Source organism: Limosilactobacillus caccae, from assembly GCF_900156885.1.
Classification (GTDB): domain Bacteria; phylum Bacillota; class Bacilli; order Lactobacillales; family Lactobacillaceae; genus Limosilactobacillus; species Limosilactobacillus caccae.
In genome coordinates, this window is record NZ_FTOY01000010.1 from 458,872 (window position 1) to 629,577 (window position 170,706).

Here is a 170,706-nt window from a genome sequence, read left to right on the forward strand (position 1 = left end):
TATAAAATAAGGAGGATATATTAATGGCATACCAAACGATTAATCCATACACAAATAAAGTCGAAAAGACATTTGAAAATACTAGTGATGAACAATTAGAAAAGACGATCGCCACTGCTCATGAATTATACAAGGACTGGCGCTTTAATGATAAGTTAGAAGAACGGAAGAACGTTATTCTCAACCTCGCGAAGAACTTACGCGAACACAAGACAGAATACGCTGCAATCATGACCAAGGACATGGGGAAGCTGATTGGGGAAGCAGAAGGCGAAGTTGAACTCTGTGCCTCATTTTGTGACTACTATGTTGCCCACGTTGACCAGTTCCTCCAACCGGAAGTAATTGCGACGACTTCTGGACGGGCAAAGGTCTTGAAGCAATCGCTTGGGGTCTTGGTTGCGGTCGAACCATGGAACTTCCCATTCTACCAAATCGCCCGGGTATTCATCCCTAACTTCCTCCTGGGGAACCCAATGATTTTAAAGGATGCTTCTAACTGTCCTGCTTCTGCCCAAGCCTTTGCGGATGCCGTTAAGGAAGCCGGCGCACCTGAAGGCAGTTTAACCAACCTCTTCTTGTCATACGACCAAGTTAACGCCGCAATCGCTGACAAGCGGATTGTCGGTGTCTGCTTGACTGGTTCTGAACGTGGTGGTGCAACGGTTGCTAAGGAAGCTGGCGCAAACCTTAAGAAGAGCACGATGGAACTTGGTGGGAACGATGCCTTCATCATCCTTGACGATGCTGACTGGGACCTCGTTGAAAAGGTTGCTCCCGCTGCCCGGCTATACAATGCTGGTCAAGTCTGCACCTCATCCAAGCGGTTCATCGTATTATCCAAGGATTACGACCGCTTCCTCAAGATTTTGCAGGACGCCTTTTCAAAGGTTAAGATGGGAGACCCACTGGATCGCACAACAACATTAGCACCACTTTCTTCTAAGAAGGCAAAGGAGAAGTTGCAAAGCCAGGTTGACTTGGCAGTTGAAAATGGCGCCAAGGTCTACTATGGTAACCAACCGGTAGACGACCTTGATGGTCAATTCTTCATGCCAACGATCTTGACGGACATTGCGCCGGACAACCCAATCTTTGATACTGAAATGTTTGGTCCAGTTGCATCTGTTTACAAGGTTGACACTGAAGAAGAAGCGATTGCCTTGGCTAACAACTCCAGCTATGGCCTAGGGAACACGATCTTTAGTAGTGACCGTGACCATGCTGAACGGGTCGCTGCGCAGATTGAAACGGGGATGACCTGGATCAACTCTGGTTATGCTTCCCTTCCAGAATTGCCGTTCGGGGGCGTTAAGAACTCCGGTTACGGTCGTGAATTGAGCAGCTACGGGATTGAAGAATTCATGGGCAAGCACTTGATTTACGAAGTACGGCAATAGGAAAATTAGTAACTTTTGAATAGCTAAAAATAAGCACTGATTGGTTAACGACCGACCAGTGCTTATTTTTTCATGCTAGTGATTGGCCGAAATTTGAATCCCGATGATGCTAATAATCAATAAGACCACAAAGAACCAGGTAACACCGGTGATGTGATTATGGAAGAACCAGGCACCGACAAGGACAGATCCGACCGCCCCAATCCCGGTCCAAATGGGATAGGCAATGCCAATCGGCAGGTGTTTAGTAGCAATTACTAACCCACCCATACTGATAATTAACCCGATAACAGTGAGGAGCGCAAAGAACCAGTTAGAAAAGCCGTTGCTTAACTTCATCATTGTTGCCCAGAAAGTTTCCATTAGTCCAGAAAATAATAGTATTAACCATGCCATGATTATTCCTCCTTCAAATAAAAAAGGATGGCTACTACTTTCTTCAAAGACCTAACGAAAGTAGCAGTCATCCTCATCCCCGGTGGGATTAATCTTTAGTTCTAATAAGTGTAACACAAAGTGAACGGGGCGGACAATTTTTCCTGCTTAGGACTTACGCTAAGCTGAACAGGAGGGTGATGTTATTATTACGGTCGTTTACTTAATAACTTTTATTATTTTGCCAAATGAGCGCTACAATAGAAATTGATTAATCAACGAAAGCACAATATGATAAGGAAAAAGGGGTATCCTAATTATTGTTATTAAATGGGGAAGTGCGGATGGAAGAGCAAAAAATTCAAAAAGAAATAAAAGATAAAATTTTTGACGGGGCGCGGTGGGTTTCGCTATGCTGGATATGGATGTTTATGTCATTGATCTTCAGTCCCTTGTTTAGAACGGATGACCACTTAGATGGTAAAAAACTTCCAATTGCGATTTTATACCTATCATTAATTTTTGCCCCACAGCTAGTTAAGCTAATTCCCCGCCTAGTTTTATTATTAGTTCAAGGGGGAATCTTAGTCGGGGTTTCGTTGCTGCTGACATATGGCACTAAGATCGTTTTCTTAATGGCGGGGCTACCAGTGCTATTATTTGAGGAATTAATCTTTATCGCTCCCCCAAAGAAGGTGCCACTAATCTCGCTGCTGTACGGGGCGTTTATCTTAGCTAATGCGAATAACTTAATGAGCTTTATCTTGCAACTTGAAGCATTCGCGATTGTTTTTGTCCTTGTGGTAATCGCATACCGGACGACTTATCGGCAGTTTATGCAGGCAGAAGAACTGCGGGTAGTAAACGAAAAGCTTAACCACGCGAACCAACGGATCGAAAAACTGACGGCGGAACGGGTCCATAAAGAAGTCGCCCGTGATTTACATGATACCTTAACCCAGGACTTTGTTGGGCTTAATATGCGGTTGACCGTTATTAAGCAGCTGGCAGAAAAACAGGAATATGCCAAATTATTGCCAATGGTTACGGAGACGCAGCAAATGGCGACGAATGCGATTGAACAGTCGCGAAGCATGATTAAGCAGTACCGGGACCTTGAATTTCCCCGGGAGAAGCAGTCATTAAAGCAGATGACGTTAGACACGATCGCACTATTGGAAGAGAATTATTCATTGAAGACCAAGTTGACGATCAATCAAGATGTGGCCATTTGGATGGGGGAACTGGTTGACATTGAACGGGTTGTTAGTGAAGCCTTGATGAACGTTGTTAAGCATGGTGAAACCGACCAGGCAGCGGTTAACATGGTCGTGGATGATAACCAGCTGACAATTGAGATCATTAATCACGGTAAAAACTGGCAGCCGACTAACCGGGATAACCACTACGGGATGACGAACATGAAAGAACGCGCTGCAAAGTATAATGGTGAGATTAAGTTTTCATCGCTAGCAAAGGGGTTGAAAGTAACCGCCACATTTGAACTAGGAGAAAATTAACGGGAGCATGGCTGAAGTTATTACGACTTCATGACCATGCTCCCGTTGTTTATCTAGTGAGAAAAACCTTTTTCTGGTTACTTTACGTTGACATACCCGTCTTGAACAAACTTTGTTCCGTAGATCAGGGTGTTTTCAACTGGACACTTTGCGGCAACGTCAGCAAGAAACTTCTTAATATCTTCGTCAGACTCATCGCTGCGTAGGTGTGGTTGGTAGTGGATTTCGGTGTACTTGCGGACGTTTTTGCCATCAGCAACATCTTCGCGGTCAAGCTCCCCTTCAACAGTTACCCAGAAGGCGCGGAGGTCGAAGTTCCGCTTCTTTGCCAGGGCAGTTGCGGTGATTGCTTGGCAGGCACCGAATGAGGTGAGCAGGATCTCAACCGGATTCATCCCGGTATCGGTACTACCCGGTTCATCAAAGGTGATTTCAAACCCGCGGGTTCCTGCTGATACTTGCATTCCAGTCGTTGTCTTTGTGGCGGTTACCTTGTACTTAGTCATTACGATCTCCTCCTAATCCTTACTACCGTTAGTGTAGTTGATTAATTAAGCTGGGGCAACGAAATTACTTCTTTATTATTTAATTTCGTGCGGGGATGACTTACCAGCAAGGATGAGGCGAACGTCATCGAGGGAGAAGTCAACCATGTTTTGCACGGCGCGGTTAGTGAAAAAGGCAATGTGGGGCGTTAAGATAACATTATCCATCTCGTGAAGTTCCTGAACTAACGGGACATCAGCGAGTCCTTTTTTGCGGCGGTCAGTCATGACAACCTGGTTTTCCCCTTCGAAGGTATCGAGGGCAGCGGCGGCAATTTCCTTATTCTTTAGTGCGGTGACTAAGTCGGCGGTAACCACCACCGGTCCCCGACTGGCATTAACTAGTCCCGCAGATGCTTTCATTAATGCAAAGTCATTAGCGGTGATTAGCCCTTCGGAGGTCGGGTTGAGGTCAACGTGGAGGCTAACCACGTCGGCGTGCTTAAGAAGTTCTTCCTTTGAAACAAACTTAACGATTCCATCGAGGTCATCCCGTGGTTTGATGTCATAACCAAGGACAGTTGCACCGAGAGAATGAAGGAGCTTAGCGAGGGTGCCACCAATTCGGCCGACCCCAATGATCCCAATCGTGGCGGTATGGATTTCAATCGCCTGCTCATTGCTAAACCACCGGTAGTCGTTATTAGCAACCTGCTGGTCAAACATGTAGGACTTCCGCAGCAGGCGGAATATCTGCATTAGGGCATGTTCAGCAACACTGCGGGGCGAGTAGGCGGGAACATTGGTGACGGTTAGGCCGTTTTCGTGGGCCTTCCTAATGTCGACCATGTCAAAGCCGGCAGTCCGGGTGGCAATTTGCGTTAATCCATTCGCTTTGAGTTTTGGGTAGATGTCAGCAGGAAGCTTGCTCCGTTGCTGGATGACTAGTCCATCGACGTCAGCAGTCATGTCAACTGCATCATCAATTAGTTTGGGTGTTGTGATGATTTCAACGTTATTTTTTTGCGCGTATTCCTTAATCGCCGCTTGCTCATCGTCGCGAACACTAGTCATTAAAATCTTCATCTAATCTGCCTCCTCCACAAAATTAGCAATTCTATTAACGGCAGTTTTGATATTGTCCATGCTTGTAGCGTAACTGATCCGTAAGTAGCCTTTACCACCAGCACCGAAGAATGAGCCGGGGATTACCGCAACTTGCCCGTTATTGGCAAGGTCAGTTGCAAATTTAACATCATCATCGCCAAACTTGGCCGGTAACTTAGCAAAGACGTAAAAAGCACCGTTCGGGCTGGTAATTTCAAAGCCCATTTTCCGTAAGGCACCAAGCAAGAAGTCACGCCGTTCACGGTAGGCTGCCTTCATTTCAAGGGTGGCTTGGCGGCCATCCTCGGTATTAAAGGCAGCAACCGCGGCGGCCATGGCTGGATCAGAAGCAGCGGTCACCATCATTGCGTGAATGGCGCTGACAGATTTCATCAAGTCAGCGGGACCAGCGATAAAGCCGATCCGGTAGCCGGTCATTGCATGAGACTTCGACGCCCCGTTTAAAATTAAGGTTTGTTCGGGGATAAATTCCGCAATCGATGTGTGCTGACCTTCGTAGACTAGTTCGGAGTAAATCTCGTCAGCGATAACAACCAGGTTTGTGTCCTTGATTGCTGCCGCTAATGCTTGAACTTGGTCGTGGGTGTAAGTTACCCCGGTTGGGTTAGATGGGTAGTTCAGGATGATACCCTTGGCGTTAGGGTGACTGGCAAGCACGGCTTTAAGGGTTTCTGGGGTAAGGATAAAGTCAGTCTTGCTGGTATCAATTTCAACTGGGTTACCGCCCAGGATATTCGTAACGGCCATGTAGAGGGGGAAAGTTGGCGTGGTGATGAGGATTTCGTCGCCGGGGTTAATGATCGCGGAGAGGGAGGCGTAAATCCCTTCCGTTGCGCCGACAGTGACGGCAATTTCGCTGTCAGGGTCATAAGTCAGGCCGTAGCGGTCACTCATGAAATGGGCGATTGCCTTCCGCAAAGCAACCGTCCCGGTTCCTGGAGCATAGTGGGAGTCGTTGGCATTAATGCTATCAATGGCGGCTTGTTTCATTGCGTCAGGGACGTTGAAGTCGGGTTCCCCTAATGTGAGTTTGACGATTCCAGGAATGGCACTGACCTGGTAGTCAAAGGCACGGATTCCGCCGGGGGAGAGACGGGCGAAGTTCTTATTTAAACGGGATAATAATTCTTTCTTTGTTGCTGGCATAATAAATTCCTCCTTATAAAGGTAAGTTTAAACTAAAAGGAGCCCTGAATGCTAACTGATTACATTCAGGGCTCCTTCAATTGGAATGAGTATAAAAGAGGATCCCGAATGTTTGGGTCATCCGGGAACGCCACAATGAAAAACACTGCTGGTTAGCGGACGACTGTGTCGCTAAACCAGAAGGCATACGCTTGGCTTAAATGAAGTAAAGCAGTGTTCATCATTGCATCCTCCTTTGATTAACTGATTGTTAATTATTCTAATCTGTTTTTAATAATTGTCAATACTTTACGCGTAAAAACTTCTGCTTTTGATTGAAAATGTTGATTTAATAGTGCTTTTGCCCGCCAATTTAATGTGGATTCCTTTAATTATTCGCCGGAAAAAAGTTTAAAAATATATCACAAATGTGTTGTATTAGTTCACAGATGTGGTATACTTATAAGTGTAAAGGAAGTGGAAAAGCGATGCGGATCGATATAAAACATTATTTGAAAGTGAATCACCTGACGATTTATCAGGTGTCGAAGCGTTCCGGTTACGGATACACGACTTTACATAAGTCATTTAACAAGCCACAGTCTAGTTCGACGTCCCTCAACTTGCGTGACCTTGATGCCCTTGCACAGGCGCAGGAAAAGACAATGTGGGAAGTGCTAAAGGAGCTAGAAGAGCACTACCTTGAATGAAGAAGCTGGTGGCAAAAGCAGTCACCAATAAGAAGGTCGGCCAGTGGATTGGGATGGCTTTGCGTTAACTTTGATTATTAATATAGAAAACAAAAAATAAGGATATAGGGAGGAATTCATCTATGGCACAAAATCCAATGAACCCATTTGACAACGACATGAACGACATTTTCAACCAATTGATGGGTGGCATGAACGGCTTTAATGCGGATAACCGTCGGTACCTCATCAATGGCCGGGAAGTAACACCAGAAGAATTTGCCCAATACCGCAAGACTGGTCAATTGCCAGGTGGAGCGAACCCGCAACAACCTGGTCGCCAGGCAAACAACGGCAAGAACAGTATCTTGCAAAAGTTGGGCCGCAACTTAACAGAAGAAGCACGGCAACACAAGCTTGACCCGGTCATTGGCCGGAACAAGGAAATTCAAGAAACCGCGGAAATCTTAAGCCGGCGGACGAAGAATAACCCCGTATTAGTCGGTGACGCCGGTGTTGGTAAGACCGCGGTAGTAGAAGGGTTGGCACAAGCAATTGTGTCCGGTGATGTTCCGGCAGCAATCAAGGACAAGGAAATCATTTCAATTGACATTTCCAGCCTTGAAGCGGGGACCCAGTACCGTGGTAGTTTTGAAGAAAACATGCAAAAGCTGATTGACGAGGTCAAGAAGGCGGGCAACATCATCCTCTTCTTCGATGAAATTCACCAAATCATCGGCGCCGGTTCTGCCGGTGACGCTGACGGCTCCAAGGGGATGTCTGACATCATCAAGCCAGCATTATCCCGTGGCGAAATCACGGTAATCGGTGCAACGACCCAGGATGAATACAGGAACACAATCATGAAGGACGCTGCCTTAGCACGGCGGTTTAACCCAGTAACGGTCAACGCGCCAAGCAAGGCTGATACATTAAAGATCCTGGAAGGAATTCGGGACCTTTATGAAAAGCACCACAATGTCCAATTACCAGATGACGTCTTAAAGGCGGCGGTCGACTACTCTGTTCAATACATGCCACAACGGTCATTACCAGACAAGGCGATTGACTTAGTTGACATGACGGCTGCCCACCTGGCTGCTAAGCACCCGGCACGTGATGCAAAGGCAATCGAAAAGGACATTGAAGAAGAAGAAAAGAAGCAAAAGGACGCTGCGAAGAACGAAGATTACAAGGCAGCTCAGGCTTCAAAGGAAAAGATTGCCGACTTGAAGAAGCAATTGAGCGATAACTCTGAGTCTGACAAGGTTACTGCTACTCCGGAAGATGTTGCCAAGGCAGTTGAACAAATGACTGGCATTCCGGTTTCTAAGATCGGGGCAAGTGACGTTGAACGGCTAAAGGACATGGATAAGCGGCTTGAAGGCAAGGTAATTGGTCAAGATGAAGCGGTTGAAGCAGTTGCCCGGGCCATCCGTCGTAACCGGGCTGGCTTTGATGAAGGCGAATCACCAATTGGTAGCTTCCTCTTCGTTGGCCCGACAGGTGTTGGTAAGACCGAATTGGCTAAGCAGTTAGCCTTAGACATGTTTGGCTCTAAGGACGACATCATCCGGTTAGATATGTCTGAATACTCCGACCGGACAGCTGTTTCTAAGATGATCGGGGCCACTGCTGGATACGTTGGTTACGAAGACAACGGGAACACCTTAACTGAAAAGGTTCGTCGTCACCCGTACTCCATCATCTTGCTTGATGAGATTGAGAAGGCTAACCCACAAGTTATCACGCTCTTACTCCAGGTTCTTGATGATGGTCGCTTAACTGACGGTCAGGGGAACACGGTTGACTTCAAGAACACCGTTATTATTGCAACATCAAACGCTGGCTACTCCAATGATGCGCCAGTTAAGGTGGGGGCAAGTGAAGATGAAGAAGACTTAATCAAGAAGTTAACGGCATACTTCCGCCCAGAATTCTTGAACCGGTTCAACGCAATCGTTGAATTCCACAGTTTGACCAAGGACGACCTGAAGAAGATTGTTGACTTGATGTTGGCTGACGTTAACAAGACCCTCGCTAAGAAGGGCATGGACGTTAAGGTTACCGATACTGCTAAGCAATACTTGATTGATCAAGGATACGATGAAGCAATGGGTGCCCGTCCACTCCGGCGGGTTATTGAACGGGAAATCCGTGATAAGGTAACGGATTACTACCTTGACCACCTTGATGTAAAGCACTTAGTTGCGGAGATGAAGGATGGCAAGTTAGTAATTATCGATGCAAAGGATGCTTCTACTGATGATCACAAGGAATACACCCCTGCTGATGACAAAAAGGATGACTCTGCAACAGAGGAACACAATTAATAAGGTAGATTAAGTTAACGGAAGTAGGAAAATGGTCATTAATGACCACGCTCCTGCTTCCGTTTTGTATTTTAAAAAGCTAACTTGCACGCAAATTATGCATAAAATTAGGAGCCATTTTAGTGGAAAAAAAGGGCCAAAAAAGCGCTTTTTTTCGCTTTTTTGGCTCTAAATCAGCCCCTTTTTCGCGGTTAACTTATCGCCTTATTCGATGAGCCGGATAAAAGATCTCACTTATTAAAAAGAAGCGCCTTGAAGCCCGGCATTATGGGAAACTTCGCCCTTACCAAGTGTTAAATAACGAGGTGAATCGGGGCCGTTTTACTGATAAATTAGCTGTTTTTAAGCGCTATATTTGTCGCTTAATAAGACAAATATGACGTTTTGTGAGCATTAACAAGGGGATTTTTGCTGTCATTTGCAAAGGAAAAGGAACTTATTTAGTACCTTATAATTATCGCAGGAACGGTTTTAAATTTTTTTAATTTTTTTCACAACTGTAATCCATGAATCAATAGTGGGAAAGTATAAATTTAAAAACTGTTGTTGACTGATTACATGATTAGCTAATAATCGTTGATATATAAGCATTTATTACACATAATAATTTTTATTCAAGTGATTAATGAACGTGATATTCGCTAATAATCTGCCCAATTTAACAGGTGAATAGCAAAAATAACGAATTGATCGTTTGAAAATTTGGGGCGCTTGTAATCCCCAGAAACCTTGATATCATAAGAATTGTTAAGTCATTAAGCAATAAACCTTGCATGAATAATTTATAATTCTTTTGAATATTTTTCATAAACGGGGGTTTATTAAAATGAGAAATTCGAATACAAATAATTGGCGTTCTACTGCTTTAATTGCGGGGGCAATTTTAACAGCAGGTGTCGTTACCACCACTTCAACGACTAATGCACACGCTGATGATAACCAAACTAATGCACAAGTAAGTACCAACCAAGCTACTTACCAACAAGTACAGGCAACTGCTGATCAGCAACTTGCACAATTGCAATCAGCTAATGATAGTAAAGAAGCTCAACAAGCCACGGCCAACGAGCAATCGAATGCGGCAGATCTTGCACAAACTAATGCCCAAATCGATCAATTAAAAGCTAGTCATGCTGCCTTACTAGATGAACAGGCTGATGCGATTGCACAAGCACAAGCCGCTACTGCTTCTTCTATTGAAGAACAAACTGAAGCTGCACAAGCTGAATACCAACAACAAATTAACGCACAACAACAAAATCAAGCCACTCAACAAGCTGCAAATGACCAAAAGTACGCACAAGCTGTAAGTCAAGCAGCTGAAAACCAATCTGCAGTTGCTAACATCCAAGCACAATACCAAAAGGCTGTTAGTGATGCTGCTGGTAACTTAGCTAGTCAAAACCAAACTGCTACTACTAATTACAATGACGCAGTTGCTAAGGAAAACGCTAAGTATGAAGCAAAAGTTTCTGCACAAAAGACGACTAACGAATCTAATGTTAACAACGCGCAAGTTGCTCTTGATAACGCAACAAAGGATGCACAACAACCAAAGACTGTTAACGTTACAAGTCAAAAGGATGTTTACGGGAAGGTAGCTCAAGGGCAAGCAAACCCTGAGATTTACCAAGTATACCAACAAAAGGGCTTCCCACTAGAAGTAGAAGGATACTGGAACGGTAAAACTTACTTCATCCCAGTGTCTGCCTACACTAACCCAGTTTTTGCTAACACTTACTACGGTGAATACCCAGATGCTGCGGCTATCTCTAGCAAGACAGAAGCTTCAACACCAACGAACATCAATGAAATGCCATTGGACTTCAAGCCAGGTCTCTTGAACTACGATGCTAAGAAGGACAACTCTGAAAAGGTTGCTGCTAGTGGTTTGTCTGCACAACAAATCCAAGTACTTCGGGCATTGGCAACTTCATGGACCAACGGTTTCCGGAACAACGTTTACCAAAACTACCGTGCCTTCTACAACACTGTTAACAGTAAGAACGGCTTTAAGGACGTTGCCCCAATGACAATGATGTCAACAAGCATCTTTGATGATGTTGCTAACCAAGTAGCTGCTAGCCGGGCAAAGCACAACATTGATAACAACACGCACTCTGTAAATGGTAGTGGCCTTCCAGCTGACCAGACTTACAGTGCTTACTTAATCAACAAGCTCAATGGCTTTGAAAAGCAGATTACTAACAATAACAGGGGTACGGAAATTTACTCATTGCGGAACGAAAACTTAACCACAATGCAAGCCGAAAATCCAACCCTCCTTAACTACGCAATTAACCTTTACAACTCAATGCAAGGGATGTACTACGGTGAATTAGTTAACGCTAATGATCCAAAGCAAATCGGTGGTCACGCACGGAACATCTTACGTGGGGACTTACGGGTTAACGGAATTGGTTTCCAAAAGTTAAGTGACGAAATTGCTCGCAAGCCAGGTTCTGGTATCAGTGATTTAACTAACGCTTACGCTGTAACCTTTAACAACGCCGGCTTTAACATTGGACATGATGCTAACCGGACTAAGGCAGTTCAAAATGACGCTGCCTGGGGAACTTCATCAGTTGAAGCACAATTAAACGACATTAAGCACGCACAACACCACAAGGTTGATGTAACGACGCAAAAGCAAGTTCAACCATCTGCTGAAGAAGTTCAACAAGCTACCGCTGGTGCACAACAAAACTTAGCTAATGTTAAGGCTCAAGCACAAAAGGACCTTGATGCATTAGCAAGTGCCCACCAAGCTAACTTAGCACAGCTTCAAAAGCAATACGACGCTACGAAGGGTCAATTAAAGGCTAACTACGACCAAGCAGTTGCCGCTGCTGCAACTGCTCGTGATAACGCCCTTAAGGCAACTGGGACGACTGACCTTGCTGCTTACAAGGCTCAATTAGACGCTGCTTACCAAGACTTAGTTAAGGCTGACCAAGCTGCTGCACAAAAGTTTGCTGCTGACCGCGATGCTAAGATTAACAATATCAAGGCTACTGAAAACGAAAAGCTCGCAGCAAAGATTGCTGAATTGGTACCAAGCGTAGAACCACAAATTCAAGAATTGCAACAAAAGCACCAAGCTGTAATTGCCCACGGTGACGAAGTTCTTGCCGCATTGAAGGCTGAAAACAAGGCTGCTTATGCTAAGCTTGAACAACAATTCAAGACGCAATTAGCACAGATTCAGGAACGTGAAGCTGCTAAGAACCAAAATGAGGTTCAACTTGGCAATGCGACTGTTGTTCTACCAACGACTAACGCTTCTGTTACAAACACAGTTGCAAGTCGTCCACAAGCAGCTGCTAACGTTACTGCTGGCCGGGTACAAACTGTTGCTAACCCAGTAATCGTTCGCCCTGCTACGCAAACAATGCTTGCTGCTGCACCGGTAGTTGCTACTAACCAAGCTGCAACTCCTGCTTCAGCAACCCCAGCACCAGCTGTTACAACAACTTCCGCTGTCGCTGCTACTACTGCTGCTAACACCAACGTAATTGCTACTCCAGCAACACCAACTCCTGCTGTTTCTGCTAATTCTCAAGCCACTAAGGCAGACAACAACAAGAAGTCAGCTCCAGCTAAGAAGACTGACACTACTGTTGCTAAGAAGCAAACAACTAAGAAGGCTTCACAAAAAGTTGACCAGTCTTCAATGTCAATTGTTGCTTTAGCCGCCACTGCATTGCTTGGAGCTGTTGGTATTACTTACAGCACAAAGAAGCACCACAACTAATCCGATCGGGTAAAATATAAGAAAAAAGACTGAGCAAATGCCCAGTCTTTTTTATGTTTAAAGATTATCAATTAAGGATTGCATGAAGTCGTTGTTGACGTGGTGCAGTTGGGGAGTGCTAGCCAGGTTTAGCTCGTAGGCAATTCGGTGGGGATCAAGCCGGTCATCAATGGTAATAATTCCCCGCCGCTGGAAGTTAAAACTTTCCGCAATGTGTTGCACGGCCTTATTTTGGGCGTGGGTATCGAGCCGGAAGTTCTTCATTCCTTGCATTTGGCCAACAGTTAAGAGGTTGGAGAAGAGGAAAGTACTCATGTGCTGGCCCCGGTACTTACTACTAATTGCAACCCGGTGGATTGTCGCATAGGGCTCATTTGGCTGTGCCCAGTGGCCTTGCTCAATGACCCGGTAGGCAGGATCAGGAGTTAGCTGCAAGCTAGCTGTACCGGCAATGTCGTTATCATGAACCAGCACCCAGTTGATTTGGGCCGCAATATCTTTGGCAAACATTTCCTGGTTAGGGTGCCCATCTTGCCACTGGGGACTTCCGCTTTGCTTCATAAATTCTTTGGCGTCATCGATGATTTTCATAATTGCGTCAAGATCTTGCTCTTGTGCGCGGCGTAAAAAGATTTTAGCCATTAAAATTCCTCCAATCTGAGTGAACGATAAGCTTTTAACATTCTTATTGTAGTGTAATCTGTCAATTCTGTCTTGAAAAAATAGCAGATAATGTTTCCCCGCATTATTGATTGAGTTAGAATGGAAATCAATGATATTTTACGGGGAGGATTAGCAATGGAATTAACATGGAAAATTATTTTGTGGACATTGCTAGCGGTAATCCTCATTAATGAAATTGCGGCAATTTTTACTGTCTTTCGGGAAAAACGAGATATTGCGGCAACCTGGGCATGGTTACTAGTCTTGACCCTGATCCCGGGCTTTGGCTTTATCATTTATGCGCTGTTAGGGCGGAAACTGCCCCACAAGCAGTTGGAACGGATTAAGTCACAGACGCAATTAAAGTTGCGCACGGCCCTGGAAGCACAGAAAAAGCAGTTCCTTAATATGCCCAAGCCAAAGGACCAGTCAGTCCAGACATACCGGCAGACAATCATGCTCTTCCAAAGCATTGATGACTCGTTCTTGACCCGGCATAACCACGTTGATGTTTATACTGATGGACAGCAGCTGTTTAAAAAGATGTTTAATGACATTGCGGCGGCTAAGCGGAGCATCCACGTTGAGTTTTATACGATTTATAATGACAAAATCGGTAATCAACTGCGGACGTTGCTTGAGCAAAAAGCAGCAGAAGGCGTTGAAGTCCGGGTCCTTTACGACTCCTGGGGTTCAATGGGGGTTTGGCCAAGCTTTTATGACCACTTGCGCGAAGCCGGTGGCTATGCTGCGCCATTTCTGATGTCCCATAGTAACTTTTTTGATTTCCGGATTAATTACCGTGACCACCGCAAAATTGTGGTAATTGATGGTGAAATTGGCTATATTGGGGGCTTTAATGTTGGGGACCAGTACTTCGGCCGGGTGCCGAAGTTTGGGCCATGGCGTGATACGCACTTACGAATTATCGGTGGGGGCGTGTATGGTTTGCAACGGCGCTTTATTAGCGACTGGAACGCCTCGATGAAGAAGGATAAGTGGCAGATTCGCCATTTCCATCCTTATTTCAAACCAATTAAAGTGATTAAGGGCAACGTTGCCTTACAGATGGTGGCGAGCGGGCCAGAAGCACCGTTAGAAAAGATTAAGATGGGCTACTTGCGGCTAATCAATGCCGCCCAGGACCATATCTGGATTCAAACGCCATACCTGATTCCTGATGATAGTATTTTAGACGCGTTGCGGGTTGCTGCCCGGTCAGGGATTGATGTGCGGATCATGATCCCTTCTAAGCCAGACCATGTCTTTGTTTATCGCGCTACCCAGTACTATGCGCGGGAGCTTGCTAATCAGGGAGTGACGATTTATTACTATCAAAAGGGCTTCCTGCATGCCAAGACAATGATGGTTGATGGACGGATGGCTTCCGTTGGCTCAGCAAACCTTGACTTCCGGAGCTTTAAGCTCAACTTTGAGATTAATGCCTTTATTTATAGCGAGGATACGGTTGACGACCTTGAAAAAATTTATGTTAATGACATTCGTGATTGCCGGGTGATCACGCCAGAAATGTTCGCTAACCAACCGCGGTGGCTTCGTTTCAAGCAGACCTTTTCCCGGCTGCTTTCACCAATTTTATAGGAAAAGGACTGACGATTTGCCAGTCCTTTTTTAGCAGAATATACGTTCGATATATGGTAAAATAAGGGAGCAATTACATGTTAGAAAGGAACGAATAACGTGGGAACACTGGGCTTTGTATTAGGGACCGCCGCGATGGATCACCAACAGGTATTGATTGACCAGCTGGCTGACCAACTTGAACACGCACCGGCGGAGGATAGTTTTTATTATTTAGTGCCAAACCACATTAAGTTTGAAACGGAAATTAACGTTTTGGCGGGTCTCCGGCAACGTCAGGGACATAAGACGACGGACAGGTTTGCTTCAGAACGGGTTCAGGTGCTCTCCTTTAGCCGGTTAGCCTGGTATCTGCTTCGTGACACGCCGGCATTTCAGGCCCCGCGGATTTCTAAGATTGGGATGGCGATGCTTACTTCCCAGGTTGTTCAAGAACAGGCAGCCGATTTGCGATTATACGCTAGTGAGGTAAAGCAGCCAGGTTTTATCCAAAAGATGACCGCCCAGCTGGAAGAGTTGAAGAGTGCCAACATCAGTGCCGACGACCTAAGTGCAATTATTGACCAGGTTAAGGAGGCAGCTGACCCAGGCGTTAGTCAGTCATGGTTGGCAAAGATGCATGATGTTGAGGTCATTTACCATGCCTATGAGCAACGGTTACAGGCACGGTTCTTGGGAAATAGCGAACTATACCAGCAACTCGTGACCTACTTAAACCAGTCACCAGCAACGGCCAAGATGCACTTCTTTATTGACCGCTTTGCGCAGTTTACAGCTAATGAGCAGCAAGTGGTCGACGCCCTAATTACTAACGCGGCATCGACAACCATTTCTTTGACCCTGGACCGGGGTTATCCTGATCAAAACCACCCGGACCCGCGTGAGTTGCCAGCGAAAAATGACCTATTCTATTCGTCAGCGATGCAATTTCACCGTTTGTGGAAGTTTGCCCAGGCCCATCTACAAACGGTCAAGGGATTAAAAAACGTAACGTTTGCGACCACCCCGCGGGTCAGTGAAGACTTGCAGCTAGTTGACGCTTACTTCAAACGGTATGCGAAAGAACCACTGGATCCAGCAGAACACCAGGCATTGCCGCACCCGCGAAATGTTCAGTTTATGCAAACGACGAACCGGCTGACGGAACTAAATAGTGTCGCTACCCAGATCCGCCACCTGGTTGCGAGTGGTAAGTACCGCTACCGGGATTTCTTAATCCTCAGTCGGCACCTTGATGGCTACCAGACGATGATTGAGCCAGTCTTCGCCGCGCATGGGATTCCGGCCTTCAATGACCACGAGCGGCTCATGGATGACCACCCGTTGGTTACCCTTTTATCAACGTTGATCGAATTGCCGCAACGAAACTGGCGGACGGCTGATATTATTCAGCTGCTGAAGACCTGGTTGCTGGTGCCGCGCAGCAGTAGTGGCGACTTGATGAGTGTCAGCGAGTTCCAGCGGGCAGTCTTTACGACGGAAAACTGGTGCTTAAAACAGGCAATTGACGGTAAAAAAGCCTGGACAACAACTGACCATGATGAGCTGGTGCAGTTATGGCAGGCGCCGGGAACTGATGAGAGCGACCCCAAGTACGCCAATTCACGACTAAAGAAGTTAAATGACCGCCTGGCACTAGTCAAAAACTATGTTGCAGGGGAAATCATCCCCTTCCTCGACCGCCTGCGACAAGCGCAGGATGGGCGTGAGCTTGCAACGTTGCTTTACCAGTTTTTGACCAGGATGGGCGTTACCGAACGGCTGTATGCTTGGCAGCAGTACCAGAGCACCCGTGACCTCGACCTGGCCCGGCAACCGCAACAGGTCTGGTCGACTTTCTGTCAAATTTTGCAAGAATATGTTGAGATTCTCGGACAGCAAGCATTTTTAACAACGGGAACGGCAGCCCTAGCAACTTTTAGTGAGCTGCTGCAGAGTGGCTTTGCTGCCGCCCAGTATTCGCAAATTCCAGCAACCCTGGACCAGGTAATGATCTCAGAAACCGGGATTGTCCAGAGTCAAGACCGGAAAGTTGTCTTTATGATTGGCTCCACCGACGATGTGATGCCGGAGATGCAGGAAAATGAAGGCCTGTTGACCGATCAAGATAAGGATATCCTCAGCGAATATTTGGATGCGGACTACCAATACTTGCCGGGCAGTGCGATTGACCAACTGGTTGATGAACCGTTTGTTCACTATACCGGGTTTATGAATGCCAAGGAACGACTTATCTTTACCGCCCCGCGGACAGATAGTGATGATAAAGAACTGGGAATCTCGCCATATATGCGCGATATGGCCGGGTACTTTAACCAACTGTGTCACGATTATCCGCTAGTCACAAGCAAGCAGGGGCAAGAACACGCGCTGGCATTCGTTAGTGCCCCGTTTGCGACAATTAACCGGCTGGTGGAAGTTGGTCGCCAGCGACGCGATGATCAGGGAGTGCCAGCTAACCAGCAACCGGTATTACCAGCTGGCTGGCAGTTTGTTGCTCAAGAGTTAGTCAAGCTTGCTAAGCAGTGGCAAAATAGTCCTGACGCCGAAATGCAACGGCAGGGAGTCGCGCTAGGCCAGCGGTTAGGCTTAGTTGCGGCTGGTTTCCACTACCAAAACAAGGTCGACGCGTTAGGCAATGAGCTAGCCCAGGCCCTTTACCTGCGGACAACACCGGATAAGGATGAGGGCCGGGTCTTGTATGCCTCAATTTCCCAGCTGCAAGACTTCTACATTAACCAGTACGAATACTTCTTGAAGTATGGCCTACGCTTGCAAAAACGCGATGAGCTAACCCTATCGACTGACCGGATTGGGACTTTCTTCCATAAGGCGATGGAGAGTTTTGTCAACGCAGTCCAGCAAAGCGGCACCCCGTTTGCCGACCTTGCTAAAGAAGACCACCAGGGACAACTAAATCAGCTAGTTGACCATGCCCTTGTCACTGCGCAGGAAAATCAACCATCCTTGCTGCGGTTGGTAAGTTCATCTAACCAGGCGCAGTTCCAATACCATCAGTTAACGGCGATTGTTAAGACCATGTTCACCACCCTCTGTCAGCAAGCGCGGTATAGTGGGGCGCAGCCAGTACGGACTGAGGTCCAATTTGGCCGGATCGGCAGTAAGCAAGACGGTGACCTTGGTTCCCTAGAGTACCCACTCAAGGATAACCACCACCTTTACCTGCGGGGGCGGATTGACCGGATTGATAACCTGAAGCAGGGGGACCATGACTTCTTAACGGTTGTTGACTACAAGTCGAGCAACCACCTGTTTGACCTTACGTCAGCGTACTACGGTATCTCATTGCAGCTTTTGACCTACCTAAACAGCCTCCAAGCCAACTTACGGGAACTTGACAGTAATGACCCACAGTTGGCCGGGGCACTCTACCTGCGCTTGAATAATCCAACAATCAAGGCGGCTGACTTACACAAGGGTTCACTCGATGAATTAAAGCTCAAGGAGCACCAGTACAAGGGAATCCTACTAAATGATCCGCAACTGTTGAAGAAGTTAGACAATAGTCTTGACCGCCAGTCGTTCCTCTACCCGCTTAAGGAGTATAAGAACGGCAATATCAAAGCAAACAAGGACGCCCTGCTCGTTACGCCACAGCAGTTAGAATGGCTCCAAGAGATGAACAAGCAGCTCATTATCAATGCCGGTAATCACATTTTGAGCGGGGACCTTAAATTAAACCCATACCGCTTGTTAACCGGGAGTATGCGGCGGACCGGGCTTGATTATAGTGACTACTTGGATGTCTTCCAGTTTGATAATATGCTTGACCAGCAAAATTACCGGGACCTTAATCCCAACCTAGCCCAGGATGCGTTTAACAATGTAGTGACAGATGACCACGAGGAGGATGAAGATAATGGCAACATTTAAGCCTACCCCTGCCCAGCAGCAGGCAATCAGTGACCGTCACCAGAATATTCTAGTCTCGGCTTCTGCTGGTTCGGGGAAGACAGCGGTCCTCGTCAACCGGACAATTGACCTTATCAAGGAAGGGCAAAGCATTGACCGGATGCTGTTAGTAACCTTTACGGATGCGGCCGCCAAAAATATGCGGGATAAGATTCGGGCTGAACTGCAAAAAATCGCCCAAGATTCCAGCAAGCCCAAAGACCTGCGTGACCGGATGAGTAACCAGATCAACTGCTTAGCCGCCGCAGACATTAGTACAATCCATGCCTTCTGTTTAAAACTTATCAAACGTTATTACTACTTAATTGACCTGGATCCGCAGTTTCGCTTGTTGACGGATGAGACCGAACGGTTATTGTTGCAAGAGGATGTTTGGCATGAAGTTAGTGAGCAGCTGTACCAACATGCGGCCGACCAGCAAGCTGGCGTTGCCTCCTTTGCGGACCTGGTAGTGAACTTTTCTAGCGACCGTGATGACCAGGGGCTAGACGACTTGGTTTTACGCCTATACGAAATTGCAAATGCCCAGCCAGCACCGGAAGAGTGGCTAACGCACTTAGCGGATAATTACGCCCTCGGTGATGGTGATCTGTTAGCATCGGATTTTTACCAGCAGCAGTTATTGCCACTAGTAACCGAGAAACTCCAGCAGTTTATCCAGGACTTTCATGAACTGGCGGTGCGGGCAGCAAATAATGGCCTAGATAAGGCCGCTGGGGTGTTGAATGGTGACCAGGAGCTGCTTAAGCAACTTTCGTCAGCACTAACCGGCATTAGCCCGCAAGAAATTGGTGGTGTCATGGCGGAACAAAAATTTGGGAGTTTGCGCGGTCGACCGAAAGCAGACGATGACCGCCTCGATGTCTTTAAGCAGCTACAAAAGCACCGGAACGAACTTAAGAAACAGTGGGAAGTTGTCGTTAAGGACTGCCTGGGAATGACTGCCAAAACAGCGGCCGAGTTTACCCAGGCAGTCGTGGAGAAGGTCACCCCCCTGCGTGATGCCTTGCTTGCGTTAACTGACGAGGCAAAGGCAGCGCAGTTAGACGAGAAGACGGTTGACTCCTTAGGAAAGGATCAGCAGATGGTCCAGGGAGTCTTAGACCTGTTAGCGCCACCGTCATGGGATAGTATTCGCCAGTTCTTTACCAGCGCAAAATTCGCCCGGATGGCGGGAAAACCTAAGGACGACGAGCTAGCAGAAGAGGTCTACCAGGAAGTTACGAGCTCCCGGACGGCGATTAAAAAGCAATATGACCAGCTAGTCAGCCGTTTCTTTGCTTATGATGAAGCGCAGTTTCGGGCAATTTCAGCAAACGCCCAGGCCCTGCTGCGGAAACTGAGTATGGTAACGATTGAATTTCGCCACCACTACCAACAGACGAAGCTGAACCGGCACGTTTTAGAATTTAGTGACCTCGAACACTATGCTTATCAAATTTTAACGCCACCAGCGGATGAGGATGACTGGCAGGACCTGGTTGCGGACCTCCGTAACCATTACCAGGAAATCATGATTGATGAGTACCAGGATACTAACCGCTTACAGGAAAGCATTTTGATGAAGCTGACGTCAGCGGACCGGAAGAACCTTTTTATGGTAGGGGATGTTAAGCAGTCAATCTACCGCTTCCGCCAGGCGGACCCGTCGCTGTTCTTAAATAAGTACCAGGATTATCGCGGTGATGGTAACGGGGAAGCAATTGTCCTCGGCGAAAACTTCCGGTCGATGAACAACGTGACTGGCTTTACCAACCTCTTATTTGAACAGCTGATGGATAAGGAAGTGGGGGAGATCGACTATGATGAAGATGCCCACTTGAAGTATGCCGCCCGCTACTATGAGGAAAACGAACACAATCGCGCCCAGCCAACGGAAATCCTTCTTTACGACGCAAATGCCGACAAGGCGACCGCTGAGGAGGAGACTGTCCACGAAGATGATAAACTTGCTGGGGAGCTCCGGATGGTCGGGATGCGGATTAAGCAAATGGTCGAGGGCCAGGAGCAAATTTACCACGCTGACGATCAGCAGATGCACCCCATCCAGTATGGCGATATTGTGTTGCTTGAACGAACGAAGGCGATTAACAATACTTTGATGGAGGAGTTTAACAAGCTCAATATTCCGTTGACCGTTCATGATGTTGAGAGCTACTTTCAAGCAACCGAAGTGCGGGTAATGATGTCATTGTTAAAACTAATCGATAATCCGCAACAAGACATTCCCCTGGCGGCAGTTTTACGGTCCCCAATCGTGGGGCTGACGAACCAAGAACTGGCCTTTATCCGCCTGCAGAACCGGTCGGCAGACTTCTACACTGCGCTGTTATCATTTGCCGGTAATTACCGGGAGAAGAAGCTGCAACGGGCGTCATTGATTACTGCTGACCAAGCTCGGACACTGTTTGATAAGGTTGATCATTTTCTTGACCAACTGGCCGTTTTTCGGCAGACAGCCCAGCAGCAATCGCTCGTTGACCTGATTTGGCAAATCTATGAAATGACGGGCTACCTCGACTATGTCGGTGCAATGCCGGGCGGTCACCAGCGGCAGGCCAACCTTCACGCCCTCTACCAGCGGGCCAATAGTTATGAGCAGAGTAGCTTCAAGGGCCTTTACCAGTTCATTCGCTTCATTGAAAAAATGCAGGATCATGATAAGGACCTTGGTGTTGCCCCGACCCAGTTAACGGCGAACACGGTTAACGTAATGACAATCCACGGTAGTAAGGGCCTGCAATTCCCGATTGTCTTCTTAATTGATGCTGGCCACGGCTTTAACCAGGGGGCAACCCGGGAGAACGCGGTTGTTGACGCAGTTGCTGGTGTTGGGATTCGTTACATGGATTCACAACGGGTTATTTATGACACCCCCCAGCGGCAGGCAGTGATTAGTGAAGTGCAGCGGGGAGAACGGGCAGAAGACTTGCGGGTCCTCTACGTTGCCTTGACACGGGCCGAACAGCGGTTAATCGTCACGGCGTCCTTTAACGAAGAAATGCGGACACAGAGCCTGCAAGGGTCGTGGCAGCGGTGGCAAAAAGCGTTCCAAAGTGACCAGCTCTTAGTCGGCCCCCAGCCGCGGATTAGTGCTAATTCCTTCATGGACTGGATCGGCCTGGCGCTAGCCCGCTACCCCGAATTTAGTGCCCAGCAACTGAGTGCGGCCGGGGTGACCTTAGAAGAGAGCGTTCTGGATACGGGAAAGAAACTGGCCCAGCTTGTTTCCCAGCCTAATTTCACTGCCCAGACTTACACGCGTAAAAAGGTCGCCGAACAACTGGCAAGCCTTCACCAGGAGGTCGCTGCTGAACAACCCCAAGGGGATCCGCTCGCTGCTCAGGAAAATATTTCCCGGGAAAAGATTGCGGATGTTTTACGTTACCGTTACCCCCATACTGTTGCAACGCAGACGACCGCTTACCAGTCTGTCACTGATGTAAAGCGGGTCTTTGAAGATCCTGATAACCGCAACATGGCCCGGTGGGATTATGAGCACCAGCGGAAGATGAAGACGCAGGGGATGTATTTAAACAATGACTTTGACGTTCCGGCCTTTATCCAGCAAGCTGACCACCAACCAGCGGCAACTGAGATTGGGACCGCGACGCACCTGGTCTTCCAAAAGATCCCCTTATCAGCAAAAATTGATGAAGCAGTCGTTGAAGAAGAGATCAACCGCCTAGTTGCCGACAAACTGATTAACCCTCGCGTGGCCGCAAAGATTAACCGGGCAGGTATTGCGGCCTTTTACCAGACTAGTGTTGGTCAGCAGATCTTAGCACGGCCAGCTGACTATCACCGGGAGGCGCCGTTCTCGATGATCATGAATGGTCATGAGCTGTTCCAGGGAGTTAATGCCAGCGATGACGAGCGAATTTTAATTCACGGAATTATTGATGGTTATCTGCAGACGGACGAGGGAATCATCCTAGTCGACTACAAGACTGACCACCTAGATCCCGACTTTAAGGATTTTGCGATTGCCAGAATTAAGGACCGCTACCGGGGCCAGCTAGCGCTTTACAAGGAAGCCCTTAATATGATGGCAGGGGTTCCGGTTGTTCAAATGGGCCTTTACCTGGTAGAATTGAAACAGTTTATACCATTACAAGGGGAAGGTGATTAGTTGGCAACCATCAAAGATATTGCAGAGCGAGCGGGAGTATCAGTCTCGACAACGTCACGGGCGTTAAATGATAACCCCCGGATTAGTGAAAAAACCCGTAAACGAATTAAGGAGATTGCCCAGGAGCTTGGCTACCAACCAAACTATAATGCCCGTAACTTAACACGGGGTGAATCAAACATGGTCGGGTTAATCTTCCCGGTGACTAGCGATACTGCGCCGGCTAACCCTTTCCATATTGACCTAATGCGGGGGATCAGTATGGCCCTAAAGCCGATTCACTACGAGATGGTAGTGGCAATCTCGCCGACTGCGCCTGATCTATTGGCGAGTGTCAAGTCGATGGTCACCCAGTCGAAGGTGCATAACTTCCTTGTTTTCTACACCCAAAAAGATGACCCGGTGACGGCCTACCTGCGGGAAAATAACCTTAATTTTGTTGTAATTGGGCATCCAACCTGCAACCACCGTGACCGTTATGTTGATAATGACAATGTAGCAGCAGGACGGGAAGCGACCGCTTACCTGATGAAACATCAGCAAGTCCGTCACCCGTTATTTATCCAGTCTGCTAATGACTGGGTATATGAACAAAACCGCTGTCATGGCTACCAGCAATGGATGGAAGAGCAACAGTTACCAGGGCTGGTCTGGCGTTACTCAGATGAAAATGCTTCAGTTGCGGACTTTATCCGCCAGCACCAAGAGATTGACTCAATCGTCTGCGCGGATGACTTAATCCTCGTGCGGTTGATCCGCCAGTTACAGGAATTTGACCTGCCGACTATCTGCTTTAACAATAGCCGGTTGATGGGGATGTTAATCAACCAGGAAGAGAAGGTTGACTTGCAGCCACGGAAATTAGGCCAACAGGCGGTTGAATTACTGTTTGAACCGCAAGAACGATCACGAATCGTTGACTTTAAAATTAATGCTTAAAAAGGGGCCACTAGCTGTTAGCGACAGGCCCCTATTGTTTCTGATGGAGGAATTACTAAATGGAGAAGGTTTATATTGTTGCTGCCCAACGGACGCCAATCGGTAAATTCAACGGTCAGCTAGCTTCAAAATCGGCAGTCGAATTAGGGGCGATTGCGATTAAAGCGGCCGTGGAAAAGGCAAAGTTGAGCGGTGATAAGGTTGACCAGGTATTGATGGGAAACGTTATTCAAGCAGGGACCGGCCAGAATCCAGCGCGCCAGGCGTCGATGAAGGCGGGCCTGGGTGAAGGGGTGCCAGCAATCACGATTAATGATGTCTGTGCTTCAGGCCTTTCTAGCATTAACCTTGCCGCGAGTTTAATCCGGGCTGGTCAGGGCCGGGTAATTGTTGCGGGGGGAATGGAAAGTATGTCCCAGGCCCCATATGTTCTGCCCAAGGCACGGAATGGTTACCGCTTTGGCAACGGCACCTTGCTGGATGCGATGCAAAGTGATGCCTTAAATGATGTATACGGCAACTACCCGATGGGAGTTACGGCGGAAAACATCAATGAGCGATACGACATTACTCGGGAGCAACAAGACCAGTTTGCCCTAACCAGTCACCAGCTGGCTGTTAAGGCCCAGGATGAAGGGCGCTTTACCGATGAGATTGTTCCGGTAACGGTGGCGAAGAAGGGCACAACGGTTATCGTTGACACTGATGAAGCTCCCCGGCGAGAGACCTCGTTAGCGGCATTGGCAAAACTCAAGCCAGTCTTTAAACCGGATGGCAGCGTCACGGCGGGGAATGCTTCCGGGATAAATGATGGCGGTGCGGCAGTTGTTTTAGCGGCCGCCAGCGCGGTTAAAGAATACGGCTTAACCCCGCTAGCAGAATGGCAGGCGTCTTCTGTTGTAGGAATTGACCCGGCAGTGATGGGGTTAGGGCCCTACTATGCGATTAGCAAGTTGGTTAATGAGCACCACATCAGTACAGATGAGATTGATACGTTTGAAATCAACGAGGCATTTGCAAGCCAGGCATTGGCTTGTATCGACTTACTCCACATTGATCCGGCAAAGGTGAACCCGTGGGGCGGGGCACTTGCGTTAGGGCACCCGGTTGGCTGTTCAGGCGCGCGGATTGTTGTCACGATGGTACACGAGATGATCGCTAATAAGCACACTAACGGGGTTGCCTCCCTTTGCGTTGGTGGCGGAATGGGTGAAGCAACATATCTTAAGTTAGTTTAGCCTGATAGTTTAAATAATTAATTTTATAGGGCAGGACCTGCAATAAGGCCTGCCCTGTTACTTTTTAAAATAAAAAATGCGAAACCGATTACAGAAATTTTGCGCAACCGGTTGCACAATCAATTTGAATCTGATATTATAATATTGCAATAAAAATTAAAGCGCTTACAGAAAGATGAGTACTTTTAGGACTTATTTTAGTTAAGGAGTTGTTAGCATGAGTCAAGAAAAGTCCGCTGGTGCTGGATTACCGACGCTCTCAAAGAGCACAATCTGGATGATTAACTTCGGATTCCTCGGTGTTCAGACTGCATTTACTTTACAAAGTTCTCAAATGAGTCGGATTTTCCAAACGATCGGGGCCGACCCTAACAACCTTGGCTGGTTCTTCATCTTACCACCGCTTGCTGGTTTGATTGTTCAACCAATCATTGGTTACTATTCTGATCGTACATGGGCACCAAAGCTTGGTGGCCGGCGTCTCCCTTACCTGTTGTTAGGGATGATCGTTGCGGTTATCGTGATGTTGCTGTTGCCAAACTCTGGTAGTTTTGGCTTTGGGTATGCATCACTTGCCGCCTTGTGGTTCGGGGCAATTACCGTTGCCTTGCTTGACCTTTCATCAAATGTTGCTATGCAGCCATTCAAGATGATGGTCGGTGACATGGTTAATGATGACCAAAAGAGTTACGCTTACGGGATTCAAAGTTTCTTATCAAACACCGGGGCGGTTTTAGCGGCCATCTTCCCATTCCTCTTAACCTGGTTTGGGGTTCGCAACACGGCGGCCAAGGGTGTTGTTCCTGATTCGGTTATCATTTCATTCTACGTTGGGGCAGCATTACTGGTTATCACTAGTCTGTTTACTGTTTTCCGGGTTCACGAATATGACCCCGCAACTTACGCAATGTACCACGGTATTTCTGAAGAAGATAACAAGGAAGGTGGAAACTGGCTTACATTATTGAAGCACGCGCCAAAGGCCTTCTGGACAGTAACCCTTGTCCAATTCTTCTGCTGGTTTGCATTCCAGTACCTCTGGACATACTCTGCAGGGGCAATCGCCAAGAACGTTTGGAACACCACCAACGCGACATCTGCTGGCTACCAGGCTGCTGGTAACTGGTACGGGGTTCTCGCGGCCGTTCAATCAATTGCGGCGGTTATCTGGTCATATGTCTTGGCAAAGGTTCCTAACAAGTACCACAAGTTAGGTTACGGTGGTAGTTTATTCCTCGGTGCCCTTGGTTTTCTCTCCATCTTCTTCATTCACAACCAATGGGCATTGATCGTCTCATACGCCCTTGTTGGGATTGCCTGGGCCGGAATGAACACCTACCCATTGACGATTGTTACAAACGCATTATCCGGTAAGCACATGGGTACTTACCTTGGACTCTTCAACGGGTCAATCTGTTTACCACAGATCGTTGCTTCATTGCTTAGTTTCGCATTATTCCCACTGCTTGGTGGCTCTCAAGTTAACATGTTTATCCTCGCCGGGATTGTAATGGTACTTGGTGCTATCTCAGTTGGAACAATTAAGGAAACATATGTTGAATAATTAGTAAATATTTTATAATGGGGGTAGCTGCAAAAGGTGCCCCTATTTCATGAAAGGATGAAATTCAATGAAACGTACATTTGATATCGCTCCATGGCATGTTGCTACTAAGACATGGGACCCAGCAGACAAGCGGCTCCAAGAGTCAATGACTAGTTTAGCTAACGAAAACCTCGGGATGCGTGGCTTCTTTGAAGAAGGCTACACCGGTGACCACATGCAAGGTGTTTACCTCGGTGGCGTTTGGTTCCCTGACAAGACTCGTGTTGGTTGGTGGAAGAATGGTTATCCAAAGTACTTCGGAAAGATGATCAACGCAGTTAACTTCTTGAAGATGGTTATCAAGGTTAACGGTGAACAACTGGACCTTGCTAAGCAAACACCAAAGGACTTCAAGCTCGACCTTGATATGAAGCGTGGTATCCTTACCCGTGAATTTACGGTTGAAATTGGTGGAACTGAAATGGCCTTCAACTTTGAACGGTTTGTTTCAGCAGTTCAAAAGGAATTAGTTGGTCAACGGCTCCACATCAAGAACAATGGTAACAGTGATGCCAAGGTTGAAATTACCAGCATGATTGATGCCGACGTTTACAACGAAGATGCTAACTACGACGAACAATTCTGGAACGTTTTGAAGAAGAGTGCTAATGGTGAACACGCCGAATTAACCTCCGAAACAAAGGAAAACGACTTTGGCACCCCCCAATTTACTGTTGGTATGCAAACAACAACGAAGACTGACCTTGACCACCAAGGCGACGGGACCGATGAAAAGGATGCTTACAACACCTTTGCCGGAACGGTTGCTGCTGGTAAGGAAATCAACGTTGAAAAGCGGACAGTTGTTGTAACTTCCCGTGACTTTGATTCTGAAGACGCCATTGAAAAGCGCCTTAACGAATTAAGTGACCAGTTTGACAGCCAAAGCTTTGACGACTTGCTTGACCCTCACGTTAAGGAATGGGCAGATCGGTGGACTAAGTCAGATGTTGAAATTGATGGTGACGAAGGGGCTCAACAAGGGATTCGTTTCAACCTCTTCCAACTCTTCTCCACTTACTACGGTGAAGACTACCGGCTCAACATTTCACCAAAGGGCTTCACTGGTGAAAAGTACGGTGGTGCTACTTACTGGGATACTGAAGCTTACTGTATTCCAGTTTACCTGGGGGTTGCCAACCCAGAAATCGCTCGTAACCTCTTAATGTACCGTTACAAGCAATTAGATGGTGCCTTTGTTAACGCTAAGGAACAAGGCCTTGACGGGGCATTATTCCCAATGGTTACCTTCAACGGGATTGAATGTCACAACGAATGGGAAATCACCTTCGAAGAAATTCACCGTAACGGGGACATCGCTTACGCCATCTACCTCTACACGAAGTACACTGGCGACAAGTCATACGTCCTTCACGAAGGGGCAGAAGTCCTTACTGAAATTTCACGCTTCTGGGCAGACCGGGTACACTACTCACAACGTCAAAACAAGTACATGTTACACGGGGTTACCGGTCCTGACGAATACGACAACAACGTTAACAACGACTGGTACACCAACCTCTTATGTAAGTGGACCTTACAATACACCCTTGAAATCCTGGATGAAGTTGATGACGAAGTTGCTAAGAAGCTCAACGTTTCTGAAGATGAAAAGCGTCGCTGGAAGGGAATTGCAGACAACATGTACCTTCCTTACGACAAGCAAAAGGATATCTTCCCAGAAAACGATGGCTTCTTAGACAAGGACCTTACGCCAGTTTCCGAAATTCCATCCGACCAATTACCATTGAACCAAAACTGGTCATGGGATAAGATCTTACGGTCACCATACGTAAAGCAGGGTGACGTTATCCAAGGTCTTTGGGACTTCATCGATGACTTTACCAAGGAAGAAAAGAAGAAGAACTTTGACTTCTACGAGCAATTCACGGTTCACGAATCAAGTCTTTCTGCTTCCGTTTACTCCATCATCGCTGCTGATATTGGCTACGAAGACAAGGCCGTTGAATTGTATGAACGGTCAGCACGGCTTGACCTTGATAACTACAACAACGATACTTCCGACGGTTTGCACATCACTTCGATGACTGGTTCATGGCTTGATATCGTGCAAGGGTTCGCCGGTATGCGGGTTCGTGACAACGAATTACACTACGCCCCATTCCTGCCAAAGAAGTGGAACTCTTACCAATTCCGTCAAATGTTCCGTGGCCGGATCTTGAAGGTTAAGGTTGACAAGAACGGTACTAAGATTGACTTAGTATCTGGTGACCCAATTACCATCGACCTTGACGGTAAGAAGCTTGAATTAAAGTAATTACTGGAGGCATTTGAGATGAAGTTTGCAGATTTGAAAGGTTTTGCTTTTGACCTCGACGGGGTGATCGCCGATACTGCCCGTTTTCACGGCCAAGCATGGCACCAATTAGCGGACAAGGTGGGCACTGAATGGACCCCTGAACTAGCTGACGCCTTAAAGGGGGTCAGCCGGATGGATTCACTCGAACTTATCCTCAAGGCTGGCGGTCACGAAAATGATTACAGCCATGATGAAAAGGTAGCCTTGGCGACCGAGAAGAACGATAACTACATCAAGTTAGTTGAAACCTTGACACCGGCTGATATTTTGCCGGGGATGAAGGACTTCTTGGATGAATTAAAGGCCAACAACTACCACATTGTGTTAGCCTCGGCATCAAAGAATGCGCCAAAGGTCTTGAAGTACTTACAACTTACTGATTACTTCGAAGGGATCGTTGATCCGGCGAAGTTGACCCACGGGAAGCCAGACCCAGAAATTTATAGCGAAGCAGCGAAGTTAATGGACTTGCCTGCTGACCAGGTTGCTGGGTTAGAAGATGCCCAAGCCGGGGTTGAATCAATCAACCGTGCCGGTGAATTATCAATCGGCTTCGGGGCTGACCTGAAGGATGCTGATGTTAAGTTTGCCCACACTGGTGACGTTTCATTAGCCGCCATTAAGGCCCAGATGGAAGATTAACCAAATTAACCTCATACGACAACAATAAAATATGTGAAGCAGCGAACGGAAAAGATGGGTTTCCGGCCGCTGCTTTTTCGTTAAAGAGAGGAATAACGGCTTTTTACGCTTTTGGAAGGCATAATTGTGTTTTTTGTAAGCGCAAACCTTTATAATTAAAGATAAAAGGAGTGGGTAAAAAATGATTGAATTGAATAATATTAACGATAAATTGAATTTAAACAACGGCGTCCAGATTCCATGTGTTGGTTATGGCACCTTCCGGACACCTGCTGATGTTGCCGAGAAGGCCGTCAGCGATGCCATTGCCAATGGTTACCGGCACATCGATACCGCGGCTGTTTATGGCAATGAAGAAGCGGTTGGGAAGGGGATTAAGGACTCTGGGATTGACCGGAAGGACCTCTTTGTTACCAGTAAGCTCTGGAACACGAACCGGGGTTACGATGCGACTAAGAAGGCTTTCCAAGAGACCCTTGATCGCCTGCAGATGGACTACCTTGACCTTTACTTGATCCACTGGCCAGCTAACCAGAAGCAATTCGGTGAAGATGCGGCGAAGATCAACGCCGAAACGTGGCGGGCGATGGAAGACCTGTACCATGACGGCAAGATCCGGGCAATCGGTCTCAGTAACTTCATGCCCCACCACATTGTGGACTTAATGCAGACCGCTAAGGTTGCCCCAGCGGTTGACCAGATCGAGGTTCACCCGGGCTGGCCACACACTGAAGAAGTTAAGTACCTGCAAGCACACAACATCTTAGTTGAAGCCTGGGCACCACTAGGCGGCCAGGGTGCGACGGTAATGACAAACCCAACGATCTTACAGATTGCTGACAAGTACGGCAAGTCCGCCGCCCAGGTTTGCTTGCGCTGGGTTATCCAACAGGGTGTCGTTCCATTGCCAAAGTCAGTTCATGAAGAACGGATGATTCAAAACAAGGACTTCTTTGACTTTGAATTAACTGATGAAGAAATGGAGAAAATCAGCATGTTACCAAACATGGGTGGCCAGTGTGCGGACCCTGATGATGTTGATTTCTAAATAATTAAATATGACCTCACTAACTATCAAGGCTAGTGAGGTCATTTTATATTATAATAGGTTTCAGCTAATTCTTATTTAGGGGCGCGAGTAACGTGAAGTTAATATGGGACGACTTACGGCAGTATTCACGGCAATTTTGGCAGCACTGGCTAGCGCTGATTGCCTTATTTGTTGGCATTGATGTACTTAATCAGTTGGTATTCATTCCACTATTGCGGTGGGGGACGACTTTTATCTTGCAGGCTGGGGGGATCCCATTTGTATCTTATCAAAACCTGCTAATCCTTATTACCCAGCACCAGTTTGTTGTTTTGGCCTTGCTGGGGGAGTTAATCATCTTGCTACTGCTAATTTACTGGCAGTTTGCCCTTTTGCTATCAGGGCTACGGCTAATTCTGCATGACCAGGCGACCTGGCGGTTAATGCTACAACAATCCTGGCAGGCTGTGCGGCAGATCCGGTGGGGGTCATTGCCCTTGATGCTCGGCTATTTCATCCTGGTAATCCCATTCGTTGACTTAGTCTTTCGCACCCCCTTATTATCAAAGGTCCAGATTCCCGAGTTTATCGTCGACTTCATGACCCGCAGCGGGGCACTTTTGACGACATTAATTGTGTTCTACACGATTATCACAGTCCTGGGCGTTCGGTTGATTTTAACCCTGCCGCTGATGATTTACGAGGGGCAACCGACCAAGACCGCTGTTACCAATAGCTGGCGGTTGACCGGGCATTTGCGCTGGTGGAGCTACCTTAAGCGGTTGATTGTCCTTGGCTTATTAGCGACACTTTTTCTGGGGGCCTTTTATGCAGTGATTTACGGGGTGCAGTGGGTAATGGATTTATTTCCCGGGAAATTTGCCTTCGTCACGGCAGTCATTAACCTGACCTTGATTCAGGCAGTTAGTGAACTGCTGACAATTTGGGCAGGAATTGTTGCCTTGCAAATTATCATTGCCCTGCTACCGGTTAAGGGAATTGTTTCCGCACCGCCAACAAAAGAGCCGTACCGGGGAGTGGGACTGGTCTTTGCGATCCTGATGCTAATGATCGCCGGTGTCGCGATTTTTAACAATATTTATTACTTACGCGGCGCACAGGTAAACCAACCAATTACGATTTCGCACCGGGGAGTGGCCGAGGAAAACGGGGTGCAAAATACGATCCCCGCCCTGCAAAAAACGCACCGGCTTCATCCAACCTATGTGGAAATGGATGTTCACGAGACGAAAGACCACCAGTTTGTTGTCCTTCATGATGAAAACTTAAAGGAGCTAACGGGAGTTGACAAGACGCCCCACCAACTGACCTTAAAGCAGCTTACTAAGCTGACCGCAAAGGAAAATGGCCACCAAGCTAAGATTGCCAGCTTTGACCAGTACTTAGCGGCGGCTGAACGGCTGCATCAAAAACTACTGGTGGAAGTTAAAACAACTCCCCAGGACTCAAAGGGGATGCTTCGTCGTTTTAACCAGCAATACGGGCAACGGCTTATCCGGGACCATGATCAGGCGCAATCGTTGGATTATTGGGCAGTGACGACGTTGAAGAAACTCAACCCGCAGTTAAAGGTACTGTATATCCAGCCCTATAACTTTTCTTACCCCCACAGTATTGCGGATGGTTATTCGATGGAATATTCGACATTAAATTTTGAGTTCATCCGCCAATCACACTACCAAGACCACCCGGTGTACTCCTGGACGGTAAATGAGCCAGGGGTGATGAAACAGATGATGTACAATCACGTTGACGGCATTATCACGGATAATCTTGGTGAACTTAACCGGACAATTGGCAGTTATACGGGGGCGATGAGTTACGCCAACCGGCTACTCAACTTTATCCTGGTCGTCCCAACCGGTGGCGGCTTAGAGCCGTAACGTTGGCTGATGGTGTTAGAGGCGCGACAATGATTTGCCGGGTAATAAAATAAGCGGTCGGGAAAGTTCCCCGGCCGCTTGTTTTTATAAATTAATATTTCTCTTCTTCAGTTGTTGAATGATGACGAGGGCGACAAGACCGCCGACCATTCCCTGGATGAAGTTTGACCCCAGGCTCATAAAGCCGGTAATGACGTGGTACATCACAGAGTTGCAGATAAAGTAGATGGCAATCATTACGATTGTGCCGGCGAGGACCGCTAACCACTTACCCCACCGGTACTGACCATACTTCTTGTAGATCCAACCGCTGATCAAGCCTTCCAGACCATGGGCGGCAAATGAGAAGAGGGCATCCTGAGGGAAACCGGAGATGAGGTCTAAAAATAATCCCCCGAAGCCGCCGACAACGGTCCCGGCACCAGGACCGAGTAACATGGCGGCAGTAAATACTCCTGCGTCGCAGAGGTTGACATTGCCGTGGGTCCACGGAATGGGAAAGAGGAAGAAGCGGCCGAGAACGAGGGTGAGGGCAAGCAGCATTGCCCCGATAATAGTTCGTGTAAACTTGCGATTTGTGCGCATGATAACTCCTTGCAAAGTGACTTGCTGATAATTGTACTTGATTTGTGTTACTGGAAAAGGTTTTTCCTCCCGGTGACTAGGTAGCTGACCATTAAACAAAAATAGAGGTCAGAGTCTACTCCCTGACCTCTAAAATAATCTTTAGTAGTCACCATTCATAATTGAGTTTTTAACAATCATGTAGTCGACCTTCCGGATGGCTTCAAGGTCCTTACCCCCGGCGTAGGAAATTGATGATTGTAAGTCTTCTTGCATTTCACGAAGGGTGTCTTCGATTGAACCGCGGTAAGGGACCAGCATCTGCTTCCCTTCGACGTTGCGGTAGGCGCCCTTTTGCACTTCAGAAGCAGACCCCCAGTATTGCTTATAGCGCTTGCCATCAATGTTGATGACGTGGCCTGGTGATTCGAGGTGGCCGGCGAGTAATGAACCAATCATTACCATTGATGCACCGAAACGTACAGACTTGGTAATATCCCCGTTATGGCGGATGCCACCGTCAGCGATGATTGGCTTGCGGGCTGCCTTAGCACACCAGCGGATGGCAGACAGCTGCCAGCCCCCGGTTCCAAAACCAGTCTTTAGCTTGGTGATGCAGGCCTTGCCGGGACCAACCCCGACTTTTGTCGCGTCAGCGCCGGCATTCTCAAGGTCGCGGACTGCTTCTGGCGTTGCGACATTTCCAGCAGTGACAAAGGCAGTTGGTAATTGCTCCTTGATGTATTGGATCATCTTAATGACGTAATCAGAGTGACCATGAGCGACATCAATGGTGATGTATTCAGGAACTAATTGTTCGGCTTTTAGTTGGTCGATGAAGTCATATTCACTATCCTTAATGCCGACTGAAATCGAAGCAAATAGCCCCTGGTCGTGCATTCGCTTAATAAAACCTGGCCGGTCAGCGGGCTGGAAGCGGTGCATGACATAGTAGTAATCATTTTGTGCTAACCACACAGCGAGCTCCTCGTTAATCACACTCTCCATGTTGGCAGGGACAACGGGAATCTTAAAGGTCCGGGGACCAAACTTGATGCTCGTATCAGCATCCTTGCGACTCTTAATAATGCATTTATTAGGTACCAGTTGGATGTCATCGTAATCGAATGTTTTCACAAAGATAGCTCCTTTTTTTATTAAAAATACCGTAAATTATTATGCACTTAAAGATTGGCAGCGTCAATAAAATAGCGTACATTTTTTGGGATGGTTTCTGAAAAAGTTCGAGAAACTGTTGACGATTGCGTTGAAATCCAGTAGGATAAGGAAGTAAAAACGTTAATTTAGAAACTAAACGATGAGGTGAAAATAAATGTCATCAGTAGTTATTGTTGGTAGTCAATGGGGCGATGAAGGAAAGGGGAAGATGACCGATTACCTTAGCCAGGAAGCGGACGTTGTTGTTCGTTCCCAGGGTGGGAACAACGCCGGTCACACCATTGCCTTTGACGGCAAAAAGTTCTCATTGCGCCTTGTTCCATCAGGAATCTTTGGTAAGGATAAGCTTGCGGTAATCGGTAACGGGGTTGTGATTAACCCACCGGCATTGCTTAAGGAACTGCATTACCTCCAAGATAACGGCATTGATATTTCTGGCCTGCGGATTTCAAGCCGGTCACACATTACCTTCCCGTACCACATCTTACTCGATAAGTGCCAGGAAGAAGCAAAGGGTGACCACAAGGTTGGAACGACGAAGAACGGCATTGGCCCAACCTACATGGATAAGGTTTCACGGATTGGGATCCGGATGTGTGACTTGCTTGAAAAGGATACGTTTAAGATCAAGCTTCAACGCAACCTGGCGGAAAAGAACGAGTTGTTCACGAAGCTCTACCACGTTGACCCGCTTAACTTTGACGACATTTTTGAGAGTTACTACGAATATGGGCAGGAACTGAAGCAATACGTTACTGATACTGCCCAAATCGTCAACGATGCCTTAGATGGCGGCAAGAAGGTTCTTTTTGAAGGGGCCCAAGGGGTAATGCTCGACGTTGACCAGGGGACCTACCCATACGTGACCGCTTCTAACCCAATTGCTGGTGGTGTCTGCACCGGGGTTGGGGTTGGCCCAAATAAGATCAATACCGTTGTTGGTATCTGCAAGGCCTACTCCACCCGGGTTGGTGCTGGCCCATTCCCAACTGAATTGACGAACGAAATCGGTGACCAGATTAGAGAAACCGGTCACGAATACGGGACGGTTACTGGCCGGCCACGGCGGGTTGGTTGGTTCGATAGTGTTGCCATGCGGCACGCCCGCCGGGTCTCCGGGATTTCTTGCCTGAGCTTAAACTTATTAGATGTCTTGACGGGCTTAAAGACTGTTAAGATTTGTACATCTTACAAGCTTGACGGCAAGCAAATTGACTACTACCCAGCAAGCTTAAAAGAACTCGAACGCTGCGAACCAGTTTACGAAGAATTACCAGGCTGGGACGAAGATATTACTGGTGCGAAGTCCTTCGACGACTTACCAATCAATGCCCAAAACTACTTGAAGCGGGTGAGCGAATTATCCGAATCACCACTTGCGACGGTTTCCGTTGGTGCTGACCGGATTCAAACGATCATCGTTAAGGACCCATGGGATTTAGAAAAGTAAATTACTAATAATTGTGAAAAGAGCGGTGAGATTTGCGATCACGGCTCTTTTTTATATTGTGCTATAATCAAGCAAGATAGACGATTGAAAATAGGGAGAAAAACGATGTCACAACCAACAATTACGGTTAGCCGCCATTACCTTGACTGGCCGCTTAACCAAACGATTAACCAGAATGACTTACTACAACAACTCGGTGTTCACGCCACTGGCAGCAACGGCCAGGACCTGACGAGTAAGGTCATCATTAACTTGACCCAGGTAAACATCAACCAGGTGGGGGAATACCCGCTAATGCTCAGCGTAATGGATGCTGACGGCCAAAGTAGCCAGGACAGTGTTACCCTAAACGTCCGGGTCATGGCTAACCAGGAACCGGCTAATCACCAGTCGTCCACGCCCGCCGCGACACCAACGGACCAAAAGTCGAAAAAGGGGTGGCTGTGGCTGATCTTAGCCCTCTTGATAATCGTTGGTGTGTGGTGGGCCATCAATAACCGTAACCGCCAAGCAGACCAAGCGGCCAATAACAACGAGCAGAGCAGTCAGATTAGCAATAACTCAAGCAACATTAACAAGCTCAGTGAGGACAACCAAAAGCTTGCCAACCAGGTTGCCCAGCTAAAAGGAGCCACCCAGCAGTACCAAAAGGACCACGACCAGCAGGCACTCCAGGAGCGGTTAGACACCATCCAAAACCAGAACCAGCAGCTCCAAAACCAGGTACAAGATAACGGGGTTAAGCAGGACTTCAACCAGGTCAACGACACAATTAACGAGATCCAGCAAAACCCCGATGACGGAACCCAGATAGTCAATAACCTCAAAAACGAGGGTGACTTTGCCGAAATCTGGAGTAATGTCTCACAACAAGTACAAAAATGGTTAAGTGAGTTCGCTAGCACGGATAATTGACAGGGGCATGCTAGACCCTTAAAATAAAACTAATAATTTACCTAATTCCCGGATGGCAGGTGGGTAGTCGCCGGGGAGACTGAAAAAGAAGCGGGAATGAAGGGGTTGCCCTTTATCACCACGTCCAATTAAAAATAATATAAGGAAGTGACACGATGGCTCATGAGATTGTAGATGGTTCCAGTATGCAGCGTGCGTTGACCCGGATTACTTATGAGATTATCGAACAAAATAAGGGTGTCGATAATCTGGTGTTTGTAGGTATTAAGACACGCGGGATTTACCTAGCTAAGCGGCTGGCTAAACGGCTTAACCAGCTGGAAGGTGTTGATGTTCCGGTTGCGGCGCTAGATGTTTCCTTGTATCGTGATGATCGTCATGTTCCCGATCACCACCAGGAGCCAACAGTAAAGACTGAGCAGTTAGATATTGATATCAACGATAAGCATGTTATCCTCGTCGATGATGTTTTATTCACCGGGCGGACGGTGCGGGCCGCACTCGATGCATTGATGGATATGGGGCGGCCAAAGCGCATCTCCCTGGCGGTCCTTGTTGATCGTGGTCACCGTGAGCTGCCGATCCGGCCAGATTTTGTTGGGAAGAACATTCCGACAGCGATGAATGAGACCGTCCACGTGGCGGTTGAAGAGTACGATGGTCACGAAGATGTGACAATCGAACATAATTAATAAAGTGGGGCTTCAGGACAATTAGTCTTGGAACCCCACTTTATTAATGGCTAAATTTTATTTACTTATTTTTTATAAACGTTTAATATAGGGAACGTGAAAACGGCGAGAGGAGAAGAGACAATGGGAAAACCGATTATTGGAATTTCAGGCTCACGAATTATTAATAATAGCGGGGCCTTGCCGGGATATTACCGGAGCTACGTTAACGAGGACTATGTTGACTCGGTGATCAAAAATGGTGGGATCCCGTATATCATTCCGTTTAATGAGGACCCGGATGTCACCGCGGCACAAATTGCCAATGTCGATGGCTTGATCTTGTCCGGGGGGCACGACATTGATCCCCGCTTATATGGGGAGGAATCGCAACAAAAGATTGGGATGATCTGGCCGGAACGCGACCGCTTTGACATCCGCCTGCTGACCGGTGCTGAGCAACGGCACTTGCCCGTTCTAGGGATTTGCCGCGGTGCCCAGCTGATCAACGTGGCGCATGGTGGCTCGCTTTACCAGGACCTTAGCTACCGGCAGGAGCGGACGTTAAAGCATGACCAGGGACACACCCCGACATTGGCGACCCAGACCGCCGAGCTTATCGACGGTAGTTACTTGGCAAAGTTATTTGCGGAAAAGGAAATCTCAATCAATAGCTTCCACCACCAGCTGATCAAGAACATGGGGAAGGGCTTAGCAATCTCAGCCCAGGCCAAGGACGGCGTGGTTGAAGCCTTTGAAAATGAGGATGGCTCAATTATTGGGGTGCAGTGGCATCCAGAAATGCTCCACGGTAACGTCCAAATTATGAATAAGCTGTTTACTGACTTAATCAATAAAACGAGAAAAGAGGGCTAAGCAGATGACAAAAACAAAGTTAGGCTTTTGGTCAATTGTCCTGCTGGCAATTAATTCCATCATTGGTTCCGGGATCTTTCTTACGCCCGGCTCAGTTGTTTCAATGGTCGGCACGAAGGCTCCGCTGGCTTACTTCCTCGCGGCCATCTTTGCCGCTGTCTTAGCGATTACCTTTGCTGCGGCGGCAAAGTATGTCAGTAAGAGTGGGGCGGCCTATTCCTACGCAAAGGCCGCTTATGGCGAAAACATGGGCTTTTACATGGGGGTCGTCCGTTTCTTCTCGGCCTCCGTTGCCTGGGGAGTAATGGCCGTCGGCGTCATCCGGACGACGTTCTCCATCTTTGGTTGGCACCAGTCATTTGAAAATATTACTCTTGGTTTCATCGTATTAATGCTAATTATCATGGCAATTAACATGATGGGGCGGCGGGTCTTTACAGTTATCAATGACCTATCGACGGTCGGAAAACTGGCGGCCTTAGCGCTGATTATTGTGGCCGGGGTGGTCGTCCTCTTAAAGACGGGGGACAACCACTTTAACGAACTTGATCAGATGGTCTCACCGACTGGTAAACCCCTGATCCCCGCCTTTACGACTTCGGGCTTTGTGATGGCGGTCATTTCGGCCTTTTATGCCTTCACCGGTTTTGAAGCAGTCGCAACCGGGTCGGAAGACATGAAAGAACCGGAAAAGAACCTGCCACGGGCGATCCCGCTGGCGATTTTGATTATCGCCCTTGTTTACATCGGGACGATCGCGGTCGCAATGATGGTCGACCCGGGGGCAATGGTGACGACCAAGCAGACGGTCGCCATCGTCGCCATTTTCCATAACCGGGTACTGCAAGACTTTATCCTCGTCGGCGCTTTGATTTCAATGTTTGGGATTAACGTGGCGGCATCGTTCCATACCCCGCGGGTGCTCGAAGCGATGGCAAATGAAAACCAGGTTCCCCAGTTCATTGCGCGGCGGACAAAGCGGAATTTCCCGTTAGTTTCGTTTATCATTACCCTGGTCCTTGCGGTTGGGATTCCAATGGCCTTTCAATACAGTTTGCCAACGATTATCGTGGTCAGTGCAACGGTCCGCTTCTTTGAGTTTATCGTGATTCCGCTGGGGGTCATCCGCTTTTACCGCGGGACGAATAAGGAACCGGTTCTTAACGCCGAAAAGAATGTCGTTACCGATGCGATTTTGCCAGCTCTTTCAGTTGTCATTACGATTTTCTTGCTGATCCGGTATGATTGGGTGAGTGAGTTTAGCATCGTTAAGGCCGGTCAGTTGGTGCCAAACTGGTATGCCATCTTTGGAATGATCTTTGGCTTCGTGATTTTGCCGGTAATCTTGTTTGCCCTTACCCGTCGTGAACGCGCGCAGAATAAAGTTGATTAGTTTTAGCGACCCGAAAAAATAAGCGTCCCACTTGAAAATAGCTGGGACGCTTTTCTTATATTATTTTTCTTTCCAGTATTTTGCGCGCGTCAGGATTTCTTTTGAACGTTCATCCGCGGGCCGGTAACCCTTATTAAAGAGGTGCCGGAAGTACATCATGTTGTAGAAGAAACAAAAGAAGAGTGATGGCCACGGGAATTCTAATAAGAAATTTAGGCCAAAAAACATTGCGACTAACGCATAGTCCATGTCTAAGACAATCATCAAGATAAAGTTGTAGTAGTCGCCACGGAATAGGGCCGGCAGTGGGCCAAACCAGAGAGTAGTCCACGAAAAGCCGACTTTGGCAATGCGGATATCCCCCTGATCATTAACGATTTTGGCGTAGTTTGGTGGGAGGGGGAGATTGTTTAAATTAAACGGATTTTGGTTGTTGTTATTGTTGTTACCAAATGGGTTTTGCATATCTCGTCCACTTCTTTCTATAAGTATTAATATTAACACAATGTCGCCGTGATAGAAAACGATCGCAACCTTTCAAGGAATATTAACAATTATATGGTAAACTCGAATTGATAACCATGAAAGGGGACCTAGGGGATGCTTTTCTTCCTAAATGATAATATTCAGCGAAATAAATCAGGGATTGAGCATGCGCAGATTAAGCGCCTGCACCTCTTTGAAAAATATGACCAGCCAGCGAAGATCGTTACCCGCCAGTACTCAAACGAGTTGCACCTGGTAACGGCGGAGGCGGGGATTGATGACCATGATTTTATTAACCTATTTGACTACTTCCAAGATGCTTGCAATGTACCACAAAAGGATATCGGAATCAAAGATGTTAAGGTCAACCCCCGGTGGGAACGGCGTGCTGACGGGATTAACTATAACTACTACCAAAATGGTAAGCGGGTTTTGTACATCCGGCGGCGGAGTGAGACTGACCGGCGGGTGATTAATATCCAGTCTTTTGACCACTTTGGCAAGTTGTTAAAGGTCAGCTGGTTTGATAGTCGCGGCTTTATTTCGGTTGAGCAGTTATACGACTGGGAAGGAAAGATGGCCACCGAAAATTACTTCCGTCCTGACGGTTCCCTTGCAATGCAGCTGGCTCACCAGCAAAATAAGCGGGGCAAGGAGGTCAAGACCTACCACCTCTTTAACTATCGGGGGCATGACTACCATTTTAGCGACTTCGATGAGTTGACCCGCTTCTTCCTTGATGAATTAGTTTGCGACAAGCAAGTCTGCGGCGAAGGCCCTGTTGGCTTTGTCGTTGACCGGGTTTATGAGCTTGGCTGGGCGGTCCTCCACATGAAGCACCGCGTCTTCCGTGCTCTCCAGTTACATAATGACCACGTTAATAACCCGGCCGATATGCTCCACTCCCCACTCAACTATAACTACGACTGGGGACTAAAGCACCTGACCGCTTGGGACGGTGTAATCACCTTAACACCACAACAGCAAGCAGATGTTGAAGAGCGCTTCGGTGGTCAGGGCGTTAAGATTTACCGGATCCCTGGACCGATTGTGCCGGCCGCCGTTATTGATAAGCAGCCGGTTCCCTTCAATAAGCGGACGGTTAACCAGGTAGTAATGGTTGCCCGGCTGTCCCCAGAAAAGCAGCAGGACCACCTGTTAAAGGCATGGCCCCGGGTTCGCCAAGCGGTTCCGACCGCGAAATTGGACTTTTGGGGATACGCGAACGATAACTTCGATAAGACCCTTGAAAAGCTGGTGAAAGAAGAGCAGATTGGTAATTCTGTCACATTCCACGGCTATACTGATGATGTCAATGCGGTTTATGAAGATGCCCAGCTGTTGATCTTGCCAAGTCGGGCGGAAGGCTTACCCCTATCGCTGGTGGAGGCGCAATCACACGGGTTGCCGATCGTGGCAAATGATATTAAGTATGGCCCGGCAGACGTTGTTATTGACCACCAGGATGGCTTGTTGACGGAAAACGGTGATATTGATGGCCTAGCAGCGGCGATTATTAGCCTGCTAACCGACCAAAAACGGCTGGCGGAGATGAGTGCTAACGCATACGAGGACAGTAAGCGCTATTCGGAGCCAAACGTAATGAAATTATGGCAAGAACTTGTTGATGATATGCAAACAAAGGAGGTTAAGTAACAGTGTACTTTTTTGTAAACCAGTACCTGCTTAGCAGTAATTCAAGCGTTGAACATGCTGAGATGAAGCGGGTGAAACTGTTTCGCCAACACGATACACCGGCGAAAATAGTGACGCGTGACTTTGACCCTGTTTTGCATGAAACAATTACCAAGTTTGACTTGGCCGATGATGACGTCGTTAACATGTTTGACTTCTTTGCTGATACAACGGATTATCAGGGGAAAAAGTTGCGGACAGAAGACCTCCACTTACCCGTTGATTACCAGGTCGGGACGGGGAATAATTACCGCGAGGCTAAGGATGGGCAACGGTTGGTCTGTGAAGTCCACTTTGCGGCCGGGACAGTCGGGCAGGTTAACCACGTTGATTACTATGACCTGGCTGGCAACATGACCCTGCGGCAAAAGTATGACATCCGGGGCTTTAAAGCCGTCGATGAGTTCTTTGGAGAAGACGGGCAGCTTTTTTATGCCCGCTACTATCGCCCTGACCAGCAAGTATACCTGGAACGCTACTATGTTAAATCGGTCAAGAATACCCCGATTAACTCATTGAATGTCTTGCACTACCAGGGAGAGGACCGCTTCTTCGATTCGCTAGAAGACCTTTTTGTGTTCTTCTTGGATGAGCTTAACCGGACGAACGGGGAAGGAAATACCTTCATTGCCGACCGGCCAGCAGTGGCGATTACCCCGGTGCAAAATATGCAGAGTGCGGCGAAGAAGTTCTTATGGCTGCCGATGAACCAAGTAAACGATGGGCAGGACCTAGTCCGGGGGCCGTTAAATTCGATGCTTACCCAACCGTTAGGGGCGGATGCTGGTAAGTGGGATGGCGTTATCGTCATGACGACGAAGCAGGCAGCGATGTTGCGCCAGCAGGTTGGCGACCGGTTGCCAATTATTGTCATTAACGGGGTGCCGGTCAATGCCCAGCCCCGGCGTGCAGAAAGCGACCGCCAAGCTGGGCAGCTGATTTATGTTGGCCGGCTTGGTGAAGATAAACAAATTGGGCAACTAATTGATATCTTTACACGCATCCACCAAGCGGTACCAGCAAGTAAGCTGACCTTGTATGGTTACGGCACGCCCCAGGATGTTAATAACTATAAGCAGCGAGTGAAGGATAACGGCCTCGAGGATGCAGTTGTTTTTGCGGGTTACCAGGTCCACCTCGCTGAAGCCTATGACCAGGCTCAATTATTGGTCGATGCAAGCCGGATCGATGCCCAGCCCCTTGCGATGGGCGAGGCCTTGAGCCATGGGGTGCCGGTTGTTAGCTATGATTACCTGTATGGGCCAGCAGAAATGATTACATCAGGCGTGAACGGGGAATTAATCCCGCTGAATGATGAGCAAGCCTTTATCGATACAGTGATCGGTTTGCTTCAAGATGATGATGCCCGCCAGCAACTTAGTGACGGAGCATATGATAAGCTAAATGCCATTGGTGAAGAAAAAACTTGGGAACAATGGCAACAGCTATCATCACGGTAAGAATTTTTGAGTATAATATAATAAAGGGCTGAACATAAAAAGAAGAATTATTTTTCGGGCCCTTTAGCGTTATCTGGTGATAACTTAATGATGAAGGGTGAGGGCAGAAAAAATGGATAATTACGAAGCAATGAACTTTTATTATGGACTTCTTAATTTACACGCAGGCGTCTTTAAGCCCAACCTGTGTGAAATTTTAATGCTCGTTGCACAGAGTGTGCCGGAAACGAGCCAACCAGCCGCCGCGTACCAACCACGAGAAGAAGCCACCCCAACAACTGGTCATGAAGATGCCGCACAATTAACGTTTGGCTCATTTTATGACGATGGTCATATCTTGCATAACGTTAAGATTGACACACAGTCGGACTTCTTCCTTGATCCAACCCGGGGTGATACGGTAAAGTGGCACGTTAGCTTTACCGTCGCCAAGGATGTTCGCCCGGCTGACCAATTTATCGTCCAGTTGTCTGATAACTTGATTGTGGCCGCCAACGGGCATCCGCGGCACCCGATTGCTGACTACGTTGACCAGGACGGCGTGGTCATTGCGATGGGTGACTACCAGCCGGACAAGCACCAATTAGTTTATACGTTTACTAATTATGTTACCGATCACCGGCAAATTGTTGGGAAAATTAATGGTGAATTGAGCATTGACCCCGTGACGGTGCCAGAAAATGAATTTGGGATGCGGTGTTACATTGAAATTGATAAGTACCGCCGCGATTTTACGATTGATGTTGACTACCCTGATTTAAGCAATGATACCTTCTTAGGGATCTCCAGTCGGATGATGAGCTTTGACCAGGACCGGCAGCTCTTTACTGATTTGCTTTACGTTAATGCAGCGGAAAAGAAACTTGACCACGGTTACCTCATCTTCAATACCAGTGAGATGGTTGAGGAATTATCAAATGCAATTGTGTCCCCCACGACAATGCGGATTGAGGTCTTCCAAAACGCACGCCACTTAAAGCTGCCACAATCCTACGGCGTTGACTTGCGGCGCTTGCGCAACGTCACCAACCGCTTCCCAATTGTGAAGGGTGACCACTTGGTAGCGACACCGTGGACGATTTCATTTGCTGACAATAAGATGCGGTTAAATCTGGGGGCTGATGATAGTAATGACTCGTACGTAATTAAGATTGTCGGCCAGTATAATGACGAGCTTGACGGGGCAGTGCGCTTGCGGGCCCGGTTGTTTGGTGTTGATGATAACAACGTCTACATGAGCAACTCCACCGATGCGGCCGCCAGCGAAACGCTGATGACGGTGACTGGCAGTGCGGTTGCCAAGGAAGGCCGCCATGCTGAAATGACTGATGATGTAAATGAAGGGGACTTTTCAGCAGCGACGGTTGACCCGGATGCGCCTTACGACGAACTTGCCCCTGGCGCAGTGGACCAGGAGAACGGTTGGGAAGACACTTCACTGGCCGGTGAAGCGATCGATGCCGACACCACTGGGGATGCAGCGGCAGCAGATCCTGAATCATCCGCGTACATTATTTCGTTTGACGATGAAACGGCAGGGCCTGCAGAACAAGAAGCAGCAACGCCAGCGCATGACGGTGAGGAAGCAGAAAGTAACGGGATTGATGTGACTGACTTAGAAGATGAAGCAGCCACGGACTATGACCGGCGTTTTGCTAAACTCCTGAAGAAGAACATGGCTAAAGCGGCCAATAGCGACGCCGAAGTTGCTGCCACACCAACACCGGTCCCACCAGCAGAAACAGGGCACGAGGTCGTTGCGATGCAACCAACGGAGGTATTCTTGCCAAAGACAAGCACGGCCCCAGCTAGCGATCAACCAATCGTAACGGCCAGTGAAGAGGGAGAAGACAAAGCCGTCGAAGTTGCTGAGGAGCAACCACAAGCGGCAACCGTCGCGACCGAAGATACCACGCCAACGCCAGTGGTAGTGGTAACCGAAGACCCAATTTCCGATGAGGACTTGGCGCGGACCGCGGTTGAAGTAAGTGAGGAGCCGGTTGCTGATAAGCCAGCCGAAGAAGAACCAGCGGTTAAGCAAAGTGCCGCTCCACTGCCGATGCCATCAAGGCGACCACCGCGCCGGGTTGGCCGGTTTGAACGCTACCAGCGCGGTTCGTCACTGCGCCATTTGCGGCGGCGATAGAAAAATCAAAGGAGAAAAATTGCTGGAAGAGCAGATTTCTCCTTTTTTATTTTACTAAAATTGTAATCGTTTACATAAAACCCTTGCAATTTAAAAATGAGGTGTTAGTATTTAATTGAAAGTTGAGTAAACGTTTACATTGATTACGAAGCTATTATTTAACAATTTTACTAAAAGAGGTTTTGACTCATGGAAAATAATCATTGGTGGAATAATTCAGTTGTTTATCAAATTTACCCAAAGAGCTACCAAGACACGAACCACGATGGTGTCGGTGACTTACGTGGGATCATCAACCACCTTGACTACATCAAGAAGTTAGGCGTGGACATTATTTGGCTAAACCCAATCTACGAGTCACCACAAGTTGATAATGGTTACGACATCAGTAACTACGAAGCAATCAACCCGACACTTGGCAGCATGGATGACTTCCAAGAATTAATTGATGGCATTCATGACCGGGGGATGAAGCTGGTGATGGACCTGGTTGTTAACCACACATCAGACCAGCATAACTGGTTTAAGGAATCCCGGAAGGGGAAGGATAACCCTTACCGTGACTACTACATCTGGCGTGATGGTAAGGACGGCAAGGAACCAAATAACTGGGGATCATACTTCTCCGGGGCAGCCTGGAAGTACGATGAAGAATCTAGTCAGTACTACTTACACCTCTTCGCCCCAGAACAACCTGACTTGAACTGGGAAAACCCAGATGTCCGGCACACCGTTTATGACATGATGAACTGGTGGGCAGCCAAGGGGGTTGATGGTTTCCGGATGGACGTTATCAACCTAATCTCTAAGCCAGAGGGACTGCCAGATGCACCACAAAGCGGCGATGAAAAGTACGGTAACGTTGAACCGCTTGTTTCTAACGGTCACCGGATCCACGAATTCTTGCAAGAGATGAACCAGAACGTCATGAGCAAGCACAAGATGGTCACCGTGGGGGAAACGCCAGGGGCAACGCCAGCTGACGCGGAAAAGTATGCCAACCTTGATAACAAGGAATTGAACATGGTCTTCCAATTCGAACACATGAGCCTTGATGGCAACCCTAACCCCGCCTTAGGTAAGTGGTATGACCAAAAGACCAGCCTCAAGGACTTACGGGCAAACTTGACGAAGTGGCAAGAAAAGCTCTACGGCAAGGCCTGGAACTCACTTTACTGGAACAACCACGACCAGCCACGGGTAGTATCACGGTTTGGAAATGACACGACGGAAGACTACCGGGTAAAGTCGGCGAAGATGTTAGCAACGATGATGCACATGATGCAGGGGACACCATACATCTACGAAGGGGAAGAAATCGGGATGACCAATGCTTACTTCCCAAAGCTCGAAGACTATGTTGACCTTGAATCAATCAACGCTTACCACCAGCTAGTAGATGATCAGCACCTTCTTGATGGTAAGACGATGATGAAGTACATCGCTATTCACTCTCGGGACAATGCCCGGACGCCAATGCAATGGGACGACAGTGAATACGCAGGCTTCTCTGACCATACTCCATGGGAAAAGGTAAATCCAAATTACAAGGAAATCAACGTTAAGAATGCCTTGGCCGACAAGAACTCGGTCTTCTACTACTACCAAAAGTTGATTGAACTCCGGCACACGATGCCAGTCATCACGAATGGTAAGTATGCGTTAGTCGCTGGTAACGAAGACGATAACGAGATCTTTGCCTACACCCGGAAGGATGATCAGACAACCTTATTAGTTATCTTGAACTACACTGATCAGACTGTTGAAAGAAATTACGATGTGCCTGCTGATGCTAAGCTTTTGATTAGCAACTATGAGGATGACCAGCATGACACAATCCGGCCATACGAAGCCAAAGTTTACCAATTCTAAGGGATGAAAAATTATGGATAAAGCAAAAAAGACTGAAACACAACAAGTGGACCTGGATACCGGGATGCCGGATTTGCCGAAAAAGGAACTGTTTGCGATAACCTTCGCCTTTCTCGGGATCAACATGGCATTCTCCCTGCAGAGTTCACAAATGAGTCGAATCTGTCAGACAATTGGTGCTAACCCTAACAACCTCGGTTTCTTCTTTATCTTCCCACCACTGATGGGGATGATCGTTCAACCATTGCTCGGGAAGATGTCTGACCGGACCTGGAACCGGTTTGGTCGGCGGCTGCCGTACCTGTTATTTGGGACGCCGATTGCGGCCTTAGTTTTGATCATGCTGCCATTCTCCGGCTCAATGGGCTTTGGTTATGGTTCATTGGCAGCGATGATTTACGCGGCCGTGGCGGTCTGCTTGATGGATTTATTTAGCAACATCTGTATGCAACCATCACGGATGATTGTCGGTGACATGGTTAACAACAAGCAGAAGAACTTCGCATGGTCCTGGCAACAGGTCTTCTCAAACGGTGGGGGGATTTTGGCAACCATCTTGCCATTTATCTTCACCATGTTTGGGATGTCGAACACTGCTAAGAAAGGGGTTGTCCCGAACACCGTTATTTGGTCATACCTCTGTGCAGCGGCAGTCCTGCTGATCACCGGTCTCTGGACGGTCTTCAACGTTAAGGAATACGATCCAGAAACATACGCTAAGTACCACCACATTGACCCGCAAGCAAAAGATGAGTCAGTTAGCCTTTGGGAATTAGTTAAGAAGGCACCAAAGGCATTCTGGGAAATCAACCTGGTGCAATTATTCTCCTGGTTCGCCATCATGTATGTATGGACATACACGACAGGAACTTGTGCTCGGAACATCTGGCATACGTCTGATGTTTCCTCAGCCGGCTACCAAGCTGCCGGTAACTGGTACGGAATTTTAACCGCCGTTTACAGTATTGCCGGAATTGTGTGGGGCTTAATCTACGCCCACGCCAAGGCTGGTTCGCGGAAGAAGTGGTACACGTTCGGGATGATCATCGGTGGGATCGGATTGATTTGGATGACTTTTGTTACCACCAAGACGACCTCAATCATCGCGATGATTATGTTTGGGATTGGTAACTTTAGTATCAACACCATCCCATTCACGATGCTGACATCATCGCTAAACGGGAAGAACGAAGGTGCCTACCTTGGGTTATTCAACGTTGGTATCTGTGTTCCCCAAATTGTTGCCTCACTTTGCAGTTTCTTCATCTTCCCATTAGTTGGCCACAACCAACCAATGATGTTGATGATCGGTGGGATTTCACTGTTATTCGGTGCCCTCGCCGTTCAAGGAATTCACGAAGGGGTTACTGTTAAGAAGGCATAACTAGACTAGACAACTCTCCTCAATACTAAAAATATCTCTGTAATGCGCCAAAGGGCTCACGACATTAGAATGTGTCGTGAGCCCTTTGTAGTTATTAGGGAGAATCAATGAATATCTGCAGCTGGTTAAGTGTAATCCGGTCTAATCTATTATGGGGGATGCAAAGTCCTTAGGGGGCACCCACAGCGAAAGGGGGAAGAAATTGTCCTAGTGTTGCTAGCCAAAGCAAAAGCAGGATCACCATTAAGGCAATCCTGCTTTTGTGATAGAAGAAAATTTTGGTAAATCCCTGTGCCAAAAACTGGCACGTGGACTATTCTTGGTAAGTTTCCTTGATGAAGAGAACGGCGATTGCCCCAAGAAGAGCAGAAATCCCAGTGACTAACATCATGTTAACTTGGGAACTACCAAGGAGTGGGAAGAGACCGAAACTAAGCAATGATGCAACCATTTGTGGAACACAGATTGAACCATTGAAGAGTCCCAGGTAAGTTCCCATGTGCTTACCAGACAAGGCGTTCGTAACCATTGTCAGTGGGTAAGTGTTCATTGACGCCCATGCAATCCCGATCAGGATGAATGAGAAGACAAGGGCATTTTGTGAGTGGATAAAGAAGATGGAAGTGTAACCAATTGCCCCGAGCAAAAGACTAATTGAGTAACCAGCCTTGTGCCGGTTGTTTGGTACTTTCGCAAGGACGTATGACCAAACAACGGCGGCGATTGATTGGACGGCGGTCATAACCCCGTACCAGTTACCAGCGGACTGGTAAGCGGCAGATGAGGCAACGGTCGTGTGCCAAACGTTCTTGGCAATTGCCCCGACAGCATAGGTTGAGAGGTACTGGAAGGAGAACCAGCAGAAGAATTGAACCAGTGCAACGTTCCAGAATACCTTTGGTGCATGCTTTAAGAGGGTAAGCCAGTTGCCACCTTCCTTGTTATCGTCTTCGGAAATTCCGTGGTACATGGCGTACGTTGCTGGATCATATTCATGAACCCGGAAAATCGTGAAGAGGCAGGTGATGACGAGGATGATTGCCCCAACGTAGAAGGAAACAACAACTGATTGTGGGACAACCCCCTTCTTGGCGGTGTTTGATACCCCCCACCAGGTTAGCAGGAATGGGAAGATGGCGGCTAAAACAGCCCCAACGTTGCAGATCAGACTCTGAATCCCATAAGCGTAACTCTTCTGGTCGTCATTAACCATGTCACCGACCATCATCTTAAATGGCTGCATGGCCATGTTCGATGACAAGTCGAGAAAGGCAACAGTAATTGCCCCGAAAAGCAGGGCGGCTAGTGACCCGTAACCAAAGCCAAAACTACCAGAGTTTGGCAAGAGGATCATGACGATCACTGCGATAATCATTCCGAGTAACAGGTACGGCAACCGCCGGCCACCAAGTTTTGGTGCCCATGTGCGGTCAGAATAATAACCGATGATTGGTTGAACAATCAGCCCCGCAAGAGGTGGTAGTAAGAAGAACCATCCCAAGTTGTTGGGGTCGGCGCCAATCGTCTGGAAAATCCGGCTCATTTGTGAACCTTGTAAAGTAAAGGCAATTTGGACCCCGAGGAAACCAAAGTTAATCATCCAAATGGTGCTCTTTGGGAGGGTCGGCAGTCCCGTCTTTGCAGACGCTTCTTGACTCATTACAAAACAACTCCTAACGAATAAAAATAATTGCAGTCGAGCGATGTAAGCTCTTACAAACGATAGTATAGTTACTTTGCTCTTATTGTGCAACCGTTTGCTCAAAGAAAATTATAAAAGTTTGCTGATAAACGTTAGGCAAAATTCGCGTGACGATTGCTGAATTTTATTATTTAAGTAGCCCCATGATAAAAATAAAAAGATCCGGAAAACATGCTTCCGGATCTTATGCAAAAGGTGAGAATTAAAGTGTTTAGAGTTTTAATTGATTGTATGATTCAACTTCAACGCCGTGCCCACTCAGCTTGAATTTTGCCATTGCCCCGTTCATCAGGCTGCCGTAGGTTTTATGACCGTACAGACTGGCAATGTACTGGATAAATGAACCATGGGAAACGACAACAACGGTACTGTTATCCGGCAATTGTTGCAGGAGGTTGATAACCTCGTGACTTCGCGTCGTCAACTGCTTACTATCTTCTGCTAGGTGGGCGGGGTCAGCTTCCTTGAGCATGTCATGCGACTTTTCGATTCCAAATGCGTCGATGACTTCGCCAATTCGCCGGAGCCGCTTTTTCCCGAGGTGACTTGCCCAGATCGCTCCTTCTTCGTTACTGTGGCCCTCAAATGAACCGTAGAAGGTTTCCCGGAAACACTTCTCCTGTGTCGGTGCCGTCATTTTCGCGCCGGGTACCTGGGTGATGAGCAAGCGGGCAGTATCGACCGCTCGCTTGAGGTCACTAGAAAATAAGTAGTCAATTTTTAACGGGGCGAGCGTCCGGCCCACCCTGATGGCGTCCTCTTCCCCCTTCTTGGTGAGGGGGGTGTCTGACCAACCCTGTAACCGTGCAAAGCAGTTAAAGTAGGTTTCACCATGTCGTACAAAGTAAACTGTTGTTGCCATTAAATCGTCCTCGCTATCTATGCAATTGCTGGGGTTCCCAGCCAATCAATCATTTCTTTCATCCGTTCCGTAATTGCCTCAGTTCCGGGCAAAAGGAGCTTCCGTGGGTCGTAACCCTTCTTATCCTTGTTTAAGTCTTGTTGCTCTTCAATGTAGCGGCGGGTTGCTTCCTGGAAGGCTAATTGGAACTCAGTGTTGATGTTCACCTTCGCCACGCCCATTGAAATGGCCTTCTTGACTTGGTCTTGTGGAATGCCTGAACCACCGTGGAGAACCAGCGGGATATCAATTGCATAGGCAATCTCTTGGAGGCGGGGGAAGTTCAAGCCCTGCCAGTTTTCCGGATAAATGCCGTGAATGTTACCAATCCCGCAGGCTAGCTTGTCAACGCCCAGGGCGGCAAAGGCCTTGGCATCTTCCACATCTGCCAGTTCACCACTACCGGTATCCTGGTTTTCACCGATCTTGCCGATTTCGGCCTCAACGGAGATTCCCCGGGAGTGGGCAAGGTCAACAACCTTCTTTGTCTTAGCATAGTTTTCCTCGATTGGCAACTTGTGGCCGTCGAACATTACTGAGGAGTAACCTAAATTAATGCATTCGATTGCGGCATCGTAGTCCCCATGGTCAAGGTGGAGAACGACCGGAACAGTAATGTCCATTGCGTCCATCTGGTCGGCAACCATGTCCTTGACGAACTTATAGCCCCCCATGTACTTTGCGGCGCCCATTGAGACCTGTACTAAAACAGGGGTGTTCGTTTCGGCGGCCGCCCGGAGAATGGCCCGTGTCCATTCAAGGTTGTTGATGTTATATGCCCCGATTGCGTAGTGATTCTTCCGTGCATCTGCAAAAAGTGCGTTACCGTTGTCAAAATAAGCCATTGTTGTTATCCCTTCCTTGTTAAATTGCTTGTGCAGCTTGAAGTTGTGCTTGCTGCTGGTAGTTGATCATCTGTAAGAAATTGTTGACGTCCAGGCTGGCGCGGCCGATTAAGGCACCGTCAACGTTTGGTTTTGCCATAATCTCCTGGATGTTTTGCGGGTTAACGCTACCCCCGTAAAGGATCCGGACTTGGTCTGCGACATCGTAGTTATAACTATCGGCGAGACTCTGCCGGATTTGCCGACAACCAGCCTCAGCAATATCCGGGTTGGCGGTATGCTTGCTGCCGACTGCCCAACTTGGTTCGTATGAAATGACGATATCCTTGAGTTGGTCAGGGCTGACCCCGTTTAAGACCGTCTTGAGTTGCTGGAAAACGTAGTGGATTTCCCCGTTAATTTCGGTTTGGACCATCTCTTCATCGGTACAGATGATCGGGGTGATTCCGGCGTCAAGGGCGGCCAGTACCTTTTCGTTGATGACCAGGTTACTCTCGTTGAAAAGGCGGCGCCGTTCCAAGTGACCGAGCATCACGTAGGTTGCGCCCGCGTCAACGAGGGTGCGGAGACTGATCTCACCAGTGTATGGGCCGTCTGCCTGGGCAGAGGCATTTTGGGCGATAATCTGGAGGTTTGAGTTACCCGCGGTCAACTTCATGTTGTAAAGGGAAACTGCCTGGGGAGCAATCCCGATTTCTTGGTCGACTGGCAGCTTGTTCTTGATTGCTTCGACGAACCGCATCGATTCGTGGACGTCCTTATTCATTTTCCAGTTAGCAATAATAAATGGTTTTCGCATTGTGGTTACTCCTTTTTATAAAAATAGCTTAAATAGGCATTTTTGGTATTCGTGTTTGTGGTCAAATGGGCCAGCAGTTACGCGGACCCCTTCGCGCTGGTGGCCGAGGAAGTCAGTGTTAAAGGCAGTGGCGCCATTAGCGGACTTCCCCATTGAAATTGCGTGGCCCGTGTCTTCTGCAAGTAAACTGTCGAGGTTACTGTCGATGAAGACCCCTTTACCAGTCGTTTTGATGGTAATGTCAACGTTTTGGAGCTGGTCGTCGAGGTAGACGTTGCCGAGCTTATTGTGGTTGATTTCGTTATGCTGGTTAGCCGTCTGGGCAGCAAAGAAGTGGTTGCCGTCAGCAGTAAATTGGTCGGCCGTTGCGGCGTTTGCGGTTTGTTCTTCGGCGATGGCGATCAGCTTCTTCATCTCATCACGAAGGCTCTTGCGGATGAAGATATTGTTGAAGAAGTATGATGAGTTGTCACCGTCCGCCTTGCTGCTTGGTTGGTAGATCCGGTGGTAGTAAGCATCGCTGCCAGCACTGGCATTGCTGCTGAGCCATTCGGTACTCCCGTTGATGAGGTTGTGCAGCAGGAGGATTCCCTTGCTTTCTAACTTGAGTGCCCGGTCGGAGAGGAGGAGGTTATTTTCGATCACCGTGAAACCAGCCGACTTTTGAATGTGGATATCTTCACCTAAACCGATCAAGAGGGCCTGCTTATTCGCCTTGGTAATCTTGAAGTCGTGTGGCAGGGAGTTGTTGTAGAAGACGTTCCGGGAAATCCGTGTCCGGGCAACCTTCCCGCCAAGCCAGAGGCCACGCGTACAGTCGTGGATGCAGTTGCGGGCGATGATTGCGCCGATTGATGGGAAGAGGTTGATCGCACTGACTTCTTCCCCGACAAGGTTTTGCCGAATGTTGATATTAAAAATACTGTTATGTTCAATCAACGGTGACGAGTTCCCGTCGACCCCGATAATCCCGGTCTGACCACAGTCGTGAATCGTGTTGTTCCGTAGCCGGTGACGGAGTGGCTTGCTTGCTTCAAGGTCGCCTGTTGGCACTTTGGCATAACGGCCAAGGGAGATCCCGGAACACTTGGCATGGGAGACGTCACAGTTGGTGATCTTCCAGCCCGCACCGCAGTTAGTGCTGATAAGTCCCTTGTTGTAGCTAGCTGATGCCCACTGACAGGCTGCCTTAGTCATTGAAAAACTTGAAATGACGATGTTATCAACGCCGGGGCGAACAGGGGAGAAACAAGTTTCCCGGAAGGTCAGTTCGACATTTTCGCTGTTCGGGTCTTTCCCCTGGAAGTTGGCATAGATAACGGTGGCATCCTTGCCAGTCAGCTGCTGAGTGTACCAAGTGTAAGTCGTGAAGGACTTGTCCCGGGAAAGTTCATTCTTTACCGGTGTGTCAACCTTGGCTCGGCTGTCAACTTCGTACATGGCCTTATTGTTGAGAAATACTTCGCCCGCGTGGTCAAAGGTGTGGTCCGCAAGTGTCGTGTAGGGATTGTAGTGCCCGAAACGACTGTTAGGAATAGTGACTGTCCACACGTGATCACTGACCTGTTGCCAGTCCGTGATCCGCTCTGCCCCGGTAATGATGGCCGCGTTTTGCACTGCCGATGAGTAGATGATTGGTTTATCGGTAGTCCCGGAGTGGCGGGGGTGGACTTCTTCACGGTAGGTACCAGGGAGCACGCTGATGTAGTCGCCAGGCATCGCGATGTCCGCCGCTTCTTGGATGTGTTTGAATGGGCGTGCCTGGGTTCCGTTACCATCATTTGCAGCATTAATATCAACAAAAATTTGCATTATTACAGTCCTTTCTTGTGTAACTACCAGTTATATTGCTCGCTTGCTTGCCGCCCTTTGCCAGTTGCGTAGTCAAGCAGGAGCCGTTGTTCGTAGTGGGCGACGTTGCGCTTAGTTTCCTTAACCATGTCAGGGTTAACGGAAACGTAGTCGATGCCCTGTTGAATTAAGAAATTAGTGAATTCTGGGTATTCTGATGGTGCCTGACCACAGATCGAAACGGTCTTGTCGTCCTTGTGGGCGGTCTTGATCAAGTGGCTGATTGCCCGCTTGACCGCTGCGTTTCGTTCATCAAAGAGGTGAGCAACCGTGTCATTGTTCCGGTCACAACCAAGGATGAGCATTGCGAGGTCATTTGAACCGATCGAGTAACCATCGATGTATGGGTTAAACTGGTCGGCGAGGATGATGTTGCTTGGAATTTCTGCCATCATGTAGACCTTGAAGTCTGCGCTCCGTTGTAGTCCTTCTGCCGCCATGATTGCAGTAACCTTTTGAATCTCGTCGACGGTCCGCACAAACGGGATCATCACGTTAAGGTTCTTTAGGCCAAATTCATTCCGGACCTTCTTGATGGCCGCCAGTTCAAGCTTAAATGCTTCGACATACTTTGGGTCGTAGTACCGGGAAGCGCCCCGCCAGCCGAGTAAGTCGGCCGGTTCGTGTGGTTCGTATTTTTCACCACCCGTCAGGTTCCGGTACTCGCTTGACTTGAAGTCGGAGAGGCGGAGGACGATTGGGCGCGGACTAATTGCCCGGGCTGCTTTTGCAATCCCGTCCGCCAACATATCAACGACTGTTTCTGGGTGGCCGGTTTCGATTAGGTAAAGGGGGTGCTGGTGGATATAGGTCGTCCAGAGGAATTCCTCCCGCATTAGCCCAATTCCATCAGCAGGAAGGCTAGCGTATTTATCAGCAAGGTCAGGGTCACCGAGGTTCATCATGACCTTCGTCCCGGTTGGGGCAAAGTATTCGGCGACCGCTTGGCCGGTATTGTCGGCAGCCGGCTTAGCGGTGGAGAGCTGGTCCATGATGTCGCCTTCGTAGACGACCCCGTTCTTCGAGTCGACCGTGACGGTGTCGCCGTCGTGGAGGGTTGCCATTACGGCCTTCCCGCAACTCTTGGTCCCGACAATACATGGAATTTGCATTTCCCGGGAAACAATGGCGGCGTGGCAGGTCATTCCCCCGTTGTCCGTGATGATGGCCGCTGCCTTCTTCATTGCGGGTACCCAGTCTGGTGAAGTCATCAGGGTAACGAGAATTTCGCCATCCTTGAACTTGTCGATGTCCTTTGGATCCGCAATCACGTGGACTTTACCACTGGCGAGACCAGGACTAGCCGGGAGACCCTTGACGATTGCCTTCGCACTTGTTGTTTTCTTGTTATCGTTTGTCATTTGCGGACCTTTCTTGTTCTTATTGGACCAAACAGTTTCGGGGCGGGCTTGGACTAACCAGAGGCGGTCGGTTACTGAATCGAGGGCAAATTCCATGTCCATGTAGCAACCATAATGCTCTTCAATCTGCTTGGCATAACCGGCAAGTTCTTGGACCTGTTCTGGTGTCAAGGCTGGCTGACTAGCGCGCTCAGCTGGCACCGTGCTTTCGAAAACACCGCCACCAGGCTTGCGGAGAAGTTCGACCGGCTTATTGACGATTGCCTTATCCACCACCTGGAGGGTTTGCTTATCAATGACGAAGTGGTCCGGGGTAACTTTCCCGAGAACGATGTATTCGCCAAGCCCCCAAATGCTGTCAATGACCATCTGGGAGTCATCACCGTTGGCAACGTTGATGGAGAACATCACCCCCGAAGCCTTGGAGAAGACCATCATCTGGACTGCGGCGGAGAGGGCGACTTTTTCGTGGGGGAAGTTTTGCTTGTGCCGGTAGTAGGTTGCCCGGTCCGTAAACAGAGATGCAAAGCATTCCTGAACCTTCTTTAGGACCATCTCGGCGCCACGAATGTTGAGGTAAGATTCTTGCTGGCCGGCGAAGGAGGCGTTTGGCAGGTCCTCTGCCGTCGCACTCGACCTGATTGCCACAAATGGTTCGTCTTGCCCAACTTTGTCTGCCAGGGCCGCGTATGCTTGTTTGATTTCCGCGGCAACTTCGGCGGGCATTTGCGCTTCCGTGATCAGCTGACGAATCTTCACACATGTACTGTGCAATTTGTCGGCATCCTCATAGTCGTCTAAGCCGGCGAGGAGGTCATTGATCTGATCGTTAAGACCAGTCGCGGCCATGAATTGCCGGTAGGCATGAGTAGTAGTTGCAAAACCGTAAGGGACAGGGACATTCATTGCGGATGTCATTTCCCCTAGTGACGAGGATTTACCACCGACTAAATTGACATCAGTGCGGTGCAGTTCATCAAACCAAAGAATATTCTTCTCTTCACGTTTTACCATTTCTGCATCTCCTTTAAGTTTTTACATGACTTTTCGTAAGCGCTTTCCTAAGATTTGTCAATAAAAGTTTTTTAAAAATAAAAAAAGCAACCGTTAGCATTGTTGGTTGCTTGCTATAAAATTTTTTTAGGAAAAACAGCTTTTTCGGATCCTTGTGATGGCCTAAATTTGTAACGGATTCCAAAAGACGATCGATTTTCGGGCTTTTGGGAGTAATTTGCTTATTTCTTGTTAGTGAATATTAGGCAAATAAATCCGCATGCGCCGGTCATTTTTGTCCTGAGGCATGCGGATATTTACTGATAATTAAGAATTTATTCAATTGTTACCGCGGCAAATGATTGGCTTTCCTTTACCTGTAAAAGGGCACGGACGGTATCGAGGGCGGTCATTAATGGAACATTTTGGGCGATGGCGTCTTGGCGAATTTGGAAGCCGGTTGAGCCTTGTTGGTAGTCATGGCGCATCGTGTTAACGACCAGGTCAATTTTTCCTGCCTTGAGCAATTGGTTGATTTCGTCAACGTTGTGGACCGTCGTCGCAACATGGATCCCGTGCGCTTTAAGAAAGGCGGCTGTTGCGGGGGTCGTCAGTACTTGGTAGCCGATCTTTGCGAAGCGGCGGACAATTGGCAAGGTCACTTCTTGGTCATTTTCTTCAATTGTAAAGAGGACCCTCCCGTAGTTTGGCACCTGGATGTGGGCACCAGCAAATGCCTTATCGAGGGCCTTTTCGTAAGTCCGGTCGCTGCCCATTACTTCCCCAGTCGACTTCATCTCGGGACCGAGGTAGGCGTCAACATCGGCAAGCTTATTAAAGGAGAAGACCGGTGCCTTGACGTGGATCATCGCTGGCTCGGGGTAAAGGCCATCCTGGTATCCTTGCTCCTTTAATGACTGGCCAAGAATAACGCGGGTTGCGACCTGGGCCATTTCAATGCCAGTGATTTTGCTGAGAAATGGGACGGTCCGGCTTGCCCGTGGGTTGACTTCCAGCACGTAGACTTCATGGTCGTGGACGATGAACTGGATATTCATAATGCCGACACATTTGAGGGCAACTGCCAACTTCTTGGTGGCATCCACAATCTGTTGCTTGACCTGCTGATCGAAGTGTTGCGGTGGGTAGACGGCCATTGAGTCACCGGAGTGGACCCCCGCGTGCTCAATGTGTTCCATAATGCCAGGTAAGAGGACGTCGTGACCATCGCAAATTGCATCGACTTCACATTCCTTCCCTTCAAGGTAGGCATCAATCAGGATTGGGTGGTCAGCGGTGACTGTAGCGTTTTGCTTGAGGTATTGCCCTAGCTCATCTTGGTTGTAGACAATTTCCATCGCCTTGCCCCCGAGGACGTAGCTGGGCCGGACGAGAACTGGGTAGCCGATTTCAGCAGCGGCCTTGATCACGTCCTGGTGGTTAGTGGCGGTCAAGCCCCGTGGCTGCTTTAACTGAAGGTCGTTGATTACCTTATCGAAGGCTTCCCGGTCCTCAGCAGCGTCCAGGTCCTTGACGGTTGTCCCGAGGATTTTGACCCCGTGTGCTGCTAGTCCGGCGGCAAGGTTGATGGCCGTTTGCCCACCGAATTGGACGATGACCCCCACTGGTTGCTCGAGGTCGATGACGTTGAGGACGTCTTCTAATGTTAATGGTTCAAAGTAGAGCTTATCCGAGACGGAAAAGTCAGTTGAGACCGTTTCGGGGTTGGAATTCATCACAATCGCTTCGTAGCCAGCGCGTTGAATGGCCTTGACACTGTGGACGGTCGCGTAGTCAAATTCAACCCCCTGACCGATCCTGATTGGGCCGGAACCGATAACGAGGATTGATGGCTTCTTCGTCCGCTGACTTTCGTTTTCGTGGTCGTACGAGCTGTAAAAGTAAGGGGTCGTGGAAGCAAACTCCGCTGCGCAGGTGTCAATCATCTTGTAGGTTGGCAGGATTTGCTTGGCCTTGCGGATGGCCCGCACATCGTCAGCGGTCGTTTGCCAGAGTGTGGCGATGGTGGTGTCGCTAAACCCGTATTTTTTGGCGACAGCGAGGGTGTTAACATCGCTTGGCTTCTCCTTGAGGGCTGTTTCCAGTTCCACCAGGTGCTTAACGATGTCGAGGAAGTAGTGGTTGATCTTAGTGAAATTATGGACCTGGTCAAGGGTGTAGCCACGGCGGAATGCTTCTGCAAGGTAGAAGAGGCGGTCATCCTGGGCGTGAATCAGCTTATTTTGCAGCTGGTCGTCACTAGCGGTGTGTGCTTCGGCGGAGAAGAGGTCATGCTGGTCAATCTCAAGGGAGCGGACTGCTTTTTGTAAGGCTTCTTCCGCGGTCCGGCCAATCGCCATGACCTCCCCGGTGGCCTTCATCTGACTACCGAGTTGGCGGTCAGCGTGGGTAAACTTATCAAATGGCCAGCGGGGGATCTTGCAGACGACATAGTCCAAGGCGGGTTCGAATTCGGCATAGGTGGTCTTAGTGACCGGGTTTTTGATCTCATCGAGGGTCAAGCCAACCGCAATTTTGGCCGCCATCTTCGCGATCGGGTAACCGGTCGCCTTGGATGCTAGCGCGGAAGACCGGGAGACCCGCGGGTTAACTTCAATCACGTCGTAATGGTAGCTGTTAGGGTCGAGGGCCAGTTGGACGTTGCACCCACCTTCGATTTTTAGCGCCCGGATAAGTTTGAGGGCACAATCCCGTAGCAGCTGGTATTCCCGGTCGGTCAGCGTTTGGTTCGGGGCAAAGACAATTGAGTCCCCGGTGTGGATGCCGACCGGGTCGAAGTTTTCCATGCAGCAAACGACCATCACGTTATCGGCGGCGTCCCGCATCACTTCAAATTCAACTTCCTTATAGCCCGCAATCGACTTTTCAATTAGGCACTGGGTTGCGGGGGAAAGCTCCAGCCCGTTTTTAGCGATCGCTTGAAGTTCTTTTTCGTTAGCGCAGATCCCGCCCCCGGTTCCGCCCATCGTAAATGCTGGCCGGACAATGACCGGGTAACCGATCTGCTTGGCAAATGCCAGGGCCTCGTCAATGGTTGAAACGGTCTGTGATGCGGGGACAGGCTCACCGAGGCGGTTCATCAGTTCCTTGAACTTTTCCCGGTCTTCAGCTTCATCGATTGAAGCCAGCTTTGTCCCGAGGAGTTCGATCCCTAATTCGTCGAGAATCCCGGTCTTCGAGAGGGCGACAGCGAGGTTTAACCCGATCTGACCGCCCAGGGTCGGCAAGATTGCGTCTGGATATTCCTTCCGGATGATCCGGGAAACGGCAGCAACAGTCAGCGGTTCGATGTAGACATGGTCAGCAATTTCCGTGTCGGTCATGATCGTTGCGGGGTTAGAATTGACGAGGACGGTCTCATAGCCCTCCTCTCGTAATGCGAGGCAGGCCTGGGTGCCGGAGTAGTCAAATTCCGCAGCTTGTCCAATGATGATTGGCCCTGAACCGATTACTAAAATTTTGTGGATATCATTACGCTTCGGCATAAGTTTGTACCTCCTTGTGGTCATCAATCATCTTCATGAACTTGTCGAATAACGCTGCGGCATCATGGGGACCCGGTGCGGCGTCAGGGTGAAACTGGACGGAAAATGCCGGGTACTTGATATGTACTAACCCCTCGACAGTCCCATCGTTGATTTCGATATGGGTAATCCGCAGGTCTGAATCGACGATTGACGACGGGTCGACCGCAAAGCCGTGGTTCTGGGAGGTGAAGGCAATTTTGCTGGTGGCGAGGTCCCGGACGGGGTGGTTAAAGCCCCGGTGGCCGAACTTCATCTTGTAAGTCTTCGCACCATTGGCTAGGGCAAAGACCTGGTGGCCCATGCAGATGCCAAAGACGGGGACCTGCTGTTCGATTTTGGCGACCATTGCCGCGGCGCTAGTCATCTCACTCGGGTCACCAGGACCGTTGGAGAGGAGGACGCCGTCAGGGTGGAGGTCCATTACTTGGCGAGCGGTAACGTTGGCCGGGAGGACGGTAACATTGCAGTCGCGCTTATTTAGCTCGCGGAGAATGCTGGTTTTCATCCCGAAGTCGATGACGACCACGTTGCGTTGCAGGCCAGGGTTAACATAGGCCTGCTTTGTCGAGACCTTGCTAATGATCCCCTTGGTCGGGATCGCCTGCTTTAGTTCTTCAACGACCTTGCTAACATTAGCGGCACTATCGGTGATGGTGCCACGGAGGGTGCCGTGTTGCCGGATCTTTTGAACGAGTTCCCGGGTATCGATTCCCTGGATACCGGGAATGTGGTGCTTTGTTAAAAAGGATGGGAGTGCTTCCGTCATTCGCCAGTTGCTCGGTACCCGGGCAACTTGGTGGCAGATAACCCCTTTGATTTGCGGCTGGAGGGTTTCGTTATCCTCGCTGTTAATGCCGTAGTTGCCGATTAAGGGGTTGGTGAATACAAGGATTTGGTTGGCGTAGGATTGGTCGGTGATTGCCTCTTGGTAGCCGACCATCCCGGTAGTGAAGACGACCTCACCAACGGTCAGGGTGTCGGCACCAAAACCTTCACCAGGGTAAACAGTACCGTCTTCTAGAATTAAATATCGTTTCATGAGTTTCATCCTTTCTTACAAAACCCTTCCACTGATCGTAAAAACTAGCTCGGCGTTGAAAAAAGTTTAATAAAAAACGCTTAATCCATGAGTGATGGGCTAAGCGTATACAAAGAAATTAAATATATATTAATATTTTCAATATAGTATAACAACGCTGACCTTGTTAGCCTCACGGGACCAAATTAAAGGATTGATTGATACTAAAGTACTGTATTTTTATTCCTGTGTCAAGAATAATTTGTATTTTTATGCATGACATTCACCTGGTTTGGCATATTCCTGCATAAATGTTTTTTAGTATTATAGCAGATTAAATAGAGATTTAAAGGACCTAAATAAAAAACGCTGATCGCAGAACTACGACTGGCACGGATATATTAATGCCCTTGGAGATATGCTAAGATTGAGGCAGGGGAATTATAAAGAAATGAGGAGTATTTATGACACGAGCAGAATTAAAAAATAAGGCGAAGCAAAACTTGCGTGGTAACTGGGGCTGGTCCGTGGGGATTGCCCTTGTATACGAAGCACTGGCAATTATGCTACACTTTGCTGAAGATAATGGTACCGGGCTGATTATCGTAGCGATTTATTCAATTATCGTGGGAATGATATCGATTAGTTGGGAGTATACCTCCCTGGCCCTCGCGGACGGTGATACCGATAATGCTAATTTTGCTGGAATCTTAGCGTCCGTTCGCGCTGACCGGTTTAAAGTATCATTTATCATGATGGTTTTAATGTGGGTTTACTTAACCCTCTGGACCCTTTTGCTGATTATTCCCGGGATTATTAAGATTTTCTCCTATTCCCAGACGTCTTTTATTATTAAAGACAAACTCGATAGTGGTCAGCAGATTTCTGCTAACGAGGCGATTACTGAGAGCCGGAAGTTGATGGATGGTCATAAGGCCGAGTACTTTATCCTTCAGCTGAGCTTCTTGGGGTGGGTGCTTCTTGGAATACTAACAATTGGAATTGCAAACTTATGGGTCTTTCCATATATTTACACGACCAATGCTAATTATTACCGCCAGTTAGCTGGTGACCGTTACCGGGGCGGTGATGCTGAGGATGACAATCAGCAAGATGACGTAACGGCAACATTTGAAGAAAAATAATTAAAAAGTGTCAATGACGCGACGACGGTCATTGACACTTTTTAATTTAAATTTTTTGCACACTGGCTCGTTCGGTCACCTGCACCGGGATGAATTGTGATTCGTGGTCCTCAAGTAGGCTAGTCGCCGCAACAAGGCCCATTTGGTAGAAATTCTGGGTCACGCTGGTGATGGTCGGAACGGTGATGTCACAGAGGAAGGTCCCGTCGATGCTGACTAAGGAGAGGTCAGCGGGAACTTCAATCCCTAAGAGGTGGGCCTCCTTAATGATCCCAACTGCCACCATGTCACTGGCAGTAATGACCGCGTCAATTTGCAGGTCCTGGTAGGCCTTGAGGATGCTTTGTTGGGGACCGTAGCTATAGTCACCGTACTGGACAAGGGCAGGATCAAACGGTAGCCCGTGTTTAGCGAGGGCCTTTTGGTAGCCAGCTAGCCGTTGCTGGCCGGTACACGAATGGTCGATGCCGGCAAGGCCAATTCGCTGGTGCCCATGGTCGATGAGGTAACTTGCCGCCAGGTAACCAATGCGCTCGTTGTTAGAGCTAATGAACTTAAAGGCGGCGTAGCGGGGGTTCGTCTGGTCGTAAATCGAAACTAGGCGGCACGGGACGTTCGCTTCGCGGAGGGTCGTCGCCGCTTGTTCATCAAGGGAGGTGGCGAGCAGGAGGATCCCCGCAACATGGCGTTCCAGGGCAACACTAATCGCCTGGTTGAGCAGGCGGGCGTTGTGGTTGCCGGCATAGAGGATGAACATTTGGTAGCCAGCTTTATCGGTCGTTTCCTGGATAGCGTCAATGATTTCGTTGGAAAAATTAGTCTGGGTGTTATTGAGGATGACCGCGATAAGCTTGCTACTCTTCGCGGCGAGTTCTGCCGCAGCAATATTTTTGGTATAGCCGAGTTCCTTGGCGATTGCCCTAATCTTTTCCGCTGTTTCCGGGCGGTACGAACTTTTCTTTTTCGATAAGACACGGGAGACGGTGGCGGTGGAAACATTTGCCCGTTCCGCGATGTCCTTAATTGTTGGTTTCATGATGGGCCCCTTTTACTAGTGATTATTGTCTCTATTATAGATTATTTTTCAGATTGTGTAAACGTTTACAAGAAAAGGACGAATAGTTGTGGTGTGTGCCTTTGTTTGAATCTTATGTTATCGTTTGATAACGAATATTCCTAAATTATATATTGATTTATTTAAAATAATCATTATACTTAATTGTGAATTTGATAACAAAAATGAGGTGGAATAAAGAATGAAGGTTATTATTGTTGGTTGTACACACGCCGGGACAATTACCGCGACGCAGATCTTAAAGAACCATCCAGAGGCTGAAGTAACGATTTATGAACGGAATGACAACGTTTCGTTCCTTTCCTGTGGGATTGCGGTCTACTTGAGTGGGGATGTTGGTGACCCCGACGCAATGTTTTACTCCAGTCCAAAACAGTTAGCGGATCTAGGGGCGACTGTTAAGATGCAACATAATGTTACCAATATTGATCCGCAGACGAAGACGGTCGAGGTGACGGACTTGGTAACCGGCGAGACGACAACTGACCATTACGATAAGCTTGTTGACACAACTGGCTCATGGCCGGTGATTCCACCGATTCCTGGTGTCGATGGTCCGCATGTCTACCTTTGTAAGAACTACCACCATGCAAAGGAGCTCTTTAATGTTGCTAAGAAGGCAGAGCGGATCGTTGTCATCGGTGGGGGTTATATCGGAGTTGAATTAGTAGAAGCATACACGCGGCAAAATAAGGACGTTACCCTTGTTGACGGTTCACCACGGATGTTGCACAAGTATTTTGATCAAGAGTACACGAGCCGAATTCAAAAACAATTTGAAGACCACGGTGCCCACTTCGCGTTCGATCAACGAGTGACCGGTTTTGAAGATCATGGTGATGCCGGGGTAACGGTTAAGACAGATAAGGGAAGTTACGATGCTGACATTGCAATCTTATGTGTCGGCTTCCGGCCAAACACGGACCTTCTTAAGGGAAAGGTCAAGATGCATGATAATGGCGCAATCGTCACTAATGAGTACATGCAATCCTCTGACCCAGATATTTATGCGGCTGGTGATTCCACGGCTGTTCACTACAACCCAACCGGCAAGGATGCCTATATCCCCTTGGCTACTAACGCAATTCGCCAGGGAACAATCGTGGGGGTTAACTTGTTTGGTAACACGATGAAGGATATGGGGACCCAGTCTAGTTCAGGGTTGAACCTTTACGGAACCACAATGGTGTCATCAGGACTAACCCTGGAAAACGCAAAGGACGCTGGCTTTGATGCCGAGGCAGTCACGATCGAAGATAACTACCGGCCAGAGTTTATGCCAACGACGACGCCAGTCTTGATGACGCTGGTATGGGATAAGAAGACCCGGCAGATCCTTGGTGGCCAGTTAATGAGTAAGCACGATGTCTCCCAGTCAGCGAACGTATTGTCACTGTGCATCCAGGACAAGCACACGATTGATTACCTCGCCTTCGTTGATATGCTGTTCCAGCCACACTTTGACCGGCCATTTAACTACTTAAACATCCTCGGCCAAGCTGCGGTCGCAAAAGCAAGATAAAAGAAAAATGACGCCGGGAAAATCTTCCGAGCGTCATTTTTTACTTCCGTAATGATAACTTCACCACGGCTTCACAGCGGGCAGTTTGGGGCATCATGTCGATTGGTTGAATGTAGTCAACGTGGTAGACACTGGTCAACCGCCGGAGGTTCCGTGCCAGCGATGCCATTCCACATGAAACATAGGCAAACTTCCGCGGCTTAACCTTGAGGATTTGCTTGATTAGCTGGTCATCAAGGCCAGTCCGCGGTGGGTCGACGACGAGGGCATCGAACTTGAGCCCTTCCTTTTGCCAGCGGGGAAGGACTTCTTCCGCCTTGCCGACCTCGTACTTGGCGTTAGTAATGCCGTTTATCTTCGCGTTTTCGTTGGCGTCGTCAACGGCTTCGGAGATAATTTCCATCCCCCGGACCTCCTTGACCCGCGGCGCCAGGGAAAGGCCAATCGTCCCAATCCCAGCATAGGCATCGATGAGGGTGTCGTCCTTGTCGAGGTCCAAAGCCGCCGCGGCTTGTTCGTAAAGGACCTCGGTCTGCTCAGGGTTTAGCTGGAGAAATGACCGGGCAGAGAGCTTGAAGTCAAGCCCCATCAGGCTTTCGTAAATGGCATCTTCGCCAGCAAGGTGGATCATCTTCTCACCCCAGACAAGGGGAGTGTCACCAGGATTGACGTTTTGCATCACGGAGACGACTTCTGGTAGCTCTTTTTCAATCCGTGCTAACAGGTCGCGCTTGTGTGGGAGCTTAGCCGAGTTCGTGATGAAGGTCAGCTGCACTTCGCCGGTTGACCAGGATTCACGGACGGCAAGGGTCTTAATAATCCCGCTGTTGTGCTTTTCTTCGTAAACGGGAATTTGGAGGTCAGCGATCATTTTCACGACCGCCCGGACCACCTTCATCGTTCGTGGCATTTGGACGGCACAAGTCTCCATATCGACGAGGGTGTGGCTGTTTGGCTGGTATAGTCCCGCGGCGACCTTCCCGTTCACCATCCGTACCTGGAACTGGGCCTTGTTCCGGTAGCCGTATTGTTCCGGAGCCGCGATGGTTGGGCGAACATCATAGTTGCGGAAACCATATGGCTGGAACTTTTCGAGGCTGTCGAGGACAACTTGCCGCTTGAACTTTAGTTGTTGTTGGTAGGCGAGATTTTCAAGCTCAAAGCCCCCGGCAATGTCGGCGTAGGCATCACGGGGCGTTACCCGGTAGCGGCTCTTTTTCCGAATCCGGTGGATCTTTGCTTCGAGGTAGCGGGGGAGGACCCGCGTAACTTCTGCGACAATCACTTCGTCGGGAAGGGCTCCCGGGACAAAGCAGACCTTATGCTTAAAGTAGCCAATCCCGTGCCCATTTACTCCTAGACGACGGATGGTAAGGGGGAAGCGTTTGCCGACCCAGACATCAACGTCTTGTTCGCGTTCTTTAGATTGCGTCATGTTATTTCTCCGTTCTTAATATGATAGTGCTTATATTTTAGCATAACAAAAGCGAGGGCGGGGCTGCTTACTGCTAATCTGATACCCGACAAATCTGCTAAATTGGTCGGGTGGCAAATTAGCCCAGTAGCGCAACTTTGCTAACTCGTTTTATGCTAATAATTGTGTTATTCCGCCCTTAATTCTACGACAAACTCAGCGGCGGACTCAACTTGGCGGTCACAATATTAATACTATAGAAGTAAACGGGATATTGCTCGACCGATCTACCACTAATTTCATAACCAAAACTTTTAAAATCGTCCAATAAGTTAACGTTTTGCTAATAACCTATTTTTTGCGGCGCCAAAATATAGTAGAATAACAATGTGAAATGTTGCATAAATTAATTATAAGGAAGTGACACTTTTGAAAATTGCTGCAATTGCTGGGTCAAATGCTAACCATTCCTATAATCGAATGTTGCTAAAATTTGTTGCCCGTCATTTTAGCGATGATGATGTTGATGTTATTGATATCCGTCCAGTGCCAATGTTCAACGAAAACTTCAAGGGTAAAATTCCGGAAGTCGTTGCTGACATTGACCGCCGTGTTGCCGGGGCGGACGCTGTTATTATTGCTAGTCCAGAATACAACCACTCAATCACTTCTGCATTAAAGAGTCTGGTTGAATGGCTATCATACGAAGTTCATCCCCTCCAGGATAAGCCGGTAATGATCATCGGGGCTTCTACCCATGACCAGGGTTCATCCCGTTCCCAAGTTCAGCTACGGGATATTTTGATTTCTCCCGGGGTGAATGCTTACATCTTCCAAAATGAAGAGTTCTTCATGTCAAATGTGAAGAGCATCATGACTGAAGATGGCGAGATTACTGATGAACGGACGATCCAATTCCTTGAAAAGTGTGTTCGCGAATTTAAGCGTTATGCCAAGGCAATTGATCGGATGGTCCAAGAGAAGAAAGGGGCGGAAGCGTAATGAAAATTCTTGCACTTGTGGGGACTAATGCTGATTTCTCCTATAACCGGATTTTGCTGAAGTTCATGAAGAAGCACTTCCGCCAAATGGCTGAGATTGAAGTTAGTGAAATCAGCCAGCTGCCCGCCTTTGGGGTTGATGTTCCCCTAGAGGAGCAAACGGAAGTCTGGAAGTTAAAGCAAAAGGTTAAGGAAGCCGACGGGGTCATCTTTTCCACGCCGGAATACGATCACGGTGTCCCAGCAGCACTGAAGAGTGCGGTTGAATGGTTGTCATACCACACCAAGGTCTTGGAGCACAAGCCTGCAATGGTTGTCGGGGTATCCTATGGTCGCCAAGCATCTGCCCGTTCCCAAGTCCAAATGCGGCAGATCTTGATTTCACCAGACTGTGACACCAACTTGCTTCCGGGAAATGAAGTGTTGATTGGGAATGCTAGCCATTCCTTCTCCAAGGATGGTCGCTTGATTGATCCGGAAATGCGCGATAACTTGGAAAAGTGTTTTACGAACTTTGTCGAATACATCCAAATTTTTGAAAATGTTAATAAGGAGGGACTGAACATGTCCGTTAAACAACTATCAATTAGTGATGCGTACATTAACTTCCCGACAGGCCGGCTGAGCTTGAAGGAAGTTCAACAAATCTTCAGTACAATTCCATTTGAAATTGACTTAATCGACAGCACTGACCACTTTGCATGGTACTCTGACAAGCCAAACAGAGAACACGTCCGGAACGTGGCTTCCCTTGGCGAAACGGTCCAAGAATGTCACCCACCTTTTGCGGTTCCAACAGTGATGAAGATCATCAACAGCTTCCGGAATGGTGAAAAAGACGTTGTTACCCGGCCATTATGGATGAAGGGTCACCGTTCATTGATCCAGTACTACGCATTACGGGACGTTGATGGTCACTACCTGGGCACGATTGAATTTACTGGTAGTGTCGAATACATCTTGAACCTCTTTGAAAATGGGGCATGGGATACTGACGGCACGACGGGCGCTTCCAAGCATGATGATGCCCCGGCTGCACCTGCTGAAGATGCCGTTGATGCGTCAACCGGTGCTTCTGAATCTGGGGATGACAGTGCGGACGCTACTAGCTCTGCAGCCGCAACGGTTGCTCCAGCAGCACCAGTAGAAGATGATGATACTGATGGCACGACCGGTGCGTCTGATTCCGGTAGTGTCGACGCCAATGATGAAGAGGCTGATGCCACGACTGGTGCATCAGAAAACTAATTATGGATAGTGAATTGATGGCGCAGCGCCACGTCATGACCCATCATGCACTTGGCACCCGGATTACCCTCACAATTTATGGCAATCAGTATTTTGGCCTCCTAAAGCAGTCGATGGACCTCATCGACCACTTTGAAGACCAGCTGACAGTCAACCGTGACCAGTCGGAAGTGATGTCGGTTAACCAGGGGGCGGGAAGAACGCCCAAGATGGTTTCGCCAACGACCTATGACCTGATTAAGCTAGCAGTTAAGTATAGCCGGGAAAACTTCGGCTTCAATGCCTTGATCGGACCGCTAGTTAAGTTGTGGAAAATCGGGTTTGCCGGTGCCCATGTCCCTAGCGATCGGGAGATTAAGCAACGCCTGCAGTTGATTGACCCGTACAAGGTCTTGCTCGATGATACCGCTCGGACAGTCTACCTGGAAGAGGCGGGGATGGAGCTTGACCTCGGGGGGATTGCAAAGGGCTATATCGCTGACCGGATCAAGGACCTGTGGGAAGAAAACGGGGTACCAGCCGGGATTATCGACCTGGGTGGCAACCTCCTCTTTGTCGGCAAGTCACCGCGCCGTGATGATGGGCAGTGGATTATCGGTGTTCAAGACCCCCAACTTCACCGGGGCGAAAATTTAGCGACGGTGCGGGAGCCAGCTTGTTCGGCGGTGACGTCGGGGATTTATGAGCGTTTCCTGATTAAAAATGGTCGTCGTTACCACCACCTGCTTGACCCGCGGACGGGCTATCCGCTGGAGACAGACCTTAGTAGTGTGACGGTTTTTACCGACCAGTCGGTAATGGGCGAGATTGAGGCTAAGCGGTTATTCTTTAACGGGGAGCCGCTTGCGGATTGGGAGAAACAGCCAGGCAATCGCGGCGCTATCTTTATTCATAATGACGAATCCATGATAAACGTTGGTTTTTAAACTTGAATTGATGAGGTTGAGCAGTGACTCAACCTCTTTGTTGTTTAAAGATATTTTGGGATGCTCCGTACTTTCCTAATTGAAAAAATTTTAGTGCATTTTGCGTCTTTTTACGTATATATCTATTAGGAGGTGCAAAATGCCAAATTCAAAATTATTAGCACAGGCGCGTCGCAGCTGGGAAGAAGCCGGGTTAGCCAACGACTTTGTTTTCAATAAGGTGATGTTGGATAAGCGGATTACCCTGGAAGTGTTGCGGCGAGTTTTACCTGCTTTAAATATCAAGCGAGTTAAGCAGGTGGTTAGCCAGCAGGAGTTCACCAGTAGCCACGACGCTAAAGGAGTGCGACTGGATATCTATGTTGAAGATGACCAGCGGAACCGTTACGACATTGAGATGCAAGTAGTCGATAAACATAATTTGCCGCAGCGAATCCGCTTTTACCACGCGAACCTTGCGATGGACTGTTATGAAAAGGGGCAAAATTACGCAACGGCGGATAATTCTTACGTGATCTTCTTCTGTTGTTTTGACCCCTTTGGCTTCGGTGACCAAGAGTATCAGATTGAACGACGAATTAAAGACCACCCTGACGCCGTATACGCTGATGGGGAACAAACGCTAGTGTTTGACGTGACTAGCTTGCGCCAGGAAGTGAACCCTAAGTTGCAACAATTTCTCGACGTGATTGCGAACCGCCAAGTTGGTGACGACGACGATTTTATCGTACAATTAGAGAAGAGAATCACCTTCGTTAAGCAAAACCGGAAATGGAGGAGAGAATATATGCAACGATCATTGTACGAAATGGATATTGAAAACAGTATTGCGTTGGCTAGGGAACAAGGTTTAGAAAAGGGGCTGAGTCAAGGAAAGGCAGCTGGAATTAAAGAAGGATTGAGTCAAGGAAAGGCAGCTGGAATTAAAGAAGGGTTGAGTCAAGGAAAGGCTGCCGGGATTAAAGAAGGCCGAGCAGTCGGGATCGAAGAAGGCTTAAGTCAAGGTGAAGCCAAAAAAGAACGGCAAATAATTCAAAAGCTAATCAATGGCGGGAAGTCCCGAGAAGAAGTAATTAACTTTATGGAACAAATTCTGGATCTTCCACCAGCCCAAGCTGAGAAATACTACCAAGAATTAACCCGGTAACTTCTCCTTTCGTTAAGCAAAACAGGAAATGGAGGAGAGAATATATGCAACGATCATTGTACGAGATGGATATTGAAAATAGTATTGCGTTGGCAAAGGAGCAAGGGTTAGAACAAGGGTTGAGTCAAGGATTAGAAAAGGGGCTGAGTCAAGGCAAAGCTGCCGGTATTAAAGAAGGTCGAGCAGTCGGTATCGAAGAAGGCTTGAGTCAAGGTAAAGCAGAAGAAAGAACGCGCGGGATCCATAACCTAATCTATTCTCTTGAGCGGCTTGGAACACCCAAAGCGACTATTAAGCAAAATCTGATGGAACTGTATCAACTTTCCAGTAAAGAAGCCGAATCTTTTCTCGCTGATAAGTAACAAAGCCTTCATTACAAGCAAAATCGGAAATGGAGGAGAGAATATATGCAACGGTCATTGTACGAAATGGATATCGAAAATAGTATTGCGTTGGCTAAGGAACAAGGGCTGAGTCAAGGTAAGGCTGCTGGGATTAAAGAAGGTCGAGCAGCCGGTATCGAAGAAGGCTTGAACCGGGGACTAAAAAAAGGGTTGAACCAAGGTAAAGCAGCAGCGGAATATGAAGAACGGGTAGCGATGGTTCGTGGTCTGCTTGACATAGGGCAGCAACACGACCAGATAATCAATTTTCTTGTTAAGACTCGTAACCTTACAACTAAACAAGCAGAAAGTTATTATCAAGCTGCAATAAAGTAACCTCTTCGAAATGGAGGAGAGAATATATGCAACGGTCATTGTACGAGATGGATATTGAGAATAGCATTGCGCTGGCTAAGGAGCAAGGGTTAAGCCAAGGATTAGAAAAAGGATTAAGTCAAGGTAAGGCTGCTGGAATTAAAGAAGGTCGAGCAGCCGGTATCGAAGAAGGCTTAAGCCAAGGCAAACCTAAGACTGAACGACAAATAATCCAAAAGCTAATCAATGGCGGAAAGTCTCGCGAAGAAGTCATTAACTTTATGGAACAAATCCTCGAGCTTTCACCAGCCCAAGCTGAGAAATACTATCAAAAGTTAACCCGATAACGCCCCGCTTGGTTGATTAAGGCCAGCAATATGTGTACGAGATGGATATTAAAACAGCATCGTGCCGGCAACGAATCAGGGATTAAAGAGGATTCGTAATCTGGCGCAAGCCTTAACTGGAAATAGGCTGCCCGCTGCGACCATTCACCAAGACCCGCTACCAGCCTTCCAGCGAAGTCGCTGCATCATATATCCACATTAACTAGGAAGCAATTCCAGCTTCCCGTTCATAAAACAGAATCTTACCCAATAAGCCTTCCCTTTTGCCACGCGTAGTGTTCAAAAAGGGAAGGCTTTTATCGAGTCATTAATCAAATTTAGCAATCAGCGCCAATTCCGCTCGGGAAAGCGAGATATAAATTAACTAATAGAAACGCTGCGAAAGCCTAGCGAACCGTGCTTAGCCACCATAAATACCCGTTTGATAGGAGCTTGGTTAATGAATAAGGTGATACAACTTTTGCGCTAACTCATTTGATTACGGCAAGTCAGGTTAGCAAAATTAATCACTCTCTAAAGTAGCTTTAAATGCCGTCAAAGCGCGGTGTAGGCAGAGTTATGCTTGTCCGCGGTTTACAATTATTCCGCCGTGATTCATTAATCAGTAGTTATCCTTTTACATACATATGAAAAAAGTTTCATGTGAAATAAAAAAATTAATACCAGCGAAATGCTGGTGTAACAGTACTTTGCGACTTTTCTTGTTATTAACCAATTGTAAGTGCCAACCGATGGGGGTATCCTTTCTCTTGTAAGATATAAATCTATTTTTATAGTGCAATGCACTAAAGGGGGACAATTTAATATGTTATCGAAAAACAATCGGCAAGAACAGTTTCGGAAGCAAGAGCCTAAGAAACAACGTTTTGCCATCAAGAAGTTAACTGTAGGGGTCGCTTCTGTATTAATCGGATTCACGTTTATGGGATTGAACGCATCCGCAAGTGCTGATGAAACACCGTCTGCTCCAGCTGAAACAGCTACGGGTAATGGCACAGCTAATAGTGAAAACAAGGCTGTTTTGCCAAGTACTAATGATGCTAATGCTAATCAGCAAACTCCTCAAACGGGGGCTGCTGATGCTAATAAGCAAGCTGATGTTGCATCACCAGCAAGTGACAAGTACATCGCGATGAACGAAAACGGTGGACAGACAGATGGTGTTAAGCAAGACGAAACACCATCTGTTGATGCGGTAAATAACCAGGCACCAGCTAGTTCAGAAAATCAAAAGGCAACTGAACCAGCTGTCTCAGATCAAAGTGCTGCAGAACAAGTAACACTTGATCAGGTTACCAAAGATATTCAAGATCTTGAGGCTAAAGCAAACACAATGACTGATGCTGATCGTGAAGCAGCGATGAGCGCACTTCAAGATAAAATGAGCAAGCTTAGTCCTGATGCTCAGGCAATGTTAAGTCATGTTAATTTATTAGCAGGTGAGCCAGCAACTCAAGCGGGTATTGGTGGCAATCTGTATAATGTTGAAAATGGTGTTGCTACTATTGATGGCTATTATGGGTTAAGTAAAGCTATTGTTAATAAGGATGTTAATAAGATTGTTTTAACTAGTGATATTGATTTGGCTAATATGACTAGTGAGCAAGCTGATGCACCTAAGGGCCTTTGGACCGGTGGTACAACGGGTAACTTTAAAGGTTCAGGATTAGCACAATGGGAACTCGGAGCTGGTAATCATAAAGCTCTAGAAAGTAATTATAAATGGTCTGAGGGACTAGCACGGACTTTAACAATTGATGGACAAAACCATAAATTGAATATGGGTAATTGGTATATTGGATTGTATAATCCTAATTATACGAATGCCAAGGGTCCATGGAATATTACTTTTGAAAACTTTGATGAAATAGTATCGAAAGGGACTTCACCAGTATACTTAGCCGGTGGAATTAACGGTGTTAGTTCTGAAAATGCAGCTAAGAGTTCTATTGCCTTTAATAACATTAAAAACATTAATATTACTGATGGATCTTTAGCAGAGAGTGGAATGAATGTAACGCTCGGGTCTAACAATGGTACAGTAGTTACATTGAGTGGCAATGGATCGTTTATCAAGAATGCAAACACCGTTAATGTAGCAAATATTCTTAAAGGCTCACAGGTGGCAAAGGGCGACTTTGTTTCTGGTGTTGCTAACGGCTTAACTGTAAATGACGTTAACGTTGATGTTCCTGAAGGTAATTTTGCTATTAACGTAAATGGTGACGTTATTGTAGATGGCTCTACTATTAATGCTAAGGCTGGGATTGCTAATGTAAAAGGAGCAACTTCAGCAAAACCAGGTGAACAACAGACTGGTAATGTTACTATTAATCAGTCCAACGTTACTACGACTAATGGTGACTTTGCTACTAATATTTCTGGTATAACAAATATTAACAGCGTTGATGCTACAATCAATAACGGTAGCTTAGTTGATACACAAAATAAAGTTAACTTCAGTGGAAATAACACTATCAATAATATTAATAATAGTATTGAGTATGAGACGGTTCGTGCAGGTCATGTTGCCTTTGAGGAAGGTTCAACTACTACAATCAGTATGACTAATACTGGTAAAACGGCAGGAAGCCAAAAGGGTAATATGATTAAGACAACCCAGGAAGACACTGATACTGAAAAGGCTGTTAATATTGCCAAAGGTGCTACTGTTAATTTGAATGGTAAAAGTACCGATGTTCGTGGTATTGTCACTAAATTAACAACAGGTGGTACTCCAAAGCAAGCTACTTATGGCTCAGTAAATGTTGACGGTACTTTAAATGAAGATTTAGCTGATGGTAATTCAAGTGCTATCCAAGCTGAAAACCTATACATCAATAAATCCGGTAAGGTAAATATTAAAACAGCACAGGATAACCAAGGCGATGGAAACGGTGAATGGGCATGGACTAATGCAACTTATACTACCCAAGGTTGGCACTTTGCTCCGATTACTTTAGGTGCAGGTCGGAGTTATCAACTTGCTTCAGGTGCAAATAATATCCCATCAACCTTAAAAGTTGATGGTTCGCTAGTTGTAAACCGTCAAGTTACTAACAAGGATAAAAGAGCGTTCTCACCATTAATCTCTTATGGTAATGCATCTGCTGGTAGTGAGAAGAATGTTTTTACTTTTGAAGTTGGTGACGGTGCTGTCTTAGACCTCCAAGATAATTCGCAAAACTCATTTGTTAATGCAAATATTACTAATGTTAACAACTCAATTGCGTGGGTTGGGCCTCGTAATGAAGTAAGTATTTTTGGTTTAATTCAGATGAATGGTACCAGTACTAAGAACCAAATTATTTTTACTAACCCAGCATATGTGAACTTACAACGTACAGGTTCACAAAGAGGTTCCTTGATTCGTGAAGAAGGTATAAAGCAAAACCAAGTTATAATTAACGGTATTCCACAAAATGGTACTCCATTGGCACAGTGGAATGGTCAGAATGCAACTGAAAAGCCAGATGAAGCTTGGTTTATTAAGAGTTTACAAACTCAATCAGCTGGTGGTGACTACTACAGTAATTTCTTACCAGCAGGTGCTACCTTAGGTGACAAGAATACTATATACTTTAATGGCGATGGCTTCTTAAAGTCGGATTATTGGAATAAACCATTGTCGCAAGCTAACGCGGAAGCACAACTTGCTCCATTCGAAGGTAAAGACTACGAATACAAGAATGGGTCATACACTGGTGACTCAATGGGTGGTGTAAAGGCTAGTCGTTTAGCTCAATTTACTAATGACTTTAGTTGGTCCGCACCGCGCCGTGTATCATTTGGTCAAAAGGTTACAGACCATGGTGTTCAATTAGAAGAATCAACTCTTTACAATCCAAACGCTAAGACTATTAAAACTACAGTTGATAAGCGAGTAACCGACTTTACGCCAAAAGATGGTATTGAAAACTTATCTAAGTTTGATGGTACAACTGTTGATAATGATGCTATAGATAGTAATGGTAAGAAGATTGTTAATTGGAGCAAGTCTTCATGGGGGATTGACTGGGATACTACGGACTTTAATAAAGACGGTAAGGCTAAATCAGTTGATGCACAAGGCAATGTAACTTATGTTGATCCAACGGAAGCTCAAACCAATGTTTACAATCAACTTAAGTATATGGATGGGCTCCAACCTAAGTTAAATGCCGATGGTACCTTAGCAGAATCACCTGCAAGCTATGAAGTTACAAGTGCTGACGGTAAGAAGACTACTGTGATGAACGGACGCGTGGCTACTATTGTTTACAACGATGGCTCAGCTGATTATGTTGTAATTCCATTTAACGTTGTAGATCATTTCCAAAATGAAGAACATGAACCAAGCTACAAGCAAGTTGACGCCACTGTTGGTGAACCCGTTCCTGATCCAGTAACTTGGACTAACTCAGAAGGTGCAACAGATCCAACTGGTCTTAAGGATGTTTCAACTACTGTAAATTGGATTACTCCTAATAAAGATGATAATGGCAACTTCAATGGTGACCTTACCGTTACACCAACTACAGATGTAACACCTGGTACGTACACTGTTCCGGTAACAATTACTTACGCAGATGGTTCAAAGGATACTACGCAAGCAACAGTAGTTGTAACAGGGGATACAAATGGTGAAAGTCATCACACTTACTACGGAGACCAATCCACTGTAAGTTTTGTTGGTGATCCGCGGACTCTCCATAAGACTACTAACGACAGTTACCCAACAGCTGCTGCTCACCACTTTGATACTATTACTTACCAAGATGGTTACAACCACGAAACTAAGCAATATGAAGGTGCTAAGGTAGTTTATACTTGGAACGAAGCAAATCAGGATTATGAAGCTAAAACTGATAATGGTGTAAAGACGCTTAAGAGTACTGACATCACTTATGTATGGCAAACCAATGACAATGGTGTTGAAGTGCCAAATACTAATTGGAATACCATTCAGAGTGATGGTCACCCAGCTACTACCGCTTCAACTGATCACAATAGTGAACTAGAGAAGACTCAAACTAATCAAAGCTTGCCAGGTAACTCCAGATACCGTATCAACTTCAGCTTGACTGATGCTGCTGCTAGTGCACTTGGCTTAACACCTAACTACAAGTCATGGGTCAACGCATTCTACGACTTCATGGGTGCCGAAGCTCAAAAGGATGCTAAAGTCACAGTTAATGGTCAAAATGGTATTGATAACTTTAGTCAAGACCAGTTCAAGTCCATCATTAACCACACTCACTTAGACAGCTTGCCAGCTGACCAAGAGGTTACTGGTTACAGTTGGGCAACTAAACCAACACCTGAAAATGGTGCTTTGAAGGCTGATAAGGATGGTAATGTTGCTGTTGTTAAGATTACCTTTAAGGATAAGACAAATGGTGAAAACAACTACTTGAACATTGCCATTCCAGCCAATGCTAATGTAATTGATTACCACAACGATGCGAGCCAGTACAACGCACAATACGCTGGTACTGATGTAAAGCAAGGCGAAACTAAGACAGTTTCACCTACGTTGGTTGACGGTAAGGGTAATGCAGCTCCAACTGATGTAACTGCCACTTACAAGGCAACTAACGATACTCCAACATGGGTAACTGTTGCTAACGACGGTACCCTTACATTGAAGCCAACAACGGATACCGAGGTTGGTGCTTACAACATCCCAGTTGAAGTAACTTACAAGGACGGTAGCGTGGAAACTGTTACAGCTCCAGTATTTGTTACTGACGCAAACGGTGACCAAACCGTAACTTGGGGTGACAACGGTGCTATCGTAACTACTGTTGATGGTTCAAAGGCTAAGGCTCACGAAACTTCAGACGTTACGCAAACTGTTCCGGTTAGTGATGTTACTGTAACTGCTAATGCATACTCATTCGACAAGGATGGCAAGCTCTCAACTACAGCAACACCTGTAACTGTTGATCCTGCAACTGTATCTTGGAAGACTGCGCCAGACACGGTTGTTCCAACTGCAACTGCTGCTGGTAAGACGATTGACAATAATCAAGTTGTCGTTGACTTCACCAACAATGACGCTGCTAAGAATGTCCTTGGTTCGAAGAATGGTAAGGTAACTACTAACTCATTCACGATTACCGCAAAGGGTGCCGGTGCGAAGGCTGATGTTAAGACTCCAGCTACGGTTATCGAAGGCAGCACCACTGTTACTGACGAACAATTTGCTCAATTAGTAGATAACAACATCCCAACTGAACAAATTGCTTCTAAGACTTGGGCAACTGCACCTGAAAACGGCAAGGACGCAATGATCGTTATCACCTTCAAGGACCAAACTAATGGCAAGCCAACTTACTTGAACATCGAAATTGCTGGTAAGAACATTAATGTTGTTCCAGCAGACCAAGCTAAGGATGCCGACAAGTACACGCCAACTTACAAGACTGTTGATGGTAAGCCAGGTCAAACTATCACTATTCCAGCACCAACATTTACTGATAACAATGGTAAGCCAGCAACTGCGCCAGAAGGCACTACTTACGTTGCAGGTCCAAAGGCTCCAGAAGGCGTAACAGTAAACCCAACAACTGGTGAGATTACTTACACTGTCCCAGCCGATGCAACTCCAGGTCAATCAATTGCAATCCCAGTAACGGTAAACTACCCAGACAAGAGTAGTGAACCGGCAACTGCAACTGTGAAGGTCACTGCGCCAGAAGAAACTAAGACTGATGCCGAGGCATACACACCAGCTTATCCATCAGTATCAACTACTGTAAATCACTCAGCAACCTCAACACCTACATTCACTGGCGAGGATGGCAAGCCTGCTACTAATGTTCCTGTTAAGAGTTATGAGTTAGGTGATGTTAAGCCTGAGGTTGCTGCATCAATTGATCCAACAACTGGTGTAATAACAGTAAACCCAACTGCTAAGGGTGACTATGAAGTTCCTGTAACAATTACTTACAATGACGGCAGTCAAGATAATGTTGTTGTTAGTGTTCATGTTACTAACGGTACACGGGTAATCAACCCAGGTGACAAAGACGCAACTGATGACATGTTTACTAACCCAACGCGGACAATCACTCGGAACATACCAGGCGCTAAAGCTGTCACTGATACGCAAACTGTTCACTTTGTTCGGACAAAGACAGTTGATGCTGTAACGGGTGAAACTATTAGCTTTGGTAACTGGACGTTGCAAAGTGGTTCTCCAGCTGATTGGCCACAATACGACATTCCGCAAATTGACAACTATGTTTCTGAGATTGCGGGGGTTAAGACAACCCAAATTCCTGCTCAAGAAGGAATTACGGCCGATACTGAAAACGTAACCTACGTCGTAAACTACACTGACGTCATCAAGACGATCACGCCAGGGACAACTAACCCAACTGAAAACCCTGACATGTTTGCTAACCCAACACGGACAATCCATGTAACTAACCCTGATGGTACTACTAAGGATATTAAGCAAACAGTTAACTTCGTACGGACGAAGACGATTGATGCAGCTACTAACCAAGTAATTTCTTATGGTAAATGGCAATTAGCTGACGGTTCAGATGCTAACTGGGCAGAATACGATGTTCCACAACTTGCTAACTACGAGTCTGAAGTTGATGGTGTAAAGGCAACAAGTGTTGCTGCTAATAACGCAGTTAATGCTGAAACTGCTGATACAACGGTTAACGTAACCTACGTTGATGGTGTAAAGACGATCAACCCAGGTGACAAGGACGCAACTGATGACATGGCTAAGACAGTTAGTCGGACAATCATCGTTGTTAACCCATTGACTGGTAAGAGTGATAGCACTGTCCAAAGCGTATCATTCGTTCGGTCTAAGACGGTTGATGCTGTCACTAACGAAACGTTAAGCTACGGTGCTTGGGAACTTGCTAAGGGTTCTGCAGACTCATGGGCAGAATTCACTGCTCCAGAATTTGCCGGCTACGTTGCAAGTCAAGCCAAGGTTGATGCACAAGCTGTTACTGCGGACACGAAGGACGCAACTGTAACGATCAACTACGCACCAACTGATGCTACCCAGTATGCTCCATCATACCCAGAAGTAGTAACAACTCCAGGTAAGACAACTACTACCGATGTTACTTACAATGGTGACAAGCCTGCTGCCGGTGATGTAACTTACAAGATTACTGACGGTGCAAATGTACCAAGTTGGGTAAATGTTGACCCATCAACTGGTACCATCACTACAACGGTTCCAGCAGATTCTACTACCCAAGTAATCACAGTTCCTGTAACTGTAACTTACACGGATGGTACTACTGATCAAACCACAGCAACCATTGTTGTGGTTGCCCCTAAGGACCACGTTGATAGCCCAACTGATCCAAAGGATACGATCAAGGATCCAGAAAACTTGCCAGATGGCACTACCGTAACGTGGAAGCCAGGTGAAGAACCAGATCCAACTAAGAAGGGTGATCAACCAACAACTGTTGTAGTCACTGTTCCAGGTCAAGATCCAATCGAAGTGCCTACTACTGTTAACTACGGTGACCCAACCGACGCTGACAAGTACACTCCAGAAGGTCAACCAGTAAAGACTGTTGAAGGAAATGTTCCAGATGCTAAGGAAGGTATCAAGAACATGGACGACCTTCCAGCCGGCACGACTGCAACTTGGACTAACCCAGACCAAGTTAAGGATGACGTCAATAAGCCAGGTACTTACACTGAAACGATTACGGTTAACTACCCAGACGGTTCTAAGGACAAGGTTGATGTTCAGGTAATTGTCACTACCAAAGTTACTCCAGGTAACACTGACGCTGACAAGTTCAACCCACAAGCACAACCGGTAACTGTTCCAGAAGGCGGTCAACCAAACGCTGCTGATGGGATTAAGAACAAGGGTGACCTTCCAGAAGGTACTAGTTACGACTGGAAGACACCAGTTGACACAACGACGCCAGGTGACAAGACTGCAACGATTGTGGTTACCTACCCAGATGGTTCCAAGGATGAAGTTGAAACGACTGTCCACGTAACCAGCCAGGCAGAAGCTAACGAACCACAAGGTCAAGACATCACTGTTGACAAGGGTGCCAAGGTTCCTGATGCAGCAACTGCAATCAAGAACAAGGGCGACCTTCCAAAGGGTACTAAGTACGAATGGAAGACTGCTCCTGACACGAACAAGGTTGGTAAGCAAACTGCTACGGTTGTGGTAACCTACCCAGACGGCTCACAAGATACTGTTGATGTCACAATCACTGTAACTTCAGACGCTGACAAGTACGAACCACAAACACAACCGATTACTGAACCTACTGGTAAGGTTCCTGAACCTTCTCAAGGTATCAAGAACTTAGATGACTTGCCAGAAGGTACCAAGGTTGACTGGCTCGATCCTGCTAAGGTTGCCCAAGACGTTCAAAACGCTGGCGAACATGAAGAAGATGTTGTGGTAACTTACCCAGACGGTTCAAAGGATATCGTTAAGGTAACCATCAACTCCGTAACGCCAAAGGGCCAAGACATTACGACCACTGAAGGTGTATTGCCTGACGCCGGTGACGCAATCGCCAACAAGGATCAGATGCCAACTGGTACGACCTACGAATGGTTACAAGAACCAGATGTAAATACCCCAGGTGACCACACTGGAATCGTTCAAGTAACATTCCCAGATGGTTCAACCTACAACGTTACTGTCACTGTCCATGTTGAAGCTCCAGCTAACAACAAGGGTGAAGAAAACAGTAACCAAAACACTGGTGCGGTAGCTAACACCAACACTAACGCTAACGTAAAGGCTCCTGCTACTAACAACGGTAGCCAAGCTAGTGCTAAGAAGTTGCCACAAACTGGTAACAACGCTTCTAAGGAAACTGCTGTATTAGGCTTAGGCCTTGCTTCATTAGCAAGTCTCTTCGGCCTCGGTGGTTTGAAGAAGCGTGACACAGACAAATAATTCTTATCCCCCTTTGAATTATTAACTTTCGATACCTGTGTCAAACGAGAAAAGCGTGAATGCTCAATGAGTGTTGAAGTGCAAGACAAAAGTTAGACAAAATTAAATTATTAAGCTACTAAGGTGTGATTCCGGTATTCAACTGGAGTCATGCCTTTTGTTTTTAAGGTTATTCTGACATTGTTAAAATACTCTACATATTTTTGCGCAAGCTCGGTTAATTCCGCGATGTCTTTACATGGTGGGAAACCAGCCAGTAATTCAGTCTTGAATAAGTGAAAGAAACTTTCAACTGGTGCGTTATCTAAGCAGTTTCCTTTGCGCGACATGCTTTGAATAAACTGATGCTCGGCTAATTTTTGGGTATAGTAACCTAACTGATAGTGCCACCCTTGATCTGAATGAATGATTGGGTGAGCGGCATCAGGTAAATTGTTAATTAATTCTTTTAGTGTTCGTGTAATTAGATCCTTATTCGGGCTATTGCTAATCTGAAGGGCCAGAATTTCTTGACTAGCTTCATCAATCATTACTGAGATGTAAGCCCATTGACGATCTGCTAAGCGAACCTGTGTTACATCAGTATGGATAACACGGTAAGGTCGTTTCTCATTGAATTTTTGTTTCAATTTATTATCCGCAATTTTACCAATCGTACCCTGATAAGATGAATATTTACCATTACGATGGCGATTATATAAACTTACTTGAATGTTTAATTCGTGCATTAACTTGCGAATCGTATCACCAGACAAGTGTATTCCTAATTTATCTAGTTCCATTTGAATACGACGATAGCCCGCGATCCAACGCCCGCGAAACTGAAATCGCTGCGCGATTTGAAGAATCACTTTCTTTACTTCAGTATATTTATCATGATGATTAGCGATTCGGTTACGTTCATCATGATAGGTTGCCTTGGGCAGTTCGATAGCTTTGAGAATATCGCCAACCTTATAACGTTGTTTCTTTGGGCGTTGCGATTGATCGTCCCTGATCTGATCCACTATTTGGGTTTTCTTTCTGGCTTTGAGGGTCCGAACAGGGACAGCGATTTTTTTAAGATATCCCGCTCCAACTTGGTATCGTAAAGTTCTTGATTTTTCTTCGCTAATTCTTCCTTCAATCGTTCTAACTCACTTTTATTGGCGAGTTGACGAACCTGCTTCTTAGTATGTTTCACTTTAGACGGCCTACCTTTCGGGTGAGGCTTCAAGGCTGTAATGCCGTCTCGCGCAAATTGTGAGCGCCAAGTAGAGATTTGAGCTACTAAAATATCAAATCGAGACGCTACTTCAGCCATTGATTCCTCATGAGTTTGGTAGTAGTCTATCACATTTAATTTAAAATCAGTGGTGAATGTTCGTTTGTGTTGACGTTTTTTAAGTGCGTCGACACCGCTCAGCTGGTATCTTTGTACCCATTCAGCGATACGTCGTTCACTAATTTTATATTTTTTACTTAAATCATAAGTACTTTGAGAGGTTGAAAGGTATTCATGGACGATTTGGGCTTTCAGTTCCGCTTTATATTTGGTCATACAAAAAAGTGCCTCCACAATCATTAGACTTTTGTCTAACAATTGTAGGGCACTTCAGTGTTCACGCTTTTTTCGTTTGTTATTAAAGGCTCTTCATCGTGAGGGGCCGTTTTTCGTGGAAATCGTTAATGGTAGATAGCCGAAATTGCAGAAATGAGTGGTGATATTTTTAAATTCATTACCCTGATGTTTCCTGGATAACGTTTCTTGCCGATAGCAACTGATAAGATAATATTTTTTACATATGATATATTTTTCATGTGTTTTCTAAAATAAAAAAATTGTTATTATTTGTGCCACCTTCGTTGAAAGCCGTAACCGCAATATATCAACCTTCTTTGAGGGAATTACGAAAGCGCATTTCAGATGATAAGCGAATTGATATTTTAGCCAAAAGTTATATATTAAAAGGGTATAGATAATTTATTTTGTAAATTTTGTGTGTTTATTTATCTTATATACTCTAGTTTGATTGTGAGGGGAAATTAAATTATGTTATCACATAATAATTGGCGTGCCCGTATCGATAAGTATGAACCGAAGAAACAACGGTTCACACTGAAGAAGTTGACGATAGGGGTAGCTTCTGTATTACTTGGTTTTGCCTTTGCCGGCACCAGCACCGCTTCTGCGGACGACGGCAACCAACAAGGGGTAAAGCCTGAAGAAGGGGCCGCCAACCAAGACAATAACGCGACGGTCGCAACTGCCAGTCAGGCAACCTTGACGACTACTGCCGCATCAGCATCTACTGCATCGACGACACCAGCTGCTAGTCAAGCTTCTGCTGATGACATCAAGCAGGATCAAGCAAACTCGTACGAACAACGGGTTGCGGCGGCGCTTAACCAGTCATTAGTCCAGGCCAACGCAAGTTCAACTGCCACACCGAGTTCCGCACCGGCTGCTAATAGTGCTGCGACTGACCAGGATGCCACCCAAATCGTGCGCTACGTGAACAACGCGAACACGAATGAAGTTGTCGGCACCCAGCCATTCACTGGCAAGGTGGGGACAGTCGTTGACATTTACAATAACTTACACGCTCCTGCAAACTGGCAATTAGTCGGTGGGCAAAGTGTGCAAACAACGGCGGTCCTCCAAGCCAACGCCAACCCAATTGATGTATTAGTTGAACACCAAAAGGAAGTTGAATACGGCTTCCAACACAAGGAAGACCGTGACGTCTACCGCAAGATCACCCGTGAGATCACCTATAACTTCCCTGGTGAAGCACCACAAAAGTACAGCCAGGCGGTCACCTACTACCGGAACAAGACTACGGACAAGGTTTCCAATACCGCGACGTACAGCGACTGGGAAGCTAACACTGTTGACGAACACCAAAACAAGGTTACTTCCTTTGGTCAATTTGAAGTGCCTGCTGTTCCTGGCTACCAGGCGGCAGCTTCTGGTGCCCACATCATCAGCCAAAATGGCAAGCAATACTTAGCAGCCGTTGACGTAACCGCAGATACGCCATCAGTCTCCGTAACGGTTAACTACGCTCCGGAAACCCACCAGCTGGTTATCAACTATGTCGACCAAGCTGACCACAATAAGGTTGTCGCTAGCCAAACCGTTACTGGCTACACCGGCCAACACGTCGCAATTGAATTGCATACGCCAGCTAACTGGAAGATTGTTAGCGGCCAACAAGTGCTGAACGGAATGACATTTGGTTCGAGCGATCCCGCTGCCCAAACGGTCTACGTCGAACACGCCAACACGGATGTCACTAACGACCCAAGTATCGCTGACCAACTGCAAAAGACGGTTGTTTACACAGTTAAAGGGGTAATGGGCGACCAGGATTACATGATTTCCCAGCACCAGCTGACCTTCCACCGGACGGCGACGAAGGATAGTGTTACCGGGGCGGTCATTTACGGCAAGTGGAGCAATGATCGCCAAGTGCCAGCGGTTAAGGTTGCCCAAGACGGCTACAGTGCGAAGGCTTACGACCAAAATGGTCAAGAAGTAGCGATTGTTAACGGGCAATTGCCTGCAATGACGGTTACGCCTGATACGCCAGATACAACCATTACGGTTATTTACAACAAGGACAATGAACAACCATCACAAGGCAACCAGGACGAACAAGGCGACCGGGTTGTTCGGTTTAACGTCTTTGATAATGTCAACGGTCAATTGCTCAGCACGACTACCGTGACGGGGAAGACTGGTGAGACCGTTCCTGTCCACGTCGATATTCCATACGGCTGGGTAGTTGCTCCCGGCACAACATTGCCAACTTCATACACTTTCCCGGCTACGGCCACGGTTGACCAGCAGATCTACGTTATGCGGGATAAGACCAACAACGACCTTAACCGGACCGTTACGCGGCAAATCCTCGCAAACGTTCAAGGAACCGGTGAACAAGGTACGCAAATCGGCCTCCAGCGGGTCGACTTCATGCGTAGCGGGATGAAGGACAGTGTTACCGGTCAAATGACTTACGGCGACTGGAAGCAAGAGGGGACGATTGACGCCTTCCAAATTCCACAACGGGCGGGTTACACGACCCAGGTTGACGGGCAAAACGTGACTGAGTTGCCAGCCGAAAACGTCAACGCGGATAGCAAGAGTTCCGTTGTAACGGTCGTTTACGTTCCAACCAAGGGCAATCAGACGAACCCAGCCCAAGAGCAAACAATCCACATTAACTTTGTGGAAAAGGCTACGGGTAAGATCATCGGCTCGACCCCGTTAAGCGGTAAGGCAGGACAAACTGTTGCCATCATGGACATCATCGACCAACAGATGCCAACTAACTGGGAAAAGGCAATTGATGAACCAGTTCAAAATGACGTTACCTTTAATCAAACGGTGACCCCGGACGTTACTGTCTACATCGAACACGGCCGTGAATACCAAGCAAACCGGACCGTCAACGTTGGTAACCGGATCTTAGCGCACTACGATGATGGACGGGTTGTCCAACTCGGTGGTGTTACCACTGATGCACCAGTTCGGGTATACAAGGACCTTGTTACCGGACAATTGGTTGACGAGGACTTTGCCGGGACGGTCAATATCCCTGCCTTCACGATTCCTGAAAAGCCGGGCTACACCATCGAACGGGTGGAAGGTCCTGACATCACCAACGACCAAACCCGGACGATTCCGGCAATGACGGCCAGCCACACTACTGATGGCGTGCGGACTTACACCGTTTACTACGTTTCAAATAAGCAGACGGCCAAGATCAATTACGTTGACAGCAAGGACCACAGTAAAGTGGTTGCGACCCAGACGGTAACTGGCAAGACTAACCAGGCCGTTGACATCACCCTCGATGTTCCAGCTGGCTGGGAAATTGTCGGTGGCCAAAACGTGCCATCATCAATCACCTTCGGGACGACCGGCAGTGTTCCGGACTCCACCGTCTACGTCCAACACAAGTTTGTTAACCAGGAGCCAGAAGTCAAGGAAGTTAAGCAAACAATCAATGGCGTTAACCCCGTAACTGGTGTGAGTCAACCGCTACGGGAGATGACGGTGAAGTTTAGTCGCCCCGTTGCCAAGGACATGGTGACAAACGAACTGGTCAAGGGCGACTGGAACCGGGAGAGCTACACCTTTGATGGTTACAACGTTCACCAGCTTGCGGGCTACACCGCGCAATTGAACGGGCAAAACGTCGTGCTAATCCCAGCAGAAACGGTTACGCCAGATAGTCAAAACACGGTCTACACCGTTACCTACCGGGCAAACACGCAACAAGTCCACATTAACTTTGTTGACGCAAATGACCACAGTAATACCGTTGCAACCCAAACGGTCACCGGGAAGACTGCCGAAACGGTTAACGTTAACCTCCAAGTTCCTGCTGGCTGGCAAGTAACTGGTGGGCAAAACGTGCCAACCGCATTTACCTTTGGCTCAACCCCACTTCGGGATGCGACAGTTTACATTGAACATAAGACAACGCCGGTAAACCCAACCGATAAGGGTGAATTGTCCAAGACCGTTACCCGGACGGTCCACGCTAAGTACCCTGATGGTCAAGAAGGGATTGCCCACCAAGACATGGTTACCTTCACCCGGACAGGCTCAACCGACCTTGTTACCGGACAAACCACTTACAGCAAGTGGAATGAAGAAAGCCACCACTTTGGGGATGTAGCGGTTCAACAGATTCCAGGATACACGAGCTACGTTAACGGTACCGCCGCAACGACGATTCCTGGCGAAGATGTTACCCCAACTAGTGCTAGCCAGACTGATGAAGTCACCTACAAGGCTAACGAGCAAAGTACCGAGATTAAGTACGTCGATGCGGCTGACCACCGCAATGTCGTTGCCGTTCAAAACGTCGCGGGGAAGACTGGCGAGACAGTTAACGTTACCCTCCAAGTGCCTGCTAACTGGCAATTAGTCGGCGGGCAACAAGTACCATCAAGCTTTACCTTTGGTGGCACACCATTTGCTGACACGACGGTTTACGTTGAACACCAGACGGCCGACACTACTGATACTACTGATAAGGCGGCGACCCACCGGACCGTTAGCCGGGTAGTAAAGGCCAACATCAACGGAACGACAACGGTGCTTTCAAGCATCAACGCTGAATTTAGCCGGACGGCGACGAAGGACCTCGTCACGGGTGAAACGACTTACGGCCCATGGACGAAGAACTTTACCGCCCCGGCAGTTAAGGTTGCCCAAGCAGGCTACACCGCCCAAGCAGTGGACCAACACGGCCAGCAAGTCGCCATTGTTGACGGTCAAATTCCAGCAACGACGCTTACACCAGACACTGCTGATGAGCTGATTACGGTTAACTACACGGCTAACGACCAGGTTACCCACATCAACTATGTCGACAGCCAGACGAAGAAGACGGTCGGCAGCCAAACGATTACCGGGAAGACTGGTGAATCAGTTGGCGTTAAGCTCGACGTGCCAGCTAACTACCAAATCGTTAGCGGCCAACAGGTACCAGCCTCATTTACCTTTGGTGCTAACCCAATTGCGGACACGACGGTTTACGTTGAACCTGCTAAGACCCCGGTAAACCCTGGCCAACCAGGTGACCCGAACCACGCAGATACCAACCGGACGGTTACCCGGACGATCTACGCCACCGGTGCTGGTTACAACCACGGTGTCCTTCACCAAGACATGGCAAACTTCACCCGTGGAGGGATGTACGACCCAATTAACCACACCATCACTTACAATCCATGGAACGAGGCTAATGAAACCTTTGCGGCCTTTGAAATCCCTGTTCGTGATGGCTACCAAGCCCTAGTTGACGGTAAGGTGGTTACTGAAATTCCGGCCACAACGGTTAACCCAGACAGCAAGTCAACAACGGTTGAAGTTACCTATGAACCGGTTGAACAAAGCATGAAGATCAACTTTGTCAACAAGGATAACCACAGTGAAGTCATTGGCAGCCAAACCGTTGCTGGGAAGACTGGCGAAACGGTGCCGGTTACCTTGCAAGTTCCTGCGGGTTGGCGGATGGTCGGCGGCCAGAGCGTGCCATCAGGCATTGGCTTTGGTTCTAAGCCTCACGCGGACGTCACAATTTACGTGGAACACGCTACCCAAGACGTAACGAATGACCAAGATCAAGCTGCCCAGACCCACCGGACGATCCGGCACGTGGTTAATGAAGTAATCAACGGTCAAACGGTTACTGTGGCGAGCGTTAACGCCGAATTCTACCGGACAGCAACGAAGGACCTCACTACGGGGAAGGTTGTTTACGGTGACTGGACGAAGAACGTTGAATTCCCAGCAGTTAATGTTGCTCGAACAGGCTACACCGCAACTGCGAAGACGCATGACGGCCAAAATGTTGAATTAATCAACGGTCAAGTTCCGGCAACGGTGATCACGCCAGCTAGCCAGGACGAGACAATTACCGTTACCTACACGGCTAACGACCAGTCAACGAAGATCAACTACGTCAATGTAGAAAACAACCAACCAGTCGGCAGCCAAACGATCACTGGGAAGACTGGCGAAACAGTCAGCGTCAACCTGGAAGTTCCCGCCGGTTACGAAGTAGTTAGCGGCCAACAAGTGCCAGCCTCAATTACCTTTGGTTCCAACCAGGTTGCGGATTCAACGGTTTACGTTCAAACCAAGAAGAACCCAGTCAACCCTGACCAACCAGGTGACCAGCCAGGTAAGCCAAGCACCCCAAGTACGATTGATAACCAACGGGTTGTTAAGCGGGCGATCAACGCAACCGACCCAACCGGCCGGCACATTCTCTTGAACCAGGCAATCGCCAACTTCACCCGGCCAGCAAGCATTGACTCTGTGACTGGTAAAGTGATCTACGGCCCATGGAATGAAACTAGCCATGTCTTCCCTGAGTTCCAGTTGAAGCAAGCTTACGGTTACGAAACCCAAATCGATGGCAAGACGGTGACGAGCGTTCCAGCTGAGACGGTTGGCCTCGACAGCAAGGACCAAACCATTGAAGTGGTTTACGTACCAGTAGAACAAACGGCGAAGATCAACTACGTCAACAAGGACAACCAGCAAGTGATCAGTACGCAAACCGTTACTGGGAAGACTGGTGAAACGGTGCCGGTTAGCCTGGATGTCCCAGCTGGTTGGCAAGTAGTAAATGGCCAGACCTACCCAACGGCAATTGGCTTCGGTGGCAAGGCGCAAACTGACTGGAACATCCTTGTTGAACCAAAGGCAAACCCAACTAGCCAGAGCACTGAAAAGCGGACGGTTAGCCGGGTGGTAAATGCCGTTGTGGATGGCCAGACGAGCCAGCTTGCTAGCGCTACGGTTGAATTTAGTCGGACTGTTACGACGGATACTGTCACTGGCAAGAAGACTTACGGCGAATGGTCAAAGGGGACTAGCTTCCCAGCAGTAAACGTCAACCGGGCTGGCTATACCGCAGTGGTGACTGACCAAAATGGCCACGCGGTCGAAGTAGTCAACGGTCAAATTCCGGCAGAAACAGTTACCGCTGACACGCCAAGTCAAACCATTACGGTTAACTACACCGCTGATGGGCAGACGACGCACATCAATTATGTTGACAGCCAGACCAAGCAGACGGTCGGCAGCCAAACGATTACCGGGAAGACTGGCGAGACGGTCAATGTTAGCTTGAACGTGCCTGCTAACTACCAAGTCGTTAGTGGTCAACAGGTCCCATCATCGTTCACCTTCGGCTCCACCCCAATCGCGGATACGACGGTTTACGTTGAACCAGCCGCAACGCCAGTAAACCCTGGTCAACCAGGTGATCCAAACCACGCGGACACCAACCGGACCGTTACCCGGACGATCTACGCTACTGGCGCTGGTTATAACCACGGTGTCCTCCACCAAGACATGGCGAACTTCACCCGTGGGGGGATGTACGACCCAATTAACCACACCATCACTTACAACCCATGGGACAAGGCTAACGAAACTTTTGCGGCCTTTGAAATTCCTGTTCGTGACGGCTACCAGGCCTTAGTTGACGGTAAGGTGGTCACTGCAATCCCTGCCGTAACTGTCAACCCAGATAGCCAAAGTACAACGGTTGAGGTCACCTACGAACCAGTTGAGCAAAGCATGAAGATCAACTTTGTTAACAAGGATAACCATAGCGAAATCGTCGGCAGTCAAACCGTGACTGGCAAGACCGGTGAAACGGTGCCAGTTAACCTGCAAGTTCCTGCTGGCTGGCGGATGGTCGGCGGCCAGAGCGTGCCATCAGGCATTGGCTTTGGTTCCAAGCCCCACGCGGACGTCACGGTTTACGTGGAACACGACAGCCAAGACTTGACCAATGACCCAAGTCAGGCTAGCCAGACCCACCGGGTAGTCAACCACGTAATTAACGAAGTCTTTAACGGCAAGACCACCACGGTTGCCAGCGTGAAGGCTGAGTTTAACCGGACGGCGACGAAGGACCTCGCTACTGGCAAGGTTATTTACGGCGACTGGACGAAGAACGTTGACTTCCCAGCTGTTAGTGTTGTCCGGGGCGGGTACACCGCAACGGCCAACAACCAGGCTGGTCAAGCGGTTGACTTAGTAAACGGCCAGGTACCAGCAACCGTGATTACGCCAGATAGTCAAGACGAGACGATCACCGTTACCTACACGGCCAATGACCAATCAACGACGATTACGTACGTTAATGCTAAGACGAAGCAACCAGTCGGCAGCCAAACCGTTACTGGGAAGACTGGCGAGACGGTCAACGTTAACCTGGAAGTTCCAGCTGGTTATGAAGTAGTCGGTGGTCAACAAGTGCCATCATCCATTACCTTTGGTGCTAACCAAGTTCCAGGCGCAACGGTTTATGTTCAAGCCAAGGCGACGACGCCAACCACGCCTGACCAACCGGGCGACCAGGGTAATCACGGCGATCACGGCAGTCAACCAACTAAGCCAACGGACCCAAGTACGATTGATAACCAACGCATCGTTAAGCGGACCATCAATGCGACCGACCCAACTGGCCGGCACATCCTCTTGCACCAGGACGTTGCTAACTTTACCCGGACGGCCCAAGTCGATTCCGTTACCGGGGAAGTTACTTACGGCCCATGGAACCAGACTAGTCAAGAATTTGCGGCCTTCAAGCTCCAACAAGAATACGGCTACGTAACCCAGGTTAATGGTCAGACCGTTACTGAAGTTCCAGCCGCAACGGTGGGCCTTGATAGTCACGATCAGACAGTTGAAGTCGTTTATGTTCCGGTCGAACAAACGGCGAAGATCAACTACATTAACAAGGACCAGCAAGTAGTTGGCAGTCAGACGATCACTGGCAAGACTGGTGAGAACGTAAAGGTTAACCTGAACGTTCCTGCTGGTTGGCAAATTGCTAATGGGCAGACTTACCCAACGACAATTGGTTTTGGTGGGCAACCACAAACTGATTGGAACATCCTTGTTGAACCAACGAGTGCTGACCAAGGTAATCATGGAAATGATGACCAGCCAGCACAAACGCAAAGGACGACGATCAACTTTGTTAACAAGGCTAATGGTGAAGTCGTCGGCAGCCAGACCGTTACCGGGAAGGCTGGCGAAACGGTTAATGTTAGTCTGCAGATTCCGGAAGGCTATGAAGTTTCTGATGGCCAACAAGTACCATCTTCATACACCTTTGGGACAAAGCCAATCGCTGATGCTACGGTTTATGTTCAAGCGAAGACTACGCCAGTTAACCCTGGTCAACCAGGTGACCCGAACCATGCGGATACCAACCGGACCGTTACGCGGACGATTTACGCCACCGGTGCCGGCTACAAGCACGGTGTCCTCCACCAAGACATGGCAAACTTCATGCGTGGCGGTACTTACGACCCAACCACGGGCTTGATTAGCTACCAGCCATGGAATAAGGAAAGTGAAGACTTCGCTGCCTTTACGATTCCTGTTCGCGATGGGTACCAAGCAATGGTTGACGGCAAGGTGGTAACGGCCATTCCTGCTGTAACGGTTAACCCGGACAGTAAGTCAACGACGATCGAAGTCACTTACGAACCGGTTGAGCAAAGCATGACGATCAACTTTGTCAACAAGGACAACCATGGTGAGGTCGTTGCTAGCCAAACCGTTACTGGCAAGACTGGTGAGACCGTCCCAGTTAACCTGCAAGTTCCTGCGGGTTGGCGGATGGTTGGCAGCCAAAGTGTACCATCAGGTATCGGCTTTGGTTCCAAGCCCCACGCTGACATCACGGTTTACGTGGAACACGCTAGCCAAGACGTAACGAACGACCAGGATCAGGCCAACCAGACCCACCGGGTAATCAACCACGTAATTAACGAAGTCTTCAACGGCAAGACCACCACGGTTGCTAGTGTGAAGGCCGAGTTCAACCGGACAGCAACGAAGGACCTCGCTACTGGCAAGGTTGTTTATGGCGACTGGACAAAGAACGTCGACTTCCCGGCAGTGGCAGTCACTCGCGGTGGCTACACGGCAACGGCGAAGGACCAGGACGGTCAAGTGGTTGAACTAGTTGATGGCAAAGTACCGGCAACGACGATTACGCCGGACAGTAAGGACATGACCATTACGGTTAACTACACCGCTGATGACCAGACGATGACGATCAACTTCGTCAACAAGGGCAATAACCAGGTCGTTGCTAGTCAGCCGGTTAATGGGAAAACTGGCGAAACGGTTAACATCAACCTTGAGGTTCCTGCTGGCTGGCAAGTAGTTGGCGGTCAACAAGTACCAGCAACGATTACCTTTGGTGCTAAGCCGGTTGCGGATGCGACTGTTTACATCGAACCCGCTGCCGGTAGTGACGCAACGAAGCCGGGCAGTTCCGCAGCGTCAGGTAACAGTAGTGCAGCTGAACCAGGCAGTTCTGCAGCCTCGGACAACAGCAGTGCGGCCAAGCCGGGTAGCTCCGCATCCTCAAACAACAGTAGTACGGCTGAACCGGGCAGTTCTGCAGCATCGGACAACAGCAGTGCGGCTGAACCAGGCAGTTCTGCAGCGTCAGGTAACAGTAGCGCAGCTGAACCAGGGAGTTCTGCAACGTCAGGTAACAGTAGCGCAGCTGAACCAGGGAGTTCTGCAACGTCAGGTAACAGTAATGCGGCTAAGCCAAGTAGTTCCGCAACGTCGGATAACAGCGGTGCGGCCGAACCAGGGAGTTCTGCATCCTCAAACAACAGTAGTACGGCTGAACCAGGCAGTTCCGCAGCATCGGACAACAGCAGTGCCGCTAAGCCGGGTAGCACCGCAACGTCAGGCAACAGCAGTACAGCTGAACCAGGGAGTTCTGCAGCGTCAGGTAACAGTAGCGCAACTGAATCAGGCAGTTCCGCAACGTCAGGCAACAGCAGTACAGCTGAACCAGGTAGCACCGCAACGTCAGGTAACAGTAGCGCGGCTGAACCAGGTAGTTCCACTGCCTCGGACAACAGCAGTGCCGCTAAGCCAGGCAGTTCCGCAACATCGGATAACAGCAGTACTGCCGAACCAGGCAGCACCGCAACGTCAGACGACAGCGGTGCCGTCAAGCCAGGCACCAAGAATCCGGTAAACCCACATGGGGACGGTGAGGTGGCTGAACCAGGCAATGGCAATTCCGCTGCAACAAACAATAGCAGTGCGGCTGACAACGGCGACAATGCTGTGCAAAACAACGGCAGTGCCGCACAAGCAAATGATTCCACTGCTACTGGGGATGACGCTACCCAACCAGGTAACTCCGCTGGCGACAACGGTAATGGCAACAATTCGACCATCCAACCAGGGAGCGATGCTTCACAAACTGACGATGGGGTGGCCGAAAACGCTAGTCAGAACGGTAACGCAGCCGGAATGAATACCGCTAACCAGACCGCTGCTAATACCGCAGCAGCTAGTGACAACCCTGCTCAGCAACCTGTCCAACCAGTAGTTCCACATGCTAATGGCGGCGAAACCCAAAGCCACAGCAAGGGGACGAATACCCAGTCTATCAATGCTGTTCCTAATAGCGGTCAGAGCCAAGCTGCCGCAACAAGTTCCAACAACGCTCAACGCTTACCACAAACTGGTAATGCGAATGCGGCGGAATTGGCAATGGCTGGCTTAGGACTAGCTGGCTTTGCTGGGGTCCTTGGGGCAACCAGTCGGAAGAAGAAGCGCCAATAAAGATTAATAAACACCACAAAAAGGACAACAAACGCTCAAAAACGAGTGTCTGTTGTCCTTTTTTGTAGTTCACTAATAGGAAGATAAGAAAGCTAGGTGGATAATTTGAAAGAACTGTGATTGTTTCAAAGCGCTGAAATATCACATGCTTAATTTATAAAATGATAAATATACCTAAAATGGGATAGGTGAATACAAATAGTAGAGTGCATTTTTGCAACGAAAAATAGAAAACGGCAAACGTGAAAACGCTTGTGTAAGTAAGAACGGCTTATGGTTTCTAAAACTATAACAATGATAAGCGAAAATTGGTTATTGATACATGAAGAGTTTTTCATTTGTTCATAAAAAATCAAAAAAATTTGCAAAAATGTGACCATTGATAAACCCTTGCCATTACTGGCATTTATCACTGTTTAAGCCAAAACGATAAAAAGACCGAAAAAATAACTGCCACAAATGTGTTGCCTTTTGGGCTAGAACCTTTATATTAGTAAGTATAAACAAGTCATATGTGCATTGTTTTTTATTTGTGTTTATTTATTTAATTAAACTAGCCTAAAAAGGGGGACACAGGAATGTTATCGAATAATAACTGGGAAGAACAGATTAAGAAATATGAACCCAAAAAACAGCGATTCACCATTAAGAAATTATCAATTGGTGTAGCTTCTGTTTTACTTGGATTCACATTTGCAGCAGGGACTGCTTCTGCAGATTCTACTGTTAACGCAAATGCTTCTTCCTCAGATACTGATGCCAAACAAACTGATCACAATTTAACATTAAATTCAGCAAATGCTTCAACGCTGAAGGGGGCTACTACTGAAAACCAAAGCAACAGTACTTCTGCTGCTTCACAAGCCACTGCAGGTGATGTTAAGACACCAACTGCTAATGACTACGAAGCTGCGGTTAGTGCTGCTGTTGCAGCTCAAGACGAATCAGCAGACACCCAGACCTTTAATGTTAAGGATAATGGCCGGCAAGCAATGCCAGTCAGAGCCCTAGCAAGTAGTAAGATCGACTGGTCCGGTGTTGCTAATAGTCTTGGTGGCTTTGCAAACCAATTATTAGGCAATTCTACTAACCAAAATGCAGCTAAGCCAACTGCTGCACCTACAACGCCTGATTACAGCCAGTACCGTGATGTTTCTAGCTTTAACGAATTGCAAGCTGCTGCAAACAACTTCAGCGTTCGTGGTGTAAATGTTCACGGTAATATTAATGGCTTTGGTGACCTTAATGTAAACCATAACTTCACCATCCACGGGGTTGACGGGGCGGTATTAAACCTTGGTCAAAACTCTGCGCTTACTAACAATGCTATCTTGACCCTTGACGATGTTACCGTTAACGGTAGCGTAATGGGCGGGACAGTTAACATTCGCGGAGAAGTTAACTCAAATGTTAATGCCGGCAACGCGAAGACCTTAACTAATGACCAACTCACTGCACAAATTGGTAATACTTGGCGTGGTGCTAACACCAATAACTGGAAGAGTGCGAACATCTTTGCGCAACGGGTTAATGTCTTACAAGGGGCAACCTTAAACATTAACCGTGCCATCACTGGTGACGGGATCGCCTTAACTGGTGGGGCCGCAGCCTTTAACTACGATGGCTCAACTTTCGGTTCAACTCGTCCAACTAATGACTTAGGAACCGTTAATGTTGGTATTAACGGTAAGTTGAACATTAACTTGAAAGAAGCGGGCAATGCTACCCGGGCTAATGAACAGGGATCAAGCCTTGATAACGCTTCTTCAGCAGTACGTGCTGTTGACAATGGTCACTTCATTACTGGTGATAGTGCCCAAGTAAATATTGATGCTGGCCACGGGCGGGCAATTAACTTCGGTGAGCCATTTGGTGGTAATATTACTGTTCAACCGGGCTCTAACCCGATGACCACTTGGTACAACAACCGGAATGTAAGACGGACACAAAGCGACTACCAAAATGTTAATAACTCAGTAGTCCTTGGTGATTCTACCCAAATGAACATTAAGAGTCGTGACGGGATCCTTATCGGTAACCGTGGTAACTTTACTACTGGTAACCACAGTGTCATTCACATTGATAGTAAGGGTAACGGTGCTGGCCTCTTAGGGGATGCATTTAGTTCGGTTAATGTTTCACCACAATCACAATTACTCCTTACCTCTGATGGGAAGGACCGCTCTGGTATGTTCGCTGGTGGTAACTTCATCGGTTTAGGTGAAAATGGTCAATTCAGGGTAGAACACGATGCTGTTTTCCGTTACCAGTTAGTTAACCGGCACGGTTCAGGAAATGTCTACGATGATAACATGAACATCATCTCCATTAACTCGAATGCCCAGCCGGAAGTTTACGTTGGGAACAACGCCACCTTTGATGGTCAATCTGACTACAATGACTTCTACGGGGAGATCTTCTCCTTCCCATTGGGTAACCCTCACACCGTTTTCCAGATTGACGGTGCTAAGTACGTTAACTGGGAAAAGAACGCTACTGTTGTCGGTCACCAACATGCTGGTAACCTTTACTACTCAATGGGTGATGGCTTAATCGATGCTACTGGTCAGTCATACTACATCTTCAAGTGGAACAACAACAACTTGAACGATGGTAACATTACCTTCAATGACAACACCCCAGCAAACATTAAGCAATCAATCCAAGGCTTTATTAATTCTTCTGACAAGTGGTGGTCAGGCATCACTGGCTTAGCAACTCAGTACAGTCATAGTGGTAACCTTTCCGAATGGCCAGGACACGTTGTCTCTGGTAGTGATATTCAAGGGGTTGACACTGTTGACCATAAGACTGGTACTCCTGCAAATAAGTATGCTAGTGGTCCTTCTAATAAGGATACTGGGTTTGACCCACTGAACTCACAACGGTTAGTCTTAGTTGCAACGACAATTCCAGCGCAAAAGGATAAGACTACCCAAGAAGTTGATCCATACCAAGTGATTATTCGCAAGAACGATAACCTGAAGCCAGGAGAGGTACGGATTGTTCAAAAAGGGGTTGACGGCCTTAAGCGGACAACCACTACTACTTACTACACGGTTGACCCATACACTGGTAAGGAAACATTAGACACTAGCAAGGGCAACAACGGGACAGTAACAACGACAACCGTTCTTAACACTAAGAAAGACGAAATTATCGAAGTTGGTCCACAAATTGCCCACGTTAAGTACGTTGACCAAAATGGTAAGCAACTTGGAGCAATTGATGACATCAAGGGCATGCCATTGAAGACTGACGCAAAGGGTAATGTTGTCTTTGATCAAGACGGCAAAGCAATTGCTAGTCCAATCACTGGTTACTCAACTACTAACCGGATCGACGGCTATAAACAAAATGGCTACCGTCTTGTTTCTGATGATTACACCAACACACCAAACAAGGTTTACGATGTAAAGGGCGTAACTAAGGCAACCTTAACTGCTGGTCAACCAGTTCCTGCAGAAGGTCCAACCTACGTTGTTACCTTGACCAATGCGCCAATCTACAGTCAGGGCAAGAATGAAGTTCAGACTGTTACCCGGACGATTAACTACTTGGATGGCGTAACAAACGAGAAGATTCCAGCTAAGTTAATCAAGGATAACCCGGTAACGCAAACTGCTTCAATGCACCGTGGCGTGATCGTTGATGAAAAGGGTAACTTTGTTGCCTACGGGACGATGAACAATGACGGTACTTACACGGAAAATGATAACTGGGTAATTGATGGCAACTGGGGTGCAGTTAAATCACCAGACTTGTCAGGTAATGGATACAAGGCACCACGCTTTGACGATCAGAGGCCTGCAGCGGTAGTTGCTGGTCAAGACGTAACTGCTGCCACAAAGGATACGGTGGTTAACGTTTACTACGACCACAACCATATTCCAGTAACGCCAGATAACCCACACGGTGTAAGTCCGGACGAACTTGTAAAGAACGTTAAGGAAACCGTTCATTATGTGGGTGCCGGTGACAAGACCCCTAAGGATAATGTTCAAAATGCTACTTGGACTCGTAACTTAACGAAGGACGCGGTTACTGGTAAACTAGTTCCAAACGGTGAGTATGATACTGATTGGACGCCAAGCAAGACGGACTACGCTGAAGTTAAGTCTCCGGTAGTTGAAGGTTACCACCCAGATCAGGAAACTGTTGGTGCAACTAAGGTTACTCAAGACGATATTAATGTTACTGTCAAGTACTCACCAAATGGTCAAGAAACTAAGGGTGAAAAGGACATTCCTGCAAGTCAAACGACTAAGTTTGTTGACGAAAATGGTAAGGAACTTGCCAAGTCAGTTGTTCAAAACGGCAACTTCCACTACTCAGGTGACACCTATGACAAGGTAACTAATCAGAAGATTAAAGACGGTTCATGGGACAAGGAAAGTATTAATTTTGACCCTGTTACTGCCAAGTTAATTCCTGGTTACGTTGCAATGTCAAAGACTGCTCCTGGTTTAACAGCAACTGTTGATAATCCAGATGTTAATAACGAGATTGTTTACAAGCCAGTTGGTAACATTGTACCGGTTGATGAACAAGGTAACCCAATTCCTGACCCAGCAAATCCTGGTAAGGATGTACCAAACACGCCTTACACCAACGATCAAACTGATCCAACCAAGGTAGAACCTAACGAACCAACTCCTAAGATTACAGGTTGGCACTTACAAGATCCTAAGCAAGAGACGATCACGCCAGAGGACCCAACCAAGGATACTAAAGTTGTTTACGTTAAGGATGCAATTCCTGCCACTGGTAAGGTTGTTTACATTGACGATACTACTGGTGAGACACTAAAGGCTGACGACCTTAAGGGTAACGTTGGCGAGAAGATTGATTACACAACTGCTGACAAGATTGCTGAGTACAAAAACAAAGGCTACAAGCTCGTATCCAACAATTTCGAGGATGGTAAGGAAACTTACAAGGCAGATGGTAATAACTTTGCCGTTCACTTGGTACACACCGTTGTTCCAGTAACACCAGATACGCCACCAACAGATGTTCCAGAGACGCCAGATAGTAAGCGGTTAGTTGACCCAGCCAACTTAACTAAGGACGTAACCTTAACGGTAACTTACAAGAATTCAGACGACACTGAATTCAAGGGCGAAGCTCCAAGCAACGCAACACAAAAGGTAAGATTCACTGGTTCAACCTATGTTGACGCGGTTACTGGTCAATTAGCAAATGCTAAGCAAGACAAGGATGGCGCCTGGGTTGTTGATAAGAGCAATACCGCTACACCATCAATTAAGTGGACTCCAGAAAGTGGTTCGTTTGATAAGGTTATTTCACCAGCTGAAACTGGTTACCACGTAACTAATGTTTCAAGTCACGCCGATGGTAATGATGTTGCAGCTATCAATGGGATTACGCAGAATAGTCAAAACATTGACGTTACTGTAACTTACGAATCAAATGGTCAAGAAGTTAAGAATGCTCGGGACCTTCCTGCAAGTCAAACGACTACGTTTGAGGATGAACAGGGTAATGAACTTGCTAAGCCAGTTGTCCAACACAGTAGCTTCCATTACAGTGGTGACACTTACGACAAGTTTACTGGTCAGAAGATTAAAGATGGTTCATGGGATGAAGAAAGCCACAAGTTTAACGCCGTTGACGCTCCAGTAATTAAGGGTTACGTTGCTGAAGTTAAGACTGCGGATGGCTTGACTGCAACGATCAAGGATCCAAATGTTAAAAACAAGGTTGTTTACCACAAGATTGGTAAGATCATCCCGGTTGACAACATCACCAAGAAGCCAATTCCTGGTGCAAAGCAACCACAATACCAAAATGATCAAACTGACCCAACCAAGGTTGTTCCAAACGAACCAATTCCAGACGTTAATGATTACTTCCCAGTTAACCCTGGTCAACAGGTAACGCCAGCAGACCCAACCGTGGATACGCCAGTTCCTTACAAGCAAGTTATCCACGGTACAATCAAGTACATTGATGACACGACTGGCGGGACATTAAAGACTGATAAGTTCCAAGGCTTTATCGGTGACAAGATTAACTACACGACTGCTGAGATAATCAAGGGTTACGAAGACAGTGGTTACAAGTTAGTATCTAACGACTTTAGCGATGGCAAGGAAGTCTACAAGCAAGATGGTAACGACTTTGTAGTTCACCTTGTACACACTTACACTCCAGTAACTCCTAATGACCCACACGGCATGGATCCACGGAATCTTATTAAGGATGTTAAGGAAACAGTTCACTACACGGGAGCCGGTGACCAGACTCCTAAGGATGTTGTTCAAACTTCCCAATGGACTCTTCAGTTGACTTACGATAATGTTGACAAGAAGATTGTTCCAGGTGGCAAGCTTGATAAGCCATGGGCAATTGCACCAGGTCAAAAGACAAGCTACGACGAAGTGAAGACTCCTGAACTTGAAGGCTACCACGCTGATAAGGAAACTGTTCCAACAACTAAGGTTACTCAAGATGACATTTATGTTACTGTAACTTACGCACCAAACGGTCAAGAAGTTAAGGATCAAAAGGACGTTCCAGCAACACAAACAACTAAGTTCGTTGACGAAAACGGTAAGGAACTCGCTACTAGCGTTGTTCAAAACAGCAACTTCCACTTCTCTGGTAACACCTACGACAAGTTTACTGGTAAGCAGATCAAGGCTGGTTCATGGAATGAAGAAAGCCACCAGTTTAACGCCGTTGATGCGCCAGTAATTAATGGTTATGTAGCAGAAACTAAGACTGCGGATGGCTTGACTGCAACGATTGATAATCCAAACGTTACAAACGAGGTTGTTTACCACAAGGTTGGTAAGATTGTTCCAGTTGACCCAGAAGGAAACCCAATTCCAGACGCACCAACACCGGTATACCAAAACGATCCAAAGGACCCAACCAAGGTAACACCAAACGAACCAACGCCTAATGTGCCAGGTTGGACGACTGATACGCCAACGGTAACGCCAACTAAGCCGACAGAGGATACCCCAGTTGTCTACAAGCAGGCTGTTCAAGGGACTGTTAAGTACATCGATGACACTACCAAGACAACCTTAGACACGGTTGCCTTACCAGGTGGTTACGTCGGCGACAAGATTAACTACTCAACAGCAGATCGGATTGCGGAATACGAAAAGCAGGGTTACAAGTTAGTTTCAAACGGCTTTAAAGACGGTAATGAAACTTACGCTAAGACTGGTAACGACTTTGAAGTTCACTTTGTCCACAACCTTATTCCAGTAACACCTAATAATCCTCATGGTGTCGATCCATCATTAGTTCAAAAGGATGTTAAGGAAACTGTTAAGTACGTTGGTGCCGGTGACAAGACTCCAAAGGACAATGTTCAAACTTCCCAATGGACTCGTACCTTAACAATGGATCAAGTTACTGGTCAAATTATTCCAAACGGTAAGTTAGACACTGATTGGGCAATTGCACCAGGTCAAAAGACGAGCTACGACGAAGTTAAGACGCCAGTTGTTGAAGGCTACCACGCTGATAAGGAAACAATTCCAGCAACGAAGGTAACCCAACAAGATATCACGGAAATCGTAACTTACGCACCAAATGGTCAGGAAGTTCGTGATGTCAAGGATGTTCCAGCAAGTCAAACGACTAAGTTTGTTGATGATGATGGTGTTGAAATTGCGGATGCAGTTGTTCAAAACAGCAACTTCCACTTCTCTGGTAACACCTACGACAAGGTAACTGGTGATAAGATTGCTGATGGTTCATGGGATGCGCAAAGCCATGAGTTTAACTCAGTTAACGCGCCGGTAATTATTGGTTACGTTGCTGAAAAGAAGACGGCTCCTGGTTTAACTGCAACGATCGACAATCCAAACGTGGAAAACCAGATCGTTTACCACAAGATTGGTAAGATTATCCCAGTTGATCCAGATCACAACCCAATTCCAGACGCCCCAACACCTGACTACCAAAACGATCCAAAGGACCCAACGAAGGTAACACCAAATGAACCAGTTCCAGAAGTTCCTGGCTACGAGCCAACTGTTCCAACGGTAACGCCAGAGGATCCAACCCAGAACAAGCAAGTTGTTTACAACCAAGTGGTTGATGGGACGGTTACCTACTACGATGACACTACTCATCAAATCTTAGGCGCTGTTGACTCAATTAAGGGTTACGTTGGCGAAAAGATCAACTACTCCACCCAGGGACGGATCGACAATTACCTTTCAAAGGGCTACAAGCTAGTATCTGATGGTTTCACTACTAGTGACCAAGTCTTCAAGAAGGCTCACAACATCTTTGAAGTTCACTTTGTTCACAGCTACTCACCTGTTAACCCACAGAATCCAAATCCAAAGGTTAATAAGGATGAATACAGCAGGGACTACACTTCAACTGTTCACTACGAAGGTGCCGGCAGTCAAACACCAAAGGACAATGTCCAAACTTCAACTTGGACAAGAACCCTTACGATTGACAACGTAACTGGTGCGATTATTCCAGGCGGTCAATACGACACTGATTGGGCTCCAGACAAGGATAGTTACGATGCTGTGCCAACGCCTGAAATTCCGGACTTTGCTCCTAACAAGACGGAAGTTCCAGCTAAGCCAACTGAGCAAAAGGACCTTAATGAGACCGTTGTCTACTCCCCAGTAGCCAAGGATCAACACGCGAAGGTTCAATACATTGACTTAGATGAAAACAATAAGGTGATTGAAGAATCACCACAATTGACTGGTAAGGCCGGTGACAAGATCAACTACAGTACTGCTGACGTAATTAAGCAGCTTACTGACAAGGGTTATGTTCTTGTTAACAACGGCTTCCCAGAAGGGGCTGCCTTCGATAACGTTGAAGGTAACGAACAAGTCTTCACTGTTACATTCAATCACGGTCATCAACCGGTCAACCCACAAACCCCAGGTAAGCCGGGCGAACCAATCAACCCTAACGATCCAGAAGGGCCAAAGTACCCAGCTGAATCTGATGAGGTAACTAAGGATGTTACCCGGACAATCCAATACCTTGATGCAAGTGGTAACAAGGTAAGCAGTGATGTTGAACAACCAACTCACTTTACTGCCGAAGGTGTTCTTGACAAGGTAACTGGTAAGTGGATTACGCCATTGACTTGGAGCGGTGCCCAAACTGTTCCAGCCGTTAAGAGTCCATTTGTTGAAGGTTCACACATTACTGGTGTAAGTGGCGATAGCAAGGACAAGGTTAATGTTGATGCGGCAACGCTTGATCACACGAAGGATAACTACACTGTTACTGTAAATTACGCACCAAACGGTAAGATTATCCCAGTTGATCCATCTGGTAACCCAATTCCAGACGCACCAACACCACAATACCCAACTGATCCAAGCGATCCAACGAATGTAACACCAAACGAACCGGTACCATCAATCCCTGGTTACACGCCTGACGAACCAACGGTAACGCCAGAAAACCCAGGTACGGACACCACTGTTGTCTACCGGGCAACGATTGATGCAACGGTAACTTACATCGATGACACTACTAAGGAAACATTGAAGACTGATTCATTCAGTGGTGCCGAAGGTAAGAAGAGTGATTACTCAACGAAGACATCCATCGATGACTACCTTGCTAAGGGTTACGAATTAGTAAGCGATGACTTCCCAGCAGCTGGTTACACATTTGCTAAGGATGGTTCACACAGCTTTACTGTTCACTTGAAGCACGGTACGCAACCGGTTAACCCTAACAACCCAGGCGGTGGTTACACCCCAACTGACTTGCAAAAGGATGTTACCCGGACGATCAACTACATCAACGCTGAAAATGGTGCTCAAGTAGCTGCACCAGTTAGCCAAGAAGTTCACTTTGAAGCTAACGGAACCCTTGATAAGGTTACTAACCAACTTGTTTCCGTTGATAAGAACGGTAACATCACTGGTGCTGGTGAATTATCATGGACGCCAGCCCAAAGTGTTGATGGTGTTAAGTCACCAGTTGTTGATGGGATGCACGTAACGACGGTTAGTCGTGATGCTGACGGAATCAACGTTGCTGGCGTAACGCTTAACCACGATAGCAACAGTTACGATGTTACTGTTACTTACTTGAAGAACGGTACCAAGGATGAGAACGGTGAAAACATTCCAGCTAGTCAAACAATCAAGTTTGTTGACGAAAATGGTAACCCATTGCGTGACAACAATGTTCAAACTAGCGAATTTACCCGGACACCAGATGTAATTGATGCCGAAACTGGTAAGACCCTTACTGAAGGTTCATGGAACGAAACTAGCCACAAGTTTGGCGAAATCAACGTCCCAGTAATTCCTGGTTACGTTGCGGAAGTCAAGACTGCTGGTGGATTAACGGCAACGACTGACAAGCCAAATGTTGAAACAACGGTTGTTTACCACAAGGTTGGTAACATTATCCCAGTTGATCCATCTGGCAAGCCAATTCCAGGTGCCCCAACGCCTGCTTACCCTAACGATCCAACTGATCCAACAACGGTAACGCCAGACGAACCAACACCTTCAATTCCTGGTTACACGCCAGATGAACCAACGGTAACACCACAAGATCCAACTAAGGACACGAATGTTGTTTACCGTCAGGATGTTCAAGTAACTGTCACATACGTTGACGATGTTACTGGTGGAACCTTGAAGGTTGACCGCTTGAACGGTCTTGAAGGCAAGGCAAGTGACTACTCAACGAAGAGTTCCATTGATGGTTACGTTGCGAAGGGCTACAAGTTAGTAAGCGATGACTTCCCAGCAGCTGGTTACACATTTGCTGTTGACGGTCAACACGCATTTACTGTTCACTTGACGCACACCACGAGTCCGGTAAACCCTAACAACCCAGGTGGTGGCTACACCCCAACTGACTTGCAAAAGGATGTAACGCGGACAATCAACTTTGTTAACAGTCAAGACGGTAAGCCAGTGGCTGCACCAGTTGAACAAACTGTTCACTTTGAAGCTAACGGAACGGTTGATAACGTTACTGGTAAGTTAGTAACGGTTGATGGCGACAAGATTATCCCAGATGGTCAACTTAGCTGGACACCAGCCCAAAGCGTTGACGGGGTAACTTCACCGACAGTTGATAGCATGCACGTAACTTACGTCAGCCAAGATGCTGATGGGACAAACGTTGCTGGCGTAACCCTTAACCACGACAGCAATAGCTACACTGTTACTGTTAACTACGCACCAAACGGCCAAGTTAACAAGAACGGCGAAAACATCCCAGCTAGTCAAACAATCAAGTTTGTCGACGAAAATGGTAACCCATTGCGTGACAACAATGTTCAAACTAGTGAATTTACGCGGACACCAGACGTTGTCGATGAAGTAACTGGCAAGATCATCACTGAAGGTTCATGGAATGAAACTAGCCACAAGTTTGGCGAAGTTAACGTCCCAGTAATTCCTGGTTACGTTGCCGAAGTGAAGACTGCCGGTGGCTTGACCGCAACGACTGACAAGCCAAACGTTGAAACGACGGTTGTTTACCACAAGGTTGGTAAGATTATTCCAGTTGACCCATCTGGTAACCCAATTCCAGGTGCGCCAACACCGGCTTACCCTAATGATCCAGCTGATCCAACTGGGGTAACACCAAATGAACCAGTACCAACTATTCCTGGTTACACACCTTCCGTACCAACCGTAACGCCAGAAAACCCAACTAAGGATACGACGGTTGTCTACAACCCAATCGTAAACGATCAAAATGCGGTTGTTGTATATGTTGACCAAGATAACAACAACGCTCAAATCGCAACTTCTGGTAACTTAACTGGTAAGCCAGGGGACAAGATCAACTACAGCACTGCTGATGAGATCAAGGCTCTTGAAAACCAAGGTTACGAATTGGTAAGCGATGGCTTCACTGCCGGGGCAACATTTGATGACGACGACAACACTACCCAAACATTTACGGTAGTATTGAAGCACGGTCACCAACCAGTTAACCCACAAAACCCAGGTAAGCCAGGCGAACCAATCAACCCGAACGACCCAGAAGGTCCGAAGTACCCAGCTGATTCTGATCAGGTTTCAACTGATGTAACCCGGACGATCGAATACGTTGACGAAAATGGCAACAAGTTATCAAACCCAATTGATCAAACTGCCCACTTCGAAGGTAACGGGGTACTTGATAAGGTAACTGGTGAATGGATTACGCCAATTACTTGGACTGGTGATGGTAACTTAGCTGGTGCTAAGACGCCAGTAGTTGACGGCTACCACGTAACGCGGGTAAGTCGTGACAGCAGTGATAACGTAAACGTTGATGCCACAACTGTTAACCACAAGACTGATAGCTACACCGTTACGGTAAGTTACGCTCACAACGGTAAGATCATTCCAGTTGACCCATCTGGTAACCCAATTCCAGGTGCACCAACACCAACTTACCCAACTGATCCAAGTGATCCTGCAAAGGTAACGCCAAACGAACCAGTACCATCAGTTCCTGGCTTTACCCCATCAACGCCAACTGTAACGCCACAAAACCCTGGCGTTGATACTCCGGTTATCTACAACCCAATTATCAACGACCAGCACGCAACGGTAACTTACATTGACGATGATACTAACAAGACCCTTGATATCGCTAAGTTGACTGGTAAGCCTGGTTCAACCAGTGACTACCGGACAGCTGACACGATCAAGAACTTTATCAACCAAGGTTACAAGTTAGTAAGCAATGATTACCCAGCAAACGGGGTTGTCTTCGATGATGATGACAGTGTTGACCAAAACTTCACGGTCCACTTCACACACACGACAACGGACTTCAATCCGAACAACCCAGGTAAGCCGGGCGAACCATTGAACCCTAACTACCCAGAAGGTCCAAAGGTAACCAATGATGACGTTGATTACCAACGGGATGTAACGGCAACGGTTCACTACGTTGGTGCCGGCAACAACAACCCAGCTGACAACGTCCAAAATGCTCAATGGACGCGGACAATCACCGTTGATAACGTAACTGGTGAGATCGTTAAGAGCACGGAATGGCTCAGCAACAAGGACAGCTATGATGCCGTTAAGACCCCAGTTGTCGACGGCTACTACGCTGACCGGGCACAAGTGGACGGCCACAAGGTAACAATGGATAACCTCGAATCAACTGTAACGTACGCACCAAACGGTAAGATCGTGCCAGTTGACCCACAAGGTAACCCAATTCCGAATGCGCCAACACCACAGTACCCAACTGATCCAAGTGACCCAACAAACGTAACACCAAACGAACCGGTACCATCAATTCCTGGTTACACTCCTTCCGTACCAACGGTAACACCACAAAACCCTGGTGTTGACACTCCGGTTGTTTACACGAAGGACACGGTTGTACCAAAGCCAGCAAACGATCAAACAGCTGTTGTTAACTACATCGACCAAGATAATAACAACGCTCAGATCGCAACTTCTGGTAACTTAGTTGGTAAGCCAGGGGAGAAGATCAACTACAGCACCGATGATGAGATCAAGGCCCTTGAAAACCAAGGTTACGAATTAGTAACGGATGGCTTCCCAGCAGACGCAACTTATGACCACGATGATGATGTAAACCAAGTCTTCACCGTTGTCTTGAAGCACGGTCACGCTCCAGTTGGCCCTAACAATCCACACACTCCAGGTACGCCAATCAACCCTGGCGAACCGAACGGACCAAAGTGGCCATCAGAGGACAACTACCAGAAGGAATACACTTCAACAGTTCACTTCGTTGACAACAACGGTAACAAGTTGAGCAAGGATGATGTTCAAACTTCAACTTGGGGCCGGACATTGATCATCGACAAGGTTACTGGTGAAATCACTAACCCAGATGAAAACTGGACTTCTGACATTACTGATTATGACGCTGTTAAGGTACCAGTAGTTGATGGCTACGTAGCCGACAAGGCGGTAGTTCCAGCCAAGAAGGCGGTTCAAGAAAACCTTGAAGAAACGGTTACCTACAGCAAGATTGGTAACATCGTCCCAGTTGACCCTAGTGGCAACCGGATCCCTGGTGTTCCAGTTAAGCCATACGTAAATGATCCAGAAGACCCAACGAAGGTTGTACCAAACGAAAGTGTTCCAGAAATCCCTGGCATGACACCAAGTGTAACGACGGTAACGCCAGTTAACCCAACTGAAGATACGCCAGTTGTTTACACGATGCCAACGCCAGTAACGCCACAGACGCCAAGCAAGCCAGCTGAACCGGCTAAGCCTGCACCAAAGGCACCGGTAACGCCACACGCAGATGCTCCGGCTCCTGCACCGGCTGCTCAACCAGCTGCCAAGACATTGCCACAAACTGGTAATGAAACTGGCGACTCTGCTGCCGCCTTAGGTCTCGCAGCCCTTGGATTATCTGGCATGTTAGTTGCTGGTAAGAAGCGCCGCAAGGAAGACTAAGTTGATGTTGAACGGATGAAAGATATGCGGAGAGTTGTGGTTAATTGATGAAGGTTTATTGCAAAGACTTAACAACGATGCAATGGATATAGTGGCTTAACAGATTCATAGCAACAAACTCGACGCATAGAGAGACCCACGGCTCAGATTGAGCTGTGGGTCTTTTTGCGTGAACGGAAAAGTTTGTGCGCTTTTGTGAGAAGCTAATCAAACGATAAAGAGTTTTGAGAACAACGATAATCATATGAAAAAAGCTTCATTTATATAAAATGAATTTCACAATTAATAAATTTATATTCACCTGTTAAAACGTTGATATAAAAGCAAAGAGAAAATTAATAACTAGTTAAATATTGATTTTCTAGCGATAAACCAGTTGCAAATATTAATAACACGGGTAAAATAATAGGTGAAAGTTGAGATAGGTAAATACCAGCTTGATTGTGAGTATTTACCTACCGAATAGCCAGTTTTGCCACCTGCTCGTTGCAGGTTACGGTGAGGCTTGCCAACAGGCAACGACACCCATTCAACTGACAACCTTGAATGAGGCGCAACCTGGTAGTGATCATGTGCAGTTCACTACTTATCTTGAAGAACTTTTTACCTTTTATTTATGATACAAGTGATTATTGCATGACTTAATAGGTTCTGATAGATAGTGACAAGTATGCGCCGGTTGGCTTGGGACTAGTTCCCTTATAACTGGCGGATAGGTTATTGTGGTCCTTGCTACTTTAGGCGACCCCCGATGCCTATTGAGGATGGGGTACAATAGCGGTTGTCGCTTAACTCAATGGTGGTAACAGTTAAGTAGTTAAATAGAAAGTAACAGTTTTTTGTGCATTGCCTGTTACTTACCACCGCTCCCTAACAGTGTGTAAGGTACTTAACCTTACAACCAGGGTATCATTTATATAGCGAACGCTACGGCGATGGGATGTCAGACGGTTAATAATGCTTATAAGAAACCCCCGAATACTTAACTTTAAGCAACTAAACAGTAGCTTTACCTCCCCCAGATAGTTAGGAATGTAAGCTTACTGTCTTCGCCAACAGCGGTAAGCAGTTGTTATGTTTCTCCAAGCTTATCAAGTAAGTGTAAATGACTACTGTAATACTGTTAATGACAACTATTAAAGAAGCGGTCCGACGGTACACATACATGTTTAAATACAAAATGATACCCGCAAAAGTCGGCACAGAAATGCAGTGATTGAGCTAATGTGCTAAGCCTAATCACATGCGGCCGCTTGGTAGTAAGTTTAATGTTGAATGGTGCTTACTATCAAAGTTAGTTGTGCGTAAACTAACCAAAAAAGAGACTGATATTAACGCAGTCTCTTTTTTGTTTTTAAATTAAAATTCGATTGATAAATTAACCGAAGTGTAATAAGATAGGTGCAGATAAAAAACACGGTTGCATTTCAAGTAGGTCATCTAGAGAAGCAGCGGGTGGTGGAAGCTGCTGACCGAAACTCCGGTGCAAGAGTATGTGGGCGGGTAATGCCGCACGGTTAGTAGCCGTTATCTACTACGAGGGTGACATTTGTCAAACTTGGGTGGTACCGCGGAACCAGAGCCATTTCGTCCCAAAATATTGAGGATGAAGTGGCTCTTTTTATATAGGAGGAAATACGATGTTAGATATTAAAAAGATCCGGCAAGAACCAGACTTCTTTAAGGAAAAGTTAGCGACGCGTGGTGTTAAGGCCGAAGAGATTGATGAAGTGCTTGCCCTTGATAAGAAGCGGCGGGACTTGCTTCAACAAACTGAAACAATGAAGGCCCAGCGAAACGAAGCGTCAAAGAAGATTGGGGAAGCTAAGCGTAACGGTGAAGCTGCTGACGATGCGATTAAGGAGACCCGTGAACTTGGCGATAAGATTAAGGAATTAGATGAACAAGTCGAGGCCAATGACAAGGAATTGCATGATAAGATGGCCCACTTGCCAAACATTCCCCATGATGGTGTGCCAGTTAGCCTGACTGAAGATGGCGCCGTTGAACTGCGGAAGGTGGGAAAGGTTCGTGACTTCAACTTTGAACCTAAGCACCACTGGGACGTTGGTGAAAACCTGGGGATCCTTGACTTTGACCGGGCCGGCAAGGTTTCTGGTGCCCGTTTTGTCTACTACCTTGGCCTTGGTGCGCAATTAGAGCGGGCCGTTTACAACTTCATGCTTGATGAACACATGAAGGATGGCTACACCGAAGTATTACCACCATACATTGTTAATGCTGCTTCAATGTACGGTACGGGGCAATTCCCGAAGTTTAAGGAAGGGGTTTACCAAGTTAATGGTGAAGATATGACCCTGATCCCAACGGCGGAAGTACCGTTGACCAACTACTACCGGGGTGAAGTGATTCCTAGTGAAGAATTGCCAGTATACGTTACTGCATTAACGCCGTGCTTCCGTTCTGAAGCCGGGGCTGCTGGTCGTGATACCCGGGGATTGATCCGGATGCACCAGTTCAATAAGGTAGAAATGGTTAAGTATACGAAGCCAGAAAACTCATGGGATGAACTCGAAAAGATGACTGCCAACGCAGAAAACATCTTGAAGAAGCTCGACATTCCATACCACGTGATCACTTTGACCACTGGTGATATGAGTTTCACTGCTTCTGAGACCCACGATATCGAATTGTGGATGCCAGCCCAAAACAAGTACCGTGAAGTATCATCATGCTCAAACTGCCTGGACTTCCAGGCCCGGCGGATGCACACCCAGTACCGGGATGAAGATGGCAAGCTCCAGTACGTTCACACCTTGAATGGTTCGGGCCTTGCTGTTGGTCGGACGGTTGCCGCAATTCTTGAAAACTACCAAAACGAAGATGGCTCTGTAACAATCCCAGAAGTCTTAGTGCCATACATGCATGGGGTAACTAAGATTACGAAGGAAAATGCCGTGCCATTCCGTAACAAGCTTAATAAGTAGGAGCGCAGAATCCTAATATAACCATAAAGAGGCTGAATTTAACTTCGCCTCTTTTTATTTTTAAATTTCGGGGAATATTTCCCGGGAAATGTCGCTTTTAAAATAAGAAAAATCTCATCGAAGATAAAATTTAAACTTAATAAAGTTAAGAAAAGCTTGGCGAATTCTTGTTAATCAATTGCTCGACTAGTTGACTTGCTTAGTTAAACACACGCTTTTGGCGATGATGTTCACATTAGCGAGTGGCAATGATAAGGTATTATCAACGTTAAAATTTGATTAAAAGGAGTCGGTATAGATGCAGCGCAACAATTGGAAAAAACTAATCGCAGCCTTTGTTGCAATTCTTGGAATTGTAGTAGGGTGGCAGGTGGTTGAACCCCAGCGGGTATCTGCTGCCGACGAACCAACTTACACCTTTGCGACTAATAATACCTTTGAACCATTTGAAATTCAGGATAGCAAGGGTGGTTATTCCGGTAAAAACCCGGGGATTGAAATTGAAATCCTAAAGAAGATTGCTAAGCATGAACACTTTAAGTATAAGTTTAAGCCAATGAGCTTCAACGGGGACCTGCAGGCGTTGGAATCAGGCCAGGTTGACGCGGTCATTGCCGGGATGAGTGTAACTGATGAGCGGAAAGAAAAGTATGATTTCTCAACGCCTTACTACACGGACGGGGTTGTGATGGCGGTTGCTAAGGATAGCAACATCAAGTCAATGAAGCAACTGCGAGGCAAGACGGTTTCTGCTAAGGCGGGGACGAGTGCAGCAATCTACTTAAAGGATAACCAGAAAAAGTATGGTTACAAGATTCGCTACTTCGACTCGTCAAACACGATGTGGAACGATGTAAAGACTGGTAATACCGCCGCCACCTTTGATGATGGTCCTGTTCTTGAATACGGGATTAAAAATGGGGTGCCGCTAAAGATCCTTACTAAGAAGCCAATCAACGCCCAACCGATTGCCGTTGGTTTCCAAAAAGGGAAAAATCTTGCCCTGCAAAAGAAGATCAATGATGGGATTAAGTGGTTAAATGACACTGGCCAAATGAAGCAGATCATTGACAAGTACACTAAGGATACGAAGGCAAGCAAGACGAGTATTGATCGGACATTCATGGGCTTATTAGAAGCCAACCGGGGAGCACTACTTCGTGGTTTATGGATGACAATTGAATTAACGGTTATCGGAATTATCTTTGCGATGATCTTTGGGATTATCCTGGGTGTTTTGGGAATTGTTAATAACAAGTTTGCTAATGCAATTTCCAGTACCTTGATCTATATTTTCCGGGGAATCCCAATGATTGTTTTAGCATTCTTCATTTACATGGGATTGCCAAACGTGATTGGTCATAAGGTGCCGCTATTTCTTGCCGGAATCATTACCCTGGCCTTAGACGAAGGTGCCTATATCGGGGCAATCGTCAAGGGGGGCTTTGAATCCGTTAACGTCGGGCAGTGGGAGGCCGCCAGAAGTCTCGGGCTGCCTTACAGCAAGGCTTTGATTAAGGTTATCGCTCCCCAGGGCTTCAAGCTGATGGTTCCTTCACTGGTTAACCAGTTCATTATTACCTTGAAAGATACCTCGATTCTTTCCGCAATCGGTGTGATGGAGCTGACCCAGACCGGGACGGTGATTATTTCCCAAAATATGGAAGGCTTTAAGATGTGGACAATTATTGCAGTGATCTACATCATCATCATTACCTTGTTGACATGGTTATCGAATTACGTACAGAAGAGGATGGCTTAAGATGGATAAACGGTATAAAGTTCAGGTTAAAGACCTGCATAAGAGTTATGGGAGTAACGAAGTGTTAAAGGGGATCAACCTCAACGTTAAGCCCAATGAAGTAGTCTGCATGATTGGGCCTTCCGGTTCGGGGAAGAGTACCTTCTTGCGTTGTATCAACAAGCTGGAGGAGCCCAATAGTGGGCACGTCTATGTTGATGGCTATGATATTGCTGATCCCCAGGTTAATATTAATAAGGTCCGGGAAAATATCGGGATGGTGTTCCAACACTTTAACCTTTTCCCCAACATGAGCGTGCTGGACAATATTACCCTGGCCCCCGTCCAACTAGGGAAGATGGATAAGGATGAAGCACAGCAAGCGGCAATGCACTACCTCGACTTAGTTGGTTTGCAGGATAAGGCGAACGCAAACCCTACTAAGCTCTCTGGGGGTCAGCAACAGCGGGTCGCAATTGCCCGGGCGCTGGCAATGAAGCCAGATGTGATGCTGTTTGATGAGCCGACGAGTGCGCTTGACCCGGAAATGGTCGGTGATGTCTTAGAGGTGATGAAGCGCCTGGCTCAGCAGGGGATGACGATGATTGTTGTTACCCACGAAATGGGGTTTGCTAAGCAGGTGGCCGACCGGGTGGTCTTCTTCCATGATGGTGATATTCGTGAACAAGGAACGCCGGAAGATATCTTTGATCACCCGCAACAGGCCGATACCAAGAACTTCTTGGATAAGGTGTTGAATGTGTAGTGAATTATCGTGCGAACGCGGAAGCGTCTGATTTGACAAATGAAGGATAAGCTTTATAATAATGAGTAACTTCTAATAATTGGTAAACAGAGAGTCCTGCCTACGCTGAAAGCAGGAACCAATTAAATGGCACGAACGTTTGAATGGGGTGGTTTCCTTATCGACTGAGAGGTAGTCATTATGGCTATAAAGATGGGTGGAACCGCGTTAAAAGACGTCCCTGGTATTAACCAGGAACGTCTTTTATTTATTTAGAAAGCGTTTTTACAAAGTAAATCTGAAGGAGGCATATTATGGACGAAAAACAACAACAGAAGTTAGAACGGTCGCTAAAGAGTCGCCATGTGACGATGATTGCTATTGGTGGGGCGATTGGGACCGGACTCTTTCTTGGGTCAGGAACGGCGATTCACCAGGCAGGGCCATCAATCATTCTTTCGTACTTAATCGTCGGCATCTTTTGCTTCTTTATGATGCGTGCGCTGGGAGAACTGATTTTAGCTGATACTTCTAAACATTCCTTTATCGATTCGGTCAAAGAATACCTTGGTGACCGGATGGAATTTGTTGCCGGTTGGATGTATTGGGCCTGCTGGCTAACCCTCGCTATGGCTGATTTAACGGCAACGGGTATTTATCTCAAGTACTGGTTTCCCAACCTTCCACAGTGGGTGGGGCCGCTGGTAATTGTTATTTTACTGATGCTGGTTAACATGGTGAACGTTGGTTTGTTTGGGGAACTGGAAAGCTGGTTTTCCATGATTAAGGTAATTGCGATTTTGGCATTAATTGTTGTCGGGCTCGTCTTAGTGGTGATGCATAGCCATGTTGACGGCCGGGCGGTAACTTTGGGTAACCTGGTCCACCAGGGCGGCTTCTTTGCAACTGGTCCACTAGGCTTTCTGATGTCTTTTCAGATGGTTGTCTTTGCCTTTGTGGGGATTGAAATGGTAGGACTGACTGCTGGTGAGACCAAAAACCCGCAAAAAGATATTCCAAAGGCGATCAACGCTTTGCCAGTGCGAATCGGGCTCTTCTACATTGGGTCGATGATTGCGATGATGGCAATTTACCCCTGGTCACAGATCAAGACGACCTCAAGCCCGTTCGTCCAAGTCTTTGCAGCAATCGGTGTGCCCGGGGCTGCGGCAATCCTAAACTTTGTTGTATTAACGGCAGCGATGTCTGCGACAAACAGTGCGATCTTTAGTACTAGTCGTTCACTGTACGCCCTGGCGCACAGTGGTAATGCACCACAACGGTTTGGTGAGTTAAGTGCCAAGGCCGTTCCTAACAATGCCCTAACTTTCTCATCATTGATTTTGTTTATCACCGTTATTTTGAACTACATTATGCCGGCAGGGATTTTTGACGTGATCGCGGGAATCTCAACGATTACCTTTATCTTTACCTGGATTATTATTCTGGCGGCCCACATTAAGTACCGTCAGCAAAATCCAAAGGGGATCAACGGCTTTGGGATGCCAGGCTACCCAGTTACCAGCTGGCTAACGATCATCTTCTTCCTGGCAGTCCTCGTAATCTTGCTCTTTATTGATTCGACAAGGATTCCACTGATTCTCTCGGTAATCATCTTTGCCTTGCTAGCGTATGGCTACGGCTTTTTGAAGAAGAATAAATAATAAAAAAGATTGGCAAGAACGCCAATCTTTTTTATTAGCATTTACCAAGTAATGGTTCAGCAGTGGACTGATAAGTAATAAAAGCGTCCTTTTTGTCTATTAATGATAAGCGCTTTCTTTCTTGCTGTTGAGCGATTAAATTGATAAATAGCGGTGGAAAAGTTATAATAAAGATGTGAAAGGGCAGGCAGCTGAATTTAACAAACATCTTCTCATAATAAATTGTTTTGAAAATAAGTTAATTAGATTTTTGCATAAATAATTAACAACACCCCACTCCACATGAAACACTTTGCTTTCCGTCAAAAGAATGTTAGCTGAAAATAATTAGTGGCCATATCTACAGCAAACTAAGCTTAAGTTCCTCGTATTAAGCAGAAACAAAGTTACCATAACGAATCTTGAAATAATGAATCAGCTGTGCTTTTTCACGTGAGATTTGAGGATGGGAAAGGATCTCATCCTCTTTTATTGTTTAAAACTTTCGGGAAAGTTTGTGAAGGCGCACGTATTTCCAAAAATATCGCGAAAAATTGCTCAAAAAATAAGAAACGAGTATAATAAAAAATCCTTGGCAGGGGCGAAAAGAGACACGTCACAATAGCGATTAAGTGACGGCATGTCTCTTTTTCTTTTTGTTATTACATGACAACGCTTTCATATATTTTTTAAAAAGTTTGTGAAATAAGTAAAATGGTTTATGGGGTTTTGGTTTTTACGAGTTACTTGGTTTTTAGTTAATTTTCATTTCTTTATAGTAAGTAAAAAGACGGAAATTCACAAAGTGGATATTAGATAGCGCTTTACATAGCGCTCGTTTAAAGATATTCTTAAAGTGTTAATTAGCCACCAATGCTATTATATTTACGATATCTTATTTGGAACGGCGGTTAATAAATTTTTTTAAGGGAGGGTACATAGCCATGTCTATGTATTTGATTATTAACATTATTGGTCTAGTCGTCTTCCTCGCGATTGGCTGGTTGTTCTCAAAGAACCGCAAAGCCATCAACTGGAAGACCGTTGGGATCATGATTGTATTAAACCTTATTCTTGCATGGTTCTTGGTTGGTTCTTCCGCTGGACGTGCAGGTGTTAAGGCTGCCGCAGACGGATTCGTTTGGATTGTCGATGTCTCCGCACAAGGGACTGTCTTTGCATTAGGTGATTGGTACAACACTAAGAGCCTGAACTTTATTTGTTCTGCTTTGATGCCAATCCTGATGATTGTTCCACTGTTCGACATCTTGACGTACATCGGCCTCTTGCCATGGATTATCAAGTGGGTCGGACGTGGACTTTCATTCATCACTGGTCAGCCTAAGTTCGAATCATTCTTTGCTGTAGAAATGATGTTCTTAGGTAACACTGAAGTTTTGGCCGTTTCTGGTATGCAAATCCGTAAGATGGGTAAGGAACGTAACTTGACTTTGGCCATGATGTCGATGTCTTGTATTACTGCTTCGATTCTGGGTGCATATATTGAAATGATGCCTGGGCAATTTATTTTAACTGCTGTTCCAATCAACATTATTAACTCATTAATTGCCACTAGTATGTTGAACCCTGTTACCGTTGCTCCAGAAGACGACACCATCGAAAAGGTTGGTGCTTCTGATAACGGTAAGAAGGAACCATTCTTCAGCTTCTTGGGTGACTCAATCCTTGGCGCTGGTAAGTTAATCCTTATCATCATCGCTAACGTTGTTGCCTTCGTTGCTTTAGCTGCCTTGATCGACAAGGTCTTAGCATTGTTCTGGAAGCCACTTTCACTCGAAAGTATCTTGGGTGTCTGCATGTTCCCATTCTCATGGTTACTGGGTCTCCCAGTCGACCAAGCATGGCAACTTGCACAAGACATGGGGATGAAGCTTGTTACTAACGAATTCGTTGTTATGGGTAAGGTTACCGGCGAAATCGCCCACTACCCAGAACACTTAAAGGCTTGCTTGACTGTCTTCGTAACTTCATTTGCTAACTTCGGTACTTTAGGTATGGTTATCGGTGCCTTCAAGGGATTAGCAAGCAAGGAAGATAACGACTACATCGCATCTAACATTGGTTACCTCTTACTTTCTGGTATCTTGGTATCACTGTTATCTGCAGCCTTTGTTGGTTTATTCGTTTGGTAAAATTGAAAAGCAGCTGTAAAGGCTGCTTTTTTTAACCCTAATTTCGTAAACGCTTGCAATTTATCTGATAAGGAGAGATTACAATGACAACTAAAATTATTATGGATACTGATCCAGGAATTGATGACGCAGCTGCTTTAACGATGGCCATTAACGACCCCGAAATTGACTTGCAGTTGGTTACGTCAGTTGCTGGTAATGTTAGTGCTGATAAGACAACTGCTAACGCCTTGAAGATTATCCACTTCTTTGGCAAGGATATTCCGGTTGCTGCTGGTGCAGAACAACCACTGATCAAGCCATTTGAAGATGCTGCCCGCATCCACGGTGAATCAGGGATGCCCGGTTACGACTTTGGCGATGACTATGGTAAGCCAATGGATAAGACAGCGGTTGAAGCACTTCATGATGCTATCATGGCAGAAGACGAAGTGATCTTAGTACCAACTGGTTCATACACTAACATCGCATTGCTATTCAGCCAATACCCAGAAGTAAAGAGCCACATTAAGAAGATTGTTGCAATGGGTGGCTCATTCTCTGGTGGTAACATGACGAGTGTTGCTGAATTCAACGTCTTTACTGATCCAGATGCAGCAAAGATCATGTACAATTCTGGTGTGCCAATTGTAACCGTTGGCCTTGACGTTACCTTGAAAGCCTTATTAACTGCTGACACAATTGAAAAATTAGGTAGCATGAACAAGGCCGGGGAAATGCTCCACGCATTGATCACCCACTACAATGATGGTAGTGACCAGGGACGGCCAATGCACGATGTTAACACCATCTTCTACCTGCTTCACCCAGAAGCATTTACCACGAAGGAGATGTGGGTAGATGTTCAAACTGATGGTCCTGCAATCGGTGCCCTTGTTGGTGACATTCGTGGTGCCTACCACGATGGTAAGACCAACGCTACTGTTTGCTTAGATATCGATGCTGACTACTTTAACAAGTGGTTCCTCGATGAAGTAAGCAAGATCAAGATGTAAAATTACTGGAAAAGGACTTGGCTGCTAAGCTGCCAAGTCCTTTTTTATATCGCTATCGAAAGCGCTTTCTGTTATGATGGTAGTAACAAAGTAAAGGAGATGGCGGAAGATGACTTTTAAGAAGATAATGATTGCTGGTGCGGGTGTTCTTGGTAGTCAAATTGCTTACCAAACAGCGCTGTCAGGCTTTGAAGTAACGGTATATAACCACCATATTGATACCGCAACACGGCGGATCAATGCCTTAAAAGAAGATTACCAGCGTGACCTTCACTTAAGCGATGAAGACTTCCAAAAGGGACTGGACAACATTACGCTTATTACTGATGATATCGGTGCGGCGGTAGAAGATGCTGACCTGATGATTGAAGCACTCCCCGAGTCCTTGGAACTCAAGAAAGACTTCTACCAGAAGGTATCAGCATTAGCCCCGGCCAAGACGATTTTTGCAAGCAACTCATCAACCTTTATTCCGAGTCAACTTGCCCCATTCACGGACCGGCCAACGAAGTTCTTGAATTTACACTTTGCTAATCGTATTTGGCTCTTTAACGTTGTTGAAGTAATGAGGACAAGTGATACAGCGGCGGAAATCACTAGCCAAGCAATCGACTTTTCCCGGGAAATAAAAATGGTTCCGATTGAGTTACACAAGGAACAGCATGGCTACATCTTAAACTCCTTGCTGATTCCGTTACTATCTGCCGGCCTCGGCCTCTGGGCAAAGGGGGTTGCGGAACCGCAAATAATTGACAAGGATTGGATGATTTCAACCGGCGCACCGATGGGGCCGTTTGCGATCCTCGACATGGTTGGTTTACGGACCGCGGCGCAAATTGAAATGAACACTTATGCCGCAACTAAGGACGAGAGTCATAAAGCAGTTGCTGATAAGATGAAGAAAATGATTGCAGAAGGTCATGATGGAAAAGAAGCCGGGCAAGGGTTCTACCATTACCCACATCCGGAATTTGCTGACCCTGAATTCCTAAAGAAATAACCAGTTTAAGCAGGAAAAAGAAAGCATGTTTGCTTTTTAATTATCCTGCTTTTTTATTATTTAAAATAGGCGGAGAAAAGCCCGTTCCGGTTGCAAGCAGGGATGATTTACGGTACAGTAATAGGGAACGTGAAACACAAAATGTTTCACGAAAGGAGTATTAATACATGAATCCTGAACAATTTCACCGTGCATTAGCAGATCACGGAATTGACCTCTCACCAGTGCAAATGCAGCAATTTGCAAGTTACTATCAGATGTTGGTCAAAACAAATGAACATGTTAACCTAACACGGATTACGGAAGAAAATGAAGTATACCTTAAACACTTCTATGATTCGTTAACCGGGGCGCTAGCAGAACCACGGTTGCAGAGTGCAAGCCTTACCCTTTGCGATATTGGTGCTGGCGCTGGTTTCCCATCGCTGCCCTTAAAGATTGCTTTCCCACAGTTAAAGGTAACGATTGTTGATTCGTTGAATAAGCGGATTGCCTTTCTTGAAGAGTTAGTAGCCAAGCTTGGCCTGCAAGATGTTAGTTTGGTCCATGATCGTGCCGAGACCTTTAGTGCTAAGAAGAGTTCACACCGGGAACAGTATGATGTCGTTACCGCACGGGCAGTTGCCCGCCTGTCAGTCCTTAGTGAACTATGCCTTCCAGCGGCAAAGGTCGGGGGCGAATTTATTGCTTACAAGGCGAGCGCGGCCCCAACAGAACTCCAACAGGGTGGTGCGGCCATCAAGAAACTCGGTGGAGAAGTCAGCAAAAAAGTTGCCTTAACTTTACCCGTGATTGATGAAGAGCGAAACATCATTGTGATTGATAAGGTTAAGCCAACTCCGGGGAAGTATCCGCGGCGTCCAGGGCTACCAAACAAGAAACCAATTCAATAGAGTAAGGAGTGGATAGCATGGCTTTTTCATTATTTGGCATCGGTAAAAATAATTCTGACAGTACAAAAAACAAGGTGGTTGAAGTAAAACTTGATCAAATCATCCCGAACCGTTACCAACCACGGAAGGTGTTTGACCAAGATGGTATTCGTGAACTAGCTCAAACAATTGACGAACACGGTTTATTGCAACCAATTGTCCTGCGTGAATATGAACCGGCAAAATTCGAAATTATCGCTGGTGAACGACGTTACCGGGCAATGAAGCTGTTGAAGTGGGAAAAGGCCCCAGCAATTATCGAAAAGATGAGCGACCAGGAGACGGCCTCCCTAGCCTTAATTGAAAACCTGCAACGGTCACAATTAAGCTCGGTCGAAGAAGCCCAGGCTTATCGTCAACTGATGGACTTAAACCACCTTACGCAGTCCCAACTGGCAAAGGGGATGGGGAAGAGTCAATCATTTGTTGCGAACAAGCTCCGGTTGCTGCGGCTAATTACCCCTGTTCAGACTGCCATTCTTGACCACCGGATTTCTGAACGTCATGGGCGGGCCCTATTAGACCTTGACGAGAAGCAGCAGCGCGAAATGTTGATGCGGATTGTTAATGAACGGCTGACAGTTCGCCAGACGGAAGATGAAGTAGCCCGCTTGTTAGGACGGCCACTGCCTTCAGAGATTGCTGAACAAAAAGCAGCGGCAAAGCGCAAGGAATTGGCCTCGCTCGAATCAAGCCCAGAGGACCAATACGAAGAAGCGGTTGAAGCGAAGGTGACAACAGCAGCAAGTGCGACAGCAAAGAAGCAGCCCGCAAAGCGTAAGACTAGCCGCAAGAAAAAGCCGACTAAGACTAGTCAGGCTAACGATGCCCGGCTTGCGCTTAACACGATTAAAAAATCAATCAAGCTGGCAACAAGTAATGGCTTTGCGATTAAAACACACGAAAAAGATAACGATGATGTTTACCAATTAACGATTGAAATTCCGAAGCACCAATAGGGACAGTGAGTCGCTTAAACCAGTCGTTATTTAGTGGCGTTAACAGGCCACATTATAGGATTGCAAAAACACAATTCGAATAATTAATAAAGGAAGTGCTGGCCGACCATGGCAAAAAACAAAAAGAGTGGCTTGAAAAGCAGTGTTAAGGCGCTTTTTGCGGAAAATGCGGCAACTGAGCCAGCGGCAGATGAAACTGTTCATGAAATTAGCCTTGCGCTGATCCATCCGAACCCGTACCAGCCACGGCGGACGTTTGACCAGGAAGCATTAAAGGAGCTAGCCGCTTCAATTAAGAAGTCCGGCGTGTTTCAACCGGTCATCTTACGGCAGTCGGACCCCCACTTAAAACGGTATGAACTCATCGCTGGTGAACGGCGCTTTAGGGCATCTAAACTGGCGGGGCAGGAGACAATCCCGGCAATTGTCCGCAATATGAGTAATGAACAGATGATGGAGGTTGCGGTTTTAGAAAATCTCCAGCGGGAAGACTTGACACCGCTAGAAGAAGCCCAAGCCTACCAGATGCTAATGGACAAATTGTCATTAACCCAGGCCCAGGTAGCAACGCGTCTGGGTAAGAGTCGTCCATATATTGCTAACTACTTGCGCTTGTTAGGATTACCGCCGATGATTAAGGACTTCTTAAATGAAGGTCAACTATCGATGGGGCAGGCGCGGACCATTTTGGGCCTGAAAGATAAGACCAAGCTAGTACCGCTTGCTAAGCGGGCGGTAGAGAGTAACCTCACCGTGCGGCAACTCGAAGAAATTGTTGCGCAGATAAACGGCACCGCCAAAAAGAAGGCCCAGCGGCGAAACCAACGAAAGCCCGTCTATATCCGTGCTGCCGAGTCCCAACTACAAAGTAAGTTTGGGACCAAAGTTGCGGTGGCTCAGAGCCGGAAGAAGGGGAGCGGAAAGATTGAGATCCCTTATAGTTCAAATGATGACCTTACCCGGATCCTTGAACTATTAGACATCACGTTAGATTGAGGAGGAATTATTCATGGCAACTTATGATAAAGGCGATATCGTAATGATGAAAAAGGCCCACCCATGTGGTACTAACCGGTGGAAGATTACCCGGGTCGGGGCAGATATTAAAATCGAATGTCAGGGCTGTGGGCACATTGTCATGATGACTCGCCAAAAGTTCGACAAGGGTCTGAAAAAGGTGTTAGAAAAAGCTGGCCAGCAAGGGGAATAAATTCACTATTGATGGTCACAAATCGGCCAAAGTAGCTTAAAATAATAAATGATTAATTGAAAAGGAAAGTGAACAACTTATGTCATTAACTGCAGGTATCGTTGGCTTGCCCAACGTTGGTAAATCAACCTTATTTAACGCCATTACAAAAGCGGGAGCCGAAATGGCAAACTACCCATTCGCAACCATTGACCCGAATGTGGGGATGGTGGAAGTACCAGATAGTCGTTTGGACCGGATTCAAGAATTAATTCCGGCAAAGAAGATTGTCCCAACAACCTTTGAGTTTACGGATATCGCCGGGATCGTTAAGGGTGCCAGTAAAGGGGAAGGGCTTGGTAACAAGTTCTTGGAAAACATCCGGCAGACCGATGCGATTGTCCATGTTGTCCGGGCATTTGATGATAGTGATATTACCAGTGTTTCAGGAAAGGTTGACCCAATCGAAGATATCGATACCATCAACTTGGAATTGGTAATGGCTGACCTTGATGCGGTTAACAAGCGCTTAGCGAAGGTTCAACGGGCAGCAAAGGGCCGTGACAAGGATGCCCTGGCAGAATTGGATGTCCTAAACAAGATCAAGCCCGTCCTTGAAGATGGCAAGAGTGTGCGGTCAATTGACTTTAGTGATGACGAGTTAAAGATTGTTAAGGGACTCTTCTTACTGACAAGCAAGCCCGTCCTCTACGTTGCAAACATTGCGGAAGAAGACATGGCTGACCCTGATAGCAACAAGTACATGGACGCAATCAAGGAACACGTTAAGGATGATGGTGAAGTCATCGGGGTTGCTGCTGCTGCGGAAGAGCAGATTGCCGAAATGGATGAGGCAGACAAGGCTGACTTCTTAGAGATGGAAGGGGTAACTGAACCAGGGTTGAACCGGTTGATCCGGGCAGCTTATAAGCTCCTTGGCCTCGAAACCTTCTTTACTGCTGGTGGCCCAGAGACTCGTGCCTGGACCTTTAAGAAGGGGACTAAGGCACCACAAGCGGCCGGCATTATCCACTCTGACTTTGAACGGGGATTTATCCGGGCTGAAGTAATGAGTTACGATGACCTTGACCAATTAGGCTCAGCTGCCGCCGTTAAGGAAGCAGGGAAGCTCCGCCTGGAGGGGAAGGACTACGTAATGCAAGACGGTGACATCGTTGAGTTCCGCTTTAATGTCTAATAATAAGCAACTACGGAAGAGTAAGAGAGGAGTTTCGTTGTGAGCGAAGAACAGCCACGGAATGCGCAAGCTGGGCAACGGCAAAAGCAGCTAGAAAAGCAACGCCGGCAAGCTAGCGGGAGCGCACTGAGCAAGTACGGGTTGACCCGTAAAAATGAAGAATTTATGTACCAACTGAATAAGCAGTTGGACCGGCTAGGGGTGCCTTCGGATAAGAAAGAAGAGATGACCCGGGAGACGATTGATAAACTACTCGCTGGGCAAAAGAAGGGCCAGACCGCCCGGACGCTATTTGGGACCCCCACTGAATATGCAAAAGAACTAAAGAACCCCAAGCCGAGTGAAGCACAGGTAACTAAACAATCAATTAAGCTATTGGCAATTGATAACATGTTAATTTTCTTGAGTATCTTCACGTTCATGTTTGGGCTGATGTACTGGCTATCACCAGCAGCGATGCAAACAAAGAATGCTGGGACCAGTGGGATTACCGCCATCTTGATTATTGCAATTACTGGGGGTGCGATCTTCGGCTATGTTGCAATGCAGGTCCAACCAAAACGCGATGCTGATGGGAAGGGGACCACGAAGAAGCCATTGTGGCTCCGGATCCTGACCATTGTTGCCGGGCTAGCAATCTGGTTGTTTATCTACATGCTGGTCAGCTTATTGCCAGATGCAATTAACCCGCGGCTTAATGCATGGGTATACATCATCATTGGGGTTGTTACCTTTATCGGTGACATGTACTTCCGCTCGAAGTTCCACGTTACTGGTTCGCTATACGGTGCTAGCCGCCCTGCTAACCGTAAATAGGAAAAAGACTGAGAAATTTGTTTTTTCTCAGTCTTTTTAATTTAAACTTTTTAAAAGCAATAAAGGATTTTATAATTGGCAAGCTCGAGCTACCGTGGCTTGGTATAATTAAGACAAGAACAACGAAAGGAGACTGCTACTATGATGAAACAATTACGAAATGGCCTTTCTTTCGCTGCCCACGGGGTATTGATTGGAATGGCAATTTCGATTTTCTTTAGCTACCTCAGTGGGACCAATAACTATTATCCGTCGGCGCCAGCTTTTATGGCGCAGTTTGCTAGCCCGCTGAACGCATTAGTCGTATCCATCGTCTTATGGGCGGTGATGGGGCTATTATTTGGCTATGGCGCCCTGATTTTTGAACGAAAAAGGTGGTCGCTCCGCAAGCAGACAGCGGTTAATTTTCTGGTCTACTATTGCGGCTTCTCACCGTTAGCCATTGCTGCGGGCTGGTTCTCGCTGACGATTACTAACTTTGTGATTTTCACCGCAATCTTTATTGCGATTTACGCAATTTGCTGGGTGATTGGTTGGTTCATTGGGCGGAAAACGCCGCCAACACAACTTGTTGAAGATTAAAAATATTTTTCCTGCTTCTTAGAGGCTGTAGCAACATCGCTGCAGCCTCCTTTTTGTTAGTAAATGAAAAAATGTTCTAAAAAATAGTGGACATTTTTTCAAAACCTTGTTATGATGTAAACGTAGATTTGATGAAAGCGTATTCACGTATGTGAGAGGAGATCATAAATTATGAAGTTAACACAAGCACAATTAGCAAAGTACATGGATCACACGATGCTCAAGCCAGAGGCTACTCCCGAAATGATTGACAAGGCAATTGCCGAAGCACGGAAGTACAATACGGCTTCTGTATGTATCAACCCTTACTGGGTAAAGCGGGTTCACGAAGGCTTGGCTGGTACTGATGTTAACACTTGTACTGTTATCGGCTTCCCTCTCGGGGCTACTTCAACAGAAAGCAAGGTTTTCGAGACAAAGCAAGCAATCAAAGACGGTGCTGATGAAGTTGATATGGTTATCAACATCGGTGAATTAAAGGCTGGTAACGACGATGCGGTAGTTGCTGATATCAAGGCCGTTGCTGATGCTACTCATGAAGAAGGCAAGCTCCTTAAGGTTATCATTGAAAACGCCCTCCTTACTGATGAAGAAAAGGCCCGTGCAAGCAAGCTTACGGTAAAGGGTGACGCTGACTTCGTTAAGACTTCCACTGGATTCTCAACTTCTGGTGCAAAGGTAGAAGACGTTAAGATTATGCGTGAAGCTGTTGGCCCAGACTTCAAGATCAAGGCTGCTGGTGGTATCCACAGCTTACAAGAAGCTTACGACATGATCGAAGCTGGTGCTAACCGTCTTGGGGTATCTGCTTCAGTTCAAATCTTAGAAGAAGCTGCCCAACAATAAGCACAACGCAAAGTTAACTAATCTCACTTTTGAAATAGGAGGAAACAATAATGTCATATAAACGTGTATTTGTTATTGTAATGGACTCAGTAGGTACTGGTGCAGCACATGATGCTGATAAATTTGATGATGTTGGTTCAGACACACTTGGCCACGTCGGCAAGTTTTATGCGGGTGCCTTAAAGTTACCAAACCTTGGAAAGATGGGTATTAGTAATTTGCGTGACACACCAATCGAAGGGGTGCCAGTTGCTGATCCAGCAATTGGTGACTTCGGTAAGATGGAAGAAATTTCCGCTGGTAAGGATAGTATGGACGGTCACTGGGAAATGATGGGCTTGCCAGTAACAAAACCATTATCAACGTTCCCTAACGGTTTCCCACAAGAAATCGTTGACAAACTTGAAAAGTTCTCCGGCCGGAAGGTAATTGTTAACAAGCCTTACTCCGGGACGGAAGTAATTCATGATTACGGTGAACGTCAAATGGAGACTGGCGAATTAATTCTTTACACTTCTGGTGACTCCGTAATGCAAATTGCCGCTCACGAAGATGTTATCCCAGTCGAAGAATTATACAAGATTTGTGAATACGCACGGACATTAGTAAACGGCCCAGAATACACCGTTGGGCGGATCATTGCTCGTCCATACGTTGGCCCAGACAAGGACCACTTTACCCGGACCGCTAACCGTCATGACTTCAGCTTGAAGCCAACTGGCAAGACTGACATGGACCGCTTGCGTGAAGCTGGTTACGATGTAATCGGAATTGGTAAGATCAATGACATCTTCTCTGGTCAAGGAATTGACAAGGGTTACCACAACGAAAGCAACATGGACGGGATGGACCACGTTGATGAAGTGATGAAGCAAGACTTCAACGGGTTCTGCTTCACTAACTTGGTGGACTTCGATGCAATGTACGGTCACCGTCGTAACCAAAAGGGCTTCGGTCAAGCATTGATGGACTTTGATAAGCGCTTAGGCACGGTTCTTGACGAGATGAAGCCAGACGACTTACTGATGATCACTGCCGACCACGGTAACGACCCTGGTTTCCGCGGAACTGACCACACCCGGGAAAATGTTCCACTGCTCGTTTACTCACCATCAATGAAGAAGGCTAACCAATCACTTGGTGTACGGAAGACATTCTCTGACCTAGGGGCAACAATTCTTGAAAACTTCAACGTTGATCCTGTTCGTGGAACAAGTTTCTACAAGGAAATCAGCAACGATTAACTTATCCTAACTGAGAGGGGCGATTAAATTATGCGAATGGTAGACATCATCGATACGAAGCGGAATGGTGGCACGCTTAGTGACGAACAATTGCAGTTTTTCGTCGACGGCGTGGTAAATGGCACGATTCCTGACTATCAAATTAGTGCGCTATTGATGGCCATTTATTTCCAAAAAATGACTAAGGAAGAGCAAACTAGTTTGACGATGAAGATGATGGAGTCTGGTGAACGGCTTGACTTGAGCCGGATTCCGGGAATCAAAGTCGATAAGCACTCCACAGGTGGTGTTGGTGACAAGGTAAGTCTGCCACTTGCAGCAATGGTTGCCGCAACTGGTATTCCTGTGCCAATGATTTCTGGCCGGGGGCTTGGTCACACTGGTGGTACCTTGGATAAGCTCGAAGCAATTCCGGGCTACCGGGTTGAGCTATCAGAGGATGAGTTTATTGACCAAGTTGCAAAGGAGAAGTTAGCAATTGTGGGGGCCACTGGTGAAGTTGCTCCTGCCGATAAGAAGATCTACGGCTTGCGGGATGTTACGGATACGGTTGACTCAATTCCGTTGATTGCGAGTTCGATCATGAGTAAGAAGATCGCTTCCGGGACCGATGCGCTTGTCATCGATGTAAAGACTGGTGCGGGGGCCTTTATGAAGACCATCGACCAGTCACGGGCACTTGCCAAGGCGCTGGTAGGAATCGGTAAGCAAGCTGGCTTGAAGTGCATGGCGGTAATTTCTGACATGAACCAGCCACTTGGTGACAAGATCGGTAACTCGCTTGAAATCGAAGAGTCATTAGATGTTCTTAAGGGCAAGGGACCCAAAGACCTTACCGAGTTAGTATTAACGCTGGGGAGCTACATGGTTGTCATGGGTGAGAAGGCCCAGACACCTGAAGAAGCCCGGAAATTACTAGAAAAGACGATTGAAGATGGCTCTGCACTGGACCGCTTTAAGGCAATGATTATTGCTCAGGGTGGCGACCCAGCAGTAGTTGATGACTATACGGTCATGCCACAGGCAAAGTACAAGATTCCATTTAATGCTGACCGTGATGGTGTATTGACCAAGTTATCTGCTGATGAAGTCGGGACCGCAAGTATGCTCCTTGGTGGTGGCCGGCAAAAGGCAGATGACCAACTCGATTATAGTGTCGGGATTGAACTTCACCATAAGCTTGGCGACCAGGTTAAAGCGGGAGAAGCACTCTTAACGATTTACAGTAATCGGGAAGACGTTAACGATGTTGAACAGTTACTGCGGGAAAGCATTGAAATTAGTGATCATGGTGAAGTACCAACACTAATTCACGAAATTATTGAATAATCGACTTGAGGAGGAAATATCAATGAGTACACATATTAATGCTAAAAAGGGCGATTACGCTGACGTTGTTTTACTTCCAGGGGACCCATTACGTGCTAAGTACATTGCAGAAAACTTCTTGGAAAATGTTAAGCAAGTTAACTCTGTTCGGAACGCCTTTGGTTACACTGGTGAATACAAGGGTCACCGGGTTTCTGTCCAAGGTTCTGGGATGGGGATTCCATCAATGTCAATTTACATCAACGAATTAGTTCGTGAATTCGGGGTTAAGACGATTATCCGGGTTGGTTCATGTGGTGCCATTGCTCCAGGTGTTCACCTTCGTGACGTTATCTTGGCACAAGGTTCTTCAACTGACTCTGCGGTTACTGCCAATACCTTTGGTGCTGGCTTCCACTACGCACCATTAGCTGACTTCAAGCTTTTAGATACTGCTTACCACGTAGCTGAAAAGCTTGGTGTTAATGCTAAGGTTGGGGATATCTTCGCTGCTGACCGGTTCTACAACGATGAACTTGACATGAACAAGTTACGTGACTACGGTATCCTTGGTACTGAAATGGAATCTGCTGGATTATACCTCTTAGGTGCTAAGCTGCACTTCCGCGCACTTTCAGTATTAACAGTAAGTGACTTGATCTTTGGTGAAGAAAAGACAACTGCTGAAGAACGTGAGAAGACATTCAACGACATGATTAACATTTCACTGGAAACAGCAATTGCTGACAAGTAAAAAGTTAATAAAAGAAAGCATTAACCATGCTAGAATAGCAAAGGAGCGGGGCAGCACATGCTCAGTTCCTTTGCTTTTTTATAAAAACAAAGAAGCTGGAGGAGAACAATGGACGATAAAAAGCGAATCATACTGGCGCTCAAGACGGCGACCCTATATTACCGCGATGGGCTGAATCAAAATGATATTGCCGCCGAGTTAGATATTTCCCGGGCAACGGTATCACGGTTGCTCCAGTTTTGTCGTGAACGGGGACTTGTGACAATTAAAATTAATAACCCAATTGCCCCCCTACACCAATTAGAGGTTGATCTACTAGCAAAATATCCCGCCTTACGGAAATTAATTATTGTTCCGGGGGAAAATGACCCGCTTGAAGAAGTAGGTCAAGCAGGGGCCAACTACATTGAAAGAATTGTGCAAAATGGTGACATCATCGGCCTTGGTTGGGGGAAGACGGTCTACCAGGTTGGCCTGCATCTCAACCCCAAGGATGTTTCCGATATTACCGTTGTGCAGATGAAGGGGAGCATGTCAAATACTGACACCCGCAATTACGCATTTGAGACGGTCAACACCTTTGCAAATGCCTTTAATACGATTCCCCAATACTTACCACTACCCGTAATCTTTGACCATGCTAAGACGCGGGAACTGGTTGCCAATGATACTCACATCAAGCATATTATGAAGTTGGGGGTTAAGTCGAACATTGCGGTCTTTACGGTAGGGACAGTTCGTGATTCGGCACTGTTATTTAAATTGGGCTACTTCACTAAACAGGAGCAACAAACATTGCAAGAAGAAGCAGTGGGGGATGTCTTTTCTCGTTTTATTGATAGCAAGGGCCGGATTGTTAACCAGCAGATTAACGAGCGCACGATTGGCATTGCGCTACCGGAGCTGCGGAAGAAGAAGCACAGTATCTTGGTAGCAGCAAACGTGGCAAAGGTGCCAGCAGTCCACGGGGTGCTCACGGCTGGCTATGCGAACACATTAGTGATTGATCAGGAAAGTGCGAACAATTTGGTTGCTTTTTCAGATTAAATTACTAAAATTAATTGACCTGTAGGAAAAATCCTAGTAGAGTATACCTAACCAAAATCAAAGGAGTTGCACTACAGATGTCAAATTGGGACACAAAATTTGCCAAGAAGGGCTTAACCTTCGATGATGTTTTACTTATTCCAGCAGAGAGTCACGTCTTACCAAATGAAGTTGACCTGAGCACCCAGCTGGCAAAGAATATCAAGCTACACATTCCGTTGATCAGTGCCGGGATGGACACGGTAACGGAAGGACCGATGGCAATCGCGATGGCACTACAAGGTGGCCTGGGGGTTGTTCACAAGAACATGTCAATCCAGGCGCAAGCCGGTGAAGTAGCCAATGTTAAGAGTGTTGTTGTGCCTGCTGGGGCAACTAAGGCTGCGGTTGATGACCAAAACCGCCTGCTCGTTGCCGCCGCAGTAGGGGTTACCAGTGATACTTTTGAACGGGCAGAAGCCTTATTAAAAGCCGGTGCGGATGCAATCGTAATTGATACCGCCCACGGGCATTCTGCTGGTGTTTTACGGAAGATTGCCGAAATTCGTGACCACTTCCCTGAAGCAACCTTGATTGCCGGAAACGTTGCGACTGGTGAAGCCACGAAGGCCCTTTTTGATGCCGGAGTGGATGTTGTGAAGGTCGGGATTGGCCCTGGCTCAATTTGTACGACCCGGGTAGTTGCCGGTGTCGGTGTCCCACAAATTACCGCAATTTATGATGCTGCTAGTGTTGCTCGTGAATACCACAAGCCAATCATTGCTGACGGGGGAATTAAGTACTCCGGTGACGTTGTTAAGGCATTAGCTGCCGGTGGGAGTGCAGTCATGCTCGGTAGTATGCTTTCCGGGACGACTGAAGCCCCTGGTGAAGTATTCGAAGACAACGGTCGAAAGTACAAGGCCTACCGGGGAATGGGTTCTGTTGGTGCAATGGCGCAAGCGCACGGTTCATCTGACCGCTACTTCCAGGGTGGAGTCAATGAAGCCAACAAGTTAGTTCCTGAAGGTATCGAAGCCCGAGTCGAATACAAGGGTGACCTGTCTGACATCGTCTTCCAAATCGACGGGGGCCTTCGTTCCGGGATGGGCTATGTCGGCGCGCCAGATATCCCAACGTTGATTGAAAATGCGCAATTCGTGCAAATTACCAATGCTGGCTTACGTGAATCACACCCTCACGATGTGCAAATCACGCGGGCTGCACCGAACTACAAATAATTTATCTGCTGAGGCTGGGGAAGTATTTCCGCAGCTTCTTTTTTATTTCCTGGGAAATATTGCCGAGAGTAAACTTTTTATTAAGCCTAACCGGAGGTCGTTCGTTTTTCACAGGGAGTCAGCTATAATGTTTAGTGGTGAATTTAAAATAGGAAAAAGTAGAAAAAGGGGAGTAGCACTAATGAAAATCCTAGTTGTTGATGATGATAAAGAGATTGTTCAACTACTTGAAATTTACATTCGTAATGAAGGGTACGAGCCAGTCTCTGCTTATGACGGTAAAGAAGCATTGACCAAGTTAAACACGAACCCGGACATTGGCTTGATCATCCTGGACTTGATGATGCCAGAGATTGACGGCATGGATGTTATCAAGCGGGTGCGGAAGGATTCTGATATTCCAATCCTCGTCCTTTCAGCAAAAACCGCAGATATGGATAAGATCCAGGGATTAATTACCGGGGCGGATGACTACGTGACCAAGCCGTTCAACCCACTGGAAGTGATGGCGCGGGTAAAGTCTCTATTGCGGCGTAGTCAGGGTGAAGTCACTAATGACCAACCGGATATCTTAAATGTTGGTCCGCTGACGATCAATAAGGATTCACATGAGGTTAAGACGATTAAGGGTGACGTGATCCAGTTAACGGCCCTTGAATTCGGCATCTTGTACCTGCTAGCGAGTCACCCGAACCGGGTATTTTCAGCGGATGATATCTTTGAGCGGGTATGGCAACAAGAAAGCGTTGTTTCAGCTAAGACAGTAATGGTCCATGTTAGCCACTTGCGGGATAAGATTGAAGAAGCAACGAACGGGGAAAAGGTCATTCAAACCGTTTGGGGCGTTGGCTACAAGGTTGAAAATCATTAATTAGTTAAGTTCGTGGAGGAATAATTGTGAAGTTAACGGCGCGTGAAAAGAGTTCGTTGATCCTAGAAGGGGTCATTACGGTTATTTTACTGTTGCTCCTTAATATGGCGATTGTGGTCATCATTCAAGACGTTATCCAGTCCAATCCCGGCGTGACTAGCGGGATCTTTATGATCAAGCAGTCGTTGCGTGTGGGCCCGCTGCAAGCGCAGATTTGGAGTTACCAGCGAATCCTGATTGCCTTCTTGTTGGCGATTGACGTCTGGGTTGTCTGGTGGCGGCTCCGGCGGCGGTATCACCTTTACCAAATGAACCATATTATTGCGGAACTCCACTATATCGCCCAGGGGCACCTTGACCACCGAATCCCATTCCGGCTAAAGGGTAATCAGCAACACGTAATTACTAGTGTTAACGCCCTGGTTGACAGTGCGGTCCAGTCAATGGATGACGAGCGCAAGATTGAAAAGTCAAAGGATGAGTTAATCACCAATGTCAGTCATGACTTACGGACGCCGTTAACCAGCATTATTGGCTACTTGGGTTTGATTGAGGATAAACAGTACCGTAATGAAGAAGATATTCTCAAGTACACCCACACGGCTTATGAGAAGGCCAAGCAGATGCAAAACCTGGTTGACGACCTATTTGAGTACACAAAGGTTCAACAACACGGGACCCCGGTTAATATCATGCAGATTGACCTTAACCAGCTTCTTGAACAGCTAACGGCAAGCTTTGAACTAGAAGCTCAGCACCGCGGCATTGAGATTACTTCATCGGTTGTTCCCAACCCCCTGATGATTGCGGCCGATCCCGAAAAGCTGGGCCGGATGTTTAATAACTTGGTCGCAAACGCCTTTAAGTATGGTAATGGCGCCAGTTACATCAAGGTTGATGCCCGCCAGGAAAACGACCAGGTGGTGGTCACCGTTGCTAACGATGGTACACCGATTCCCGAGCAGTCGATTGACCACCTCTTTGAACGCTTTTACCGGGCAGAGGCGTCTCGTTCCAGAGAAACCGGGGGAACCGGCTTAGGGTTGGCAATTGTCAAAAGTATTGTTGACCTGCACCACGGGACGGTCAAGGTGACTTCCAATGAAGATGAGACGGCCTTCATCGTCACCCTCCCACTGACCCAAAAAGATCAATAATTACCCTTACCAAAAGAGGCTGGGAAAAAAGTCCTAGTCTAAAACTAAAAGCCGGACGATGAGCCATTTTTTGGTTCATCGTCCGGCTTTGTGTATACACAGGCTCTTCGTCAAGAAGTACTGATAGAAAAAATTAAATAACTTTTCAAGCAGCTCGTGCCAGACTTTTGGTATGGGCTGTTCTTTTGTTTTTCCAATTGATGGCAATGTATGAATTTGGTAAAGCGAGGAGAATACGTGCCCGAAAGTTGAAGAAGTTCCGGAAACCATAAGCAGTCCGCTTAATTACTTTGATTTTGTTGTTAGTTCCTTCAACTGGCCCGTTAGTATAGTTGTCATATTTGAAGCTAGTGATGATCTCTGCTTTGTGTATGCGCAAGGTCCGTTGAACTTTTTGAAGTGGTTGTGGCAGAAGGGTCCATTTAATAGCGAGAAGATGGTTGAGTTCTTTCTGATCGCGGTGGTTGATTGCGAGAATCAGGTCTTGGTAATAGCGATACGCCTGTCTTAGATCATCGTCGTAGGAAAGCAAGCGATGGACTACTTCAACGTCGGTTAATTGCGCATAGTGAAAGTTACGGCGCGACCAGTAATTATCGTATTTAAGGGAAGCTGATGGCGTTAAGATCAGTTTCCAGAAACGTTTTAAGGCCCGCCATTGATGAGTTCCTTTACCAGCACGATTCATTGCCTTGATTCTGATTTTGTTTAAGGCCCGGTATGCTTGTGCGACCACGTGAAAGTGGTCGGCGATAATTAACGCATGAGGGAAAAGCTCATGAATTAAATGACGATAGGGAGTATATAAATCAACAGTAACCGTTTGTACGGCCAAACGAGCGGAGCGATCATAGCGGAGAAAGTAGTTATATAAGTAACGGCTGCGTCGTGACAAAATAATGTCTAAGGTGCGTTTATTTTCAATATTCATTAAGATCATACTCATGTCACTGGGCGCAAATCGGCCAGATTTGAAGTCATCAAAGGCGATGTGGCGTGGTAACCAATGATAATTAGGCTTAAAGACTTGATCGAGGTTAGAAATGATGCGTCTGACAGTCCAATCAGAGACACCAAAAGATTTGGCAATATCAGTTTGCGATTCATTAGTTGATAATTGCATCATAATACGCTGTTTGACGGCTAAGGCGATGTGATGACGATATTTAAGATCAGTAACCTTGGCGAAATCAGTAACGGTCTTAGGACAATTTTCTGAAGGCTTACAGATATACTTCTGCTTGCGAATTGACCAAATGGTTGGCTTGTAGTGCAGCGATGGCCCTAAACTCCGCACAGTTTTAAAGCCATTCTTGCTCATTAATTGTCCGCAAAGAGGACAATGATGGGGATAACTTTGCGTAAGATGGACAACGATCAAGTTACCTTGATCCTCAATCGGGTTTTTGAAATGTTTGATATCAAGTTCAAGGTGGCGATCTTTAATTCCTAAAGCAATTTTGGTAGAATAATTCATGAAAGATGGTCCTTTCTTAAACGAAGACGGGGTCCAACCATCTTTCGTTTTTTTATTTTAAATTTTAAAACAAAATAAGCACCGATGTTAAATCCATCAGTACTTAAAATTGTAGACCCTATACACAGAAAATCGTTCCTGATATTATGTAATTACCACAAAACAAAAATAAAGGAATGATTTTCATGTATCAAAATTATATCACAGGACAAACTGAATTCGTATTAAACTTTGATTTTAACGTCCCTAAAACGCATTTAGTTCGGTTGATCGATGCCTTTGTCGACTCGATCCCGGCGGAAGTTTTATTATCAGAAAAAGTGGCGACTACCGGTCGCCCACTTTCACATCCGGCAATTATGCTGAAAATTTTATTATTTGCCTATGCTCGTCAAACATATTCGGGACGCAAGATTGAAACTATGCTGGTCGAAAACTTACCAATGCGGTGGTTAGCTCGCGATCATACCTATAGTTACCATACCATCAATAACTTCAGAAGTAGTCAACACGCTGCTAACTTGATCAAGCGTGCGTTTGTTTACTTCACGATGTCCCTAACTGATCATGGCTTGGTCAAAAAAGATGCTTTGTTTATTGATGGAACTAAGGTTCAAGCAGACGCTAATAAGTATTCCTTTACTTGGCGGAAATCAGTTGAGAAATATCATGCTAAGTTAAAGCAAGACATAAACGCAATGTATGATGAATTGATCGAGAAAAAGGTTATTCAGGCAATGAAACCAGAACTCATTGAATCATCAGAAGGCTTGGAAACGATGACTGATCAATTAGAAAAACAGATTGGGCAGCTCAACGAAGAAATAAAAAAAGAACCGAAAGTGATCAAGGGTGGTTCAGTTAAGAAACAACGACGTCGTTTCTTAAAAAAACTACATCGAAAACTTAAGCAAGATATGGTCCCGCGGGCAAAAAAATATGAGGAAGCTGAGACAGTCTTTCAGGGCCGTAATAGTTTCTCTAAAACTGATCACGATGCGACTTTCATGTGTATGAAAGAAGATTCAATGAAAAACCGCGAACTAAAGCCCGGCTATAACCTTCAGATTGCCACTCATAATCAATTTGTCCTTGATTATGCCTTGTTTAGTAATCCAACCGATACAAGGACATTAGTTCCCTTCCTCAAGCAATTCCATTGTTTAAATTTCTTTGAACACATTGTAGCTGACGCTGGCTACGGAAGTGAGTACAATTACACGACGATTATTGATCAATTTGAAAAACAACCAATTATTCCTTATACAACTTACCAGAAAGAACAGAAGCGCAAGTTCAAAAATGATTCAACTAAGCCACAAAATTGGCAGTACAACGCTAAAGATGACTATTATATAGACCATTTAGGCGTGCGTTTTGGTTTTGCTCGTTACAGTCAACGAACCGATCGGTACGGTTTTACGCGTGATCTTAAACTTTACCGTGCTGATAAACATCAATTATCGGCAGAGTTAGATCAACTAGCGAAGACTCCTAGTGGTCGTTTGCGTTACATCCAGGTCAATCCTACTTGGAACTATTTTAAAGCACAAGTCAAAGAAACCCTCTCTAGTGACGAAGGACAAGCAATTTATCGTCGACGCAAGTTCGACGTTGAACCTGTTTTTGGTCGCATGAAGAGGGATTTTGGCGTACGCCGAACCCACCTTCGCGGCCAACAGACAGTGGAAAACGATATTGGATTGGTCTTAATGGCCATGAATTTAACCAAGTTAGGCAAAATGATTACCAATTATCCGGCAATTTTAAAGAAACAAGTAAAAATCCGAACCACAATTTTTGTCAAAACAAAAATCATGGTTCGGATTTTCATATTTAGAGGCTTGAGGAATTTAGTTTTTTCCCGGCCTCTTTTATATTCAACTAATTTTTTATGTGGTAGACTAAAGTAGCATTGTGTCACTTATTATTAATTAAAAGATACAAATTATTGGAGGAAATTCTGTGGCTAAAGCGCAAATAAATCCAGAAAAAGCACGCTGGCTTGAGGTGCTTGGTGTCTCAATGCCACTTTGTCTTAGCTATATTCCAATTGGATTAGCTTGTGGTATTTTGCTGCACGCGGCGGGTTTTAACTTTATCATGACCTTGCTGGTGTCAGTACTGGTCTTCTCTGGTGGAGCTCAGTTTATCTTGGCATCATTATTAACGGTCAACGCACCGCTAGGGACAATCTTTATGTCATTGTTCTTCTTAGAATTGCGGTATGCCTTACTGGGTTCAAGCTTATCAAAGTATATTAAGGACGAGTCAGCTCGTTTTATCTTTTTATTTTCTGCATCCATGAATGATGAAAACTATGCCGTTAACTACATGAAGTTTGCGACAGATAAGAAGTGGACGCCGGACGATGGTTTACTAGTGGAGCATTATTCACTATTAGCCTGGTCGGTGTCCAACATGGTGGGGGGCTTGATCGGCAGTACGATCAACATTAACTTGGAGGTCGTCGACTTTGCTCTGACTGCATTATTCCTGTACATGATCGTTATGCAGGTTCAGAACCACTTAACTTTAATCATTTGTTTCTTGGCCGGGGTACTGGGGATCTTTTTCCTGTGCCTTACCAAGAGTACCTTAGGACTGATTATTGCTACGCTGCTGGCCTCTTTTGTCGGTTTTGCGATTGAAAACACCGTCCGGCGGCGGAGTGAGAACCCGGAAGCAAACTGGTTCTTAACTAAGTTGTTCCGGCCAAAGGTTACCCGGATGACGCTTGAAGATAAGAAAGCGCAACGGCAGAAACAAGAAGCGGCCAAGCAGGGCAAAGCAGTTGCCAAGCCGCAACAGGCAGTGGAAAATGAAGATCGACACAGCGATGAGGACTAGACATGGAACAATTGTTAAATAATAAGGTCTTTTACCATAGTATTGTAATTATTTTAGCAGCGATTGCGGCATTTATTCCGCGGTATCTGCCGGTACTCTTCTTTTCAACCCGGAAGATTCCCGAATGGTTTAATGAGTGGATGAAGTATGTCCCGGTGAGTCTGTTTACGACCCTTGTTGTCCGGGGGATTTTTGTTAATGGGACTACCTATAAATTTATTCCCTTTGGTCACCCCGAAATGATTATTGCAGCATTGTTGGTAATTGTTGTTGCTTATTTCACGCGGTCAATGTCAATTTCAGTTATCTCTGGATTAGTGGCTGTGTGGTTATTGAGTTTAGCGTTTTAGCCTGACCTTTGTTATAATAGGAATGAGCTTTTAAACAGTGGACTGGTTCCCATCTGGTGGAGAAGCCGGTCTTTTTTATTACCTAAGGAAGTGAGTGCGTTGGATTTTAAGAAAATAGTTGCGATCGTTAGCCTAGCTGATAGCTTAGATTATCAGCAAGCAGCCGCCGCAGCGGGGATGACGGTCGATGAATTGACGGGGGCAGTCAGCGATCTTGAAGAAGAGCTGGCGTTATCCTTAATCGATGAACGAGCAGGGGGCGTGCAATTAACCGCCGCTGCTAAGACGCTTCTGCCACAGCTCAAGCGGGTTAACGATGACTGGCAAGCTCTCCAGGAGGCCGCAAGTACATATCGGCAACAAGAAGAGCAACAAGCCATTAAGGTAGCTGTTTTACCAGCATACACTAATTGCGAATCAGTTAGCATCGTTGATTCATTGGGTGATAAACAAAAATACACAATCAGCGAAGAAAATGACCCTTACCAGACATTATTCGCTGGTGAGGATGATATTGCCTTCGTTCGTTGTGATAATGACAATGTTGACGAGCGGGTTGACTTGCTACCAGTTGGGACTGACAAGCTGGTTGCCTATATTCCTGCCCGCAACCCGCTTTCGCAAAACGAAGAACTTGCTTTGCCAGATTTGCAAGCAGAAAAATTCTTGACACTAAACCACCAGTCCCCACTGGCATCCTTTATCCAAGAAGTCTGCGAAGACGCTGGCCTTTATATTTACTCGGTCTTTGAAGGTGAACGGGCCAAGACCTTAGTTAACATGGTTGCCCTGGGGATGGGGGTAACGATTCTTCCAGAGAAGTCAATTGGTGACGACTATGATCACGCAAAGGTGGTCAAGGTTGCCCTTAAACCAGAAGTGACTTTCCAACTAGCCTTTGCCCGGGTTAAAGGAGCTAACCGTACGCCGGCCCAGGAGGACTTTTGGCAGGGCCTAAAGGGCGTTGTCCAAAACTAAAAAAGAATTGACAAATACAACTAATGCGCTTATTATCTTAAATAACAAAAATACCTTTAAGTTAGTCCCGTGAGGCTAAGAAGGATTTAATTGCGCGTTTTTAAGTCGACCTTCTTAGCCACCGCTAAGGAGGTTTTTCTTTTGCGGTGGTTAAAGGAGATGCGCCAGTGAAATCAAATAGGTATTTTGAAACGACCAGCCATTTAATTGTTTCCCGAGAGGACATAACGGTGTGTTGTTTTTAGCTACCATCAATACCCTAAGAACAATAACAGCGATGACTTTCCGGAACAGTGGCGAGTCACCGCTGTTTTATTACTACAGGAGTTAAAAAGGAGCGCTATTTGATGATTAGTACTGAACGAATTCAACCTAACCTGGTTACTGTGGCCGATATGGATGCAGAAGACGCAATTGATTTGATTCACGAGGCGCAGGCCTACAAGGCGGGGAAGCAGGCATTCTTAAAGGCGCCGGCTTACGCGGTCAACCTCTTCTTTGAAAACTCAACCCGGACAAAGACGAGTTTCCAAATGGCGGAACACAAGCTGGGAATGCAGGTTCTAGAATTTGAGGCGAAAACCAGCTCGACGCAAAAAGGGGAGACCCTCTACGACACGGTCAAGACGATGGAGTCGATTGGCGTTAATGTTGCCGTTATCCGCCACCCGGAAAATGAATACTACGACCAGCTGCTAGATCACCAGCTCCATACGGGAATCGTTAACGCCGGCGATGGGAGCGGCCAACATCCGTCACAGTGCTTGCTCGATATGATGACCATCGATGAAGAATTTGGTGGCTTTGCGGGCTTAAAGGTGCTGATTGTGGGTGACCTTACTCATTCGCGGGTAGCCCACTCTAACGCCATGATGTTAAGCCGGCTGGGCGCCCAGGTGTACTTTGCGGGTCCCCAGGACTGGTATGACCCACTGCTGGAAAAATACGGGACCTACGGCGACCTTGATGAACTGTTGCCCCACATGGACGTGGTCAACCTCCTCCGCGTCCAAAATGAACGGCTGACTTCGGCGGCTAATGAGGCCTTTGATGCGCAGGGTTACCACCAACGCTACGGACTGACGATGGCCCGGGCAGCCATGATGAAGCCGGGGGCCATTATCATGCACCCCGCACCAGTTAACCGCGGGGTCGAAATTGACAGCGACCTTGTTGAAGCTCCTAATTCACGGATCTTTACGCAAATGCAAAATGGGGTCTACACCCGGATGGCAATTCTCAGCCGGGTACTGCGCTATCAGGGCTTGATGTAGGAGGGCGGCTAAATGAGTGACAAGATTTTACTAGTAAATGGCCGGCGCGTGCAAAATGATCGGCTCACCAGGTGTGAACTATTAATTGACGACGGAAAGATTGCGGCAATCGGTGAACAAGTAACTGGCGGTGAAGGTGTCCACCGGGTTGACCTGCACGGGAACCTGGTAACGCCGGGCCTGGTTGATGTCCATGTCCACCTCCGGGAGCCTGGCTTTACGAATAAGGAAACGATTGCGACTGGGAGTGCGGCAGCTGTCCACGGGGGCTTTACCACGATTGCGGCAATGGCGAACCTTAACCCTACCTGTGATACGCCTGCCCGCTTTGCTGACCAGGTGGAGCGAAACAAACGTGCCGGTCAGGTTAAGATAATTCAATATTCTCCGGTGACAGTTGGCCGCAAAGGAAAGCAGGCAGTCGATGTTGAACAGCAGTACCAGGCCGGCGCCCGGCTCTTTAGTGACGATGGTGCTGGGATTCAGGATGCTGGGGTTGTCTATGATGCAATGAAGCAGCTTGCTAAGCGTAACCTTCCCCTGTGTGATCACGCCCAAGATGACCAGTTATCAATGGGCGGGGTGATTAATGCCGGGCCAGTAGCCGCAAAATTTTCTCTTCCGGGGATGCCAGCAATTAGTGAAACTGCCCAGATTGCCCGCAACCTGGTAATTGCGCAAGCAACGGGGGCCCATTACCATGTCTGCCACGTTTCAACGAAGGAAAGTATTGACCTGATCCGCCACGCAAAGCAAATGGGGGTCAACGTAACTTGTGAAGTGACACCCCACCACCTCCTTTTGGCAGACACTGATATTGCAAAAGATGATGCAGAATTTAAGATGAACCCGCCACTGCGCCGGCGAATTGACCAGGAAGCTTGTTTGGTGGGCCTCCTTGACGGGACGATTGACTGCATTGCGACTGACCACGCCCCGCATACGGACAAGGAGAAGCAGCAAGGATTTTTGAAGTCCCCCAACGGGATCGTCGGGTCAGAAACAGCCTTTGCGCTCCTGTACACACGCTTTGTGAAGGCAAAGATTTTTACCCTCCAACAGTTGGTCGATTGGCTGAGCGTCAAGCCGCAACAAATCTTTAACCTGCCAAACGTCGGCCTCTTGCGGGTTGGCGATCCCGCAGACATTGCCGTTTTTGACCTTGCCCAGCCGACAAAGATTAAGGTAGACCAATTCTTTTCTAAGGGGCATAATAGTCCTTTTGTGGGTGATGTGGTTTACGGAAGCACGAGTAGGACGTATGTTGACGGTCGATTGGTATATTCAAAGGAGAATTGAGAATGCAAGAAAGACTAGCAGTAGAACTACCCGGCCTTTCACTAAAGAACCCGGTGATTGCCGCCAGCGGTACCTGTGGCTATGGGCAGGAAGCGGCACGAAAATACAACCTTAACCTGTTGGGGTCGTTAGTATTAAAGTCGACGACCCTCCATGCCCGCGCAGGAAATCCACGTCCGCGGGTATGCGAGACAACCGCGGGCTGGTTAAACGCCAATGGTTTACAAAATGTCGGCATCACGGCTGCCACGCGGGAAAAGATTCCCTGGCTCCAATACCACTTCCCAAAGTTGCCAATTATTGCCAGCGCTGCGGGCTTTTCCAATGACGAATACGTTAAGGTCGCTGACCAATTTGCCAAGACGCCCGGCGTTAGGGCAATTGAATTAAACGTTTCCTGCCCCAATGTTAAGCATGGTGGCTTAGCGATGGGGACCGATCCACGGGTGCTTGAAGAGTTGACCAGCCAAGTCGTCGCGGTCCTTCACGGAATTCCCCTGTACGTAAAACTGACCCCTAACGTGACTGATATTGTTCCCCTTGCTAAGGCAGCCGAACGTGGAGGGGCTAATGGGCTGACAATGATCAACACCTTAACGGGCTTGAGCATTGACTTAAAGACCCGGCGGCCGCACCTGGCTAATGTGACAGGCGGCCTGTCAGGGCCAGCATTGAAACCAATGGCCTTACGGATGATTCACCAGGTCCGGCAAGTATCATCATTGCCGATTATTGGTGTCGGGGGGATTGAGAGTGCCGAAGACGTATTAGAGTTTATGATGGCGGGGGCGAATGCGGTTGAAGTTGGCGCTGCCAGCTTCCATGACCCCCTGGCCTGCCCCAAGATTGTCGCTGACTTACCGTTAGTGATGGACCGTTACGGAATCAAGAAGCTAACAGACTTATGGGAGGTAAAATTTTGAAGCGATTTGTCCCAATGGTTGCGATCGATGTTGCAACCACCGAAGAAGCGAGTGCCTTATTTGCGGCGCTTACGGTTGAGCCCCGCCCAATTGTTAAGATTGGGATGGAATTATATTACGGACGGGGACAAGCAGTTGTTAAAGAAGCAAAGCGCCGCGGTTTCAAAGTCTTTTTGGACCTCAAACTGTACGATATCCCCAATACAGTTCACCGGGCGATGGCCGCAATTGGTCTCCTGGGGGTTGATTTTACAACAATCCATGCTGCTGGTGGTAGTGAGATGCTTGCTGCCGGGTTAGCGGGGATTCAAGAAGGAGCGGAAATGGCGGGGGTTGCCCCGGCAAAGCTACTGGCAATTACCCAGCTGACGTCGATTGACGAGCAGATTCTCCATGACCAGCAACATGTTGCATGTTCGCTGATTGAGTCCGTTCAAAGTTATGCGCAGTTAGCAGAACAAGTCGGTCTTGCAGGGGTAGTTTGCTCAGCACAAGAAATTGGCGCCATTCGCCAGGTGACGGGACCGGAGTTTCTCTGTGTGACGCCTGGCATTCGGCCGGCAAACGCAGTCAGGGATGACCAAAAGCGGGTCGTCACTCCTCGACAGGCGCGGGACTTAGGGAGTAACGGGATCGTTGTCGGCCGGCCAATCACCCAGAGTGCTGACCCGGCGGCATCTTACCAGAAAATCCAGCAAGCATTTTTAAAGGAGGCAACCCAATGACATACGCAAAAAAAGTTGCAAAAGCTTTATTAGACATTCATGCAGTGACGCTCCGCCCAGATAAGCCTTTTACATGGGCGAGTGGCTTGAAGGCGCCGATTTACACTGACAATCGGCTGACGATCTCGTACCCGGAAGTTCGTCAGGCAATCTTCAATGGGATGGTGGAACAAATCAAACTCCACTTTGCTGATGCTGACGTGATTGCGGGAACAGCGACGGCGGGAATTCCCCACGCAGCCTGGGTGGCCCAGGTGCTTGGCTTACCGCTGATCTATGTTCGATCTAAGCCCAAAGACCATGGGCAAGGGCGGCAGATTGAAGGGGTCCTAAAAAAGGGGCAGAAGGTGGTCGTAATCGATGACCTCATTTCAACTGGCGGGAGCGTCCTTAATGCTGTGCGGGCGGTTGCCAATGCTGGCGGGGAAGTTGCTGGTGTTGTTGCCGTCTTTACTTATGCTTTACCGGTTGCTGAGCAAAACTTTCATGCTCACGGGTTGAAGTACTATGCAGTTACTGACTACCCGACCTTGATCCAGGTAGCAACGGAAAACGATGAGATCAGCAGTGACCACATAGCATCATTGCAGCAGTGGCGACAAGACCCACTGCAGTGGAGTGAGGGACATAAGTAATAAAAAAAGACTGGCGAAAAATTTTTCGCCAGTCTTTTAACGTTAATATAGAATAAACGATTATGCGTTAACCGTTGCTAGTTGTGCTGCGTAGTCAATTCCTTTTTCGTCCATGTAGCTAATGATCTGATTAATGGTAATAAATGGAACATTTGCACGGTGGGCGAGTTCGAATAAGCTGTCGCGCCGGGCCATCTTGCCGTCTTCTTTGAGGACCTCAATGATTACGGTCACTGGTGCTTTACCAGCCAGGTAGGCAAGGTCAATGGATGCTTCCGTATGACCGTTCCGATCACGTAACCCTCGTTCCTGTGCGGATAGTGGCTGGATGTGGCCAGGGTGGTTAAAGTCAGTGGCCGTAGCTGTTGACTTTGCAATTTGGCGGATTGTGGCGGCACGGTCAAAGGCGGAAACACCGGTAGTGACACCAGTTGCTTCATAAGTGCCATCAGTGGTGATTGTAAAGGGAGTTTGGTTAGGGTCAGTACTGTGTTCAACCATCGGTGTAAAGCCAAGGCGGTCAGCAATTTTCTTGCTGACTGGAACGCACATCAGCCCATTTGCTTCGTTAAGCATTTCGTAAACGGTTGAGGCGGTAATGTCTTGGCCAAGCGCAACAAGGTCGCCCTCGTTTTCCCGACTCTCGTCATCGGCAAGGATAATGTAGCCGCCATTCATTAAATGAGTTAATGCTTCTTCGACAGTTGAAAAGTGGTTTTGCATAATTAGAGTTTCTCCTTTGCGGTTCTAATGGTAACAGTGCGACAACATTCGAATGTGCTATCATAATAACGAACTATTTCGTTTAAATCAACTGATTTTTAAATAAAATTCGAATTATATAGCGCGTTAAATTACATAAACCAATTTAAAAACGAACAATAAAAAACGGGCTGAGAAAAATTACTCAGCCCGTTTAATTTTTAAAAGCGGATTCCTATTTCGTCATGTAATCACGGGTCATTGGCAAGTTCTTGCCTGAAGGACCCTTGGTAATAAGGTATTGGATAACATCAATGTTTCCCGATTCAAATGATGCAGCACATGCTTGCAAGTAGAGGTCCCACATCCGGGTGAACCGTTCGCCCATCATGTCAGTAATCTGTGCCCGGTGTTCGTTAAAGTTGGCATCCCAGATTTCCAGAGTGTGTTGGTAGTGCCGCCGGAGCATTTCGATATCGGCGATTTGCATGTGATTTTCTTCGATGTGGCCGATCATTTCTTCTAGTCCAGGAACATAGCCGCCAGGGAAGATGTACTTGTTGATCCAGCCGTTGAAGGCTCCCCCCTGTTGGCGGGTGATTCCGTGAATCAATGCTACTCCATCGTTAGCAAGGTAGCGGTTAACGTCCTTGAAGTATAAGCCCAGGTTTTCCTTGCCAACGTGCTCAAACATCCCGACAGAGGTGATGTAGTCCCATTGTTGGTCGCCCAGCTCACGGTAATCAGTGAGTTTAACGTCCGCAACGTCTTGTAAACCTTCGTCTTCAATCTTGTTTTTGACAAGGCGGTATTGTTCTTCACTTAGGGTAACACCGGTAACCTTAAGCCCATATTCCTTGGCGGCGGTTAACATCAGCGTTCCCCAACCACAGCCAATGTCAAGTAAGGTCTTGCCAGGCTTTGGATCAAGTTTCTTTAAGATATGGTGGACCTTGTCAACCTGGGCCTTTGTCAAGTCATCACGGTTGCCAGCAGTAAAGTAGGCACAGGAGTATGTCAGCGTATCATCAAGCCAGAGCTTATAGAAGTCATTACCGACGTCGTAGTGACTTTGAACGTCGTTTTCACTTTCCTTTTCAGAGTGCCCTTGCTTAGGCAAAAACTTACGGAACTTCGCATTCCGCATGAAACTGTCGGCACTTTCATATGCTGATTCGATTAACTTTTGAATGCTACCCTGGATCTCAATTTTCTTATCCATGTAGGCTTCCCCGAGAGCGATCGAGGCGTTCTTAGTAATATCACGCACCGGAATTTTTTCCTTGAAGGTGATGGTTACTTCCGGCGTACCGTCACCATAGACGACACTCGACCCATCCCAGAAAACAATCTTAACCGGAATATTAAATGAGTGTTTCAATAGTGACTTGTAGAACGTCTTTTCTAACATTAAACGTATCCTTCTTTCTCTAATAATAGTATTAATTATAACACCCGCCTTATAAAAGTGTTCTAGGACGATTTATGAAATATGTTTCGTAAAACAAAAACAAATTCTTGGCGAACGATCGGCTTAGTATTATCCTATTAGTTAGTAAAAACGAGAGGAAGATGGCCAAATGATAGATGCATGGCATCGTTTTATCGCAAACGTAAAGTTACGTCGCTTTACCGTGTTGCTGCTGATCGTGATCGTGTTGTGGCTAATGCGGTCAATGATGAACTTAATCTTATTTACCTTTATCCTTACCTACCTGGTAGTAAGCTGGGTTCGCCTTGTTCAGCGGTGGTTGCCCAAATTATCGACGACGATCACCGTGATCGCAACCTATGTAATTTTAATTTTTGCCCTTTATCTAGGGGTGACCAGGTACCTGCCAGTGTTGACCCGGCAGGTTGTTAAGATGGTCAATTCGGTCGTGAAATTTTACAGTACCCGGCAGGCCAGCATTATCTACAATTACATTAACCACTATGTCAGCACGGCGACAATAATGGCCCAGGTGCGGCATGGGATTACGATTGCGGTTAGCACGCTCACGAGTATCGGGGCAATTACCGTTACCTTTGTAATGTCATTGATCCTTAGTTTCTTCTACACCCTGGAGTTAAGGCAGATGAATGAGTTTTCCAACCGTTTCTTGGACAGTGACTTTGGCTGGTTCTTCCAGGACATTGATTATTTTGGGAAGAAATTTGTGAATACCTTCGGGGTGGTATTAGAAGCCCAGTTCTTTATTGCCATCTGTAATACCGTGATTACGACCCTTTGCTTGATATTCATGAAGATGCCCCAGATCTTTGCCCTATCACTGATTGTCTTTATCTTTAGCCTGGTACCGGTTGCGGGGGTTATCATTTCAACAATCCCGCTAGCGATGGTCGGTTATTCTGTCGGCGGGATCCGGGATGTTATCTACATCATTATTATGATTATTGTTATCCACACCCTGGAGGCGTACGTTCTCAACCCGAAATTTATGTCGAGCCGGACAGACTTGCCAATCTTTTACACGTTTATTGTCCTACTGATTAGTGAGCACATCTTCGGTACCTGGGGGCTAATCGTAGGGGTACCAGTATTTACCTTCTTGCTGGATATCCTTGGCGTAAAACCAATCCGGAGCGGAAACAAGGGCGTTAAACTAACCAAGAATTAGGGAAGCCAGTGAAAACTTCACGGCTTCTTTTTTATATCTCCGAACTTTGTTTGTGCACTATGATATAATTGTTAATTAATAGCGAACTAAAAAGTGCTAGCTGCTGAAAAAGTTTTCGTTTAGTGTATAATGTTTGTTAACAGGAGCAAAGAAAGGAAGTTGATATCCATGACAGATATTGAAATTGCAGATCAAGCGACCCTTGAACCAATTAATAAGATTGCGGCGAAGCTCGGCCTTGGTGATGACCAGGTTGAACAATACGGTAAAAACAAGGCGAAGCTTAGCCTTGATATAAAGCCCGTCGCGGGCAAAAAACACAAGCTCGTTCTCGTTACGTCAATTAACCCCACTCCAGCTGGGGAAGGGAAGTCGACTGTTTTGATCGGCCTTGGGGATGCCCTCAACCAGTTAAACCACCAGACGACAATTGCGATGCGGGAACCATCAATGGGGCCAGTTTTCGGCATCAAGGGTGGGGCAACCGGTGGTGGCTACAGCCAGGTTGTACCGATGGAGGATATCAACTTAAACTTCACCGGGGACCTTCATGCGTTGACCAGTGCTAACAATACCTTAGCAGCCTTGATCGATAACTACATCATGCGGGATAATGCCCTTAACCTTGATCCGCGGCAGGTTATCTGGAAACGGGTTGAAGATGTTAACGACCGTGCCCTACGGAATGTCATCACTGGCCTCGGTGGGTTGATGGCCGGCGTTCCACGTGAAACAGGTTTTGATATTACAGCTGCCTCTGAATTAATGGCAATCCTCTGTCTGGCAGATAGCCTGCATGACTTAAAGCAACGGATTAGCCGGATTGTGGTTGGCTATACATTTGATAAGGAACCGGTCACTGTTGGTCAACTGGGCTTTGAAGATGCCATTACGATTATCTTAAAAGATGCCATCAAGCCTAACCTTGTCCAGACCCTTGACCACACACCAACGATCGTTCACGGGGGACCATTTGCTAATATTGCACACGGGTGTAACAGTGTGTTAGCTACCCAGACAGCCTTAAACCTTTCGGACTATACTGTTACCGAAGCAGGCTTTGGGGCAGACCTGGGTGCGGAAAAGTTTCTTGATATTAAGCAGCGAGTTTTAGGGAAGAGTCCCGATACAATTGTGATTGTTGCGACTGTCCGGGCGCTTGAATACAATGGTGGTGCTAAATTAGCAGACCTCAATGACGAACAGCTGCCAGCCTTGAAGACGGGGATGGCTAACCTTAACCGCCATATTAAGAATATGAAGAGCTTTGGCGTCCCGTTGGTCGTTGCCATCAACCACTTTACTGCCGACAGCGAAGCGGAGATCCAAATGATCAAGGACAACTGTCAACAACTAGGGGTTGATGCGGTTGAAGTCGATGCCTGGGCCAAGGGTGGTGCAGGTACCCATGACCTGGCCAAGAGGGTTGTGGAATTAGCAGATCAGCCAAGTAACTTTACCCCCGCATACGATGTCCAGCTTGATGACCTGCAAACGAAGGTTGAAAAGATTGCCAAGAATATTTATGGTGCGAAGGAAGTATCCTTGAGTCGGAAGGCGCAAAACCAGCTGAAGCGTTTTGCGGAATACGGCTGGAACGACCTGCCGGTATGTATTGCCAAGACCCAGTACTCCTTTACCGATGACCAGAAGCAGTTAGGCGCACCGACAGACTTTACTTTCCACATCCGTGGCTTTGTTCCGAAAATCGGGGCGGGCTTTATCGTTGCCCTTGCTGGAAACATGATGACAATGCCCGGATTACCTAAAGTACCGGCAGCTGTTAACATGACGATTGATGACCAGGGCAAGATTACTGGCTTGTTCTAACAATTGAATTAATAAAGCGTCGATTGTGCAATTTTCTACATCGGCGCTTTTTTTCACAAACTTTGTGGAAAAAGAACGGCAAGATTCGCGCATTGATCGCCATGTGAAGGATCCCGCTATCTTGTGAAATGGGAAATAGCGAACTAAACTATAAACATATTATGATGATAAATCTTTTTAAGAGGTGAAGGTTAATGGAGAAGAAGTTGTATGGCGCAGATATTGTTGTTGACAGTTTGCGCAAGCACGGGATTGATTTAGTTTTTGGAATTCCAGGGGCGAAAATTGACCGTCTGTTTGAAATGCTTGATGGTAAGGACAGTGCAGATGCTCCCAAATTAGTCGTCACTCGTCATGAGCAAAACGCTATTTTTATGGCACAGGCATATGGCCGGTTGACGGGGAAGACCGGGGTTGCTGTTGCAACTTCCGGTCCGGGAGTTGGTAACTTAACGACCGGGATAATGACGGCCAATGCTGAGGGCGACCCTGTGCTTGCCGTCGGCGGACAAGTACAAAGAAAGGACCTTCACCGGGCAACCCACCAAAGCACCCCTTCAACCGAAATTATGGCCCCAATTACCCAGTACAGTGCTGAAATTCAGGACCCTAATAATATTTCGGAAATCATGGCAAATGCCTTTGAGGCAAGCCAAGGAACGCGCAAGGGAGCAGCCTTTGTTAGTTTGCCACAGGATGTCGATGATGCACAGGTGACGGAAAAACCGTTGCCAATTTATGAAAAGCCAAAGATGGGTCCGGCTGACCCGGCCGACTTGGCAAAGCTAGTTGAGCTGATTAAGCACAGCAAGATGCCGGTAATCTTAATCGGCCAACGTGGTGCTGATGAAAATATTACGCGGGCGTTGCAGCGATTACTCCATGACTATGCCTTCCCGGTTGTTGAGACCTACCAGGCGGCAGGGGTTGTTTCTCGTGACCTTGAAGAACAGTCCTACTTTGGGCGGATTGGTTTGTTTAGAAACCAAGTCGGTGACCAGCTGTTGCAACAAAGTGACCTAGTAATCACGGTTGGCTATGACCCAATTGAATATGAACCGCGTAACTGGAACAAGGAAGGACAACTGCGGATTGTTAACCTAGATACCCTTCCGGCCCAGATTGATAACCACTTTACCCCAATTATGCAACTAGTTGGCAACCTGGCGACTAGTCTTGACCAACTCGACCACTTGTTAAAGGGGTATGAGTATCCTGCCGCTGCCCAAGATCAACTGGCCACCTACAAGCAGCAATTAGACCAGGATAAGAAATTGCAAGCGCCGGCAAGTAATGGGGTTAGTCACCCACTAGCGGTGGTTCAAGCAATCCAAGAAAACGTTACGGATGATATGTACGTAACCCTTGATGTCGGTTCCCACTATATTTGGATGGCCCGCCACTTCCGCTGTTACCAACCACGGCACCTCATGATCAGTAACGGGATGCAGACGTTGGGTGTCGGCCTACCATGGGCAATGGTTGCCGCAATGCTTCACCCGGAACACAAGGCGGTCGCCGTATGTGGTGACGGGGGCTTCCTCTTCTCTGGGGCGGAACTTGCGACAGCAGTCCAACACCACTTAAACGTTGTTACGATCGTATGGAATGACGGTGGCCACTATGACATGGTTAAGTTCCAAGAGGAAATGAAGTACCCGCAAGCAGCTGGTGTTAAGTTTGGCGATGTCGATATCGTTAAGTATGCGGAAAGCTTTGGGGCAGCGGGACTCCGGGTTGAGCAGCCAGAAGATTTAACTGCCGTATTAAAGAAGGCATTTAGCATGGACGGTCCAGTTGTCGTTGATGTTCCTGTTGACTACTCGAATAATAAGGACCTGGCCGCCAACCTAATTGATTCACAACTTGGCTAATTGATGGAAGGACTTGATACTATCACAACACTATATGAACACGGAACGTTAGCTTCCTTGATGGCCGGCAACTTTGCCGGGACTGTCAAGGTGGGTGACCTCCTAAAGCACGGTTCGACAGGCATCGGGACTTTTGACGGGCTTGATGGGGAGGTGATCATCATTAATAACGATGTTTACCAAGCTGTTTCAAGTGGAAAGGTCAACCACATTACGGATATGAACGCGATGATGCCATTTGCCTCGGTTCATTTCCCCCAAGACTTACAGGCGTTATCGCTAACGGACGTTGATTTTGCCCAGCTTAATGGTAATTTTGTTCAGGAGCATAAGTTGGGAAACGTTTTTGCCTTCCTCCAATTAAGCGGGCAATTTGACCACGTTAAGATTCGCATTGCGCCAAAGCAGGCGAAACCTTACCCTAGCTTGCTAGAAGTTGCCCAACAGCAGCCAGAGTTTACTAAGGACCATGTAACTGGAACGATCCTCGGTTATTATGCGCCAGAAATCTTTGGGACGATTACTGCTGCGGGATGGCACCTTCACTTCATCAGTGATGATCGCCAGTTTGCTGGACACTTATTATCCTTTACAGCGCCAAAATTAGCCGGAAATTTTGAAATTTTCGATAATCTTGAGCAGCACCTTCCAGTTGAAGACCAGGAGTTCCGTGATAGTACGGTTGACATGAGTACCCTCAGGGAGGGAATCGCAAAGTCAGAAGGAAACGCGGATTAATAACAGCGAAAAACAGACGATAGTTAAAAAGATTGGTGAATACAATGTCGCCAATCTTTTTATTTTCGAACTATTATTTGATTTTAAAATTTAAAGTTCGGAATTTTGTTGTTTTAAACATTGTGATTTGTTATCCTTAAAGCAGATTTAAGGAGGCAATTTTATGAGTGATATTAGTGTTGTGATGGGCAGTAAATCGGACTGGCCAACCGTTAAAGAAGCCTGTAATATTTTAGATCGGTTTGGTGTTGCGTATGATAAACAGGTGATTTCCGCTCACCGGATGCCCAATGAAATGTTCGCATTTTCGCAAGGAGCAGTTGAAAAGGGGACAAAGGTAATTATTGCCTGTGCTGGTGGTGCGGCCCACTTACCCGGGATGGTTGCGGCCAATACGCCGCTCCCCGTTATCGGCATTCCTGGTCAGACAAGGGCGCTAGGCGGGCTCGACTCCCTTCTTTCAATAGTGCAAATGCCTGCGGGAATTCCTGTTGCGACAACTGCAATTGGAACAGCAGGGGCAAAAAATGCTGCCCTGCTGGCTCTCCAAATTTTAGGGATCACTGATAAGCAAATCCAACAACAGATTGTGGCTTTCAGAAAGGAAATGCACGATCAAGCACTAGAAAGTGGGGACCATCTTGACTAATTTTATCCAACAGGGAAAGACGATTGGCATTATCGGTGGTGGCCAGCTTGGACAAATGATGGCCCTTGATGCAAAACAGACAGGGATGAAGGTCATTATCTTAGACCCCACTCCTAATTGTCCGGCGGGGCAGGTCGCTGATGAGCAAATAGTTGCACCATATGCGGATAGTAATGCGATTGCGGCGTTAGCGCAAAAAGCGGACGTTTTGACTTATGAATTTGAAAACGTTGACCTTCAAGCCCTGGAGAAGGTGGTGGATAAGGTCTACTTGCCTCAGGGGACCAACTTGCTTTATACCACTAAAAATCGCATCCGCGAAAAGACCTTTTTACGTGATGCAGGCTTAAAGACGGCCCCGTTTATGGCGGTCAAAAGTGCGGCGGACTTAAAAGTGGCGGTCAATAAAATTGGCTACCCCTGTGTTTTGAAGACCTGTGAAGGTGGCTATGATGGGCACGGTCAAGAAGTTTTACGCCGTGATGAAGACTTGGCGAAGTGTCATGATCTTTTAGCAACACGTGACTGCATTCTTGAAGGGTGGGTACCGTTTGACCTTGAATGTTCCGTCATGGTTGGTCGCAACGAGCGCGGTGAGGTTACGACATTTCCTGTTGCAGAAAATATTCACCGTAATGAAATCCTCCATACCAGCATTGTACCTGCCCGGATTTCCCCCGCTCTTCAGGAAAAAGCAACAAAGATGGCGGTCCAGATTGCAGAGGCAATTAACCTGCGGGGAATTCTCGGGGTCGAAATGTTTGTTGCCCATCGCGGGGAAATCTACATTAACGAGCTGGCTCCCCGCCCGCATAATTCGGGGCATTACTCGATTGAGGCTTGCAACTTCTCCCAGTTTGCCATCCATAACCGGGCGATTTGCAACTGGCCCCTGCCAAAAATTGAGTTGCTCAAGTCAGCAGTGATGGTCAATGTCTTGGGGCAACATGTAGCGGGCGTGCGTAACCAGATCGCCCAGCAACCTAGCTGGCATTTTCATGATTACGGCAAGGCCACCCGTCGGCATAACCGGAAGATGGGGCACGTAACAATCTTGACAGATGATCTTGTGCAAACACTAGCAGAAGTTGACAATACCGGAATGTGGAATGAATAAAGTTCGGCTTTACGTTGACTAGCGATCTGTGCGATAATGTTCCTTAGAAAAAGATAGAGAGGATTTTTAACTGATGATTGATCGTTATACTAGTCCAGAAATGGCAAAGATTTGGAGCCTTGAGACCCAATATCAATGCTGGCTTGATGTTGAAATTGCCGCTGACGAAGCCTGGAACAAGCTTGGTCATATTCCGGCTGAAGATGTTGAAAAGATCAAGAAAAATGCTAAGTTTACGGTTGATGGAATTGCGGAGATTGAAGCAGTAACCCACCATGACGTAATTGCCTTTACCCGAGATGTGTCTAAGTCCCTTGGTCCCGAACGAAAGTGGGTTCATTACGGGATGACTAGTACTGATGTTGTCGATACTGCCCAAGGGTTGCGGTTGAAGAAGGCGAACGATATCATCCGCAAAGACATCGACGACTTTATGGCTGTTTTAAAGGGAGTTGCGGAGAAATATAAGTATACTGTCTGCATGGGGCGGACCCACGGTGTTCATGCTGAACCAACTACGTTTGGCTTGAAGGTTGCCCGGTGGTACTCTGAGATGAAGCGGAATAAAGAACGCTTTGAGCACGCGGCACGCGGAGTAGAAGCGGGTAAGATTTCTGGTGCTGTTGGGACTTTTGCTGAGATTGACCCCTTTGTGGAAAAGTATGTCTGTGACAAGCTTGGTTTACGCGCCCAGGAAATTTCGACGCAGATTTTGCCGCGGGATCTTCACGCTGAATACATTTCTGCAATTGCCTTAATGGGTACCAGCCTTGAAAACATGGCAACGGAAATCCGGTCGCTCCAGCGGACGGAAATTCACGAAGTAGAAGAACACTTTGCCAAGGGGCAAAAGGGCTCCTCTGCAATGCCGCATAAACGGAACCCAATTGGCTCAGAAAACATTTCTGGTTGTGCCCGGGTCTTAAGAGGGAATGTCGTCACTGCCATGGAAGACGTTACCCTCTGGCATGAACGGGATATTTCTCACTCTAGTGCTGAGCGGATGATTCTTCCAGATTCGACTTCCCTAATTGACTACATGTTACGTCGCTTTGGCCGGATCATGAAGAACCTCGATGTCTTCCCAGAAACGATGAAGAAGAATATGGACAAGACACTGGGCCTGATCTACTCTGGCCGGGTGCTCTTGAAGCTGGTTAACTCAGGGATGACCCGGGAGGCCGCTTATGACTTGATCCAACCATATACTGCTAAGTGCTGGGCGGAACAGATCCCGTTCCGGCCACTGCTTGAAGCCGACCCAACAATCCAAAAACAGTTAACCAAAGAGGACCTCGATGATGCCTTCGACTACCACTGGCACCTTCGCCACGTCGATGATATCTTTGAGCGGGTTGGCTTAGACTAGCTGTTAATTAAATACCAAATATCAACCACCCCTTATCAGCATGCTCGTTGTGTGCTGGTAAGGGGTGGCTTTTTGTTTTTGACGAACATTGACAAAGAAAATGATTTAAATAATCGTGTTTTTATTGACAAACAATGTTAGTGGATAGTATATTTATTCCAAGAAATAGCGAATTATATATTCCTATCATTGATTAATGTTCGTATTTTTTGAAAAGGAGTCCCTCATCGATGGAAAAGTTGTTGTATACCGGAAAGGCAAAGCAGATGTGGCAGACAGATGATCCAGATGTTTTGCGGGTCGTTTATTTGGATCAGGCAACCGCATTTAATGGGAAAAAGAAGGAGCACTTTGCCGGGAAGGGCGAAGCGGCTAATGCGATTTCTAGCCTGGTTTTTCAGTACTTAATTAAGCATGGGATTAAGACCCACTTTATAAAAAAACTATCGCCAACTGAAGACCTGGTAAAGAGATGTACGATGTATCCCCTTGAATTTGTGACCCGCAATGTCATTGCTGGCCACTTTGCAGGTCGTTACGGCTTGGCGGAAGGAGCAGCCCTTAGCGAACCTGTTGAGGAAACTTTTTATAAGAGTGACCGCCTTGATGACCCCTTTATCAATGAGTCGGCGACAGTTGCATTAGATATCGCTGATCATGAAGCGTTAGCGCAAATGTGGGCGATTTGTCGGCAGGTTAATGACTTGCTTAAGCCACTTTTTGCTCGTGCGGGGATGCAACTGGTTGACTTTAAGCTTGAGTTTGGCCGGTTAAGTACTGGTGAGATTGTGTTGGCGGACGAATTTTCGCCAGACAACTGCCGGTTATGGGATATCAAGACCGACCAACACCTTGATAAGGATGTTTACCGGCGCAAGCTTGCTGATTTAACACAAACATATGATGAAGTGTTGGCCCGCTTACAGGCGGTCGTTAAGGAGGAAGGGTAAATGACTAAAGTTCGGATTTTCGTTAGCTATAAACAGTCAGTTTTTGATCCCCAGGGAGAGACGATTAAGGATGCAATTCATGCTCTGGGTCATGATGAGGTCACTGCTGTGCAAGTCGGTAAGTTCTTTGACGTAACACTTGATGCGGCTGGCGACAAATTAACAGCAGCGGTTAAGGAGATTGCAGACCAGCTTCTCGTTAATTTCAACATGGAAACTTACACTTACCGAGTACTGGAGGAAGCCTAAATGAGAATTGCCGTTGTTGTTTTTCCAGGCTCAAACTGTGATATTGACCTGTACGAAGCACTGCATTCGGTTTGCCAGGCAGATGTTGAATATGTTTCTCATCATGAAAAAAGCCTTGCCGGTTTTGATGCAGTGATGCTTCCTGGTGGCTTTTCCTATGGTGATTATCTCCGGGCAGGTGCGATTGCCCGTTTCACTAACATTATGCCAGCGATTATTAAGATGGCTAATGAAGGCAAACCCGTCTTTGGCACCTGCAATGGTTTCCAGATTTTGACTGAGGCAGGGTTACTTCCGGGGGCGTTGAAACGTAATGATTGCCAACGCTTTGTCTGCAAAACAATCCCGTTGGAAGTTGTTAACAATGAGACGGTGTTCACCCGCCAATACCAAAAACACGAACGAATCGCCCTGCCGATTGCTCATGCTGATGGGAGTTATTACGCCGACCAAAAGACACTCGACCAGTTAGAGGAAAACCACCAGGTTGTCTTCCGGTATGCGGAGGAAAATCCGAATGGTAGCCTGCATAACATTGCTGGAATCGTCAACGAGCGGGGAAACGTCCTTGGGATGATGCCACACCCCGAACGGGCAGTTGAAGCGCTCCTTGGCAGTAGCGATGGGCTGCGGTTATTCAAGTCGTTATTAGCAAACGGGACAGCGAAAGTGGAGGCATAAGGAATGAAGCAAGCAATGACCCCAGAAGAAATTAAAGAAAAAAAGCCCTACTTAGACTGGAGCTTAAGTGAAGCAGAGTACAACTACATTAGTGAAACCTTGCTTGGCCGCCTTCCTAACTACACGGAAACGGGTCTCTTTTCTGCAATGTGGAGTGAGCACTGCTCTTACAAGAAGTCAAAGCCGGTCTTACGCCTTTTTCCCAATAAAAACAGCCGCGTTCTTCAGGGACCTGGTGAAGGCGCGGGAGTTGTTGATATTGATGATGGCCAGGCAGTTGTGTTTAAAGCAGAAAGCCATAACCACCCAACAACAGTTGAACCATATCAGGGAGCGGCAACCGGAATTGGGGGGATCTTACGTGACATTTTTAGCATGGGTGCCCGACCGATTGCGTCACTTGATTCCTTACATTTTGGCGAAATAAAAAATGACTCCCAGATGCAAATGAAGGTTGAAAACACAGTCCGTGGAATCGGTGACTATGGCAATTGCATGGGGATTCCGACCGTTGCGGGGGAAACGACCTTTGACCCTTGCTACCAAGGAAATATCCTCTGCAATGCCATGAGTGTTGGCCTGATGGAGCAAAAGGACATTCAAAAAGGAACCGCCACCGGGATTGGCAATGCCGTAATGTACGTTGGTGCGAAGACCGGTCGGGATGGAATACACGGGGCAACCTTTGCTTCTGCCGATTTCAGTGATGAGAACGCCACGCAGCGGTCAGCGGTCCAAGTTGGTGATCCCTTTATGGAAAAACTATTACTGGAAGCTTGCTTAGAGTTAATTACTGAACACCCTGACTGGCTAGTTGGAATTCAAGACATGGGGGCGGCGGGAATTGTCTCCTCTAGTGCCGAGATGGCGGCTGAAGGAAAGAGCGGGATGACACTCAACCTTGACCTTGTGCCGCAGCGCGAGCCCGAGATGTCGGCTTATGAAATTATGCTGAGCGAATCGCAAGAGCGGATGCTCCTGTGTGTAAATAAGGGGCATGAAGATGATGTACAGAAAATCTTCGCCTTTTATGGCTTGGAAGCAGTAACGATTGGCCGGATTACTGCGGGACATGACTATGTGCTGTTTCATGATGGACAAGAGGTTTGCCACATTCCGGTAACCAGCCTGACCGATGACGTTCTTGAGGAAGAAAGTGCGGAGAAAATGCCTGCCCGGATTGAAAAGGCAGCGGCAATGCCTGCTTGGCAACCCCAGATTATTGATGCTGGAGAAACGCTCCGGCAACTTCTGCAACAAAGCACCATTGCTGATAAGAGTAGCCTTTACCAGCAGTATGATTCGCAGGTACGGACGAATACCGTGGTGGGCCCCGGTAGTGATGCAGGGGTAATCCGCATTCGGGGAACGCGCAAGGGCCTAGCGATGACGACTGATGGCAATGGCCGGTTTGTTTACCTTAATCCAGAAGTAGGGGGCAAAATCGCTCTTGTTGAAGCGGCTGCCAACATCATGGCAAGTGGGGCAGAACCGCTAGCGATTACTGACTGTCTCAACTACGGGGACCCACATGATCCAGAAATCTTTTGGGAACTTCACCATTCAGTTCAAGGAATGGCGGCTGCCTGCCGGGAGTTTGATACACCGGTTATTTCGGGGAACGTTTCCCTTTATAACGAAAATAATGGGCAGGCAATCCACCCGACACCAATGGTTGGCATGGTCGGTCTCGTCAAGGATATTGACCATGTCATCCCGTCATTTGCCCAGCACGCTGGTGACCAAGTCTTTATCGTTGGGAAGACGGGGGATGATTATGCCGGATCAGAGCTGCAAAAGATGTTAACGGGCAATATTAGTGGGGTCGTCAATGACTTTGACCTTCACCACGTTCATGAATACATGCGCCGCTTGCTAGCAGAAATGCAGACCGGCCGTGTTGCTAGTGCCCATGATCTTAGTGAAGGTGGCTTGGGAGTAGCCCTTGCCGAGACGCTCTTTAAGACAGACCTGGGGTTAGACCTTAACCTGGGCCACATGACGACGGCCCAGCTATTTAGTGAAACCCCAGGACGGTTTATCGTGACAGTCCCGGCTGACCAGGCAGAAAGCTTTGCCCAGTCCCTTGGTGATGACGCGGTTTGTGTTGGGGAAGTGACTAATAGCCACTGGTTGGCCCTCCGCTTAGCGAACGGGGAAGTTTATCAAAATGTTTCTGAATTGCAACAACGATGGGAGGAGGCCCTACCTTGCCAGCTGAAATCAAGGGATTAAATGAAGAATGTGGAATTTTTGGTGTCTTTGGCGCCCCGGATGCCAGCCAATTGACATACTATGGCTTGCATACCCTCCAACACCGGGGACAAGAAGGTGCCGGGATTGTTTCAACTGATGGCAAGACCTTGTACCAACACCGTGACCGGGGACTCCTTGCGAAGGTTTTTGAAAATCCGGCAGAGCTAAAGCGATTGGTTGGCGATGCCGCAATCGGGCATGTTCGTTACGGAACCAGCGGGCACAACTCAATTGCTAACGTCCAACCGTTTCTCTTCCGTTTTCACGATGGGGACGTTGCCTTAGCCCACAATGGTAACTTAACCAATGCCGTCACCCTGCGTCGCCAACTAGAAGATGCGGGCGCCGTATTCCAGTCAGATTCGGATACTGAAATCCTTATCCACTTAATCCGCCAGCACATTAAGGATGGATTTATTCCAGCGTTAAAGCAAAGTCTTAACCAGGTCCACGGTGGGTTTGCCTACCTATTGTTAGAAAAGGACCGGATGATTGCTGCTCTTGACCCCAACGGCATCCGCCCGTTATGCATCGGTCAGTTGGCCACCGGGGCGTACGTCATTGCCAGCGAAACCTGTGCCCTGGATATCGTCAATGCGCACTTTATCCGCGATGTCCAACCGGGCGAATTGGTCATTGTTGATCGCGATGGCCTGCATATTGACCATTACACTACTAATACTCAGCTAGCGATTTGTTCAATGGAGTATATTTACTTCGCTCGTCCAGACTCAATTATCCACGGGGTGACCGTCCATAATGCTCGTAAACGGATGGGAAAGCTTCTCGCAAAGGAGCACCCCGTCGATGCCGAGATGGTAATCGGGGTGCCGAATTCATCACTTTCTGCGGCGAGTGGCTATGCAGAAGCGGCTGGCTTGCCCTATGAGATGGGGCTAATCAAAAGCCAGTATGTTGCGCGGACATTTATCCAGCCAACCCAGGAACTACGGGAGCGCGGCGTCCACATGAAGTTATCCGCGGTGCGCGGGGTTGTCAGTGGCAAAAAGGTTGCGGTGGTCGATGATTCGATTGTCCGGGGCACCACCTCAAAACAGCTTGTACAGATGCTGCGCAATGCTGGTGCGAAGGAAGTCCACCTGCTAATTGCCTCCCCGCCGTTTAAGTTTCCCTGCTTTTACGGGATTGATATTTCCACCCGGGCAGAGCTCCTCGCCGCCCATTACACGGTTGCGGAAATGCGGGAAAAGATCGGGGCGGATACGTTGAACTTTTTGAGCGTTGATAGCCTTGTGAAGGCAATTGCCGTGCCTGATGCTGGGGATGCTCCGTTTGGTGGGCTGACCGTTGCCTATTTCAATGGGCAATACCCAACGCCCTTATATGACTACGAAGCAGGTTACCTAAAATCGTTAAGTGAACAGGAGAAATTAATCCAAAGGGGGACGGAAAAATGAACCGGTATCGAGAAGCGGGCGTTGATGTTAATGCTGGCTATGAAATGGTGACACGGATTAAAGCGGCCGTTAATTCCACCGCCCGTCCGGGGGTCCTTGGCGAAATTGGTAGCTTTGGCGGGATGTTTGACTTAGGAGAATTGAATCTTGTCCACCCGGTACTGGTATCGGGGACGGATGGCGTCGGGACCAAGCTGCTAATTGCCCAGGCAATGGATAAACATGACACCATTGGCATTGATGTTGTTGCGATGTGTGTCAACGATGTCCTTGCCCAGGGGGCAGAACCGCTAACCTTCCTGGACTACATTGCGACCGGCCATAACGACCCGGCAAAGATGGCGGCAATTGTTAGCGGGGTGGCAAACGGGTGCCGCGATGCAGGCGCAGCCCTAATTGGTGGTGAAACGGCGGAAATGCCCGATATGTACAGCCGAGACGAGTATGACCTTGCGGGAACGGTCACCGGGGTGGTGGAAAAAGATGAGCTGCTCACCGCAAATATCCCCCAGGCAAATGATATATTGATTGGCCTGCCTGCGAGCGGGTTACATTCCAATGGCTTTTCCCTTGTCCGCCAAATCCTGTTTAAAGACCATGATGTTAAATTGACTGATACTCCCAGCCAGTTAAATGGTCAAACTGTTGGCGAAGTTTTGCTGACGCCGACGCGGATTTATGTCAAGGCGGTGTTACCACTAATTCGGCAAAAGTTGGTTCATGGGATCAGTCACATCACTGGTGGGGGCTTAATTGAAAACGTCCCACGAATGTTTGCTGATGGTCTCCAGGCGGTGATTAACTTGTCGCACTGGCCCTCTTTACCAGTGTTTGAATACTTGCAGGAAGTAGGCAGCCTTAGCAAGGAGGATTGTTTGCAAACCTTCAATATGGGGGTGGGGATGGTCCTGGCTGTTGCCCCTGCACGGGTCGCACTTGTACAAAAGATGCTTACTGAAGCAGGGATGCCGAGTTACCAGATCGGCTACTTGAAACACTGCCTGCCAACTGCGGATAAGATTGTCATTAAGCGAGGGTGAGAAATGAAAGTTGCAATTTTAGCGTCAGGTAATGGCACCAATTTTGAAGTACTTGCCAAGCATTTTAAAACAGGTGACATTCCAGGTGAATTAGCATTGCTGTTTTGTAACCACCCGACAGCGGCGGTGATGGAGCGGGCCGCCCGGCTTGGCGTCCCGGCAGAAAGCTTTACTGTCAAGTCATGTGGGGGAAAGCAGCAGTATGAAGAAAAACTATTGTCCTTACTGCAAAGTTACCAGGTCGATTTTATTGCCCTTGCTGGCTACCTACGGGTGATTGGCCCGACAATTTTGGACCATTACCCCCACCGGATTATCAACCTCCACCCGGCTTGGCTACCTGAGTATCCCGGCCTTCATTCGATTGAACGGGCGTTTGAGGACCACCGTCAGGAGACCGGAGTGACAGTTCATTATATTGACGCTGGCCTCGATTCGGGCCCGATAATTGCGCAGCGACGAGTACCAATTTTACCGACTGATACCATTGAGAGCTTAGAAAATCGTGTCCATGAAACTGAACACCAACTGTACCCAATTGCATTAAAGCAAGCATTAGAGAAGGAGAAAAATAACTTATGAAACGCGCGCTAGTTAGTGTATCTGATAAAACCAACTTGGTCCCCTTTGTTAAGGGGCTTGTCGATAACGGCTATGAAATTGTTTCCACTGGTGGGACAAAGAAGGTGCTGGACGAGGCCGGAATTGCGACGATTAGTATCGAAGACGTTACCCACTTTCCAGAAATCCTGGATGGACGGGTGAAAACATTAAACCCATATGTTCACGGGGGACTCTTAGCACGGCGGGACCTACCAGCACATATGGCTACTTTACAAGAATTAGATATTACGCCCATCGACCTTGTTTGTGTGAACCTCTATCCCTTTAAGCAAACAATCGCCAAGCCGGACGTCAAACTTGAGGATGCGATTGAAAATATTGATATCGGTGGGCCAAGTATGGTTCGCTCTGCCGCCAAAAACTACCATGACGTGACGATTGTGGTTGATAAGGGTGACTACCACCAGGTGTTAGCTGAAATTAAGGATGCGGGTACAACGACTCTTGAAACCCGGGCAGCGCTTGCAGCGAAAGCCTTTCGCCATACTGCTGCTTACGATGCGTTGATTTCTCAATACTTAACCAGCCAAGTGGGATTAGCAGCGCCAGAACAGCTAACGATGACTTGGCAGTTAAAAGAAACGATGCGCTACGGGGAAAACGCCCACCAAAAGGCATGGTTGTATGAAGATGCAATGCCAAAGAGTTTTTCGGTGCTCCAAGCTGACCAGTTCCACGGAAAGAAACTTTCCTACAATAATATTAAGGACGCCGATGAAGCCCTGCGGTGTATTCGGGAGTTCGCTGAACCAACCGTAGTGGCGATGAAGCACATGAACCCGTGTGGAATTGGCCGTGGCGCAACCCTTGAACAGGCCTGGGACCGGGCGTATGCGGCTGACCCAGTATCGATCTTTGGTGGGGTGATTGCCTTGAACCGGCAAGTAGACTTGGCAACGGCCAAGAAAATGCACAAGATCTTTCTTGAGATTGTCATTGCCCCTGGCTTTGATGACGATGCTTACGAGCTTCTGGCAAAAAAGAAAAATATCCGGCTCCTCAGTCTTGACTTTAGCAAGAAGGATGAAGCACCGGCTCCTGAGCTAGTGTCCGTAATGGGCGGGGTGTTAAAGCAGGAGCAAGACGTATTGCAAGAAGACTACCGTGACTGGACATGTGTTACTGATGTCAAGCCGACTGACGAGCAACTGAAGTCACTATTGTTTGCCTGGAAGGCAGTTAAGCACGCAAAGTCAAACGCCATTGTGCTTGCTAATGATGAACGGACGCTTGGCGTTGGCGAAGGACAACCAAACCGGATTGACTCCTTGAAAATTGCGGTTAAGCACGCAGGTGATGATATTGATAACCGGACCGTAATGGCTTCCGATGCATTTTTCCCATTTGCTGACTGTGTTGAATTTGCTGGGAAAAATGGCATTAAGGCGGTCGTTCAACCAGGCGGCTCCATTCGTGACCAGGAATCGATTGCGATGGCAAATAAATACGGCATTGCGATGGTAACAACTGGTGTCCGTCATTTTCGGCATTAATACTAGGTGGAGTTAGGAGGTCAATATGACGGAAAAGGTAAATGTATTGGTAGTTGGCGAGGGCGGTCGCGAGTTTGCGATTGCTAGCCAACTGCAGTCTAGCAAGCACGTCAAGCAAGTTTACTGTGCACCGGGGAATGCCGGAATGTCTGCAGTGGGGGTGCAAGCCGTGGCAATCGCTGAGACTGACTTTGCCGGGCTAATCCGCTTTGCAAAGGAACATCAAATTGCGTGGACGTTTGTTGGGCCAGAGGACTGCCTAGTTGACGGTATTGTTGATGACTTTAAGGCTGCGGGGCTCAAGGTGTTTGGCCCCGATGCCCGGGCTGCCCAGCTAGAAGGCTCCAAAGACTACGCCCTTAATTTTATGAACAATTATCATGTCCCGACTGCTCGTCATTCCTCATACCGGGATCAAACTGCCGCAATAAACGAGGTTGATAAATTTGGCTTCCCAGTCGTTATTAAAGAAAACGGCCTTGCCGGGGGTAAAGGGGTCGTAATTGCGAAGGATCGACGGACTGCGGTGCAAACAATCAAGGACATGTTTGAAAATGGCCGCGCCCGGCTGGTCTTAGAGGAATGCCTAGTGGGTCCTGAATACTCAATGTTTGTCCTGGTCAGCAATGGACACTACCGGATTTTGCCGCTGGCCCAGGACCACAAGCGTGCCTATGATGGTGATAAGGGCCCTAATACTGGGGGGATGGGTGCTTATAGTCCGCTTCCCCAGTTAAGCGCAGTAGACTATCAGCGGATGGTTGATGAGGTGGTAAAGCCGACGATTGATGGGTTAGTGGCGGGGGAATACCATTACCACGGCATTTTATATATTGGCTTGATCTTGACTGCTGATGGGCCGAAGGTGATTGAATACAATGTTCGGCTTGGCGACCCGGAGACCCAGGTGATTTTGCCCCGCCTAAAGACTGACTTATTTGAATTGGTGACGGCAGCTATCAATGACCAGCCGCTGCCAGAAATCGTGGAAACAGCAGCTGCCTGTTTTGGGGTTGTCGTTGCCGCCGATGGCTACCCCCAACAGCCAACTCATGGACAAAAGCTCGGTCATCTTCCTGCCGAAGAAGACATTGAAATTGCCTATGCAAACGTTACTGGTGAACTGACTGACTTGCGCGGGGCGGGTGGTCGACTGCTGATGGTCCTTTCTAAGGATCCTTCGCTTAAAGTCGCCCATGACCGGGTTTACCGCTACTTAGCCGATATCAACCTCCCCGGATGTTTTTATCGTGATGATATCGGCGCCAAGGCGGGGTTGACGGATTGACTATTGGCATTTAGTGATGAATGGATTAAAATAATAACGTAATGCTGTTTAAAGCGATATTTAAGAAGAAAGAGGTCAATTGAACATGGCTAAATTAGTATTAATTCGTCACGGTCAAAGTGAATGGAACTTATCTAACCAATTTACTGGTTGGGTTGACGTTGACTTGAGTGAAAAGGGTGTTGAACAAGCAAAGAACGCTGGTAAGGCCCTTAAGGAACACGGCATCGAATTTGATTACGCCTACACTTCTGTTTTGAAGCGGGCAATCAAGACTTTGCACTACGCTCTTGAAGAATGTGACCAATTATGGATCCCTGAATACAAGACTTGGCGTTTAAACGAACGTCACTATGGTGCACTTCAAGGCCACAACAAGAAAAAGGCTGCTGAAAAGTACGGTGACGAACAAGTTCACATTTGGCGTCGTTCATACGATGTATTGCCTCCATTGCTGAGTGCTGATGACGAAGGTTCAGCTGCTAAGGACCGTCGTTACGCAGACTTAGACCCACGCGCTATTCCTGGTGGAGAAAACTTAAAGGTTACCTTGGAACGGGTTATCCCATTGTGGCAAGATGAAATCGCTCCAAAGCTTCTTGATGGCAAGAACGTTATCATCGCTGCCCACGGTAACTCCCTCCGTGCTTTGAGCAAGTACATTGAAAATATTTCTGATGAAGATATCATGAACCTTGAAATGGCTACTGGTCAACCAGTTGTTTACGACTTCGATGACAAGCTCAACGTACTGGGTAAGGAAAAGTACTAATATTTACGATAATTAGTAATTAATAAAACAGGATCATCATAAACGGTGACCCTGTTTTTGTCATTTATTGAATAAACTTTGAACAAGCCGGCTAAGAAATTGTACTCAAGGCTGGTTGTGGTATGATGAAAAAGCAGAATTAAAATTAAACTGGAGAGTGTGTCGATGAAAATAGAAAAACAAGCTAAGATCCCGGTTAAGGGGTTCATTTCTTCCTTAAAAGAACTAGTAAAGCCAAGTTACTTACGAGCAATGTGGCCAATTGCGGGGATTTCAATTATCTTTTTTGCAGTGTTATCAATTTTGAGTATCCTGACAACCAGTATCCAAGCCTCAATGACAATGTCGATGATGATGATGATGTATGGTGCCATTTCACCGCTATCAATTGCCGCTTCGCTTATTGAAATATTATTGATGGTGGCGATTATAATTGCCCTTTCGTTCGGTTACTCATTCTTTAGCCTGGCAAGTCAGTATACTTACCTAGATAAGCTTGCGCACCCGGAACAACCGGTGAGTGCGGGGTCAATTTGGTTACATTTCAAGCATTTACGGAAGAACCAGGTATTGCGGATTGCCCTATACATTGCCCTCTTTACATTCTTGTGGAGCTTACCGCTTAATATTGTTGCTAACCTCGTATCATTACGAGTAACGACTAGTGCTGGCTTAATTGCTGTGCAGGTAATCCGGCTAATCAATGACATTATTATTTTCTGGAAGAGCATTGAATATTCCCAAGCATACTTCTTGTACCGGGAAAAACAGCCACAGTTCCTCGGTCAATCGATGCGTCACGCCCTGACTGCTAGTCGGCGGTTCATGACTGGTCGGAAGTGGAACTACTTTGGGATTATCTTATTAGTAGATGTGTTGCCAATTGTTATCTGGGCATTGATCTTTGGTGGCCTTGCTTACTATGGTATCTATACCGCTACCTATGTCCTTACCTACGTTGGTTTGATTGTCTTCGTCCTCGGGCTGGCATGCTACTTGCCGGTCATCTTTGCAACCGGGGCGCTCTACTACAATGAGATGCAAACCAAGACTGATGTTGACGTGATGTTCAAGGAAACGTTTAAGCCGGTTGCTGAGTTAACAGGTGAAGCATACGTTCATGAACTTTATGTTGAAGATCAGGCAGTAGAGCAAACCACGTCAACGGAAAATGAAGAACACGAAGCTAAAAAAGATAAATAAGTAAAGAGCTGTCCGTCAATGGGCAGCTTTTTTAAGCTTGACAGCGCCGTGAGATAACGGGTACAATGACGACAATAATTAAAGGCGCGGATGTAATTTTAGTAGGGCGCGGCTGGACATTCAGAGAGCGAGCGGCTATTGCGAGCTTGCCAATGCTAGCGTCCGAATTACACTTACGGAGCCTTTCAGTACTGAACGGATCGTCTCGTTATCGACTAGAGAGGTAGCCATCACGGCTGCAAATCAAGGTGGTAACGCGGTAAATCGTCCCTGACTTCAGAATCGAAGCCAGGGACTTTTTTGTATCCAGGAACTTTTATGGAGGTAAGGAAATGAACATTATTGACGAACTCGAATGGCGGGGAGCACTTAACCAAGTAACGGATGAGGAAGCATTACGGAAGTTAACTGCCGAAGATAAGATTGCCCTCTACTGTGGGACGGACCCGACTGGTGATAGCTTACATATTGGTCACTTGATTCCGTTTATGATTTTGAAACGGTTCCAGTTAGCTGGGCACCACCCAGTGATTTTGATCGGTGGTGGAACAGGGGCAATCGGTGATCCATCTGGGCGGAAGACTGAACGGACTTTGCAAACAATGGACCAGGTCCACCACAATGAAGAAGCATTGACCGCCCAAATGAAGAAGCTCTTTGGAACAGAGAACTTTACAATCGTTAATAACTATGACTGGCTATCAAAGATTAGCTTGCTTGACTTCCTGCGGGATTACGGGAAAGTATTTAACATTAATACAATGTTGAATAAGGAAGTTGTCGCCAGTCGACTAGAAGCGGGAATTTCCTTTACGGAGTTCACTTACCAAATCTTGCAGTCAGTCGACTTCTTGCACTTATACCACCACAATAATGTTCAATTAGAAATTGGTGGTTCAGACCAGTGGGGCAATATTACTGCCGGGATCGACTTGATCCACAAGATTGAAGGACCGGAGACCAAGGTATACGGTCTGACAATTCCGCTAATGCTTAAAGCAGATGGGACGAAGTTTGGGAAGACCGCTGGTGGGGCAGTATGGCTAGATCCAAAGAAGACTTCCCCATACGAATTCTACCAATTCTGGATTAACCAGGATGACCGGGACGTTGTTAAATACTTGAAGTACTTTACTTTCTTATCGAAAGAAGAAATTGAGGACTTAGCAGAAAAGGTAAAGAACGAGCCATGGAAGCGGGAAGCCCAACGGCGCCTTGCCCAGGAAGTAACCAAGTTTGTTCATGGGAAAGCAGCAGTTGAGGAAGCTGAGCGGATTAGTAAGGCCTTATTCTCTGGGGATGTTGCCGACCTCTCTGTTGATGAAATTGAGCAAGGATTTAAGAACATGCCATCCGTAGAAGTAGAAAACAAGAAGGAAAACATCGTTATCTGGTTAACTGATAATGGAATCGAACCATCTCGTCGCCAGGCACGGCAAGATGTATCAAGTGGCGCTATCCGGATTAATGGTGAAAAGGTCGATGATGTCGATGCAGAAGTTGACCCAAGCAGCCACTTTGATGGTAAGTTTGTCATTGTCCGGAAGGGGAAGAAGCACTACTACCTTGCACGGGTAAAATAAGTGAAATAGATTGTTAATAAATTGCGCCTCGATTTGATCGATTAGGGGTGCAATTTTTATTTTCTTTTAGAGAAAAGCTAACAATTGTGAGCCGAAAAATATAAAAGTTCGGTTGCCTGAATTAAAATGAAAAACTTGTAAATAATCCTTGACGAAGAGTGAAAATCCATGTATATTAATAAACGTTGTCACGGCGGTTATGGCCGCTAAGCTGTTAGCAAGTTATCAATAAAAAATTGAAATTAATTGTTGACATCAAGTTGACGACATGATATTCTAATAAAGTTGCTGATTGAGTTATCGATCAAAAGAAATTCTAAATTGATTAAAATTTCTTCTTGACAAGCCAATCAACGTTATGATAAAATATAAATGTTGATTGGCTGCTTAATTAGCCAACAAGGTAGACCTTTGAAAACTGAACAAAGTTTCGACGAATCAAATGTGTAGGGTCTTCAATCATTTATGATTTGAA

The 170,706-nt window shown here is 47.1% G+C and carries 111 protein-coding genes; 88 read left to right on the forward strand and 23 right to left on the reverse strand.

The features are described from left to right. The first annotated feature begins 23 nt into the window (after nt 1-23). On the forward strand, nt 24-1,400 hold the full coding sequence (locus CZ502_RS05465) for an NAD-dependent succinate-semialdehyde dehydrogenase (RefSeq protein WP_076460333.1): 1,377 nt from the start codon (nt 24-26) through the stop codon (nt 1,398-1,400). A gap of 75 nt (nt 1,401-1,475) precedes the next feature. Here CZ502_RS05465 and CZ502_RS05470 read toward each other — a convergent pair whose 3' ends face one another. Continuing rightward, nucleotides 1,476-1,796 carry a DMT family transporter gene (locus tag CZ502_RS05470; RefSeq protein WP_076460335.1) on the reverse strand — a complete coding sequence of 107 codons (321 nt, stop codon included), beginning with the start codon at nt 1,794-1,796 and terminating at the stop codon, nt 1,476-1,478. Between the two features lie 323 nt (nt 1,797-2,119). Between CZ502_RS05470 and CZ502_RS05475 the strand changes: the two genes are divergently transcribed. Continuing rightward, nucleotides 2,120-3,295, forward strand: coding sequence for a sensor histidine kinase (locus tag CZ502_RS05475; protein WP_143457273.1), 1,176 nt, complete (start codon nt 2,120-2,122; stop codon nt 3,293-3,295). Nucleotides 3,296-3,372: 77 nt separating this feature from the next. Here CZ502_RS05475 and CZ502_RS05480 read toward each other — a convergent pair whose 3' ends face one another. From CZ502_RS05480 to CZ502_RS05490, 3 genes are all read right to left on the reverse strand, one after another. Continuing rightward, entirely contained in the window at nt 3,373-3,801 is a 429-nt protein-coding gene (locus CZ502_RS05480; protein WP_076460339.1) for an OsmC family protein, read from the reverse strand. Between the two features lie 75 nt (nt 3,802-3,876). Next, nucleotides 3,877-4,866 (reverse strand): NAD(P)-dependent oxidoreductase, encoded by a 990-nt coding sequence (locus CZ502_RS05485; RefSeq protein WP_076460341.1) that lies wholly within the window; start codon nt 4,864-4,866, stop codon nt 3,877-3,879. Then, complete coding sequence (locus CZ502_RS05490) at nt 4,867-6,054, reverse strand: aminotransferase class I/II-fold pyridoxal phosphate-dependent enzyme (protein WP_076460343.1); 1,188 nt, start codon at nt 6,052-6,054, stop codon at nt 4,867-4,869. It lies immediately after the preceding gene. 467 nt (nt 6,055-6,521) lie between these two features. Between CZ502_RS05490 and CZ502_RS05495 the strand changes: the two genes are divergently transcribed. The 3 genes from CZ502_RS05495 to CZ502_RS05505 all read left to right on the forward strand — a co-directional run bounded on the left by CZ502_RS05495 (nt 6,522) and on the right by CZ502_RS05505 (nt 12,809). Further along, nucleotides 6,522-6,743: a transcriptional regulator gene (locus CZ502_RS05495; protein ID WP_076460345.1), complete on the forward strand. Its 222-nt coding sequence runs from the start codon at nt 6,522-6,524 to the stop codon at nt 6,741-6,743. Nucleotides 6,744-6,865: 122 nt separating this feature from the next. Further along, nucleotides 6,866-9,055, forward strand: coding sequence for an ATP-dependent Clp protease ATP-binding subunit (locus tag CZ502_RS05500; RefSeq protein ID WP_076460347.1), 2,190 nt, complete (start codon nt 6,866-6,868; stop codon nt 9,053-9,055). A gap of 826 nt (nt 9,056-9,881) precedes the next feature. Next, nucleotides 9,882-12,809, forward strand: coding sequence for a hypothetical protein (locus CZ502_RS05505; RefSeq protein WP_076460349.1), 2,928 nt, complete (start codon nt 9,882-9,884; stop codon nt 12,807-12,809). Nucleotides 12,810-12,866: 57 nt separating this feature from the next. Here the strand turns inward: CZ502_RS05505 and CZ502_RS05510 are convergent, their stop codons facing one another. Beyond that, on the reverse strand, nt 12,867-13,451 hold the full coding sequence (locus tag CZ502_RS05510) for a GNAT family N-acetyltransferase (RefSeq protein WP_076460351.1): 585 nt from the start codon (nt 13,449-13,451) through the stop codon (nt 12,867-12,869). 156 nt (nt 13,452-13,607) lie between these two features. On the opposite strand from CZ502_RS05510, the gene cls reads away from it, so the two are divergent. From cls to CZ502_RS05560, 10 genes are all read left to right on the forward strand, one after another. Beyond that, entirely contained in the window at nt 13,608-15,074 is a 1,467-nt protein-coding gene (cls, locus tag CZ502_RS05515; protein WP_076460353.1) for a cardiolipin synthase, read from the forward strand. Nucleotides 15,075-15,173: 99 nt separating this feature from the next. Further along, nucleotides 15,174-18,968: a PD-(D/E)XK nuclease family protein gene (locus CZ502_RS05520; protein WP_076460355.1), complete on the forward strand. Its 3,795-nt coding sequence runs from the start codon at nt 15,174-15,176 to the stop codon at nt 18,966-18,968. Next, nucleotides 18,955-23,139, forward strand: coding sequence for a helicase-exonuclease AddAB subunit AddA (gene addA / locus CZ502_RS05525; protein ID WP_076460357.1), 4,185 nt, complete (start codon nt 18,955-18,957; stop codon nt 23,137-23,139). The genes CZ502_RS05520 and addA overlap by 14 nt, the downstream gene beginning before the upstream one ends. Continuing rightward, nucleotides 23,140-24,078, forward strand: coding sequence for a LacI family DNA-binding transcriptional regulator (locus tag CZ502_RS05530; protein WP_076460360.1), 939 nt, complete (start codon nt 23,140-23,142; stop codon nt 24,076-24,078). A gap of 59 nt (nt 24,079-24,137) precedes the next feature. After that, nucleotides 24,138-25,316 carry an acetyl-CoA C-acetyltransferase gene (locus tag CZ502_RS05535; RefSeq protein ID WP_076460363.1) on the forward strand — a complete coding sequence of 393 codons (1,179 nt, stop codon included), beginning with the start codon at nt 24,138-24,140 and terminating at the stop codon, nt 25,314-25,316. A 217-nt stretch (nt 25,317-25,533) separates the two neighbouring features. Continuing rightward, entirely contained in the window at nt 25,534-26,880 is a 1,347-nt protein-coding gene (locus CZ502_RS05540; RefSeq protein ID WP_076460366.1) for an SLC45 family MFS transporter, read from the forward strand. 67 nt (nt 26,881-26,947) lie between these two features. Next, a complete protein-coding gene (locus tag CZ502_RS05545; protein WP_076460369.1) occupies nt 26,948-29,200 on the forward strand; it encodes a glycoside hydrolase family 65 protein in 2,253 nt (750 codons plus the stop codon). Nucleotides 29,201-29,218: 18 nt separating this feature from the next. Continuing rightward, nucleotides 29,219-29,884 carry a beta-phosphoglucomutase gene (gene pgmB / locus CZ502_RS05550; protein WP_076460372.1) on the forward strand — a complete coding sequence of 222 codons (666 nt, stop codon included), beginning with the start codon at nt 29,219-29,221 and terminating at the stop codon, nt 29,882-29,884. Nucleotides 29,885-30,065: 181 nt separating this feature from the next. Then, the gene (locus CZ502_RS05555; RefSeq protein WP_076460375.1) at nt 30,066-30,932 is read left to right on the forward strand and encodes an aldo/keto reductase; all 867 of its coding nucleotides are present in this window, start codon (nt 30,066-30,068) and stop codon (nt 30,930-30,932) included. A 95-nt stretch (nt 30,933-31,027) separates the two neighbouring features. Then, nucleotides 31,028-32,818, forward strand: a complete 1,791-nt coding sequence (locus CZ502_RS05560) for a glycerophosphoryl diester phosphodiesterase membrane domain-containing protein (RefSeq protein ID WP_076460377.1) — start codon at nt 31,028-31,030, stop codon at nt 32,816-32,818. An 84-nt stretch (nt 32,819-32,902) separates the two neighbouring features. On the opposite strand, the gene CZ502_RS05565 is transcribed toward CZ502_RS05560, so the two are convergent. Next, on the reverse strand, nt 32,903-33,403 hold the full coding sequence (locus CZ502_RS05565; RefSeq protein ID WP_076460379.1) for an ECF transporter S component: 501 nt from the start codon (nt 33,401-33,403) through the stop codon (nt 32,903-32,905). Between the two features lie 141 nt (nt 33,404-33,544). Continuing rightward, on the reverse strand, nt 33,545-34,519 hold the full coding sequence (locus tag CZ502_RS05570) for a GMP reductase (protein ID WP_076460381.1): 975 nt from the start codon (nt 34,517-34,519) through the stop codon (nt 33,545-33,547). Between the two features lie 196 nt (nt 34,520-34,715). Between CZ502_RS05570 and CZ502_RS05575 the strand changes: the two genes are divergently transcribed. The 5 genes from CZ502_RS05575 (at nt 34,716) to CZ502_RS05595 (ending at nt 39,866) form a co-directional block, all read left to right on the forward strand. Then, complete coding sequence (locus CZ502_RS05575) at nt 34,716-36,011, forward strand: adenylosuccinate synthase (RefSeq protein ID WP_076460383.1); 1,296 nt, start codon at nt 34,716-34,718, stop codon at nt 36,009-36,011. Between the two features lie 105 nt (nt 36,012-36,116). Next, nucleotides 36,117-36,926, forward strand: a complete 810-nt coding sequence (locus CZ502_RS05580; protein WP_076460385.1) for an immunoglobulin-like domain-containing protein — start codon at nt 36,117-36,119, stop codon at nt 36,924-36,926. A 155-nt stretch (nt 36,927-37,081) separates the two neighbouring features. Then, nucleotides 37,082-37,618 carry a bifunctional pyr operon transcriptional regulator/uracil phosphoribosyltransferase PyrR gene (pyrR, locus tag CZ502_RS05585; RefSeq protein WP_076460387.1) on the forward strand — a complete coding sequence of 179 codons (537 nt, stop codon included), beginning with the start codon at nt 37,082-37,084 and terminating at the stop codon, nt 37,616-37,618. Between the two features lie 123 nt (nt 37,619-37,741). After that, on the forward strand, nt 37,742-38,473 hold the full coding sequence (locus tag CZ502_RS05590; protein ID WP_076460389.1) for a gamma-glutamyl-gamma-aminobutyrate hydrolase family protein: 732 nt from the start codon (nt 37,742-37,744) through the stop codon (nt 38,471-38,473). A 4-nt stretch (nt 38,474-38,477) separates the two neighbouring features. Beyond that, the gene (locus CZ502_RS05595) at nt 38,478-39,866 is read left to right on the forward strand and encodes an APC family permease (RefSeq protein WP_076460391.1); all 1,389 of its coding nucleotides are present in this window, start codon (nt 38,478-38,480) and stop codon (nt 39,864-39,866) included. Between the two features lie 60 nt (nt 39,867-39,926). On the opposite strand, the gene CZ502_RS05600 is transcribed toward CZ502_RS05595, so the two are convergent. Further along, nucleotides 39,927-40,331 (reverse strand): hypothetical protein, encoded by a 405-nt coding sequence (locus CZ502_RS05600; protein ID WP_076460393.1) that lies wholly within the window; start codon nt 40,329-40,331, stop codon nt 39,927-39,929. A 135-nt stretch (nt 40,332-40,466) separates the two neighbouring features. Between CZ502_RS05600 and CZ502_RS05605 the strand changes: the two genes are divergently transcribed. The 5 genes from CZ502_RS05605 (at nt 40,467) to CZ502_RS05625 (ending at nt 48,909) form a co-directional block, all read left to right on the forward strand. Then, a complete protein-coding gene (locus tag CZ502_RS05605; protein WP_076460395.1) occupies nt 40,467-42,008 on the forward strand; it encodes a glycosyltransferase in 1,542 nt (513 codons plus the stop codon). A 2-nt stretch (nt 42,009-42,010) separates the two neighbouring features. Further along, nucleotides 42,011-43,507, forward strand: coding sequence for a glycosyltransferase (locus tag CZ502_RS05610; protein ID WP_076460397.1), 1,497 nt, complete (start codon nt 42,011-42,013; stop codon nt 43,505-43,507). Between the two features lie 112 nt (nt 43,508-43,619). Beyond that, nucleotides 43,620-45,653 carry a fibrinogen-binding adhesin SdrG C-terminal domain-containing protein gene (locus tag CZ502_RS05615; protein ID WP_076460399.1) on the forward strand — a complete coding sequence of 678 codons (2,034 nt, stop codon included), beginning with the start codon at nt 43,620-43,622 and terminating at the stop codon, nt 45,651-45,653. Nucleotides 45,654-45,842: 189 nt separating this feature from the next. Continuing rightward, nucleotides 45,843-47,525: a glycoside hydrolase family 13 protein gene (locus CZ502_RS05620; protein ID WP_076460402.1), complete on the forward strand. Its 1,683-nt coding sequence runs from the start codon at nt 45,843-45,845 to the stop codon at nt 47,523-47,525. Between the two features lie 13 nt (nt 47,526-47,538). Beyond that, nucleotides 47,539-48,909, forward strand: coding sequence for an SLC45 family MFS transporter (locus tag CZ502_RS05625; RefSeq protein WP_076460404.1), 1,371 nt, complete (start codon nt 47,539-47,541; stop codon nt 48,907-48,909). Nucleotides 48,910-49,222: 313 nt separating this feature from the next. On the opposite strand, the gene CZ502_RS05630 is transcribed toward CZ502_RS05625, so the two are convergent. From CZ502_RS05630 to CZ502_RS05665, 8 genes are all read right to left on the reverse strand, one after another. Continuing rightward, nucleotides 49,223-50,569 carry an SLC45 family MFS transporter gene (locus tag CZ502_RS05630; RefSeq protein ID WP_076460406.1) on the reverse strand — a complete coding sequence of 449 codons (1,347 nt, stop codon included), beginning with the start codon at nt 50,567-50,569 and terminating at the stop codon, nt 49,223-49,225. 253 nt (nt 50,570-50,822) lie between these two features. Then, nucleotides 50,823-51,473: a histidine phosphatase family protein gene (locus CZ502_RS05635; RefSeq protein ID WP_076460408.1), complete on the reverse strand. Its 651-nt coding sequence runs from the start codon at nt 51,471-51,473 to the stop codon at nt 50,823-50,825. 17 nt (nt 51,474-51,490) lie between these two features. Continuing rightward, nucleotides 51,491-52,357, reverse strand: coding sequence for a class II fructose-1,6-bisphosphate aldolase (gene fba / locus CZ502_RS05640; protein WP_076460410.1), 867 nt, complete (start codon nt 52,355-52,357; stop codon nt 51,491-51,493). A gap of 19 nt (nt 52,358-52,376) precedes the next feature. After that, a complete protein-coding gene (tpiA, locus tag CZ502_RS05645) occupies nt 52,377-53,156 on the reverse strand; it encodes a triose-phosphate isomerase (RefSeq protein WP_076460412.1) in 780 nt (259 codons plus the stop codon). 15 nt (nt 53,157-53,171) lie between these two features. Next, a complete protein-coding gene (locus tag CZ502_RS05650; protein WP_076460414.1) occupies nt 53,172-54,968 on the reverse strand; it encodes a right-handed parallel beta-helix repeat-containing protein in 1,797 nt (598 codons plus the stop codon). 23 nt (nt 54,969-54,991) lie between these two features. Further along, nucleotides 54,992-57,382: a phosphoenolpyruvate synthase gene (gene ppsA / locus CZ502_RS05655; RefSeq protein WP_076460416.1), complete on the reverse strand. Its 2,391-nt coding sequence runs from the start codon at nt 57,380-57,382 to the stop codon at nt 54,992-54,994. A gap of 314 nt (nt 57,383-57,696) precedes the next feature. Then, nucleotides 57,697-60,867 (reverse strand): carbamoyl-phosphate synthase large subunit, encoded by a 3,171-nt coding sequence (carB, locus tag CZ502_RS05660; RefSeq protein WP_076460418.1) that lies wholly within the window; start codon nt 60,865-60,867, stop codon nt 57,697-57,699. After that, nucleotides 60,854-61,948 (reverse strand): carbamoyl phosphate synthase small subunit, encoded by a 1,095-nt coding sequence (locus CZ502_RS05665; RefSeq protein ID WP_076460420.1) that lies wholly within the window; start codon nt 61,946-61,948, stop codon nt 60,854-60,856. The genes carB and CZ502_RS05665 overlap by 14 nt, the downstream gene beginning before the upstream one ends. Before the next feature lie 443 nt (nt 61,949-62,391). On the opposite strand from CZ502_RS05665, the gene CZ502_RS05670 reads away from it, so the two are divergent. After that, nucleotides 62,392-63,072 (forward strand): DUF975 family protein, encoded by a 681-nt coding sequence (locus tag CZ502_RS05670; RefSeq protein ID WP_076460422.1) that lies wholly within the window; start codon nt 62,392-62,394, stop codon nt 63,070-63,072. 46 nt (nt 63,073-63,118) lie between these two features. Here CZ502_RS05670 and CZ502_RS05675 read toward each other — a convergent pair whose 3' ends face one another. After that, nucleotides 63,119-64,108 carry a LacI family DNA-binding transcriptional regulator gene (locus tag CZ502_RS05675; protein ID WP_076460424.1) on the reverse strand — a complete coding sequence of 330 codons (990 nt, stop codon included), beginning with the start codon at nt 64,106-64,108 and terminating at the stop codon, nt 63,119-63,121. Between the two features lie 220 nt (nt 64,109-64,328). Here CZ502_RS05675 and CZ502_RS05680 point away from each other — a divergent pair, with 220 nt between their 5' ends. After that, the gene (locus tag CZ502_RS05680) at nt 64,329-65,669 is read left to right on the forward strand and encodes an FAD-dependent oxidoreductase (protein ID WP_076460427.1); all 1,341 of its coding nucleotides are present in this window, start codon (nt 64,329-64,331) and stop codon (nt 65,667-65,669) included. A 40-nt stretch (nt 65,670-65,709) separates the two neighbouring features. On the opposite strand, the gene rlmD is transcribed toward CZ502_RS05680, so the two are convergent. Further along, nucleotides 65,710-67,104 carry a 23S rRNA (uracil(1939)-C(5))-methyltransferase RlmD gene (rlmD, locus tag CZ502_RS05685; protein WP_076460429.1) on the reverse strand — a complete coding sequence of 465 codons (1,395 nt, stop codon included), beginning with the start codon at nt 67,102-67,104 and terminating at the stop codon, nt 65,710-65,712. A 408-nt stretch (nt 67,105-67,512) separates the two neighbouring features. Between rlmD and CZ502_RS05690 the strand changes: the two genes are divergently transcribed. The 8 genes from CZ502_RS05690 (at nt 67,513) to CZ502_RS05725 (ending at nt 82,366) form a co-directional block, all read left to right on the forward strand. Then, the gene (locus CZ502_RS05690) at nt 67,513-68,085 is read left to right on the forward strand and encodes an NADPH-dependent FMN reductase (protein WP_076460431.1); all 573 of its coding nucleotides are present in this window, start codon (nt 67,513-67,515) and stop codon (nt 68,083-68,085) included. Beyond that, the gene (locus CZ502_RS05695) at nt 68,085-69,332 is read left to right on the forward strand and encodes an NAD(P)H-dependent oxidoreductase (RefSeq protein ID WP_076460434.1); all 1,248 of its coding nucleotides are present in this window, start codon (nt 68,085-68,087) and stop codon (nt 69,330-69,332) included. Before CZ502_RS05690 ends, CZ502_RS05695 begins: the two co-directional genes overlap by 1 nt. Before the next feature lie 2 nt (nt 69,333-69,334). Continuing rightward, nucleotides 69,335-70,258, forward strand: a complete 924-nt coding sequence (locus CZ502_RS05700) for an FAD:protein FMN transferase (protein ID WP_076460441.1) — start codon at nt 69,335-69,337, stop codon at nt 70,256-70,258. Nucleotides 70,259-70,397: 139 nt separating this feature from the next. Beyond that, nucleotides 70,398-71,405 carry an Rpn family recombination-promoting nuclease/putative transposase gene (locus CZ502_RS05705; protein ID WP_076460443.1) on the forward strand — a complete coding sequence of 336 codons (1,008 nt, stop codon included), beginning with the start codon at nt 70,398-70,400 and terminating at the stop codon, nt 71,403-71,405. Between the two features lie 44 nt (nt 71,406-71,449). Next, nucleotides 71,450-71,767, forward strand: coding sequence for a FliH/SctL family protein (locus CZ502_RS05710; RefSeq protein WP_076460446.1), 318 nt, complete (start codon nt 71,450-71,452; stop codon nt 71,765-71,767). 45 nt (nt 71,768-71,812) lie between these two features. Then, nucleotides 71,813-72,124, forward strand: coding sequence for a FliH/SctL family protein (locus CZ502_RS05715; protein ID WP_076460448.1), 312 nt, complete (start codon nt 71,813-71,815; stop codon nt 72,122-72,124). 26 nt (nt 72,125-72,150) lie between these two features. After that, nucleotides 72,151-72,450 (forward strand): FliH/SctL family protein, encoded by a 300-nt coding sequence (locus CZ502_RS05720; RefSeq protein WP_076460450.1) that lies wholly within the window; start codon nt 72,151-72,153, stop codon nt 72,448-72,450. Nucleotides 72,451-73,255: 805 nt separating this feature from the next. Next, the gene (locus CZ502_RS05725; RefSeq protein ID WP_076460452.1) at nt 73,256-82,366 is read left to right on the forward strand and encodes a Rib/alpha-like domain-containing protein; all 9,111 of its coding nucleotides are present in this window, start codon (nt 73,256-73,258) and stop codon (nt 82,364-82,366) included. A gap of 110 nt (nt 82,367-82,476) precedes the next feature. Here CZ502_RS05725 and CZ502_RS05730 read toward each other — a convergent pair whose 3' ends face one another. Together CZ502_RS05730 and CZ502_RS05735 are read right to left on the reverse strand one after the other, a co-directional pair. Continuing rightward, nucleotides 82,477-83,373, reverse strand: a complete 897-nt coding sequence (locus CZ502_RS05730; protein WP_076459536.1) for an IS3 family transposase — start codon at nt 83,371-83,373, stop codon at nt 82,477-82,479. After that, nucleotides 83,373-83,906 carry a helix-turn-helix domain-containing protein gene (locus CZ502_RS05735; RefSeq protein ID WP_076459537.1) on the reverse strand — a complete coding sequence of 178 codons (534 nt, stop codon included), beginning with the start codon at nt 83,904-83,906 and terminating at the stop codon, nt 83,373-83,375. Before CZ502_RS05735 ends, CZ502_RS05730 begins: the two co-directional genes overlap by 1 nt. 492 nt (nt 83,907-84,398) lie before the next feature. Here CZ502_RS05735 and CZ502_RS05740 point away from each other — a divergent pair, with 492 nt between their 5' ends. The 25 genes from CZ502_RS05740 (at nt 84,399) to CZ502_RS05855 (ending at nt 135,263) form a co-directional block, all read left to right on the forward strand. Then, nucleotides 84,399-95,510: a mucin-binding protein gene (locus CZ502_RS05740; RefSeq protein ID WP_076460454.1), complete on the forward strand. Its 11,112-nt coding sequence runs from the start codon at nt 84,399-84,401 to the stop codon at nt 95,508-95,510. A gap of 578 nt (nt 95,511-96,088) precedes the next feature. After that, complete coding sequence (locus CZ502_RS05745) at nt 96,089-109,915, forward strand: mucin-binding protein (protein WP_076460456.1); 13,827 nt, start codon at nt 96,089-96,091, stop codon at nt 109,913-109,915. 437 nt (nt 109,916-110,352) lie between these two features. After that, on the forward strand, nt 110,353-110,535 hold the full coding sequence (locus CZ502_RS10615) for a hypothetical protein (protein WP_143457274.1): 183 nt from the start codon (nt 110,353-110,355) through the stop codon (nt 110,533-110,535). A 1,020-nt stretch (nt 110,536-111,555) separates the two neighbouring features. After that, nucleotides 111,556-112,863: a serine--tRNA ligase gene (gene serS / locus CZ502_RS05750; RefSeq protein ID WP_076460458.1), complete on the forward strand. Its 1,308-nt coding sequence runs from the start codon at nt 111,556-111,558 to the stop codon at nt 112,861-112,863. A 298-nt stretch (nt 112,864-113,161) separates the two neighbouring features. Further along, nucleotides 113,162-114,625 (forward strand): ABC transporter substrate-binding protein/permease, encoded by a 1,464-nt coding sequence (locus tag CZ502_RS05755; protein WP_076460460.1) that lies wholly within the window; start codon nt 113,162-113,164, stop codon nt 114,623-114,625. Nucleotide 114,626: 1 nt separating this feature from the next. Beyond that, nucleotides 114,627-115,370, forward strand: coding sequence for an amino acid ABC transporter ATP-binding protein (locus tag CZ502_RS05760; protein WP_076460462.1), 744 nt, complete (start codon nt 114,627-114,629; stop codon nt 115,368-115,370). A gap of 293 nt (nt 115,371-115,663) precedes the next feature. Continuing rightward, the gene (locus CZ502_RS05765; RefSeq protein WP_076460464.1) at nt 115,664-117,013 is read left to right on the forward strand and encodes an amino acid permease; all 1,350 of its coding nucleotides are present in this window, start codon (nt 115,664-115,666) and stop codon (nt 117,011-117,013) included. Between the two features lie 929 nt (nt 117,014-117,942). Further along, on the forward strand, nt 117,943-119,145 hold the full coding sequence (locus CZ502_RS05770) for a NupC/NupG family nucleoside CNT transporter (protein ID WP_076460595.1): 1,203 nt from the start codon (nt 117,943-117,945) through the stop codon (nt 119,143-119,145). 83 nt (nt 119,146-119,228) lie between these two features. Beyond that, a complete protein-coding gene (gene rihC, locus CZ502_RS05775) occupies nt 119,229-120,140 on the forward strand; it encodes a ribonucleoside hydrolase RihC (RefSeq protein ID WP_076460466.1) in 912 nt (303 codons plus the stop codon). A gap of 109 nt (nt 120,141-120,249) precedes the next feature. Further along, nucleotides 120,250-121,140 (forward strand): 3-hydroxyacyl-CoA dehydrogenase, encoded by an 891-nt coding sequence (locus CZ502_RS05780; protein ID WP_076460468.1) that lies wholly within the window; start codon nt 120,250-120,252, stop codon nt 121,138-121,140. Between the two features lie 167 nt (nt 121,141-121,307). Next, the gene (gene rsmG, locus CZ502_RS05785; RefSeq protein WP_076460470.1) at nt 121,308-122,033 is read left to right on the forward strand and encodes a 16S rRNA (guanine(527)-N(7))-methyltransferase RsmG; all 726 of its coding nucleotides are present in this window, start codon (nt 121,308-121,310) and stop codon (nt 122,031-122,033) included. Between the two features lie 17 nt (nt 122,034-122,050). After that, nucleotides 122,051-123,031, forward strand: coding sequence for a nucleoid occlusion protein (locus tag CZ502_RS05790; RefSeq protein ID WP_076460472.1), 981 nt, complete (start codon nt 122,051-122,053; stop codon nt 123,029-123,031). Between the two features lie 108 nt (nt 123,032-123,139). Then, nucleotides 123,140-124,027, forward strand: coding sequence for a ParB/RepB/Spo0J family partition protein (locus CZ502_RS05795; protein WP_076460473.1), 888 nt, complete (start codon nt 123,140-123,142; stop codon nt 124,025-124,027). A gap of 13 nt (nt 124,028-124,040) precedes the next feature. Beyond that, nucleotides 124,041-124,241: a DUF951 domain-containing protein gene (locus CZ502_RS05800; RefSeq protein WP_076460475.1), complete on the forward strand. Its 201-nt coding sequence runs from the start codon at nt 124,041-124,043 to the stop codon at nt 124,239-124,241. 79 nt (nt 124,242-124,320) lie between these two features. Beyond that, a complete protein-coding gene (gene ychF, locus CZ502_RS05805) occupies nt 124,321-125,418 on the forward strand; it encodes a redox-regulated ATPase YchF (RefSeq protein ID WP_076460477.1) in 1,098 nt (365 codons plus the stop codon). A gap of 39 nt (nt 125,419-125,457) precedes the next feature. Further along, nucleotides 125,458-126,234 carry a DUF1129 domain-containing protein gene (locus CZ502_RS05810; protein WP_076460479.1) on the forward strand — a complete coding sequence of 259 codons (777 nt, stop codon included), beginning with the start codon at nt 125,458-125,460 and terminating at the stop codon, nt 126,232-126,234. 141 nt (nt 126,235-126,375) lie between these two features. Next, nucleotides 126,376-126,816, forward strand: coding sequence for a DUF3021 domain-containing protein (locus tag CZ502_RS05815; RefSeq protein WP_076460481.1), 441 nt, complete (start codon nt 126,376-126,378; stop codon nt 126,814-126,816). 171 nt (nt 126,817-126,987) lie between these two features. Continuing rightward, the gene (gene deoC, locus CZ502_RS05820; RefSeq protein ID WP_076460483.1) at nt 126,988-127,662 is read left to right on the forward strand and encodes a deoxyribose-phosphate aldolase; all 675 of its coding nucleotides are present in this window, start codon (nt 126,988-126,990) and stop codon (nt 127,660-127,662) included. Nucleotides 127,663-127,712: 50 nt separating this feature from the next. Further along, entirely contained in the window at nt 127,713-128,906 is a 1,194-nt protein-coding gene (locus CZ502_RS05825) for a phosphopentomutase (RefSeq protein ID WP_076460485.1), read from the forward strand. Between the two features lie 30 nt (nt 128,907-128,936). Next, on the forward strand, nt 128,937-130,235 hold the full coding sequence (locus tag CZ502_RS05830) for a pyrimidine-nucleoside phosphorylase (RefSeq protein ID WP_076460487.1): 1,299 nt from the start codon (nt 128,937-128,939) through the stop codon (nt 130,233-130,235). 22 nt (nt 130,236-130,257) lie between these two features. Beyond that, a complete protein-coding gene (deoD, locus tag CZ502_RS05835; RefSeq protein ID WP_076460489.1) occupies nt 130,258-130,968 on the forward strand; it encodes a purine-nucleoside phosphorylase in 711 nt (236 codons plus the stop codon). Between the two features lie 108 nt (nt 130,969-131,076). Then, complete coding sequence (deoR, locus tag CZ502_RS05840; protein ID WP_076460491.1) at nt 131,077-132,015, forward strand: DNA-binding transcriptional repressor DeoR; 939 nt, start codon at nt 131,077-131,079, stop codon at nt 132,013-132,015. A 77-nt stretch (nt 132,016-132,092) separates the two neighbouring features. Then, a complete protein-coding gene (gene guaB / locus CZ502_RS05845; RefSeq protein ID WP_076460493.1) occupies nt 132,093-133,235 on the forward strand; it encodes an IMP dehydrogenase in 1,143 nt (380 codons plus the stop codon). Between the two features lie 181 nt (nt 133,236-133,416). Then, nucleotides 133,417-134,106 carry a response regulator transcription factor CroR gene (gene croR / locus CZ502_RS05850; RefSeq protein ID WP_076460495.1) on the forward strand — a complete coding sequence of 230 codons (690 nt, stop codon included), beginning with the start codon at nt 133,417-133,419 and terminating at the stop codon, nt 134,104-134,106. 26 nt (nt 134,107-134,132) lie between these two features. Continuing rightward, a complete protein-coding gene (locus CZ502_RS05855; protein ID WP_076460497.1) occupies nt 134,133-135,263 on the forward strand; it encodes a sensor histidine kinase in 1,131 nt (376 codons plus the stop codon). Nucleotides 135,264-135,408: 145 nt separating this feature from the next. Here the strand turns inward: CZ502_RS05855 and CZ502_RS05860 are convergent, their stop codons facing one another. Then, entirely contained in the window at nt 135,409-136,740 is a 1,332-nt protein-coding gene (locus tag CZ502_RS05860; RefSeq protein ID WP_076460150.1) for an ISL3 family transposase, read from the reverse strand. A 185-nt stretch (nt 136,741-136,925) separates the two neighbouring features. On the opposite strand from CZ502_RS05860, the gene CZ502_RS05865 reads away from it, so the two are divergent. From CZ502_RS05865 to pyrE, 9 genes are all read left to right on the forward strand, one after another. Next, nucleotides 136,926-138,653, forward strand: coding sequence for an IS1182 family transposase (locus CZ502_RS05865; protein WP_076460499.1), 1,728 nt, complete (start codon nt 136,926-136,928; stop codon nt 138,651-138,653). A 52-nt stretch (nt 138,654-138,705) separates the two neighbouring features. After that, on the forward strand, nt 138,706-139,590 hold the full coding sequence (locus tag CZ502_RS05870) for an AzlC family ABC transporter permease (RefSeq protein WP_076460501.1): 885 nt from the start codon (nt 138,706-138,708) through the stop codon (nt 139,588-139,590). Nucleotides 139,591-139,592: 2 nt separating this feature from the next. Next, nucleotides 139,593-139,940 carry an AzlD domain-containing protein gene (locus tag CZ502_RS05875; RefSeq protein ID WP_076460503.1) on the forward strand — a complete coding sequence of 116 codons (348 nt, stop codon included), beginning with the start codon at nt 139,593-139,595 and terminating at the stop codon, nt 139,938-139,940. Nucleotides 139,941-140,030: 90 nt separating this feature from the next. Continuing rightward, nucleotides 140,031-140,918, forward strand: a complete 888-nt coding sequence (locus CZ502_RS05880; RefSeq protein WP_076460505.1) for a LysR family transcriptional regulator — start codon at nt 140,031-140,033, stop codon at nt 140,916-140,918. A gap of 347 nt (nt 140,919-141,265) precedes the next feature. Continuing rightward, nucleotides 141,266-142,192, forward strand: coding sequence for an aspartate carbamoyltransferase catalytic subunit (locus tag CZ502_RS05885; RefSeq protein WP_076460507.1), 927 nt, complete (start codon nt 141,266-141,268; stop codon nt 142,190-142,192). Nucleotides 142,193-142,204: 12 nt separating this feature from the next. After that, on the forward strand, nt 142,205-143,491 hold the full coding sequence (locus CZ502_RS05890; RefSeq protein WP_076460509.1) for a dihydroorotase: 1,287 nt from the start codon (nt 142,205-142,207) through the stop codon (nt 143,489-143,491). A gap of 2 nt (nt 143,492-143,493) precedes the next feature. Continuing rightward, the gene (locus CZ502_RS05895; RefSeq protein ID WP_076460511.1) at nt 143,494-144,414 is read left to right on the forward strand and encodes a dihydroorotate dehydrogenase; all 921 of its coding nucleotides are present in this window, start codon (nt 143,494-143,496) and stop codon (nt 144,412-144,414) included. Continuing rightward, nucleotides 144,396-145,139, forward strand: a complete 744-nt coding sequence (gene pyrF / locus CZ502_RS05900; RefSeq protein ID WP_083673325.1) for an orotidine-5'-phosphate decarboxylase — start codon at nt 144,396-144,398, stop codon at nt 145,137-145,139. Before CZ502_RS05895 ends, pyrF begins: the two co-directional genes overlap by 19 nt. Continuing rightward, nucleotides 145,136-145,774, forward strand: a complete 639-nt coding sequence (gene pyrE, locus CZ502_RS05905) for an orotate phosphoribosyltransferase (protein ID WP_076460515.1) — start codon at nt 145,136-145,138, stop codon at nt 145,772-145,774. Before pyrF ends, pyrE begins: the two co-directional genes overlap by 4 nt. 60 nt (nt 145,775-145,834) lie before the next feature. Here the strand turns inward: pyrE and ribB are convergent, their stop codons facing one another. Both ribB and CZ502_RS05915 read right to left on the reverse strand, forming a co-directional pair. Then, complete coding sequence (gene ribB, locus CZ502_RS05910) at nt 145,835-146,497, reverse strand: 3,4-dihydroxy-2-butanone-4-phosphate synthase (RefSeq protein ID WP_076460517.1); 663 nt, start codon at nt 146,495-146,497, stop codon at nt 145,835-145,837. A gap of 214 nt (nt 146,498-146,711) precedes the next feature. After that, on the reverse strand, nt 146,712-147,887 hold the full coding sequence (locus CZ502_RS05915; RefSeq protein WP_076460519.1) for an SAM-dependent methyltransferase: 1,176 nt from the start codon (nt 147,885-147,887) through the stop codon (nt 146,712-146,714). Nucleotides 147,888-148,056: 169 nt separating this feature from the next. Here CZ502_RS05915 and CZ502_RS05920 point away from each other — a divergent pair, with 169 nt between their 5' ends. From CZ502_RS05920 to tyrS, 19 genes are all read left to right on the forward strand, one after another. Then, complete coding sequence (locus CZ502_RS05920) at nt 148,057-149,097, forward strand: AI-2E family transporter (RefSeq protein ID WP_076460521.1); 1,041 nt, start codon at nt 148,057-148,059, stop codon at nt 149,095-149,097. Between the two features lie 168 nt (nt 149,098-149,265). Further along, nucleotides 149,266-150,927, forward strand: a complete 1,662-nt coding sequence (locus CZ502_RS05925) for a formate--tetrahydrofolate ligase (RefSeq protein WP_076460523.1) — start codon at nt 149,266-149,268, stop codon at nt 150,925-150,927. A 194-nt stretch (nt 150,928-151,121) separates the two neighbouring features. Next, nucleotides 151,122-152,801 carry an acetolactate synthase AlsS gene (alsS, locus tag CZ502_RS05930; protein ID WP_076460525.1) on the forward strand — a complete coding sequence of 560 codons (1,680 nt, stop codon included), beginning with the start codon at nt 151,122-151,124 and terminating at the stop codon, nt 152,799-152,801. A 21-nt stretch (nt 152,802-152,822) separates the two neighbouring features. Next, nucleotides 152,823-153,539 (forward strand): acetolactate decarboxylase, encoded by a 717-nt coding sequence (gene budA, locus CZ502_RS05935; protein WP_200804223.1) that lies wholly within the window; start codon nt 152,823-152,825, stop codon nt 153,537-153,539. Between the two features lie 163 nt (nt 153,540-153,702). Then, nucleotides 153,703-154,188, forward strand: coding sequence for a 5-(carboxyamino)imidazole ribonucleotide mutase (gene purE, locus CZ502_RS05940; protein ID WP_076460529.1), 486 nt, complete (start codon nt 153,703-153,705; stop codon nt 154,186-154,188). Next, nucleotides 154,181-155,305, forward strand: a complete 1,125-nt coding sequence (gene purK / locus CZ502_RS05945; RefSeq protein WP_076460531.1) for a 5-(carboxyamino)imidazole ribonucleotide synthase — start codon at nt 154,181-154,183, stop codon at nt 155,303-155,305. Before purE ends, purK begins: the two co-directional genes overlap by 8 nt. 73 nt (nt 155,306-155,378) lie before the next feature. Beyond that, nucleotides 155,379-156,674 carry an adenylosuccinate lyase gene (gene purB / locus CZ502_RS05950; RefSeq protein ID WP_076460534.1) on the forward strand — a complete coding sequence of 432 codons (1,296 nt, stop codon included), beginning with the start codon at nt 155,379-155,381 and terminating at the stop codon, nt 156,672-156,674. Nucleotides 156,675-156,904: 230 nt separating this feature from the next. Continuing rightward, complete coding sequence (gene purC / locus CZ502_RS05955) at nt 156,905-157,624, forward strand: phosphoribosylaminoimidazolesuccinocarboxamide synthase (RefSeq protein WP_076460537.1); 720 nt, start codon at nt 156,905-156,907, stop codon at nt 157,622-157,624. Further along, nucleotides 157,625-157,873, forward strand: a complete 249-nt coding sequence (gene purS, locus CZ502_RS05960; protein WP_076460539.1) for a phosphoribosylformylglycinamidine synthase subunit PurS — start codon at nt 157,625-157,627, stop codon at nt 157,871-157,873. It abuts the gene before it with no gap. Beyond that, the gene (gene purQ, locus CZ502_RS05965; protein ID WP_076460541.1) at nt 157,874-158,554 is read left to right on the forward strand and encodes a phosphoribosylformylglycinamidine synthase subunit PurQ; all 681 of its coding nucleotides are present in this window, start codon (nt 157,874-157,876) and stop codon (nt 158,552-158,554) included. A gap of 3 nt (nt 158,555-158,557) precedes the next feature. Continuing rightward, on the forward strand, nt 158,558-160,789 hold the full coding sequence (gene purL / locus CZ502_RS05970; protein WP_076460543.1) for a phosphoribosylformylglycinamidine synthase subunit PurL: 2,232 nt from the start codon (nt 158,558-158,560) through the stop codon (nt 160,787-160,789). Next, nucleotides 160,765-162,228, forward strand: coding sequence for an amidophosphoribosyltransferase (purF, locus tag CZ502_RS05975; protein WP_076460545.1), 1,464 nt, complete (start codon nt 160,765-160,767; stop codon nt 162,226-162,228). The genes purL and purF overlap by 25 nt, the downstream gene beginning before the upstream one ends. Beyond that, the gene (gene purM, locus CZ502_RS05980) at nt 162,225-163,268 is read left to right on the forward strand and encodes a phosphoribosylformylglycinamidine cyclo-ligase (RefSeq protein ID WP_076460547.1); all 1,044 of its coding nucleotides are present in this window, start codon (nt 162,225-162,227) and stop codon (nt 163,266-163,268) included. Before purF ends, purM begins: the two co-directional genes overlap by 4 nt. A gap of 3 nt (nt 163,269-163,271) precedes the next feature. Then, nucleotides 163,272-163,850 carry a phosphoribosylglycinamide formyltransferase gene (gene purN, locus CZ502_RS05985; protein WP_076460549.1) on the forward strand — a complete coding sequence of 193 codons (579 nt, stop codon included), beginning with the start codon at nt 163,272-163,274 and terminating at the stop codon, nt 163,848-163,850. Further along, entirely contained in the window at nt 163,847-165,385 is a 1,539-nt protein-coding gene (gene purH, locus CZ502_RS05990; RefSeq protein WP_076460551.1) for a bifunctional phosphoribosylaminoimidazolecarboxamide formyltransferase/IMP cyclohydrolase, read from the forward strand. The genes purN and purH overlap by 4 nt, the downstream gene beginning before the upstream one ends. Before the next feature lie 25 nt (nt 165,386-165,410). Further along, nucleotides 165,411-166,673, forward strand: coding sequence for a phosphoribosylamine--glycine ligase (gene purD, locus CZ502_RS05995; protein ID WP_076460553.1), 1,263 nt, complete (start codon nt 165,411-165,413; stop codon nt 166,671-166,673). A gap of 85 nt (nt 166,674-166,758) precedes the next feature. Next, nucleotides 166,759-167,445 (forward strand): 2,3-diphosphoglycerate-dependent phosphoglycerate mutase, encoded by a 687-nt coding sequence (locus CZ502_RS06000; RefSeq protein ID WP_076460555.1) that lies wholly within the window; start codon nt 166,759-166,761, stop codon nt 167,443-167,445. Between the two features lie 165 nt (nt 167,446-167,610). Then, nucleotides 167,611-168,648 (forward strand): hypothetical protein, encoded by a 1,038-nt coding sequence (locus CZ502_RS06005; protein WP_076460557.1) that lies wholly within the window; start codon nt 167,611-167,613, stop codon nt 168,646-168,648. 332 nt (nt 168,649-168,980) lie between these two features. Then, a complete protein-coding gene (gene tyrS / locus CZ502_RS06010) occupies nt 168,981-170,231 on the forward strand; it encodes a tyrosine--tRNA ligase (protein WP_076460560.1) in 1,251 nt (416 codons plus the stop codon). Nucleotides 170,232-170,706 lie beyond the last annotated feature (475 nt).

Coding starts and splice junctions, on each gene's coding strand:
- CZ502_RS05780 (WP_076460468.1), top strand. CDS start 120,250: ATGACTTTTAAGAAGATAATGATTGCTGGTGCGGGTGTTCTTGGTAGT.
- deoC (WP_076460483.1), top strand. CDS start 126,988: ATGAAGTTAACACAAGCACAATTAGCAAAGTACATGGATCACACGATG.
- CZ502_RS05795 (WP_076460473.1), top strand. CDS start 123,140: ATGGCAAAAAACAAAAAGAGTGGCTTGAAAAGCAGTGTTAAGGCGCTT.
- pyrE (WP_076460515.1), top strand. CDS start 145,136: ATGACATACGCAAAAAAAGTTGCAAAAGCTTTATTAGACATTCATGCA.
- purM (WP_076460547.1), top strand. CDS start 162,225: ATGAACCGGTATCGAGAAGCGGGCGTTGATGTTAATGCTGGCTATGAA.
- CZ502_RS05890 (WP_076460509.1), top strand. CDS start 142,205: ATGAGTGACAAGATTTTACTAGTAAATGGCCGGCGCGTGCAAAATGAT.
- CZ502_RS05915 (WP_076460519.1), bottom strand. CDS start 147,887: ATGTTAGAAAAGACGTTCTACAAGTCACTATTGAAACACTCATTTAAT.
- CZ502_RS05800 (WP_076460475.1), top strand. CDS start 124,041: ATGGCAACTTATGATAAAGGCGATATCGTAATGATGAAAAAGGCCCAC.
- CZ502_RS05745 (WP_076460456.1), top strand. CDS start 96,089: ATGTTATCGAATAATAACTGGGAAGAACAGATTAAGAAATATGAACCC.
- CZ502_RS05575 (WP_076460383.1), top strand. CDS start 34,716: ATGTCATCAGTAGTTATTGTTGGTAGTCAATGGGGCGATGAAGGAAAG.
- cls (WP_076460353.1), top strand. CDS start 13,608: ATGGAATTAACATGGAAAATTATTTTGTGGACATTGCTAGCGGTAATC.
- CZ502_RS05875 (WP_076460503.1), top strand. CDS start 139,593: ATGGAACAATTGTTAAATAATAAGGTCTTTTACCATAGTATTGTAATT.
- CZ502_RS05680 (WP_076460427.1), top strand. CDS start 64,329: ATGAAGGTTATTATTGTTGGTTGTACACACGCCGGGACAATTACCGCG.
- CZ502_RS05700 (WP_076460441.1), top strand. CDS start 69,335: ATGGATAGTGAATTGATGGCGCAGCGCCACGTCATGACCCATCATGCA.
- rsmG (WP_076460470.1), top strand. CDS start 121,308: ATGAATCCTGAACAATTTCACCGTGCATTAGCAGATCACGGAATTGAC.
- purN (WP_076460549.1), top strand. CDS start 163,272: ATGAAAGTTGCAATTTTAGCGTCAGGTAATGGCACCAATTTTGAAGTA.
- CZ502_RS05830 (WP_076460487.1), top strand. CDS start 128,937: ATGCGAATGGTAGACATCATCGATACGAAGCGGAATGGTGGCACGCTT.
- CZ502_RS05580 (WP_076460385.1), top strand. CDS start 36,117: ATGTCACAACCAACAATTACGGTTAGCCGCCATTACCTTGACTGGCCG.
- CZ502_RS05545 (WP_076460369.1), top strand. CDS start 26,948: ATGAAACGTACATTTGATATCGCTCCATGGCATGTTGCTACTAAGACA.
- CZ502_RS05735 (WP_076459537.1), bottom strand. CDS start 83,906: ATGACCAAATATAAAGCGGAACTGAAAGCCCAAATCGTCCATGAATAC.
- guaB (WP_076460493.1), top strand. CDS start 132,093: ATGTCAAATTGGGACACAAAATTTGCCAAGAAGGGCTTAACCTTCGAT.
- CZ502_RS05710 (WP_076460446.1), top strand. CDS start 71,450: ATGCAACGATCATTGTACGAGATGGATATTGAAAATAGTATTGCGTTG.
- CZ502_RS05590 (WP_076460389.1), top strand. CDS start 37,742: ATGGGAAAACCGATTATTGGAATTTCAGGCTCACGAATTATTAATAAT.
- purQ (WP_076460541.1), top strand. CDS start 157,874: ATGAGAATTGCCGTTGTTGTTTTTCCAGGCTCAAACTGTGATATTGAC.
- CZ502_RS05815 (WP_076460481.1), top strand. CDS start 126,376: ATGATGAAACAATTACGAAATGGCCTTTCTTTCGCTGCCCACGGGGTA.
- CZ502_RS05600 (WP_076460393.1), bottom strand. CDS start 40,331: ATGCAAAACCCATTTGGTAACAACAATAACAACAACCAAAATCCGTTT.
- CZ502_RS06000 (WP_076460555.1), top strand. CDS start 166,759: ATGGCTAAATTAGTATTAATTCGTCACGGTCAAAGTGAATGGAACTTA.
- deoR (WP_076460491.1), top strand. CDS start 131,077: ATGGACGATAAAAAGCGAATCATACTGGCGCTCAAGACGGCGACCCTA.
- CZ502_RS05705 (WP_076460443.1), top strand. CDS start 70,398: ATGCCAAATTCAAAATTATTAGCACAGGCGCGTCGCAGCTGGGAAGAA.
- CZ502_RS05490 (WP_076460343.1), bottom strand. CDS start 6,054: ATGCCAGCAACAAAGAAAGAATTATTATCCCGTTTAAATAAGAACTTC.
- CZ502_RS05720 (WP_076460450.1), top strand. CDS start 72,151: ATGCAACGGTCATTGTACGAGATGGATATTGAGAATAGCATTGCGCTG.
- CZ502_RS05650 (WP_076460414.1), bottom strand. CDS start 54,968: ATGCAAATTTTTGTTGATATTAATGCTGCAAATGATGGTAACGGAACC.
- CZ502_RS05540 (WP_076460366.1), top strand. CDS start 25,534: ATGAGTCAAGAAAAGTCCGCTGGTGCTGGATTACCGACGCTCTCAAAG.
- addA (WP_076460357.1), top strand. CDS start 18,955: ATGGCAACATTTAAGCCTACCCCTGCCCAGCAGCAGGCAATCAGTGAC.
- purH (WP_076460551.1), top strand. CDS start 163,847: ATGAAACGCGCGCTAGTTAGTGTATCTGATAAAACCAACTTGGTCCCC.
- CZ502_RS05630 (WP_076460406.1), bottom strand. CDS start 50,569: ATGAGTCAAGAAGCGTCTGCAAAGACGGGACTGCCGACCCTCCCAAAG.
- CZ502_RS05825 (WP_076460485.1), top strand. CDS start 127,713: ATGTCATATAAACGTGTATTTGTTATTGTAATGGACTCAGTAGGTACT.
- CZ502_RS05475 (WP_143457273.1), top strand. CDS start 2,120: ATGGAAGAGCAAAAAATTCAAAAAGAAATAAAAGATAAAATTTTTGAC.
- CZ502_RS05615 (WP_076460399.1), top strand. CDS start 43,620: ATGGATAATTACGAAGCAATGAACTTTTATTATGGACTTCTTAATTTA.
- CZ502_RS05670 (WP_076460422.1), top strand. CDS start 62,392: ATGACACGAGCAGAATTAAAAAATAAGGCGAAGCAAAACTTGCGTGGT.
- CZ502_RS05895 (WP_076460511.1), top strand. CDS start 143,494: ATGCAAGAAAGACTAGCAGTAGAACTACCCGGCCTTTCACTAAAGAAC.
- CZ502_RS05715 (WP_076460448.1), top strand. CDS start 71,813: ATGCAACGGTCATTGTACGAAATGGATATCGAAAATAGTATTGCGTTG.
- CZ502_RS05485 (WP_076460341.1), bottom strand. CDS start 4,866: ATGAAGATTTTAATGACTAGTGTTCGCGACGATGAGCAAGCGGCGATT.
- CZ502_RS05620 (WP_076460402.1), top strand. CDS start 45,843: ATGGAAAATAATCATTGGTGGAATAATTCAGTTGTTTATCAAATTTAC.
- CZ502_RS05695 (WP_076460434.1), top strand. CDS start 68,085: ATGAAAATTCTTGCACTTGTGGGGACTAATGCTGATTTCTCCTATAAC.
- CZ502_RS06005 (WP_076460557.1), top strand. CDS start 167,611: ATGAAAATAGAAAAACAAGCTAAGATCCCGGTTAAGGGGTTCATTTCT.
- purD (WP_076460553.1), top strand. CDS start 165,411: ATGACGGAAAAGGTAAATGTATTGGTAGTTGGCGAGGGCGGTCGCGAG.
- CZ502_RS05605 (WP_076460395.1), top strand. CDS start 40,467: ATGCTTTTCTTCCTAAATGATAATATTCAGCGAAATAAATCAGGGATT.
- tpiA (WP_076460412.1), bottom strand. CDS start 53,156: ATGCGAAAACCATTTATTATTGCTAACTGGAAAATGAATAAGGACGTC.
- ychF (WP_076460477.1), top strand. CDS start 124,321: ATGTCATTAACTGCAGGTATCGTTGGCTTGCCCAACGTTGGTAAATCA.
- purL (WP_076460543.1), top strand. CDS start 158,558: ATGAAGCAAGCAATGACCCCAGAAGAAATTAAAGAAAAAAAGCCCTAC.
- CZ502_RS05510 (WP_076460351.1), bottom strand. CDS start 13,451: ATGGCTAAAATCTTTTTACGCCGCGCACAAGAGCAAGATCTTGACGCA.
- pgmB (WP_076460372.1), top strand. CDS start 29,219: ATGAAGTTTGCAGATTTGAAAGGTTTTGCTTTTGACCTCGACGGGGTG.
- purC (WP_076460537.1), top strand. CDS start 156,905: ATGGAAAAGTTGTTGTATACCGGAAAGGCAAAGCAGATGTGGCAGACA.
- CZ502_RS05740 (WP_076460454.1), top strand. CDS start 84,399: ATGTTATCACATAATAATTGGCGTGCCCGTATCGATAAGTATGAACCG.
- CZ502_RS05755 (WP_076460460.1), top strand. CDS start 113,162: ATGCAGCGCAACAATTGGAAAAAACTAATCGCAGCCTTTGTTGCAATT.
- purB (WP_076460534.1), top strand. CDS start 155,379: ATGATTGATCGTTATACTAGTCCAGAAATGGCAAAGATTTGGAGCCTT.
- CZ502_RS05665 (WP_076460420.1), bottom strand. CDS start 61,948: ATGAAACGATATTTAATTCTAGAAGACGGTACTGTTTACCCTGGTGAA.
- CZ502_RS05770 (WP_076460595.1), top strand. CDS start 117,943: ATGTATTTGATTATTAACATTATTGGTCTAGTCGTCTTCCTCGCGATT.
- purE (WP_076460529.1), top strand. CDS start 153,703: ATGAGTGATATTAGTGTTGTGATGGGCAGTAAATCGGACTGGCCAACC.
- CZ502_RS05480 (WP_076460339.1), bottom strand. CDS start 3,801: ATGACTAAGTACAAGGTAACCGCCACAAAGACAACGACTGGAATGCAA.
- CZ502_RS05465 (WP_076460333.1), top strand. CDS start 24: ATGGCATACCAAACGATTAATCCATACACAAATAAAGTCGAAAAGACA.
- CZ502_RS05625 (WP_076460404.1), top strand. CDS start 47,539: ATGGATAAAGCAAAAAAGACTGAAACACAACAAGTGGACCTGGATACC.
- purS (WP_076460539.1), top strand. CDS start 157,625: ATGACTAAAGTTCGGATTTTCGTTAGCTATAAACAGTCAGTTTTTGAT.
- CZ502_RS05865 (WP_076460499.1), top strand. CDS start 136,926: ATGTATCAAAATTATATCACAGGACAAACTGAATTCGTATTAAACTTT.
- ppsA (WP_076460416.1), bottom strand. CDS start 57,382: ATGGTAAAACGTGAAGAGAAGAATATTCTTTGGTTTGATGAACTGCAC.
- CZ502_RS05500 (WP_076460347.1), top strand. CDS start 6,866: ATGGCACAAAATCCAATGAACCCATTTGACAACGACATGAACGACATT.
- CZ502_RS05470 (WP_076460335.1), bottom strand. CDS start 1,796: ATGGCATGGTTAATACTATTATTTTCTGGACTAATGGAAACTTTCTGG.
- alsS (WP_076460525.1), top strand. CDS start 151,122: ATGGAGAAGAAGTTGTATGGCGCAGATATTGTTGTTGACAGTTTGCGC.
- CZ502_RS05675 (WP_076460424.1), bottom strand. CDS start 64,108: ATGAAACCAACAATTAAGGACATCGCGGAACGGGCAAATGTTTCCACC.
- serS (WP_076460458.1), top strand. CDS start 111,556: ATGTTAGATATTAAAAAGATCCGGCAAGAACCAGACTTCTTTAAGGAA.
- CZ502_RS05790 (WP_076460472.1), top strand. CDS start 122,051: ATGGCTTTTTCATTATTTGGCATCGGTAAAAATAATTCTGACAGTACA.
- CZ502_RS05535 (WP_076460363.1), top strand. CDS start 24,138: ATGGAGAAGGTTTATATTGTTGCTGCCCAACGGACGCCAATCGGTAAA.
- croR (WP_076460495.1), top strand. CDS start 133,417: ATGAAAATCCTAGTTGTTGATGATGATAAAGAGATTGTTCAACTACTT.
- rihC (WP_076460466.1), top strand. CDS start 119,229: ATGACAACTAAAATTATTATGGATACTGATCCAGGAATTGATGACGCA.
- CZ502_RS05885 (WP_076460507.1), top strand. CDS start 141,266: ATGATTAGTACTGAACGAATTCAACCTAACCTGGTTACTGTGGCCGAT.
- carB (WP_076460418.1), bottom strand. CDS start 60,867: ATGCCGAAGCGTAATGATATCCACAAAATTTTAGTAATCGGTTCAGGG.
- pyrR (WP_076460387.1), top strand. CDS start 37,082: ATGGCTCATGAGATTGTAGATGGTTCCAGTATGCAGCGTGCGTTGACC.
- CZ502_RS05860 (WP_076460150.1), bottom strand. CDS start 136,740: ATGAATTATTCTACCAAAATTGCTTTAGGAATTAAAGATCGCCACCTT.
- CZ502_RS05555 (WP_076460375.1), top strand. CDS start 30,066: ATGATTGAATTGAATAATATTAACGATAAATTGAATTTAAACAACGGC.
- CZ502_RS05505 (WP_076460349.1), top strand. CDS start 9,882: ATGAGAAATTCGAATACAAATAATTGGCGTTCTACTGCTTTAATTGCG.
- ribB (WP_076460517.1), bottom strand. CDS start 146,497: ATGCAAAACCACTTTTCAACTGTCGAAGAAGCATTAACTCATTTAATG.
- CZ502_RS05635 (WP_076460408.1), bottom strand. CDS start 51,473: ATGGCAACAACAGTTTACTTTGTACGACATGGTGAAACCTACTTTAAC.
- CZ502_RS05595 (WP_076460391.1), top strand. CDS start 38,478: ATGACAAAAACAAAGTTAGGCTTTTGGTCAATTGTCCTGCTGGCAATT.
- tyrS (WP_076460560.1), top strand. CDS start 168,981: ATGAACATTATTGACGAACTCGAATGGCGGGGAGCACTTAACCAAGTA.
- CZ502_RS05765 (WP_076460464.1), top strand. CDS start 115,664: ATGGACGAAAAACAACAACAGAAGTTAGAACGGTCGCTAAAGAGTCGC.
- fba (WP_076460410.1), bottom strand. CDS start 52,357: ATGGCTTATTTTGACAACGGTAACGCACTTTTTGCAGATGCACGGAAG.
- CZ502_RS05725 (WP_076460452.1), top strand. CDS start 73,256: ATGTTATCGAAAAACAATCGGCAAGAACAGTTTCGGAAGCAAGAGCCT.
- pyrF (WP_083673325.1), top strand. CDS start 144,396: ATGGGAGGTAAAATTTTGAAGCGATTTGTCCCAATGGTTGCGATCGAT.
- rlmD (WP_076460429.1), bottom strand. CDS start 67,104: ATGACGCAATCTAAAGAACGCGAACAAGACGTTGATGTCTGGGTCGGC.
- CZ502_RS05565 (WP_076460379.1), bottom strand. CDS start 33,403: ATGCGCACAAATCGCAAGTTTACACGAACTATTATCGGGGCAATGCTG.
- CZ502_RS05920 (WP_076460521.1), top strand. CDS start 148,057: ATGATAGATGCATGGCATCGTTTTATCGCAAACGTAAAGTTACGTCGC.
- CZ502_RS05495 (WP_076460345.1), top strand. CDS start 6,522: ATGCGGATCGATATAAAACATTATTTGAAAGTGAATCACCTGACGATT.
- deoD (WP_076460489.1), top strand. CDS start 130,258: ATGAGTACACATATTAATGCTAAAAAGGGCGATTACGCTGACGTTGTT.
- CZ502_RS05925 (WP_076460523.1), top strand. CDS start 149,266: ATGACAGATATTGAAATTGCAGATCAAGCGACCCTTGAACCAATTAAT.
- CZ502_RS05760 (WP_076460462.1), top strand. CDS start 114,627: ATGGATAAACGGTATAAAGTTCAGGTTAAAGACCTGCATAAGAGTTAT.